This is a genomic window from Shewanella sp. cp20 (assembly GCF_000832025.1).
GTDB lineage: Bacteria > Pseudomonadota > Gammaproteobacteria > Enterobacterales > Shewanellaceae > Shewanella.
Genome location: NZ_JPII01000017.1, coordinates 57,672 through 288,357 on the forward strand (window position 1 = coordinate 57,672; position 230,686 = coordinate 288,357).

Below are 230,686 nucleotides of genomic sequence, written 5' to 3' on the forward strand. Positions count from 1 at the left end.
TGAACTATGAGTCACTGTGTGGCGGATATTAAGATCATCCAGGCCCGATGATGAGGTTGGCGGCGAGCAGATAAGAGTGTGCTGCCCATAAAAAAACGGCTGCTTTATAAAGCAGCCGTCGTGGGGAAGATGCATCTTGATGGGCATATTGTCAACTCGCTTGATTAAGCCTGACATTCTCTGCCCGGGTGAACAGGCCGGGCTCAAATTGAAGCGCTTATTCAGTCTAGCTTATTCAGCCTAGCTTGTTCAGACGGCCTTATTCGGCTTGGCACTGGGTGACTTCCAGCGGCGCACTGCGATGCTCTTCGGCATCTGTGACAAAACACTTATCACCGCTTATCCAAAGCTGCACTATTTGCGGCAGCTCGAAGCTGCGGCCCATTAACAGCTGACCGTTAGGATCCGTATGGGGAGTGCGCTCCAGCGCCAATCGACTGTTTTGGGTAAATGCATCTGCCGCCAGGGTCACCTTGTTCATCTGCAACAGTTTGGCGATGGCGTTTTCCAGCTCGGCCAGACTCTCGGCACTGGGTTCGCTGACTATTGCAGGCACAGGATCAGGCAAAGCAGCGTCTTGTGCCTGTAGTGAGCAGCCCATGAGCGCTAACGGCATAGTGCTGACCATGATACGAATTAAGCGTTTCATCATAAATCCTACTTAGGCTGAGTCAGGATACGGTTATTGAGTAGAATATTTTGATTGCGGGTATCTTCCAGCATATAACCGACATCGATAAACAGAGGCTTCGCCTGGGTACGGGACGCTTTTGCTACCTGGGTAGGACAGCTATTGTTGTCACGGTAGTAGAGCGCCGCGGCCAGCTGGCTCTCCTCTTTATCGCCCAGGGCGTGGCTAAAGTCATCGGCTATGTCACAGCCAGGCACTTCGCTTTGCAGCGTCGGGCTGCTGCTGGGGACGAAACCATCTGAATAGTCGCCGAAGCCCTTGTCGTTTTCCCCCTTAAACTGAATGCTAAAGTAGGTATTGCCGCAGTTGGGGGTCGGGTAGAAGCCATAGGGCTTACCACAGGTAGTACCGCCAATCTGAATCACCTCGACATTTATGCCACGCAGGCTATTGATCAGCGACTCACTGGCGGAGCAGGTTCTGTTGGTGGTGAGTACATATACCCGGGAGAGGTTGAGGCTGGGCAGGCTCTGTCCGCTCGACAAGAGGCTGGGGTTAAAGCCGAAGGTCTTATCGTAGAAAGGGTTAGGGGTTAGGGTTTCACCCGTGACAGGATTCTTGGTGGGATATTTGTCATTGAAGGTTACTTGCTCGAAGATACGGTCTTTCGTCGCCTGCTCACCGGCAATCATGTAGCCCAGCTGGCTGGCCATGGCCAGTAAGCCGCCGCCGTTGTAGCGCAGGTCTAACACCAGGTCGTCGACCTTGGCATTGGCCAGTGTGTTAATGGCATCGTATAGGCCGCGCTCTGCGGTGGCGATATGAGCGTTGAACTGCATATAACCTATGGTTCCCGATGGGGTAGCGAGTACCTTGGTATTTTGCACAGGTGTCGAGACCACGGTTTGCGCCGTCAGCACCACATCGCGCGTCTGGCTGGCGCCGAGATCTTGAAGGGTGAAGCGGGTCTGTTGACCTGCGTCCTCGGGGAACAGGCCCTTGTTGAGAATGCCTATCGAGGCACTGTCGCTGGCATCTTTCACGCTCACGCCATCGATACTGACAACGACAGCACCACGGGCGATATTGGCGTTGGTCGCGGGAGAATTGGGCTCAGTGTAGGCGACGGTGACCTTTCTGTCTGTTGTGCCACTGGCCTGTTGCAGATAGAAACTCATGCCATAACCCACGGACGCGCCCGATTGGTTGAGCTGCTCCCATTCGCTGGTGGGCATAGAGAAGTGGAATTGGTCTTTCGGCTTGCCCGAGGCGGACAGGTTTTCGGTTTTCAGGAGATCGAAATATTCCAGGACCTGGTAAGGGGCCGGGTCTCTGTCGATGATCTCGCTGTACCAGAGATAGGTGTCGTTGCTCCATGAGCGTAACCAGAGTTTTTCCTTGAGACCCGCATCGCATTGGTTGGCCAGTTGTGCATAGGGGATAAATTCTCCCTCGACCCACTTCACCGTGCCGCCTGTGCCTGTACTTGGCCCAGAACTATCACCGCCACCGCCACCGCCACCGCCGCCACAGCCTGTGAGCAAGAGGCCAGATGCAATCAGACTTGTTATCAGAGTATTTGAGATTGACTTCATAAATAATCCTTTATTATTAAACTCTTGTATTTTGGTGGGTTGCAATTGTTAACGGGTCTCATGTGGTTATACATGGAGGCAACAATTTATTGACCATCTTAGCTAAGAATTGTATGCAGGTATAGCCTAAGAATGATTGCACAAAAATCACACGGGATAGGTGCGCAGCGCAGTGGAAATCGAGTTGCAATATCAATGGGCTATGATTAAATGAGCCTTAGCAGCCCGAAGGGTTCACCTAAACACGCTCTGCTCCTTGTTGCGTGCCATTTGCATAGAATAACTATGCGACACAGCACGCGCCTTGAGCAAAACGCGTTTATATTGAACAAAAATTAAACCTGAAAGATAAACAGACCCTTGTTAACAAGTTGAATCCATAATGAATGATTATCTGCTCGACCTTATCGCCGTGACCTGTTTTTTTAGCTGCTGGATAGGTTACGCCCGCTTCGCCCGCAAGAAGGCCAAGAACACCAACTGTATCGCCCGTTGTCTGCATCAGCACAGAATTCACTGGATGTATCAACTGCTGGGCCGCGAGGTAAGAGTGGCCGAGGCGGCGCTGCTGGCTAACCTGGAGCGTAATATTACCTTCTTTGCCAGCACTACCATGTTGGTGCTCGCCGGTGTCTTGACCCTGTTTGCCCAGGTCGAGCGGCTGGAGGCGGTGATCGCCTCTATCCCTATGACGGCACCGCCGATTCACATGTTGATCCAGTTGAAGCTTGGCATACTGACGTTAATCTTCGTCATGGCGTTTTTTCAGTTTACTTGGTCCATGCGCCAGTATGGTTTTCTCAATGTCATGGTGGGTGCGACGCCGATCGACAAAAGCGGTGGTGATGAGCAGCTAAAGGCCTATGCGCTGCAGATGGCGATAGTGCAGGACAGGGCGGCCCACGCCTACAACTATGGCCTGCGTTCCTACTATTTCTCGATGGCCGTGCTTGGCTGGTTCTTTCATCCGCTGCTGTTTATCGTCTCTAGCCTGGTCGTGGTCTATACCCTGTATCGGCGCGAATTTAAGTCGCGGGCGGTGCAGGCGATCACCCAGGGGATGTTGCTCCTCGATGAGCGTGAGCAGGCGAAAACGGCACTAGGCAAATTGTAGCCTTTAGGTTTCAATTGTTACCTGTGTGTAGCTTAAAGTTTTGGTGAATGTAGTTTCGCTGGGCTTTTATGAAGTTTTTATTGCGCTTTTCCTAAACTATGGCGTATCGTTAGCGCCGCTAGGAGAGCACTGGATATTTATTTGTATAAATATCAGAAAATTACAATGGATTGTGTAAAGCACCTTTCTATTTTTTGTCTTTTATTCTCCTAGCTTCATAAATATAAGGGAATACATTGATGAAAAAATCAGTAACAGCCGTTGCCATTCTTCTTGGTCTTAGCAGCATGAGCGCCATCGCTGCCCAGGACAACGCCTTTCAACACGAAGCCGGCCTGAACTACTACTCTAACTCTGAAGAGTTTGGCGATGGTATCTGGAATGCGAACTACCGCTACTATGTCACGCCTGTGGACCAGAGCAGCAGCCCATATGCCCTAAACGGCTTCCTGGCGCAGAGCTCTAACCTGGGTGCTCATTACAGCAACTTCGATGATGCCGACCTGGATTCTTACGGTATCGACGGCACTTATGTGTTTGCCTCTAAGTGGTTTGTTGGTGTGAACTATCAAAAGCACGACTACGCACATTTTGATTTTGACACCTATGGCGCGGAAGTGGGTTACTACTTCAACGATTCTTCTGCCGTTTCTGCCTTCTATAACGATGGCGATGAAGGTATTGAAGAGACCTATGGTGTGAAAGTGCGCAGCTATATCGCATTGCAATCGACTGCCGGTGTGGATCTGCAGGCTAGCTGGACTCATGGTGACGATGACGACATGATCAACCTGGGTGCCGACTGGTATGTGAACAATGCCTGGTCTGTGGGTCTGGGTTACACCAACACCGACGATGATGATACGTTCGATGTGAGAACCGCTTACTGGCTGCGTATTTCTGACAACTTCTCGGCCAACTTCCAAGTGGCACGCGTGTTGGATTCAGACTTCGACGGCGTGAACATTGGTCTTGGCGTAGTGGGTCGTTTCTAATAACCGCCTCTTGCTAGCGTTTAAGGCCTGCCAGCGCCCTGGCTTGGTGGGCCTTTGCTTTTTCTAAAGAGGATAGATAGCTAAACCTTTTTAGGGTTTAGGGTTTAGGCTTTAGGCCTGAGGGTCTGCCCCTCGTTTGTCTTCTCCTTGTTATTCACTCTCTTTCATAGCTTTCCCTTGCTCTAATGCTCTGAGTCTATTCCCGTCTCACTATCATCTACTTCGCTTTAGCGCCTCGGCTTCTAGAACTCTGTAGAGTCGAAGGTACTCTGTATCTTGAGCACCTCGGGCAACGCCTCATGGAGCGCGGCGACACAATCGGCGTCCAGCTTGCTGCCCGATAGGCGTTCGAGTTCGGCAAAGGCATCGCTATTGGTCCAGGCGGATTTATAGGGGCGCTCACTGGTGAGGGCATCAAATACGTCGGCCACCGCGACGATTCTCGCCTCGATAGGCACCTCGTCGCCTCTTAGGCTGATGGGGTAGCCAGAGCCATCTATCGCCTCGTGGTGATAGAGCACGATATTACGCAGCATCTGGGTATGGTCCAGGTTACTCAGGCGGTAGTTACAGAGTAATTTGTCGATGAGATCCCGGCCCGATTCACAGTGTTTCTGCATCTCGGCGCGCTCCTCTAAGGTGAGCGGACCCCGCTTAAACAAGATCTCGTCGGGCACTGTGATCTTGCCGATATCGTGCAGGGGGGCAAACATGAAGATATGTTCGATAAAGTGATCGTTTAAGCCTCTCTTATCCGCCAGACGCTGGGCGATCAGGCGTGAGTAGTGCGCCATACGACTCAGGTGGCCGGCGGTCTCCGGGTCGCGAAAATGGGTGACATCTATGGCAGTCTTCATGGTCGAGGCCAGGGTGTTCACCTCGCTCAGCTCATTGATCACCATCAGGGCCAGCAGGTTGCCGATGAGATCCAGATGCTCCACGCAGCGCTTGTCTAGCACCTCTGCATCGTCGCCGTTAAAAAAGATAAAGCCTAGCAGAGTATTGCCCGAAAGCAGGGGCAGGGTATAGCTGCTGCGATAGCCTGCCTCATAGATCTTAACCGCGTGTTCGTGCTGACTTTCTCGATAGATGCCGAGGTCTTGAACGATCCTCGCCTCCCTGGTGCGGGCTACCTGTAACAGGGAGTGGCACTGGCTGAGATTGGCCTGGTAATGGTTGAGGGGAGAGGGCTTACCGCTGTAGATGAAGGTACGCACTATGTCACAGTCCTGATCGTACAGGGCGACGGCGATACGGGTGATCTGCGGTAGCTTGGCCTGGGTGGTGGCGTGAAGGTGTGCCAGCTTGCTCATGATAGAGGTGTGCTGATTAAGGTCCGTCGAGGTGTAGTACATGTGCCGCTCCCTTGGCCTGTTGCCTGTTGGCGCGCAAATCGCTAATCCTCATTATAGTCAACACTTTGCCAGAGGCTGCACTATACCAAGGTCTTAGGCAATAAACGCCAAAAGCATGACCTTAATCAAACTAACTGACTCAAACACAAACCCAAAAAAACCAAAACAGCTCCAAAAAAAGCCCTAAAAACAAAACCCGAACACCTGGCCTAAGAGGCGCGGTATTCGGGCTTGCTATTGGTCGCTGGTGATCTCGAGATCCGGTGTCTGTTACCTAACACCTAACATCTGACATCTGGCACTGCTTTTTGAGCCGGTTCTCAGGGCTGTCTAGCGTTAGATGGCCTTATCCAGCGCCTGAGAGACATCAGCAATAATATCGTCGATATGCTCGATACCGACCGAGATACGAATCAGATCTTCAGATACCCCGGCCTTGGCCAGCTCTTCGCCGTTGAGCTGTCTGTGGGTGGTGGTCGCCGGATGGCAGGCCAAGGATTTGGCATCGCCAATATTCACCAGGCGCAAGATCATCTGTAGGGCGTCGATAAAGCGCCCGCCGGCGGCCTTGGCGGCCTCGCTATCTTCTGCCTTGATGCCAAAGCTGATGATGCCCGAGGCCTTGCCCGAGGTGATCTTCTCGCAGTTATCGCGATAGGGACTGTTGTCCAGCGCGCCATAGTTGACCCAGCTGACCCTGGGGTCTTGTTGGAGAAATTTAGCCAGGGCGAGGGCGTTGTCGCAGTGACGCTCCATGCGCAGGGCCAGGGTCTCTAGTCCCTGTAACAGCAGGAAGGCACTCTGAGGCGATAGGGCGGCGCCGGTATTACGCAGCGGCACCACGCGGCAGCGACCAATAAAGGCCGCCGGACCGAAGGCCTGGGTATAGACCACCCCATGGTATGAGGGGTCGGGCTCGTTAAGCAGGGCGAAACGCTCAGGCTGGGCGGCCCAGTCGAACTTACCCGAGTCGATGATCACCCCGCCTATGGTGGTGCCGTGACCGCCAATATATTTAGTCAGCGAGTGAATAACGATGTCGGCGCCATGCTCGAAGGGGCGACAGAGTACCGGGGTGGCCACAGTATTGTCCACAATGAGTGGCACGCCGTGTCTATGGGCCAGCTCGGCCAGACGCGCGATGTCGACGATATTGCCCGCCGGGTTGCCGATTGACTCGCAAAACAACGCCTTGGTCTTATCATCGATATGGGCTTCTAAGCCTTCGAAGTCGTCGAAGGCTGCCATGCGCACCTCGACTCCCTGGCGTGGCAGGGTATGGGCAAACAGGTTATAGGTGCCGCCATAGAGCTGGCTGGTGCTGACAATATTGTCGCCCACCTGTGTCAGTGCCTGAATGGCATAGGTGATGGCGGCCATGCCAGAGGCCAGGGCCAGGGCGCCGATACCGCCTTCGATGGCGGCCAGGCGCTGCTCGAGCACATCTGTGGTGGGGTTCATGATGCGGGTGTAGATGTTGCCCGGCACCTTAAGATCAAACAGGTCGGCACCGTGCTGGGTGTCGTCAAACGTATAAGAGGTGGTCTGATAAATGGGTACGGCCGCCGCCTTGGTGGTAGCTTCCGAGTCATATCCATGATGCAGGGCTAAAGATTCGAGTTTCATCTAATTCATCCTATCGCTTAACTGAAAACCTGTGTTCGAAAAACGACCATAGCATTTAGCCTTCTGGATGTCTAAAACTTTTTGTGATGGGATGATTTGTTTACGGATCGGTTCAACTAAGGGAGCTCGGCGGTCGATCTTTATCTAAATTGCCCCTTTTACTTCTTTTCTTACGCGTCGATCCCCCAGGGGCAAAAGAGGGGGTAAATAGCCCTAGGCATTTCGCACAATTTTTGTCCCAAATTGAATGTTTTAGCCCCAGCTAAATAAGCAGTATCCCCTTTACCTGTTTTATTGTTATAAAACTACATTGTTAACAGTTCTCAAGATTCGCGACCGATCAGGATCACAAATTTGGCGGAAAAACTGTTGCTAAGTTACAAGCTGGTGTCGGAATGTGACCTCAATATCGGAATCTAAGTTAACAAACTTTTACCATGAGGCATCCCAATTTAGTAACGGTTGATGTTTGCGATGGCAGGTTTTCCAGACAAGATTAAGACGATAAAGAAGGGCCTAGATGTGCCTATCCCGGCGAGCCGAGGCAAGAGATAGATTGCTGCGCTCGTCCTGCAAAGGTGGCACTCCTGGGTGAAGAGTATGTTGGCCTGAAGCCCACCCTCTTGGTGGAGGTCGGCGATCGGGTGAAGAAGGGCCAGACCCTGTTCGAAGACAAGAAGGCACCGGGCGTGCGCTTTACCGCGCCAGCCAGCGGTGTTGTCGTCGAGATCAACCGCGGCGAACGCCGTGTGTTGCAGTCTGTGGTGATCCAGGTGGAGGGCGATGAGCAGATCACCTTCCAGGCCTATTCGGATCTGAGCCGCCTGAGCCGTGAAGCCGTGCAGCAAAACCTGGTTGAGAGTGGCCTTTGGACCGCGCTGCGCACTCGCCCCTTCTCTCGCGTGCCGCTGCTCGACACCGAACCTGCTGCCATCTTCGTCAACGCCATGGACACCAACCCACTGGCTGCCGATCCGCGGGTGATCATCGCCGAGCAGGGCGAAGCCTTTGCCGCCGGACTCGAGGTGCTGGCCTATCTGACGCCTGGCAAGATCCATCTGTGTCACGATGCCGGCGAGGCATTGCCTGGCGCCGACCTCGCCCGTGTCGAGAGTCATCGTTTTGCCGGCGTGCATCCTGCAGGCCTGGTGGGCACCCATATTCACTTCATCTCCCCAGCGAGCCTAGATCGACCCGTGTGGCACCTTGGCTATCAGGATGTGATCGCCTACGGCAAGCTGTTTATGACCGGCGAGCTTTATACAGATCGCGTGGTGGCCTTTGGCGGCCCGACGGCGGTTAATCCAAGACTGCTGCGGACGCAACTGGGCGCCCAGCTCAGCACCCTGATTCAAGGTGAGATCAAGCCTGGCACCAACCGTGTGGTCTCCGGCTCTGTGCTGGCGGGCCATACCGCCTTTGGTGTACACGACTACCTGGGACGTTTCCATCAGCAGATCTCTGTGCTCGCCGAAGATGCCAAGCATCAGCTTCTGCCTTGGGTACGTGGCGGTGGCGACAAGTTCTCTATTACCCGCGCCGTGACCTCACGCTTTAAGGCGACTAAGCGCTTGTTTGATTTGACCACACATGCCGGTGGTTCACACCGCGCTATGATGGCCTTCGGTCAGCTGGATCGCGTGATGCCGCTGGACATACTGCCGACCCTGTTAGTAAGGGATCTCGTAGTGCGCGATACCGATGAGGCTCAGGCCCTTGGCGCGTTAGAGCTGGATGAAGAAGATCTGGCCCTGTGTACTTTTGTCTGTCCGGGCAAGTATGACTTCGGACGTGAACTTCGCATCTGCCTAGATATTATTGAGAGGGAAGGTTAATGAGTAAGCAAGACAATAAGCCAGATGTGCAAGAGGATTATTATGCTCACGGCTCGTCGATGCGTAGCTTCCTGCGCTCGCTGCTATATGCCCATGGCCGCAGCACCAAAGGCAAGGTGCATGTTCGCGATGCGATCGATGTAAAACGCACCATGACCCTGGTGGGTCTGTGCCTGTTGCCGGCCATCTTGTTCGGCATCTATAACCTGGGTCTGCAGGCGCAGCTTGCGCTGGCTTCGGGCTTAACCACGCCGGATCGTTGGCAGCTACTGGCATTCAACGCCATCACAGGTGGGCTGAGCGAGCAGAGCGGTTTCTTCGGGCTGTTTGGTTATGGCCTGAGTTTCTACCTGCCTATCTATCTCACCGCGCTGCTGGTGAGCCTATTTTGGGAGATGGTGTTTGCCAAGGTTCGTCGCCAGGAGCTGCATGAAGGCTTCTTCGTGACCGCCCTGCTGTTTACCCTGATCCTGCCGGTATCGACCCCGCTGTGGATCGTGGCGCTGGGCATCACCTTCGGGGTGATCATGGCCAAAGAGGTGTTTGGTGGCATGGGGTATAACTTCCTCAACCCTGCGCTGGCCGGTTACGCCTTTATCTACTTTGCCTACCCGACAGAGGTGGCGCAGATTGCCCAGTTTGTGGCGGTCGATGGCTTCTCTGGCGCGACAACCCTGCTGCAGACCGCGGCTGGTAAGATGAGCTTCGAGGGCTACACCTGGTATCAGGCCTTCAGTGACCCACTGTGGTGGGACGCCTTCTTCGGCTTCACCGTGGGTTCTATCGCCGAAACCAGCACCCTGGCGATTCTTATCGGCGGCCTGTTCCTGCTACTGACCCGTCTGGCCGACTGGCGCGTAGTTGCCGGTGTGATGGTCGGTATGGTGGCGACCGCCGTGATGTTCAACCTTATCGGTTCGGCCAAGAACGATATGTTTGCCATGCCTTGGACCTGGCATCTGGTCAGTGGCGGCTTCGCCCTGGGGATGATGTTTATGGCAACCGATCCCGTGACGACCGCCTATACCCGCCAGGGCAAGTTTGCCTATGGCGCGCTGATCGGTTTCATGACGGTGCTGATTCGCGTACTGAATCTCAAGATGCCTGAGGGGATCATGCTGGCGATTCTGTTTGCCAATCTGTGGGCGCCTATCTTCGATTACCTGGTGGCACGCAGCAACATGAAGCGGAGGCTGAAACGCAATGCCTTATAAGTCAGAACATATGTTAAGGATCCAGACCGCTAACCTGTGGTCATCGATTTTCGCATCCTTTTTGTTTCGTCGTTCCAGCCGCGCCCCGGGCGCCACTATGGAGAAGCAACGCTAATGGCATTTAAGAAAGATACCGTTGTGGGGACCATGATCTTCACACTCGTCCTCTGCCTCTCTTGTTCTTTCATGATCACGGGAACCGCCGAGGTACTCAAAGAACGCAAGTTGGTGAAAAAGCGCGACGAGCTTAAGCGCAACGTCTTGCTGGCCGCCGATATCGATATCAGTGGCGACAAAGATTTTCGTGCCATCTTCGAGCAGTCGGTGAAGCCTCTGCTGGTGGAGCTGGACAGCGGCGCCATCGATACCGAGGCGAACGTGCTGGATTTCGACGACCGCATGGCGGCCATCAATCCGCAGACCTCGAGCAAGCCTAAGAAGGATATCGCCAAGATTAAGACCCGCGCCAACCAAGCCCGCGTGTTCAAGGTGTTTGACGACAAGGGCGAACTGCACGCCGTGGTGCTGCCTATCTACGGCAAGGGGCTGTGGTCGATCATCTATGGCTATGTGGCGCTCAAGCCAGACCTGAACACCATCGAAAACGTGGTCTTCTACGAGCATGGTGAGACACCTGGCATCGGCGACTTCCTCGACGATACGGCCTGGACCGACAAGCTCAAGGGCAAGCAGCTGTTTGACGACAAGGGGCAGGTCTCCTTCAAGGTGGTCAAGGGCGGCGCTAAGGCGGGCGATCTCCATGGCGTCGACGCGGTGAGCGGCGCGACCATGACGGGACGCGGCGTACAGCGTGCCATGCAGTTCTGGTTCGGGGTCGAAGGTTATCAGACCTTCCTTCACAAGCTAAAAGCGTCGGAGGTTTAAGATGAGTAAGAGTATGACGGCGACCCGGGACATTCTAACCGGCCCGATTTTCGTCAATAACCCCGTGGCCATGCAGGTGCTTGGGGTCTGTTCGGCGCTGGCGGTCAGCAACTCGATGCAGACCGCGCTGGTGATGACACTGGCGGTGACCTTCGTGTTGGTCTTCTCCAACCTGATCATCTCCAGCATTCGCAACTTTATTCCTAACAGCGTGCGTATTATCGCCCAGATGACTGTTATCGCCTCATTGGTGATCATCGTCGACATGGTGCTGCAGGACGTGGCCTATGAGCTGTCGCGTCAGCTGTCAGTATTTGTGGGGCTGATCATCACCAACTGTATCATCATGGGCCGCGCCGAAGCCTTCGCCATGAAGATGCCGCCGCATCTGGCGGTGGTAGATGCCATGGGCAATGCCATGGGCTATGGCGTGATCCTGCTGAGCGTCGCCTTCGTGCGTGAGCTATTAGGTGCCGGCACCCTGTTTGGTCACGAGATCTTAAAGACGGTGGAGAACGATGGCTGGTACCTGGCCAATGAGATGTTTAAGTTGCCGCCTAGTGCATTCTTCCTGATTGGCTTACTGATCTGGGCCATCAATGTTATCCAGCGTAAGCGAGGTTAAGGCTATGGAACACTATATCAATCTATTTGTTCAGGCCGTTTTTATCGACAACATGGCGCTCTCCTTCTTCATGGGCATGTGTACCTTCCTGGCCGTGTCGAAGAAGGTGTCGACCTCTTTTGGTCTGGGTATTGCGGTTATCGTGGTGATGACATTGGCGGTGCCGTTAAACCAGATGATCTACTCTAAGGTGCTGGCTCCTGGCGCACTGGCCTGGGCGGGTTATCCCGAGCTGGACCTGAGCTATCTCAAGCTTATTACCTTCATCGGCGTGATCGCCGCCCTGGTACAGATCCTGGAGATGTTTCTGGATAAGTATATTCCCAGCTTGTATGACAGCCTGGGGATCTTCCTGCCGCTGCTGACGGTTAATTGCGCCATCTTCGCCGGTGTGATCTTCATGGCGAACCGTGACTACACCCTGGGTGAGTCTGTGGTGTTTGCGACCGGCTCAGGCTTTGGCTGGGCGATGGCCATCGTATTATTGGCGGGACTGCGTGAGCGCATGAAGTTTCACGCCATTCCGGCGGGGCTGCAAGGTGTGGGTATCACCTTTATTACCACGGGCCTGATGGCATTAGGCTTTATGTCTTTCTCCGGCATCTCGCTGTAAGTGGCGTGCTAGTGTCAGTGCATTAAGAAAAGGGTTATTAGATGGAAATGGCAATAGGCATAGGCATGTTCACCATAGTGGTGTGTGTGCTGGTAATGGTGATTTTAGTCGCCAAGAGCAAGCTGGTGATCAACGGCGATGTGAGCATCCGCATCAACGATGATGATGACAAGAGCATTACCACGGCGGCAGGCGATAAGCTGCTGGGCGCCCTGGCGAGCAAGGATATCTTTATTCCGTCGGCCTGTGGCGGCGGTGGTACCTGTGGTCAGTGCCGGGTGAAGGTCAAGTCGGGGGGCGGCGATATCCTGCCGACCGAACGCGACCATATCAACAAGAAAGAGGCTAAAGAGGGCTGTCGTCTGGCCTGTCAGGTGGCGGTGAAGACCGACATGGAACTTGAGCTTGAAGAGGAGATCTTCGGCGTCAAGAAGTGGCAGTGTGAGGTGATCTCCAACGATAACCAGGCCACCTTTATCAAGGAGCTGCTGCTCAAGCTGCCCGAAGGGGAAGATGTTAAGTTCAAGGCGGGTGGTTACATTCAGATCGAGGCGCCTGCTCACGAGGTCAAATACAGCGACTTCGATATTCCTACCGAGTACCGTGACGACTGGGAAAAGTATGGCCTGTTCGATCTGGTCTCTAGCGTAAATGAAGATGTGCTGCGCGCCTACTCTATGGCTAATTACCCGGATGAGAAAGGGGTGATCATGCTGAACGTGCGTATCGCCACGCCACCTTCTGAAGGCCTGCCTCCGGGCAAGATGTCTTCCTACATCTTTAACCTCAAGGCTGGCGATAAGGTGACTATCTCAGGGCCATTTGGTGAGTTCTTCGTTAAGGAGACTGACGCCGAGATGGTGTTCATCGGTGGTGGTGCCGGCATGGCGCCGATGCGCTCCCATATCTTTAACCAGCTAAAGGGTGAGCAGACTAAGCGCAAGATGACCTTCTGGTACGGTGCCCGTTCACGCCGTGAGATCTTCTATCAGGAGGAGTTCGATGCGCTGGCGGCAGAGAATGATAACTTCGAGTGGCATGTGGCCCTGTCGGATCCGCTTCCCGAGGATAACTGGGACGGCTACACAGGCTTTATCCATAATGTCCTCTATGAGAACTACCTGAAGAACCACAAGGCGCCGGAAGATTGTGAGTTCTACATGTGTGGCCCACCGATCATGAACTCCTCGGTGATCAACATGCTGGAAAGCTTAGGCGTCGAGCAGGAGAACATTCTGCTGGATGACTTCGGTGACTAATACTCAGCCTGTCTGAGAGATACAAAACGCAGCCATTGGCTGCGTTTTTTTATGTCGCAATAAATTGCATGAGCTTAGTTGTTATACCAATCACAGTAAACATGTGATCAGAAATAGCGCAGGAAAAACGCTTGAGAACAAAGCAGGATTTTTAGATAAGTAGTTATTCTACAATTAAAAATACTAATGCAGTTATCGAGCATTTTAACAAGCTAGAATGATCAATTGTTTATTACGATTGGTATTAGTTAGTCATCGCTTAGCTATGCAAGCCGTAAGTATGTTATACCAATCACAGTAAACATGTGATCAGAAATAGCGCAGGAAAAACGCTTGAGAACAAAGCAGGATTTTTAGATAAGTAGTTATTCTACAATTAAAAATACTAATGCAGTTATCGAGCATTTTAACAAGCTAGAATGATCAATTGTTTATTACGATTGGTATTAGTTAGTCATCGCTTAGCTATGCAAGCCGTAAGTAGGATTAAGAAGAGTACTTGTATTTTACAAAATATTCACATTTGGGTTTACTCTTAATTTAATTTAGGTATATTATATACAGAATATTTTATCTCAACAGGTAATATTGTTATTCAATCAGAGGGAAACGAATACGCCAGGGAAAGGTGATTTACCCACACACTAACAATAAGAGTGACGAATAACATGACCAACAAATTGACCCTATCTATCCTGGCCGCCCTGTTAACCGCCAGTACCGGCGTTAGCGCCAAGCAGCCGGAATTTGCTGCCGACCATTGTAAGGCGGGGGAGATCAACGCTCAGCATTATCGTATTTTCCCTGCCGCGCAGGCCGAGGCCAAGGCCCGCCATGCCAAGTTGTTTGAGCGCAAGCGTGCCATGGCTAAACCGGGTGACGACAGCGCCTCGACGGGGGATACCCCCGCGGCGCTGGCATTGTCGGCGACCCCAAGCTATGTGATCCCAGTGGTTTTCCATGTCTACGGCAGCCAGTTTAACGGTAAGATGGTGACAGATGCGGTGATCATCGATGCGCTGAACAAGACCAACGAAGATTTTCAGGGACAAACTGCCGACTTTGCCGACATAGATGCCGAGTTCCAAGGCGTGAAGCAGGCACTGAATATTGAGTTTCGCCTAGCCAGTATCGATCCCGATGGCAATCCCACCTCGGGGATCGTCTATCATCCGGCGTCGTCCGGGGCGGGTAACTATTCCAGCTCGGACGTGAAGCGGGATCACTGGGACAACTACAAGTACATGAATGTCTACATTCAGAACGATCTCTATGCCGACGGCGTGACCAATAACTCTGGGGTGGCCTGGTATCCAGATACCACTATGTCTGACGAGGGGCTGGCTCGTGTGACCTACAACGGCGCCTATCTTGGCAGCAATACCGATGAGAACTTCCGCTCGGTGTTGACCCATGAGTTTGGCCACTTCCTGGATCTGATCCATACCTTCGAGGGCGGTTGTAAGCGCGGTTTCGAGCGTCGCTGCGATACCACAGGGGATGAGAACTGCGATACCCCGCAGCAAAACAGCTGGCAGATGAATCCAGGTGATGGCGGCATAGTCAACTGCATGGGGCAGACCATCAACTGGCAGAACTTCATGGCCTATTCAGACCAATATGCCAATTTCACCCAAGATCAGGTGGCGCGCATGGTTAATGGCCTAGACAGTCAGGCCCGCGTGACTCTCTGGTCGGCGCAAAATCTGGCGGCCACAGGCGTGGCTAACTAAAACGTTACAGCTTTAAAAAACGCAGCTTAGGCTGCGTTTTTTTATGTCGCTGAATACTATGTTCAGCCAAATACCGGCGCGTCGTACTCATAACCCTCGTCGGTATAGGCGGTCACTATAGCATCATCTACCAGGCCGTCGGGAGCGCTGACCTGAGTCTCGAAGAAGTGCTGAATTTGCTGGCGGCGGCCATGTGCCGCCCAGCTCTCGCCATCGGTCCAGATCTCGTTGAAGACGATAGGGTAGTCGGTGCGGCTGGCACTCGGATGGTCTATCTGGCGGGTGAGAATGTACTGAATGCATCCCTGTTCCCTAAGTGAATCGGGCTCGAGCGCCTTGAGCACCTCGAAGAGTTCGGCGGCTTTTCCCGCCTTGGGGCGAAACTGGGCTATGACAAATACGCGTGTTGACATCTGTGGCTCTCCGCTGGCTAAAAACTAAGTGAAATCACGAATGAACTCAGAGTCTAGCTTAAAAAAGGCCGCGGCTTAAAGTAGGCATTGTATTGATATGCTGGTGGTTATTCAGGGCCGTCAGGGAGTGTTATCATCACTGCCTTAACAGAGCGCCGAGGAGGCTAAGTGGCACAGAGATTGGTGAAAGATGCCCTGACAAGTTTTGGCGAGAGTCTTCGCCGGCTTGGGCTGGGGGATGATGAATGCACTGAGGCGCTAAGCCTAGCCAAATGCATTCGAGCGCCCAGAGGGGAGATACTGCTGCACCAGGGGGCTTGCCAGGAGCATGGTTATTACATCGTCGATGGCATATTGGGCGCGCAGCATTATGGCGATTGCGGCGGTTTGTTTTCGAAAGAGTTTTATTTTGAGGGTGAGCTCTGCCTCCTCTACCACAGCCTGCTGACCGGGGATTCGGCGCCCTATCAGCTTGAGGCGGCGACAGATGTGACTTTAGTGCGCTTCTCCCTCGCGCAGCTTAAGCAGGCTAGCTGGCAACCTGTGTTGATTGCATTGCTGAGCCAGCAGCTGCTTTACAAGGAGGAGAAGGAGGCCTTCCTGCTGCTTAAACGGCCGGAGGAGCGATACCTCTATCTGGTCAATTACAGGCCCATGTGGGTCGAGCGACTGAGTAACCTACAACTCGCGCGCTATATCGGCATCACGCCCGTGAGCCTGTCGCGGCTCAAGGCCAGGCTGGCCTGAGTTTAGCGAGGTAAATGCCGGAAAATCGTCCCGGCTTATCTTAAGTTAATGCGCCGCATCGACAGCCTGCGACATACTGCCGCCATCTTTAGCTCGCTGAAATTTAGGTTGTGTATGTCGGTATTTTTCCTGTCCCAGTGTCTGATCGCGATAGCCATAGTGACAGACATTCTCTCTTTTCAATTCAAGCACAAGCGCCACATAGTGCTCTGTCTCGCGCTGTCGGGGATACTGATCAGCCTGCACTTTGCCCTCCTGTCACAATGGACGGCGGCGGGGTTGATGCTAGTGGCCGCTATTCGCTATCTGGTGACGGTTTTTAGCCATTCGAGGCGGCTGCTCTGGTTATTTCTGAGTATCAATAGCCTGATAGCCCTGTCTACCTTTGCCGGCCCCTTGAGCCTTATCAGTTTTGCCGGCAGCTGCACCCAGACAATCGCCGCCTTTTGTCGAAGCGACCAGCGGCTGAGGCAGTTGATGATAGTGGGGACCTGTATCTGGCTGGTGAACAATTATCTGGTGGGATCACCGACGGCAGTGTTGATGGAGCTTTTGTTTATCGGCAGCAATCTGGTAGGCTACTATCGTTTCTATGGCTTGCCTTGGCGGCCTAGGTTGGTAGATTAAGGTGCGGGATCCGAGTATTGCTGAACTGACTCGAGAAAAATGGCGGCGGTGATTGCCACCGCCTTATTGCTTGCTCTCTCGTAGGCAAGCTCTCCCAACTTAACTGCTCCCTACTTAGCTACTTAGCTACTTAACGCTTAGTTATCACGTTGCTTGATTCTGCCCTGTTGGTTGTGAGATGAGGCTCCGCGACCGTTAGTGGCCTGATGGCTCCTTTCACGCTGATGGCTCTTTACCGGTTGATGACTCCTCTCTCTTTGATAGCTCTGTGGCTGATGGCTCTTCATCTCTCGCTGAGGGCTCTTTACCGGTTGATGGCTCTTAGTCGGTTGATGACTCCTCACCTCCCGCTGATGGCTCTTCATCTCTCGCTGATACTGTTTGGGCTGATAGCTTTTGACCTCGCGCTGATGTGGCTGATGGCTCCTATCCTTGTTCCAGTCTTTAGCCCTGTTATTGGCTTTCGAACTGGATGAGTGGTTAGCCCTGTCTCTCAGGTTGAGCCTGTCGCGCTTCTCATAGTACTTGGTCTGCGCCTTGTGCCCGCCCTGATGACGGTCATTCTGGCCGCGTGCATCACTCAGCTTGTGGCGGAAGTTCTGCTCGCGGCTCGCCTGAATCTGCGCCGCGTTGTAGTGTTTACCCTGACTCGGCTTAGCCTTATTAGAGTGGGAATAGCGCTCCACACTATTGTGGTGTTTCACGTCATAGCGGTTAGGGCGATACTTGTCGTAGCGGGCCTTAACCTTAGGCGAGCGATACGCCACCCCGTGTCTGTGCACCGGCTTGTGGTGCCAACGTTGGGCGCCGCTGCTGGTCACGATTCGGTTATGTGGACGGTAGCGGGTCGTATGATGGTGATGGGTCACCACTATATGACGCTGGTGCCAGCTAAAGGCGCTGAAGAAATAGTTAAAGCTAATGTGTATGCCACTGTTGAAATAGAAGTGGCCCGAAATATGACTCGGATAGTATCGGCTGTAACGGGGCGGATAGGCCCAATATACAGGCGGATAGTTGTACCAGTGCCAATGGCCGTAGACCACTCGGGTGTCATAGTAGGGCACATAGATCACCTCACGCTGTACAGGCTCGATGACGATTTGGCGGTTGACCTTAGTCACCTTCATATTCTCCATCTCGTCGAAGGCGTTGGCGCGCTCGGCCTGCTGTCTCAGGCGCTGAATGCCGTCCAGCACCCGGCCCTCGTCTTGCAAGAAGGCGTCGCCCAGCTTCTGGGTCCACTCGAGATCATCACTCAGGCGTTGCAGCAGATCGGGAAAGGCGACCAAGGCGGTAACGCTGGGATCCCAGTCCTGTTTCTCCGCGCGGTTAACCGCCTCGGCGCCTGCTAACGACTTGTGCTTGTTGCGCCAGCGATTGGCCTGCACCACCTCTAGTGGATAGGTGGAGGCGATCAAGATGTGGGTGAGTAGACTGTCGGGATACAGGGCGATAGGGGCCAGCATCTGTGCCAGCTCGGCGTCGCTAAACTGGATCTCCTGAACAGCGTCTTCTGCCCGTTCGAGTGCCGACACCGAAGGGGTAAGCAGTGACTGTGAAAGGGCAATGAGCAGGAGCAAAGTCCATTGTCTGATGCTTTTCATAACGTCTCCTAGGCTTATCTGTCATTGGATTTACTCAGATAATAAAAGACCCAAGATGAACATTAGCTGAAAGCCATTTGGCACAAGAAATAACAATGAAGATGCCTTTAGAGCGAAGCATGGCAAAAGAAACTATAGTTTAACCATATCAGATCATTAGCCGAGTAGAGCGGCGTGTTTTTAGTGTAAAACGCAGACCTAAACAGAGGAGGCATTTAGGTGAAACATGATCCCTCTGAAGGGGATGAGCTATGGTAAAGACAGGGAGTCAGTACTCGATGAGTATTCAGAAAAAGCTGTTAGGTTTGCTGGCACTCTTATTCCTGTTTCTGTTTTCCAATATTTTTTTAGCTTACTTTTTAGAGCAAAAGAGCGAACAGAAGCAGAGATGGGTTACCCATACTCATACCTTATTGGCCTACTCAGATAAACTTTTATTGGCGGTAGCCAATGCCGAAACAGGGCAGCGAGGTTACCTGCTTACCCAGCAGAACCATTATCTTCAACCTTACTATCGATCCCTTAGTCATATCGAAGATTTGTTAGTACAGCTGACAAGGCTTACGCAGGACAATCCGAAACAGCAACAGCTGCTAGGACGGCTGGACAAAGAAGTTGCACGTAAGCTTGCAGAGTTAAAAGAATCAATCGAACTGTTCGAACACGACAGGCCTGCCGCAATGCAGTTGGTTCGTAGCAATGTGGGCCAGGAGTACATGGCCAACATTCGCCACTATATCAGTGAATTTAATCTTGAAGAGCGGCGCCTACTCGAACTACGTTTAGCCGAATTCAAAGCGGTTAAAAGCGATATCGCCACCATCATGGCGGTCGAAGTCTTAGTCACCTTTTTCCTGGCGTTGGCGATATTTGTATTGATAAAAAAAGATTTGTTTGCGCCGTTGAGCAAATTAATTGACGCCACGAAGCGCATGGAATCGGGTAAGCGGCAACGGCTGACAGATTTCCTGCCTAATGACGAGATAGGTTACTTGATGTCGTCATTTTATAAGATGAGTGAAGTGGTGTTTCAAAAGCATCAGGAGTTGCATGAAAAGGCACACCTTGACGAGCTAACCGGGGTGAATAATAGGTTCTGCCTGTTTAAAGATATCGCTGAGGCCATAGACAAGACGCAAGCTTCACAGACTCATCTGGCACTGGTTTTTTTGGATATTGATAATTTCAAGCAGATAAACGATGAGTATGGTCATCATTGTGGTGATGAACTACTCAAGGTCTTGGTGACAAGGCTAACCCAGAGTCTGCGGCGTACCGACCGCATTTATCGTTATGGAGGGGACGAATTTATTATCTTATTGGATGAATTCAACAGTGTAGAAGAGGTTTATAACACCTTAGCAAGTGTCGTTGACAAAATGCGCGGAAGCTTTACCTATCAAGGGGAAGTATTGCCCTTGGAAGTGAGTCTGGGGGCGGCACTGGCACCAAAGAACAGCCAAGATGGTGAGACCTTGATTCGATATGCCGACATTGCCATGTATGCTTCCAAGCGGGAAGGGCGTCAGCGTCTGGTCTATTTCAAGCCTGAAATGTTGCAAGACAATAGCTTGGTGGTTGTAAAGTCTTAGCCTGGCGCCCTTAGCGACTTAGCGACTTAGCGATTTACCGATTTACCGATTTAGCGATTTAGCGCGCAAATTGTTGATCAAATATCAGTTCGAATCTGGCGCCGCCTAATATCTTGCCTTGTGAAATGTGTAAGGCGCCCTGATAGCTGTCAACCAGATCGCGCACTATGGCCAAACCTATGCCGTGCCCCTTCTCATAGGTGTCGGCACGTTTACCACGCTCGAGTATGGTTTGACGTTGCTCAGGGCTGATGCCTGCGCCATCATCTTCCACGCTGATGGTGAGTTTGCCCTGGTGGGATTCGATGCTCAGTTCTACCCGGCTACTGGCCGCCTTGCAGGCGTTGTCCAACAGGTTGCCCAGCATCTCGGTGAGGTCACTCTGATCGCCATAGAAGATATGCTGCTCTTCTGGCGGCTTGCCATAGACGAGTTGTATGCCGGGATGGATCTTGACCAGGGTGCGCAGCAGCTTGTCGGAGACCAGGCTGATTTTAGTCCCCAGGTGCCAGGCGTGACCGGCGGCGCTCTGGGCTCGCTTGAGTTGATGGCCTATGGTGCGATTGATCTGTCCGACCTGCTCTAGGGAGGTGGGGCTGAGATCTTTCTGGCTCTGGATCACCGCCAGTGGTGTCTTGAGGCTATGGGCCAGATCAGACAGGGCATTGCGGTAGCGGCTGCGCTGGCGCTGCTCGGTACTGAGCAGGGTATTGAGCTGTTTGGCCACCGCCTGCAGTTCATTGGGGTAGTGGCCGCTGAGCTCTTCGGCCTCGCCTCGCTGTACCTGTCCCAGCTCCTGCCTAAAGCGCGCCAACGGCTTGAGTGTCCAGGCAAGCCAGGCAAATTGAATCGCCAGTAGTACCAACATCAGGACGAACAGCCAGCTCCACAGATGTTGACTAAAGGCGCTGAGTTGCTGTGTCACGCCATCGAGATCTTTGATGATGTGGACTGTGATAGGCGCGCTCTGACTCTGGGCCTCTGCGGGCGCGAAGCGCACGCTGAAGCTATAGATGAGATGAGGCTGTTGCTCGAGTACCAGCTCACCAAATTCGCTGCGACCCACCTTAGGGTGAGGAAGGGGGCTGGTAAGATTTAAGCCAAGAAAGGAGTTGGATGACCAGAGGAGCTCTATGTCACTCGCGGCATCCCCCTGGCGATCGCTTGTGCTGTCGATGACTGCGTAGAGGCCTGAGCCTATCACATTGAACTGATTCTCCAGCAGGGCCTCTGGCATATAGAGCCTACCTTCTTCCATCTCGGTCACAGCTAAAACCGAATAAAGATAAGCGCTTAGCTGCTCTCTGACGTTGGTCATTACCTGTTGCTTAAAGGCGTTGTTGAGCGCGAAGCCTATGGTGGGTAACAGCAATAAGATCAGCAGCAGGGCGCTGAGAATGAGGCGTACCCTGAGAGAATTGAGTTTGCCCTGTGGGGCGCGCAGGCTGCTCATGAATTGATCTCGAACCCTTAGTCGTTATCCAGGGGCTTGAGGCGATAGCCCTGGCCACGCAGTGTCTCGATGAGGCCATATTGGCCGTCCGGATCCAGCTTCTTACGCAGACGTCTGATAAAGACCTCGATGACGTTGGAGTCTAAGTCGAAATCCTGATCATAGATGTGCTCGATCAGTATGCTCTTGGATTTCACCTCGCCGATATGCAGCATGAAATACTCGAACAGCTTGTATTCCGAGCCGCTCAGGCTGACTTCCTGCTCGCCAAATTTAATCTCGTGGCTGCTGGTGTTGAGGGAGTAGGGGCCGTTTTGGATCAAGGGGCTGGACTTGCCCGCCGCCCGGCGAATAAGCGCCTTGAGCCTGGCGATCAACTCTTCGGGATGAAACGGCTTGGTCAGGTAGTCGTCGGCGCCGGCATCCAGGCCTTCGACCTTGTCCTGCCAGTTATCGCGGGCGGTCAGTATCAGTATGGGATAGTCAATTCCCTCTTCTCTGAGCCTGGCGATCAGGGCGATACCATCGAGCTTAGGCAGGCCCACATCGATAATGGCGGCATCGTAGGGATATTCCTGTCCCTGAAACAGGCCTTCTTCGCCGTCGCTGGCGATATCTAAGGTGTAGTTGGCATCCAGCAGGTGTTGTCTCAGGTTTTCCTGCAGCGCTAAATCGTCTTCAACCAGTAGTAATCGCATCGGCGTGTCCTTCCTCTCAAGCAGGCTTATTGTCTGCTCATTTGTCCTGTGACGGCGTCTATGGCGACATAGAAGACGACGCCATCCTTACTGAGCAACTTGGCGCGGTAGCCTGGGTTGCCATTGACCCTTGCAGATTGCACGCTTAAGACCTTGGCGTTATAGCGCCCCTTTACCATCTGGGTGGCCTGCTGACGATTTTTAACACGCAGATTTTGATGAGTATTTTTCTGAGCCGCCATCAAGATGCTGCTACTGGCCGCCGATATTCCATAGCCTGCACTGTTTCCTTGTAGGGGAAACAGGAGTGATGCTATGGCGATCAATATTAGGGCTGGTTTCATCAAAATCACCTGTGTTGAATTCTTCGGACAGTGTAAAAGATCCTATAAAAATAAGAAACATATGCCGCGAATCTCCATGCTCGCCAGGGCAGATAGGCAAGCGTGCTCTTTCATTGTTAGGGAGTGCAGATGAACATGAGCTGAATGTTTATTTTTACGCCATCTTGTTGAATAAGCTGATTTTTAATGTTCAGCTTATGTTCATTTTCGATCGCTTCTAATGGCCTTAAGCAGGACCTAGTCCATTTATTGGAGATTGATTATGAACAGACTCACGATGAAACATAGCCAACAGCAGGCAACTCATACCCCCTCCGCACTGGGCAAGGTGTATACCGCCATCAAGGCCACTGCCTTAATGGCCATGCTGGGCAGCGGCGTGGTGATGGCGGCCGACAATACCGCTGAGCTAAATGGTTTAGTCGGCTCTGCATCGACCAGCGTAGTACAGGATCAGCAGACCCTGGCCCAAGGTTTTAGCCGCGCCGGGCAGCGCATGACAGACTCGCAGCAGGCAAGTGCCGAATTGCTTAAACAGCAAGAGGTGGCACCAGCTCCGCGTAAGACACGTGATCAGGTGATTGCCGAGCGTCAGGCACTGACGCAAGGCGCATCCGATGCTGGGACTAAGGTGCTCAAGTCCTCCGCTCAGCGCCTCGAGGCGGGGATCTATCATGAGTTCGTTATCTATGAGGCCAGTAGCCGCCTGTTTGAAGACTTCGACTATGATGGTTTCTATCGCACCTTCAGCGTGACCTTCGACGCCGACGTCCACAGCTATTATGTGGGCGAGCATGCCGACGTCTACGCCGATCTCTACCTGAGTCGTAACGGCGGGCCCTGGGAGCTGTACCACACCACAGATGTGTTCACCATAGTCGACGATGCCACCGATGATGATTTTGAGGTGCTGACCACCTTGCACACTGGCTATCCGACGGACCATTACGATGTGTTGATCGACCTCTATGAGGTGGGCTACAGCGATATCGTCGCTACCATCAGCAGCGATGATGTGGATGACCTCTATGGTCTGCCGCTGGAGAGTGCCGATCGCGACGAGTATGTGGTCGATGAAGTCATCACCGAGGTGGAGGTGAGTGGCGGTAGCCTCTCAGTGGGCTGGCTGTTCGGGCTACTGGGGTTGGGCTGGTTGAGCCTTATCAGACGCCGCCAGCAGGGTTAACAAAGTTATCGAGATCTTCCTTCGTGGCGAGATCAATTAACCATAAAGAAATTAAGGTTAAGTTGCCTTGCCATGAAGCATATTTCACAAAATTTTGCCCCCAACAGGCGTATATTATTAGCCAATGGATAAACGTCTGAAATGGGGGAGACGATGTCACACGAGGCATTTAATCAAGAGGTGAAGGTTTACAAGGTGTGGGATAAACCCACGCGGTTATTTCACTGGATAAACCTTGGCTTAGTCATGGTGCTGATCTTCATAGGCATGCTAATGCTGTTTAAGGGCGATATCGGCATCAGCGGTCTGGAAGCCAAGATAGGCCTGAAGAAACTGCATGTCTGGGTCGGTTACCTGTTTGCCATTAATCTGACTATCAGACTGATCTGGGGCGTCATCGGCAGTCATAGCGCCCGCCTGAGTCAGTTGATCCCGGATCTCAAGGGATTATCAGGCTACAAGGCCAAGCTGGCCAAGGGCGAGTCGCCCCAGTATCTGCACCATAATCCCATGGGGCGCCTGGCTATCTTTGCCATGATGCTATTGTTGCTGACCATCATGTTGACTGGCCTGGTGCGCGCCGGAACCGATATCTACTACCCGCCATTTGGTGGCGCCGTTAGCGATTATATCGCTCAGCCTGGCGTCGAGGGGGCCGGCATCAAGCCCTATGATGACACGGGCGTCGATGCGCAGAAGGTGGCGCTATTGAAGCCCTATAAGTCGCTGGCCGGCGAGGTGCATGTGTATAGCGTCTATCTACTGATCCTGATGATAGTGCTGCATGTGGCCGGGGTGATAGTGGCGGAGATCAAGCATCAGCCTGGACTGGTGTCGGCGATGATTTCGGGTAACAAGCCCCTTACTGGACCCGCCGAGGATGAGAAGCAGTAATTGCTACCCATCAAGCCTGTAGACCTGCCCGAAAGATGACGGGCCGGTTGAGAGAAAATGCAGCCTAGGCTGCATTTTTTATGGCCGGGAATCCCTTGTCTCACTAGCTCTTATGCCTTGGTCGAATCTTTAACAAAGTTGTAATTAAAGACTTAATTTAATGTGATTTTTAGTCTAGTATGCTAGCTACATTTTAACTGTTTCGTAACTAGGGGAAGCATGAAGCGCGTATCTTTGCTGGCACTGTCCTTGGCGAGTCTCATCGTATCGGGATCGGCGATGGCCGTTGCCGATATTGAGGGGTATTACCTGGGAGCCATGGCGGGTCATTCTCAGCTTGAGGCGGGAGAGTTTGACGAGTCTGCCATCAGTTATGGTCTCTATGGCGGTTACTATTTCAGTAAAAATTTCGCCGTCGAGAGCACCTATGTTCGTACCGACAACTTTGTCGATGTGGGCGATGTGAAGGCCAATCAGTTGTCTTTCGCGGCCAAGTTTCACCACTATTTCAATGATACCTACTCTATGTTTATCAAGGCGGGTATCGCAGCCACTAAGGTCGAGGCCGATCTGGACTACGACGGCAACGGTTGGCTGTGGGGCGCGGGCTTTAACATGGCGTTTCAAAATGGGGTCAATGTGCGCGTTGCCTATGAGATGCTATACACAGATCTCGATGCCACTGGCCTAACGGATCAGCTCGATAGTGACTGGAGCAATGTCTATTTAGGCGTGCATTATCAGTTTTAGCTGTCAGTGCTTTAGTGCCGATGATTAAGATGCAGCCCTCTGGGCTGCTTTTTTATCCCCTAAATTTAGTTATGCCATCGAAAAGCCTGCACTTAAATTGCATTTACAATGTAAAAAAATCCAGTTAAATCCTTTATAAACAATTACAAAGGCTGCGTAATTGTATCCGCCTGACTTTATTATATTGAAATGATATTGATAATCGTTATCATCTGCGTGCAGTTCTAATGGGGATTATTAACAGATGAAACAGATGCGCTTATCAGCAGTCGCGCTAGGGTGTGCCGTGTCCTTGTCGGTATCGGCACAACAAGACAATACCAGTATCGAGCAACAAGCTTCGCCGGACGTCGAACGCATTACCGTATATGGCCGGCAGAACCGAGTCGTGATGAACTCAGGTCTGGCGACTAAATCCGATATGTCACTCATGGAAACACCCGCGGCTGTGGTGGTTGTGGATGAAGAGTTAATCACCACACAAGGGGCGACAGAGCTACAAGCACTGCTGCGCAACATCAGTGGTGTGACCCAGGCGGGTAACAACTATGGTATCGGCGATAATATCGTGATCCGTGGTTTGGGGGCGAACTACACCTATGATGGCATGTATGGTGGCGCCGGACTGGGGAACACCTTCAACCCGACCCGCTCACTGACAAATGTCGAGTCGGTCGAGGTATTAAAGGGCCCTGCAACCGGGCTGTATGGCATGGGCAGTGCGGGCGGCGTGATAAATCTTATCGAGAAGAAGCCGCAGTTTAATGCCAGCCACCAATTCAGTGCAGAAGTCGGTCAGTGGGATAGCTATTCCTTGGGCATAGACAGCACTGCGGCTATGACAGACAAGCTGGCCTATCATTTAGTGGCCAAGCATGCCAGAAGCGATGGTTATCGCGACATAGGCACCGACAGGGACGAGGCTTATGCTTCATTGAAATATCTGCTCAGCGATGATCAGGACATCATGTTCAGCGCGGCCTATATCAAAGATGCGATAGCGGTGGATTCTATCGGGCACCCCATTCGCATCTATAACGCGGCCTCGGTAGGCGGAAAACCCGCAGAAGAGGTGAGCTGGCAAGATCTGGTCAACGACCCATCTAATGCGGGATTACAGCTCACTGAAGCCCAACGTCAACAGCTGGCCGACTCCCTCGCTACTGGCGATGGACTGACGCCCTACGCCTTCGGTGAGGCGGGGATCATCTCCCCGATGGCGAAAGACAATGAGGGCGAGGAGCTAAGGTTTAAGCTGACCCACAACATCTTCTTCGCCGATAATCTGTTCCTTAATCAGCAGTTGCAGTATCGCGACTATCAGTCCGGTTTTGCCCGCCAGACCGGGGCGTATAACTATGTGTACTGGAACCGCCGCGGGACTATCAATGCCGATCCTCGCGCGCCATTAGTTGTCGATGATGTGCTTTATCCCTTTGCCGCCCGTCGTCAGGAATATCGTCAGGTTGAGGCCGATGAGACATCCTGGCAGTACTTTGCCGATCTGCGTTATGACTTTTCCTTTGCCGGTATTGATAATGAGCTGTTAGTTAACGCCAATTTTGAAGATCGAAACATCCGCTTCAAACAATACTCCATCTATGATGCGGATAAGGTGATCAAGAATAAAGCGGGTGAGGTGATCTACCAGGGGCAGCTGCCTTACATTTTTGACATCCGCTCACCCAATTGGGCCCAGGGGACGTTTGAAGATTACGATCCGCTGATGACCAGTAACTATGACAAGAAGGTGCAGGCATGGGGGTTAGGGCTGCAACACGTGGGTTACTTTGATTTCGGTATTACGACGCGTGTGGGCATCGCATTCAACGATATTTCCCAACGCTATGAGCATTATGGTGTCGATGCGCGTTACAGTGCCAGCCGTGCAGAACCGACGCCTGAAGCCGATACCTCAGACGATGGGGTGACCTACAACTTAGGCGTCACCTATATGCCGACCGAAAACCTGTCGTTCTTCATTAATCACTCCAAAGGACGCACCGCATATAGCATATTGGGTAGCCTACAGGGGGATGGCACGGATCGAGAAGACTCTGAGTCTATCAGCAATGACCTTGGCGTGCGCTTTAAGGCATTTGATGATCAGATGCTGGCTTCAATCGTCCTGTTTGAGAGTTCGCGTACCAATCTGCAATACAATAACAAGGATTACGAAGCCGGGGTCTCAGGCCCAGATGTGCCGCAATACTTCTATGATGGCAGTGAAGAGACCAAGGGGGTTGAACTCGACTTAAATGCACATCTCAGCGATCGCTGGTCGATTAACCTCAATGGTGTCTACCAGGATGCCAGGGACAAACAAGATCCCAATAGTAGTAGTTTCGATAGTCGCCAGAAAGGGGTTCCCTATGTGACGGCAAGCACTTGGGTCACCTATGGTGCCGACTGGTTTAATTTGCCCAATGCGCTCAATATCAGCCTGGGGGCAAAATATGTCGATGATCGCAGCACACATTCCTCATCATTTGGTATCCCAGATGGCTACGTGCCTAGCTATACAGTGATGGATGCGGCGGTGAGTTATCAGGCCGACAATTGGCAGGTACAGCTAAATGTCAACAACCTGCTGGATGAGCAATACTATGAAAAAGCCATGTTCCTCGGTGGCATGCCGGGCGCCGAGCGCAATGCCAAGTTGAGTCTAAGTTACCGCCTATAGCGCTTTTCTATCATTTTGCGCCCTTATCCAATAAAAAACGCAGCCAAGGCTGCGTTTTTTATTGGATAAGGGCAAATGGCAAGGGAGGGCAACGCGCTCCTTCTACTCACTGCTGGTGTATGGGGGCGGTAATAAGAGCTGGATTGGTTTCGTCGCTAAGAGTCGCTATGCTGGAGGTCTTGTGGAAAAAATTTAGGCAATGGAGTCAAGCATGTTACGCCAATTCATTCATCAATCCTGTTTGCTGGGCGCCCTGGTAGCCCTTAGCACTAGCCAGAGCCTCTGGGCCCAGAGTGAGGGGCTGTCGCAGTCGGTTAAGCAAGCCATGCCAGCGCTCTCCAGCCTCTATCTGGATCTGCATCAACACCCGGAGCTCTCCTATCATGAGAAGCGCAGCGGCGAGAGGATGGCGGCCGAGTTCGAGGCCCTGGGCATAGAGGTGACTCAGGACTTTGGCGGCCATGGTGTGGTGGGGATCTACCGTAACGGCGAGGGGCCGACTGTGATGATCCGTGCCGATACCGATGCCCTGCCGATAGTCGAGGAGACGGGCAAAGACTATGCCTCTAAGGTCACCACCATAAACGCCCAGGGCAATTCGGTGGGGGTGATGCACGCCTGCGGCCACGATGTGCATATGACCAACCTGGTTGGCACGGCGCAGCAGCTGATCAAGCAAAAAGACCAATGGCAGGGCACCTTGATGTTGGTGGCTCAGCCAGCCGAGGAGGTGGGCGGTGGCGCCAAGGCCATGCTGAAGCAGGGGCTGTTTAGCCAGTTCCCGACCCCAGATCATATCCTTGGCCTACATGTCAGCGCCTCTGTGCCGGCCGGTAAGGTGGCGATAGCGCCGGGTTATGCCCTGGCGAACGTGGATTCTGTGGATATCAGGGTTAAGGGACGCGGCGGCCATGGCGCCTATCCTCATACCACGGTTGATCCTGTGGTGCTCACGGCGCGCATCGTACTGGCCCTGCAGACCATTGTCAGCCGGGAAGTCTCGCCACTGGCGCCCAATGTGATCACCGTGGGCTCCATTCACGGTGGCTCGAAACATAACATCATAGGCAACGAGGTGAAGCTACAACTCACGCTACGCTCCTATGACCCTAAGGTGCGAGAGCAGCAGATCGCCGCCATTAAGCGCCTCACTCAGGGGATCGCCATCAGCGCGGGCTTGACCGAGGCCGAATGGCCAGAGGTGTATGTGCATCAGGAGGAGAGTATTCCTTCGACCTACAACGACCCTGGGCAAACCGCTAGGGTCAGGGCGAGTATCGCCAAGCAGCTGGGGGAGGACAATGTCTGGGAGGCATCGCCTGTGATGGCGGGCGAAGATTTTGGTCTGTATGGGCTAACGCCGGCCAAAAGGCCTATCACCCTGTTCTGGTTGGGCGCCGTGCCTGTGGCCGACTATGACGCCAGTCAGGCATCGGGCGCGAGTCTCCCCTCGCTGCACTCCAGCAAGTTTGCACCGGATCACCCTGTTACCATAGAGACGGGTGTTCAGGCGATGAGCCGGGCGGCGCTCGATCTTTTCAATCACGAGTGATTCAATTGCTATTGCTGTGACGCATAATCAAGGGGCTGGTGGTCATCAGCCCCTTGGCATTTAGTTAAGGCAGTGTCGGTGTATCGAAGCCGTAGCTGGCCAGAATCTTCTGTCCTTGAGGCGACAAGATGAACAGCGCCAGTTCGGCGGCGTGTGGCTGCGCATCCTGAATTACGGTCAGACCGTAGTTTGCGCCGACACTCAGGTTATCCGGTAGCTGGACTATCTTCAGGGACTTAACTTCCTTCTGCGCCAACACGGCGTTGGTGCAGTAGGTGAGGAAGATATCCGCTTGCTTGTTCTCCATCACCCAGCCATAGGGGTTGCGGCCTTTTGGCGGCTTGGCGCTGTCTGGGCCTCCCGTGAGCTGCAGCGCCTTGGTCTCGAGCTGCTGCTGGGCGCCTGGCGATAGGTGTTCGGCGCGCTCGAAGACCTTAAAGGCATAGTCGCCGGCAGGGTCGGCCTTTGGCGTAGAGGTACCAAGGCGTATCTTGCTGTTTAGCATCTGGGTGAGCAGGGTGTCGCTGGTGAGCGCCACTTCCGGCTGTGCCAGTGCGCAGAGCTTGTTGCGGGCAAACATCACCACATCGCCGCTGCGAGATGCCTTACTCAGGGTAGTTGGGTGTTTCATGTTAGCCGAGGCGAACAGATCTACCTTTTCCCCCGCTTCGATACGCGATCTGAGGAGTCCCGAAGGGGCAAACTGAGGCGCAACCTCGCTATGGCTCTTGGCCTGATAGGCACCTATCACCTCTGTCATGGCCGCCTTGAGGCTGCCGGCGGCGCGAAACTCTATGGGCGCCTCGTGGGCGACTACCTGAGTGCTCATTCCTGCGATGAAAAGCGTGCCGAGAAACCACTGATATTTCATGATTAAAAATCCCTGTTCGTCATAGTTGGGCCTATCAGACCCGAGTTTTACTCTCTGAGCAATAGGGGAGTTTGGCAGGGCATTTAACTTGCTACAGGGATCGCTGAATTAAGGCTGTGGCGAGACAAAATGTCGCGCCTTGGCGCTTGTTACCTCTTTGGCGCTAGCCACATCTTGGGGCTTGAGAGCCCAGCGCGGCTATCGCTTTCTCATGTGGGACACGAATCTAGGGTGTGAATAAAATTCGTACAGAGATCGCAAAAATGACTCCCCGTTGTTGCTTTGTCTAAGGTGGGGACTATATTACGCGGCCTATTAATTTTTTTGCTTTATATTCAGTTAGTTAATATTGCTTTGCGCATTTTGTGCTGGCGTTAAGAGAGAGTTGGTATGTTTACATTTTCGACAAAAAAAACACTTATGGCATTTATCGGGGTAACACTTGTTGCGGGTTGTGCGACGGGTAACACGCCTGAGGCGAAGAAGGCCAACGCGCGCCAGGAGACCCAGGAGGCTCTGGCCAGTATCTATGCGCAGCATCCTGCTGCTAAATCGGCCGTGGCCAATTCGATCGCCCATGTGGTCTGCACAGGCAGTAACAGTTATCTGTTTGCCTTGTCTACGGGTGGTGGAATTTGTGTACTCAGTGAAGGGGGCAGCAACAGCTACTATCGTTTTGCAACCGGCGGCGTAGGTGCGGGCATTGGTTGGAAGCAGATGGCCTTCGTGCAGGCGTTCATGAAACCTGATGCGCTACAAAGGTTTAAGGACTCGGGTTATGAGGGCCAGGCCCAGGCCGAGGCCAGTGCCAAGTACAAGGAAAATGATGAACAGATGTCGGCCAATCAATCTGTGGATCTCGACGGGGTGAAGACTTACCAAGTCAATCTGATGGGGGCGGCAGCTCAGGCAACGGTGCAAGGTTATAAGTACTGGCCAACCGACTTCAGCGAAGATTTCATGCAAAACAGAGAGTAGCCATTGGCGATCCTAGGCAATCCTAAGTCTGCCGATTGCCTAGGGCCTGTTTATCTTTCGCGTTCATTTTTGCAGGGTTCGTCTTGAGCACGTTCAACGCTTTGTTACTCGGCTTTTATATAGAATAACTATACTTCAAGCCTCATGCCGCGATTTGAACGTGCTTAATTAGAACAAAAATTGTTCTCAAAAGGTCAACAGGCCCTAGGGTATCATGGATTCTGTTCAATCCTTAACCATCAAAACAAGCTTTAACATAAGCGTTAATAGATCAGCAGGCCGATCAGCTGGCCGCAGAAAAAGGCGCCAATGACTAATAAGCCCAATAACGACAGCGCGACTATTGGTTTAAGCAGTTCTGGTGTGGCATTCCATGCCTTGATAAGTGCGTTCATACTCATCCCTTAGTTTGTTTGACCTGTCCCTTATGCAGTGACTCTGCTTTGCCTACTGCTGCCATCGCTGCATCCAATAGGATAGTTGCTTTTTGTGACACAATAAAGTCATTTGCGGCGGCGAAGTACGCGCCGAGTCGGCTTAGTGACTGACCTGAGATGGGGCGAAGAAGCTCCCTCTAATCTTTTCTGTTTCACCGCTGGCGCGCATCTTTGCCAGCTCAATGGCCAGCGCATGAGCCTTGCTGTCTGACGCGAGTAGCTGTCGCCTATTATCAATGGACTCAGGCTTTTCGGGGGAGAATTCTGGATTAGGTATCGCTTTAAAGTATCGGCTCTTCCTGGAAAAACCCAGGTACATGTCGCGCATCGGTTCACAGCATTTGGGGTGAAGCTTGAGCTCTGGATGAGGATGGTGTGCCAACTCATACCTTAGTGTTGTCTCGTCATAGCTGAAAAAGTCCCCCTTACCCGTGCTCAACAGCTCAAAGGCCTGAGCGGCATCCATCTCGGGTGGGCGGCGTGTAATGACCCCCTTGGGAATGCCATCGAGATCATAGCCGCCGGGAGAAATGAGCAGCACGTAGGGGGTGCCGACTAGATCATGGAGTGAGCTTATTTCCTCTATTCCCGCGTGGCTGATCCCCGTGTATCTCTCGAACAGACCATTGGCAATGAAGTAAGCATAATGATTACGCTTTTGGGTAAAGCCAAAGCCAGGGTAGAAATCCACCTTGCCTAGCCGCAGCGCCCTGAGTATTCGCTTCTTGGGGGCCCTGTACACCTTGAGTGAGCAGCCAATTCGCTCGCTGGCTAGCTGATAAAGCGCAAGATAGAGCCCCTGATTATCCGGCTCGGCATGTATGTAGGGCAGGCGCTCACTGGTGCGATAGCCCATGATGAGTTCACAGGCGTTGCTATTAACGTTAAACAGTATCAAGGCCAGGGCGGTGAGCATGAGCCTGGTCCGGCTCATAACAAGTGACAGCCATGATGTTAACCCAGGGCTGGCAATCGAGACGTTTTGTGAGCGCTTGGCGAATACCATGGGGTGATCCATTTAAGTTTACGATTCCTTTAGCCACTGCGAATGGTTTTAAACCAAGACTAAATATTTTTACCTTACTTCGCAAACGGTTAGCTATTTCATTATGACTTTGCCACCGATAATCTTAAAAGCGGGTACGCCTCTTATCAAGGTGTCACGGGCAAAGCATTGCTCACAGTTTGGGCAGTGACAGGGCGTATGAGTGTCGTCCTCAACGATGCGCTCCTTGAAGCATTTGACCAGGGCGCCTTTTCCTCCTTTTCGATATTTGAACAGGCGCGTCTTGCATTGGGCGCAGTAAATTTCGACGCTGCGGCTGGGGGCTTTCTTGTTGGGGCGGGCCATGGCTATTCTGTTATTTTTAGTGGTTAAAGTTGAAGCTAATAGAGAGTGAAGTGTCATTGTATTGCAATCTTATCCGTTAAGCGAAACAGAAAGGCCCTGGGGTAAATACCGCAGGGCCAGATAGCTATCATCGCAGCGGGAGGGAACCCTAGGTCGTTTGAAAGTGATCGACCATGGTTTTGAGTTCCAGGGAGAGTTGGCTCAACTCAATACAGGCCTGGGCCGTCTGGCTGGCACCCTGAGCAGCCTCCGCCGAGGAGACATTGATTCGTTCTATGTTTTGGCTGAGGTTTTCGGTCACCGAGTTTTGTTCGCTACAAGCGCTGGCGATCTGAATGTTCATCGCCGCAATCTGTGCTACGGCGACTTCGATTTCGCTTATCTTATCGCCGGCTGCCAGGCTCTGTGACACACAGCGACGAATCATCTCACAACTTTGTTTGGTGGCGCCGCCGGCCTCAACGGCTCTTTGTTGCAGCTGCTCGATAATCTCCACTATCTGACGAGTAGAATCTTGAGTCCTGCCGGCCAAGGTTCTCACCTCGTCGGCAACCACAGCAAAGCCTCTGCCTTGCTCGCCGGCCCGTGCGGCCTCGATGGCGGCATTGAGCGCCAGCAGGTTTGTTTGTTCGGCAATACCGCCAATCACGTCTACGACCATGGAGATACTGGCAGAGTCCTTCTCCAGTTGCGCCACCATTTCACCGGCCTCGTCGATCACAGTGGAGACCCGTTCGATGGCCTGGATATTGTGTTTAACCTCTTGGTTGCCTCGGTCGGCAAAGTCATTGGCGGCGTTGGCCGATGTAGAGGCTTCCTCTGTGTTCATGGCGACCTCATTGACCGTGGCCTGCATCTGCTGCATTGCCGTGGCGACCATGGTAATTTCACTTTGCTGCGCGGCCATGCCTTGAGAAGACTGGGTAGAGATGGCGCTGACCTCTTCGATAGAGGTGCTTAGCTGCTCTACCGCGGCACTGATCTGAGTTACCAAGGCCGTTAAATTGTTTTGCATGCTGATACAGGTATCGGCTAGCTGGCCAAATTCATCTGTGCCTATCTGCTTGCGATCTATGTTGTAGGTCAGATCACCACTGGCAATCGCCTGAGCCATCTGCATCACGGCATGCAGCGGTGCGCGAATCTGCCTACCCAGTAAGAGTGTCATCAATGCCATAAGTACAAATACGGCGGCGATACCTATATAGGTTTTAATGCTGGTGCGACTCACACCTTCTAGGGTGCTGACTCTGTCGGCTTCGGTACGGGTCACATTGATGGCGGTGAGCTGGTTTAGGGCTTCTTGCATCTTGTTGAACTGCTTGTATGAACTGAGCAGGTAAGTGTTTGCCCCGGCTAAATCTTGTTTCAACACTATCTCGTTAAAGCCACTCTGGGCAGCGAGGTAATCGCGCCAATGTGTTCTTGCCAGTATAAACGCCTGACGCTCTGCGTCGGTTTTAATGGCTTTCTCGTAAGAGTCAATCATCCTAGTGACATCTTGGATCATATCGTCTGTCGTTTGCATCCAGCTCTTCATTTCGGGGTCGCCAATACTGGGAAGAAAACTGAATTGATCTCGGCGAATGAAGATAGTGACAAACTTAATCTTCTCGACCAGCAAGACGTTGGGCAGCACCTCATCCGTCAGCGTGAGAATATTGTCACGTGTCTGATTGAGTCCCGAAATTAGCATCATGCTGAGGGCCACGATGGCAACGGCGATACAGCTAAAGGCGAGCGCTATCTTGTGATTAACGGCTAGGTTTTTAAGCTTGAACATGCGCTGATAACCTCATTGATAAATTAAAAAAAGCCTTCGACGGGGCGAAGGCTGGGCCAAAAGGTAGTCGTACAGCGTTAAACGAACTCGGAGCTGACCCTAAAGGTGGTCATCGACTATCGAATGAGGGTGGCGTCCGATAGCCGATTAACCACACTGGCGGTTAGAAATAGTAGGCCATGCTGATGTTGATACGTTTGTCCCAATCATCACCCACTTCGGGTAGACCGACGTGGTCGTTGTTGGCGGTAGAGAAGGTCATGTTTTTACCCATGATAAAGTCGATATGGGTGTAGGTTGGGCCCGCCGATAGCGCGGCGCCTAAGACGTTTTGCATACTGTTGTCGTAGGTCTCATCTTCAACGTCAGGTGTCATCAGACCGAAATCGTTGTAGAATTTGATGCTGCCCCAATCGGTCGGGATGGTCTTAGCGATGTTCAGGTTATAGATCTGCCCCTTTGAAGCTACCTCGTACTGCCAGCTCACCACAGATACGGCAATCTTGTTGTCATCGACGGCATCGGCTGCATCAAACTCATATTGCATCGCCTGCAGTTGAATGTTCCAGCCATCGAATACTGTGTTGAGGTGGGCGGCGACGGCGTAGCGGTCGCCGTTATTGCCCGTCTTGGCGTTGTAGATTTGGCCGGCCTCTAAGGATGCACCCAGCGTGGTGGTGCCGCCCTGGTGTTCGAAGGTATAGGTCTGGCGCAGGTTGATCTGATTGGTCTCTTCGTTGTTGTATTCGGTACCGTTAATGGTGCCTGTGTAGAGATCGGCGGCATAACGCTTGTTCTCGGTTGGGCCGTACTCGGCGCCTTTGTAGAAGGCCATATCGGTATGCCAGCCATTGCGCTCGAAGGTGGCCTTTACGCCGATGTCATAGTCATCTTCGAAGCCCAGGTAGTAGGGCAGGCCGAACCAGTAACTATTTGAAATATAATCTCTGTTACCGAAAGGCACCTGGTTGATACCCATCTGAAGTTGCCACTCTGGGTTGAGATCATAGAAGGCGTAGCCGTACTTGATGTAGTTGGTGCCAGAGGTGAAACGATAGTCTGACTTCAATCCCCAGTTTCCTAGCTTGCCGTCGAATCTTAGCGAGGCCATGTCGAATGAAAAGTCGCCGCCTTTATCCTTAGAACTCTCGCTATAGTCTTTATAGGCATAGTTAACACGCACGGCGCCGTGAATATTAATGCCATCCTCTTCGGCAGCAAAAGTATTGAAACCACTCAGTGCCATGGCACTGGCTAAAATAGAAAGGCAAAATGTTTTTTTATTCATCATCATATTTCCAAATTAATTATTTATCTGTGTTGCTGTGTATTTACTTGTTACTTTTTCTTTATTGATATAGAAATTTATATATATCCTGTTGTTTTCAAAGTGTGTAAAGCCTCCTTACCTGAACTCAGCAAGAGTGGTAATGATTTATAGATAGTTTCATTTCTTGATTAATTAATGTTCTGGTTAGCTATTTATTAATCTATTTATCCTTGTTTTTAATATGGATATTGTTTCGTCATAAAATACCTATTAAAAGTCGGCTGCACTGGTTGTTTCTAGCGCCAGTCCCTTGGTTTCGGGCGCCATAAAGACAGATACCAGCAGACCCAGGAGCGAGATTGCCGCGCCAACCAGCAGGGTGGCCGATATGCCATAGCTCGCCATAAAGAGTGGCAGGCAGTAGGTGGAAACAATGGTGCCTATGCGGCTGAAGGACATCACGGCGCCCACCGCCGAGGCGCGAATCTCTGTCGGAAACAGCTCGTTAGGGTAGAGCCACTGCAGGATCCCCGGGCCGCCAGAGAAGAAGGCATAGATGGCAAACGCCGCCACAATCAGCCAGATGCTGGGGTTGTTGACCACGCCAAGCAATGCCAGTGCCGCTGTCATGATGGCAAAACTGCCGATGAGTAGGGGGCGACGGCCGATGGAATTGAGCCAGTACATGGCCGGAATGCAGCCCGCCATGAAGAAGATACTGATGACAATATTACCCAGGGCCGCATCTTTGCCGTCGGTGAAGCCCAGCAGTTCGATGATCTCGGGGCCAAAGGTATATATGGCGAACATAGGGATCACTTGGCAGGTCCAGATGATGCCGATAAATAGGATGCGTTTCAGATAAACCGGCTCAAATAATTTGCTGTATTTGGTTTGCTCCGCCGTTTCAAAATTCAGGCTGATATCTTTACCGAAAAACTGGTTCATCACCTGTTTGCACTCCTCGGTGCGTCCCTTCTTCAGCAGCCATCTTGGGGATTCCGGCAGATGGAATCGTCCGAGTAGGATGACTAAACAGGGGATGACGGCACTGCCAAACATCCAGCGCCAGCCGTCTTGCACATCGTACAGCAGGTAACCCACCATGTTGGCGGCCGTCGCGCCCACGTACCACATGGCGGCGATGAAGCCCATGGTGAAGGCGCGTTGTTTGGTTGGCGAGAATTCGGCAACCATAGAGGTGGCGATGGGGTAATCGGCGCCGATGACGATGCCGATGAGGAAGCGTAGTATCACCAGTTCTATGGGAGAGGAGACGAACATGGTTGCGAAGGAGAGGACGGCGATGGCGATGATGTCTATCATGAACATCAGCTTGCGTCCGAACAGATCGGCGACATAGCCAAATAGCGCAGTGCCGATAAACAGGCCGACTAAGGTTGCGGCGCCGACGAGACCAATCCACTGGGCGTCCAGTGCTAGGGCGGGGGTTAGCTGTTGTAAGGCTAACCCAATGATGACTAAGACATAACCATCGAGGAATGGACCACCACTTCCCCATAACATTATTTTTTTATGAAGCGGAGTAAACTCCAAATCATCGAAACTCTTCTTTGATTTCATGCTTCTAACCACCGACTTAACTTGTTAATTTAAATCACAACCAATTGGGTTGTGTCAGGCGTTAAAATGTACATAGGTTTAAATTTGTACATATGATCTTTTTTATAATCTGTTGCCTGCGCTGTTATTTTATCTGGTTTACATTTTGTAAACGGTGATGTAACCAAGTTTTCTGTTCAGTTTTAAAGTCTGTTAATTGTTAATTTATAACTTCGTGATCGGTGTAGGGCTTTGGTTATTTTTTATCGCGCACAATAAAATAAATTTTATTGATAATGCCGGGTTTAATATTCAGCTGTCTGAATAGTCGACATTCATGATGGTATTATTGGCGCGATAATAACGATTAAAGACTCTAAATATATAAATCCATTTAATATCGTGTTATCCGTAACGGTATTCGATGCCGAACGTTCCTCTCGGGTACTCCCACTTCTCTAGAATGGTCTCGCCGCAGAGAAACTTGCAGGTGCCGCACTCCAGGCAACCGGCGGAGTCGAAACGTACACTACCGTCTTGCTCCAGTTTGTAGAGACCCGCGGGGCAGGCGTTTACCAGCTTGCGATACTCCTGGATATTGGGATTGTCTTTTAAAATGATGTGCGGGTGTCCCTCATCGACATAGAACTTATTGACACCCAATTTCACGTCGACATTGACTGCTTCGGTCATATTGATGTGACTCCTTTATAACCATCTTTGATTAGGTTCATGAAACCTACCTCTTTACAGTGCTTGAGCAGGGTCTTGCGCAGCGGCTGGGCAGGGGTTCCGTCTATGATGAACATCTCGTGCATGATGTCGGCCACCATCTTTGGATACTGATTGAAGATGCGTGGCGTCTCCATGAAGGCGGGGAGCTGCTTGTACAGCTTCATGTCCTTCATAAGGAAGCTCTCTTCCAGCAGGCTCTGGTAGCTGCTCAGGCCCTGGGCCGAGAAGTCTTGCTGGGCGCGCGCCGCGAGTACTGCCTTGGCCGCAGCCTCTCCAGAGGCGATGGCGAGATCCATGCCGCGCACCGTATAGCCGACGTTGAGACAGAATCCGGCGGCATCACCCGTGATAAGCACGCCATCATCGACCAGCTTAGGCACCATGTTCAGGCCTGCTTCGGGCACCACGTGGCCTGAGTACTCCAGCAGCTTGCCGCCTTCGATGAGCGGCTTGATGAGCGAGTGATTCTTAAAGTCTTCCAGCATCTGAGGTACGCTCTTATCCGATTCACCTATGCCATGCAGGCCACAGACAATACCCAATGAGATGCTGGTGCGGTTGGTATAGATAAAGCCACCGCCCATCAGGCCGTTAGAGGGGGAGCCGGCAAACAGCCAGGCGGCACCTTCGTCATCCTGCAGGTTAAATCTGTCTTTGATCACGGCTTCAGGCAGTTCGATCAACTCCTTCACGCCAACCGCCATGGCATCGGCGCTCACCTTAGGTTTCACCATGCCTAACTGTTCGCCCAGCACTGGGTTGACCCCTTCGGCCAAGATCACTGCCTTTGCCGTGAGTTCGTCGCCATCGGCTTTGACGCCGATGACCTTGCCATCTTGGGTGAGGATCTCATCGACACGAATGCCGGTGATAAATTGTGCGCCCACCTCTTCGGCCTTGCCCATTAGCCATTGGTCAAACTCACCGCGCAGCAGGGTGTAAGACTCCTGCACCGGGCTCTGATCGCGGCCATTGTGATAGTCCAGGGTGACGCCGGTATCATCGGTCAGGAAGGTGACCTTTTCCTTGGTGACCTTGCGTTCTATGGGGGCCTCCTTGGCAAAGCCTGGGATGATCTTCTCCAGGCTATGGGCGTAGAGGCGGCCGCCCGTCATGTTTTTGCTGCCGGCGTAATTACCACGCTCGATCACCAATACATCGGCGCCTTCTTTGGCCAGGACATAGGCGGCAACACAGCCTGCGAGTCCAGCACCAACGACGATCGCATCAAATGCTTCTTCTGACATATCTAGTCACTCTTCTTCTGTTGGGGGAAAGTAGCCAAGCCAGGGGCCCGGCTACCTGCCTTGTTCAGCCTAGGCTTTCATCGCCTGGATAAGTGCTGGCAGTACCTTGTTGATGTCGCCCACCAGGCCGTAATCCACATATTGGAAGATCGGCGCATTCTTATCCTTGTTGACCGCGAGGATGGTTTGAGAGCCTAGGGCGCCCACCATGTGCTGGATCTGTCCCGAGATCCCCAGGGCAAGATAGACATCGGGTTTAAGCATCACACCCGACACGCCCACATAACGCTCGCGCTCCATCCACTTCTCTGTCTCGGCGATAGGGCGAGAGCAGCCGAGTTCGGCTGGAAGGTCGCGGCAAGCTCGCCGGCGAGTGCCAGGTTGTCCAGGCTGCCGATACCGCTACCGACGGCGATAACACGTTTGGCCTTACCTAGGTCGACGCTGTTACCTTGCTTGACGCGGCGCTCGATGCAGGTGATCGCCTGCTTAGGGGCGACGAAGGGCAAGGAAACGCCTTCACCGGTTAATGAGGTATCGGCCGCTTGTGGCTCAAAGGCGCCGCTGGCAAGGGTGACTAAGGCCACAGTAGAGGAGATTCGCTCGGTGCCGATGGCTAGGCCGCCGTACACCATGTGTTTGGCGACGACGCCATCGTCGAGTGTCACCTCGGTTGCATCGTTGATCAGGCCTGCTTCGAGCTGGACACTGAGTTTTGCCGCCAGCGCCTTGCAACGCTTGGTTGCCGGTAGCAGCATCAGTGCAGGTTTCTCGCCATCCTTGATGGCCTGGCTCATGGTTGTCGCAAAGTCTTCGATCATCTGGGTGTCGGCCTTGTTGCCTAGGTAGTAGACATGGCTGGCACCATAGGAATAGGCGGTCGCGATATCGGCTTCGCTGCCGATGATAAAGGCCGATACTTTTTCGCCCAGGGCGCGACCACCGGTGATCGTTTCGGGTAGACGTGCAGCAATATCACTAAATACCCATACATTTGACAGTTTGCTCATCGTATTCCCCTCGATTAGTTAAGTGCTTTACGTAGATGGTCGGCAAAGGCCGCGATTTGTGCCTCATCGTCACCTTCGACGATGACTTGTGCACGCTCGGCCTGTTTAGGTGCGACAACACTGATGGCGTCGACCAGTTTAGGTAGGGCTGCCAATTCAAGCGCTTCTGTGTCCAGTGTGGCAACGGGTTTTTTGGCCGCAGCCAGAATCGTCTTCATCGATGGGATCTGAGGTTCGTTGATGTCGGCAGATACCGAGACTACTGCGGGCAGGGTGATTTCCAGCACTTCGACTTCATCGTCCAATGCGCGCTCGACGGTCAGGGTGTTTTCGGTTACCGAGACAATCTTGCTGACGGCATTGATGGTGCTGACATTTAGTAGCTCACCTAATTGCATGCCAACCTGTTGGGCGAACAGATCGCCCGAGCCGTCACCACAAAGGATCAGGTCGAACTCGCATTTGCGCGCTGCACTAGCAAGCACACGTGCGGTTTGATGGGGGAGCATGGCTTCAAACTGTTCATCGATCACTAAGGTCAGATCATCCGGGCCGCGAGAGAGGATATCTTTGCGTGCCTTTGGATTGTCCAGTGCCTTGCCACCCACGCTTAACGCGGTCAGCTGGCTGCCTTCGACCATAGACTTTATCTGTACGCCGGCTTCAACGGCATTGAGATCGAATGGGTTGATCTTAGGGGCAGCCTTGCTGGTCTCTACTGAGCCGTCGCCATTGATCGATATGTCTTGTTCTTCGGGGACCAGTTTATAGCAGGTAATAATTTTCATTATATCTCCAAATTATCAGTGTTTATTTACTGTCTTATCAATAACGAGATGACATTAATATGTTGTCGACTAACCTGGCCTAGTTTATGTCAGGGTTTTCGACTCTTGATATTAATAAGTTAAACCTTGAGTCGTTACAGATAGACGATAAATAAATTGTATTTGCCATTCTGTTGATTGACTGTGTGGAAATTATAAGATCAGAAATATTTAATTCGATGTTACACACTTCACATTTATGGTTTGAATGTGTTTTTTCTGTAGGTAGAGTTTCTAACGGATATATTAGTCTGGCTAATATTGGTGTGTTTATTTAGTTTCTTTAAACTGGTTATAAGTTTGGCTAATAAAGTGATTAAGATATCCTTATAGCCTGTTTAGCCTGGCTTATTTGTCTCATTTTAGTTTTTCTAATAGTAACTTTAGAATTCGTTTTGAATGTTTTTTAATGACTTTTGTTATCACTGTTGTGTTGTTTATGTCGTTGTTTTAATTGTTTTTTTCCTGCGCATTGTCCTGGTTTTGTCTTAAGTTTAAATATGATGCAAATCACTTTTTATTCCTGCTTTGATATCGCGAGCACATGTTTTTTGTGATCGGTTCGATAGTTGTTTTTGACGCATTCATCATCTTGAGTGATGCTTTTTTAGCTGTTTTTTTTGATTTTATTTATACGTGATAACGATCACTGAACAATTAAAGTTGCCGCGTATTATTTAAATGCCTGCTAAGCCTTTAATGAGTCAGAATTAATGATGAATTTAAAGTTGTGTGGTGAATCAAAATAAAAACTGCTTATCAATTTTATGTAAAAGCGTTTATTGAACCCAGCTTGTCAATAACGCGAAGCATATTAATTAAATTGGCTTTTACCTATTGTCCTCCTATGAAGAGGGAGATCTATTAAGATGAACGAAAAAACCATGGGATTTGATCTCGCAGCGGGGAAAAAGAAGAAGGTCACGATTGAACCTAAAATCTTTTTTCCTTCTCTGATTGCCGTCATATTGCTCTCTTACCTGACCGTAAGGGATCTCGATGCGGCAAACGTAATTATCAAGGATGTATTTCATTATCTAACCCACTCTTGGGGATGGGCATTCGAGTGGTACATGATAGCCCTAGCCATAGGTTGGGGTTGGCTGGTCTGGGGACCCTATGCAAACAACCGCTTGGGTCAGGAAAAACCCGAGTTCAGCACAGGTAGTTGGATCTTCTTGATGTTTGCCTCCTGTACCTCGGCCGCAGTGCTCTACTGGGGATCGTTAGAGGCTTACTACTATCTGACTTACCCACCCTTTGAAATCGAGTCTATGTCGGTGCAAGCCAAAGAGCTTGGGGTGGCCTATAGTCTCTTCCACTGGGGTCCCTTGCCTTGGATGGGCTATGGCTTCTTTACCGTCGCCCTGGGTTACTTCCTGTTCGTGAAGAAGATGGATGTGGTTCGTCCGAGCGGTACCCTTGAGCCGGTACTGGGCAAGCATCACAAGGGGATCCTGGGTTCCTTCATCGACAACATCTATGTCGTGGCATTAATCCTGGCCATGGGCACCAGCCTAGGTTTGGCGACGCCGCTGGTGACCGAGTGTATTCAGTGGTTGTTTGGCATCGAGCGTACTATTGAGGTCGATACCTTTGTTATCTCTGTGTGGATCATCTTTAACGCCGTGTGCGTGGCATTTGGTCTGACTAAGGGGATCAAAATAGCCAGTGACCTGCGTAGCTACCTGAGCATTATCATGCTGTTCTGGGTGTTCTTAATCGGTGCAACCAGCTTTACCGTCAACTACTTCACCGAATCTGTCGGTGTGATGCTGGCTTACCTGCCGCGCATGCTGTTCTACACAAGTTCTATCAGTGCTGACAGCTGGCCACAAGATTGGACCGTTTTCTACTGGGCCTGGTGGGTAGTGTATGGCATTCAGATGTGTATCTTCCTCGCCAAGATCTCTCGCGGTCGTACCGTACGTGAGCTGTGTCTGACCATGGTATTGGGTCTAACCGCTTCTACCTGGTTCCTGTGGACCATCCTGGGCAGTAACACAGTTAACCTGATGCACGAAAGCATCATTAACATGGGCCAGCTGATCCAAGACCATGGTGCGCCACGCGCCATCATTGAGACCTGGGCTGCCTTACCCATGAGCACAATCACCATGTGGGGCTTCTTCATTCTCTGCTTCCTGGCAACTGTCACCCTGATTAACGCCTGTTCTTACACCCTCGCTATGTCGACCTGTAAGGGCGCCGACGCCGACAACGAGCCACCTGTTTGGATCCGTGTGGGTTGGTCTGTGTTGGTGGGCGTTATCGGTATCGTGCTGCTGTCGCTGGGTGGGTTGAAACCGCTGCAGACGGCCATTATTGCCGGCGGCGCACCGCTAGTGATTGTCAACATCCTGGTGATCATCTCGTTCTTAAAAGATGCACGTAAAAACAAGTGGGCTTCTTAGGCTGGAGCTTCTCCCCTAAGCAGTCGTTAACCGTAAAGATAGGAATATACGATGGACTTTAAATTAACCGACGAACAAGAGCTATTCGTTTCTGGTATTCGCGATCTGATGGCGAAGGAGAACTGGGAAAGCTATTTTGCCGAGTGTGATGAAAATAGCCAGTACCCTGAAAGGTTTGTCAAAGAGCTGGCCGAGATGGGTATCGATAGCCTGCTACTGCCTGAGGAGCACGGTGGATTCGAAGAGGGCATGGTAACCCTCACGGCAATCTGGGAAGAGCTGGGTCGCCTGGGCGCCCCGACTTATGTCCTGTATCAACTGCCAGGCATTGCGACTGTGCTGAGACACGGCAACCAAGATCAGATAGACAAGATCATGGCGCTGCGCGGAACAGGTAAGCAGATGTGGAACTCGGCCATTACCGAGCCAAGCGCGGGTTCAGATGTGGGCAGCCTGCTGACCACCTACAAGCGCCGTAACGGCAAGGTTTACCTGACGGGTAGCAAGTGCTTCATCACCAGCGCCGCCGGTATCCCTTACGTGGTGGTGATGGCTAAAGATGCTGACAGCGAAACACCTGTGTTCACCGAATGGTTTGTCGACATGACCAAGCCTGGCATCAAGCTAAGCAAGCTCCCTAAGCTGGGCCTCAAGATGGACAGCTGCTGTGAGCTGCAGTTTGACGAGGTCGAGCTGGAAGAATCAGACATGTTCGGTATCGAGGGCAACGGCTTCCTGCGTGTGAAGGAAGAGTTCGACTCGGAGCGTTTCCTGGTGGCATTGACCAACTATGGCGCGGCCTACTGCGCCTTCGAAGATGCGGCCAAATACGCCAACCAGCGCGTACAGTTTGGTGAGACTATCGGTCGCTTCCAGCTGATCCAGGACAAGTTTGCCCATATGGCGATCAAGCTGAACAGCATGAAGAACATGGTCTATGAAGCGGCGTGGAAGTGCGACCAAGGCACTATGACATCGGGTGACTCTGCCATGTGTAAATACTTCTGTGCCAATGCCGGCTTCGAGGTGATCGACTCCGCCATGCAGGTATTAGGTGGCTACGCTATCGCCGGCGAACACCGCATCGGCCGTATGTGGCGCGACATCCGTGTCGACCGCGTCTCCGGTGGTTCGGATGAGATGCAGATCCTCACCCTGGGCCGTGCCGTGTTAAAGCAATATCGCTAAACGGGGAGGGCAGCGACGCGGCTCCCAGCGTCGCTGGCCAAGGATGGCGGTGTGATGGCCGCCATCTCCTCACAATCTCATTAACCTTGAAAATTCGCTACCGCATTGATGCCTGCGTATCAGTGCCGGGGACGGGTTTGTGTGAAAAAGGATGCTAGATATGTCGAAAAAGTTATTTACCCCGCAATTTGGTCCCCTGTCGGGCCTGCGTGTGGTGTTCTCAGGGATTGAAATTGCCGGCCCATTCGCGGCGCAGATGTTAGCCGAGTGGGGCGCCGAGGTGATCTGGATTGAAAACGTCGCCTACACAGATACCATTCGCGTGCAGCCTCACTATCCAGAGCTGTCGCGTCGTAACCTACACGCCTTGTCGCTCAATATCTTTAAGGATGAAGGCCGCGATGCCTTCCTTAAGTTGATGGAGACCACAGACATCTTCATCGAGGCCAGTAAGGGCCCAGCCTTTGCCCGTCGCGGCATCACAGATGAGGTGTTATGGCAACACAACCCTAAGCTGGTGGTCGCTCACCTTTCAGGCTTCGGCCAGTACGGCACCGAGGAGTACACCAACCTTGCGGCCTACAACACCATTGCCCAGGCCTTCAGTGGTTATCTGATCCAAAACGGCGACAAAGACCAGCCTATGCCGGCCTTCCCTTATACCGCCGATTACTTTTCGGGGATGACGGTCACCACGGCGGCCTTGGCGGCCCTGCATAAGGTGCGTGAGACGGGGATCGGCGAGAGTATCGATGTGGCCATGTATGAGGTGATGCTGCGCATGGGGCAGTATTTCATGATGGACTACTTCAACGGCGGCGAAGTCTGCCCACGCATGACCAAAGGTAAAGATCCTTACTATGCCGGTTGCGGCCTCTACAAGTGTGCCGATGGTTACATCGTCATGGAGCTGGTGGGTGCCATGCAGATTGAAGAGATGTTTAAGGACATGGGCATTAGCCACCTGTGGGCAACGCCCGAGATCCCAGAGGGCACTCAGCTTATCCATAGGGTGGAATGCCCATTTGGCGACGAAGTCGAGACCAGCCTGGACAACTACCTCAACGGCAAGACCATCGAAGCCGTGTTGGCACGCTTTGCCGAGCTGAAGATTGCCTGTGCCAAGGTGCTGACCATCCCTGAGTTGGAAGGAAATCCTCAGTACCAGGCGCGTGAGTCCATCACCGAGTGGACCAACATCGACGGCAAGGCCTACAAGGGCCCTAACGTGATGCCTAAGTTCAAGAACAACCCAGGCAAGATCTGGCGCGGCATGCCTAAGCACGGCATGGATACCGAGGCGATTTTGAGCGATATCGGTTATTCGGCAGAAGAGATCGCGGCGCTGAGCGCCAAGGGTCTTGCCAAGGTGTTTGAAGGTAAGTGAGGCAAGTGATGGATATCGTGGGCAGCAGAACATTAAGGTGCATGTGGCAGGAGCGTGCTCAGCAGTACAGTGATAACACGGCATTGATATATGAAGATACTGCCGGCGATATCCGCACCTTTACCTATCAATCCCTGGACGCCCAGATTAACCGGGCGGCCAACCTCTTCCTCAAACAGGGAATAGCCAAGGGCGACAAGGTGGCGGTGCAGCTGTACAACAGCCCGGAGTTTATCTTCTGCTGGTTTGGTCTGGCCAAGATAGGCGCGGTGATCGTGCCTATCAACACCCAATATGTGCAGGGTGAGTGCAGCTACATACTGACCAAGTGTGACGTCACCGCCCTGGTGACAGAGCCAAGCTTTCTGCCTATCTATGAGGCGTTGGCGGCTAAGGGTCAAAGGCTCGAGCGGGTCTTTGTCGCCCGCGCTGCGGGAGAGCAGTTTGTGGGGCGGGTGAATTTCGATGATCAGTTGGCGCTGCAGGCGCCGACTCTCGACCTGCATGTGCCGCTCGAAAGCGAAGACCCCGCGGAGATCCTCTTTACCTCGGGGACGACCTCTCTGCCCAAGGGAGTGGTGCTCACCCACTGCAACCTGCAATTTGCCGGGCACTATACCGCCTGGCAGACCCGCCTGACGGCCAAGGACAGGTATCTCTCCATGATGCCCAATTTTCACATCGATTTTCAGTGCAATGCGGCCATGGCGGTGTTTACCGTCGGTGCTTGCCTGGTGATGTTGGAGAAATACAGCGCCCGCCGTTTCTGGAAGCAGATCTGCGACTACCGTGCCACCATCACCCACAGCATGCCTATGATACTGCGTACCCTGATGCTGCAACCCGTGGCCGAGGGGGAAGACCAGCATTGTCTGCGGGATATGTTGTTTTTCATGCATATCTCAGATCAGGAGAAGCTGGATTTCGAGATGCGCTTCAAGGTGACCCTGTTTAATTCCTACGGCATGACAGAGACCCTGGTGGGCTTGATTGGCGACACGCCAGGTGAGCCTCGTCATTGGCCGTCAATAGGACGTCCGGGGCTGGGATATGAAGCCAAGGTCACCGATGAGGCTGGGCGGGAGGTGGCCCCTAATCAGGTGGGTGATCTCTGGGTGAAAGGGGTGCCGGGCAGAAGCCTGTTTAAGGAGTATTACCAGGACTCACAGGCGACCCGGGCGGCGCTAGGTGACGATGGTTGGCTGCTCACCGGCGACAAGGCCTATGTGGATGAGCGAGGCCTGTTCTACTTCGTCGATCGCAAGAGCAACATGATCAAGCGTTCGGGCGAGAACATCTCCAGCACAGAGGTGGAGAACGTGCTGATGTCACACCCCGCCATTCAGGACGCCGCGGTCATCGGCATAGCCGATCCGATTCGAGATCAGGCCGTCAAGGCGTTTGTCATCTTCGCCCCGGGCCAGTCACTCACCCAGAAGGAGATCTTGGCGTTTTGTAGCGCCAACATGGCCAAGTTTAAGGTGCCCAGTGTGGTGGAGATCCGCAAGAGCTTTCCCCGCACCTGCACCTGCAAAGTCGATAAGAAGTTGCTCGAGAGCCGTTGAGGCCCCGAGCCGTACAAATTTTCCGTTATCACGCGATAACTTCAATGGAGTAGTAACATGAGCGAATCATTACACGTGACCCGTAATGGCAGCATCTTAGAGATCGTTTTAGACCGACCTAAGGCCAATGCCATCGATGCAAAAACCAGTTACGAGATGGGAGAAGTCTTCCTGGCATTTCGTGACGATCCCGAGCTTAGAGTCGCCATCATTACCGGTGCCGGCGCGCGTTTCTTCTCTGCTGGCTGGGATCTCAAGGCGGCGGCAGAAGGCGAGGCACCAGACGCCGACTTCGGTCCAGGCGGCTTTGCTGGTTTGACCGAGCTGTTTGATCTCGACAAGCCGGTGATCGCCGCGGTCAATGGCTATGCCTTCGGTGGCGGTTTCGAGTTGGCCCTGGCGGCGGATCTGATTGTGTGCGCCGACAATGCAAGCTTTGCCCTGCCTGAGGCCAAGCTAGGCATAGTGCCTGACAGCGGCGGCATGCTGCGCCTGCCTAAGTTGCTGCCTGCCCCTATCGTCAACGAGTTGATGATGACGGGCCGTACCATGGACGCCCAGGAGGCATTGCGCTGGGGTGTGGTCAACCGTGTGGTTGAACAAGAAGCACTGATGGAGACGGCTCGTGAGTTGGCAAACGAGATCAGTCAGAGCGCACCACTTGCCCTGGCGGCCATCAAGGAGATCTATCGTGAGACCGGCGAGCTGTCTGTCGAGCAAGGCTATGCCCATATCCGTGGCGGACAGCTGAAGCACTATCCAAGCGTGCTGCACTCTGAAGATGCGCTGGAAGGTCCGGCGGCCTTTGCCGAGAAACGCGATCCTGTGTGGCAGGGTAAGTAAGCCTGCGCGTTAAATCTGGGATGGATGTCGCCTTTAAGGGGACACCATCCCTGTATCGTTATCGGCAAGATTAGACTAAGCACTCGCCGTTGATTGGCGACTTTGCGTTAAGCAGTTTGAGTTGAAGGAGTTAGCCATGCCACTCGATCCCGAGGTTGCGCAATTTTTACAAGAGGTTAAAGACTCAGGGGCGCCAGCCTACGAGACGATGACGCCCGCCCAGGCCAGACGTCAGGAGCTGATGGACCTAGCTATCGCCAATGCCGGTAAAACGCCGGAGGCGGTGGGTGAGGTGATCCACAGCTTTATTCCCGGCCCGACGGCGGATCTGCCCGTGCGTATATATCGCCCCTTGGGCGTCGAGGCGCCCGAAGCCGGCGCGCCTGCCTTAATCTTCATCCACGGCAGTGGCTGGGTGGTGTCTAACATAGAGACCAATGATCACTTTAGCCGCGCCCTGGCCAATCGCACCGGCGCCGTGGTGATCGCGGTTAATTATCAAAAGGCCCCCGAGCACAAGTTTCCGATCCCGATGGACGACTGCTACAGTGCGACCCTTTGGGTGTTTGAGCAGGCCAAGGCCTTGGGGCTGGATCCTAAGCGTATCGGCATCATGGGCGACAGCGCCGGTGGCAATCTGGCCGCCGCGGTGACCCTGCGTCTGCGCGACGAGATGGGGCCATCGCTGGCCTGTCAGGTGTTAGTCTATCCTGCGGTGCAGTATGGGTGGTCGACACAATCGGCCAAGACTCATGGCACCGGCTACCTGCTGCAGCAAGAGAGCATGAAATACTACTGGCACCACTACATTCGTAGCGCCGCCGATGGTAAGCATCCTTATTGTTCCCCCTTAGATGCCGCCAGCCACAGCTGTCTGCCACCGGCACTCATCTATACCGCAGAGTATGACCCCCTGTGTGATGATGGCTTTAACTATGCCCAAAAGTTAAGACTGGCCGGGGTGCCCGTGACCTACAAGATGTATGAGGGAACCATCCACGGTTTTATCAAGATGTTACAGCGCTTCACCCAGGCGCAATTATTTCTCGATGAGCTGAGCGAGGCGGTCAGGCCCCTGCTTGCGCCTCAGGGGGAGTAACAGGCTCCTTCGTTTAGGGCGTTAGTCGTGGCTATCGCCCGCATCTGATCAGCGATTGCGCCGCAGGATCTGCTGCGCAAACTTACTCAGACACAGCTTTGTGGTCGATATCACTATTCAACGATTGTTAATTGGTGATCTTAGTCTGATTACTGCAATTAAGCAGTAATTTAACCTGTTGTTAACTTGGATATTGTGCGCGGCGTTACATCTTTTCTCAGGATCCCTTGTTAGCATTTTGATTCGGTTTCCGCTTTGCTAAAGAGTCATGAATAATAATATTCCGCTAAGAGCGCTGCAGATATTTGAGGCGTGCGCCAGATTAGAAAGTTGTTCCCTCGCGGCGAACGAGTTGTGCATTACCCAGAGTGCGGTATCACAGCAGATAAAGCAGCTGGAAGACTACTTCTTAGAGAAGTTATTTTATAGGCAAAGCGGCAAGATCAATCTCACCGAGGCGGGAATAGAACTCAGAGAGCGCCTGGCGCCAGTGTTCTACGATCTCAATAGCGTCTGCTCGAGCCTAGTACAGAACATGACGGGCGAGGTCAGGGTGCACTCCTACACCTCGCTGGCGGCCAGATGGCTGGTGCCTAAGATGGAGCAGCTTAGGCAGATCTACCCCGAACTCAACATCAATGTCGGCATGTTTCAAAACGATATCGAAATGAGCGATATGATTGCCGACATCTTCATCGTGACGCGGGAATTTCAGGATGGTTATACCATCATTCCCCTAGTGACCGAGAAGCTGGTGGCCTTCTGTAGTCCGCAATATTACGCTCAGTCGAACGGCATAAGCGTCGATACCCTAGATCAACACTGCCTGCTCTATTCGAAACACAAGGATTATGGTGTCGACTGGGATACCTGGTTTAGAAACAATGAGCTAGCCATCAGTCCCAATCAGCGAAAGATCATCTTCAATCACAACATGTTGGCGGTGCAGGCCGCCATCTATGGTCAGGGGATCGTTTTGGGGCTGGAGCAGACCCTCAAGGTTGAGCTGGATTCGGGCAACCTGGTGAAACTGGATCTGCCGACCTGTCTCTCGGGCCTGACCTACTATATCGCCTATAAGACATCGAAGAAGCGCGACGCCCGCATCATGCGTATCGTCGATTGGATCATCGACAACTATCCAGGAGATCATCCAGGCGTTCATCCAGGCGTTCATCCGGGCGAGCGCATCCTGGCGTGTTAACGGCCCTATCCTTGAGGCCTGTAAAACAATATCTTTTGGGTGCTTAACAAGTAAGCAACTTTTGTTATGATGAGTTTCCATTGACTTATCACTTGCTTATCTCATGTTAAGACACCTGAAATTGCTAATGCTCCTCCTCTTGTCACTGCTGTTTTTGCTGGTGGTCGGCGTCTATGTCGGCCTCAATCTCAGCCTGCCCAAGCTCTCTGGCGAGGTGAGCACAAATCAAATCTCGGCCAAGACCCAGATAGGGCGCGATCGCCTCGGCACTGCGGTGATCCATGCCGAGAATCGCCAGGATGCGGCCTTCGCCTTAGGCTTTGCCCATGGCCAGGACAGGTTCTTTCAGATGGATCTACTCAGGCGCAACTCGGCCGGCGAGTTGGCCGAGCTGTTCGGTAAGCCTGCGGTAAAACTCGATGAGTCGCGCCGCTTTCATCAGCTGCGCAAACGCGCCGAGCAGATCTATCGTCATCTGCCCACGGCCCAGCAGCAGTTGTTGCAGCGCTACGCCGACGGCGTCAATAAGGCGCTGGCCGAGCAGTCGCTGCCATCGTTCGAATACCTGCTGACGCGCGCCGAGCGTCAGCCCTGGCGACCCGCCGACAGCCTGCTGGTGATCTACACTATGTATCTGGATCTACAAGGCAATACCCTTAAGCGGGATCTGACCCTGGAGCAGATAGAGCGGCGTTTTGGCCCCCAGATGCGCGCCTTCATCACCCAGGCCTCAAATTATCAGGCGGCGCTGGATAACAGCCTGTTTCCCTCCGATCCGCCGGAAATCCCCAAACTAAATCTAAGCTCAAATCTAAGTCTAACTCTAAGTCTAAGTCATAGCGATACCCTGGCTCGGCGCCTCGCTGTCAGCATAGAGGAGCCCCGAGAGGTGGGCAGCAACAACTGGGCGGTCACCGGACAGATGACCCGCACCGGCAGCGCCATGCTGTCGGATGATATGCACCTCTCCTTCGCCGTCCCCATCATCTGGTATCGAGCCCAGCTTAACTATCCCGACGCCAAGGGCGAGGCGGTACAGGTGACAGGCGTGTCCCTGCCCGGCGCTCCGGCTATCGTGGTCGGTAGCAACGGCAAGCTGGCCTGGGGATTCACCAACGCCTATATCGACACCGCCGACTGGGTGGCGCTTAGCGACGACGAGCCGCTGACCATAGAGCATGAGACCATCAAGTTGCCAAAGGGAGAGCAGGACTACCCGCTGACCCTGTCGCGCTTCGGCCCAGTGCGTCAGCTTGACGGCCAGGCCTATGCACTGTCCTGGGTGGCCCATCGGGACTATGCGGTCAACATGGAGCTGATGGCACTCGAGCAGATGAGCAGCGCTGCTGAGGCGATGGCCAAGGCGAGTGGCTTTGGTATCCCGGTGCAGAATCTGATGCTGGCGGATGACAAGGGCCATGCGGCCTGGCAGCTGGCCGGCGCCGTCCCCGCCAGAAAACAGGTGAGCGATATCGCCCTGAGTGGCGAGCAGCTTGAATGGGGAAAATGGCAGCAGCGTGAGGCGGGTTTGCCCTCGCGTCAGGACCCACCGGGCGGTCGCTTGTGGAGCGCCAATGCCAGGGTAATGTCGACTCAGGATGCGCAGCGTTATGGTGATGGCGGCTATGCCCTGGGAGCCAGGAGCGCGCAGATAAGAGACAGGCTGCTGGAACAGGAGCTGTTTGATGAGAGCGACTTCTATCGTATTCAGCTCGATAACCAGGCGCGCTTCTATCGTCCCTGGCACGCCTATCTGCTTGCGGCCTTGATGAAGGAGCCCAAGCGCTTTGCCAAGGATATAGTGCAGCTCAGAGACTGGCAGGAATGTGCCTGCGCCGAATCGGTGGGCTTCACCCTGGTGAAGGCGTTTCGCACTCAACTGCTGGATAGCACCTTCGCGCCCATCGAAACCGAGCTGGCCAAGTCGCAGCTGAGCCTGTCGGTACTCAAGCGATATCTGGAGCCCGCCATCTGGCAACTGCTTAAGCAGCAACCCACAGATTGGCTACCCCAGGAGCTTACTGGCTGGGATGCGCTGGTGATCGCCAGCTATGTGAAGGCCCGCGACGAGCTACTTAAAAAATACAGTGATGATGGCGAGCTCAGCGAGCTCAACTGGGGGAAGGTGAATACCCTGGCGATACAGCATCCCTTTAGTCGTCAGATTCCGCTGCTGAGTCGCTGGCTGGATATGCCTAAGGTGGCGGGTTTTGGCGATACCTTTATGCCTGCGGTGCAGCGACCCAGCTTTGGCGCTTCGCAGCGTTTCATCGTGCAGCCTGGCTATGAGGAGCGGGCGATCATGGCGATTCCTGGCGGTCAGTCGGGTCATCCTCTGTCTAAATATTACCGCGCCGGATTTGGCGAATATGCCCGCGGCGCACCGACCCCACTGCTACCCGGCGAGATAGAGGCCAGACTGACCTTAGTGCCGGAGCAGATGCCGCATTAGCCGCAGGATAGAGGCTGTAAAAATAAGTCGCCGCAAAATATGTCGGCGCAGGAATAAGTCGTTGTGAGATAAGCAAAAGCCACCCTAGGGTGGCTTTTGTTTTTGCCAGTTAATGCCGCTGAGTCTAGATCATTGGCGCCTGGGGTTTGTAGCGTAGCAGCTCGGCTGGCAGCTTGACGCCCTGGGCATTGATGGCGTTAACCCTGGCCAGATAGGCGGCGCCATACATCAGGTGTTTGGCCAAGTCGACCGCGTGACGCTTGCTGTAGTCGTCCAGGTAGCTGCCCTTGGCCCACTGGTTGAAGGCGCCCAGCGCGGGACCTGCCCAGATCTGATAGTCCATCTCACGGCCCGGCTCGCCGGTGTTTGACCAACGGCTCGACAGCCCTAGATACCAGCGGAAGATCAGTGCCATCTTGCGCTTGGGATTGCCCTCGGCGCGCTCAATCTGCTTGGGATCGCGCTCGTTAAAGTGGGCGACCGTGCCGGCCCAGATCTCATCCAGGCTGGCGCGAAACACCTGCTTCTCTAGCTTGTCGCGCTCATCTACCGGGATCGCTTCAATCGAGTCGTAGCGGCTGTAGATCTCATACAGCTTGTTGGCGCGCATCGGGAACAGGGTGCCGCGTTTGACCACCTGCAGCTTGACGCCCATCTCAAACATATCCGCGGCCGGTGCCATGGTGACATCTGCCATCTCGGTGGTGGCCAGCAGTTTGCGGGTGTGTTCGCTGGCACCCGCCTCGACGCAGGCCTGGTTGATGGAGCCTGTCACTATGTAGGCGGCGCCCATGTTGAAGGCCGCCAGGGCCGCATCCGGGGTGCCTACACCGCCACCGCAACCAACCCGCAGGGGCGTGGCGTATTGGTACTTGGCCTGGATCTCCTCTTTGAGCGCCAGGATAGTGGGCAGCAGGGTGACCAGAGGACGGTTATCCGTGTGGCCGCCCGAGTCTGCCTCGGCAGTGATGTCGTCGGCCATAGGTACCAGCTGTGCCATGGCCATCTGATCATGGGTGATCAGGCCTTCGTCGACCAGTTTTTGCAGCATCTTGGCAGGCGCTGGCTGCATGAATTTCTCGGCCACCTCGGTGCGGCTCACCTTGGCGATCACCTTGTTGCTGATGACGATGTGGCCGTTGGCGTCGCGGCTCAGGCCAGCGGCGCGGTAGTATACGATCTGCGGCGTGAGCCCGAGAAAGGCCGAGGCCTCGACGGTGCGTACCTTATGCTTGAGGAACAGCTCGACGCTGCCACGCTCCAGTGCAGGCTCGCTCGGGCTGTGGATCAGGTTGAACATATAGGGGCCGTTTGGCAGCGCGGCTTGGATCCGCGCGATGGCCTGTTCTACCCGGCTAGGGATAAGCCCTGCTGCGCCGAAGGAGCAGAGGATCCCCGCCTTACCCAGGGCGATCACCAGTTCTTCCGATGAGATGCCGTTGGCCATGGCGCCGGCATAGTAGGCGTATTTGACGCCGTGTACCCGGCGAAAGTTACTGTCGCCCAGGCTCTCTGTACCCAGGGCTGGGGTGAAGGCGCTCACCGGGTGGCCTGTGGCCTGTGCCCTGGTGTCATGATTGGTCATCAGGCTCGCCTCGGTGGCGATGCCCACGCCCAGATCGCTGTCGTTGACCAGGTAGCAGGCGCGGCTGAAATCCTTCAGCTGGGCGGCCATGGTGGCGGTGTCGAAGCTTACCTTGCTGTCGCTCACCTGCCAGGGCCAGGGAGAGAGCTGCTCGTTTGCAGTAGTCGGATTCATCTAATAAAAGACCTTTTTCGTCTTGGGTCGATGGCGGCGCCATGCACCTTTGATCTGGCATGGTGCGCTCGCATCGACCGATTTTCTTATGATGTTTGCTTAGAGTGAGCGCCGAGCCCGAGCCCGAGCCCGAGGCTGTGGCTCGGCATTCTCTCAATTCATTTCGAGTTTTACGCTTCTTCGATGCAGATGGCGATGTCGCTGACCTCGTAGATCCGCAGGCCATCCTTGCTCAGGCTGGCGTTGCCTGTGATCACCAGCTTGTCTGCCTGTCGCTCGACCGAGGTGATGCTGACATCCATCGACATCTGCTTGTTGAGCGGGTTGATCTGGCCGCGATACTTCCACTTGATGTTGGAGAGGATCTGGCCAAATTTCGGGTTGCTGAACCCGGCGCCCAAGTCTTTGCTGATGGCATAAGTCTGCATGGTTTCTATGATGGCTTCAACGCCTAATGAGCCGGGCATCACAGGATCCTGATGGAAGTGGAACTGGAAGAACCAATCGCTGGGATCTATGGTGCGTTCGGCGTAGAGGTAGCCCAGGCCGTGGCTGCCACCGTTATCGACGATCTCGACACTGTCGATGAAGTTAAGCTGACCGCCCGCCAGACGATAATGGGGCTGGCTAGCTGGCGCGGTAAAATGACGCCCGTCTTTGTCCAGCAGGTTGACCATGATGTCTGGCGCTATCCCCTTGGCCTGATGCCAGGGCTGCGTCGTCTTGCCGTTATCCAGCCCCAGCTGATCTTTAAGCGCCTCGGCCTTGAAGTAGCCGAAGACGGCGGTGCCGCGATAGAAGGGCTCGCCATCTGTGCTGAGCTCGAAGCTGAAGCTCTGAATGATATTGGTGCCCGCCATCACGGTAGAGAGCAGACGCGAGTCGTTAACAATCGTCTTGCCGTGCAGATCCACCTTGCGCAGCAGCTCGCCGCTGCCATCTAGGTTGCGGAAGAACAGCTCGAGGCCGGGGAAGCCCAGGGTTGTGCCCATATAGCCCGAGATGAAACCATTTGGCTGCAGGGCGATCTCCATCATCACAGAGTAGGGCATCAGCGCCTGATGGCTGTTGGCATCGAAATACCAGGCATCTTGTGGCACCTCATATTCGGCGATACAGCTGGCAGGGCGCTTAAAGTCGCCGCGCTGGCCATTGACCTCTATGACCCGGGTGGTGAGCTGCAAGTCACCGCAGGGGGTGCGCGGCGGGATCATGCCACGGTAGATGGCAAACTCTGGGCCGAAGCACTTCTCGATGTCGCCGGTGGCGAACTCGAACAGGTGATAGGGGGTAAAAGGCACAGTGTCGGGCACCCGGTTCGGATAATCCGGGATAAGCGGGGCCTCGACGTGAGTCAGCGGGATCACCCCCTTGTTGGGCTCGGCATTGAGATCGGGGATTTGAGCCATCAGCGGGGCATTAGTCATCAGCGGAGCATTAGCCATCAGCGGTGCACTGCTCGAGTCGCGCTGATTGGCCTTGGGCGCCCTGCTTGTCTCGCGGCTTTCCAGCTCAGGATAGCGGGTACACTCGGCCTCTTCCTTGATCATCACTCCCAGGTTTTGGAAGTCGACCACCACCTTGCCATCGAGCAGGATATCAATATTAGCCTTGGCGTAGGGGCGCGGGCTAAAGCCTATTTCTGTGACTTCCATGCGGTAGGTGAGCTGGGCCGATTGTGGGATCACCTGGCCGCGACAACGTACCTTCTGGGAGGCGTTTTCCAGTGGCTGGAAGCGACCGTTTTGCGTCTGGGTGTGCATGCCAAGGTGCAGCATGTAGAACTGCAACAGCTGGCCACAGCCCTCGGCCATCAGCGAGCCGGCCATCACCTGATCGTCCTTGAAGTGACAAGGGAAATACCAGTGATTCGGCTCTAGCTGTTTGTGGCCCTCTAACAGACCCAGTCCCCAGGCGCCGCCGCTGCGCTCGACTTTGCTGACCGCCTCGATCATCAAAAACTTCTCCGAGGCGAAGCAGAGTGAGGGTTGCGCCGGGCCTGCATGTGACGGGCCGAAACAGCCTTGGATATCGGCCGATAACAGCTTGTGGATGTCGGCGTAATCGAACTGGGTGCGTGGGCAGTCCAGAATGGGATTAAAGGTCTGCTTGGCGGCGCGGCTGCGGGCCAGCAGCTCCTCTTCGGTGCGGATCACCCCTTTACCGTCGGCCAGTTCGGCGTCGGTGAAGAAGCCGGCGCAGCCGCCATCCATCTTGAGGATCATGGTGTCGCCCACGAAACACTCGTAGGAGAAGAAGAATAGCAGGGTGTCGCCGTTGCGGGCGAAGTTGTTGATCTTAATCTCATATCTCAGGGTATCGCCGCCGCGGGGCAGATCCCCTAAGAAGGTGAGGGTACAGTCCAGCAGTCGGTAGACCCGCTCGCCTTTGTTCTCGAGATCTATGCCCAGGTAGCTGATCAACATGAGGTCACACTGTCCCGATTCGACCGCGACCGCCCAGGGGATCTGGCCATCCACCAGATAAGGGGCATCGACGGGGATATCGTACTCTGTGGTCATGGTGCTGGGCTTATATTCGCCCAGCTTGGCGTCCAGCTTGGTCACCCGGGATACCAGCAGATAGTCAGTGGTCGGCAGGCGCACCCGGCGAGAATAGCCGTCGATCGCCGCATACTCTGGGCCAAATACCTTGGCGATATCCCCCTCGGCGTATTCCACCAGATCATGATAATCCCAGATGCAGGGCTTATGCTCGGGGACGGGAGCGCGGTAAGGGGCGACCAGATGATGCTTCGGCTGTAGTGGTGTCGTTGCTGCTGACTGTAGCGTCTGCTGCGGTGCCGATTGTGGCGCTGATTGTGGCACTGAGTGCTGCGTCGAGGCTTGCGCCTGGGACGTCTGAGGGGCAGCGCTGTGACTCTGCGCCTGAGCCAGTTGTTGTTTGAGCAGGCTATCGGCCAGTTTCAGCCCGCTTTCCCGGCTCTTGAGGTAGGCGAGGTGGGCCTGACGCGCCAGTTGCTGGTTTTGCGCTTGATAGAGAGCGGCTTGATGCTGAAGCTGTGAAAAGGCGCCGTTATCGGTTGCGCTTGCCTGAAGGCCCGGCGTTTGAGCTGTTTTTGGACTCATAGTGTGTGACATACCTGCTGCACCCGAATGAGCGGGTGCATGTTGTGATTCGTTAGCGGTATAGGCGGTGTTACTCTCGCCTAGGTAGCTGAATTTTTGCGGAGGCTGATGCCGAGATGGCTTTCCTGTTAAGCCCCCTGCGCCTTGCAACAGGCCGTTTTGCAATAGCGCCTGTATCTCGGCTTGCTGACTCAGGGGCGACCCTATGATGTGCTCCACCAGATCCCGCCCGCCCAGGCTGACCCGTTTTATCAGACGGCGCTCAGGTTGCGGTAGCGGCTGGGCTAGACGCTCGGTCAGAGCGCTTGCCTGGGTCTGGTTCTGGCTAAGCTGGATAAGCGCGGCCTGATCTTCGCTGCAAGTAACCGAAATGGCCTGACGTGCATCCTCATGGGCCATGGTCAGCAGCGTGGCGATCAGGCTGTTCATGCCGGCGGCGGCAAAGCTGTGACCGAGTCGCCGACTGCTTGCTACCTGTTTGGCCGCGGGTAGCGGCAGCATGGCCATCAGTTGTTGTTCGCCGTATTGGCTGCCAGGCGCGGCGTTGAGATCGGTGAGGCCGACCTGTTCGGCCGTCGTGCCGCTTTTGGTTTGCGCTGTGATGCTCTGGCTCAGGAGCTGATCGCCAAGGCGGGCGAGTTGGCGCTGGGCGCCAAAATGCAGGCCGGTTAGCTGGCCATAGGCCTTGGCGCCACGAGCGTCTTGGCTCGCCTGGGTTTCCAGCACCAGGGCGCCGGCACCCTCGGCCAGTCGCCAACCTTCGGGGTTGGCCGGGCTGGCCACCGGGGCGATGGCATTTTTCAGTATCACCTGTTCCAGGCTGCCACAGAGATCCACTGCGGCGATCACCACGGCGTCGAGCTGCTCATGTTGCATCATGTTTTCGGCGACATCTATGGCCCGGGCGACAGATTGCTCACCCGCCGAGATGGTAAAGGCCGGGCCGCTGAAGTCCCACAGGGCGGCGATGCGCGAGGCCATGATATTACCGATGAAGCTGGTGTACTGGTTGAGCTTGGCGGCGTCGAGGACGCTGTCCATGGTGAGGGCCTCGAGCTCGCGATATTGCGCCTCGCTCAGGGTAGCGCCCATGGTATCCAGGCTCTGCTTGAGCTGGGTGTGCAGGTTGACCCGGCCGCGGAACTGGTGCAGCTCCAGCTCTGTCTCCATGGCGACCAGGACGGCGACCTTCTGTCCGGCTTGCAGCCCGGCATCGCAAATGGCCTCGTCGGTCACTTTCATCAGCATCAGCTGTTGGCCGATGAGGCGATCATCCTCGTTGGGGGGCAGCTTAAAGCGCAGGAAATCCAGTTCGAAGCTGTCGACGTAGGCGCCCTGGGGCACATGGTTCAGGCCGAACTGCGCCAGTAGCTCAGGATGTTGCTCCAGTCCCTTCCAGCGTCTTGCTGGCAGAGAGATGGCGGGATCGCGGCCTGTTTTGAGGCAGGCATCCATGGCCTGAATGTCGGCAAGTGGGCCGAAGTGGGCGGCGAGGCCGCTGATCATCAGCTCGGGCCGAGTGGGCGCAGTCTCTGTACTTGCTGCTCGATGCGCCAGGGCCTGTTGCGGCGCGAGCTTGGCGGCTGAGTCGGCCGCCTGATCATAGGATTCCAGCAAGAGGTGGGCGTTACAGCCGCCGAAACCAAATACAGATACCCCGGCCAGGCGAGCTGTATTCTCGACCTTAACCGGCCAGGGGGTGACCTCCCTTGGTAGGGTGTGGCTGCCAAACAGGCCGTTTGGTGAGGCGATCGCCTCGCTCAGGTTGATGCTTGGCGGCAGCTCGCCCTGATTCATGGCGAAGATCATCTTCATGATCCCCGGCATACCGGCGGCGGTCAGCAGGTGCGCCAGGTTAGACTTGGCAGAGCCGATAAGCGGTGGCGCTGCACCCTCTAGCTGAGGGGCGAAGAACTGCTCCATGGAGGCCAGTTCTACCTTATCCCCCAGCGGGGTGCCTGTGGCGTGACACTCGATCACCTCTATCTGCTTAGGGGCTAAGCCACTCTGGCGATAGGCGCGCTCGAAGGCCTTGACCTGGCCCTTGCTGTTGGGGCTGAGCACAAACTGCCCCTTGCCGTCGTTCGACAGGCCGATGCCCGCAATCAGGCCGTAGATCTTATCGCCATCGCGCTCGGCATCTTCCAGGCGTTTCAGTGCCAGCACACCGGCGCCTTCCCCCGCAAACAGCCCCTTGGTGTTGCTATCGAAGGGGGCGGAGAAGCCATGATCCGGATAGGCGTGGAAGATGGAGAAACCCATGTTGATGAAGAAGGGGTCGGCGCCGGACACTGCGCCCGCCAACATGAGATCCGCCTTACCGCTGCTGAGATAATCGCAGGCCAGCTTGAGGGAGTAGACAGAGCTGGCGCAGGCGGCGTCCAGGCTCAGGGAGACCCGGCCCAGCCCAAGGGCATCCGCCACAAGCTTGGAGGCATTGTGGGCGATGGCGCCATTGGCACAGTCCAGGGTGTGGTTGCTCTGATGCGCCTTGAAGGGGCTTAGGTGAAAGTCTGGGCAGGCCAGCTTCTCGCTCAGCGCCTTCTCTACCGCCTTATGGTATAGGGGCAGAAACAGCTCGTTAGACTTGGCCGTCGGAAACGAGAGGGTGCCCATGATGATGCCGGTGCGCGACAGCAGGGGCGAGTCCAGCTCGATACCTGCATCGAGCAGGGCATTGCGGCTGGTGTCCAGGGCCCACAAGAGGCTGTCATCCAGTCCTTGCAGCTGCTCCGGGGGCAGTTGGTAGCCGTAGGCATTGAAATGGAAATCCTGAATATAGCCGCCCTTGTCGCAATAGAAGCGATCGGCCTCGCCCTGCTTGCCGCGATAATCGTCCAGGCGGGCGCCGAGCTTCTCGTCGCTTAATTGCGAGCGAGAGTCACGCTTATCCAGCAGGTTCTGCCAAAACTGCTTAGGGGTCTTGGCATCGGGATAGAGATTGGCCAGACCCACTATGGCTATCTTGCCGCGGTTATCTGCCGCGTCGCTTGCCTTAGGAGAAGGCGCTTGGTGTGAAGGCATTAAGCATCCTCTTGAAATGGGGGAGCTGCATGGGGCGTGTCACCATGCGTCTTAGCTTGTGTACTCGCTCGTGTACTAGCTCGTGTATTAGCTTGCTGCGCTTTTAGGTCATCGATGAGGGCAAGCTGGCGCTTGAGCCCAAGTTGCAGCACTGTGAGGCTAAGGGGCACCCTGTGGCTGATAAGTTGCCCCAGCGCCTTGAGCAGGGTAATGATATCGCTGCTGCCCTTGGCATTGACTGGCACGCTCACATGGGGGGCCTCTTCCGTCTTTAATATCTTGTCGATTAAGGTGCAGTTTTGCCTGTCGGCGCCCACCTCGACAAACAGCGCCGCGCCCTGACGGCTGGCGCTATGGATAAGCTTGCCGAAATCCAGTCGATGACAGAAGGTCTGAGCTATCGACTCGGCGATGCTTTCGCTGCTTAGGGGGCCATACTCGTTGATTGCTTCATCGCGCCCCTTTTGTTGCGCCCGAGACAGGGTCGCGGCGCTGATAAACTTGATCTCATGGTCTGCCGCCTCAGTCAGGAGTGGCTGGCGATAGAAGGCCGCCACCTCGGAGGCGAGCGGCTCGGCGGGCGGCGTGTGCATGGCGGTGACCCGATTGGCGGCGATGCCGCGCTTGTTGAGCTCCTTCAACAAGGCCTCACAGCTATGCTGGCAACCGGCGATGACGCAGGTGTCGCCCTGTAAGATCGCCAGATAGACCCTGGGGTAGCGCTCCAGCAGGGCGCTTATCTGCTCGCCGGGGCAGCGCACCAGAAAGCTGTTCCACTCTATGCTCTCGCCGGCACTCAGTTGCCAGGCTCGGCGCACCGCCTCGAGGGGGCCAGAGATCTCCTGGGTAAACAGGGGATCGCTCAACGTCTTGTTGATCAGTTGATGGGGTGCCTGCCAGACATCCAGGCTGGCCCACATGGCCGCCTCGCCCATGGAGTAGCCCAGGGCAAATTGCGGCTGCACCGCAAATTCATCCATCAGTAGTTTGGTTAGCAGGTAGCTGGCGCCGACCCCCGCAATCGCCATATTGGCCAGTGGCATCGGCTGACTGGTGCTGTTATTGCCAGCGTTATTTTCGCCGGCATAAAGGCTGTCGGCCTGCAGCATCGCCTTGAGATCTCCCTGCTGTTGCAAGCGGGTATAGAGGGCTGGGAAGTAGCTGTGTAGCTCGCTGAGCATATCAGGATAGACGGTGCCGACCCCTGGATAGACGAAGGCCAGCTTGGCCTGTCCCAGCGGCGCGGCGCTGAAGTAGCTGCCCGATGGGGTACGATATTCGCCCTTCTCCTTGCAGACACCGGCCAGTGCCTCGCTCATGCAGGTGATCTCCTGCTTGAGTGCGTCGATATCAGTTGCCTGCAGGCAGATGACGAAGCGGGTTGGCGTGCCTGTGGTGAAGGCGTCTAGATTGCGCTGCATCATCTCGATGAGGGCAATCTGCCGCTCATGGGACTGACTATCTTTATGGTCGGTTGCCTCGAGTCTGTCCAGCGCGGCGGCCAGGGCCCAGAGCCCCTGGTTGAGCGCCGCCTCGCTGCTGCCGGGAATGAGGAAGAACAGCTGACTAGCACTGAGTAGGGAGCGCGCCTTGAGGCGGCCGGTGCCCTGGGTCAGGATGAGTGCCAGTTCAGGCGTTTCCTGTGCCTGATTCTGGGCTTCTTCCTGTGAATGGCCCAATGGCTCCTGTGAATGAGCGCTCGATAGCGTCATGGCTGCCACCCGTCCCTGATGGGGCTCGGTAAACCAGTAGTGCCTATGGCCATCGCTTCGCGTCATGGTTCGCTGGGCGATATCGCCGATCAGCTGGCATAGGCTATCGAAGGCGGCAAGCGGATCAATATTTTCGAGGCGGCGCACAAGATCCAGCTGAGCCTGGGTGCGTTTGGCCTGGTTCAGCGCCCCTTCGAGGGCGCTTTGCTGACTCGAGCCCGGATACAGTCCCGCCAGGTTGGCGTGGGGATGCAGCTTGGCCTTGGCGGCCTTGAGCGCCGGCATCAGCAGCAGGCTGTGGCCTGTCTCTTGTATTGCCGCCTGAATACGAACCAATTTGTCTTCAGAGGCGTACTCGGCGGCCTGGGACAAGCACAGTGCCAAATTATCTGCGCCGCTAATCACGAGCTCGACAGGGACCTCGCCTTGCAGCTCTGCAGGCAGAGCGCTGCCGGCAGATTGCAGCAGCAGGGCGAGACGCAGCGGCGCCTTGCTCTGCTCCTCGGCGTCTGCCGTCACCGATGGCGCCGGTTCATTGGGCTTGGCACTTGCGTGAGCACTAGTATGAGCGCTTGTATTAGCACTTATATGAGTCACTGGGCCGTCTCCTCGTTAACCGCCGACTGACCATGGGGCTGGAAGGCGGCGTTGAGGGATTTGCTGATGGTCACCTTGGCGCCCGTCATCAATGCGCTCAGGCGGCCATCCTCGTGGTAGAGGGCCACATTGGCTAGCAGGCTCCTGTTGCTGGCCTTAACGACCTCTAGCTTGATGATGCCGCGCTCGCCCGCCGACATAGGATGTAGGCTGCAGAAGCCTGCTATGGTCGATGGCAGGCTGGCGGCGCCATAGTTGAGTCTGACCCATACCAACATGGCCTGCAGCAACAGGTCTTCGGCGAAGGGCTGACTGCCCGCAAGTGTGAGTTCGGGGGCAAACTCGCCGCAATCACCTGGCTTGATCTGGGGTAGACGGGTCTCGGCGATGAGCCCTTGCTCGTCCCAGTGTCTCACCTGGCTGAGCCCCTGCAGGCGCGGCCCGTGAAACAGGGTACCATCGCCGTAGAGGCGTGACGCCGGGATGCTCTCTTGGCTTTTTTCCCCCTGCGCTTTGCTAGCGAATGCTAACGCTGGGGACGCTAGCTCGGGAGACAATAGTTCGGGAGAAGCTAACCGGCCGAGATCTTGCTCTGTTGCCGGTATCAGGCTAGCCAGCTCTGGTTGTGGTATCAGGTCTGCCTGATACTGCGGGCGGCCATCACAGCTGATCAGGGCGTGGATGCCCTGGCTTAGGTCGTCATTCGCCACTGGGGTCAAGGTTAGGGTGAGCTGTTTGACCTCACTGGTGTCGAAGATGATCCCCTTGAGTAGCTTGTAGTCCTGCACCTTAACCGGGGCACCAAAGTGAGCCCTGGCAGCCTCGCGCATCCACTGGACGGCACAAACGGTCGGCAGTACGGGGTTGCCGCCGATGCAATGATCATTGATGAAGGCGACGGCCGTCGGGTCGATTTGGCGTTCTAGGGTGACAGGCAGCAGCGGATGCTGTGCGACGTGCACCTCATCCGCATCAGGCTTTTTTACAGTGCTTGCCTCATCTGCTTGGTCGCGCGTCTGCGTATTGCCCTGCATGTCACTGCCGATCAGCAGCTGTACGCCGCTGTCGCCAAGTAGCTGGGTGGCAAAGAGCTCGGCACCCGCCTGCAGCGGGATCACATAGACGCCGCGCTCGACAAACATCTTCTTCAGCGCCGGGTTGACCATGCCGCCGTCCCAGGGACCCCAGTTGAAGCTCATCACCTTGGCCTGGCTTTGCGAGGCGAGTTGCAGCGCCGCCTTGTTAAGGATCTCGTTGGCCATGGCGTAGTCACTCTGGCCCGTGTTGCCATAGAAACCGGCCGCCGAGGAGAAGAGTGCCACCAATTTGAGCTGGGCGGGGTCGATCACGCTCAGCAGCGCCTTGAGCCCGGCCACCTTAGTGCCGTAGACCCGTGTCAGTTCATCCAAGGTTTTGTCTTGAATGTGTTTGTCGGCGAGCACGCCTGCACCATGGATTAAGCCTGTGATTGGCGTTAACTGGTTGATGGCGCCGAGGGCCTGCTCGACAGCCTCTGCCTTGCTGACATCCATCGCCAGATACTCAGCCGATGCACCCACTGCCTCGAAGGCGTTGAGGGCGGCCTGGATCTCAAGGCTGCTCTTTACCGGCCAGATGAGGGCATCGACCTGTTTAGGCGTCGGCTTGTCACCGCTGGCGATCAGGTGGGCGATAGCGGCCTGTTTTAGCTCATCGATCGCCTTGCCCTGTGCCCAGTTCGGCAGATCTTTGTTGGCGATATGTTCGCTGCGACCGGCCAGGATAAAGTGCGATTGGCAACGTTTGGCCAGTGCCAGGGCGCATTCGAAGGTCACGCCTTTTGCGCCCCCGGTCACCAGTATTTTATCTGAGCTATCTAGCTGGGATTCTGCGGTTTTTATCGCCGCTTCACCCGGCTGCAGTCGATGACGGCACTGCTCGCCATCGGCATCTAGGCTAATGCCGACTTCATTGAGGGCCGTGTCGCTATCTTGTAACTCGGCCAGTAGGGCATCGCCCAGCTGCGCCGCGCTCATGTTTGGCGCGAGATCCAAGGCGCGGCAGAATATGTCTGGCCACTCATGGCTCAGGGTCTTGGTGAGACCCGAAAGCGCCGCCTGATTGAGCTCGCTCTTATTCAGCTGGTCGGCGTTAAGGTAGCCAAAGCCACCGTCGATACGGCTGATGGTGATAAAGCAGCGACGGCCTGACTGGGTGCTCAGTGGCGCCTGCAGGTGTTTAGCCCAGAGAAACGCCGAGCTTAGGTGGCTAAAGCCGGCTTCGGTCAGGTGCAGCCCCGAGTCGGCCTTTAGCTCCTGTTGAGGCTGTAGATGCACAAAACCTGTGATGCTGCCATGGCTTGAGGTGATCGCATCAATTGCCTGCACAACATCTTGTTCATCGAGTCCCTGCGGCTGCAGGGTGGCGATGGCACTGCTCAGCGGTGACTGAGGTAGCCCCTCGGGCAGGCGCACAACTACGACCTTGAGTCCCTGGTTACTGAGTTTCTCGGCCAGTACCCCGGCGTTGTGACCGTCATCTTGGATCACCAGGGTAGCATTGGCGGCGAAACCCTCGGCATCAGGCTTCGCCGCTTCAAGCTTTTTTAGCGCGACCTCGCTGTGAGGTGGTAACTCGGTTAACGGCTCGGCCGAGAGTGGCTGAACCTGAACCTGAACCTGAGCCTGAGCCGCGCCATTTTCCTGCGGGCTGCTTAACGCGCCTGCTGCGGTTCCTGTAATGTGAGCGCCTGCTGCGGGTAGCTTGCTGTTCATATAGCTAACAATTTCACCCAGGGTGCGACACTCGGCCAGATCTTCTGGGCTGAGGTCGGGCAGGCCTGGCAGCTCATCTTGCACCGTGCCTAAGATCTCCACCCGCTTGATGGAATCGATGCCGAGGTCGGCCTCCATGTCCATCTCTAGCGACAGCATCTCGGCTGGGTAGCCCGTCTTGTCGGCGACAACAGTCAGCATGGTCTGCTGCACTAATTCAGATGACAAGCCCGTCGATGATAAGCCTGCTGCGCTTTGAGCTTCAGTGGCTATAGCGCCTGCGGCGGTTTCTGCTATGTGAGCGCCAGCGGCTGGCAGCTTGCTGTTCATATAGCTAACGATCTCACCCAGGGTGCGGCACTCGGCCAGATCTTCCGGGCTGAGGTCGGGCAGGCTCGGCAGCTCATCCTGCACCGTGCCTAAGATCTCTACACGCTTGATGGAATCGATGCCGAGGTCGGCCTCCATGTCCATCTCTAGCGACAGCATCTCGGTGGGGTAGCCCGTCTTGTCGGCGACCACGGCCAGCATGGTCTGCTGTACTAATTCAGATGATAAGCCTGCTGCGCTTTGAGCTTCAGTGGCTACAGCGCCTGCGGCGGGTTGTTGAGTAGCGCCCGCGGCGGTTTCTGTAATGTGAGCGCCTGCGGCTGGCTGTTGGGTGTGAGCCCCGGCGGCTGGTAGCTTGCTGTTCATATAGCTGACGATCTCACCCAGGGTGCGACACTCGGCCAGATCCTCTGGGCTGAGCTCGGGCAGGCTCGGCAGCTCATCCTGCACCGTGCCTAAGATCTCCACCCGCTTGATGGAATCGATACCTAGGTCGGCCTCCATGTCCATCTCTAGCGACAGCATCTCGGTCGGATAACCCGTCTTGTCGGCGACCACGGCCAGCATGGTCTGCTGCACTAACTCAGATGATAAGCCTGCTGCTGGGCTTTGAGCTTCAGTGGCTACAGCGCCTGCGGCGGTTTCTGTAATGTGAGCGCCAGCGGCTGGCAGCTTGCTGTTCATATAGCTAACGATCTCTCCCAGGGTGCGGCATTCGGCCAGATCTTCCGGGCTCAGTTCGGGCAGGCTCGGCAGCTCATCTTGTACCGTGCCTAAGATCTCCACCCGCTTGATGGAATCGATGCCGAGGTCGGCCTCCATGTCCATCTCTAGCGACAGCATCTCGGTAGGATAACCTGTCTTGTCGGCGACCACGGCCAGCATGGTCTGCTGCACTAATTTAGATGATAAACTTGTCGTTTCTTGGCTGGCTACAGCGCCCGCGGCGGTTTGTTGAATAGCGCCTGCGGCTTCCTGTTGGGCTATAGCGCCTGCGGCGGTTTGTTGGGTGTGAGCACCAGCGGCTGGCAGCTTGCTGTTCATATAGGCAACAATTTCACCCAGGGTGCGGCACTCGGCCAGATCCTCAGGGCTGAGCTCCGGCAGGCTTGGCAGCTCATCCTGCACAGTGCCTAAGATCTCTACACGCTTGATAGAGTCGATACCTAGGTCGGCTTCCATGTCCATCTCTAGCGACAGCATCTCGGTGGGATAACCCGTCTTGTCGGCGACCACAGCCAGCATGGTCTGCTTGATGGCATCTGCATTGGCTGAATCTGCGGCAGGCTGGCTCGCCATCCCTTGCTTTGGTGCCTGAACCTCTGCTGTCGGCACTATTGCCGACGGCACCACGGCGGGTTGTACCACTGGCGTTTGAAGCTCTGGCGTTTGAATGGCAGGTGTTTGAACAAGCGTTGGTTGAAGCACAGGTGCCTGAGTTGCTTGGGGAGTCGCTTGAGCAGCCGCCTGGGTGACAGGCGCTTCTACTGGCTTTTGTACCGGCATAGGCTGAGGCGCCACAGCAGGTGTCGTTAGCGGCGCGCCGTGCACTGCGGGCGCTTGTCCCATCAGTTGCAGGGCGCTCTGATTGCTCTGGGCCTGCATTTCGAGGAATTGCGTATGGCTCTGTAGCGTCTGCGCCTGATGCTGATGGAACTGTTCCATGGCCCGCTGCAGACTGTCGGGAATGGCGACCCCGGCGGCGGCCATCTGTGCCTGAGCCGTCATCAGCTGGGTGACCGTCTCGCCATATTGCTGGGGAATGGTCAGGAACTGCTGATGCAGCTGGGCCGTCTGTTGCTGGGCGGCGAATAGCGCCGTCAGGGCATCACTGCTTGCAGCAGGCGCCATCTGTTCAGTGGTTGGGGCATGAGTACCAGGCGCATGAGTTCCTGGCGTATGAGTGCCATTGGCCAGTGGCGCTTGGGCTGCGGGGATCGTTTTTTCCACTATCTTCTCTACTTCTACAATTTTTTCGACTTCGACCAGTTTTTCAACTTCCACTATCTTCTCTTGCACCTGGGTCTGTGGCGTGATGCTGCCAGTGGTCAAGGATTTTTCCATCTTAGCCAGGGTAGCCGGGCTGATGTAGTTGGTCGCGTTGAGTGTGATATTCATGGGTGAGATGGCCTCGGCCGCTGGCGCGTCGGCGCGGTAGGGGTCTATCTCGGTCAGTGCAATACCACAGACGGCAAGCTGCATGGCGGCCTGGCGAAGTTGCAGGTCACTGTCGCCCTTGGGATTCGGGTTCATGCTGATGGCGCAGAGGCTGCCCAGCTTGTCGCTAAGGGTATTCTCCACCAGTTTCTGCAAGATGTTCTTGGGGCCAAACTCGACGAAGATGCGCGCACCATCCTGGTACATGGCCTCAAGCTGCTCGCTGAAACGCACCGATTGCAGCATGTGCTGCTTAAACTCGCTCTTGATGGTCTTGGCAACATTGGTGTAGCGAGCGCCACTGGCATTGGCGTACACAGGCTGCGCCGGCTTGGTAAATTTCACCTGGTCGATCGCCTCGGCGAACGGCTTCTGGGCGTGGCCCACCAATGGCGTGTGGAAGGCTCCCGATACCGGTAGGGCGATCGCCTTAAAGCCGAGCTCGCCGAGGGCCTTAGCCGCCTGGGCGGTCGATTCGGTTGGACCGGCGATCACCAGCTGGGTCGGCGCGTTGTAGTTGGCAACCTTGACGCCGTCGAAGGCCTTGAGGGTGGCCTCGAGGCGGGCGATATCGCTGCGCTCTTTGGTGATGATGGCGTACATTGTACCGTTGTCAAAAAGAGTACCGCTATCGGCATCATCCGAAAGCCTGCTGGCCATGGCATCGCCGCGGGCGAACGTCAGCTGGTAGTAGTCTTCAAGGCTTATCACCCCGGCGGCGCACAGGGCGCTGAGTTCACCAAAGCTATGACCTGCCAGCATGTCGGGCTTGAAGCCGGCGGCGCTGAGCAGCGCGTATTGCCCCATGGAGATGGCGCCGATGGCGCTCTGGGCATTGGCTGTGTTGGTTAGCTGGGCCTCCTGGGCCTGACGCTCTGCCTGATCAAAGACGGGCAGGGGATAGACCAGCTGTGACACAGGGGTCTTGCCTTTGGCGGCAAAGACCTTGTCGGCGAGTACAAACTGGGCGCGCATCTCTGGGAAGTGACAGCTTAGCTCGCGGCCCATGTTGAGGTATTGGGCACCCTGGCCGGCAAACAGCGCGGCCACCTTGGCATTAGCTAGGCTGGCGCTGCGATAGTGCACGCCGCCGGGCAGCGACCAGTGAGCCTCATCGCTGGTATCCAGTCGGCTAAGCGCCTGTCCAAGCTGGGCCTTGAGTGTCTCTGTGTCGCTGACCACCAGGCCAAGACGCGGCGCTTCTGTATCGAGCGTCCGCACCGGATGTTGACCTGCCAAGGCCTGCAGAGATTGTGTGTCGGTATCTGCAATGAGCTGTTTCATCGTGGCGATGAGTCCCGGCTTATCGGCAGCGCTAAGCAGCAGGCTCTGCGGCAGGGCCCGCTGGCGGAAACGGGTAAGCTCGCCATTATCGCGGCCATGATCACTCTGATACTCTTCGAGCACGAAGTGGAAGTTGGTGCCGCCAAAGCCGAAGGAACTGATGCCGGCGCGGCGCGGCGTGCCGTCTGGGCGTGGTAGCCAAGGGCGCGTCTCGGTATTGAGGTAGAAAGGCGAGTTGGCGATATCCAGCTTGGGATTAGGCTGGTTCACATTGATGGTGGGTGGCAACACCTTGTGGTGCAGGGCCAGCGCCGCCTTAATGAGTCCCGCCGTGCCGGCGGTAGACTTAGTATGACCGATTTGCGATTTCACCGAGCCCAGGGCGATATGCTGGGTGGTTTCGCAGCCCTCGCTAAAGACAGACTTGAGACCGTTAAACTCGGCCACATCACCGGCGGCCGTGCCTGTGCCGTGGGCCTCCATCAGTCCCAGGGTGTGGGGGGCAAACCCGGCGTCATCGTAGGCGCGCTTGAGCGCCTTGGCCTGGCCTTCTGGGCGCGGCGCATAGATAGACTTAAATTTACCGTCAGATGAGGCGCCTATGCCTTTGATCACCGAATAGATGCGATCGCCATCGCGCTCGGCATCTTCGAGGCGCTTTAGCGCCACCATGCCTATGCCTTCGCCTATCATCATCCCCTTGGAGTCGATATCGAAGGGTTGTACCGTCTCGTTGGTAGTGAAGGCCGGCGTCTTGGAGAAGCTCATGTACATGGAGGGGGAGTTGTCGGTACAGACGCCACCTGTGATCATCATCTCGGCGCGGCCGTCGACCAGTTCGCTCAGTGCCATGCGCATGGCGGCGAGTGAGCCGGCGCAGGCGGCATCGACCACACAGTTCATGCCGCCTAAGTCGAAGCGGTTGGCGATACGTCCGGCGATCACATTGCCAAGCGAGCCTGGGAAGGAGTTCTCCTCCCAGTGAACATACTGATCCTGAAACTTCTTGATCAGCATCTCGCTGTCGGCGTCGCTGATACCGCTGTGTTTGAACACCTTCTTGAGCACTGGGTATTGCAGTCTGGCGTTGAGGCTATGACTGATCTTCTGACCGCCACCCACACCTAGGGTGATGCCTATCTTGTCTCTGTCGTAACCCTCGGGCAGCCTGGCATCGGCGAGCACCTCCTTGGCGACGATAAGAGATAAAAGCTGCGAAGTATCGGTCAGCTCGAGGATGTTAGGCGGTAGGCCAAACTCCATGGGGTTGAAGTTGACCTCGGGCATGAAACCGCCGCGTTTGCAGTAGCTCTTATCCGGCGCGCTCTTATCGCTGTCGTAGTAGTCATCGACCTGCCAATGGGTGTCTGGCACCTCTGTGATGGCGTCTATCTTGTCGCAGATCAGATCCCAAAACTTGTTGAGATAACGTGAGTTGGCAAAGATGCTGGCCATGCCAACGATGGCGATAGGCATATCTTTCAGTCGCTTGTTGAGGCGCTGATCGCTTGGCGTCTTTGATGTATCGGTCTGGCTCATTATGAGTCTCCGCTTGCTACCTGATGCTCAGGTGTCTGTATGTCAGCGCCGGGTGTTAACTGTGCCATGGTGGCACCAGGGAAGCGCTGTAAGAAAGTGTGATAGTTGCGTACTAACAGCTTACGCAGATGAAACGGCCCCTGACGAAGCAGATGGGTGATGTATCGCTTGGTGGCCTGGGTATTGCCGTCTTGATAGATATCTAAGTAGATCCAGTCGCTATGAGGATCTATGCCCAAGAGTACAGAGCTTGGCTCGGCATCGGCCAGTTGTGGCGGCAGGGTGAGCGAGGCCACCTGCAGCACACTGTCGCCGTCGGCTTGTGGCAATGCCAGGGTATGGGCCAGGGTCTCTGGGTTTAGGGTATAGGTGACGATGTCGCTGCCCTGGGCGATGGGCAGTTGGTTGAAATAATGCTCCGGAACCTCGGGACGCTCGATATTGTGAATGCGCGACACGCCGTAGCGTTTGAGACAGCGGGCTAGGCCTGAGCGGGACACGTTGGGGTTGATAAACTCCTGGGTCACCTTGAGCAGCCTGTCCAGGGGCATCTTGAGCTGATAGCGCAGCCCAACCACCACATATTCCTGCATCGGGGTCAGGGTGGTGTTGAGGTGGTGAGGGGTGTTGGGCGTGTCATTTATCGAGTCGCGTCGACGCCATTTGCGCACCGTGGCCTCGCTGATGTTGAGCACCCTGGCCAGCTGGCTCACCGGCAGATCCGACGCCTGAATAAACTGGCGCATTTCAGGGGTGGTGGTGGCATTCTTGTGCCTATATTCACTGGCGTTGAGTTTTCGCGCCCCGGCTTGCGAGTCTTTGCGCTGCGTCTTGTGGTGAGGCTTCTCAAGCATACTGGTTAGGGCGTTCCTCAATAATCTATTGGGACAAGTGCCTGCGCAGTTCGCTGAGATCTTGCAAAATGCCGCGTTGTCCGTCTGAACTGACGTTAATAGAGCAGCAGACTACAGTAGCTTGCGGGGCAATACAATCACCTGGGACTTAAAAGTCATTGATGCCTGCAATTTTAGCTTACGTATGTTCGCTGTTTGTGATGGGTGTTAGCTAAATTGACCCTGTGAGTTAAAGCGTGATCTCGATCAAAAGCATGGCAGAGTGACAGGCCTATACTGTTTGTTAATAGACCGATCACAACACTTTGTTTTTGTTTGCAGCTAACACGATTTTGAGTGGTAGGTAATGAGGTCGTGGTGCTGTTACCTCTTGATATAACAGTTCAAAGGAGGCCTATATGGCTGAGTTTACCACGGAGCAGATCCGGAATCTGGCGGTGCTCGGACACACTGGGGCGGGGAAATCCACCCTGTTAGAGGCATTGCTGTTCCAGGGCGAGGCGATCGCTCAAAAAGGCAGGGTGGACAAGGGCACAAATCATGCTGATTTCACTGCCCAGGAAAAAGACCATCGACATAGCCTAGAACCTTCCTTCCTCAATCTCGACTTCGACAATCATCATATCAATTTCATCGACACCCCGGGTCTGCCCGACTTCTTCGGTCGTGCGCTGTTGCCCTTGAGCGGTGTTGAGTCCGTGCTCCTGGTGATCAATGCCGCCACCGGCATAGAGACCATCACCCAGCGCGCCTTCGAGGCCGCCAGGGCTCAGGGAAAGGTGGTGTTGATCGCCATTAACCATATCGATGGTAACGGCGCCAAGCTGGCGGGCCTGCTCGATGAGATCCAGACCAAGTTTGGCCATCGCTGCCTGCCGGTGAATCTGCCCAATGCCGCCCTGGACGATGTGATTGACTGTTACCTACATCCCCAGCCCGAGCTACAGGGCGAGGCCCTGTTTCACGATGTGGCCTGCGCCCGCGACGAGCTGGTCGATACCGTGCTCGAGGAAGATGACGAGCTGATGGCGCTCTATCTAGAGCAGGGGGAGAACCTGACTCCCGAGCAGCTCCACGTGCCGCTTGAGACCGCACTGCGTATGGGACACCTGGTGCCTGTATGTTTCACCAGCGCCGAGCAGCAGGTGGGAATTGGCGCGCTGCTTGAGCTTATCATCAAGCTGAGTCCCAACCCGTTAGAGGCCAATCCGCCGCAGTTCATCAAGGGGCAGGGGGAGTCGGCCGTGCCAGTGGATGTGACTCAGTCCAGTGACGATCACGCCTTGGCCCATGTATTTCGGGTGGCCATCGACCCCTTCTTCGGTCGCATGGGGGTGTTTAGGGTCTACCAGGGCACCATCTCTTTGGGGATGAAGCTGTTTATCGGCGATGGTCGTAAACCCATCAAGGTGGGTAACCTGTTTAAGCTGCAGGGGGACAAGCAGATCAGCGTGACCTCGGCGGTGCCTGGCGATATCTGCGCTATCTCTAAGGTGGATGAACTGACAGTAGGCGCCGTGCTTCACGACAGTCACGACGAAGATGAGTTCCACCTGCCTGAGCTGGTACTGCCTCAGCCTATCTTCGGCCTGGCGGTGTCCGCCAAGCGCCGTGGCGACGAGCAGAAGATTGCCGAGGTGCTCAACAAGTTGGTGGTGGAAGATCCTAGCCTGCATATCGCCAAGAACGAGGCCGAGGGGCAGACGATTTTGCAAGGCCAGGGAGACTTGCACCTGCAGATCGCCCTGGAGAAGGCCCACGACCTCTTCAATGTGGATATGGAAACCGATGTGCCCGCGGTGGCCTACCGGGAAAGCATCACCCGCAGTGCCACGGCGCGCTATCGCCACAAGAAGCAGTCTGGTGGTGCCGGTCAGTTTGGTGAGGTGGAACTCACCGTCGAGCCGCTGCCGAGAGGGGCTGGGTTCGAGTTTGTCAGTAAGGTGGTGGGAGGCTCGGTGCCGAGTCAATACATTCCCGCGGTCGAGAAGGGCGTCAAGGAGGCGATGATAGGCGGTGCCCTGGCTGGCTTCCCGATGCAGGATGTGCGCGTCTCCCTGCTCGATGGTAAGCACCATAGCGTCGATTCGAAAGAGATCGCCTTCGTGATGGCGGGTAAGAAGGCCTTCTTAGATGCGGTGCACGAGGCCAACCCTGTGATCTTAGAGCCCATCGTCGAGATGCAAGTACAGGTGGCTCAGGAACATGTGGGTGACATCACAGGCGATATCAGTGCCAACCGCGGCATTATCTGTGGTACCCAGGCTCAGGGTAACGGCAAGGTGGAGGTGGAGGTCGAGGCGCCGCTGGCAACCGTCGATGACTACTCGACCCGGCTGAAATCCCTCACAGGGGGCGACGGTCAGTTTGCCATGACCTTCAGCCGCTACGATGTGGTGCCGGACCATGTGCAGCGGGAGCTGATCTCGGCGGCCAAGGCGCATTAAAGGCGTACTCGCATTAAAGGCATATTAATGACTTAGGCCTATGTGAGTAAAAAAGGAGAACCCGTTTCTCCTTTTTTATTGCGCCCACTGCGTATCGGCATTAGCTTGGTGTCATTTAGAACTTGGAGCCACCAAGAGCTTGTGTTCATCAAGAGCCATTAGGGAGAGAGCGGGGATGACGTCGATAAGCCGGGAAAATGCCGAGCATTATCTGTGGGGTGACAATTGCGATGGCTGGCATCTGGTGAAAAGCCAGGCCCTTAGCGTGATCCAGGAGCGGGTACCCGTGGGCTGTGGCGAGCAGCGCCACTACCACGGCGCGGCGGAGCAGTTTTTCTTTATCCTGTCGGGTACGGCGCTGCTGGAGGTAGAAGGCACAGAGCATAGACTCACGGCCCACCAGGGGATGCATGTTGCGCCGGGTCAGGCACATTGCTTGCGTAACGGCGGCGAGCAGGTGCTGGAGTTTCTGGTGACCTCGACGCCACCGAGCCATGGTGACAGGGTGAATGTCTAAGCGTCAGTATTTGTATGTTTCATTTTAAGACAACAGGTTATAGGCTAGAGTTTAAGTGGTTAGCCTAGGGCCTGTTGACCTTTTGAGAGCAAATTTTGTTCTAATTGAGCACGTTCAAATCGCGGCATGAGGCTTGTAGTATAGTTATTCTATATAAAAGCCGAGTAACAAAGCGTTGAACGTGCTCAAGACGAACCCAGCGGGCAGCGTCTGTATCATTTTTCTGCTGCGTTATCGCTCATTGATGTAGTGCACTACATGACAATCGCTCTGCCTTGTATAAAAGTGATACAGAATGCTGCAAAAATGAACGCGAAAGATAAACAGGCCCTAGCATTTACACATCAACAGGGGACGTTGACATGCAAGCAGTAAGACCTTGGTTAGTCGGCATCTTTGGCCTGGCGCTGGTGTGGACGACGCCGCTATCTTTATTCACAGAGGCTAGGGCGGTGGAGGCCATGGCCGTGGAAACTTTGCCCGTGGAGGCTATGGCTGTGGAAAAAGCGGCAGCCGAGGAGGCGGTCTTAGCCGAGCAGGCGCGGGAGATAGTGCGCCGCGCCGACGAGCAGATGCGTGGCCAGTCCAGCTATGTGGTGGCCACCATGAATATAGTGCGTCCCGGCTGGACCCGCTCCATGAGTATGAAGAGTTGGACCAAGGGGCAGGAGTTGTCGCTAGTGCTGGTGACGGCACCGGCGAAGGACAAGGGGAGCGTGTCGCTTAAACGCTACCGTGAGATGTGGAACTGGGTGCCCGCCATCGAGCGCATCATCAAGATAGCCCCCTCCATGTTGAGTCAGTCCTGGATGGGCTCTGACTTTACCAATGATGACCTCATCAATCAGTCCTCTATCGTGGTCGACTATCGCCATCAACTGGTGAAGCACGAGGCGATAGAAGGGGACGACTGTTTCGTCATCGACGCCATCGCCAAGCCCGATGCTCCCGTGGTCTGGAGCCGCATCCGTTTGTGGATCTCCTCCAGTCACTACCTACAACGCCGGGCGGAGTTTTTCGATGAGTTCGACGAACCGGTCAATACCCTGACCACCTCGGATATCCAGATGATGGGCGGGCGCATGCTGGCCACCAAGATGGTGATGAGCCCCGCCGATAAGCCGGGCCAGCGCACCGAACTCATTACCCATGAGGCGGCATTTGATTTCGACATAGGCGACGATTTCTTCTCGCAGCAGCAGATGAAGGCGCTGCGGGACTAATCTTGGATTTACCCTTTGGCACAAGGATTGGGATGAGGCATGTTGATTAAGCTGGCGTGGCGTAATCTCTGGCGGCAGAAGCGGCGCACCCTGCTGACCGCCTTCGCCCTGGCCTTGGCGCTGTTTCTGTCTCTGTTCATGCGTAGCATGCAAGAGGGCAGTTACGAGCACAACATCGACAACAGTGCCCGATTCTCCACCGGTCTCATTCAGCTGCAATCGCCCGAGTATGCCACCACAGAGAGCATCGAAGACTTGCTGCCCGGCGATGATGAGTTTATCGCCAAGGCAAAAGGCCTTGCTCACATCAGCTACGCCCTGCCCAGAATCGAATCTTTCCTGCTGGCCTCCAGCGAGGAGCGATCTAAGGGCGTGGTGGTGTACGGCGTGCGTCCCCAGCTTGAGAACGACTACTCTGGTATCGCGGATAAGCTGGTGGCGGGCAGTTACCTAAGTCCTGGTGCTAAGCAGGTGCTGCTGGGGCAAGGACTGGCAGAGTATCTCAAGCTGGGTGTCGGCGATGAGCTGGTGCTCTACGGGCAGGGCTATCACGGTCAGACGGCGGCCGGTGTCTACCCCATTGCCGGCATACTGCATTTTCCCCTGGCGCAGCTGGATAATCAGCTGGTCTATATGCCGCTCGGCACGGCGCAAGAGCTGTTTTCCACCGGCAATCAGGTGACCGCGTGGGTGCTGCATAGCGACAAACTGGACGAGGTAGAACGTCTGACCCACCAATTGTCTGCGCGCTATGACGGCGGGGTGAAGGTGCGCGACTGGCAGTCTCTGGCTCCAGAGATGGCGCAGCAGATCGCCCTGGATAGGGCCGGCGGCCTGTTTATGATCTGCCTGCTCTATCTCATCGTCGGCTTCGCCCTGTTCGCCACCATATTGATGATGACACTGGAGCGCAGGCGCGAATTTGGCGTCATGCTGGCGACCGGCATGGCCCGTCTGACCTTGCTGCGCCTGGTGATGATCGAATCGCTGTTAATTGCCGCCTTAGGAGTAGCCCTAGGTCTGGGGCTGAGCAGCGTGGTTATCGGTTATTTCTATTTCCATCCCATCTCTCTCACCGGAGAGACCGCCAAGATGATGCTTGAGATGGGCTGGGAGCCTGTGATGCCGATGAAGGTGTCGCTGTCGCTAGTACGCAATCAGGTGATCATCATACTGAGCCTGATGGCAATCTGCCTCTGCTATCCCCTGTGGCGAACCCAGCGGCTGGTGGTGGTCGCGGCGCTTAAAGGAGGCGATGATGACCAAGGATAAGGCTATTTGGCATCTGCCCATGTTGGCTCTGCTGGCCTGGCGCAACCTGTGGCGCAATCGGCTGCGCACCAGCATCATGGTGTGCGCCATGGTGTTTGGTCTGGTGGGCGTGGTGGTGATGATAGGCTTCATGACAGGCATGTACGCCAACATGATAGATAACGCCGTGGCCTGGCAAACCAGCCACCTGCAGGTGCATAACAAGGACTATCTGCTCGACCCGGACATCAATAGCCGGATAAGTGCGCCCGAACCTGTACTGGCCAGGCTGGCCGAGCTTCCCGAGGTGCAAGGCGTCTCGGCGCGTTTTCTGGTGCAGGGGATGCTGGCCTCACCCCGGGCGAGTCGTGGCATTCGTATCAATGGGGTCGACCCGGCTGCCGAGGCCAAGGTAACGCCCATCGCCGAGCATATCACTGAGGGGGACTGGCTCGACCTCGCTGGCCGCCATCCCATAGTGATCTCACAAAAGACGGCGAACCGACTCAAGTTAAGGCTTGGCTCCAAGGTGGTATTGACCTTCAGCAATGCCGACAAGGCGGTGAGCGGCGCGGCGTTTCGGGTGGCGGGCCTCTATCGCTCGCCCTCCAGTACCTTCGATGAGGCCAACGCCTATGTGCGCCGTCAGGATCTGATCCAGCTTGCTGGCCTAGATGGCGTGCATGAGATAGCGATTCGCCTGAGTAACAGCGACAGTTTAGACAATAGCCGCGCTAGGGCGGTTGCCAAGGCTCTTTCGAGCGACCTGGCACCGCAGGACAGGGTGCGCGACTGGCAGCAGATCCAGCCCATGCTGGCGACCATTATCGCGCAGATGGGCACCAGCAACGCGGTGATTCTGGTGATCTTCATCTCGGCATTAGGCTTGGGGATCACCAACATCATGTTGATGGCGGTATTTGAGCGCACGCGGGAGTTCGGTGTGCTGATGGCCATCGGCATGGTGAAGCGTAAGATAATGGGGCTTATCCTGCTGGAGTCTCTGCTGCTTGGGCTAACGGGGGCTTTTCTAGGCCTGCTGCTGAGTGTGATGGTAATTGCGCTGCTGGGTAAGACAGGCATTCCCCTTGGCAGCATGGCCGATGGACTCGGCGCGTTTGGCGTTTCGACCACCCTCTATCCTCAGGTCGCTATGGATCAGTATCTTCTGACCCTGGCGATGGTGGTGGGAGTGAGCCTGCTGGCCGCCCTCTATCCGGCGCGGCAGATCATCAAGCAGCGCCCGGTGGATGCCATGGCGCAGAAGCATTAGGTTGGGGAAAATTTGGGTGAGACTCATTAGAGAAAGGAGTCGGCGTATTTCATGACCATAGCGATTCAAGCACTAACGAAAATCTATAACCCCGAGAGTGACTTTCCGGTGGCCGCGGTAAAATCGCTGGATCTCACCATAGCCCAGGGGGAGTTCGTCGCCATCATGGGGCCTTCCGGGTCGGGCAAGACGACGCTGCTCAACATGATAGGCGGAATAGATAGCCCGACCAGCGGCGCCGTGTTGATTGACGGTGAGGATATCACCCGACTGAGCGAGCAGGCGCTGATCGCCTTTCGTCGCGACCATGTGGGTTTCATCTTCCAGGACTACAGCCTGCTGCCCGTACTGACGGCGCTGGAGAATGTGGAGTTTGTCATGCAGCTGCAGGGCCACAGCGAGGCCGAGTGCCGCGAGCGCGCCATGGCGCTGCTGACTCAGGTGGGGCTGAGCGACCAGAAGGACAAGATCCCCGCCAAGCTGTCGGGCGGCCAACAGCAGCGGGTGGCGGTGGCGCGTGCCCTGGCCCCGAGACCCAGATTCGTGATGGCCGATGAACCGACGGCCAACCTGGACGCCAAGAGCACCGCCGAGCTTTTAGATATCATGCAGAGCTTAAACGAGCAGGAGGGCACCACCTTTATCTTCTCGACCCATGATCCACGGGTGATCGCCAGAGCCAAGCGGGTGATAGTGTTTGAAGATGGTCGCCTGGTGGAGGATCGCCGTCAATGAATCGGGCGGCTGAGTGCTTATGCTTTTGCTAAGGCTAAGGCCATGCTTGGCTGCCGTCGTCTGCCTCTTCGCGGCTCAGTCGAGTTTCGTGGCATTAGCTTCGCCCATTCCCGGCGTTGCGCCCGAGCAGCCCTGGCAGGTCAAAGGTTATGTGAGTTATCTGGGTTCTATGGTCGCGCCAGAGCAGGGCGATAAGCTGTGGGACGGCCTGCTGCACAATCGTATCGATGCCGAGTATCGCTGGCAAAGAGTCAGGGTGAACGTGGGGCTGCGTAACCGTCTCATGGCGGGTGACACCACCAGCCTGCCGGGTTATGGCGACCTGATCTCGAGGGATCCCGGCTATTGGGAACTGTCGGCCAACTGGCTCGAGAGTGGTGACTGGATCGGCAATAGCCAACTTGATCGTGCCTATCTGAGCTGGCAGTTCGATGATAAGTGGGAACTAACCACAGGCCGCTTTAGGGTCAACTGGGCCATGAGTACCCTGTGGAATCCTAATGATATCTTCAACGCCTATTCCATCTATGATGTCGACTATCCTGAGCGCCGGGGCGTCGATGCCATTAAGCTTAGCCGTCAACTGGGTTACGCCAGTCAACTGGAGCTTGTCTATAGCCAGGGGGATGATGGGCTAACGCCCGTTAACGCTGAGCGTACTAATCGCCAGTATGCCGGGCGCTATCTCGGACATAGTGTTCTTGGCGATGATATTTTTGGCTATAACCTCGGCTGGGATTGGCAGCTGATCATCGGCGAGACTCGTGACGACAGGGTGTTCGGTGGCGGGTTTGCCGGCGATCTTTGGGGCGCCGGGCTACGGGGAGAGCTGAGCTATTTTGACCCTATCGATGACTCGGGTAGAGCGAGGCTTTCACCCGAGTTAAGTAACTCACAGAGACTAACTCAGACTCAGGCTCAGGATAAAATGCAGCCACAGGCGCTGAGGGCCAGCACTGTGGCGACGCTTGAGATGGATTACAGTTTTGCCTCTGAGGCAAACTGGCGTCTGCTGGGCGCCGCGCTCTATATCTCATCTCCGGTGGCTGTCGACAGTGCCTTACTCTATCTTAATCTGCCGCTTTCGGCGCGTACCCTGAGCTTTACGACCTGGACCTATTATCTGGATGTCGGCTTTGACATCACGCCCCTCAGCCGCCTGAGCAGCAATGCCAGCTACTATGATGATGGCTCCTTCTTTGTGGGCGTCACCTATCAGTATTCGCTGGCGGATGATTGGCAGCTTAGCCTGATCGCACAACGCTTCGATGGTTCGACTGCGAGCCTCTTCGGCCAGTCGGCGTCCACCTTAGGCTATTTGCAGCTCAAGTGGAGCTTTTAGCTGGTTTGCATCGAAGCCAGGTTTCAAAGAGAGGCCTATTTTAGCGGCTCAGGTGGTGCTCCTAAGCCGTCGATGGTAGGCTTGGCCAACTTATCAAGCAGGACATTAACCGAGTTGAACAAGGTCGCTGGGGACGCTATTCCCGTACATCTCTATCTCTGCCCATTGAATTTGCCCGGTTTCAGCGCCGAGCAGCAGGCGCGCCTGCTTGACACCCTGCCGCTGGATGAGCAGCAGAAAGTGACGCGTTATCGAATGGCGTCCGCCAGAGAGAAGGGACTCTTGGTCAGATGCTATCTGCGTCAGCTACTGTCGCAGGCCCATGAGCGCCTGAATGCTGAAGCCGATGATGTTATCGCCCCCACAGAGTGGCGTTTCGATTATCTGGATAAGGGCAAGCCTGTGCTGAACGAGGCACTTTTTCAGCGTAGTCGTCTGGTGTTTAACCTGAGTCACAGCGGCGATTATATGCTATTGGCGATCGCTCAATCGCCTAATACGCTAGCGACTAATACTTTAGCGTCTAAGCCGTTAGCATCTAAGTCCTTAGCATCTAAGTCCTTTAACTCAGGAGTTTTAGGGCCAGAGCAACAGGTCAGGGCGCTGGAACTGGGCGTCGATATCGAGCGTCTACGCACTAACACTAACATTCACGCCATCCTTAACCATTACTTTACCCAGCAGGAGCGAGACGCCCTGCTGGCCTTGCCATCTGAGCGGCAGCGTCTGCGTTTCTTCGATCTCTGGGCATTGAAAGAGTCATACATCAAGGCCAAGGGGTTGGGGCTAGCGCTCTCTCTCAAGTCTTTCTATTTCACCTTGTGTGATGCCCCGCATCTGGCGCTAAATTTTAATGGCTTAGCGGCCCGACAAGCCTGGATAGAAGAGGCGGTGAGCCTGTTTCTCGCCCGAGAAAATGCTGACCAAGCCGATGCAAGCGACAGCCAGCAATTGGCTCGGCCTGCTGCGGGCTGGCAAAGTATCCTAGGGCAATTCGATGATGAGTATCGTTTTGCGCTGAGTCTCTCCTCGACACAGCCATTGGCGTTACGTTGTGAGATGGTGAGTGCACAGGCCTTGTTGCTGGCCGACTAGCCTTTATTCTTAGCGCTAGGGTCTGTTTATCTTTCAGGTTTAATTTTTGTTCGATCTAAACGCATTTTGCTCAAGGCGTATGCTGCGCGGCATAGTTATTTTATGTAAATAGCAGGCAACAAAGGGCAAGGCGCGTTTAGATGAACCCTTCGGGCAGCTTTTGTAGGCCATTTCTACGGCGTTATCGCCCGCTCATGTAGAATAACTACAATACACGGACTCTGCCTTGTATAAATCACCTTCAAACTGCTGCAAAAACAAACGGCAAAGATCAACAGACCCTAGGATATAGTCTGGGTTTATTAGGCTTTGATAGAGTGAAGCAGCCTGAACAGATAGCGGCAGACAGAAAAAAGCAGGAAAACCAAGGTTAAAATTGGTATTCCTGCAAAGCTGTTGCAACTCAGGGAGTACTAGCGCCTATCGCCCGCCCTGGGCGATAGGAAAATGGCTTGGTACTGCTGGCTTAGTGCTTCTAACTTAGTACTTCTAACTTAAGTATTTCTGGTTTAGTACTTAGCCTGGAAGGTTAGCCATAGCTTGTCTGTGTCGTTAGAGAAGGCATAACCCTCATCGGCACCGCTGAAGCTGGCATATTTCAGACCCACGCTATAGTGGTTGGCGAAAGGATAGGTAGCCGATACGCCCCATTCCTTACCCATGTCGACATCACCATAGTCAGAGTCAAACTTGTGATACTTGGCGAGTAGTTTCAGGCCCGCAACCTTTGCGGTCACAATAAGATGAGTATCTACGATACCGTTTTCCCAGTTGCCCTTACCGCCGAAGAGGAACTTATCTGTCCAGCCGTTAAAGGCGTGCAGAGTCGCCAGCGGCGTGATAAAGCCAGCCTTACCATCGTCTGAACCCAATACCTCGTAGCCCACTTTAGCGCCGAATGCGTCGAAGTTAACCCCAGCGCCTAGCTTGTAGTATGAGGCCGAGTAACTTACAGGGTTGTCGCCCGCTTCAGACTGCTGGGCGTATTCTGCCTCATAGTTGAACTTAAGTTTATCTAGCTTGATATCGCCGGTCGCGCGCACACCATAGGTGTCGGTCGAGAAGGCGGCAACATTGACGTTATCGATCAGGTAGACATAACCGCTGAGCTTAACGAACTCTAGCCCTTTGTAGTTAACGTTAACCAGGTGAGTCTCGTTCTTGTGCTCGTCTTTGCCGGAACCTTCGGGGAAGATGCGATTAACGTTATTCACATAGGCATAGTAAGCAGTGAGTCCTTCAACGGCGGTATTTTTTACCGAGAAGGCGTCATAGGTCTGCTCATTTTGACGGAAGCCTACACCACCGACGAAGCGTTGGTTGTCGAGCAAGATACGTTGGCGACCATATTGAGCCAGGGTGTTAGCCGGGCCTCGATAACCGATGAAGGCCTGATTGATCTGGGTATATTCGTAGTCGGCAATGAGAGGCTCATCATCGGTAGAGCGCACATCATCCACTTCTGCCAAGGCAAATAGCTTATAAATATCACCGGTTTGATAGGTCAGGCGGGTACGCAGTGTGGTCTGATTTTGTTCGTCAACATTGGCGACATCCACATCTTCATAGCGCAGGCGAAATTGTACGTTTACCTTAGAATCGTCGATAAAGGCCTTCTTCAGCGGATCGACGCTCTCTGTTGCAAGGGCAGAGGCGGATAAGCTGGCAAGCACGGCAAGGCTGAGGGCATGAAGTTTCATTAATTGTGATCCTTTTGTTTGGTCATTGCTCACCAGCTGTTATAGGACTGCAAAAGGATCAATTTGTTGATCTAAAACAATGTTACACGGTGATTAAGTTTTTGTGTCAATAATTGTGATTAAGATCATGAGGTTATACTAATTTAGAGGTATCTCTAAAGTGGTATTTTTAGTAAATACTTAATAATGTTTTTTGCATTAACCGAGTTGAAGAGATAAACGCCAAACCGGCTAAGTTTGGCGTTTGATTAAATCGAGTTAGTAAGATACTAAACTATGGCTGTGTATCATGTTTATGTTCGCGTTTTCCTAGCGGGACGATTTCGAAGTTGGGATCAAACTGCACCATGGTCGAGGCGACTTTGTTAAAGGCCTGCTGATCGCCTGTCATGCTGGCTTCTCCCTGCTGTAGCAGCTTAGCTAACTGGGTTTGACCTAGCAATATCCGGGTGATGTCGGTTTTGTTGATGGTGAGCGTGGCATCGGCGACCTTGGGCTGGTTAACCTGGATGTTGCTTAGGTTGCCATTACTCAGTTCGACATAGAGGACATTCGACTCGTCTGGGGTGATCACATTCAGGCTGATCCGGCCCAGTTTCTCGGCCTTGAGGCTATCTATCTTCACCGCCAGGAAGTCGAACAGGGTCGAGAGATCCATCTCACTGAGCACATCTGCCGATGCCGTCTTTGGCGTGCCAGGTTGAATTCCCATCCTCAGTTCCTGGGCCCCGGTCAGGTAGATGTTACGCCATCCTGCGCCTTCGGCCTGGTAGCCCAGCTGTTCATAGGTATCGGCGAGCAGATCGCGAGCGGCCTGATTGTCTGGTTCTGCGGTCACTAGTTTGTTAAGCACTGTGGCGACGAAGCGATACTCACCCTGGGCATAGTCTTGGCTGGCCTTCGCCATCACCTGTTCGGCGCCCCCCATGTAGTGGACAAACTTTACGGCTTCGGGCGAAGTCGGCAGCGGATTCAAGTTGGCCGGGTTCATGTCGAAGTAGCCCAGGTACATGTTGTATACCGCCTTAGCGTTGTGGCTATAGGTACCGTGGTAGCCCTTGGTATGCCAGGCCTGCTCGATGGCGGCGGGGAGCACCTCTTGAATCGCATCGCCGATATCCTGAATGCTGACGCCTTGGTTGGCCAGTCTCAGGGTCTGGTTGTGGATGAAACCATAGTTGTCCCTTTGTAGGCGTAAGAAATCATTAATGGCGCCGTTACCCCAGATGGGCGCCGAATGGGAGGAGAAGAGCACCTGCACCTCATCCCCAAAGGCATTAATCATCTCATTGATATCTTTAGACCATTTTTGTGCATCACGCACCTTCGCGCCGCGCAGCGTATAGATGTTATGCATGCCTTGATAGGTGAGCTCAGCCGACCACAGCGCCTTCATCGACGGAATGTAGGTGATCATCTCCGATGCCGCCTCTGTGCCAGAGGCATCCATGAAGACCATCTCCAGGCCATCTATGGTCAGTGTCTGCCATTTAGCGTCAGCGTTGAGCGTATAGTCGGGTTTGACGAAGGTGATCTCCCCCTTGGAGATCCCCTTACCGAGGGCGGCATCGACGATGCCGTGCTCATGTTTCCCTAAGGTGGCACCATATTGGTAGGCGGCGCGGCGGCTCATGGCGTTGCCGGCCAGCACGTTTTCGTCGACGATCTCCTTAGTGATGTTATGAGAGCCGTAGACTTTGACGTCTGGGTACAGCGTCTGCACGCCCCTGGCGCCGCCGAAATGATCCGCATGACTGTGCGAGTAGATCATGGCCACGATGGGGAGGTCGCCATCTTTGGGCAGGTGCTTCATGGCAAACTTTATCGATGCCATTGAGGCCTCTTTGGTGAGCAAGACATCGTAGGCAATCCAGCCGGTTTTCCCTCGGATAAGGGTCAGGTTGGCGAGATCTGTCCCCCTGACTTGATAGATGCCATCACGCACTTCGTACAGTCCGTTGGCGACCATGTTGAGCCTTGCCTGACGATGCAGCGAAGGGTTGATGGTGTCTGGCGCCTCGTCGCCGAGAAAGGTAAAGTCGGCGCGCAGGATGGCGGCAGTCGTCTCATCCAACTCGGCAATCAGCTTGGCACTAGACGCCTCGAAGGCGGCCGTGTCGGCAAAGTTGAGTTGCTGTGCCAGTGCCTGATTAGCCTCTTTGGTGTGGGCAGTGGCGGCCTTACCCTGATAACCGACGCTGATGTGGTCGTGTTCATGTTGGGCGGCTTGGGCGTTGATGGATAGTGCGGCGAGCAGGCAAAGCGTTAATGGTGTCTTTTTCATGGTCTGACCCTTAGCTGGTTTTTTAATCGATGAGGTCAGTATATGGCGCTTGAGCTGTTAAATAATTAGGGGTAACCTGCTTTGTAATATTTATATTATAAATAGTATTCGAGCCTATGCCGCAACGTAAACCATTAGACTTAAACCTGTTAAGGGTGTTTGCCGTCGTCTGTCGTACCGAGTCCTTTAGCAAGGCGGCAGAGGAACTGGATCTCACTCAGTCCTCGGTCAGTAATGCCATCACCCGCCTGAAGGCCAGGGTTGGCGAAGCCCTGTTTGTGCGCGTGGGAAGAGGCGTTAAACCCACGGCCGCGGCGCTGAATCTGTATCGGCATCTCGCCGAACCCTTGGCTGAAGTTGAGCAGTTGGTTGCAGGCCTGGAGGCTTTCGACCCTAAGTTGAGCCAGAGAACCTTCACCGTTTATGCCAACGACACCATCATAGAGTTGCTTCAGGCGGCGGCTGAGGAACACCTCAGTGAGATGCGGGTGGAGATCATCTTTAAAGAGGCGCCGGTGCAGGAGCAGGATTTTTTGAAAGATCTGCAAACTGAAAAGGTGGATCTGGCTATCGATGTCTCTAAGCCACAGGAAGCCGGCTTCGACGTTGCCCAGATATTGCAAGAGCGCATCGTCTGTGTGGCGCGCCAGCAGCATCCGCGCATTCAGGGGAGTCTGAGTTTTGAGCAGTATTTTGCGGAGAAACATATCATCTTCAACCTCAGGCGTTTTAACCTCAAGGTGGTGGATATGCTGACGACCCAGGTGCTGCCGGAGCGAAAGGTGTATTGTGAGCAGTCTTCGCTATTGAGCATGATAGCCACAGCGGCGAAGAGTGATGCCCTGGCCATAGTGACCGAGTCTTACGCCAGGGAATATGCCGAACTGTTTAAGCTGCAGGTGTTCGAGCCCCCCTTTGAGACCAAGCCACTGAATATCTATATGCTGTGGTCAAAACGGCTCGCGCAGAATCCTGCCAATGTGTGGTTGCGCCAGACGCTGGTGAGCCTGCTACAGGCGCAGCATCGTCAGGGCAATAAAAAGCCCGCTTAGTGCGGGCTTATTTACGCATTCAACAGATCACTGACGCGCCAGTCGATGGTTTTCCGGTGGATTTTCGAAGTCGCTGCGATAGGGGTTAATGTCTAAGCCACCGCGGCGGGTGTAGCGGGCATAGACGGTCAGCTTGGCGCAGTGACACAGGCGCTTGAGGTCGACGAAGATACGCTCGACACACTGCTCGTGAAACTCATTGTGCTGCCTGAAAGAGATAAGATAGCGCAGCAATTTCTCGCGATCTATCTTGGGGCCCTGGTAGCGGATCATCACGCTGCCCCAGTCGGGCTGAGAGGTGATCAGGCAGTTAGACTTCAACAGGTTAGAGGTGAGTGTCTCGGCCACCACGCTCTTGTCATCCGTGCTGTCGATAAGATAATCGCTAGAAAATTCGTAGCTGTCGATCTCGATATCCAGATCGTCGATGCAGGTGCCTGGCAGTTCTACGACGCGCTGATGCACGAACTGCTTTGGCTCGATGATTTTCACTACCACTTCACCGCCGGCGCAGGCCGACAGATCCTTGGCTAAAGTCTGCTGAACCTGCTCGATGGAGTCGAAGCGGGTCTGGTTGAAGCTGTTGAGATAGAGCTTGAAAGACTTGGACTCGATCAGGTTGTCGCTGTTGAAGTCGAGGATAAACTCGGCAATGGCCACCATGGGCTTGCCTTTGGCGTTTAACCAGGAGAGTTCATAGCCGGTCCAGATGTCGGCGCCATGGAAGGGCAGGGTATCGCCTAAGGCGATGGCATCCCGGTTGAGCTGGCGCGGCACGCCTTGTAGCAGGGAGGCATCGTATTGGGCCTGATAGCCGGTCGATTTACCTAAGGTCAGTTTGGACAACGCGGGGGCGTCGCGATAAGGGTCATGAACCTGTGTCATCAATCGTTTTTCCATGTCAAAATAGGCGCACATTATACTTAAAATTCGGGTAACTGCTAAGTGTCTTCTTTGCCTGCACTGGATCAATTTTTTACGCTTTATCATCAAGCCTATAGCGACAAACTGGGGGAATCTCCCCGCTATTTCCCCTTAGGGGAAGCCTCAATCTGCGTCCTGGCGTGCGATCAGGAAAAGGTGGAAGCGTCGCCCGAGCGCTCGGTGCAGTGGCAGGCGGTAAGACGTGAACGCCAGGGGCAGTTTGACAACATAGAGCATGCGCTCTCCATCAAACTGCATCCGAGCATACAGGCCTTCTATGGGCGCTATTTTTCGGCGCCGCTGATGTTTGACTCAGACTTTGGCGAAGGGGAGCTACTACAGCCCTGGAATCAGCAAGACTTTGAATACTTACAGCAAAATCTTATCGGCCACCTGATGATGAAACAGAAGCTGAAACAGCCTGCGACCTGGTTTATCGGCGTGCTGGGGGAAGGCGACGAGATGTTGGTGGTGGATAATGAGAATGGCAGCGTCTGGATAGAGATCCCGGGTGAGCTGCCTCATCGTCAACTGGCCGATAGCCTGGAGGATTTTATTGCTTCTCTTAGCCCGCGAGTCTGTCCGCCGCAGAAACCGGTCGAAGTCGCTATGCCCGAGACAGATCATCCCGGGATCTGGCAGCGACTCAAGACCATGTGGCGCCATCTGCGCGCTAAGGGCTAAGCTCAGCGTTAAAAAATAGTCAGCTCACAAAGGCACATAGCGGTGAAGAGACGCCTTGGTTGAAGTGACCATTTGCAGAGACGTATTGATTAAAGGTGATCCCAGGAGATGTTGGAGACAATGCGGCAGTTATCGCATTTGAAGTGGAACAGATCCAGCAGTGGTGTCTCCTGTAGCCAATGGGGGTTACCGCAACGTGGACAGGGTCTTTGCTGCTCGGCGGCCAGACTCTCGCCCCCTACACGATAGAGATAGTAGTAGGTAGGGATCTTGGTGAGGTATTCGATGCGTCCACGCAGATCCCAGCCGCGACGAAACAGGTCGCTGTCGCACTGACTCAGTTCGTCTAAGGCGGCAAACTCTGCCTTAGTGGCCGCCGCCATCTGCAATTCATCACAGGCCTGCCATTCGGTTTGCCACTTGATCACCCGCTTGTGATCGCCGTTAAAGGTCGCCGGGATCCGATACAAGGGAATGGGCTGCAGGGTATCACCATTTCTCAGGGGAGAGCACATATGCACATAGCTGGTGTAGAGTAGTTGCCAGCTGGGTGTCTCTGTGCTGCTGACTTCAGAGTTGATATCCTGACCGATATATTTTTCTCTTGGATGCAACAGTTTGGCCTCGGTGAGTTCTTCGAGGGCATAGTTGACCCAGGGGCTGTTGAAACGTTTGGCCAGGCTGCTCTTTTCCGGTAACAGCAGACGTACCCTGAATTCACCTTCGTTGAAGGCCACGGCAAATTCGCGTCCCAATACCTGACCATTGGCGCGGTAGGCTTCGAGCAGACCATTAATGGCACGCTCAGCGGCCGTGATGGTGGTGTTGTCAAAACACTCGAATCTGAGTTCCACCACGTGCATCAGCAATCACCCTTGTCGTTTAATTTGGCTTCGAGCTCGGTGATACGTTTAATCAAGATCTCTTGATTGGCAGTGAGCTTAGCGACCTGCTCAGCCAGCTGGGCAAGACTCGGCGCCGCCTCTGCACTCTGAATACTTGCTGCAGGTGCCGCTGCGCTGACCACTATCGCCGCCTGTTCGTCGGCCGACATTGATTTAAAGCGTTGTAACCCTTGTACCAGTATGGGCATGGGAAGCGAGTTGCCGAGACTCGCCTTGATTAAGGCCAGGCTGGGGGGCTTACCCGCCAGACTCAATTTTCGTGCGGCGACCAGCACCTGTTCGAGAGGACTCATGATTGGTGAAATTCCTTACTTTTTAGCCTGGCTGACATAAATTAAAAATCAGATTTATCTTAACGTTTTGATAAATAAGGATATATCTGTTTGGCATAAGCTTTGCTTTACCTGAATCCAGTTATAATAGATAAACAGGACGTGAAAGTGAAAACAAAATTAACAACAGCATTGGTCTTAGGCGCCGCCAGTTTAGCGCTATCTGGGTGTGTATTGAATGTGGGCGAAGGCGACAAGGGATGGAGCACAGGCAATTCTTGGGAGCGCGTGCAGGAGCAGAACCGCGTTAATCTGTCTAAGTTATCTTTGGGGATGACCCGCGATCAGGTGCTGACATTGATGGGCACAGCTGATTTTAACGAGGCCTATACCAAGCAAGATAAGACGATCAACGTACTCTACTATCGTACCCAGCGTACGCGCGAAGATGGCACGACCACCAAGGATGAGTGTACACCTATCGTGATCACGGATAACCGCGTCGTGGGCTGGGGCGAGAAGGCCTACCACAACATGTAATGGAATAAGTTAACCTTTAAAGGCAAGCCAAGTTGGCTTGCCTTTTTTGTTTAGGTCTTTTGCTGTTAAGCCTTTTGGCGGCCTTAGTTCGTTGCGCTATAAGGTGATACTTTAGGCCTATAGCCTAGGCTCTAAGCTGGGCATCGAGATGATCGATCACCTCTGTCCACATGGCATCTTCTGCTAAGGCCTCGGCTAAAAAGTGCCTCTGGGCCTGAGACCAGAAGGGCGCCTCGGCAATATGGATCTCCGCGGCGATGGAATGTTGCTTGATAAAAGCCTCTACGGCATCGGGGTCGCTCGGCAGGCCGAGTTGATCAAATAAGCTGGCTAGATCGGGTTGTGTTATATCCATCTTATCCCTCGCTTGTTAGTAGTAATGAGGTGCTCCTATTTAGTATGCAATAAATTGATAAAGTTTCGAATCGATTAAAGTTTGCACTTTTTTACGAGCTTGTTACATTGGACAATGTTGATCTAGATCAAGGAATAACAGCAATGATGACAACAGCTACCCCACCTGTTAATGAAACCTATAAAGCTGTCTATTTAACCGCCGAAGACCTACGTGTCGCCGCCTCGATTCTCTATAACGCCTACCATGATGATCCCTTCTTTATTGCCGCCCTGCATAAGGGAGACAAGGCGCAATATGAACAGAAGCTGCGTGGGGCTATTCGCGAGGAACTGCATACTCTCTGGCAAGAGGAGCAGGCTTTGATCGGCCTGTTTGAGGAGGAACGCCTGATTGGCTTGGCCTGTATCGTGACCCAACAGGTGCCTTTAGGGGAGGCCAGATATTGGCATTGGCGCCTCAAGATGTTGTTAAGCGCCGGTTGGCAGTCGACCCAGGCGCTGATGAAGAAAGAGTCTTCGATCCTCGAACATCTGCCCAGCACTCAATGCGGCATATTGCAGTTCATTGCCGTCACCCCGATCGAGCAGCATAAGGGGTTAGGTAAGCGTTTGATTCAGGCGGTAATGAGCTGGTGTGACGAGCAACCCGAGCTAGAAGGCGTAGGGGTATACGTGACACAGGACGAGCATGCTCATCTATTTTCTTCCATGGATTTTGCGCCCATCGAGCGCCTGGTCATCGGTGGCGTGCCGGGGGAGCTGCTTTTCTATCGGAGCACCGAAATTGAGTAAACGCTATAGCAGCTTTCGGGGTTTCTATCCGTTTTATCTTTCGCAGCATAGAGATCCCTGGTGCCGCACCTTGCATTATGTCGGTAGCCTGTCGGTGCTCGCACTCTTAGTCATGGCTATTGTGCTGGGCAAATATTGGATGCTGTGGCTGCTGCCCGTCTTGGGCTATGGTGCGGCCTGGACAGGGCATTTCGTGTTTGAGCGAAATAGGCCCGCGACCTTTGAGTACCCCTTCTACAGTTTCATTGCCGATTGGGTGATGTTGGCCCAGTGGCTTACCGGGCGTCGATGACTGCTTGGTCAATAACGCCTGTCTTAAGGTGGTCTAAGTGATGTCAGTTATCTCGCGGCGGATTAAGCGCGTGGCTCCTAGTTAATAAACTGGTGGGTGGGTAAGCGCTTGGCCTAGAGGCGCTAAATTGATTCAGAGAAGCTCTTTGAAATTCGCACTATGGCACAGGCGACTCACAATTTGCCAAGCTGTTTGTGAGAGATCGCTTACAAGTATGTGAGTCTTCCTCCTTATATCTCCCCTGTTTTCTCCTGTGGACACTTAAATGGTTTTTATATTCAACGTGTTACGCTTAACTTTCGCTTTGCTTGAAATTTAATCGGTTTAAGGTTGTTTTCAGAGGCGTACATTCTGGCGCTGCGCCCAGTATACTGAAATTAAGTTAAGGAGTTTACTTAAGCAATGTGAAGGCAAAGGATAGCCAAAGCTAAGGAATAGCAGGCCAAGGAAGAGCAAGATTGTCGAGGACGCGAGAATCTTATCAGGGACGAGAGCTGGATGCTTTAGGACGATAGGCGATACGGATCATCGCGAAATGGATTTTCACTCAAGGGATACGAGTGTAACCAAAGGACTGCTACCAGGGAACAGGTAAGCGTATGCATAAAAGGATAGTGGCAGGAAGCGTCGGAGCCCATAGGATGTGGGAGCGTGGTTGAATGAGTCGACCACCCAGGGAAGAAAAAGATAGGATGTCTCAGGAATTGGAGACGGCAGGAAGCCGATGTGATCAGGATGATGCAGGGAGCAAGGTGATAGCAGGATGGCTAACACAAGAGTATAGAAAGGCGCACTTATGGTGCGCCTTTTCTTTTTTGGGCTAATCGTTTTGGGCTGTCTCAGCCCTTGGCCTGGGCGCACGAAACGAAAGGTTTTGCAGGTGTTAGCCTTAACTCGCAGAAAGTGCCCGCCGCCGTGTGAGACATCTCTTACATTGATGTGCGAGATAAAGCTGATAACCTGCTATCTATATCTGTATTAGTCTTTATTTGTCATTAAATTCAGTTATTTATCTATTTTTGTTGAGATGGCAATAATGTGACCAGCCAAGCAGAACTTTTTCCATCTCTATTATTGGGCGACAAGGGCGCTAGAATTAACAGTGTTCAAGGATGAATGGAAAAGGAAGGGTCAGGACGACCTAATCATCATCAGGATGATGGTGGCAAGGATGGTACAAGGATGGCAACTCACGGAAGAGTCGACAACTAGGGAAGGCCAAACACTCAAGGATGATGGATATCTGCCTAGGATGGCAGATGACAAGGAGTGTAGGAAAGGAATCCCAAGGACGAGACTGGACATGCTTAAGGATTAAGCAAACTTGGTAAATGGATGACCAAGTAAAGGGACGGTACCTAAGTACGCAAGTGCTAAAAGGTACAAGGAATGGAAGGACCAAGGAAGATGCAAGGAGCATATATTCGCAAGGATGGAGCAGGGAGCACTTAAATAGCTGGATTGCTTAGCGAAAAAGATAGAAGGCGCGGCTCTTAATTGAGCCGCGCTTTTTCTTTATCTGCGCCATATAGAGAATTTCTTTCCGTGAGCCTTATTTGTCATCAGAGGCTTCTCGGTTTAGTCGCCTTGATTTAGGCGTTTCGATTAAGACGCCTTGATTAAAGTATCTTGAGCAAAGCTCCTTGATTAAGGCATTGCGGCTGGCTGAGCACTATTGTGGCTCAGCCTTAGAGGTGAACTTGATGGCTTATTTGCAGCCGCCAGAGTTGCAACCGCCGCGACTGCCACAGCTGCCGCCGACCGAACCTCTTGCCTCTGGCGCTTCCATCCATTCCGGCTCGGGAAAGATGGGCCACTGAATTTTTTCTATCTTCTTACCATGCATCCAGATATGTGCACGATATTGATTGATACCATCGGTACTGAACTCCATCAAGAACTTGGCTTTCCAGGTGAGTCCGCTAGTGCCGCCAACGCTGGGGCGGGCCGATTCCATGGCGATAGCCAGAAGCTGTACTCGCTGCTTCTTGCATTCACTGCTGGCGAACATCCGGCTCAGCTCGGCCATCTGTCTTAGCTGCCAGAAGAAGGCGGCAATGATCACCAGCGCGGCGATCATTAAAAAGTCTGTCATCATGCTTTTGTCACCTTAAAGAGTCCACCTATGGCATTGGCGAGGGCCTGGCTGCGCTCACTGTCTCTTAATGCCATCAAGAGTTGAGTTCGTATCGCTGGAATTGCCACAATATCAGCAAAGATCTGGTTAAAGAAGCCTTGGGGTTGTTTTGCTAGGGCCTCGAGATAGATCTTGCGAGTCCGATCGTCTTTTAACGCAGTCCAGTTTCTGCCTGCTATGGTGATAAGGGCGTTATCGTCGAGCGCATCTTGCTCGTCCAGATACTGTATCGCTTGTTGTGCCTGGGCGGGTGCTGACGCCAGTGCACGCAGGTAATAAAGCCTCTGCTGGGCACTGGCATCATAAAACGCCTCAAGCAGCCGCTCGGCTAAGGGCGCCACGAGGGGGATGTGCTCTAGCTGTTGGCACAGGGCTATCTTGACTTCGTCAGCGCTGTGTTCAAAGGCGTTGAGTAGTTGTTCACTATGATCGAGTTCTCTGGCGCGCACGCAGATGTCGGCCAATCCCTGTAAGCCCACATCCTGCCAACGCTCGGCTGCAACTTGCCCCGATAGATACTGATAAGCAAACTCATATTGCGCCGAGGCGGGCAGGCCTAATTGCTTACGTACCAAGGCGTTGAACAGCGCCAGCTTCTCTGCGCTGGGTTTGAAGGCAAAGGGATGGTTGGCGAGCTTGTCTTGCTGCTTCTCGGATAAAGCCTGAGTCGGGTCGCTGCCTAGGGCCTCAATCACCATGCGGATAAACTGCGTTCTCGGCGCCGGCGAGAGCAGGCCACGTTCATCCAGAGGTAACTTGAGGAACCAGATGAAGTGTTGGTTAGACTTGTCCCAGAAGACGATGGCAAATTGCGCATGACCTTGTATAGGCGAAGGATAAGGCGCCTGGAGGGCCTCAATTTGGGAGAAGGCCATCATGTCGATATGCTGTACCCGGCGGCCGAGATCATAGACCTGGAACTGGGTATTAGCCGTGGTGAGAAATTTAGTCAGGGTCGTAATTTCAGTCATTTGAATGCCGTTTTACTTACAGGGAACAGATTAAATGGCGCTTATTATAGGGAGAAGTCAGGTGAGATGGTACAATTTCGGCCGAATTAGCTCGCAGGCCTAGGCGCCGCGGCGAAAGATATCATCGAGGAAAGTGTGTCTCTCTATACCGAAAAACAGCTAAGGCTTATCGAAGCCGAATTGAAACGACTGCAACTTTGGCAAGACGAGCCGCCCTCCGCCGAGGCGATGGCCGACCCGACCCCCTTTGCCTGCGAGTCCATGGCCTTTGAGCAGTGGCTACAGTTTATCTTTCTGCCCAAGATGGACGAGATCATCGCGGTCAATGGCGCGCTACCCAGTCAGATAGCGTTAGGCCCCATGGCCGAGTATGTGTGGCAGGGGCGGGGCGAGATGCAAGCTTTAATCAACATTATTAATCAATTAGATGAGCATTTGAGTGGATCCAATTAATCCTGAACCTATGGAAAATCTTACCGAGCTACTAGCCGGTGACCATGACAGCACCACAGCCGAAATGGTACCGAAAATCGAGATCCTCTACGAAGATGACGACCTGGTTGCTATCCACAAACCTGCCGGCCTGCTGGTACACCGCAGTTATCTGGCGAGGCGGGAGAAATATTTTGCCATGCAGATGACGCGGGATCTGGTGGGCTGCCACGTCTTCCCCGTCCATCGTCTCGACAGGCCAACCTCTGGCGTATTGCTGTTTGCCAAGAGCAGTGAGATGGCCAATCAGCTGTGCGAACAGTTCGCCAGTAAGTCGGTCCAAAAGCACTATATCGCCTTGGTCAGGGGCAATATGCACGAGTCTGGGCTGCTGGATTATCCTCTGAAGCAGGAACTCGATGAGCTGGGCGACAAAGATGTCGATCCCAATAAGGCAGCGCAGGAGGCGCAGACCAGCTATCGCCCCTTGCTCAACTGTGAGATCCCTTATCCCTCAGGCCGATACGCCACCAGTCGTTATGCCCTAGTTCAGCTGACACCACATACAGGGCGTAAGCACCAGCTGCGCCGGCACATGGCACATCTGCGCCACCCCATCATAGGTGACACTACTCATGGCGACGGCAAACAGAACCGTTTTATGCGTGAGCATAGCGGTATCAATCGTTTGTGGCTGATTGCCAAGAAGCTGGAGTTTAATCATCCGCGAAGCGGCGAGCGAATTGCGGTAGAGACTGAGTTAGAGAGTGAATGGTTGGCGCTGTTTGAGCTACTGGGGTGGGACGATACACTGCTGAGCGGCGAAGCTGCGCAGCTTATCTGTGATGCTTAACCTTTAACGTCTAACGTCTAGCGTCTAACATCTGGCCTCGAAAACAGAATGTCTCAAAGCAAAACGTCTGTTGCTCAAGGCTAAGGGCCTGTGGTTACTTTACCAGTGCGCAGGCCGATTTGATTGCTGATAGGGGCGATAGCTTCGCTTCGGGGGCGTCTGTTTCTGATGGGGGATGTGGATTGAGCGAGAGGGACTGAACGGTTCTGAAATAACACATGCGCCTGATGTGCGCGCTGCGGTGAACATGCTTTAGATGTTTCTGTCGGCTCGAGTGTCGCATCTAATTGATCCTTGAAACTCAATAACCTAGTGTAGCTATCAAGCTTTCAATAAAGTATGTTTAGAGTATAAGTAAATAATGCGCTAAGGGCTAAGTAAAACATGAGAAAAGTGAATCTGGTATATGGAACTGTCTATGGCAATGCGCAGTTTGTTGCCGAGACCCTGCAAGAAGAGCTGATGGCCAAAGATATCCAGGTTACTCTGATGACGCCTGAGACGCTCAATGGTTTCGTACCACCCGAAGATGAGCTGCTGCTGGTGGTGACCTCTACCACGGGCCAGGGCGATCTGCCCGATGATATCAGCCCTTGGTTTGAGACCCTGAGGGGCGAGGCGCCCTATCTGCCTAAACTCGAATATGGCATGGTGGCGCTGGGGGACTCGAGTTACGAGACCTTCTGTTTTGCCGGCATACGTTTCGATGAGTTGTTGACTGAGCTTGGCGGCACACGCATAGGCGAACTGCTTAAGATAGACGCCTGTGAGACGATGGAGCCGGAAGTAGAAGCAAAAGCATGGTTAACCCAATGGACCCAACTCATCAACGACCGCGCGGCCGATTAAGTCGGATCAGTCGTCAATGGTTTAAGTTTGCCCAGCGGCTGAGCCAAGCACTGCTGCTGCCTATCGCCATCTTGCCTGCTGCGGGCGTGATGATAGGCCTGGCGACTAATCCCATCCCCTTTATTTCGGCCGATCTTGCCACCCTAATGTGGACCGTGGGCAACCTGGTTTTCTCCATGATGCCCATGCTGTTTGCCGTCACCATAGCCATAGGTTTCTGCAAAGATCAGGGGATTGCCGCCTTTAGCGCCGTATTCGGTTATGGGGTATTTTTCTCTAGCCTGTCGGCCCTGGCGAAGATCCATCAGTTACCCACCGAGATGATCTTGGGGCAAGCCACCATAGACACAGGGATTGCCGGTGGCATGATGGTGGGGGCCTTTACCTGTTTTGCGGTCAAACATAGCGAGCGCATACGCTTGCCTGCAGTGTTCTCTTTCTTTGAAGGGCGTCGTTCGGCGCCCCTGATGATGCTGCCTATGGCTATTTTATTGGCCTATCTATTTCTGTTGTTGTGGCCCTTGCTTTCACAGTGGATTGAGCTGATCTCTAACTGGGCCGTTTATCAGGAACCCGCCTCGGCGTTTGCCGTGTATGGCATGGTGGAACGCCTGCTGATCCCCCTTGGGTTACATCACATCTGGAATGCGCCTTTCTACCTGGAGATGGGGCAATATTTTAATGGTGATGAATGGGTAAGGGGAGAGGTGGCCCGCTACCTGGCGGGAGATCCGCAGGCCGGTAACCTAGCTGGTGGCTACCTGATTAAGATGTGGGGGCTGCCCGCGGCGGCGTTGGCCATCTGGCGCTGCGCCGATAAACATGAGCGCAATCGGGTGGCTGGCATCATGCTGTCGGCGGCCACCGCCTGTTGGCTGACTGGGGTTACCGAGCCCATCGAGTTTGCCTTCATGTTTGTTGCCCCGCTGCTGTTTATTCTGCACGCCCTGATGACAGGGATTGCCTATGCGGTGACGATTTCACTGGATATCCACCACAGCGTGGTGTTTTCCCATGGCTTAGTCGATTTCAGTCTATTGCTGGGACAGTCGAGAAATGTAGAATGGTTTTTGATCCTCGGTCCCATCACGGCGGTTATCTATTATCTGGTGTTTCGCGGCGCCATATTGGCCTTTAACCTCAAGACGCCGGGACGCATGGAGGCGGGGAGCGGCCAGCGGGCCGGCCTGATCTCCATGATCACCGCCCTGGGGGGGCAGGATAATATCAATGAATTAACCGCCTGCCTGACACGGCTGCGTATCAGCGTGAAGCATGCCGAGTTGGTGGACAAGGCTCAGCTGAATCAGCTGGGGGCTAAGGGGGTGGTGTTGGTCGGAAACGGTGTTCAGCTGGTTTATGGCACGAAAGCGGAGAGTATCAGGCGTTTATTGCAACGCTATCTGGATAGGCACAAATAGTGAGAATTTGACATTAAGAGGTAGAGAAGATGCAACAGAGAGTATTAATCACAGATTGTGCCGACGCACCAGGACTTATCACTAAGATCACAGGTGTTTGTTATGCTCACGGGCTCAATATCGTTAAGAATAGTGAATTTGTCGATAATGCTCAGGGGCGATTCTTCATGCGCACAGAGTTGGAAGGTGTGTTCGATGAGACGAAGTTCTTGGCCGATATCGATGAGGTGCTTCCTGAGCAGCGACATCGTAAGCTGGTGGTCAAGGGCAAGAAGCGTGTGGTGGTGATGGTGACCAAGGAGGCGCATTGCCTCGGGGATATCCTGATGAAGGCCTACTATGGTGGTCTGGATGTGGAGATAGCCGCTATCGTTGGCAACTATGATACGCTCAAGCCGCTGGCCGACAAGTTTGATGTGCCTTTCTACTGTGTCTCTCACGAGGGCAAGACCCGCCATGAACATGAGCAGGAGATGCTAGCAGTCATAGCGCAATATGACCCAGACTACCTGGTGTTAGCGAAATTTATGCGGGTATTGACCCCTGAATTTGTTGAGCAGTACCCCAATCGTATCATCAATATCCATCACTCTTTCCTGCCAGCCTTTATTGGCGCCTCTCCCTATCGCCAGGCGTGGGAGCGAGGGGTGAAGATCATCGGTGCCACGGCCCATTTCGTCAATAACTGTCTGGATGAAGGGCCGATTATCAAGCAGGACGTGATCCCAGTGGATCATAGTTACAGCGCCGAGGAGCTGGCCAGATGTGGCCGGGATGTCGAGAAGAGCGTCCTCAGTAAGGCATTGCAACTGGTGTTGCAAGAAGAGGTGATTGTCTACGGCAATAAGACGGTGGTGTTTTAGCGAGCTTACTTATCAGCGAACCCCAATAAAAAAGAGCCTTTAGGCTCTTTTTTATCGGCAATCTAGCGTAGCTTCTGTCTTAGACTCGTTAGCTATTGGTTTAGAAGTTAACGGCTAAGATATCTTGGTCACCATAATTCATGGCGATATCTTTAATGGTCACAGTACCCAGGGCGTATGGGGCAATCTTGGCGGCGGTGCGATCGGCGCCGTTGCTTAGGGCAAACTGATGGAAGCTCTGATCATTACATACTAGGCGTGGGAACACGCGCTGCTTATTGATGCGATACTCTCTGAGTGTACTGCTAAATTCAACCATGTTGTTGCTTGCACCGGCCTTGCATACGGCAACTAAGGTTTTTTCCATCTGAGGCGACATGGCGGCTTGAGAAGAAAAAGCCAGTGGGGCTAATGCGATGGCGGCAATCGTTAGTAACTTTTTCATTTTGTGCTCCTAGCATATTTCCGTTGGGATCGATTATGAGTAAAGCCCTTTATGTAGTGAAAAGCTGTTAGCGATTTGTCGCGAAATGTATCGGTATATGAGGAGTGGATCTGACTGTGTCTGGGAGTAACAGAATGTGTCTGTTTATCCCTAAAGGAATAAAAAAGCCAGGTGATCACCTGGCTTTTCTAGATTAGGCGCGAAAGTGCTTAATCGACGATGCGCAGTAGCTCGTTGATACCCACTTTACCGCGGGTCTTGGCGTCGACCTTCTTCACTATGATGGCGGCATATAAATTGTATTTGCCACATTGAGATGGCAGGGTGCCTGAAACTACGACCGAGCCCGCGGGCACACGGCCATAGTGGATCTCGCCTGTTTCACGATCATAGATACGGGTGCTCTGACCTATGTATACCCCCATAGAGATAACACTGCCTTCTTCGACCACCACGCCCTCGACGATCTCTGAGCGCGCACCGATGAAGCAGTTATCTTCGATGATGGTTGGACCGGCCTGTAGAGGCTCCAATACACCGCCGATACCGACACCGCCTGACAGGTGAACGTTTTTACCGATCTGGGCGCAAGAGCCTACGGTTGCCCAGGTGTCTACCATGGTGCCTTCGTCGACATAGGCGCCGAGGTTAACGTAGGAAGGCATAAGCACGGTATTTTTACCGATGAAAGAACCTTTGCGCACCGCAGCTGGTGGTACCACACGGATCGCTTCCTGCTTGAAACGCGCCTCATCATAGTCGGCAAATTTCATCGGTACTTTATCGAAGAACTTGGTTTCTGCGCCGTCGATCACTTGATTGTCGAAGATGCGGAAAGAGAGTAATACGGCTTTCTTCAGCCACTGATGCACATGCCACTGGCCGTCGATCTTCTCGGCAACGCGTGCTTCACCAGTGTCCAGCATGGCGATGGCTTTTTCAACGTCGGCACGAACACTCGGCTCGACTGTGGTAGGGGTGATATCTGCGCGAGCTTCAAAAGCTGCTTCTATACGTTGGCGTAAAGCCTCCATTAACGTCTCCCAATTATCGTAAAATAGTCTGTTGATTAAACTTGGTTATGCGTATCGAGCGCCTTGGCCAGTGCTTCACTGAGCGCCTCTTGTTGTGTCTCGTTCAGTTGCTGCCCATCTCGTGTCTGCAACATAAAGAAATCTTCGGCGCGCTCGCCTATGGTGGTGATCTTTGCCGCTAACAGGGTGATCTCACAGCGATAAAAGATATCCCCCACCTTAGCCAGTAGCCCTGGGCTGTCTAGGGCGATCAGCTCCATCATGCTGGTGCCTGGTTTGCGCGCTGGCAGGAAGCTCACCTGCGTCGGTACCCTAAAGGGTTTCATCTTACGCGGTAGCTTCTTAAATTTTGGCAGTTTTGCCGTGTCATTGCTTAGTGCTTTCACCAACGCCTTCTTGATCCCCTGGATACGGGAGATCTGCGACACCGGGCTGCCATCTTGCTCTAAAATGACGAAAGAATCCAGTGCGTAGCCATCTTTTGAGGTCATGATATTGGCGTCGTGCACATTGATGTTCTTGTTGTCCAACACGGCCATCACTGTGGCAAACAGCTTAGGCTTATCCTGGCTGTAGACAAACAGTTCGGTCCCCCCACGTGTGGTGTGCTTGGAGATCAGCACCAGGGCCTCGTCATGCTTGTGCTTGAGTATCGCCTCGGCGTGCCAGGCCACCTGATTGGGTTGATGACGCAGGAAGTAGTCGGCCTTGAAGCGCTGCCAGAGGGTATCCAGGCTCTTCTCCTTGATACCGCGGCGCAGCAGTTCTTTCTTTGCCTTGGCCTGATGCTCGCGCACGCGGGCGCGAATATCCACCGGCTTCTCCTTGCCCCGGGCGAGTACCCTCTGGGTGGAGAAGTAGAGATCGCGCAGCAGCGAGCCCTTCCAGTTGTTCCAGGTCTTCTCGTTGGTGGCGCAGATATCGGCGACCGTGAGGCAGTAGAGGTAACTCAGGTGCACGGCGTCGCGCACCCGGTCGGCAAACTCGGCCACCACATCGGGATCGGAAATATCCCGGCGCTGGGCGGTCACCGACATCACCAGGTGATTCTCCACCAACCAGCTGACCAGGCGGCCATCATGCTTGTTGAGGCCATGTCGATCGCAAAAGTCCTGGGCATCGACGGCGCCTAGCTTACTGTGATCGCCGCCGCGTCCCTTGCCGATATCGTGGAAGATGGCCGCGAGCACCAGCAGCCCCTTCTTGGGCAGCTGATTGATCAGTATGGAGCCCAGAGGGAACTCATCCTTCTGCTCCGTCTGCGAGAACCTGTCGATGTTGAGCAGTAGTCTGTGGGTATGCTCATCGACCGTGTAGGCGTGAAATAGGTCGAACTGCATCTGCCCTTCGATATTACGCCAGGCGGGCAGGTAGGCCGATAAGATGCCGTGGCGGTGCATCAAGGAGAGTGAGGCGATACCACGTGGATGACGCAGTATCTCTAAAAACACCTTACGGCAGTCCTCATTGTCCATCAGCGGCGCCTGCTGGGCGCGACGGGCGCGTCTTAGGCTGCGCAGGGTAGGGGCGTAGATCCCCTTGATGTTGGAGTTGCGGGCCGCGTGTAAAAATACCCGCATGATCTCCACTGGGTCCTTAAACAGGTCCGTCTGGAGAGATTCGATGAAACTGCCGCGGCGCTGGTATTGTTCGTCGATGGGCTGGATCTCCAGCTCCTTGGTGTGGCCCAAGGTGGCGCGCTTAAAGAGTTGCAGCAGCATCTGGTTGAGCTCCATCACCCGGCGCACGGTGCGGTAGTAGCGCTTCATCATCTGCTCGACCGCAAGCTGGGTCTCATCCTTGTAGCCAAGAAGCTCCGCTACCTGGCGCTGCAGATCGAACAGCAGGCGGTTCTCGTCGCGCCCCGAGATCAGATGCAGGGCAAAGCGCAGCTGCCACAGGTAACCCTGACACTCGAGCAGCTCCTCGAGTTCATCCTGCTCGAGGAAGCCATGGGCGACCAGCTCCTCGGCGCAGCTGGCATCGAAGTAGCGCATCGCTACCCAGGTGATGGTCTGGATGTCTCTCAGGCCACCAGGGCAAGATTTAAGATTCGGCTCGAGATCGAAGGCGCTGGCCTTGGCGTGGCGCATGACCTGTTCATCGCGCTTGGCGACAAAAAAGTCGCTGGCGGGCCAGAAGTCACCTTCGCGCACCTTGTCATACAGGGTGTTAAACATGGCCTGGGGCCCGCAGAGTAATCTGGCTTCGAGCAAGTTGGTGGCTATGGTGATATCGGCCTTGCCTTGAGCTATGGTCTCATCCAGGGTTCTCACGCTGTGGCCCACCTCGAGACCCGAATCCCAGAGGAAGGCGATAAATTGACTCAGTTTGGCTTCGTCACTCTGGGCGAGCGCGCCTTGGATAAGGAACAGCAGATCCACATCGGATTGCGGGTGCAGCTCCCCACGGCCATAGCCGCCGACGGCGATCAGGGCGATGGGTGTTTCATCGAGTTGATGGGCTTGCCACTGGGCAATGAGGAGTTCATCGACGAAACGGCAGCGTTGGCTGACCAGGGCGGTGACAGATTCGCCGGCGCTGAAACGTTCTAGGAGTTCTTGGTTTTGTTGTTTTAGGGCGTTCTTAGCTGTTAGCGCAGTGTTCATTGCAGTCCTTAACCTCAGAGCGAGCATAGCAGGCCGGATGGCCTGCTATGGGAGTAAACCACAATTTAGCTGCGTGTGCGATTAGTGGTTGATGATGCGGGGGAAGTTTTCTTCTTCGCGTAGAGTCAGGACTTCCACGCCAGTTGGCGTGATCAGCAGGGTGTGTTCCCACTGGGCCGAGTTTTTACCGTCGGAGGTAGTGACGGTCCAGTTATCGTCCTTATCCAATACACTGGTGTGACGACCGGCGTTGATCATCGGCTCGATGGTGAAACACATGCCAGGACGCAGTACCGTCTTGTCATTGTTTTTATAGTGCATCACCTGTGGCTCCTCGTGGAAGCCGGCGCCGATGCCATGGCCACAGTAGTCGGTCACGATACTGTATTTCTCCAGGCCGGTTTTCTTGCTCTTGATATACTTTTCGATGATGGTGCCGATCTCGCCCAGTTTCATGCCAGGACGTACCTTCTTGATCGCCTCATATAGGCTTTCTTGTGCCACACGGCACAGGCGCTTGTCTTTCGCGCTGACATCGCCGATGAGGAACATCTTTGAGGTATCGCCGTGGTAGCCATCCTTGATCACTGTGATGTCGATATTGATGATGTCGCCATCTTTGAGGGCGCGATCGCTGGGAATACCATGGCAGATCACTTCGTTGATGGAAGTACAGATAGATTTAGGAAAGCCGTGATAATCCAGCGGGGCCGAAATCGCGCCTTGCTCTTCGGTATATTTCGCACAGATATCATTGAGTTCGTTTGTGGTGACCCCTGCCTTAACGTGGGGGGCAATCATCTCTAATACTTCGGCGGCCAGCTTGCCTGCCGCGCGCATTTTTTCGATCTCTTCGGCGGTTTTTATCACTATACTCATTAAGCTTTCTCTGTTGTGTCGGTAGTCGAATTCGGGGCGCCTCAGGGCGCTAAAAATTTGTGTTGGCGCCGATATTATGGTATAAAGCGCGCCGTTATGTTTGACTCTTGTCGATGAGGTGCATTGTTACCCCATCTCAGAGCGAATGTGGCGGCCATTATACATGGCTATGACTAAATACTAAATCACACACGTATCGACACGTTCTTCGGGGTGCCTATTTAGGTCGGAGATATGGGATGCGTGGAGGTCTAACCCCTAATTTTTTAAGGTAAAAAAATGACTACAGTTTCAATGCGCGACATGCTTCAGGCCGGTGTTCACTTCGGTCACCAAACTCGTTACTGGAACCCAAAGATGAAGCCTTTCATCTTCGGCGCTCGTAACGGTGTACACATCATTAACCTAGAGCACACTGTGCCTATGTTCAATGAAGCACTAGCGTTCATCAGCAACGTAGCATCTAAGAAAGGTAAAGTACTTTTCGTTGGTACTAAGCGCGCTGCAAGCGAAGCGATCAAAGAAGCTGCTATTTCTTGTGATCAATACTACGTTGACAACCGTTGGTTGGGCGGCATGCTGACTAACTGGAAAACAGTCGTCAATCAATCAAGCGTCTAAAAGATCTTGAGAGCCAGTCTGTAGACGGTACTTTCGACAAGCTGACCAAGAAAGAAGCGCTAATGCGTACTCGTGAGCTTGAGAAGCTAGAAAAGTCTCTTGGTGGTATCAAGAACATGGGCGGCCTACCTGACGTTATCTTCGTTATCGGTGCTGACCATGAGCATATCGCTATTAAAGAAGCTAACAACCTAGGTATTCCAGTTGTTGCTGTTGTTGATACTAACTCTTCTCCAGACGGCATCAACTACATCGTTCCTGGTAACGATGACGCTATGCGTGCAATTCGTCTGTATGCTGAGTCAGTAGCAGCGGCTGCTAAAGCAGGTCGTGGTCAAGACCTAGCGGTACAAGCTGAGCAAGACGGTTTCGTAGAAGCTGAATAATAAAGGCGAGATGAATTTCATCGCCCTTATTAACCAAGATAGATAATTGGTGAACAGGGGCCCACAGGCCCCTGTTTTTTCACATTTGATTTGTAGAGTTACCTATAGAGGATTTAACAATGGCAATTACTGCTGCCCAAGTTAAAGAACTACGCGAGCGTACTGGCGCTGGCATGATGGATTGTAAGAAAGCGCTAACTGAAACCAATGGTGACATTGAGCTAGCGATTGAAAACATGCGTAAGAGCGGTGCTGCTAAGGCTGCTAAGAAAGCGGGTAACATCGCTGCTGAAGGTACTATCCTGATCAAGCAAGGCGAAGGTTTCTCAGTACTTCTAGAAGTTAACTGTCAAACTGACTTCGTTGCAAAAGACTCTAACTTCCTAGCATTTGCTAACGAAGTTCTAGATGTTGCTGCAGCAGGTAAGGTGACTATCGCCGATCTACAAGCTCAGTTCGAAGAAACTCGTGTTGCGCTAGTTGCTAAAATCGGTGAAAACATCAACGTTCGTCGCGTTGAGTACATCGATGGTGCTAACCAAGCTTCTTACCGTCACGGCGACCGTATCGGTGTTGTTGTTTCTGGCGAAGCTGACGAAGAGACTCTGAAGCACGTTGCTATGCACGTTGCTGCTTCTAAGCCTGACTACGTTAACCCAGAAGACGTACCAGCTGAAGTTGTTGAAAAAGAGAAAGCCGTTCAGATCGAAATCGCAATGAACGAAGGTAAGCCTGCTGAGATCGCTGAGAAGATGGTTTCTGGCCGTATGAAGAAGTTCACCGGTGAAGTATCACTGACTGGTCAAGCTTTCATCATGGAGCCTAAGAAGACTGTTGGCGAAATCCTAAAAGAGAAAGGCGCTACAGTAACTAACTTCATTCGTCTAGAAGTTGGTGAAGGTATCGAGAAGAAAGAAGAAGATTTTGCCGCTGAAGTAGCAGCGCAAATCGCCGCTTCTAAGGCTTAATAGCCAGTTGTAAGATACCCTAAAAACCGCAGCATTCGCTGCGGTTTTATTATGCCAATTAGATTGCTGCAGAGCGCTTTTTTTCCTATATAATTGGCACGTTACCCATCGGCATTTATCAGGATAAACAACTATGAGCACAAATCCAAAACCTGCTTTTCGACGTATTCTTCTCAAACTGAGTGGCGAGGCCCTGATGGGCGAAGAGGGCTTTGGCATCGATCCCAAGGTGCTAGATCGCATGGCACAAGAGATTAAAGAGCTGGTCGAGCTTGGTATTCAGGTAGGTGTTGTGATTGGTGGCGGTAACCTGTTCCGCGGTGAAGGCCTGGCACAAGCCGGTATGAACCGTGTGGTGGGTGACCATATGGGCATGTTGGCAACCGTAATGAATGGCCTGGCGATGCGCGATGCGCTGCACAGAGCCTATGTGAATGCCCGTCTGATGTCGGCCATCCCTTTGAAAGGTGTGTGTGACGACTATAACTGGGCCGAAGCGATTAGCCTGCTTAAATCTGGCCGAGTAGTGATCTTCGCTGCCGGTACGGGGAATCCTTTCTGTACCACAGATTCTGCCGCCTGTTTACGCGGTATCGAAATCGAAGCCGAAGTGGTGCTCAAGGGCACTAAGGTAGATGGTGTTTACTCAGATGACCCGGTCAAGAACCCTGAAGCGGTGAAGTATGACGAGATGGGTTATGGCGAAGTCCTAGAAAAAGAATTGAAAGTGATGGATCTTGCGGCATTTACCCTTGCAAGAGATCACGATATGCCTATCTTAGTGTTTAATATGAACAAGCCTGGTGCGCTACGACGTGTTATCATGGGCGACCATGAAGGTACGCTTATCAGAAGTAGCCGTAAGACTGCCGAATAAATAACCCGATACGAACGAATTTAAGGATATTTAACGTGATTAACGAAATCAAAGAAGATGCAAAGAGCCGCATGGCGAAGTGTGTTGAAGCGACTAAGAATCAAATGGCTAAGGTACGTACTGGTCGTGCTCACCCAAGTCTGCTTGATTCAATCAAGGTGCCTTACTATGGTACGCCAACGCCGCTTAAGCAGGTGGGTAACGTATCGATCGAAGATTCTCGTACACTGGCAATCACAGTCTTCGATACCACTATGATTGCAGCCGTTGAGAAGGCGATCATGAGTTCAGATCTGGGCCTAAACCCAATGTCTGCCGGTACGACTATCCGTATTCCACTGCCTGCACTGACCGAAGAGCGTCGTAAAGACTTGATCAAGGTCGTTCGCGCCGAGGCTGAAAACGGTCGTATCGCCGTACGTAACGTGCGTCGTGACGCTAACTCTGACGTGAAAGCGTTAGAGAAAGAGAAAGAGTGTACCGAAGACGATGTACGCCGCACCGAAGATGAAATTCAGAAATTTACTGATGCTCACATCAAGCAGATCGATGAGATCTTGGCGGCAAAAGAAGCAGAGTTGATGGAAGTCTAATCTCCCTGTTTCGTTACTAGAGTTCGCACGCCGTGTAGGGGTATACTACACGGCGTTTGCTATTTTTAAGGGTTGTAATAGATGTCAATCGAATCTCAATCTGGCTCTGAGTTATCTAATGAAGCACTCGCAGAGCTGGTAAAACAGTCTATCCCCAAGCACGTGGCTATCATCATGGATGGTAACGGGCGCTGGGCACAGGCACAGGGCAAACCCCGTGTCGTGGGTCATAAGGCCGGTGTGAAGACTGTTCGTCGCGCCGTGAGTATGGCACGAGAGATGGGGATAGGTTCGTTAACCCTGTTTGCATTTTCCAGTGAGAACTGGCGCAGACCCGAGAAAGAAGTCAGCCTCTTGATGGAGCTGTTTTTCACCGTTTTACAACGAGAAATAAAACTACTGGATAAAAACGGTGTAAGGCTCAACGTCATAGGGGACACCAGCCGTTTCTCTGCCCGACTGCAGAAGCAGATCGCCGCGGCGATGGAGAAGACGGCTCACAACGATGGTTTAATTCTCAATGTGGCCGCTAACTACGGCGGTCGTTGGGACATAGTGCAGGCGGCGCAAACCTTAGCCAAAAAGGTGGAATCTGGTGAAATGACCAGCAGTCAGTTCACCGAGGAGGCGCTAAGTCAGCATTTAAGCATGCAAAATCAACCGGAAGTTGATTTAATGATTCGCACCGGTGGCGATTTTCGCATTAGTAACTTTGTGTTATGGCAAGCGGCCTACGCAGAGTTAGTGTTTACTGATGTGTTGTGGCCAGATTTTGATGAACAAGCCTTTAAAGATGCGGTAGCCGTATTTGCTACCCGGCAGCGCCGTTTTGGATTGACGGGTTCTCAAATTGAGACTTTGCAGGCTGAGTAATAAATATAAGAGGGAAAGTTTTGCTAAAACATAGAATAATAACAGCAGTATGGTTGATCCCATTGGTGATGGGAGCCATTTTCTTTTTCCCTGTGGAGTATTTTTCATGGGCCTTGGTGGCGGTATTTTTGATCGCTGCCAAAGAGTGGGGACGCATCATAGACAAGCGCTGTAATGTGACCCAGTGGAGTTTCACCCTGACCATAGGCATCTTGTTGGTGGCGTTAAACCTCTTGGTGCCCACCGAAGAGATCTGGTTTAAGGGGCAAATGCACCCCGTCTATCTGGCCATCACCCTCATTGGCGCCATGTGGTGGACCATCTCACTCCTCTTGGTGCTGAGTTTCCCTAAAAGTTCGGCGTTGTGGGCCAAGAGCCATATGCTCAAGTCCATGTTTGGCCAGCTGACCTTAGTTCCCTGTTTCACTGCGTTGATCGCGCTAAAAGCCCTGAGCACGGCGAGCATGCCTTACTATGGCGGCTCCCTGGTGTTCCTGGTGATGCTGACCGTATGGGCGACCGATTCAGGCGCCTATTTCGCCGGCAAGGCCCTGGGCAAACACAAGTTGATGCCAAACGTCAGCCCGGCAAAAACCGTCGAGGGGCTTCTCGGTGGCCTGGTGACCACTATGGTTGTAGTGGCCGGTGTCATGATGGTCTCCCCTGAGCAGGAGCTGGGGCTAGTGATCTGTGTTACCCTGTTTGTTGCCCTGGTCTCTGCCCTTGGGGATCTCTCTGAAAGTATGTTTAAGCGGGTGGCCGAGATTAAAGACTCGGGCACCATATTGCCGGGTCATGGTGGTGTGCTGGATCGCATCGACAGCCTGACGGCGGCACTGCCTATCTTTACCCTAATTTATATCGCATTTTGGATGTAACCATGCAGAAAATGGTGATTCTGGGCGCCACAGGTTCTATCGGTGCCAGTACCCTGAGCGTTATCGAGCAAAATCCTGAGGCCTACAAGGCATTTGCCCTGGTTGCCCATAAGAGCGTCGATAAGATGCTGGACTTGTGTATCAAGCACAATCCATCGATCGCCCACATGGTCGACCCACAGGCGGCGGCCGAGTTGCAGCGTCGCTTGCCGCGGCATATGGCGATTGCCGTCTCGTCTGGTGAAGATGAGCTGGCGGCCATCGTTGCGCTCCCCGAGGTCGACTGCGTCATGGCGGCCATCGTCGGCGCGGCGGGCTTGCCGGCGACACTGGCGGCGGTTAAGGCCGGTAAAAGAGTGCTGCTGGCCAACAAAGAATCATTGGTGATGTCGGGTCGCCTGTTTATCGATGCGATGCAGGGCTCAAACGCCAAGGTGTTACCTGTAGACAGCGAGCATAACGCCATTTTCCAGTGTCTGCCCGAGCCTGCTCAGCAGGCCATTGGCGCCTGTGACTTGGCCGGTGCGGGTATCTCACATATTTTGCTGACAGGTTCCGGCGGACCATTTCTCAGCTCGGATCTCGATAGCCTGAGTCAGATGACGCCAGAACAGGCGTGCAAACATCCTAACTGGTCGATGGGCCGCAAGATCTCGGTCGACTCTGCCAGCATGATGAACAAAGGGCTCGAGTATATCGAGGCTCGCTGGTTGTTTAACGCCACCAAAGACCAACTCAAGGTGGTGGTGCATCCCCAGAGCGTGATTCACTCTATGGTGCAGTATAAGGATGGCAGCGTGCTGGCCCAGATGGGCAACCCAGACATGCGCACCCCTATCGCTCACTGCATGGCCTATCCGCAAAGAATTTCGGCGGGCGTTGAACCTTTAGATTTTTTCAAAGTCGGACAGTTAAGCTTTCTTAAGCCCGACTTCAACCGCTTTCCCTGTTTGAAGCTGGCCATAGATGCCTGCGAGCAGGGGCAGGAAGCCACAACGGTATTGAACGCGGCCAACGAGGTGTCGGTAGAGGCCTTCCTGGCCGGCAAGATACGTTTCACCGATATCGCCCGGGTAAATGAGTATTGCCTAAGCCATGTCGAGCAGCGTAGCTTAGACACCATAGAAGACATTTTGGCGCTGGACAGCCTGACACGGCGTGCGGCGCAGGAACGAGTCGCCAAGCTTTAAGGCTCACGCCAAATAAGATTTAAGGCGCGCCAATTAAGTTTTTAGGCTCGCGCCAACAGAAGCAGAGATAAGGAGAGGAATGCTAGACTTTTTGTGGAACTTGGGCTCATTCATCATTGCCCTTGGGATTCTGATCACGGCCCATGAATATGGTCACTTTTGGGTGGCCAGACGCTGTGGCGTGAAAGTTGAGCGTTTCTCTATCGGTTTTGGTAAGGCTATCTGGCGCAAAATCGGTGCCGATGGTACCGAATATGTTGTGGCCATGATCCCCCTGGGTGGCTATGTCAAGATGCTCGATGAGCGGGTCGATACCGTTGCCGATGAGCTTAAGCCACAGGCCTTTAACCGCAAATCAGTCTGGCAGCGCATCGCCATCGTCGGCGCCGGCCCTATGGCAAATTTTGTCTTTGCCATCTTTGCCCTGTACATCATGTACCTCATAGGTGTGCCCTCGATAAAGCCGGTGATCGAATCGACCCAGGCTGATTCCCCCGCGGCTGTGGTTAAGGTCAACAAGCCGATGCAGGTCATTGCCGTTGGCGATAGCAGCGTGCGCAACTGGGAAGAGGTGACCTATGCCCTGGTGGGCCATATCGGCGATGAAGCCATTGATGTGACCTTGGCGCCCCTATCTGGCGTGATGGGGGAGGAGCGTACCTATAAGCTCGATACTCGCAACTGGAAGTTTAACCCAGAGACAGAGTCGCCCATTACCTCTTTAGGTCTCAACCCCTATAGACCCGCCATTACCCCTGAACTGGGATTTGTCGACGAAGATGGCGCTGCCTACGCCGCGGGTCTGAGGGTCGGCGATACCTTGGTTGCCGTCGACGGCCGTGCCTATAGCGACTGGGATCAGTTTGTCACTAAGGTTAAGGCCGCCGCCGACAAGCGGCTTAACGTGACCATCAGACGCGACGGCGAACAGCTTAAATTTGATGTTACTCCTAAGGCCCGTACCATTGATGGTGGTAAGGTGGAAGGGGTGATCGGCGTGGCGCCGACTCAGGCACCTTGGCCCGATGAGATGCGTCTGCAACTCGAATATGGCGTCGGCGAGTCCCTATGGGTTGCCGCGGATAAAACATGGCAACTTGTATCGGTCAGCATTAAGATGATCGGCAAGTTATTTACCGGTGACGTGTCGGTGAAGAATTTGAGCGGCCCTATCTCCATCGCTCAGGGCGCGGGAAGCAGCGCCAATTACGGATTAGTTTACTTTTTGGGATTCCTGGCATTAATCAGCGTGAATTTAGGCATTATTAATTTATTGCCTTTACCCGTGCTTGATGGCGGGCATCTGTTATATTACTTCATCGAAGTGATCACAGGCAGGCCTGTACCGGAAAAGGTGCAGGAAATTGGATTCAGATTTGGGGCAGCCTTGCTGCTAATGTTGATGAGTATCGCCCTTTTCAATGATTTTTCCCGACTCTGAGCAAGGACAGACACATAATTAGAAGCGCTCTATGAGATTGAATAAAATTTTTGCCTCGATGTTATTAGTCGGTGCGTCTTTATCAGGGAAGGGTTGGGCCGATACATTCCAGCCTTTTGAAGTGACCGACATCCAGGTTAAAGGATTACAGCGTGTCGCGCTGGGTGCCGCCTTGTTGAATATTCCCATCAAGGTAGGGGACACGGTTGACGAGATGCGTCTGCAGCAGGCGATCAAGAGCCTGTACTCCTCGACCAACTTCGAGCATATCGAGGTGAGTCGCGACGGCAGTGTCTTGGTGGTGACGGTCAAAGAGAGACCTACCATCAGCGTGGTGACCTTCGAAGGTAACAAAGACATTAAGGACGAGCAGCTGCAAGAGAGTCTCGACGGCAGTGGCGTCAAGTCGGGTGAGTCACTCGACCGCACCATGCTTAGCGGCATCGAGAAGAGTCTGCAGGACTTCTACTATGGCGTAGGTAAATATGGCGCCAAGGTGGAAGCGCAGGTGATCAACCTGCCGCGTAACCGTGTCGAGTTGAAGTTTAAGTTTACCGAAGGTTTGGCGGCAGAGATCCGTCAGATCAACGTGGTGGGTAACACAGTCTTTAGCGATGCAGAGCTTATCGGCATGCTGGAGCTGAAAGACTATGTGGCCTGGTGGGATCTCTTTGGCGAGCGTCGCTATCAGAAGCAGAAGCTGCAGGCCGACCTTGAGACCATTAAGACCTTCTATCATAACCGTGGTTATATCCGTTTCGAGGTAACCTCGACTCAGGTGGCGATGACGCCTGACCGTAAGGGTCTCTATATCACCATTAACGTCGATGAGGGTGAGCAGTACAAGGTTAAGGAAGTTAACCTGACTGGCGACCTGATGGGGCGCGAAGAGGTGATGGAGAAGATCTTGCCGATCAAGGTTGGCGATACCTATAACGGCGCGGATGTGACCTTTACCGAAGAGATGTACGGCAAGTATCTGGGCCGCTTCGGTTACGCCTATCCTGAGGTGAAGACCTATCCTGAGATCGATGATGAGACCAAAGAGGTCGCCCTCAACGTCAACATCAAGCCGGGTAAGCGTGTCTATGTACGTAGCATTAACTTTACCGGTAACCAGGTGACCAAAGACGAGGTGATGCGCCGCGAGCTGCGTCAGATGGAAGGTGCCTGGCTGAACTCGGCTCAGGTCGAACAGTCTAAGGCGCGTCTGAATCGTTTGGGTTACTTCGAAACCGTCGATACTCAGACAGTTCAGGTACCGGGCACTGATGACCTGGTGGATGTTGACTTTACCGTGAAGGAGCAGCCATCTGGCTCGTTCAACGCGGGTGTGGGTTATGGTACCGAGTCGGGACTGAGCCTGCAGTTTGGTGTGCAACAGAGTAACTTCCTCGGTACGGGTAACCAGGCGGGGATCAACCTCAATACCAACAAGTATTCCAAGAACGTCAACATCAACTACACAGATCCTTACTTCACTAAAGATGGGGTGAGCCTGGGTGGTAGCATCTACTGGAACGAGTTTGACGCTCAGGAAGCGAACCTTGAGCGCTATAAGAACAGCTCTTACGGTATTGCGCTGAATTCTGGCTTCCCGATCAACGAATACAACCGTATCAACGGTGGTATCGGTTATCGTCACAACAGTATCTCGGAGATCTCGGCCTACGAGCAGGCCCTGCGTTTCTACAACATCTACCGTGATGCCAACGATCCTAACGCCGACCTGTCGTTCGACAACTTCGAGCTGACCCTTGGCTGGTACCGCAGCACGCTTAACCGCGGTACCTTCCCAACTGACGGCTCATCACAGCGCCTGAGCGGTAAGATGACGGTACCAGGCTCGGATCTGCAGTACTTTAAGACAGATTTCGATACCAGTTTCTACTGGCCAATCAACCGTAGTCACAGCTTCGTGCTCCTGACTAAGGCGCGCCTGGGTTATGGTAACGGTTACGGTCAGTTTAACGACAATGACCAGATCCTACCTTTCTGGGAGAACTACTACTCGGGTGGTAGCAGCTCACTGCGTGGCTTCAAGTCTAACTCTGTCGGCCCACGTTCATTCTACCTGTACCGTGGCAGCGAGCCTTGCTCGCCGGATCCTGCCGGCGATACCTGTACCTTGCCTGGCGATCCTAACCGCGTCACGGTAAGTGATGGTCGCTCTATCGGTGGTAATGCCATTGCCACGGCGAGTGTCGAGATGATAGTGCCAACCCCATTCCTGGATGAGGCCTACACCAACTCGGTTCGTACCAGCTTCTTCGTCGATGCGGGTAACGTCTGGGATACCGAGTTCGATTACGACGCCTATCGCTTCCTGCCAGCTGAGCAGTTTGACAAGCTGTCGGACTATTCAGACCCAGGACGTATCCGCGCCTCGGCGGGGATGAGCGTACAATGGTTGTCGCCCATGGGACCTATGGTATTTAGTCTTGCATGGCCAATCAAAAAATATGAAGATGATGACACAGAGATCTTCTCGTTCAACATTGGTAAAACTTTCTAAAGTAGAACTAATTTAAATAAAAAGTCATCGGCAAGTTTTGCTGATTATAAGGAGTTTATTTTGAATAAGATGTTTAATCGCGCAATGATGGTGTTGGTTTTGTTGGGTGCGCCTATTGCGGCACAAGCTGAAAAAATTGCCGTAGTCGATATGCAGGCGGTATTTGAGCAGCTACCACAGCGCGAAGAAGTCAGCAAGACACTGAAAACCGAGTTCGGTGATCGTGTGGCTGGCGTGCAGAAGATGCAGGACGAGCTTCGTGGTATGCTAGAGAAGCAGCAACGCGATGCGGCGCTGATGAGTGAAACTCAGAAGACTGAGATGCTGCGTAAGATGGAGTCTCTCAAGGCTGAGCTACAGCTTAAGGGTAAGGCGCTAGACGAAGATATGCGTCGTCGTAACGGTGAAGAGCAAAACAAGCTATTGGTTAAGGTTCAGAAAGCCATCAGCGCCATCGCCGAGAAAGAGCAATATGACGTAGTGCTACAGCGCGGCGCCGTGATCTACGTGAAGCCTACATCAGATATCAGCAGCAAAGTGGTTGAAGCTCTGAGCAAAGGCTAAGCATTGATGACAAGTTATACCCTAAGTGAGATCGCCGCCCATCTAAATGCCGAGGTCAAGGGTGACGAGACGGTGACCATTCACCGTGTCGCCACGCTGGAGAAGGCTCAGGCGGGGGAGATCTCCTTTCTGGCAAATACCAAATACCAGAGTCAGCTAGAAGGCACGGCAGCCTCTGCCGTGTTGCTCTCGCCCAAGATGGCCGAGCATTACAACGGCAATGCCATAGTGTTAGCCGACCCCTATGTGGGATTCGCTAGAGTCGCCCAGCTGCTCGACACCACGCCTAAGGCCGCCGAGGCCATTCACCCTAGTGCGGTTATCGACTCTAGTGCCCAACTGGGTGAAGGTGTCGCCATAGGCGCCAATGCGGTGATCGGCGCCAACGTCATCTTAGGTGAGAATGTGCAGATAGGCCCAGGCTGTGTGCTAGGGCAAGATGTCATCATAGGTTCAAATACCATACTCTGGGCCAATGTGACGATTTACCACGATGTGCATCTGGGCACAGACTGTATCGTCCATTCGGGCACAGCGATCGGCTCCGATGGCTTTGGTTATGCCAACGAGCGTGGTCAGTGGATCAAGATCCCACAAACCGGTGGGGTGCGTATCGGCAATCGTGTCGAGATCGGCGCCTGTACCAGTATCGACCGTGGCGCGCTGGATCATACCGAGATCCACGATGGCGTGATCATCGACAACCAGGTGCAGATAGCCCATAACGTTATTGTGGGTGAAAACACCGCGCTGGCAGGCAGTTCGACCTTCGCCGGCAGCTGTAACATAGGTAAATACTGTATCATTGGCGGCAACAGCGCCGTAGCAGGGCATCTGTCGATTGCCGACGGTACCCATGTCTCGGGTGGCACTAATGTGACGAGTGTTATTCGCGAGCCTGGTGTATACTCTTCTGCTACCATTGCGATGGAAAACAAGTTGTGGCGACGTAATACCGTCAGATTCAGACAACTTGATGAGTTGTTCCAACGCGTGAAACAGCTTGAAAAAAACGTTAATTCAGATGATTAACTGCCCGAGGGCAGCTAAGGAAGTTATTGAGTGTCAAATCAATTAAATACGATGGATATCAAAGAGATCCTAAAGTTTCTACCTCACAGGTATCCGTTTTTATTGATCGATAGAGTCCTCGACTTTACGCCAGGTGAAACACTGCATGCGATCAAGAATGTCACCATCAACGAGCCATTCTTCCAGGGACACTTCCCTGTGGCGCCGGTTATGCCAGGCGTATTGATCCTTGAGGCCATGGCCCAGGCAACCGGTCTGTTAGCGTTTAAAACCATGAGCGATGAGCCATCTAGCGATGCCTTATACTATTTTGCCGGTATCGATAATGCCCGCTTCAAGCGCGTGGTCGAGCCAGGTGACCAACTTCATTTCGAAGTTAAGATGATTAAAGAACGCCGCGGGATTGGCGTCTTCACAGGTGAAGCTAAGGTTGATGGCGAACTAGTTTGTTCGGCAGAGATCATGTGTGCCCGCAGAGAGATTTCCAAGTGATTGATAAGTTAGCATTTGTACACCCAGATGCCAAAATCGGTAACAATGTTACCATAGGCCCGTGGACCTACATCGGCCCAGATGTCGAGATCGGCGACGATTGTCATCTCAGCTCTCATGTGGTGGTCAAGGGCCCTACGGTTATCGGTAAGGGTAACCGTATTTTCCAGTTCGCCTCTGTGGGGGAAGATTGCCAGGATAAGAAATATGCTGGCGAGCCAACCCGACTCATCATCGGCGACAACAATGTGATCCGTGAGTCTGTCACCATACATCGCGGCACGGTGCAGGATAACAGCGAGACCCGTATCGGCTCTAACAACCTGTTTATGGCCTATGTGCATATCGCCCATGACTGTGTGGTGGGTAATAATGTGATCATGGCCAACAACGCCTCTATCGCAGGTCACGTCCATGTGGGCGACTGGGCGATTTTGGGTGGCATGACGGGCGTGCACCAGTTTGTTCATATCGGTGCCCACGCCTTTACTGCGGGTTATTCGTTGATCCTACAAGATGTCCCACCCTTCGTGATGGCATCGGGTCAGCCAGCCATCCCAAGGGGACTGAACAGCGAAGGCATGAAACGCCGTGGCTTCTCCAAGGAGAGCCAGTTAGCGGTACGCCGCGCCTACAAGACCTTGTATCGTAAGGGCTTGACTGTAGAAGAAGCGGTTGCCGCCTTGGGTGAGGATGCCCAGGATGAGCAGGTTAAGCTGATGATGGACTTTGTGGTCAACTCAAGCCGAGGCATTATTCGTTAATCGGTGGCGTTAATCGGTATTAAACGATATTGGTTATCGAAGAAAAGCTCGTATTCACGGGCTTTTTTATTTTCAGTAATACCAATCACGGTAAGTGAGCAGAATTAGCGCTAGAAAACGCTTGAGAACAAGTCAGGATTATTAGATAAGTCGTTATTCTACAATAAAAATACTAATGTCGTTATCGAGCGTTTTAACAAGCTAGAACGTTCAGTTATTTATTAGGATTGGTATAAGCAAGTAACAGAAGATGAATCAGAGCAATCAAAAAGTATTCGCCATGGTGGCGGGTGAGCTGTCTGGCGACATTCTCGGCGCCGGTCTGATCAAGGCCTTGAAGCAGCAATACCCGGATGCCCGCTTCGTCGGTATCGGTGGCCCACAGATGGATGCCCTGGGGTTTGAATCCCTGTTTTCTTTCGAAGAGCTGGCCGTGATGGGGCTGGTCGAGGTGTTGTCGCGCCTGCCACGCCTGCTCAAGGTACGCAGGACGCTGATCGATGAGATCACCGCCCTAAAGCCCGATTGCTTCATCGGTATCGATGCCCCCGACTTCAATATCGGCCTGGAGCTGAAACTCAAGGCCCAGGGGATCAAGACGGTCCACTATGTCAGCCCTTCGGTCTGGGCCTGGCGCCCTAAGCGGATCTTCAAGATCGCCAAGGCAACTAACATGGTGCTGTCGCTGCTGCCCTTCGAGAAGGCCTTCTACGACAAGCACAATGTGCCTTGCACCTTTGTCGGTCATACCCTAGCAGACGATATTCCGCTGGAAAGCGATAAATTAAGTGCCCGCGAGCAGTTGGGATTAGCGCCTCATGATGAATACCTCGCCATCCTGCCCGGCTCTCGCGGCGGTGAGCTCAAGCAGCTGGCCGAGCCTTTCGTGCAGGCGGCGGTGAAATTGCGTCAGCGCTACCCGGACCTTAAGTTTGTCACCCCGCTGGTCAATGCCAAGCGCCGCGCCCAGTTTGAGCTGGCGCTCAAGACCCATGCGCCGGATCTCGACATCCATCTGGTGGAGGGACAGTCTCGCACCGTGATGGCCGCGGCGGATGCTATTCTGCTCGCATCAGGCACGGCGACCCTGGAGGCCATGCTGGTGAAGCGCCCCATGGTGGTCGCCTACCGTGTATCGCCTATTACCTATCGCATCGCCAAGGGGATGATGCAGATCTCTCACTATTCGCTGCCTAATTTGCTGGCGGGCAAGGAGATCATTCCTGAGTTGATTCAGGCCGACTGTACGCCAGACAAGATAGCCGAGGCCGTTGCAAATCAGCTCGATGGCGATCATAAGCCCTTGATGGCGACCTTTATGGCCCTGCATCAGCAGTTGAGGTGTGACGCCAGTGCGCGTGCCGCTCAGGCCGTTATCGAACTCATCGAGACCAACTAGGGGAGATAAAATAATGGCAATCTATAAGCAGATCACCCCGCAGCAGGTGGATGAGCTATGTAGTGGCTTCTACGCCGGTGTCGACGAGGTGGGTCGCGGCCCCTTGGTGGGCGATGTGGTCACCGCCGCCGTGGTGCTGGACCCTAACACTCCCATCGAAGGACTCAATGATTCCAAGAAGCTGTCGGAGAAGAAGCGCGACGCCCTCTTTGAGGAGATCCTGGCCAAGGCGCTGGATGTCAGCGTCGGGCGCTGCTCGCCGAGCGAAATTGATGAGCTCAACATCTTACATGCCACCATGCTGGCGATGCAGCGCGCCGTGGCTGGGTTGCGTGCCAGACCCGATAGGGTGCTTATCGATGGCAATCGGGTACCCGCCTTCGAGGACGCCACCCTAGAGGGCCACGCGGTGATCAAGGGCGACGGCCTGATCCCGGCCATCAGCGCCGCATCGATTGTTGCCAAGGTGGTGCGTGATAGGGAGATGCAAGCCCTGGATGAGCGTTACCCAGAGTATGGCTTTGCCAAGCACAAGGGTTACCCCACCAAGGCCCATTTTGAGGCGCTCGAGGTCCATGGTGTATTGGCCGAGCACCGAAGGAGCTTCAGGCCGGTAAAGGAGCGTCTCGACGCCTGTTGAGTCGATGCGCCGGGGCGCCATTAACTGGTGCCCAGTGTGTGACTCTGATACTCTTTCAGGGCGACTCAATTAAAGGCGACTCTTTCAAGGTGATTCTTTCAAGAGAGTAGTTCGCCGCACAAATATTAGAAAACTAGCTAACTAAATTAGAACCTCCATATGTCAGAACCTCGTTTCGTGCACCTGCGCGTACACAGTGATTTTTCCATGTCTGATGGCCTGGCCAAGGTCAAACCTATTCTCGCCAAGGCCAGTGAAGATCAGATGGCCGCGCTGGCCCTGACCGACAACACCAACCTCTGTGGTCTGGTGAAGTTCTATGGCGGCTGCCACGGCGCAGGCATCAAGCCCATCGTCGGTTGTGACTTCTTCATGCTGGTGCCGGGCTTCGAGGACGAGTTTTGCGCTATCACAGTGCTGGCGATGAACAACGAGGGCTACAAGAACCTCACCCTGCTGATCAGCGACGCCTACTTGCGTGGCCATGTGAGAGACAGGGCGGTGATCGACCAGGCCTGGCTTGAACGCTACAGCGAGGGGCTGATTTTGCTCTCGGGCGCCAAAGATGGCGACGTGGGCAAGGCGCTGCTCAAGGGTAACCGCGGTCAGGTGGATTCCCTGGTCGCCTTCTATCAAACCCATTTCCCAGATCGTTATTATCTCGAGCTGATCCGCACCGGCCGCCCCGACGAGGAGCGTTACCTGCATATGGCCGTCGAGCTGGCGGGCGAGAAAGAGCTACCTGTGGTGGCCACCAATCAGGTGGTGTTTATACAACCGGAGCAGTTTGAGGCCCACGAGATCCGTGTGGCTATCTCTGATGGCTTTACCCTGGCAGACCCAAGACGGCCGCGTCGCTACAGCGAGCAGCAATATTTCCGCAGTCAGGATGAGATGTGCGAGCTGTTTGACGATATCCCCGAGGCGCTGCAAAACAGTGTCGAAATTGCCAAACGCTGCAACGTGACGGTGAGACTCGGGGAATACTTCCTGCCAAATTTCCCCACCGGCGATCTCTCCATCGAAGATTACCTGGTTGAGGTCTCTAAGAAGGGTCTGGAGGAGCGTCTCGAGTTCCTCTTCCCTGAGGAGGCAGAGCGGGCCGAGCGCCGGGGCGAGTACGACGAGCGCCTCGATGTCGAGCTTACCGTAATTAACAACATGGGATTCCCTGGTTACTTCCTTATCGTGATGGAGTTCATCCAGTGGGGTAAGGACAACGGCATCCCGATTGGTCCTGGCCGAGGTTCGGGCGCGGGCTCTTTGGTGGCCTACGCCCTTAAGATCACCGACCTGGATCCGCTGGAATTCGACTTGCTGTTCGAACGTTTCCTTAACCCTGAGCGTGTCTCCATGCCCGACTTCGACGTCGATTTCTGTATGGACAGACGCGACGAAGTGATCGACCACGTGGCCGATCTCTATGGCCGCGACGCCGTGTCACAGATCATCACCTTCGGTACCATGGCGGCTAAGGCCGTGGTGCGTGACGTGGGCCGTGTGCTGGGCCACCCCTATGGCTTCGTCGACCGCATCTCTAAGATGATCCCGGCAGAGCCCGGTATGACACTGGCCAAGGCGTTCGAGGCCGAACCGGCGCTACCCGAGGCCTATGACGCCGACGAAGAGGTTAAAGATCTCATCGACATGTGTCGGGTGCTCGAAGGGGTCACCCGTAACGCGGGTAAACACGCCGGGGGCGTGGTGATCGCCCCGACAGTGATCACCGACTTTGCGCCGCTCTATTGTGATGCAGAGGGGCACAACCCTGTTACTCAGTTCGATAAGAACGACGTGGAAACCGCGGGGCTGGTGAAGTTCGACTTCCTGGGTCTGAGGACCCTGACCATCATCGACTGGGCGCTGCAGATGATCAATCCGCACCTCGAGAAGCAGGGCAAAGAGCCGGTGCGCATCGAGGCGATTGAGCTGGATGATCCGGCTTCCTTCCGTCTGCTGCAGCGCTATGAGACCACCGCCGTATTCCAGCTGGAATCCCGCGGCATGAAAGACCTGATTAAGCGACTACAGCCTGACTGTTTCGAGGATATGATCGCATTGGTGGCCCTGTTCCGTCCCGGGCCGCTACAGTCGGGCATGGTAGATAACTTCATCGAGCGTAAGCACGGTCGTGAAGAGGTTTCCTATCCGGATCAACAGTGGCAACACGAGAGTCTCAAGCCGATCCTAGAGCCAACCTACGGCATCATTCTCTACCAGGAGCAGGTGATGCAGATCGCCCAGGTACTGGCGGGCTACACCCTGGGCGGCGCGGATATGTTGCGTCGTGCTATGGGTAAGAAGAAGCCCGAGGAGATGGCCAAGCAGCGTAGCATCTTCGAAGAGGGGGCGGTGAAGAACGGCGTCGACGGCGAGCTGGCGATGAAGATCTTCGACTTGGTGGAGAAGTTCGCCGGTTACGGCTTTAACAAGTCGCACTCGGCCGCCTACGCCCTGGTGTCCTACCAGACCCTCTGGCTCAAGACCCACTATCCGGCGCAGTTTATGGCGGCGGTGATGTCGGCGGATATGGACAACACAGACAAGATCGTCACCCTGGTGGACGAGTGTGAGCGCATGGGCTTGCCGCTGCTGCCACCAGACGTCAACAAGGGCCTGTTCCGTTTCACCGTGGATGACGACCTCAACATCGTCTATGGCATCGGCGCCATCAAGGGCGTGGGGGAGGGGCCGGTGGAATCGATTCTCAAGGCCCGTGAAGACGGTCCTTTCGTGGATCTGTTCGACTTCTGTGCCAGGGTCGATCTCAAGAAGCTCAATCGAAGAGTTATCGAAAAACTGATCTGCGCCGGCGCCTTGGATAACCTGGGGCCGCACCGCGCCGCCATGATGGCGACCCTGCCAGAGGCGATACGCGCCGCGGATCAGCACGCCAAGGCCGAGGCGATTGGTCAGCACGACATGTTCGGCCTGCTCAACAGCGAGCCGGAAGATAACAAGCAACAGTTTGTGCAGTGTACCCCCTGGCCCGATAAGGTGTGGCTCGAAGGCGAGCGGGAGACCTTGGGCCTCTATCTCACCGGTCACCCCATCAATCAGTATCTCAAGGAGCTGAAGCACTACACTTCGGGCAGGCTCAAGGATGTGCATCCTACCGAGCGTGGCAAGACGACCAAGGCCGCAGGCCTGGTGGTGGCTACCCGTGTGATGATGACCAAACGCGGCTCCAAGATGGGCCTGGTGACGCTGGATGACAAGAGTGCCCGCCTCGAGGTGATGTTGTTTACCGAGGCTTTTGAGAAATTTGGTGAACTGCTGGAGAAAGACAGGATCCTGATCGTCGAAGGAGAGGTGAGTTTCGACGACTTCTCCGGCGGCAATCGCATGACGGCCCGCAACATCATCGACATGGGCGAGGCGCGCAGTCACTTCGCCCACGCGGTCGAGGTCGATCTGGATGGCGAGAGCATCAATCCCGAGTGGCTCAGCCAGTTCCAACAAGCTGTCGAGCCCTGGAAGGCGGGGAGTGTACCTTTGGTGATCAACTATGCTCAGCCCACCGCCAAGGCCCAGTTCAGGCTGGGGGATGAGTGGCGGGTCAATCCGACCGACGAGCTGATGCTGGCGCTGGAGACACTGACCGGCTCAGACAAGGTAAGGATCCTCTTCTAGATGGCGCAGGATAGCTTCTGTCCGACCAAAGCGCTGACCCAGTTGCTGGCGCGCGTCGCACCTGAGCCCGGCACTAAGTTAGTGCTGGCTTACAGTGGCGGCGTCGATTCAGAGGTGCTTGCCTATGGGCTGAGCCGTTTTGCCAAGGTGCATCCCGAGTATCACTATCTTTTGGTGCATGTGCATCATGGCCTAAGCGGCAATGCTGGCGCCTGGCAGGCTCATTGTGAGCGCCGCGCCCATGACTATGGTTTGCCTATCGTGGTTAAATCGGTGACCGTAGCCAGCGGCGCCCGCATCAGCTTGGAGGCGGCGGCTCGCGAGGCGAGGTACGACGCGCTGTTAAGTGAGCTGGCCCCTGGCGATATTCTGCTTACCGCCCATCATCAGGACGATCAACTTGAGACCCTATTGCTGGCGCTCAAGCGTGGCCTTGGGCCCAAGGGGCTGGCGGCCATGGGAGAGGTGCAAGCCTTTACCCCAGATAATCTGTTGCTCAGGCCGCTGCTGACCTGTTCCCGCGCCCAGATAGAGGCGTTTGCTAAGGCACAGGGGCTTGAGCATATCGAGGATGAGAGTAACCAGGACAGTCGCTTCGACCGTAACTTTTTGCGTAATGAAGTGCTGCCGACCCTTACGGCGCGCTGGCCGGCCTTTGCCGCCACGGCGAGTCGCAGCGCCCAGCTGTGCGCCGAGCAGCAGGCGCTTATCGACGAGGAGGTGAGTCTTCGCTTACCCGCTATGCTGATGTCTGTGCCCTATAGTCGGCAGCCTGTGCTGGATCTCAGCGTGCTGGCGCAAGAACCAAAGCGCTGGCGCCCCCATCTGCTGCGGGGTTTCATCGAACATAGTGGTTTTGCCTTGCCCTCGGCGGCTCAGCTTGCCGATATTATGGCGCAGCTTGAGGCCAAGGCAGATGCGCAGGTGGCGATTCGTATCAAATCTATGGTGCTGAGACGTTTTCAGCAATCACTCTATCTGGACCCTGTCGAGGTTGAGCTAAGGTGCGAGCAAGTCTTGTCAGGCCTGAGCCTTGACACACTATCCCAAGGTGCGAGCGAGCTAAGCTGGCCGCTAGATAGCCACAGCAAGTTAGTGGCTAAGTGGGGCATGACTGGGCCTCGGCTGCGTCTGGAAGGTGATGAGGTGACGCTGCGTTTTGGTGCCCCGGGCGCGCTGCGTTGTCACCCCCATGGGCGAGACAAGGGGCGGGAGCTGAAGAAGCTGTGGCAAGAGTTTGCCGTGCCGCCCTGGGAGCGCGGGCGGATCCCGCTGATTTTCGCAGGCGAACACTTAGTGGCCGCGGTCGGGCTCTGGGTGGATAAACGCTATCTGGCGGCTGAGGGCGAGGGCGGCTGGCAGTTTAGCCTCTCCTAACGCCGGGATAGGACTCACACGGCGGCGTCCTTTGCTGCCGCGTGCCTAGTTTTTGATACAATTTTCACTTCGATTTTCGCTACGATTTTAGCTGAGTTAGTTTATGTCGCTTGCTAGTCGACGCGGTAGCAGCGACGTCCCGCCGCCTTGGCCTGATAGAGGGCCTTGTCAGCCCTGAGATACAGGGTCTCGGCCTCATTACCTAGCTGCCACTGAGCCACGCCTATGCTGGTCTGCACCTGAAACTTATTCAGCAGGGTGTCGTGTTCCATCATGGCGAGGATACGTTCACACAGCACGCTTGCCGCCTGGGCATCGCCTTCGATAAGTAGGGCAAATTCGTCCCCGCCGATGCGAAAGGCCTGATCGCTGTCGCGAATCGCCTGACTCAGCGTCTGGCCAAATTGACTCAGCACCTCATCGCCGACCAGGTGACCATACTTATCATTGAGACTCTTGAAGTTATCGAGATCCAGCACCACCAGGGTGATCGCATCGCCGTGGCGTTGAGCGCGGGCCAGTACCTGTTTGAGACTCTGCTCATAGTAGCGGCGGTTGCCAAGCTGGGTGAGTGAGTCGTGCATCGCCTGTCTCGCCATCTGCTGGTAGGCGATGGCGTTCACCAGAGGGCTCAGCAACAGCGACTGCAACTGGTACAGCAGCTCTGTCTGTGGCTTGATTAGCGGCGCCGACAGACGATAGGCGATGCTGATGCTCACCCCATCATGGCTAAGGTTTTGTTTTATTAGTAAACCTTGCTCACCACCCCAGCTTAGCTGATACTCTTTATAGCACAGGGTGATTCCCTGCACAGGCAAGTGTTGTCCCATGAGTTTGCCGTAGCAGGCAAATACCGTCCGTGGATCTAGGCTCTCATGCAGCTGCTGCATGACGGTGACCAGGTTAGGCGCACCGACTGTATTGTGATGGTGATCTGGCTGATAGCGATATTCGTCAAACGAAAATTCTGTCGCTAAGGCAAAGTCCATAATCTTTACTCCACAATGTAACGGACCCGAGATAGATTATATAAAGCAAAAATCGTGCCTAATACTAAATGATGATTTTGTCTATATTTGTCATTGAGTTAGTCTGAGGTCGGGGTAACTTGGATGATGACAGTATTTTGACTGTGACAATAAACTTGACACTATGAGGTCGCGCCAAGGGGCGAATTGGCGCAGGCTTAATTGAGGGCGGCGCAAGTAGAATGGAGCGTTAATGGAACACAGCATACTGGTTAAGATCCTTTTGATGTTGATGATGGCCATAGTGGCGATCGCCCTCTTTAGGCGGGTGGGCTTGCCGGCGATCCTGGCCTATCTGATCACTGGGGTGATCAGTGGCCCCTCTGCGTTCAACTGGTTCACCCAGCAGCAGATCCACTCGGTGGCCGAGCTGGGGGTGGTGCTCTTGATGTTCTCTCTCGGCCTCGAATTCTCCCTGCCCAGGTTGTGGGCCATGCGCCGTACAGTGTTTGGTCTGGGTAGCGCCCAGGTGTTCGTGACTGCCGTCTTAACCATGTGCATCAGCATGTTGATGGGGCTTAACCTGAGCGAGTCTATCGTGGTGGGCTCGGCCATCGCCCTCTCCTCTACCGCCATCGTCTTGAAGTTACTCAACGAGCGCGGCTGGCTCAGACGGCGTCATGGGGAGCTGTCGGTCAGTGTGCTGCTGTTTCAGGACTTGGCTGTGGTGCCGCTGCTGATTCTCATGCCGCTGCTGGCCTCTGACGGTGAGATGCTCAGCTGGCATGAGATACTGCTGGCCATGGGCGAAGGGGTACTGGCCTTTGTCGCCCTGATGGCCGTGGGTAAGTGGGCGCTACCTAAGGTGTTTGACGAGGTGGCCCGCTCGCGCTCCAACGAGCTATTTGTGCTCTCTACCTTGGTCGTGGCCTTGGTGACAGGCGCCTTGACCCAGTGGCTCGGCCTCTCCATGGCTCTGGGGGCCTTTATCGCCGGTATGCTGCTTGGCGAGAGCCAATATAAACGCCAGCTGGAGGCGGATATTCGTCCCTTCAGGGATCTGCTGATGGGGCTCTTCTTCATCTCTATTGGCATGCTGCTCGACTTTAGTCTAGTGATCACCTTCTGGTGGCAGGTGATTCTGCTGGTGGTGTTGGTGATCATCGCCAAGGCGCTGATCGTCTTTGGCCTACTCAGGGCCGCCAAGGAGTCGTTTCGTACCTCGGTGGCGACCGCCATCAGCCTGGCGCAGGTGGGGGAATTCAGCTTCGTGGTGCTGGCGCTGGCGGTCAACTATCAGCTGCTGGAGATCACCGTCAGCACTAAGCTGGTGATGGTGGCGGTACTCTCCATGGCCGTAGCGCCCTGGTTGGTGCGCCACAGCGTGGATATCGCCAGGCGCCTGCATGGCGTCAAGTCTATCAAGCAGGGCGGCAATGAAACCATTCCGATCCCAGAGCAGAGTAGCGACCTGGTGCTGATCTTGGGCTATGGCCGGGTAGGGCAGACGATAGCACGCTTCATGAAGACGGAGGCGATCCCCTATCTGGTGCTCGACAGGGACCCCACCAGGGTGACCGAGGCGCGCCGGGCCGGCGAGCCCGTCTATTTTGGCGATGTGGCCAAGCGGGCGATCCTCAAGCAGGCGCAGATTAAACAGGCCAAGTTGATCGTGCTGACCTTCACCAGCAGTCATGTGCTCGATGAGGTCTTGCCCCTGTGTCGTCAGCTGGCCCCCGAGGCCAAGATCTTAGTCAGAACCCGTGACGATGAGGGGATGGAGGCATTAGAGGAGGCCGGCGCCAGTCAGGTGATCCCCGAGACCTTAGAGGGTAGCCTGATGCTGGTGTCTCAGGTGCTCTATCAGTGCGGCGTGCCCCTGACCCGTATCCTCAAGCGCCTCGAGTATGAGCGGCGCAATCACTACCAATATCTGCATGGTTTCTTCTCCGGCGAGGAGACAGACTTTACCCTGGAGCTGCTGCATGCCGTCGCCCTGCCTAAGGGGGCGCAGGTGGTAGGGCAGCCACTCTCTGCCATTCCCTGGGAGAAGCTGAGGGTGGAGCTGAGGGCGGTGCGCCGTAGCGGCGCCGAGGTGGAAAGCCCCGAGCTGGACTGGCTGATCCGCCCGGGGGATATATTGATCATCCTGGGTAAGCCGCGGCGCATCGAGAAGGCCGAGCACTATCTGCTTCAGGGTTAAAACGGTGGTAAGCCTATGATGAGAGCAACCCTGTTATTGGTATTTTCTCCCCTGCTGCTGATGCAGGCCCTGTGGGTCAAGTGGCGCACCCCCAGGTTGCCCGAACCCGAAGGCGCACGCTGCGGCGAGCTGGGGGAGGGACCGCCGCTTAGGCTACTAATTCTGGGCGATTCTGCCGCCGCCGGAGTTGGCGTGGCCCGTCAGGATGAGGCCCTGAGTGGTCAGCTGACGGCGCTGTTGCAGCCCCACTTTCGCCTGCATTGGCGCTTGCTGGCCAAGTCGGGGATGACGACGCCCCAGACGCTCAGCCTTATCCGGCAAGAACCGATTCGGGTCGATGTCATTCTTATCTCCCTGGGGGTCAACGATCTACTCTCGCCCATAGGCGTGCAGCGCTGGCTGAGCGCGACCGGCGCGCTTATCGAGGGACTGTTACAGGACTCGCCGGATGCCAGGCTGCTGCTGACGCCACTGCCCCCCCTGGGGGCCTTTCCTGGCTTTGCTCAGCCTCTGGCCGGTGTGTTGCAGCGAAGAGAGGCGCGATTTAATCAGGCCTTAAAACAGTTTTGTCGTGACCAGAATGCCTGCCAGCTCTTGCCGCTAAGGCTGCCGTTGACGAGCGATGCCCTGGCCAGCGATGGCTTTCACCCCAGCGCCAGCAGCTACCGTCTGTGGGCCGAATGTGCCAGTCAGGTGATTCTCTCCCAGCACTCCTCAGGCTGTTCATCGGATAGCGCTGACGAGTCTGGGCAACACCTTGCTAATCTGGTCTAGGGGATTTTGAAGAAGGCCTTGATCTCATCTATCTGACACATGGCATCCTGATAACCTAAGTTGATCAGCGCGCTACAGTATGACTGCTCGAACAGCAGGTAGGAGACGATACTCGAGTCCGATTGCTGGTTGATGCCGATCAGCCTTAGCAGCAGCTTCACCGCCAGGGGCATCTCATGATAGTGCTGGGCGGCGAGCAGACTCAGGTCTTCGCTGGGTTTAATCACCAGCGTGTCTATGTTCTTGAGCGACGCCTCATGGCGGCGCTCCTCGGGGATCAGGTTTATGGTGCCGTTGATCCGCTGCAATCGCTCGAGATCGCTGTTGAGGGTGTCGGAGAAGATGGTATCGAGCAGGTGACCGGCTATGGTTGCCGTCTTGGGATGATGTTCGAACTCCTTATGTACCTGCTTGTGGGGACTCTCTAAGTTGATCACCATGATCTTCTCCGCCCCAAGATGGATCGGGCTGCTCAGGGGCGCCAGCTGATGCACAGAGCCGTCGCCGTAGTAGCCGCGATTGAGCTTCACCGAGGGGAATACCAGGGGGATGGCGGAGCTGGCCAGCAGGTGTTCGGTATTTAGATGGGTGCGCTGGCCGCCACGTCGGGCACGGTTCCAGTCTTCAATTTCTTTGGCGGCCTGAAAGAAGCTCACCGAGCGCGACGAGTTATAGCAGGAGGTGTCTACGCTTAGGGCGTGCAGGGCGCCATTGGCAATGTTGCGATCGATCCGCTCGAAATTAATCAGGTTGTTCAGCAGATTTCTCAGGGGTTGGTTGTCGAACAGGCTACCGGCTTCTGTGTTGATCTTTACATCCTGTAGTCCCATCAGTGCCATCTGTGCCAGGTGAGAGAAGATGCCGCCGAAAGAGGAGCGGTAGACCTTATGGGTGTTAAAGTGGCGCCAGACCCACTCTAGCTTACGTACGCCGAGGTGAAAACAGGAGGCGTGGGTGGCAATCGAGGTGCCGTTGATGGCGCCAGCAGAGGTGCCGCAGATGATCTTAAAGGGCACGCCGTGGTTACGGGGATAGAACTGCACTATCGCCTTGAGTACCCCGACCTGGTAAGCGGCGCGCGCACCACCGCCTCCTAATACCAATGCTGTCTTATCTGGCAACTGCGTTCCCTCTAAATGGTTTCTGTTGTCGTGCGTTAGGATTTAAATTTTTGATTTTCTTATTGTCTTGAAGCGCTATTATGCTTCTTGCTAACAGTGACTAGGCGTACTGTCTCGCCCAGCGCTTTGGCGATGATTTTCGTGGCTGATATTGATTAGAATATGTGAGCCGTGTGATATGTTCAAGCCAGCGTCTATAGATGATTCTTGGCAAATCATGGGGCATTTCGGTGCGATCCATGGGCCGTTATTGGACCATTAAGCGCCGATCATCTCCTCAATACGCCATCTCTAGCACAAATAATAGCGCCCTGACCTAGATAATAAGTCTATATTGACGCCACTGCCGAGGATGGGCTTTAGCAAATTTATGCCGCTATCTAGTTGTAATGTAAATGTTAACTGACAAGTGCTTCCTCGGCTACGGCTTTTGGGCCTGTTTGATAATCTCTAAGGTTCGCGTAGACTGGAAATGAGTACATATGAGGGATCAAAAATGTTACAGCCACTAAAAATAATAATAGCTGATGATCATCCACTGTTTAGACAAGCACTCGTAAACACCCTAACCACCCAGTTTGATCAGCCTTTGCTGTTCGAGGCGGAGACGGTGACGGCACTGGATGAGATCTTAACCCAGCACCAGGATGCAGACCTGCTTTTATTGGATCTGAACATCCCTAACGCACATGGATTCAACACACTCGTCAATATTCGTAATAGCTATCCTCATATCGGGATAGTGGTGATCTCCGGCCAGGAGGATAAAGTCACAGTAGGTAAGGCGATGTCTTTCGGCGCGGCAGGCTTTATTCCCAAGTCCTCGCCGGTGGAGCAGATGGTCAAGGCGATCAATGCCGTGATGGCCGGACGCCAGTGGACGCCGCCGGGCTGTGAGGATCTCAGCGCGGTGACGCTGGACAGCATGAGCAGCAAGATAGCCAGCCTGTCGCCGCGTCAGCACAAGATCTTGATGATGTTCGCCGATGGCCTGCTCAACAAGCAGATCGCCTATGAACTGGGTCTGTCGGAGGCAACCATTAAGGCCCACGCCAGCGCTATCTTCCTCAAGCTCGGGGTACACACCCGCACCCAGGCGGTGATCGCCATGAGTCAGCTCTATCTGGATAAGACGCCGCTGACCGCCGAAGTGGAAGAGGTTTAGCCACAGAGGTTAAGGACCAATAGGCCCAGTTTGAGTCAGCTTGAAGCGCCCCGCATCTGTAGATTTCAGGTGCGGGGCGTTTTCGTTAGTCGGTCAGTGGGTCTACCAGATTAAAGTGAGGGCTTGGCTGCGCCGAGTAGTTGTTGTGCAGGCTGTTGGCCAGGGTGGCACTCATCACGGCGCGCAGGGCGATGGGTTTGATGATCTTGCGCAGATAGCCATAGCCCAACTCTTTGGTGCGCTGCACCACCTCTTCGTCTATGGTGGCGGTGATCAGAATCGCCGGAATGGGGCGGCTGGACATGGCCTGCAACTCGGCCATGAGATCCAGACCGTTCTGATTGTTCTCCAGCTGATAGTCCATCAGCACTATATCTATCTTACTGGCAAACTGGCCGACACAGGCCTTGGCCTGCTGCGCCGAGGAGGCGGTATAGACCTGACACTTCCAGCCCTTCAATAGTTCCTCCATGCCCGCCAGCACGTTCGGATCGTCATCGACACAGAGTACATGTACGCCGTTGAGGGTGAGAATATCCGGCTGGCTGGCGTGCTCCTCGACAAGTTTCGGGGTGACGGCGTTCAGGCTCAGGCTGAAGATACTGCCCTGGTTGACCTTAGATGACAGGGTGAGCCTGTGCTGCATCAGCTCCGCCAGGCCCTGGGCGATATTGAGCCCGAGTCCCAGGCCGTTGACCCCTTCGTGGCCCGAGTGCTGTAAACGGGTAAACTGCTCGAAGATCACCGCCTGCTTGTCATCCGGGATCCCCGGGCCATCATCCACCACCTGGATGGCGATGGTATCGCCGTGGCGGCGACAGCCCAGCAGGATGCGACCGCCACCGGCATAGCGAAACGCGTTACTGATAAGGTTCTGTAAGATGCGTCTGAGCAACACCTTGTCGCTGCGCACCCAGAGCTTGGTCTTGATGCATTTGAACTCAGCCTCTGTGGTATTGGCCATGGCACTGAACTCTTCTACCAGAGAGTCGAGCACCTCCTGCAGGGCAAACTCGGTGATCTCGGGCACGACCGTACCGCCCTCGATGCGCGACACCTCGTTGAGATCCAGCAGCAGCTCGTTGGCCACCTGCAGGGCGTTGTCGATATAGCCGATCTGCTGCTTCTGCTTGTTCGACAGCTGACCTCCCTGGACAAAGGCGGAGGAGAACAGCCGCGCCGCCGACAGTGGCTGTAGCAGATCATGGCTACAGGCCTTGAGGTACTGGCTCTTCTTCTGGTGCGCCTGTTCTACCTTCTGTAGGGCCTCGGCCAGCTCGGCGTTGGACTTGGCCAGCTGCAGGTTGGCCTGCTCCAGGCGCTTGGTGCGCTCAAATACCCTGGCTTCCAGGTCTAAGTTTTTCTCTTTCAGCAGTTTCTCCGCCTCGCGGTACATGCTGATGTCGGAGAAGATCATCACGAAGCCACCGCCCGGGATGGGGTTACCCTGAATGCGTATCGTCTTGCCGTCGGGCTGGATGCGCTCGGTGGCGTGGCGACTGCCCTGGCGCAGGAAGTTGAGGCGCCGCTCCACCTGCTCATCCAGGTTGGGAATATAGCCCTTGCCGAACTTGAGGTTATATTCGATCAGCTGCCTCACGGGGCAGCCGATGTAGATGAGGTCGTCCGGGTAGTTAAACAGGCTGAGATACTGCTGATTCCAGGCCACCAGGTTGAGATCTTTATCGATGACAGATATCCCCTCGCTGGCGTTCTCGATGGCGCTGTGCAGCACGCTGCGGCTGAACTCCTTGCGGTGGCTCGAGGCCTCCTCTACCAGCTGGGCCACATCTTCGATGGCGATGTCGCGGCCATGGAGTGCGCAGGAGAGTACCAGGCGGGCCGAGGCCGAGCCCATGACGCTGGCGAGCATGTTTTCGGTAAAGAAGATCAGCGCCTGGTTATGGGCGTTTTTATCTTGAATCGGCTGAGGCTGACAGGAGAAGAAGGAGTAGAAGCCCTGGGCGGCCTTGTCCTTGCCTATGAAGCGGGCCACCAGGAGTTCGAGCTCGGTGGGGTTCACATGCTTAGGCACCTCGGGCAGCGCCTTATCCAGCTCGGGGCGCTCGATAAAGTGGCCTATCTGCATCTGCTCATGCACGCTCTGGCGGGTGAAGGAGGAGACCAGCCAGATCGCCATCACGTTGACAAACAGGCCCACCAGAGTCGCCATTGTGGTCATGGAATAGCCGCTACCGGCAAACGGGTGGCCATAGAGGCCGAGCTGTGGCAGCAGGTTGAGCACCAGCCAGAGGGCAAAACCGCTGGAGATCCCCACCAACACGCCGATCAGCGTGACCCGGCGCCACAGGAAGGCGGCAAACAGCGCCGGGCCTATCTGGGCGATGGCGCCGAAGGCCACCTCACCCAGGGAGGCCAGGGTATCGGGCGGGGCGATGAGAAACATGCCATAGCTCATGAAGATCACCAAAAGTACCAGCGCCTTGCGGATATTAAGCAGGTGCGAGCGGAACTTGTGGAAGTCGTTGCTCTGTATGTTGTTGATCTTAAATAGCGTGGGGAAGACTATCTCGTTACTCAGCATGGTGCTCAGGGCGATGGTGGAGATGATCACCATGGAGCTGGCCGCCGAGATGGCGCCGAGAAAACTAAACAGCCCCAGCCAGATATCGCCGCTGAATACCGGCAGAAACAGCACATAGGCATCGCTCTGCAGCGAGTCGCCATAGAGGATGTTGCCCGCCTGACCCAGCGGGGTGGCGAAAAAGGCGAACACCAGCACATAGAGGGGGAAGGTCCAGCGGCTCCAGAGCACATGTTTTTGTGATTTTAGCTCGACGATCAACACCTGAAACTGACGCGGCAGACAGAGAAACGCCGACATCACTATGATCAGCAGGCCAAATAGCGAGATGAAGTTAGGGTAGGTAAATTCGGTTGCTATCGGCTTGATCTCTGTCGCCTTCTGCCAGATCTCCATGGGGGAGTCGAACAGGAAGAAGGAGACGAAGATGCCTATGGTGAGATAGGCGATGAGCTTCACCAGAGACTCGAAGGCGATGGCCAGCATCATGCCCGGATGTCGCTCGGTCACGTCGATGGCCCGCACCCCAAACACTATGGTGAAACCGGCGAGGATCAGGCTGACCACCAGGCCCAGCTGCCAGGAGGTGAGCAGATGGTCTTGCCGTAAGATCTCATAAGAGTTGACGATCGCCTTCTGTTGCAGCGCGATATAGGGCAGGGTGCCAAACAGGGCGACGAAGGTGACCACCACCGCAAGTAAAGGTGATTTACCGAAACGGGCCGCCAGCAGGTCGGCAATCGAGGTGATGTTGAGCTTGAGACAGACGCGGATCACCCGCTGGATAAAGGGCCAGGCGAAGATAAACAGCAAGATAGGCGCAATATAGACGGGCAGATAGGCAAAGGAGTTGTTGGCGGCCTGGCCGGCGGTGCCGAGAAAGCCCCAGGAGGTACAGTAGACCCCCAGCGACAGGGAGTAGATGATGGTGTGCTGCCCGGAAAACCACTTGCCGCGGTACTTGTCACCCAGAAACGCCATTAAAAACAGCAGGCCTATGTAGCTGATGCTGATGGCGACCAAAAGCCAGTTAGGGAACATTTGTCACTTATCCTATCTTTTCAGGAGCTTATCTCGCCATCCCGGCTCACTCCTTTTATTTTGTTATTCAAGCCAACATATCACAGTTAGGGCCAAAGTCGGCATTTACGGCCATCGACTTAAGTATTAGTGCTTACTGTCTAAGTCTCACGTATTGCGCCCTTTGGCCTACTACCGCTGCATTACTACCTATTCCCAATTGAGGCAAAGGAGGCATTTCTCCATCTTGAATGCAACCACAAAAGGGGATAATCAAGATGATATCAACAATAAAAAAACTCACGCTCGCAACTTCACTCGGCCTGATGGCCAGTTCGGCCATGGCTGGCTATGACTTCAATGTCGGCGACGACGGCAAGCTGTCGTTCGGCGGCTACCTCAAGGTCGATGCCCGTTATGTTAACGGCGATGTCGGCTATCGCGACTTCTGGATTGGCACAGGCACGCCGCTCGAAGAGAGCGCGTCACAGTTCCGTATTTTCGCCAACGAGTCTCGTTTCAATACCAAGTATGTTCACGGCGACGTGATGGGTTTCATCGAGATGGATTTCCTCGGCGGTGGCGGTAACCAGGTGGTGTCTAACTCGGCCCATCCGCGTCTGCGTCATGCCTTCATCAAGTACAAAGACTTAACCGTGGGTCAGACCTGGACCACCTTCATGAACACCAGCGCCATACCGGAAACCGCCGACTTTGCCGGTGCCACAGTCGGTTTGGCCTTCGTGCGTCAGGGGCAGATCCGCTACGACATAGGCGGCTTCCAGGTCTCTATCGAGAACCCTGAGAGTCATGGCGGTGATACCGCTAACGACGATCTGCCGGACGTAGTGGCTCGTTATAACTTCAAGGGCGACTGGGGTAACGTCTCCATCTCGGCCCTGGGCCGTCAGCTCAACACCCTGGGCGGCAACAGCGAAACCGCCTTCGGTGGCTCTATCGCCGGTCGCATCAACACCTTCGGTAAAGACGACCTGCGTTTCCAGTTCCACCAGGGGGAAGTGGGCCGCTATGTGGGCCTTGGGGTGACGCCAGATCTTATCGGTGAAGAGGTGGAAACCACCACCTCATATCTGGCGGCCTACCGTCACTACTGGACAGATACCCTGCGCAGCACCTTCCTGTATGGTCGTATCGAGACCGACGAGTCGGATGCGGATCGCAGCCAGTGGAGCGTTAACCTGTTCCAAAACCTGACACCGGCACTGGCCGTGGGCATCGAAGTGGGTAACTTCGCCCTGGACGACCAGAACGTCGATTCTAACTACGCACAGTTCTCAATGCGTTACGCCTTGTAAGTGCTCTTGGGGGAGGGTTTCCTCCCCGCTTTTTTTACCCGTTTAACCCTCGTCCTGGCATCCGCCGGGGCGACTCATCGCCGAAACACCCAGGCAGAGCCGTTTAAAGGAGTAGGGTTGTGAAAGATACCATTTTAACTGTTGATCAGATCTCGCTCGCATTTGGTGGGGTAAAGGCCCTGACCGATGTGAGCTTCGAGGTCGAGCGCGGCGCCGTGTTTTCGATTATCGGTCCCAACGGGGCGGGTAAGACCTCGATGCTCAACAGCATCTCGGGTCGCTACCGTCCACAGAAGGGGACGATTCATTTCGATAATCAGGATGTCACCCATCTCAGACCCAATGCCCGTGCCGATCTCGGCATAGGCCGTACCTTTCAAAACCTGGCGCTGTTTGGTCACATGTCGGTGCTGGACAACATCATGGTGGGCCGTCACCACCTGATGAAGAACAACTGGCTCACCGGCCCGCTGTACTGGGCGTCTTCGGCGCAGAAAGAGGAGCTGACCCATCGCCGCCAGGTGGAGGAGATCATCGACTTTCTCGACATCTCCCATGTGCGCAAATCCATCGCCGGCACGCTCTCTTACGGCCTGCGTAAGCGTGTCGAGCTGGCACGTGCCATGGCCCTCAATCCTAAGCTGATTTTGCTCGACGAGCCGATGGCGGGGATGAACCTGGAGGAGAAGGAGGATATGGCCCGCTATATCCTGGATCTCAACGAAGAATTTGGCATTACCGTGGTGATGATTGAACACGACATGGGGGTGGTGATGGATATCTCCCATGAGGTGATGGTGCTCGATTTCGGTAAGAAACTGATCTGTGGCCTGCCCGAGGCGGTGATGGCCGACGAGCACGTGAGACAGGCCTACTTAGGCCTTGAAGATGACGAGCAATTACAAGAGGTTGGCTAATGACTCAGGTAAATAATGCGTCGACGGCGCGGGCCTTCGACATGGGCTCACTCGACACCTTTCCCAAGATCCTGCGCCACAATGCGGCCAACTGGGGTAGCGAGGTCGCCATACGCGAGAAGGAGTTCGGCATCTGGACCGAATTCAGCTGGCAAGATTATCACAACCGGGTGAAGTGGATGGCGCTGGCCTTCGACCACCTGGGTATCGAGTCCCACAGCACCATCGCCCTGCTGGGGGAGAATCGTCCCGAGTGGGTCTGGGGCGAAGTCGCCGCCCATGCGCTGGCCTGTTTCTCTCTGGGTGTCTATCAAGACTCGCTGCACGAAGAGGTGGCCTATCTGCTCAATCGCAGCGAAGCCAAGGTGATCGTCGCCGAAGATGAGGAGCAGTGTGACAAGCTGCTGGAGCTGGGCGACAGTATTCCTTCGGTGAAATATATCGTCTACTGTGACCCGCGCGGCATGCGTAAATATGACGACCCACGCCTTATCAGCGTCGAGGAGATCTATCGAATCGGCCAGGAGGTGGACAACACAGATCCGCGCCGCTACGACAACCTGGTGGATGCGGGCAAGGCGGAGAACATCGCCATCTACTGCACCACCTCGGGCACCACCTCTAAGCCCAAGATCGTATTGCTACAGGGCAGCAAGTTTATCGACCATTGCTGCTCCTACCTGCGGGCCGATCCCCGCGCGCCGGGCGACAACTATGTTTCCGTGCTGCCGCTGCCCTGGATCATGGAGCAGGTATATGCCGTGGGCCAGGCGCTTATCGCCCGTCAGATCGTTAACTTCGTCGAAGAGCAGGAAACCATGATGGCGGATCTGCGCGAGATAGGTCCAAGCTTCGTGCTGCTGGCGCCTAGGGTGTGGGAAGGGATCCTCGCCGACGTCAAGGCGCGCATGATGGACTCGACGCCTTTCAAGCAGAAGCTGTTCGACTTTGCCATGAAGCGCGCCGAGCAGCGACTAGCCGATGGCCGACGCTCTAAGCTGGCCGATATCGTGCTGATGAAGGCGCTGCGTGACCGCTTAGGTTTCTCCTTCTTAAAGTCGGCGGCCACAGGCGGCGCGGCCATGGGCCAGATACCTTCAAGTTCTTCCAGGCGATAGGCGTGCCGCTGCGTCAGCTCTATGGTCAGACCGAGATGTGCGGCGCCTACACCATACACCAAGAAGATGACGTGGATTACGACACGGTAGGCGTGGCCTTCGATACCGCCGAGCTTAAGGTTATCAACACCGACAGCGAAGGGGTGGGTGAGGTGATTGCCAAAACGGTGGGCATGTTCAACGGCTACCTGGGCGATCAGGCCGCCTATGAGGAAGATGTCAAAGATGGCTGGATGCATACAGGGGACGCGGGTTACTTCAAGCCCTCGGGCCATTTGGTGGTGATCGACCGTATCAAAGACTTGGCCAAGACCAGCCAGGGCATTCAGTACTCGCCGCAATATATCGAGAATAAACTCAAGTTCTCCTCCTTCATCGGTGAGGCGGTGATTCTGGGTAAGGACAAGCCTTATCTGTCCGCCATCTTGTGTATCCGTTTCAGCATCGTCTCCAAGTGGGCCGAGCAGCAGGGACTGGCCTTTACCAACTATACCAACCTGTCGAGTCTGCCCGAGGTCTATGAGCAGCTGCAGGCGGAGGTGGAGCGGGTGAATCAGACTCTGCCTGAGGCGCAGAAGATCAACAAGTTTGTGCTGCTCTACAAGGAGCTGGACGCCGATGACGGCGAGCTGACCCGTACCCGTAAGGTGAGACGTGGTGTCATCGCCGACAAGTATGGCGAGATCATCGAGGCCATCTATGGCGACCAGCCCCATGTGGATATCGATACCGTGATCACCTTCCAGGACGGCACCAAGTCGCGCATTCAAACCCAAGTCAAGGTGGCGACAGTGATCGCGCCACAGCATCGTCTCGAGGGCGACGCCACTCAAAGGAGAGCATCATGAACTTTGAACTCTTATTGCAACTCATCGTCAACGGCCTGATCGTCGGCCTGCTGTATGGCGTGGTGGGTATGTGTTTCGTGCTGGTGTACAAGTCGACCCAGATCGTTAACTTTGCCCAAGGCGAGTTTCTGCTGGTGGGGGCCTGGGTCTGCTGGGCGTTTCTCACCTATTTCCAGCTGCCGTTTTTTGTCGGCTTCCTGTTCACCCTCTGTTTCATGGCGGTGTTCGGCGTGCTGCTGCAGATGATAGTGCTGCGCCCCATGATCGGTGAGCCCATCATCTCGGTGATCATGGTGACTATCGGCCTGTCTATCTTCTTCCAGTCGCTGACCAAGTGGATATTCGGCGTCTCGCCACAGAGCTACCCTAAGGTGTTCGATACCCAGTCTATCGCCATCTTCGGCCTCAACATCGAGCTGGCGTACCTGATGAGTACCATCATCGCCATCTTGATCATGGCCGCCTTCTTCCTCTTCTTTAAATACTCCAAGCATGGCCTGGCGATGCGTGCCACGGCGTTTGACCAGCAGGTAGCCCAGAGCCTGGGGATCTCGGTCAAGCAGGTGTTTGCCATGAGCTGGGGCATTGCCGCGACCGTCTCGGCCACGGCCGGCGTGGTGATCGGCATGGTGAACGGCGTGTCAGACTCGCTCTCGACCATAGGCATCAAGGTGTTCCCTGCGGTGATCTTGGGCGGACTGGACTCTATCGTCGGCGCCATCGTCGGTGGCGTGGTGATAGGTGTGCTGGAAAACGTTGCCGAGTTCTTCGACAGCCAGTGGCTGCATGTGGGCAACCTGTACAACATCGCCCCCTTCTATGTGCTGTTGGTGATCCTCTGGTTCAAGCCCTATGGCCTGTTCGGTACCCGCGACATCGAGCGCATCTAAGGAGCATAGCCATGACACACCTAATTACGTTCGACCCTATTGCAGTTCAAGGAGTTTTCTATGTCTAGTTTAGCGATGCGCCCGTGCGGGGATTTTCGCACCAGCTATAAGGCTGACAACACGATTTTTGAGACCAAGACCATACGCCTGGTGACCTGTTTGGTGATCGCGCTGGCCTGCGCCGCGCCCTTGGTACTCGATGGTTACTTTCTGACCCTGTTTATTCAGATCTCTTACTTAGGCATTGCCGCGCTGGGGCTCAATATCCTGGTGGGCTTCACCGGGCAGATCTCCCTGGGGCACGGCGCCTTCTTCGGCTTCGGCGCCTTCGCCTCGGCCTGGCTCAACACCAGCTTTAACATCCCTGTGGTGTTTTGTATTCCGCTGGCGGGCTTTCTCACCATGGGCGTCGGCATGATGTTTGGTATGCCGGCGGCGCGAATCAAGGGGCTCTATCTGGCCATCGCCACCCTGGCGGCGCAGTTCATCATTCAAGACTTCTTCGGCCGCGCCGAGTGGTTTACCGGCGGTGCGTCCGGGGCCATGGCGGCGCCCGTCAGCCTGTTCGGTTTCGACTTCGATACCGATATGAGCTTCTACTTCATCGCCCTGTTTGCCTTGGTGTTCATGTACATCTGGGGCTGTAACCTGATGCGTAGCCGTGACGGCCGCGCCTTCGTGGCGGTGCGCGACCACTATCTGTCGGCGGAGATCATGGGGGTCAAGCTCAACAAGTACCGTCTGCTGTCCTTTGGTATCTCCTCCTTCTACGCCGGGATAGGTGGCGCCCTCTATGGCCACTACTTGGGCTATGTCTCGTCCGAGGGCTTCACCATCTTAATGTCGATTCAGTTCCTGGCCATGGTGATCATCGGCGGCCTGGGCTCAATCAAGGGCACTCTGATGGGCGTGGTCTTCATGGTGCTGCTGCCCGAGGTGTTAGAGTGGATAGTCGGCCTGATGAAATACACAGACTTTGGCAACCTGCCCATGGTCACCGACGGCCTGGCCTATATCAAGGAGATGGCTATCGGCCTGGTGATCATCCTGTTCCTCATCTTCGAGCCCGAGGGACTGGCCCATCGCTGGGGACAGATCAAGAACTACTGGAAGTGTTACCCCTTCGCCTACTAAGTCGAGGACAGATAGGGGCGAAGACAAATCAATTTGCTGTAAAACCGACACAGTTTGAATCGCAATGAGCGTTAAACCTGGCTGTAGCGCTGCCTTAACCGCATTCAATCTTTATGGATCATGTTGAAGGAAGAAAACGATGACTAAAAAAATACTGCTTAGCACCACGCTTGCTTGTTTAACCTTTGCCGCCGGCGCTGCCCAGGCCGAGGATACGGTTTTTGTCGGCCACCTGGCTGACATGTCAGGGCCCACCGCCTTCGTGGGTAAGCCCTACGCCGACGGCGTGCGTGATGCCCTGGCCTATATCAATGCCCATGGCGGTATCGACGGCACTAAGCTGGAGTATGAGACCATAGACTACGCCTACAAGGTGCCTCAGGCGATCGCCTCGTATAAGAAGTGGCTATCGCGCAAGAACATGGTGGCCATGCAGGGCTGGGGTACGGCCGACACCGAGGCGCTGATCTCCTTTGCCGCCAAGGACAAGACGCCTATCTTCTCGGCCTCCTATTCGGGCCATTTGACAGACCCTCAGGGCAAGAACCCTAAGACCACTAAGCCGGCGCCTTATAACTTCTTCTATGGCGCATCCTATTCAGATGCCTGTCGCGGCCTGGTGCAGTGGGCGGCGGATGACTGGAAGGCCAAGGGCGGTAAGGGCAAGCCTAAGTTTACCCATATCGGTGCCAACCATCCTTTCCCTAACGCGCCTAAAGAGGCCTGCGCCGAGTACGCCACCGAGCTGGGCTTCGACGTGCAGCCATCTGTGGTGATCTCCATGAAGCCGGGCGACTTCAAGGCCCAGTGTCTGAGCCTCAAGAGTTCGGGCACCAACTACGGCTATATCGGTAACCTGGGGGGCTCGGTGCAGTCGCTGATCAAGTCTTGTGACACTGTGGGTACCGATATCCAGTTTATGTCTAACATCTGGGGCGGCGACAAGCTGGTGTTTAAGGCGGCCGGTGAGGGGGTGAGAAACTATATCTTCCCAACCATGACGCCGTTCTGGACCGACGATGTACCCGGCATGAAGCTGGTGCGTGAGATCTCTAAGATGTCTGACAGCACAGGCACAGAGGAGCGTCTGCATCACTATATCCGCGGCGTCTGTTCGACCTATTTTATGAAGGAGTCGATGGAGTGGGCCAAGGCCAACGGCGGTATCACGGGTGAGAACGTGAAGAAGGGCATGTACGCACACAAAAACTGGGTACCTAAAGGGCTAGAGGGCGTCTGCCTGGCAGCAACCTGGACCCCAGAGGATCACCGCGGCATCAACCAGGTCAACATCTACAAGGGTAACTTTAACCATGGCGACATCAAGGTCGAGAAGGTGAATCAGGTGACCCTTGAGCGCCGTACCGACTGGTTAGGCTACTAATCTCTTACCATTTGCCGGGCAGGTCAGGCTTGCCCGGCTCGCTTCTTGACCTTGGAGTTGTTATGACACAAGCAGTGCAGTTAAAGCCCGAGACACCACTTCTCTCGATCAACAATATCGAAGTGGTCTATGACGATGTGATCCAGGTGCTACGCGGCGTGAGCATAGAGGTGCCCCAGGGGGAGATAGTCACCCTGCTCGGGCCAAACGGCGCCGGTAAGTCCACCACCCTTAAGGCGATCTCAGGTTTGCTTAAGACGGAAAATGGCGAGGTGTCCCGCGGTGACATTCATTTCATGGGCGAGCGTATCGACGTGAAGAATGCCGATGACGTGGTGCGCTCCGGCCTGTTTCAGGTGATGGAGGGACGCCGTATCGTCGAGGATATGACGGTGATCGAAAACCTGAAACTGGGGGCCTATACCCGCCGCGACGGCCAGGTGAACCAGGATATCGAGATGGTGTTCAACTACTTCCCGCGCCTCAAGGAGCGCACCGGACTGGCGGGTTATCTGTCGGGCGGTGAGCAGCAGATGCTGGCCATCGGCCGCGCCCTCATGGCCAGACCTAAGATGATCTGCCTGGACGAACCCTCTATGGGTCTCTCGCCCCTGCTGGTCAAAGAGGTGTTTGGCATCATTGAGAAGATCAACCGCGAGCAGGGGATCACCATGTTGCTGGTGGAGCAGAACGCCAACTATGCCCTCAAGGCCGCTAACTACGGCTACATCATGGAGTCGGGCAAGATAGTGCTCGACGGCACCAAGGCCCAGCTACTCAACAACGAAGATGTGAAGGAGTTCTACCTGGGGGGCGGCAACGAGACCCGCAAGAGCTTCAAGAACTTAAAGTCCTATAAACGCCGTAAGCGTTGGCTGTAGGAGGCAATATGGCCGAGTATTTCAAACCCCAAGAGGCTATTGCCCCTGCCGAGCGCGAACAGCAACTGATGGCGGCGCTGCCCGAGCAGCTCGGCTATGCCAGCCGTCATTGCGACTACTTTGCCCATTTATTTGAGGGGGTAGATCTCACTCAGATTAATAGCCGCGAGGCGCTGGCAACCCTACCCATTACCCGTAAGGCCGACCTGATCCGCCTGCAGGCTGAGCAGCCGCCTTTTGCCGGCATGACGCCAGACAGGCCAAGTGGCCGCATCTTCCAGTCGCCAGGGCCTATTTTAGATCCCGAATGTGACGGCCATGACTGGTGGCGCATGGGCCAGGCCTTCTTCGCCGCCGGCTTCCGCCCCGGCGATATTGTGCAGAACTGCCTCGCCTACCACCTGACGCCCGGCGGCTTCATCATGGATTCGGGCGCCAAGGCCTGCGGCTGCACCGTGATCCCTGCGGGGCCTGGACAGACCGAGATGCAGCTGGCGCTGATAGGCTCAATCAAACCCAATGGCTACTGCGGCACCCCCTCGTTTCTCAACATACTGCTGGAGAAAGGCAGGGAGCAGGGGATGGACACCAGCTCGATCACTAAGGCGCTGGTGTCCGGCGAGGCGTTAACCCCATCCCTCAAGGCCAGCTTCGAGGCGGCGGATATCGACGTCAAGCAGGCCTACGTCACCGCAGACCTGGGGCTTATCGCCTTCGAGAGTGTCTCGGGCGAGGGCCTGGTGGTAGCCGAAGAGATTATCGTCGAAATCGTCCGTCCCGGTACTCTGACGCCTGTGCCCGAGGGTGAGGTGGGTGAGGTGGTGGTGACCAGCTTTAATCGCGACTATCCCCTGGTGCGCTTCGCCACCGGCGATCTGTCGGCCATTATGCCGGGGGCTAGCCCCTGTGGGCGCACCAACATGCGCATCAAGGGCTGGCTGGGACGCGCCGATCAAACCACTAAGGTGAAGGGGCTATTTGTGCACCCCGAGCAGGTGGAGCGGGTGCGCGCCCGTCATCCTGGCATTGCTAAGGTGCGACTCGTCGTCATCCGTCAGCAGGAGAATGATGTGATGCGCCTGCTGTGTGAGGTGGATGAGACGACGCGGCCACAGCTGGATATCGCCGCCGTGCAGGCGTCGATCCGCGCCGAGACTCAGTTGTCAGGGGAGGTGGCGCTGGTGGCACCAGGAGCCTTGGCGGACGATGGGGTCGTGATAGAGGATCAAAGATAATGGTCTAGGCTTTGCCTAGCCTGACGTTGAGGATAATGCCCGGCCTTGGAATAGGTTGGGCATTGTTGTTTTGGCTTTCTGTTAGGGGCTAGCGTCTGGTGGCTTGGGTGCTGGGAGGATTTCTGAAAGTCATACCTTCATGGCAACCTAACGCCTGCCCGGCGAGGGCTGTGCAGATACGCCTGTGACACGCTGTGCGCCATCCCTGGCCGCTCTGCGGTTTCATCCCTGAAACCGAAGGTCACAGCCGTATCTGCACTCGGTATCCAACGTCTCTTCGATTTGGCTTCATTTGATGTGAGTAGGAGGGATAGATGAGTGTTCGGCAGGTTGCCAAACTCTACTCGCTAGACTGCGTATCTATACAGGTATAATGGGATTTTGCAAAAAAGCGCCCCTTTCGCTTCCTACTATGTAATCTTGCTGTTCTCGCTTTGTTTTCGGTCTGCTTATTTTCTCCTTGTTATGTAATGCTGTTATTGATATAAATTTCAGATGCTTAAAAAGTTTGCCGCGATGTATATTAGTAGGAAGTGATTTATATAGGCGGCATTCTCGCTAATAAGCGTTATGCGCAAGGACAGAAAAATGCTTAAGGAATTTACAAAAGAAGAAATGAAGCAACGTGCAATCAAAAGAGTTGCTCAAGTAATTTATGGTCAATGGGAAGAAGGCAGAGGAGTTCATTCTAGAATTTTTGAAGTTCTTGTACCTGATGATTTCGTTCTAGATGGTGTTTCTAAGAAAGGTAACGATTATAGAGAGCATATTGTCCCATGTGTTCTAATTAGAAATCATGCCAATAAAATGTTTGATCAAGGCTTCACAATTGAAGACGTCGAATCAATGATTAATGATCATTTACGTATAGTAAAAATTTCGACTGCTGAAGCAAAATATATCGATAACACTTTAGGCTTAAAAGAACGAATGCCTGAAGGTTGGGAGTTTGGTTATGGTGATCCATTGGCTAGACTACACGCCGGAAACGTAGAAATCGCATAACAAGCGGCTGCAATCTGACCTCCTGCCACAGCCACCTTTTTGCAAACACCCGCAAAAAAGCACCAGTAGCCTCCGGCAGTTGAGCCGGGCGTTAATTTGTCATTCGGTATTGTTGTAAGTTGTGTGATGGGCTCGTCGTATAGCTAAAAATCAAGGCTGTTAATAAATGAAATTTGGTATATCCCATGACGGAAGTAATGATTTACTTGAATATCCGATTAATCAAGTGAAATCTCTTTTGTATCGCGAATCTAGTAATGTTAGACATTATGAAAACTTAAAGTTTTTAATGAATTGCTATAAAACGCAGCACGAAGCAGAACAGGTATTGAATTTGTACTATCGAGGGAAACCACTTCCTTTACCACCTATACACTTACAGTTAGGTGGGTTAAGTATGAATGACCCATACTTAATTGCTTGTGGTACAACAAATTTTGATGTGTTCAGCATTTACATGATGAACTTATGCTCCCTCTTTGGTATTCAGAAGTTCCTCAATCAGGGAAATGAATACGATGACATCAAGAAGAGCGCACAAGAAGTAAAAGAACTCATATACAACGAACGTAATGAGTGGCTACCCAAGCCTGTTAAATTATGGCGAAACAAAGTGGCTGCTCACTACGCTGCGGCAGATCCTCAGAGAAATGATAATGTGCTGACTTTAATGGATTCGTTGTCAGCTGTGCCGCAGTACAAGTTTCCTCGTTATACTGTAGCTTCAATGAATATTGTAGTTGACGGTAAAACTTCGCAATTGCAAGAGTGGTCTGTAACTCGAGTATATGATGATCTTACCGACAAGCTATCATTGCGTCCGTTAGTTCCGCTTATTAACACTCGTTTAGTCGGACCGAATGGTGAAAAAGATCCTTTGCTGACTAGCTCATAGGAAAAAGGACAAATAACAAACTGTTTAAGAGTAATTCGCAACTCGTGGCATTTTTACTATGCGTTGTATTTAGTGGTTAAGGTGGTATGTGGAAGCATTGGTATTGTGTTGCTCACACCTTAACAGGGCGTTAATTGTTTAGGTGAATATAGTGGCAAAAATAGATTCTGATGTACTGATTAAAGCCGAAAGTACTATACCAATTGAGTTAGTGCAGTCGTCAAAAGACTTTATGGATATTATGTTTTCTAATATTCCATTTTTGGTAACTATTTGCGTTGTAGTTTGTGCAGCGACAGTGACATACCGCAGCAATAGAAAATCCGTTGAATCTCAAAATAGGCTATCTCGAGCTACTTTAGAGAAGCAAACCAAATTGGCAAATGAAGCTAAAGACGCTGAACATCAAAACAAAATATCAGAGTTCCGCCATCAGTGGATTCAAGAAGTTAGAGGCACCAGCTCTGAACTATCTAAAGTACTCCATCAATGCAAAGTGTATTACACGTTAAAACAACGTGAGTTTGAATATTCCGTACATATGTCTGGTACACCATCAGGCAATCAGAATCATCTAGATGTGTGCGATAAGTATGAGTCAAAATATATAGAATCCCGAGCAGAGTTTTATCAACTATATTCGAAAATAGTATTATTGTTTAAACCAAGCGACTCCCAGACTGAGAATCTCTTGATATTGTTAAATCAAATGCGATTAGCATTATACAATAATCCTTCACAGGTTACAGATGAGTCGATTGATGCAATATTGACTGAATTGCAGAACATTCTTAAGACCGAATGGGAAGTAACTAAATCAAGAACATGGGTACAAAACACTTAGCAAGTCAATTATGGAAGGGACGCCTAAAGCTTGGCTGGTGCTCATTCTTCGCTAATTTTAGCCAAGCATTTGTGCGCCCCATAATTGGATTTTTATGGATAAAATACTCTAACGCGTTGCTGTCCAAAAATGATTTGGTGTTTGAGCGTCGCGGATACAGAAGTCGCTTAATCGAAGAGACGGATAACCAGGTGTAAACACATTTGTGACCTTCCGAGACATGGATGCCGAGGTAGAGCTCACAGGGAAGTGCTCGAACAACCTCCTTGTCTAACGGCCAGTTCGGCATCCATGCCTCTCGTTCGTATCCACGAAGCTAGGCTTCACTCACCGTGTCACAAATGTGTTTGCACATAAGCCTGCCGCAGGCAATTCAAAACCATGAAGGTCAACGCTACCATCAGCGAAGTAAAAACCTATGCCGCTAAAGGTTACAATCTAAAAAGCCAATACCTTTATTCGACGGTCTACTTGCTTTTGTCCAAAAATGATTTGGTGTTTGATCGTCGTGGATACAGAAGTCGCTCAATCGAAGAGACGGATAACCATGTATTTGCACATAAAGGTCGTTTAACCACATCCAAGTGATCTCGACATTGGTGCATCCATGCACTGCACCTACGGTAGGCAATTGATATACCATGAAGCCATGGTTACGGCTTTCTTGCAAATGCTTAATATGGCTAGATGTTAGTGCACTTCTAACTGATTTAATTTCATTACGACATTAGCGATTTTGCCTCGATGGTGGAGTGGGATTGGTCGTCTATCCCGGTGACAATCATTTTGATGTTCTACACGCAGAGGCCAATTAATAGATTGTGGTTGAGCTAATTGGATTTTTGAAGATTTTTCGCCTTTAGTATCCATTCGGATTATCTATGATGTAGAGCCAGCCGTTGTCTTTATATTGCATCACTTCGAGCGCTGTACCCTTCAAATCCGTCCCTGAAATTTGCCATTCTGTTCTAATTAAGGCGATCTCTCCATTAATGTGAACTGACTTTGACAGGGTAATCATTTCACCTTCGACTTGAAGGTATTTTTCTAATTCACCAACAATGGCTTCTCTCCCCATAGCTGCCCGTCCTTTATTATCGAGTATTAATTTTGCGTCAGCAGCGAAGAGTGTCGATAAGCCTTCGAGGTTCTTTTGCTTAAAATATTGGGCAAACAGGGTATGGAGTTCATCAGGTGTTTGTGGTTTGGGATGACCCAATGATGGCTTAGCTATTACACTCGCGGCTAAAAGCATTAATGAGGTCATTATCATTTGTGTCAGTTTCATCAGAATTTCCTGAATTGGGCTTGGGTAATGACGCAAGGTTACTTAAAGCGCTAACTTATAGCTATTAGCTTCCTAAAAGTAACTAATTACCTTATGGTAACTGACGTGATTAAAATGCAAGCGTCAACAACCAATTCGAAAATGAAGGAAGTATCAATGGAGCATGCGCAAGCCCCCGAAAATTACTGTCACGTTGATAAATACCTTTCCCTAATATCAACAAAGTGGACGGCTCATATTGTCTACCTACTCAGTCAAAACTCAGTCATGAGGTTTGGTCAGATTCAAAAACAACTGGCATTGGTCTCCAGTAAGGTGCTGAGTTCACGTTTGAAGTTATTGGAAACGGAAAAAGTTTATCTGGCGAGAGCAGCAAGCCACAATCCCTGTCACAGTTAACTATGGATTGACTCCAAAAGGGCGGGAGTTGGCTGATATTGTTAATAAAATAGTCGACAAAACAGAATCATGGAGCTCGGAGGATAATTAGTTAAGTTGTGATGACTTCAGATGTTAACTGGATCATTGCAAATTGCGCATCAAAGCGCATAGTATTGCGCTCAGCGTTATAGCAAAGAAGGAAAAGCCCTGCTCAAATCAGCGCCTAGGCGGTATTAGTGTCGGTGTTGTATAGCTTTTGTATGGTTTTTTCCTGTGAGTCGACCGAGGTATTTAATGCAGCCGAACTCTTTATTGAAGCAACCTAGAATTCACTGACGAGCGTGATGTTTTATCAATAATTTTTCGATTAAACATTAGCTTGAGGTCTAGTATGCAAGACAAACATTGGTCAAAATTTCAATTGTTACACCAAGTTGTAACTAACCCGAATATTAGGGTAAAGGGCGAGCACAGCTACTACAGCGACTGTTGGGACAATGGTTTCGAGGAGTCGGTGGTCAGGTACCTACACGGCGACAAGATCAGCCGAGACTGGGAGCCCAGGTGGGAGATAGATAAACTTCATATCGGCGATTATGTCTGTATCGGTGCCGAAGTGGTGATTTTGATGGGCGGAAACCATACCCATAGGGCCGATTGGTTCTGCCTATATCCCTTCATGGATTACATAGAAGAGGCCTATATTGGCAAGGGCGATACGCATATTGGTGACGGTGCCTGGTTGGGCATGAGAGCCATGATCATGCCGGGTGTCTCGATAGGTGAGGGGGCGGTCATCGCCGCCAACAGTGTCGTCACTAAGGATGTCGAGCCTTACGCTGTCGTGGGGGGCTCACCCGCCAAGTTAGTGAAGTATCGTTTTGAACCCGCCATTATTAAAGAGTTGTTGCAACTGAACATTTATGACTGGCCCGAGGAAAAATTTTCCGCCCTAAAACGATATCTATGTGCCTCTGACATACAGCGGCTTAAAGACGCTGCGTTAGCCTACGATGCCAAGAATCAGGCTTAGCTAAGCCTTGAGTTCCTCCCAACGTCTGACATTTCCCGCAGGCGTTGGGATATTCTGTTTGTCGTCTGTTTTCGACTTAATCAGTTTTCTACCTAAATATAAGTCAGCCAATTCTTGCTCGTCCTATCTAGTTAATACCAATCGTAATAAACAATTGATCATTCTAGCTTGTTAAAACGCTCGATAACTGTATTAGTATTTTTAATTGTAGAATAACTACTTATCTAAAAATCCTGCTTTGTTCTCAAGCGTTTTTCCTGCGCTATTTCTGATCACATGTTTACTGTGATTGGTATAACTCGCCCGTTGGGATTCTCAACGAATGGTTAAAGCATTGTTCTGTTTGAGTGAAAGGGTTATGCTTGCGACCGCACTAAGTGCAGCTTTCGGCTTTACAAAACAGCATCATAGATATGGATTGAGTGAGATATTAATGGACTATACAGCGGACTATGTTTTTGACTATGTTTCTGACTTTCCCCCGGATTTTTCAACATATTCCCTAGAAGAGTTATTAGAGGCCAAGATAGATAAGCACTGCCGGTAGGAAAACAGGGAAATCAGAAAAAGCTTAGGGAAGGGAGATAGTGTGTCAGTCGATTATTCGAAGTGTACCTTGGATGAGCTTCTTGATGTTAATGACAATATAGACAAACAGCAGTACCCCGAGCGGTATCAACAACTCACCGATGAGATTGCCCGCAGGCGAGCCGCCGGAGAGGTAGCTGAATGCGAGGCAGGAATACCAGAGTGGGAAGATGATGAGTTTGATGTGTTCATTGAATTCTCTGAAGAAGCTCCCACACGATATCGCATCCTATTTATTACGATATTTTGTCTAGTTAACATCGTGTTCTTAGCCTATGTTTTGCCAAAGTATCATGTGGCCGAGCTGGTAGATGTTCATGAGTATTCAACTACTGTCCATGGCATACAGTGTCGCAGTAGTGAGGTTATCGATGAGGGGACAGGTGAAGCTTTTTATGATCTCGATATCCGCTCGTTTGAAGATAACTTTTATGCAGTTGATTTAGGTGCGAGTAAATGTCATCGATTGGCACAATATCTTAAAGTAGGCGAAGATATCGCTATCTGGCATCAAGCTGGCCTGATACTTCAATTGAAAGATGGTAAGCAGACTCTGCTTTCCTATCAATACATGAAGCCCAAAATACGTGATTTTCAAACCAGTTATTTACTCTATTATTGGCTTGGTCTAGCCCTTTTTTGGATGAAGTGTTTTAAATCTCTGGTTAATGCCATATCGCCGGGTACTTTTAAGATGAAGATGCCGGACGTTATTCGCTAGTCGGCGAAATCTGCTCTTGGTCATTTTTTCTCTGAGTAAAAAGCGAGCTTATTAATCAAACTATGAGTATTCCCCTCGAATCTGCGCCCCGCGCCGGCGATAGCCTGATGCTAAACGGTCGACCGGTTTATTTTCTTGCGCCGTTGCCCGTGATGTCACTCCCAGATGACCCCTTGCTCCCCCCTGAGCTGATTCTGCAACACGATGAGGTGACACAGGATCTCGGCCAGGGTAAGGCCGACAGAGACCTTGCCCTTCAGACGCGCTTCGTCATTTTTATCTTGTATCTCTTCGGCGCGATTTTTATCGCGGCGGGCATGCAAGAGGGTGAGCTGGACAGCTTGGCGCTCATGCTAACCCTGGCACTGTTATCGATTGTTATGCTGGCGGCGCTGATGGGGTTTGGCTGGCAGGTGATTCGTCGGCGACGGCGGCCAACGATACGTTTTAATCGTCAGCGGCGCGAACTCTGCTATCGGGATGCTGTCAGTGGCGCGCCGCGCTTCGTCCCCTGGGAGTCTGTGGTGGCCTATGTTCATGGCGGCACGGCACTGGGCGCCACGGCCATAGGCCGACCGATTAAGATGGACGATCATAGCCTGCGCCTGGCGGAGTATCAGGCGCACGACGGGGCGCTGAATAATTTCTATCAGGGGGGGCTACATGCTAGTGAACTTCTCCCTGGAAAATTGGGAGGCGATCCGCCGCTTCATGGAGGAGCCCAAGGAGAATTGGCTAAGGGTGGACCCCTTACCCGATAGCCTGGGTTTTCGCCGCAGACGTCGTGAGCTGTGGCAGTGCTTTAAGGCCAACCCCAATAAGCGCTGGCTGCATATTAATCTGCGCGATTACAGCGAGTCCTGGTTGACTATGGGCGGCTATTATCTGTTTCATTTGCTGACTTGGTGGCAGCTACCTTACTCAGTTTCAGCCTGGTATTTGCGCCTCGCCGTGCTAAGACCCTGGCCTGATGCGGTAGCAGAGTGGTCTCTGCCTCTGCCTCTGCCTCAGTCGCAGTGGGCTCAGCCCAGCGAGCAGTATCTCGAGGCTCGCGCCACATTTTTAAAGACGCAGCAGGCGGCATAATTGGTGAGATAGCATTCTTAGGTACCAAATATAAGCCCCTAAAAGAGCAATAAAAAAGCCCGGCATATGCCGGGCTTTTTATATTCGAGTCTTGTAAGCGTCTTACTTGGCAGACTTGATGAAGTCGACCATCTGCTCGAATGGGATCTCTTGCTTCTCACCGGTGCGACGGTTCTTGTATTCGAATACGCCGTTGTCTATGTTGCGCTCGCCAATCACGATCACGTGAGGCAGACCAATCAGCTCCATGTCGGCAAACATCACGCCTGGACGCTCTTTACGGTCGTCGAACAGCACTTCGATGCCGGCATCGTTAAGATCGCTGTAGAGCTTCTCGGCCATATCTTTAATGCGATGTGACTTGTGCATGTTCATTGGCAGGATGCCTACCTTGAACGGGGCGATGGCGTCTGGCCAGATGATGCCGCGATCATCGTGGTTCTGCTCGATGGCGGCGGCCACGATACGGCTCACGCCGACACCGTAACAACCCATCAGCAGGGTCTGTGCCTTACCGTTCTCATCCAGTACGCTGGCGCCCATGGCTTGTGAGTAGTTGGTGCCTAGCTGGAAGATGTGACCCACTTCGATACCGCGTAGCAGGCCGATAGTGCCCTTGCCACATGGGCTAGGTTCACCTTCGATGACGTTACGCAGGTCGGCAACCTCTGCCTGTGGCAGGTCGCGCTCCCAGTTGATGCCGACATAGTGCTTACCGTCTTGGTTGGCACCGGCGGCGAAGTCGCTCATGACGTTGACGCTGTGATCCACATATACAGGGATGGTCATGCCCACAGGGCCAAGTGAGCCAGGGCCTGCACCTAAGGCGGCGCGGATCTCGGCTTCACCGGCCATCTCGAATGGTGCCAGCACTGCGTCGAGCTTCTCGACTTTTACTTCGTTCAGTTCATGGTCGCCACGGACGATGACGGCCACCAGAGGTGCCTCTTCGCTGGCGCCCTTAACGATAATGGTCTTGACCGTCTTCTCGATAGCGATACCGTGCTGCTCAACCAACTCTTCGATGGTCTTGGCGTTTGGTGTGTCGATAACGCTCATTTCCATGGTGGCGGCGCCACGTGGCTCGGTAGGTACTGGCGCCTCGGCCTTCTCGATGTTGGCGGCGTAGTCGCTCTCGGTCGAGTAGGCGATCAGGTCTTCACCACTGTTAGCCAGCACGTGGAACTCGTGTGACATGCTGCCACCGATAGAACCTGTGTCGGCCAATACTGGACGGAAGGCCAGGCCCATACGACCCAGGATGTTGCTGTAGGCGGTGTACATGGCCTGATAGGTATCATCCATGGTCTGCTGATCCAGATGGAAAGAGTAGGCGTCTTTCATCAGGAACTCGCGTGAACGCATCACGCCGAAACGGGGACGCACTTCGTCGCGGAACTTGGTCTGGATCTGATACAGGTTCAGTGGTAGCTGCTTGTATGAGCTGACCTCTTTACGAATGATGTCGGTGATCACCTCTTCGTGGGTTGGACCCAGGACGAAGTCACGGTTGTGTCTGTCTTGGAAACGCAATAGCTCGGGGCCAAACTTGTCCCAACGACCGGTTTCTACCCAGAGATCCGCCGGCTGCACCATGGGCATCAAGATCTCAACAGCACCTGCATTGTTCATCTCTTCGCGAACGATCGCTTCGACTTTGCGCAGCACACGTAGGCCAGACGGCAACCAGCTGTATAGGCCAGAAGCGTTACGGCGTATCATGCCGGCGCGCAGCATTAATTGATGACTGATCACCTCAGCGTTTGCTGGGGTCTCTTTTTGTGTTGAAAGCAGGTACTTGCTAACTCGCATTCCCAATATCCAGTTGTGTGATGAAATAGGTCGACATTTTAGCACCCTGACGTTTGATGTCACCTAGTTTGTTGGCCTGGCGCCGTGGCAGATTTTTTTCGGCCAACTAGTGATCAATATGGATAAATTGCGTAAAGTATTGGGCTTTTCGAAGCTGGCTATCGGCAAGAACTATCGGCAAGACAAAGTGAGCTAAGCCGGTCGATAAAACGTGAGATAACAGGCCAGATAACAAGGTAGAGAAAAACATGGAAGTGATCGCGCAAATTTATCCCGATCGTATCGTTGTGAGTCACGGCTCGCAGCAGCAAACGTTTTCACCCCAGGCCCCTTTTACCACCCGGCGCCTGCTGGTGGGCAATTTTGCCCCTGCGGAGCAGTGCCTGAAAGCGGGATTAAGGCAGCTGGGTTGCTTCGGGCTGTTTAAGCGGCCAACACTGGTCATCCAACCTATGGTCATGTGTGAAGGCGGGTTGTCTGAGGTCGAGGAGCGCTGCCTGATGGAGCTTGGCTTGAGCGCCGGCGCCCGTCATGTCAGGATACAGGTCGGTTAAGCCTAGTTGCACTAGGTTCGCAGCAAATGGACGCTGGGATGAGCAGGTGGTAGTCAGCTGTCGCTAACGGCTGTTACTGTCGCTAACGGCGGTTATATTAAGGGCCGTATTTTTAGGAAAGTTGCATTTAGGAAAGTTGTATTAAGGATAGCCATGAAAGCAAAAGTTATTATCGTCATCGCACTGACCCTGGGCGCCTTGGTTGTTGTGCCTAAGCTCGAGACCACCTATCAGAAGGCGACCCTGAGCAACGACAAGGGGGAGACGGTGCAGTGTGAGGTGAGTTGGACCGGGTTTGGCTTCGGTGAAACCCTGTCAGACGGCAAGTATCAACAGTGTATCGACGACTATATCGACCAGGGCTATGTGATCAGCCGCAACGAGAAACGGGTTGAGAAGGTGGGGGCCCATCTGCTGAGCCTCTAAACATTAGTTTCTAAGCACTAATGTTCTAAATATAAGCCCTTAAAAATTCGATTGGCATCAAGCGCCAGGCAAAAAAAGCCAGCCTAATCTAGGCTGGCGAAGGGCTAGCTGGGATCGCTAGTTGCAGTTGATTGCCTCATACAGCTCCTGATACATCATCTCGCGCATCTTGAATTTCTGTATCTTACCCGTCACTGTCATCGGGTACTGCTCGACGAATTTGATGTATCTCGGGACCTTAAAGTAGGCAAATTTCTCGGTGAGGAAGTGGCGTATCTCCTCCTCGGTCACGCTGGCGCCCGGTTGCACCTTGATCCAGGCGCATACCTCTTCACCATATTTCTCGCTCTTCACGCCGAAGATGGCCGCATCCTGTACGTCGGGGTGGGTGTAGAGCTTCTCTTCGATCTCTCTGGGGTAGATGTTCTCGCCGCCGCGGATGATCATATCCTTGATGCGACCGACAATTTTGACATAGCCTTCGCTGTCCATCTCACCTAAGTCACCCGAGTGTAACCAGCCTTCGCCGTCTATGGTGGCGGCGGTCTTCTCGGCGTCGTTCCAGTAGAATTGCATCACGCAGTAGCCGCGGCTGCACACCTCTCCGGGTTGACCCACCGGCAGCACCTCGCCGAACTCATCGACTATCTTCACCTGGGTGTGGGCCAGGGCGCGGCCGACCGTGGTGACGCGCTTTTCCAGTGATGAGCCAATCTCGGTCATGTTGTTGATGGGGCTGCACTCCGTCTGGCCATAGCCTATCAGCACCTCTTTCATGTACATGAGATCTTGCACCCTGCGCATCACCTCTTCGGGGCAAGTGGCCCCCGCCATCACGCCGGTGCGCAGTGAGCTGAGATCGAAGCGTTTAAACTCGGGGTGCTCCAGCTGGGCGATAAACATGGTTGGCACCCCATGCAGTGCGGTGCAGCGCTCGGCCTGTACCACCTCTAGAGTGGTGAGGGGATCGAAGGAGTCGCCAGGGTAGATGGCCGAGGCGCCCACCGAGATACAAGAGAGGTTACCCAGCACCATGCCGAAACAGTGGTACAGGGGCACGGGAATACAGAGTCTGTCTTCCAGCCCAAGGCGCATCGCCTTGGCGACCAATAGGCCGTTGTTCAAGATGTTGTGGTGGCTCAGGGTCGCGCCCTTGGGGCTGCCTGTAGTACCCGAGGTAAACTGGATATTGATGGCATCGAAGGGGGAGAGCTGGGCGGCGGTGTCTTTGAGCGCCTTGCGATCGCTCTCGGTGAGCGGACGCTTGATATGGTCGAAGTTGAGCATGCCGGGCGAGGCTTCATCGCCCATACGGATCACAAACTCCAGGCTCGGCAGATTGGCCGATTGCAGTTGTCCCGGCAGGCAGTGCCCAAGCTCGGGGGCCAGCTCGTTGAGCATAGAGAGGTAGTGGCTGGACTTAAATTTCTCGGCGCAGATGATGGCGCGGCAGCCCACATTGTTGAGGGCATATTGCAGCTCCTCCGGGCGATAGGCCGGGTTAATGCACACCATGATGGCGCCTATCTTGGCGGTGGCAAACTGGGTCAGACACCACTCGATGTTGTTGGGTGACCAGATGCCGACACGGTCCCCTGGCTTGATGCCTATGGCCAGCAGGCCGGCGGCCAGCTCGTCGATGTGGGATTGATATTCCTGATAGCTCCAGCGGATCCCTTGATGATGCATGACGATGGCCAGCTGGTCGGGATGGGTCGCCGCCATCTGATCCAGATAATCGCCTATGGTCTGTTCGATCAGTGGTGTGCTGGTGTCGCCGTTAAATTGGCTCAGTTGAAGGGGAAGTTGGTTCTCAGTAGCAAATGTCGTTACAGCAGACATAGAGCCTCCGTGCATAGAGTGTGTCGTTAGCGGTCTGAAGACACACTACTCAAAGTGTGAGGTTTCTCACAAGCAAAGAATGGCGTTTATAGACTAAAGAACTAAGTTGGCCGCGGGGGATAGATAGAAAGGTGAAGCTGGGATTTTATTCAATAAAAACAATATGAAAAAGGAGGCCTTGGCCTCCTTTAATCGGTAAGTGTCACGGCTATGGCTAGCGGCCGTCCTGGGCGCGGCGCGTCTTAAAATCTGACGCCTCGAGCCACTTTGGCCAGTCGTTATTGTTGGCGAGCTTCTCTAGGATATCGCTGATGAGCGTCAAATCTTGCTCTACACCGCCGAGCGTCCAGCTGGGATCGTAATCGTCGGCGCCCTGATGATACTTGTGGGCGATATAGTCAGGGTCGGTATCTCCCAGACTCATAAACATCAGGCCGGGCACCCCTTGCTTGGCCAGGGCGAAGTGATCCGAGCGGAACATCAGGCCATTCTGCGGTCTGGGATCGGCCTTGACCCAACGTCCCTGTGCCTTGGCGGCGTCGTCCAGATAGTGTTCCAGCTCTGACACCCCTTCGCCATAACGCAGTATGTAGTCGACGCCTTTACCGACATTCATGCCGTCTATGTTGAGGAAGGCGACCAGCTGCTTGGTAGGCACAGGCGGGTTCTCGGCAAAATATTGCGCGCCGATAAGGCCGGTTTCTTCGGCGGTGAAGGCGCTAAACAGCATGGAGCGCGCAGGCGGTTGGGTGGCGCTTAGCGTCTTGAAGTGACGTGCCAGCTGCAGCACGCCAGCCACGCCAGAGGCGTTATCTACCGCGCCGTTGTAGATGCGGGTCTGGTCTTCGTGCACTGTCTTGCCCAGGTGATCCCAGTGGGCGTGCATCACCAGCCACTCGTCAGGACGCTGCTTGCCTGGTAGCAGACCGGCGACGTTGTAAGAGGTGGCCAGCTCGATAGCATTTTTCACCTCGAGCCTGGCCTTGAGATCTAGCGAGCGTGACTTAAAGCCCGGCTTGGCGGCGGTGAGCTTGAGCTTGTCATAGTCGAGCCCGGCGGCGGCAAAGATCTTCTGCGCCACCTCATGCTGGATCCAACCCATGACCCCAATATGCGAGCGATTCTTCTGCTTATCGACCAGGGTGTACTTGGTATTGGTGTTGCTGTTTTGCACCACGTTCCAGCCATAGGCGGCCGGGGCCGTTTCATGGACGATAAAGACCGCCTTGGCGCCCTGTCTTGCGGCCTCTTCATACTTGTAGGTCCAGCGGCCATAGTAGGTCATGGCGTTGCCCTTGAAGACCTCCGGGTCTTGGGTGGCAAAGCCCGGATCGTTGACCATGAGGATCACCGTCTTGCCTTTCACATCGATACCCGCGTAGTCGTTCCAGTCATATTCCGGGGCATTGATGCCGTAGCCGACGAAGACGATGTCGCTGTTATCCAGCTTGATGGTTGGCTGGATCTGCTCGGTGCGGGCGGTGAAGTCGCTGCCGTTGTTAAACACCAGATCGCCAACGCTCAGCTGCATATTCTGATCGGCGGTGATCTTGGCCATGGGCACGCTCTGGCGGTAACTGTCGCCAAAGCCCGGTGCGAGCCCCATCTGCTTGAACGCATTTTCAAGGTATTCCACCGTGAGGGTTTCCCCCTTGGAGAGCGGGCCTCGACCCTCAAATTGGTCGCTGGCGAGGGTTTGAACATCTTGCCGGTAGCTGGCTTGGTCAAAGACGAAGGGGGCGGCACTGGCGGCCGGTAGCAGCAACAGGCCGAGTAAGCCCAAGAGGCGTGGGGTATTCACAGACGACTTCCTTTTGTGATGTTTGTTTTTTTATGTGGTGCTCGCCGCCTTAGTAATGGCAAACGATTGGTATAATCATCATATGTGCATCAGAAAGGTTGATGCAAGAGGGGAGCGATGGCGGGGCATAGATCTGTTAAGTTTGTTTGCTTGTTAAAAAAATCTGCTTTACCTTTTAGTTATTGGCGAATTTAGGTTTGCCATTGTTTGGCGCTATGAATGCTAGCGGATTCAAGGAATGACGATGAGAGTCACCTGGGGAAAGGAAAAGACGATGAAGGCCACAACAATCATGCTGATAGCAAGTGTCAGCTTAGGGCTCATGAGCGGTTGCGCCAGTAATAAATCCCTCGATCAAGCATTTTACGATGGGGTTAAGAAAAGCGCCGAGTCGCGGCCCAATAATCCAGATAATCGCGTCGAAGATAAGGATTTAGCGGGCGGAGTCGTCAACGTGATTTTTCATGGTACCGGTAAGCTGATCCACGGTGATGGCGCGACTAAATAGTGCGGCGGTTTATTTCTTATCGCGCCTGTCACCTATGACACGCGCCGGGTTACCGGCGACGATGGCGTAGTCGGGTACATCTTTGGTGACGATACAGCCCATGCCGACAACAGCGTAATCACCTATGGTTACCCCGTCGACTATGCCCGCCTGGGCACCAATCCATACATCTTTACCTATAACGATCCCTTTAGATTGGCTGCTTTGCTGATAAATTGGCGTGTCAGGGCGCATGCCATGGTTAAAGGCGTAGATGGTGACATTGTTGGCGATACGGGTCTGATCGCCTATGACTATCTTGCCGCGACCGCCATCTAAGGAACAACCATGATTGATAGCTACCTCATTACCCATGACGATCGGGCCGTGTAGGAAGCTGTCGGCGGCGATCATGCAGCGATTACCTATCTGAATGTCCCGGCCTGGCTCGGCAAACAATTTGGCCTGGGGGGCGATAAAGCACTCCTCACCTATGCTCACGGTTTCGACCGCCATCAGCCCTTGCTGTATCTCCTCCTGCCAAGGCTTGGCCCAGGTGAGATGTTTAGGCTTCAGGGAGAAGTAGAGCCAGGGCATGTAGGCCAGGCGCTGCTTATGTTGTTCGCGATAGTCTACTTGATTATCTAATGGCGCCTGCATGATTAATCCGCCTGCTCCAACGCCTGAGGTTTCACCGGACGCACCGCGTCGACCAAGATACCTGCCTCGTCCACGTGCCAGAGGATGTCGAGATCATACAGGGCGACCTGGTAATGCTTTGGATCTTCCTTGGCCTTCTTGTAGGCGGGGCGTGGGTCTTGTGCCAATACCCCTTGGATGATGGCCTTGAGGTTGGGGTACTTATCCGCGGGGAGACCGTCGATCTGATGCTGCACCGCATCGGTAAAGCGCACGTCGATAAGTACCGGCGCCTCCTGGGCGATACCGCCGAGGGCACCCTCGATGGCATCTGAGAAGGGGATATAGGGTTTGATATCCAGAATCGGCGTGCCGTCCAGCAGATCCATGGCGGAGATCTCAAGCTCCACCTTGCCCTTGCGTTGATGGATGGCGTGCAGTCTGACCACAGACTGGCCTATGCCGTTGGGGCGGAAGGTGGAGCGGGTGGCAAATACTCCTAGTTTCTCGTTACCGCCAAGGCGCGGTGGCCGAACTGTGGTCTTCCAACCTTGGCTAAGGTTTTCATGGAAGGTAAACAGCAGCCAGATGTGAGAATACTGGGATAGGCCGCGCACGGTATCGATATGGTTATAGGGTGGTTGCAACTCGACGAAGCCGCGGGCGGCGGTGACCAGCCCTGGCTGTCTGGGGATGCCAAATTTCTGTTTATAGGGGGTGCGGCAGATAGCCACAGCCTCAATTTCACGCTTGAGTGTCATGGTAAAGACTTATGTTTACGCTGGTGCGCTGGGCGATAAAAACTACTTGTCTGCGGTGGGCAACAATATGGCCTGACCGACACACAGGGCTTGGCTAACGCAGGCCTTACTCGGTTCCTGGATCAGGGCGCAGCGTTTGATGATAAGGCCATTGGCGCCTTTATCGGCGGCGGCGCGGCGCGCCATGGTGCGGGCCTCGCCGATGGATGCGGGGACATCCTGAGCGCGTTCCTGGCAGGACTCTCCCTCTACCATCCCCTTTAGTTCATAGGGGACCTTGGGCTGAGTGTCCTGAAACAGTTCGACCTCACCGGCCTTGAAGTACTCGTTGATGGCCTGGCCATCTAAATTGCTGTTGAAGGTGTATTCGCCTGCACAGCCACCGAGTAGCAGGGCTGAGAGGAGCAGGACTGTCTTCGGGGCGGTCTTCAGGTCGGAATTAGTCATGATGTTGGCCTGTGTAATGAGCTGAACTAAAAACCGGCCGAATAATCGGCCAGTTTTGAGTCGTTTAGAAGCAAAAGTCTAACGCTTTAGGTACTTTTGATAAAGTTGTTGTTGGCGATTATTGAGATCTATTTGGCGACCGTCGATAAACACAGTATCTATCTTGCTCGCGGCGGGATCGAGTATGTCCCCCTTAGAGAGTACCAGGTTGGCGCGATACCCAACGGCGATGGCGCCCATGTCGTTTACGCCTAAGATCTTGGCGGCATCTAGGGTGATGCTCTTGAGTGCCTCCTCCTTACTTAGGCCATAGGCCGCCGCCTGACCCGCGGCAAAGGGCAGGTTGCGGGCGTTCCAGTCGCCGCTAAAGCCGATGGCGAAGGGGATACCCGCCTGTTTGAGCAGGGCTGGGATCTTGAAGCTCATCTCCACCGGCTCATCTTTGCGTAGCGGCAGGCTGAGGGTGCGATTGTAGATCACCGAGGCGCCGATCTCGTTGAGCTGATCCGCCAGTCGCCAGGCATCATAGCCGCCAACAAACACCAACTTAAAGCCGTAGGGACGCGTCATGGCGATGGCGCGCTCTATCTCCTCGCTGCGATTAGCGTGGATAAACAGACTCGCCTTGCCTTGGTAGAGGGGTAGGGCCGCCTGCCAGCGGTTGTCTATCTTCTGCACCGTGCCTGCCTTGTCCGCCAGATAGTAGCGGTAACCCGCCTCGAGCTGTTCGCCGAGCTGACTCATCTGTGCATCGAGTCCCTTAAGCTGCTTATCGGCAGTCTCCTTGTCCTTGGAGAGGTAGCGGATGTTGGGCCAGTAGAGATGAAATTGCGGCGCCGTGGTCACCAAAGCCTCTTCCACCGTCCAGCTATCGAGGGAGACCAAGGAGGACTGACCGGCCAGGGCATCGCCTTGGGGCACCACCTGCGCGTGGGTGATACCGTTGACCCTGATGGTGGGGATCAGCTCTGAGTCGGGATTGAAGGCGCTGACGGCCAGCAGTTGGGGGTTGCTGTCACCCACCTCGAAGGCGTCGTTACTGGCGCGCATCATCTCCACCTCAACGAGACCGATAGAGCTGTCCAGCGCGATAAGCCCTGGGTAGAGGTCTTGCCCGGCGGCGTCGATCACCTTGGCGCCGGTCTGCGGCAGCTGCTGGCCGATGGCGACGATCTTGCCTTGTTCAAAGCGCACATCGGTGGCGTCCAGCACACCGTTCAGGGCCGTATGCACCCTGGCGTTGTGGATCAGTATCGGCTGGCTCTGGGCGCTGGCGGGCACCATGTCGTGGGCCAGCGACGCACAGGAGAAGAGGCCCAGGCTAAGGGCGAAGAGTGTCGGCTTCATTAGATGGCCTCCTTGTGTAGCTTGCTGTGGACGCGGTTCTGGCTGTGGGCCTTATGCTCGCTCAGGGCTGTTTGGCTCAGGGCTGTGCCCCAGGCGTTGTAATGGGTGTCGCAGTGCCACTGGGGCTCTTGCTTATCCTCTGGCGTCTCGCCGGGAACCTCAGGTTTATCCCGGGTCAATACCGCCTGGATCAGCGCGGCGCGCTCGCGTTCAACCTCGAGTTGCATCTTCTTGTCTTGCTGACGGTCGAAGTAGCGGCGGCCTTCCACCCAGGTGTTTTCTACCTTGGCATAGACGGAGAGCGGCGAGGCATTCCAGAGTACCAGGTCGGCCTGTTTGCCTGCTTCCAGAGAGCCGGTGAACTGGTCAATGCCTAACTGTTTAGCCGGGTTGATGGTGACCATGTTCCAGGCATCAATTGGCGACATGTCGCAATACATCATTGACTTGGCCGCCTCCTGATTGAGACGCCTCTGCATCTCATAGTCGTCCGAGTTGATGCTGGTGAGCACCCCCTTGTTGTGCATCAGGCAGGTGTTTTGCGGTATGGCGTCATAGACCTCGAACTTATAGGCCCACCAGTCGGAGAAGGTGGAGGCGTAGGTGCCATGCTTGGCCATCTCGTCGGCCACCTTATAACCTTCCAGAATATGGGTGAAGGTGCCGACCCTAAAGTTATAGGCCTCGGCGAGGCGCAAGAACATCAAGATCTCAGACTGTACATAGGAGTGAATATGCACCTGACGCTCGCCGCGCAGCACCTCGGCCACCGCCGCCAGGCGATAGTTTGGCTTGGGCGCCACCTGCTTGCGTTGCTGACTGCTGCGTAGGCGCTCATAGTCTGAGTTTGCCTTCTCATAGGCCAGCGCCTCGTTGAAAGTCTCTTCGAACAGGGACTTCACGCCCATGCGGCTCTGGGGGAAGCGGCGGTTGTAGTTGTCGCCCCAGTTGGCCTGTTTGACGTTTTCGCCGAGGGCAAACTTGATGCTGGCCGGTGCCTGTTTAAGTTTCATCGCCTCGGCGCTCTCGCCCCAACGCATCTGGATCACCTGGGCCTGACCGCCTATGGGGTTGGCGCTGCCGTGGAGGATCTGCGCCGTGGTTACTCCGCCAGCGAGGGCGCGGTAGATAGAGATATCGTCTGGGTCAATCACATCGCCGATACGCACCTCGGCGGTGACGGCATCGGTATCTTCGTTGGTGCCGCCGTTTAGGGCGATATGAGAATGCTCGTCTATGATGCCGGCGGTCAGGTGTTTGCCGGTGGCATCTAAGGTTTGGTAGCCAGAAGGCGTCTTAAGGGATTGACCTATCTTCTCGATACGACCATCGCGGATAAGCAGATCATAGCCGGTTAGCACCCCGCTATCAGTCGAGGTCCACAGGGTGGCGTTTTGAATATGCAAACGCTCCGTCTTGGGCTGCGCGCTGAGTCCATAGGCCGTGTTGGGCTGAGTGAGTTTGGAGATGAGCGCCTGGGCAGGTTTCTCCTGCTCGGATTCATCTTTGTGATCTTGTGCCATGACCACACCCGCGATTGGGTGTTGGCGATTACTGTTGTCGAGCATCCTGCCGTGAATTCCCTGGGGATCGAACCAGAGGGTGAAGCGGCTGATGCCTGGGTAACCCGCCTCATCGAGATTGGCGTTGAAGGTCAGGCGTTCATTGGCATAATTAAGGTCGCTCAGGGTTATCTCCTGCTCGCCACTGGCCAGGGTACCGCTGAGCTTGTCGTCATCGACCAAGTCCAGATCTAAGGTGAGCTCGCCCAGCGTTAGCTGATAGCCTTGGCCGAGCCAGTGTCTGTCGCGGGGCACCTTCTGTGTCTCACTGCCCTGTAGCCACACGCTGACAATTTTGCCTTGGGTAAAGATGTCGCCATCGGTCACTACCAGATCCGCCATGAAGCCGGGCTTAAGCTTGCCGCTAAAGGTAGAGATGCCCGCAATTTCTGCCGCCTCTGTGGTGAGCGCCGCCAATGCTGTCTCTTGGCTCAGCCCTTGTTTGACTGCCTGTCTGAGTCTTGGCCAGAAGGCGTCGGCCTTGATGCCATGCTGGGTAAAGGCGAAGGGGATCTTGGCATTTTCCAGCGCGTGTGGATTGCTCGGCGCCCGCTCCCAGTGGCGTAGATTGGCCAGGCTTATCTCTCTCTCTTTGTCGCCGTCTTTAATATTGGGGGCCGCGGGAAAATTGAGCGGGGCGATGATACTAAAGCCGGTGGCTTTGACCTCGTCGATGCGGGCATATTCTCGTCCGCTGCCCACCAGGCTTGCCGATAATTTAAATTCGTTCATTAAGTGAGCGGCGCGCAGCAGGCTATTTAAATTCTTGGTTTCAAATATGGCCGGGTGTTTGTCTATATCACCCAGGCGCTGCAGCGCGATATTAAATTCGATATTTTTCTCTTGAGTAGCCGAGTCGGCTTTATCTATATTGGCTCTATACCAGTTGGCATCGGCCAGAGTTTGTCGAATAAGCGCGATGCTGCCCATTAAAGAGTTGGGGTAATCCTGAATCGAGCTGCCTTTATCGAAGGCGAGCAGGTGACTGGATTTTGCGCGATAAATAATGTCATTGGCTTTTAAGGGGGCCAGTGAGATAGTCGCGGCCCTGCCTCTGAATATGCCGTCTAACATACCGGTTTGTACGCTGGTAAACCCATTATCAACCCATTGCTTGGCCGCTTCCTGGTCGGGATATATATAGTTAAACCACTCTTTTTCAGCGTGAATTGCACCATTATCGGCATTGCCACCTATGCGTTTAATTTCATAAACCGGGCGGGCCACTTTCTGCTCGTCATATTTAAAGTCGATGCCGTAATTGGTATACGGGTCGATAAAGCCGGGATAAATATGCTTACCTGTCATGTCGATGACATAGGCATCTTCGGGTATTTTGTCATTGGAGATAATGGCTTTAATTTTATTATCTTCAATTAACAGGGTGGCATCCTGTTTGGTTTCGCCGGGGGCGATCATCAGGGTTGCATGGGACAGGGCGGTTAATTTTGGCGTGTTATCTGTTAGCTGAGCGTTTGCTATCGCGGACGGGCTCGCCAAGAGGCAGGCCACCAGACTCGCGGGCACTGAGAGGAAATGGATTCGCATGGCGTTTAATTATTATTGGCTGGGATCAAAAGTAGCTCAAGATTATCCTATATTATGAACAATTTCCAAGCATTGAACTGTATCGGTTTATGTCAGGCTCCTGAGAAATAGCTGCTTGGCAAACACTCGGCATAAGTTGAGAAAGGGAGGCTGGAAAATCATTCGGAAAAGCATTGGGAAAATGACTGAATAATGGCTGAGAAAATGCAAAGGAAAGGGGGAATGCAAATGGATGTAGCAAACTAGCCCTGACTAACAAATAAAAAAGCCAACCCTGAGGTTGGCTTTTTTGCTCGTTCATCCCACAGTGGGAATGTTTAAGCTTAGATAAGGAAGTCTTCGAGTGAACGACCCTTATCTAACTCATTTTTAAATACGGTTGGTGTGCGACCCTGACCCGTCCAAGTGATCGTTTCGCCATTCACTTCAATTTTATATTTTGGTGGGCGTGGAGCACGTTTCTTAGGCGCTGGCTTAGCAGCCACTGCGCCTAAATCGTCAATTGATAAACCAACAGCTTCCATTTGTTGGCGAATCTCTTCTATCTTTGCATTGCGCTCGGCCATAACCGCGCTTTCTTCTTCTGCTTGCTTCTCTTTCTCGGTAATGATTTTTTCAAGCTTAACTGCTACATCTTTTAAATCTTCTACCGACAATTCTTTAACAGCAGCCTTAAAGCGACGACCATGCGTCAATATATCTAGAAATTCGCTCATATTTATAATGTCCTGCTTAAAAATAAAATAGTAAATAGGATTACAGGGCTAATAATAGGAACTAAAAAAGGTTTTATCAAACGAATTAAATGAATATTTGAGCCTTTAATGTAAATTTTATTTCAGCTTTTCTTTTTTTGTCCCATTTTGACCTCTTAGTCACCCATAAACACCCTGTTTTTGATGTAAGACAAAGATGCAGGCGACTTCCTGTTGACGTTAACGTCAACAGCACGTAAAGTGGCGTAAGTTGGTGGTAGTTTCGCTATGCACTATTTGTTATCCAGAATAAAGACGTAAGAAGGAAGCCTTATGAAAGTATTGGTGCCAGTAAAACGCGTCGTCGATGCTAATGTGAAGGTCAGGGTTAACGCTGACAATACAAATGTCGATACCGCAAATCTGAAGATGGCCATTAACCCATTTTGTGAGATTGCTGTAGAAGAAGCGGTACGTTTGAAAGAAGCAGGTATTGCGACCGAGATCGTGGTAGCAACCATAGGGCCTAAGGCGTCGCAGGAGCAGCTACGCACGGCGATGGCGCTGGGCGCAGACCGCGGTATTCATGTGGAAACCGACGAAGAGCTTGCGCCGCTTTCTATTGCAAAGATCCTCAACGCGATTCAAGCCAATGAGCAGGCTCAGCTGATCATGCTGGGTAAGCAGTCTATCGATGGCGACAACAACCAGACAGGCCAGATGCTGGCGGCGCTAGCCGGTCTACCTCAGGCCACCTTTGCCTCTGAGGTAAAGGTTGAAGGTGAGCAACTTGTGGTTACCCGTGAGATCGACGGCGGTCTGCAGACCCTAAAGATGCCACTGCCTGCGATTGTCACCACAGACCTGCGTCTGAACGAACCTCGCTATGCCAAATTACCTAACATCATGAAGGCGAAACGTAAGCCGCTCGATACCATCACGGTAGATAGCCTGGGCGTGACCCTGAAGCAGCATCAGAAGGTGCTCAAGGTGACACCGCCTGCCGAGCGTCAAGCGGGTATTATGGTGGCTTCTGTCGAGGAGCTAGTGGACAAGCTAAAGAATGAAGCGAAGGTGATCTAAATGGCGATTCTAGTAATAGCAGAACATGATAATGCGACTTTAAAACTCGATACCGCCAAGGTAGTTGCTTGTGCTCAGGCGATCGGTAGCGAAGTCGATGTGATGGTGGCCGGTCATAACTGTGGCGCCGCAGTCGAGAGCGCCAAGCAGCTTGCCGGTGTGCGTCAGGTATTGGTGGCCGATAGCGCCGTTTATGCCAACGCCATCGCCGAAAACCTGTCATCGCTGATCGTTTCTGTGGCCAGCGAGTATCAACACATCCTGGCGGCGGCTTCGAGTGTCGGTAAAGATGCACTGCCACGCGTTGCGGCCCTTTTAGATGTGGCGCAGATCTCTGAAGTGGTTGAAGTGGTCAGCGAAGATACTTTCGTGCGTCCTATCTATGCCGGTAGTGCCATGGCGACGGTTCAGAGCCTGGATGCCATCAAGGTGATGACGGTTCGCGCCAGTGCCTTCGATGCGGTTGCCCAGGACGGTAGTGCCTCGGTGCAGACCCTGGATAACGAGTACAGCGGCGATGTCGAGTTTGTTTCGCAGACCCTGTCTGAGTCTGAGCGTCCCGATCTTGGTGCGGCCTCTGTTGTGGTTTCGGGTGGTCGTGCCATGGGCAGCGCCGAGAACTTTGCGATTCTCGAGCAGTTGGCCGATAAGCTGGGCGGTGCACTGGGTGCGTCTCGCGCCGCGGTTGACGCCGGTTATGTGCCAAACGATCTGCAGGTGGGTCAGACGGGTAAGATTGTCGCGCCGGACCTCTATATCGCCGTGGGTATTTCGGGTGCCATCCAGCACTTAGCGGGGATGAAAGATTCTAAGGTGATCGTGGCGATCAACAAAGATCCAGAGGCGCCAATCTTCCAGGTGGCCGACTATGGTCTGGAAGCGGATCTGTTCGAGGCAGTGCCTAAGCTACTCGAACTTATTTAATAAAATGTAAATGCTTGGTGAGCACTTTGGTGTTCATCTAAAATTTAGTGTGATATAGATCACGTGGAGCGGCTTTGAGGTAGCGTCCTTAAAGCCGCTTGTGTTTTTATGTGCCTCACGTTTGCCGATAGTGACATTGGCAGGCGTCCTGAGACGTAGAGGTGCATTAAATATCAGTAGTATTCGTTAGGGTGATGCCGTTAAGCGAATATGAAAGGATTTGGTGCCGAAGTGGTGGAGTTGATCAAGACTTGCCGCTGGGGCTGTCATCGAATAGAGGCAGCACTGCCATAGTGCTTCTTATCTGGATTGATAAGTGGAAGGTATACCGAGAATGGGTATCACTATGGAGCGCTACTGATAGGACAGGTGTAATATCTCATGCTATATCCCACCAGTTCAGTTGCCCTCCATTCGTATTTAAACGAAGACAATATTTTACAATGACAACTTTGAGTTATGCCGATTCGGCACTTTCTTTGCTGCCGCCCGTGGTGGCGATTCTGCTGGCGATCTTTACCCGCCGCGTCCTGCTCTCACTCGGTGTGGGGATCCTCCTGGGGGCAATGTTAATTGCCGATTTTTCACCGCTGGACATGGGCCAATACCTGGGACAACAGGTGGTGGGCCTGGTGTGGGATGATGGCGCCTTAAACAGCTGGAACGTCTATCTGCTGGGCTTCTTGATCCTACTTGGGATGATCACCGCACTCATTACCGTGAGCGGTGCCGCCAAGGCCTTTGCCGACTGGGCCCGTCAGCATATTCGTAATAAGCGCGATGCCAAGCTGCTCACCATGTTCCTGGGCTGCGTGGTCTTCATCGATGACTACTTCAACAGCCTGGTCGTGGGCAGCGTCGCCCGGCCGCTCACCGACAGATACTATATCTCCCGCAGCAAGCTGGCCTACCTGCTGGACTCGACCGCCGCACCTATTTGCGTGATCTCGCCCGTTTCCAGCTGGGGGGCGTACATCATCGCGCTGATCGGCGGCATACTCACCGCCCACGGCTTTGCCGACACCGGCCATCTGAGCGTGTTTATCCAGATGATCCCGATGAACTTCTATGCCATCTTCGCCCTGGTCTTGCTGCTATGTGTGGCCTTCATGGGGCTGGATGTGGGGCCGATGCGCCAGCATGAGCTAAACGCCCAGAAGGGTAACCTGTATGACGAGGCCAAGGGCCTGCCGCCAGGCGCCAACAGCGACCTGCCAGAGGCGGATTCGGGTAAGATCTTAGGCCTGTTCCTGCCAATTACCGTGCTGGTATTTGCCACCATCTACTTCATGATCGACAGCGGCGCCGCTGCGCTGGCCGCGGAAAACCTGCCCTTCAGCGTGATAGGGGCGTTCGAGAAGACGGATGTGGCCTCATCGCTCTTCTTCGGTGCCGTGATTGGTCTGGCTGCTACCCTAGTGCTGGTGGCCGTTCAGGGGCTGGACAAGGCGCTTATCTTTAAAGGCGTGCTGGCCGGGGCGCGCTCCATGTTGCCCGCCATCTATATTCTGCTGTTTGCCTGGACCATTTCCGGGGTGATCGGTCAGATGGAGACGGGTAAGTATATGGCGAGCCTGGCGACGGGTAACATTCCGTTCGCGCTGCTGCCTGCCGTGCTGTTCGTGCTGGCGGGTCTGACGGCCTTCTCTACCGGCACCAGCTGGGGCACCTTCGGTATCATGCTACCGATTGCCGCCGATATGGCCATGGGCACCCACACCAACATGATGCTGCCTATGCTGGCCTCAGTGCTGGCGGGCGCCGTGTTTGGCGATCACTGCTCGCCCATCTCGGATACGACTATCCTGTCGTCTACCGGAGCGAACTGTCACCACATAGACCATGTGCTGACTCAGCTACCCTATGCCCTCATCGTGGCGGGGATCAGCCTGGTAGGTTATACCGTGCTGGGCTTTACCGAGTCGGTTGGCGCGGGACTGGCCGCCTGTAGTGGGGTGTTTGTGGTGAGCATTCTGGTGCTGCGTCATAAGGCTAACCGTCCGGTTTAATACCAATCACAGTAAATATGTGATCAGAAATAGCGCAGGAAAAACGCTTGAGAACAAAGCAGGATTTTTAGATAAGTAGTTATTCTACAATTAAAAATACTGATACAGTTATCGAGCGTTTTAACAAGCTAGAATGATCAATTATTTATTACGATTTGTATAAGTGACCTGTCGATACCACACAGACAAGAAAAATGCCGCTCATGGAGCGGCATTTTTTATGGTTAATATTCCCCTTTAACGGGAATTCGCCTAGTTGAGACCACGGCGCTTTAGCAGCGCCTCAGTGGTCGGTGCCTGACCGCGGAAGGCCTTGTAGGCTTCCATCGGCGGGACGCTGTTACCCACTTCACGTATGGTCTTGCGATACTTCATGCCGATCTCGCGGTTTAGACCACCCTGGGTCTGCACATAGGCGAAGGCATCGGCCGCCAGGATCTCGCTCCACATGTAGGCGTAGTAGCTGGCCGAGTAACCGCCGGGGAAGGCGTGGGCGAAGTAGGTCGACTTGTAGCGTGGCGGCACGGCGGCGATATTGATGCCGTGTTTCTTAAGCGCTTTGGCCTCAAACTCGGCACATCCTGCAGCGGCGCGTCGGCGTTCAGTGAGTGCCACTCGAGATCCACCAGGGCCGCCGCCATATACTCCAGGGTGTCGAAGCCCTGGTTGAAGCTGCGCGATTTCAGTAGCTTCTGCAGCAGGTCGTCGGGGATCACTTCGCCCGTCTCGTAGTGCTTGGCGTAGTTGGCCAGCACCTCGGGGTGGGCCGCCCAGTCTTCTTCGAAGGTCGAGGGGAACTCGACAAAATCGCGGGAAACGGCCGTGCCCGACAGGCTAGGGTAGGTCACCTTAGAGAACATGCCGTGGGTGCCATGGCCCATCTCGTGGAACATGGTGGTGACCTCGTCGTAGCTGACGAAGGTCGGCTCACCCTCTGGTGCCTTCTTGATGTTCATCACGTTGACCACCACAGGCTTCTGGTTCAGAAGTTTTGACTGAGTCACGAAGGAGCTCATCCAGGCGCCGCCACGTTTGCCTTCGCGGGCAAAGTAGTCGGCGTAGAAGATCGCCATCGAGCTGCCGTCGGCGTCAAACATCTCGTAGGCCTTCACATCTTCATGGTAGACAGGCAGATCCGGGCGCGGCTTGAGGGTCACGCCATAGAGACGCTCAAGGGTGAAGAACACGCCGTCCTTGAGCACACGTTCAAACTCGAAGTAAGGTTTGATGGCGGCGCTGTCGAGATCGAATTTGTCTTTACGCACCTTCTCGGCATAGAAGGCCCAATCCCACGGGGCCAGGGTGAAGTCGCCGCCAGTCTTGTCGATCATCGCCTGGATATCGTCGGCTTCCTTCTGGGTGTTGGCTACCACGGCGGGCACCATAGAGCCGAACATCTGATAGACGGCTTCTGGGGTCTTGGCCATCTGCGGCGTCAGGCGATAGTCGGCCCAGCTATCGTAACCCAGGAGTTTGGCGCGCTCGGCGCGCAGCTGTGCCAGGCGGGCAACCAGAGAGGCGGTTTCGTTGTCGCCGCTCATGCCGCGATTAGATGAGGCCTGCCACACCTGCTGGCGTAGCTCACGGTTTTCCAGCTTGGCCAGGATAGGCTGTCGAGTGGTATTGGTGATATTGATCAGATACTTGCCTTCATGTCCGGCGGCTTTGGCATCGGCCTTGGCGGCGCGTATATCACTCTCTGACAGCCCCTTTAGCTCATCGACACTGTCGACGACGACGGCGATCTCCTTGGTGAGCCTTAGCAGGCGCTGACCAAATTCGTTGGTGAGCTTAGACTGCTCTTCGTTCAGCAGGCGTATCTCGGCCTTTTGAGCCTCGGTCAGCTTGGCACCCGCCATGACGAAGCGTTGATGATAGATCTCTATCAGGCGCACCTCTTCGGCCGTTAGCCCTAAGGTGTTGCGGCTCTGATACAGGCTATCGATACGGGCAAACAAATTGCCGTTGAGGTGGATGTTGTCTGAGTGGGCAGCCATCTTAGGGGCCATCTCGCCCTGTAGCTTACGCAGGGCGGGGTTGCTGTTAGACCCAGTCAGGTTGTAGAACACCTTGGAGGCGCGGGTCAGCAGCTCGCCGCTGGTCTCCAGCGCCACGATAGTGTTGGCAAAGGTGGCGGGCTCTTTGTTGTCGGCAATGGCCAATACCTGTGCATGATGCTCTTCGATGCCTTGCTCGAGGGCGCGCTCGAAGTGCTCATCCTTGATCTGGCTAAAATCGGGTGCCTGGTATTGCAGCGTACTGGCTTGCATCAGCGGGTTTTGCGCTTCCATGCCGGCGGCGGCCTGTGTGTGGGCATTGTTTGTCTGACAACCACTGAGCAGCACTGTGGTTGATAAGGCGCCGACGACGGCAAAGGCGATAAGGTTCAATTTCATCTATACAACTTCCTTAGATTGCGATTGTTATTTTTATGTGGGCGGGTGTTGGGATAATCTAGCGTTTGTAAATTAACTCAGGCTGAAAAGGGGCCTGATGCCAAAAGAAAAGGAGCCTGGCGAAGGGCTCCTTTGGGTTGGAACTAGGGATAATGATCAATTACCTTGCTGTCACCTCAGGTGTTAGCGGCTAAAGTTATGGTACTTCTCAATACCAAAGCTGCTGCCTTCGGCGTGACAGGTTGCACAAGACTCTGTGGTGCTCAGCTTGTACCACTTGCTAGCTGGTACATCTTCCGTGGTTGTACCGCCATTTTGCATCATGTGGTTCAGTGCGCTGTCATCGTTATGGCAAGCGTAACAGTTGGCCGTGATTGGGCTAGCCATCTTGTTGCTTATGCCATAGGCGCGCGCCTTGATGAACTGATTTGGCACGGCATTCAGATCAACCACACCAGTGTCGTGACAAGCCACACAACCGGTCTGTGGCGCGATCACGCTGGCTGAGTTAGACACTTCCTTGCCGTCCTCATCCAGGCTCTTGCTGCCTACACCCCAGTGCATGCTGTGCACCATAGGACCGAAGCCCGGAGAGGAGTAGCCTGCACGGCGATCTTGACCATTGTTGTGACAGGCCACGCAGCCAAAGCCACCTTCGGCGAAGTTACCGTTTTTGTGGAAGTTTGCTTCGCTGTTGTGACAAGTCGTACAAGACTCGCTGCCGACGTTATGACGACGCTCGTAGGCTGTAACCGCCCCATCGAGTTGAGATGCTACGTCTGTATAGCCATGGATAGTCACTACATCAGATTCGGCACCCATATAGTCTTTGGCGGTGAAGCTGACACGTAGTGATGCCATCAAGCCTGCATCTGCCCAAGCCGATAGATCAGGCGTAGAGCCGACAACATGTGGCGCACTATGGCTCGCAGGAGCTGCTGCATAACACATGGTCTTGCGACCTTCGGCGTCATAGCTGTAATCGTACGCTGAAGTAATACGACCAATTACGCTGTCGTTATACACACCGTGTAGATATGAACCCACATAGTTAATTGGCTTGTCAGGGTTATGAATCGTTTGTGTGTCATCAAACAGTTCATGAAGGTCAACTAAGGTTTCGGCACCGGTTTCGGCATCGACCTTAAACAGTGACAGAGTGGTACACCATTGACCCGCAGTACCTGCATCAGCGAACCAGGCTGGTGCTGTGCCTGTCACCTTGTAGCTATCTGCGATTGCCTTGTTAGAGGAGATGGCACTCTTAGCTTCATGTAGTTTACGCAGATCTGAGCCGTTACCAGGAACGATATCTCCTGGAATACCACCAGTGTCGTGACAGTCGGTGCAGCCTGGGCCAGCGATGTTGACATTAACGGTTGGCTCGGCGTGACAAGAGCTACAGTTCATGGCACTAAAGCCGGTCTCAAACGCTTGGTGATTGATGTGGCCTATCTTAGAGAGGGTATTGCTGGCATAACCGCCTACTGAGAAGCCTTGTTCGTTAACCGCAGTACGGCTTACCGAGCCGTGACAGACCATACAACCTTCGACGAAGGTGACTTCACCGTCCATGCCTTGGGCTACATAACTTGAGTGGCGGTTAGGGCTGGTGGAGTAGTCGACGTGGCAAGAGAAACAGGCTTCTGTGGTAGTCGAGAAGGCACCTTCTGGCTTGTTCACCACATATTTTCCTGAGCTAGCAATGCCTGATTCGCTATGGCCTCCGACACGTAGCCAAACAATACCTTCGGTTCCCGCATTAACGCCTTTCAATGGGAGAACGAATTCATAGTGACCATCGCTTATTTGCGTAAGCGTTGCTCCTTCGGTATCGGGAGTTCTGGAAGACTCCATGTTTACCCCACCATATCCACCGATATGAACATTGTCTTCGACTTCGTTGATCGGGCTTTCGGTGCGGTTATTGATAAAGCCTTTGTCAGTCAGCGCCGCGACTTTACCTTCGGCTTTTGTCAGGCCGTTAATAAGCTCACCATTTTCGTTAGTGACCTCAAATTCGTAACTAATAGTACCTTCACCAAATGCATAGTTAATTACTTTGACATTCGTTTCTAAGGATGTTGTCGCTACTGGCGGAGTCCAGGAGTCTCCTGGTGTACCAGGGATACCTGGCTGACCATCAACTCCGTCCTTACCATCTTTTCCATCGTCACCACTGCATCCCGCTAATGAACCGGCCAGCACTGCGGCGACCAGGTAGGCGAGTCTTTTTGATGTGAATAATTTCATCATTCATCTCCGTTCGATCCAAAGTGCCAAATGTGATGCTTAGGGCGACTGCTTGCAGGGGAGGGCACTCGTCTTAACACATACACTGAACCTTATGGATACTGGTTATATTTATTATTTGAACCGACGCTAATGCTTCTATCTATACAGAAATAGATGTTTAAGCTACCGATTCGAAAATGAGTGTATTGTTAAAGCCTTGTTGAATATTTGACCTAATTCACATGAGGTTGTATCTCTTTGGGGGTAGATCTCATTTTTGTTAAATTTATTTAAAATCAAACACCTAATTAATGTTGTTTAAGTTTTGATTAAGGTTGGGTTAAGTTTTGGTTGGCATTTTTGGCGATAACTCGGCATGTGTCACAATTGTTGCTTTTGTCGCTCAGCCTCCCCCAACAAACTTTCAGGCTTTAGCCTTTAGCTCTTAATTTAGGGGGGGCCGTCGGGCTTGATAACCGCTGAAGATAAAGGAGGAGCAAAGCACGATAATGTGCGGCATCACCCAATGCTTAAGCCTTTTGGCGCTGCTAATTGGCGCAATATGGTGATAGAATCGCTCGATAACAATAATCAGGGGACTACTCGCTTTGGCACAGCTCTATTTTTACTATTCGGCAATGAATGCCGGCAAATCCACCTCACTGCTGCAATCTTCCTATAACTATCGCGAACGCGGCATGAATACCTTGGTCATGACGGCGTCGATAGATGATCGCTATGGCGTGGGTAAGGTGGCCTCTCGTATCGGTATCGAGACAGATGCCCAGGTATTTGCCAGCGATGACAATCTGGTTGAGATGGTGCGCGAGGCGCTTAAGAGTCAGCCCCTGCACTGTATCTTGATCGATGAGTCGCAGTTTTTGAGCAAGGAGCAGGTGAGACAGCTGACCTATGTGGTCGACGTGATGGATATTCCGGTGCTCTGCTATGGTCTGAAGACAGATTTCCAGGGCGAGCTGTTTAGCGGCAGTCAGTACCTGTTAGCCTGGGCCGACAAGCTGGTGGAACTGAAGACCATCTGTCACTGTGGTCGTAAGGCCAACATGGTAGTGAGGCTAGATGGCGAAGGCCGCCCCATGAAAGAAGGCGAGCAGGTCGCCATCGGCGGTAACGAAAGCTATGAGTCTGTCTGCCGTAAGCATTTCCGCGAATTTTTGTGGGACTAATTCTCCCACTCGTGTGAGCTAAGCAATAAGCCATCCAACAGGGTGGCTTTTTTATACCTACGCCTCGGCTATTCAAGGCTGGCGAGTAAGTGTCTGACGCTGGCGCGGGTATGGTCAATCTGCTCGACGATACGGGTGGCGCTCTCTCGCTGATCGGTCATTTGTGGCCAGTGGTCTTGCCATACGGTTTTAAGGTCGGCGCATGATGCGATAACCTCCTCCTCGGTGATCATGCTCAAGTCGTTAATCAGGTTTACCTTGATCCAGCCCTTGCGCGGATTGCCCGCATGGGGGTCTTTATCATAGTGTGCGGCGAACACTATCGCCTCAAGTTCAGAGAGCTGCAGTAAGAGTTCGAAACTGGCGGTTCGCATGGTGTTGTTATACTCGCTAATTTCCATGCGCCATACGTTGTAGCTAAATCCTATCAGCGCAAATATCATGCTGAAGATGGCGGTGAGCTGGAAGATATAGCGCCTTCGATTGAGTTTGCTAAGCATGGATCCTCGCTGGTGCTAAAAGGCTTTGTGTAAAAAGGCTCTTTTTGAAAAACCTCTTTGTGAAACGGCGCGCAGCTGTCTACTTTTGGTCTCGCTTATTGACAGTGTAGCCGCAGATTGAGTTTGTGTGGGCTTCTGCGAGGGGGGGGACGCGATAGTTAATGGCTGTGGCTAGCTGCTAACGGCTATCAGGTTTTCCCTTGGTGCTGCTATGCGGAAACCATTTCTGGTATAGCCGCTCAACCTCGCCTTCTTCAATGAGAGCGTGCAGGGTGCTTTCAATTTGGCTCAAGAGTTCGCTATTGCCTTTCTTGACCGCAAAGGCCACGGGCGAGCCGGGATCGGGGTTGTCCAGTATCGTAACGCCTATCCCCATCTGCCGGGCGAGGTAGAGACCGACGGCCTTCGGCATGATGGCCGCCTGGATCTTACCCGCCTTTAACAGCGCCATGGACTTTTCCTTGCTAGGGGTCGCTATGATGCGAAAGTTATACAGTGTGCCCAGCTCCTTCCAGTGGGTTTCGATGTAAGAGTGGCGATCGCCGCTGACAAACTTGTTATGAAGATCCTCCAGTTTAGCGATCTGCTGGTTGTCTTCGAGAATGAAGATCACGTCATATCGATAGTAGTAGGGCCGGGTAAAATCGAAAAACTTGGTTCTGAGGTCGTTGACTTCCATGCCGGCAATCACCTCTATGTCACCAAACCTGAGCTCATTGAAGACCAGATCCCAAGACTCCTGCCTAAACTGAAACGCCTTGCCGAGCCGCTGAAAGATCAGCCTGGCTACGTCGGCATCGAACCCTGTGGTTTCACCATCGATGGAAAACTGATAGGGGGGAAACCCGGTCGCCACGCCACAACGCACCTCTGGGGTATGCTTTGCCAGTACGGGAAGACTCAAACAGAGGAGTAGCGCGGCAAGGAGTACGCTCTTGTAGGTGGCAAAGTAGGGCATCAGTTTAGGTGGCCTGCTAGTTTCATCATTTCACTCTTAGGTTTTTATTTTAGTTGTCTTTGGAGCTTCGGCGGCGAATGCGCTATGGGCCACCCTGGCAGGCGCATCGTTCTTAAAGTCCATGATAATAGTGTGGATTAGGCAGGTTTTGCAAACAAAAGCTGTAACAAGGGATTTTCTGGCTATAAATTCAACTGATTAGGTGTAAATAATCTTTATTAATAACGACTTAATTAGCAACGGAATAATGCTTACCTATGAGATCTGCCTCATAATTTCAACAGCTGTAACCTACTTGATACAGATACATTGCGTTAGATCAATTGTTGAAAATTTGTCAGGCGTCAAAATTCAGTCACCGTTTGGGTAACTAACTAAAATGCAATGCGAAATAATCAACCCGTGATAGACAATGAGGTTGCGCTGACCGACGATGATATCCTGCTCTCCACCACAGACCTCAAGGGCAACATTGGCTATGCCAACGAGGATTTCTGTCGTATCTGTGGATTCTCCGAAGAGGAGTTACTCAGTCAGCCCCACAACATAGTGCGTCATCCAGACATGCCAAAAGCCGCCTTTGCCATGTTGTGGCAGCGACTGACCGATAAGCAACCCTGGCTGGGCGTCGTCAAGAATCGCTGTAAAGATGGCTCCTATTACTGGGTCAACGCCTATGTGGCGCCCGTGCTGGAGAACGGTCAGGTCAAGGAGTATCAGTCCGTGCGCCGCCGGGCCAGTCAGGAGCAGGTTGCGCGCGCCAGCGACATCTATCAGAGCCTAAATAGCGCCGAGCAGCGCAGCGAGATCGTTGATGCCAAGTTCAGCTATGGCGCTAAGCTGACCCTGTTCGCCCTCGTCTGTCTGTTGCTGGCCATTGGGTTAAGCAACATCTCCCCTTGGCTGGCGCTGCTTTGCGCCCCCTTGTTGGTCTTTGGGATGCGCGCTCTGTTGGCGCCGCTGCGCGCCCTCAACCAGCATGCGCTGTCCATAGTGTCAGACCCAGTGGCCAGACATATCTATGCCGGGCGGCGGGATGAGCTGGGGAATATTCAGTTTGCCATGGAGTTCACCACCGCGGAGATCGCCGGGGTGGTGGGGCGTATGACAGATGCCTCGACCACTATCGCCAGGGACAGTGATACCTTGCTGAGCTCTATCACGGCCACCGCCGATCGCGCCGATGGTCAGAATCAGCAGACGGCTCAGGCCGCGGCGGCGGTCGAGGAGTTGACCGCCAGCTTCAATGAGCTGGGTCAGCAGATCAAGCAAGTGTCTGTCGATGTCGAGGCCAGTCAGGCGGCGGTGCAGCAGGGCTATGAACAGCTCGATGCCGTGGTGGCCAGCATAGATGAGCTACATAACGAGGTAGGTAACTTTGCCCAGGTGGTGAGTGAAATTGAACATGACAGCGTGGCAATTAATCAGGTGCTTGAGGTGATCACCAAGATTGCCGAGCAGACCAACCTGCTGGCGCTTAACGCCGCTATCGAGGCGGCGCGGGCTGGCGAGTCTGGCCGGGGCTTTGCCGTGGTGGCCGACGAGGTGCGCCAGCTGTCGGCGCGAACCGCCGACTCGACCAGCCAGATAGATGCCATCATCGCCAAGTTCCAGCAGAGCACCGCCAATGCGGCCCATACCCTGAGCGCAGGTCAGCGTCAGGCGACCCAGGCGGTGCAGTTGGTCAAGCAGGCCGAGGCGGTATTTGCCGAGCTAGTGACCCGTATTGATAAGATCAATCAGATGGCAGAGTTGAGCGCCAACTCCATGCAGGAGCAGGGACTGGCGGCGGTGGACATCAGCGACTCGCTGCAGGCGATCAGCGAGCTGGCCAGCGAGGGCTTTGCTCAGTCCCAGGCCGACAGACAACTGGGTGAGCGCAGCTCGCTCAAGTCGATGGAATCGCGGCAACTGGCGCGGCAGTTCTGGCGTCAGGCGGTACATCGCGCCAACGCCTAGCGCATACAAAAGCGCTATACCCAAAAGCCATACGAAAAGCCATACAAAAAGTTATACGAAAAGCCATACAAGAGAGCCATATAAAAAAGCCCAGACATCTGTCCGGGCTTTTCATGTTAGCGAGTGCAATTAGAACTGCATCTCGGGAACATGCTCGGGCACGACCAGCTTGCCGGCCGTCTTCTCGATGATCTCCTCGACGCTCACGCCTGGTGCGCGCTCCAGCAGGTGGAAGGCGCCGTCTTTGATCTCCAGGAAGGCAAGGTCGGTCAGCACGCGCTTGATGCAGCCATAGCCGGTGAGCGGCAGCTCACACTTAGGCAGCAGCTTAGAGTTGCCGTGCTTATCGGCGTGCATCATGGTGACGATAATATTGTCGGCACCGGCCACCAGATCCATGGCGCCGCCCATGCCCTTGATCAGCTTGCCAGGGATCATCCAGGAAGCGATAGAGCCCTCGACATCCACCTCGAAGGCGCCTAGTACGGTGAGATCCACATGACCACCACGGATCATGGCGAAGCTCTCGGCCGAGGAGAAGAAAGAGGCGCCAGGCACTGCGGTGACTGTCTGCTTACCCGCGTTGATGAGATCCGCGTCTATGGTCTCTTCTGTGGGGAACTCACCCATGCCCAGCAGGCCGTTTTCAGACTGCAGCATCACCTGCATGCCTTCGGGAATATAGTTGGCCACCAGGGTGGGGATGCCGATGCCTAGGTTGACATAAAAACCATCCTGTAGCTCCTGGGAAACACGCTGTGCCAGTTGTTCTCTCGATAAAGCCATGGTGTCTCCTCCCTATTTGCTCTTGACGGTGCGCTGCTCGATACGCTTCTCGAACGTACCTTGGATCAGGCGATCCACATAGATGCCTGGGGTATGGATATGGTCTGGGTCTAGCTCGCCCGGCTCGACGATATGCTCGGCTTCTACCACAGTGATCTTACCGGCCGTGGCCATCATAGGGTTGAAGTTGGCGGCCGTCTTACGGAAAACCAGGTTACCCATGGTATCGGCCTTCCAGGCGCGAACCAGGGCGAAATCGGCGGTCAGCGCGGGCTCGAGCACATAGTGACGACCATCGATCTCACGTGTCTCCTTGCCTTCGGCTACCGGGGTACCGTAACCGGTTGCGGTGAAGAAGGCGGGGATGCCGGCGCCGCCGGCGCGGATCTTCTCGGCCAGTGTGCCTTGAGGGGTGAGGATCACGTTGAGCTCACCCGAGAGCATCTGCTGCTCGAAGGTGGCATTCTCACCCACATAAGAGGCGATCATGGTGCTGATTTGACGGCTCTTGAGCAGCAGCCCCAGGCCGAAATCGTCGACCCCGGCGTTGTTCGAGATGGCGGTGAGCCCCTTGGCGCCACTCTTAACCATCTGGGCAATTAAGCCTTCTGGGATGCCGCAGAGGCCGAAACCGCCGACCATGACGGTCATGTTGTCAGTCAGACCTTCCAATGCTTCTTCATAGCTGCCGACCAGCTTATTGAGTCCTGCCATTATCATTATCTCCTTTGAGCGTGAGCCGGGCCTGAGCCCAGCCCCTGTTATTCTGTTAGCGCGCGTGCAACCTTGGCACCGCTGACTCTGCCCAGCGCCTGGCTGATGGTGTTACCCGCCTTGATCAGGGCGTCGAGGTCGATGCCTGTCTCTATCCCCATACCGTGGAGCATGTAGACCAGGTCTTCGGTGGCCAGGTTGCCCGAGGCACCCTTGGCGTAGGGGCAGCCACCCAGGCCGGCCACCGAGCTGTCGATGACGCTGACACCGGTCTCCAGACAGGCAAGAATATTGGCGAGCGCCTGACCATAGGTGTCATGAAAGTGTAGCGCCAGTTTTTCCACCGGCACCTTTTGCGCCACGGCTTCAACCATTCTACGGGCATTTAAGGGGGTGCCAACGCCTATGGTGTCACCCAGTGAGATCTCGTAGCAGCCCATTTTGTAAAGGATATCTGCCACGCGGGCCACTTCCTCGACCTTGATCTCGCCCTCGTAGGGACAGCCCAGCACGCAAGAGACATAGCCGCGTACGGGGATCTGTTTCGCCTGAGCCGCCTCCATCACAGGGATGAAGCGTTCGATCGACTCCTCGATAGAGCAGTTGATGTTGCGCTGGCTAAAGCTCTGCGAGGCGGCGCCGAAGATGGCCACCTCGTCCGCGCCGGCGTCAAGGGCAAGTTCCAGCCCCTTGAGATTCGGTGTCAATGCGCTGTAGACCACGCCCGGGCGTTTGCTCAGCTGGCGGAAGATCTCGCCCGAGTCGGCCATCTGCGGCACCCACTTGGGGGAGACGAAGCTGCCGGCCTCGATGCGGGTCAGGCCCGCCTCGCCGAGCTGGTCGATCAGGGTCAGCTTATCGGCGGTGGTGACCGCCTTCTCGTTCTGCAAGCCGTCGCGGGCGCCGACCTCGAAGATGCTGACCCGGCTTGGGTAAGTCTTGCTCATGGTTAGGCGTCCTCGTTCGGGGTGACGTCCAGCAGCAGGGCGCCGTCGCTCACCAGCTCACCCGGCTGGAAGAAGAAGGCGGCAACCTTGCCGTCAAACGGCGCTTCGATGGTGTATTCCATCTTCATCGCTTCCATCACCATCAGCCCCTGACCCGCCTCGACCTCATCGCCCACCTCGACCAGGTGAGTCACTATGGTGCCGTTCATCGGCGCCTTGAGCTTATCTTCGCTGCTGGCCTGATCTTCCACTACCTCTGTCTGCAGGGCGCGGAAGTGATAGCTGCCGCTTGGCAGGAAGAGGGTGAAGTCGTCGCCCTCACGGCTCACGGGGATCTTGCTCTTGTGGCCGTTGATCTCGGCGTGCAGCAGATCTTGCTTTAGCTCACCGCTCAGGGTCAGTTGCTGCTCGTTGAGGCTGAGGTAGTAGCAATCGCCCACTTGGCTCAGGGTCAGGTGTTGGATCTCATGTTGGTCATCGAGCAGAGAGAGCTGATGTACGCCGCTGCGGTTGAGTCTGAAGCCGCTGACCTGGCCCCAAGGCGAGTAAGGGTCGTGACTGTTGGTCGCGGTGAGCTTGGCCTGTTCCTTCTGGGCACACAGGTGGTAGAGGGCGGCGAAGGCCAGGGCGCCATTTTGCTCGCTGGAGTTATCGCCATCTAGGTTGGCACCAATCAGGGTGTCGCCATAACGCTCGATAAAGTCTGTGCTGAAATCGGCCTGTGCGAAGGCCTGATGTTCGGCGATGTTGGCCAGGAACTCTATGTTGTGTTTCAGGCCACTGATCTGATAAGACTCCAGGGCGTGCACCAGGCGCTGCAATGCGCGCGGGCGCGACTCGTCCCAGACGATCAGCTTGGCGATCATAGGGTCGTAGAAGTTGCTGATCACATCGTTTTCGCGGATGCCTGAATCGATGCGCACATAACGGTTCTGTTCGGGTTCGCGCAGGAAGTTGAGCTTGCCGCTGGCGGGCAGAAATTCGTTTTGCGGATCTTCGGCGTAGATACGTACCTCAAAGGAGTGGCCGTGAATGCGCACATCTTCCTGGCGCAGTGGCAGCTCGCTGCCGCTGGCGACCATCAGCTGCCATTTAACCAAGTCCTGGCCGGTCACCATCTCGGTGACGGGATGCTCTACCTGCAGACGCGTGTTCATCTCCATGAAGTAGAAGCAGTCGGTCTCGTCGCTGGCATGGGTGTCGAGCAGAAACTCCACGGTACCCGCGCCCACATAGTCGATTGCCTTGGCGGCGGCGACGGCGGCTTCCCCCATGGCGCGGCGCAGGCTGTCGGACAGACCCGGCGCCGGTGCCTCTTCGACCACTTTCTGGTGACGACGCTGAATCGAGCAGTCGCGATCCGACAGATAGATGCAGTTGCCTTGGGTATCGGCAAATACCTGCACCTCGACGTGACGAGGCTGTCTCAGGTAGCGCTCGATCAGCAGCTTGTCGTTGCCAAAAGATGAGGCCGCCTCGCGGCGCGCCGAGTTGATGGCGTCCAGGGCTTCAGCTTCCGACTCGACGATACGCATCCCCTTACCACCACCGCCGTAGGCAGCTTTGATCAGCTGAGGGAAGCCTATCTCTTTCGAGGCCTTGAGCAGCACCTCGTCGCTCTGGTCATCGCCGTGATAGCCGGGCACCAGGGGCACATTGGCCTTCTCCATGATGATCTTGGCGGCACTCTTGCTGCCCATGGCGTCGATGGCATCGGCGCTTGGGCCGACGAAGGCGATACCCGCCTGTTCACACTGACGGGCGAAGTCGGCATTTTCCGACAGGAAGCCGTAGCCAGGGTGGACCGCCTGGGCGCCGCTGCGTTTGGCGATCTCAAGGATCAATTCGCCCTTGAGGTAAGACTCGCTCGGGGCGCTGCCGCCCAGGTAGAAGGACTCGTCGGCCATGGCCACATGGCGGGCGTCCTTGTCGGCGTCCGAATAGAGGGCGACGGTTTTGATGCCCATGACCTGTGCGGTCTTAATGATTCTGCAGGCGATTTCGCCGCGGTTGGCGATCAGTAATTTGGTAAACATGTTAGCGAACTCCCCGAACTGGTAGGGCAATAGGGTCTAAGATGATCTCTGTGTTCATTAGGCGTTCCACCTTGGGCTTCTCTTCTCGAAGAAGGCGTTAAGCCCCTCCTGGCCCTCGTCTGAGACGCGGATGCGGGCGATACGCTCGCTGGTGTAGGCCAGTGTCTCCTGGTCAATCACACCATCTTCCAGGCGTGACAGCAGGGTCTTGACCCAGGCCATGCCCTGAGGGCTGTTGCCCTTGAGCGCCGTGATGATGGGCGCACTGGTGCTGTCGAGATCATCGTTAATCTCATGGATCACATTGAGCTTGAGCGCCGTTTGGGCGTCGAAGCGCTCGGCGGTCAGCATGTAGCGGCGCGAGGCGCGCTGGCCCATGGCACGAACTACATAGGGGCTGATCACCGCGGGGATCAACCCGAGCTTGACCTCACTGAGGCAGAAGCTGGCGCGGCTATCGGCGATGGCAATGTCGCTGGCGCAGATAAGCCCCAAGGCGCCACCGAAGGCTGCTCCTTGTACCAATGCCAGCGTCGGCTTGGGGAACTTGTCGAGCTTGTGCATCAGGGTCGCCAGCTCGTTGGCGTCATTCAGGTTTTGCTCGAAGTCCATCTTGGCCTGCTTGCGCATCCAGTTGAGATCGGCGCCGGCGCTGAAGTTACGCCCGTTGGCCTTAAGCACCAGCAGCTGACAGCTGTCGTCGCTTGCGAACAGGTCGAGTGCGGCGATCATTTCACCTATCATCACCTCGTCGAAGGCATTGTGTTTGTCGGCGCGGTCAAGCACCATCTCGCCGACTCCATCTTTTAGGGAGCAGCTTAAGTATTCAAATTCTTGTGCAATTGTTTGGCTTGTCATGGGTATCCTTCCTTGCCTCTGCGTTATCGATTGCTGACTGAGCGGCGCATTACATGCGGAACACGCCAAACTTAGTCTCTTCAATTGGCGCATTGAGCGCCGCAGAGAGGGCCAGGCCGACTACGTCGCGGGTCTGGGCTGGATCGATAATGCCATCGTCCCATAGACGCGCGCTGGCATGATAAGGATGTCCCTCCTTGTCATACTGGGCCACGATAGGGGCGCGGAAGGCCGCTTCCTCTTCGGCGGGCCATTCCACCCCTTTGCGGGCCAGGCCGTCGCGGCGCACGGTTGCCAGTACGCCGGCTGCCTGTTCGCCGCCCATCACAGAGATGCGGGCGTTAGGCCACATCCACATCATGGTGGGCTCGAAGGCGCGGCCACACATGCCGTAGTTACCGGCGCCGTAAGAGCCGCCTATGATAACGGTGAATTTAGGCACAGTGGCGCAGGAGACGGCGGTCACCATCTTGGCGCCATGCTTGGCGATCCCTTCGTGCTCATATTTCTTACCCACCATGAAGCCGGTAATGTTTTGCAGGAACAGCAGCGGGATCTTGCGCTGGCAGCAGAGCTCGATAAAGTGGGCGCCTTTCTGCGCCGACTCGGAGAAGAGGATGCCGTTGTTGGCGACGATGCCAACTGGGTAGCCGTGAATGCGGGCGAAGCCACATACCAGGGTCGCGCCATAGTTGGCCTTAAATTCGTCGAAGTCTGAGTCATCGACGATACGGGCGATAACTTCTTTGACATCGAATGGCTTCTTAAGGTCGGTACCGACGATGCCGTAGAGCTCGTTGATATCGAACTTAGGCGGTTTCGCCGGGCTCAGCAGGCTGGCGATCTGCTTGTTATGGTTGAGGCGAGTGACCGACTTACGTGCCAATTCCAGTGCGTGTTCATCGTTCTGCGCCATATGGTCGGCCACGCCCGAGATCTTGGTGTGCACCTCGGCGCCGCCCAGCTCTTCGGCCGAGACCTCTTCGCCCGTCGCGGCCTTCACCAATGGTGGGCCGGCGAGGAAGATGGTGCCTTGTTCCTTGACGATGATCGATTCATCGGCCATGGCGGGTACATAGGCGCCGCCCGCGGTACACAGGCCCATCACCACGGCTATCTGTGGGATGCCCTTTGAAGACATCTTGGCCTGGTTATAGAAGATGCGACCGAAATGGTCTCTGTCGGGGAAGACCTCATCCTGGCGCGGCAGGTTAGCCCCGCCCGAGTCCACCAGATAAATGCAGGGCAGGTGACAGCGCTCGGCGATCTCCTGGGCCCTAAGGTGTTTCTTCACCGTCAGCGGGTAATAGGTGCCGCCCTTTACGGTGGCGTCGTTGGCGATGATCATGCACTCGACGCCGCTGACGCGGCCGATACCGGCGATGATGCCCGCCGCGGGGACCACGTCGTCATAGACCTGGTAGGCGGCAAACTGGGCAATTTCCAGAAACGGCGAGCCGGGATCCAGTAGCTTTTCGACACGTTGGCGTGGCGACAGCTTGCCACGGGAGAGGTGGCGCTCCATGGCGACGGGGCCGCCGCCCTGTTCGATTTCAGACAGTTTTAATTTGAGATCGGCGACTACCTGGCTCATCTGCTGGTGCTTGGCCTTAAACTCGTCGCTGCGGGGATTGATTTGACTGCTCAGTTGCGTCACGGCTTGGTTCCTTTTAAGACTGTGTTGAACGGGAAGCGGCGATTGCCCGCCCTGGGCCGGATTGGCTCCGGCCCGTTTTACGCATTTGACTATTTAGACTCGTTGAACAGCTCGCGGCCGATCAGCATGCGACGGATCTCTGAGGTGCCGGCGCCAATCTCGTAGAGCTTGGCATCGCGCAGCAGGCGTCCGGTGGCGTATTCGTTAACATAGCCGTTGCCGCCCAGCAGCTGGATGGCATCCAGCGCCATCTTAGTGGCCAGCTCGGCGCTGTAGAGGATGGCGCCGGCGGCGTCTTTACGTGTGGTCTCGCCGCGATCGCATGACTTGGCCACGTTATAGACGTAAGACTTGGCGGCGTTCATGCCGGTATACATGTCGGCAAGCTTGCCCTGTACCAGCTGGAACTGACCGATAGACTTGCCAAACTGCTCACGCTCGTGAATGTAAGGCACTACGATATCCATACAGGCGCTCATGATCCCCAGCGGGCCGCCAGAGAGCACCACGCGCTCGTAATCCAGGCCGCTCATCAATACCTTAACGCCGTTGTTGAGGCCGCCGAGGATGTTCTCTTCCGGCACTTCACAGTCTTCGAACACCAGCTCACAGGTGTTAGAGCCGCGCATGCCCAGCTTGTCCAGCTTCTGTGCCTGGCTGAAGCCCTTGAAACCACGCTCGACGATGAAGGCGGTAATACCGTGTGGTCCCTTGTCCATGTCTGTCTTGGCGTAGATCACATAGGTGTCGGCGTCCGGGCCGTTGGTGATCCACATCTTGTTGCCGTTAAGGATATAACGGTCACCCTCTTTACGGGCGCTCAGCTTCATGGAGACAACGTCCGAACCTGCGTTAGGCTCACTCATCGCCAGGGCGCCGATATGCTCGCCGCTCACCAGCTTAGGCAGGTACTTGGCCTTCTGTTCGGCGTTACCGTTACGGTTGATCTGGTTAACACACAGGTTGGAGTGGGCACCATAACTCAGGCCGATAGAGGCCGAGGCGCGAGAGATCTCCTCCATGGCGACTACGTGGGCCAGGTAGCCCATGTCGGCGCCGCCAAACTCTTCGGGGACGGTGACCCCGAGTAGTCCCATCTCGCCCAGTACGGGCCATAGCTCGTTAGGGAAGGCGTTTTCCTGATCCACCTTGGCGGCGATAGGAGCGATTTCATTGGCGGCGAAGCTACGCACTGCATCACGCAGCATGTCGACATCCTCACCGAGGCCGAAGTTGAGAGAAGAGTAGAGTTGAGTCATGGTTTTATCCTACAGGTCTTATGCTTTTATAATTTTTTTAGTCAGGCTTCCTAGCCTGGCTTGTGTCTAATTTGTTGCTGCGTTAATTCGATATGGTCCTTGCTGTGCCCTAGGTGCTCTGTTGCTGCTCCAGTGCGGCGCGGCACTGCTGCTCGGCAGAGTTAAGCTCCATCAAGACCACCTTGATGTCGTCCATCTGCTGCTGCAGGGCCGATTTTTTCTCTTCCACCAACTCCAGCATGGTATGTAGCTGAGTGCTGCTGTTCTTGTCGGCATCGTAGAGCTCAAATAAGCGGCGGGTTTCGGCGAGCGAGAAGCCTAGGCGCTTACCCCTTAAGATCAGCTTGAGGCGCACGCGATCTTTCAGGCCATAGATGCGGGTTTGCCCACGGCGCTTGGGTTTGAGCAGCCCCTGATCTTCGTAGAAGCGGATACTACGTGTGGTAATATCGAACTCCTTAGACAGGTCGCTGATGGAGTAGGTGGTCTGTGGACTGTGTTTGTCGCTCATCGAAAAAATACCATATTGATTAACTTTTCTAGCACGATATATGAAGTTTACGTAAAGGTAAAGATTTTAGGTGGTCTGATCGGCGTGTTTGGCTGTAAAAATCTCAGCAACAAGTGGTGAAATAACCATCAGCCCTGGGTTTGGGTGAGGTAAGGGAAGTTGCGAATAAGTCCTCGTGGCACTCTGGCTTTCACAGCGATTGGCGTTCAAGGTGTCTGACTGAAGGCATGCCGGGGCCTGGCAAAGTCAGATAACGCAGAGAGCCAGTTGCTGTGAAAGCCCCGAAGGGCGTAGTTTACAGGCCAGACTGCTGTGTTGTGCTTCTTGCAAAGGACTTAGGCCATTTGCCGCGAACCACGCCTTGCATTCAGGCCTGTAAGCCGACGCAGAGCACACAGGGGACTTGTTCGCACCTTCCTTAGGCAAAGGTCTAATGGGAAAAGTGTCACTTGCCTCCATAATGTGATCTATGGCGCATAAGCCAAATCGTTTGGAAGGGGAAGCCGATATGCCGACCGTGAGTGGCGGGCGCATGTCATTCGGAGAAGATCACATGAAGGATTTGCATAATCAGTTACACCAGGAATCTATCGATAATCCCAATGCCTTCTGGGGCGAGGCCGCCGGGGCCTTAACCTGGGACAAGCCGTTTGAGCGGGTACTCGATGACAGTCAGGCACCTATGTATCGCTGGTTCAGCGGCGGTCAGCTCAATACCTGTTACAACGCGGTCGACAGACACGTCGAAGCGGGGCGTGGCGATCAGGTGGCGATTCAATATGTGAGCCCGATAACGGGCACCGAATATGGGATCACCTACAACGAACTGCAGGCCCAGGTGAGCCGACTGGCGGGCTACATGGCCAGCCAGGGGGTGGTAAAAGGCGATAGGGTGATCATCTATATGCCCATGGTGCCAGAGACCGCCTATGCCATGCTGGCCTGTGCGCGTCTGGGGGCGATTCACTCCGTGGTGTTCGGTGGCTTTGCCGCCAACGAGCTGGCGACCCGCATCGACGATGCCAAGCCTAAGATGATCCTCTCTGCCTCCTGCGGCGTCGAGCCCTCTGGCGTGGTGGCCTACAAGCCGCTGCTGGATGATGCGCTCTCGCAGGCCGCTCACAAGGTGGATCAGTGCGTGATCCTCAACCGTCCTCAGCTGCAGGCCGAGCTGCTCGATGGTCGCGACGTCGACTGGCAGAGCGCGATGGCCGATGCGCCGAATATCGATTGCCAGAAGGTCGAGGCGACCGATCCTCTCTATATCCTCTATACCTCGGGTACCACGGGTCAGCCGAAAGGCGTGGTGCGCGACAACGGCGGCCACGCCGTGGCCCTCGCCTGGTCGATGAAGCATATCTATGATATCGATGTCGGCGACGTGTTCTGGGCCGCCTCGGATGTGGGCTGGGTGGTTGGTCACTCCTACATCGTCTACGGCCCCTTATTGGTCGGCGCTACCACAGTGCTGTTCGAGGGCAAGCCGGTGGGCACGCCAGATCCCGGCATCTTCTGGCGTACCATAGCCAAATATGGGGTGAAGAGTTTCTTCACTGCGCCGACGGCGATCCGCGCCATCAAACGTGACGATCCCGAGGGCGCTTATCTGAAGGATGTGGATCTTAGCTGTCTGGGCACCTTGTTCCTCGCCGGTGAGCGCTGCGATCCCGATACCCTGCACTGGGCCGAGCAGCAGCTAGACAAGCCGGTGATCGACCACTGGTGGCAGACAGAAACCGGCTGGCCGGTGGCCGCCAACCTGATGGGGACCGCGCCCGTGCCGGTCAAGGCGGGCTCGCCAGCCAAGGCGGTGCCCGGCTATGACGTTCAGGTACTCGATGAGATGGGCGATAGTGTCGCGCCGGATCAGTCGGGTAACGTGGTGATCAAGCTGCCACTGCCGCCCGGCACGCTCGCGACCCTGTGGCAAAACGAGGGGCGCTATAAAGAGAGCTACCTCTCCATGTATCCAGGTTATTACCTCACAGGGGATGCGGGCTACATGGATGAAGAGGGTTACCTCTATATCATGAGCCGCATCGATGACATCATTAATGTGGCCGGTCACCGTTTATCGACCGGACGCTTCGAAGAGGTGCTGTGTCAGCATGAGGCGGTGGCCGAGGCGGCGGTGATTGGTGTCGACGATAAGCTCAAGGGGCAGGTGCCGCTGGGTCTGGTGGTGCTCAAGAAAGGTTGCGATCTCAGCGACGAGCAGCTCTACAAGGAGCTCATCGCCCTGGTGCGTGAGCAGATTGGCCCTGTGGCTGCCTTTAAGCTGGTGAGCGCCGTGCCTAAGTTGCCTAAGACACGCTCGGGTAAGATCTTGCGCGGCACCATGCGTAAGATTGCCGATAACCAGAGCTTCAAGATGCCGGCGACGATCGAAGATCCCTATACACTCGAGTTGGTGCGTAATGCCCTGACCCGCATGGGGTATGCCGACGCCCACGTCTAATATCGCTTTTGCTTGCTATTAAAAAAGGGCCCTAGGGCCCTTTTGGTTTTTCAGGTCACCTTACAGCTTGAAGGTCTCTATCCTGGCCTTGAGGTTGTGGGCTAGGCTACTTATCTCCTGACAGGCGATGGCGGTCTGTGACGAAGCTTCGGTCATCTCGGTCGAGACATTATTGATATGATCCACGCTGCGATTTAGCTCCTCGGAGACCGCATTTTGCTCGCTACAGGCAGTGGCGATCTGGGTGCTCATCTGGGCAATATTTTCCACCGAATGTTCTATCTCGCCTATCTGACTCCCCGCCGCATTGACCTGCTCGACACACTGGGCGATGCCGGTTTGGCACTCCTGACTCGAGTGACCTATCTTGCTGCTGTTCTCCTGCAGCTGGTTGACGATGTCGACGATCTGAGCGGTAGAGTCCTGGGTGCGCTGCGCCAGGGATCTCACCTCGTCGGCCACTACGGCGAAGCCGCGACCCTGCTCGCCGGCGCGGGCCGCCTCGATGGCGGCGTTGAGGGCCAACAGGTTGGTCTGCTCGGCGATGCCACGGATCACATCCACCACCATGTTGATGTTGTTGGAGCTGGATTCTAACTCGTGAGCCAGCAGGTCCGACTCCTGAATCGTCTGGGAGACACGCTCGATCACCGCTATGGTCTGGGCCAGTGTCTCTGTGCCTTGTTTGGCGATCTCTGTGGCCGAATAGGCCGAGGTGGCACCGTTTTCGGTATTTTGCGCCACTTCACCCACGGCGGCCTGCATCTGGGTCATGGCTGAGGCGACCGAGCTCAGTTCCAGCTGCTGATTCTGCATGCTGGAGGCGTTCTGCGCCGAGATGGCGCTCACCTCTTCGACGGCGGCGGTTAGCTGTATAGTGGAGTCGTTGATCTCTGAGACCAGGGCGTGCAGGTTTGCCTGCATGGTAACTAGCTCGCGCAGCAGGGTGCCTAGCTCATCCTGAGTCAGGGCCTCCTCGTCGATGGCGTTGGTGAGTTGTCCCTTGGCGATATTGGCCGCAAAGGCCAGCGCCCGGTCGATGGGGCGGCAGATGGCGCGTGATAACAGGGTAGAGGCGAGGGCGATCACTATGATGATCACCAGCGCGCCTATGCCGGCGCTATATTGGGTCGATAGCGCCTCGTCGTGCACATTTATGCCTATCTGTTTGACCAGTTCATCGTTGAGTCCCAGGGTGTCGTCCAGGCTGCTCAGCGCCTTGGAGTAGGTGCCGAAACTGGCCAGCACTACCTGGTTGGCCTTGTCGGCATCCCCCTGATTGAGCAGGCCGTTATAGGCGCTGGTCTCCTGTATGTACTGATTCCAGGTGTCTTTGAATACCCTAAAGGATTGCCTTTCTTCGGCGTTGAGTTCCAGGGCTTCATAGGCGGAAATGCCCGCCTGAACATCGGCGCGCCATCTGTCCAGATCCTGCAGCCACTGACCTATCTTAGGGTTGTCGCTGTTGGGAAGCAGAGAGAACTCATCTTTGCGGACCTTGGTAATGTCCACCTGGATCCCCTTGAGAATGGCGACCGAGGGCAGACTCTTATCGGTCAAGGTGCGAATGTTCTGATTCAATGTCGATAGACTTAACATCAATAACATGGCAACCAGGATGAAGACGATAAACACGGCCAGATAACTTGCCCATATCTTCTTGACCACACTCAAGTCTCTAATATTCATAAGCTTCCCCATAAAGTACTTGCCAAAAGACCAATATCTATTAACTATAGCGGCATTCTTGGCATGTCTGATGACCAATTAGCTGTAAATTATAGCTTTTATTTTTTGAATGGCTGCGACCTGCCTAATAGAGAGAAATGACAGAGGAAAAAGGACTACTTTTGGGGTCAGGGAGTTGGAGAAAAAGGATGATGAAACCTAAGCGCTTGCTGGTGGGCCTAGTCGTGGTGACCCTATTGGGTCTGGGCTACCAGGTGGCGAGTGAGCTGACCAAGGACTATGTCGAGTTAAATGCATTAGAGAAGGTGAACGGTCGCTTTCACCTGCGCGACGAGGCCGAGCCCTATAGCGGTAAGGCGAAGTATTTCGCCGACGAGGGGTGGCTCAAGCAACAAGCCACCCTGCATCAGGGCAAACTTAACGGCGAGCTGGTGAGCTTCTATGAAACTGGCGCCATCGAAGTGGTCGAGCCCTATGTCGACGGCCAGTTAGAGGGGGTGACCCGGGTCTATCTGGAGGATGGCACCCTGAATAAGACCATCCCTTATCACAATGGACTGAAAGAGGGGACAGAAGCGCACTATGGCTTCGAAGGAGGCCTGCTGTCTAAGTCTATCGAGTATCGCCAGGGTAAGCGTAACGGCTGGAGCACCAGTTATTGGGATCCAGACAGGCTGCGCAACCGCATCCATTATGTGGACGACCTGCGAGACGGCCTGTGGCAGCAATATAGCTTCGGCAAGGTGGTGATCGAGGGCCCTATGGTGAAGGATAAGGAAGAGGGCGAGTGGCGCTCCTATTTTCAGGACACCGATATCTTGAAGGGGATAGCTCACTTCAAGGCCGGAAAGCTGCACGGAGAGGTGACCGAGTTCTATCAAAATGGTGCCAAGGAGTGCATCGAATATTATGACTCGGGTAATAAGGTGGGGACCTGGACACGCTTCTATGATGATAACAGCCCAGAGCAGGTAAAGAACTACCGCGACAACCAGTTAGATGGCAGCTACCGCGAGTATCACCGCGGTGGCAAGCTTGCCGAGGAAGGACAATACCAAGATGGCGAGAAGGTAGGCGTGTGGCGCCGATTCAGCCCAGATGGTCGGCTCATCTCTGTGGGTGAGGAGCCAAAGGCGCAGCTTGAAGCGGACAGTGCTCAGAACTCAGTTCCCAGAGCACAGAGCACAGAGCCCAGAGCAAGGAGTAAGGAAATAAGGAGAAGGAGTTAAAGTATGCAAGTCATTTTTACCAAGGGAGATGGACGCTACGGCAGGCTAACTTGCATTCGACAGGATGCCAGTCGCACCGAGACTCAGATGCCAGAGCAGGGCATAGCGCCCCATGACATGATCCACTATGTGGTGGAGAAGACCCTGGCGATCCCAGGTGCCTTCTATGGTCAGCTAAAGGCCGGGGCGAATATCAGCTTCACCCTGGAACATAACCAGCTGTCGCGGCAGGTAGCCGATAAGACCCAGGTGTGGCAGACGGAATCTATGGTGGAGTCATTGCAGTCACTCTACTGGTCTCAGGAGCTTAATTTCGAGGCCTTCAGCTATCTGCTCGCCCAGAGTTGTGAGCAGCGAGAGCTTGCCATCCCTCAGGTGAGTGAGCATGAGTTCGAGCAGATGCTAGCGAGCATCACACAGCTCTCGACCCAGTGGCAATCCTTAGCGGCGGGACAGAGCATCACACTGGTGTTTTAGCCGTACAGTATTAGTCGCACAGTGTTAGCCGCACAGCTTTAACCGTACAGTTTTAATTATTAGTTAGAGATAAACATAGTGATTAGGGCCTTTGGCAGACTTAGGTAAGTCAAGGGCTCGGGTTGGTAGTCGGTGCATGCGTTTGTTCGGCCGGTGACTCAACCGGAGTCAGGGCCGGAGACTAAGTCAGAGACTGGGCCGGTGGCAGAACCAGTGACTGGGCCGGTGATTGGGCCGGTGACTAAGTCGGTGACTTTGCCATTGATATAGCACTTTGAGCTGTCGTATGCTGAGACGGTCAACTATTTTCAAGAGGCTATGAAAATGAAGAGTCAGTATTTAGGGATAGTGCTATTGGTCATAGGCGTGGCCTTAGCCTGGTGGGGATATAATATCTACGACTCCACCAGTTCGCAGATCTCTCGCGCGGTCAGTGGCGATACGCCGATAGAGGCGTGGGCGGGTATGGTTGGCGGTGCCATCTGTGTCTTGATAGGGCTGCTGAAATTAAAGTAGCGGCTATCACTCTCGCTGAGATGAGGGCTGCTTTTCCGTTTTAAAAAAAACCGGCTCAGCGAGCCGGTTTTCGATAGGGGATACGATATTTAAGCCAGCTTGACCACCATCTTACCGCGGTTCTTGCCTTCGAACAGGCCGATGAAGGCCGCGGGGGCATTATCTAGTCCTTCATATATGGTCTGCTCGGCTTTCACCTTGCCGCTGGCCAGCCACTCACTCATCTGCTTGGCGAACTCGCCATAGTGTTGCCAGTGCTCGAACACGATAAAGCCTTCCACTCTCAGCTTCTTCATGATGATGTAGGCCAGGTTGCTTGGGCCAGGCGTCGGTGCTGTATCGTTGTACTGGGCAATCATGCCGCATACGGCGATACGGCCGTGGTCGTTCATGTTATCCAGCGCCGCTGCCAGATGCTCGCCGCCTACGTTTTCGAAGTAAACATCGACCCCTTGAGGGGCGGCGGCTTTAAGTGCCTGGCTCAGGTTAGGCGTCGTCTTGTAGTTGATCACCTGCTGTATTCCCATCGCCTTGAGCGCCTCGGCCTTCTCATCCGAACCCACGGAGGCAACAACCTTGGCACCCATTAGAAGCCCTAGCTGACAGGCGACGCTGCCCACCGCGCCCGAGGCCGCCGAAACAAACAGGGTCTCACCGGCTTTGAGTTGGGCGATGCGGTTTAGGCCTGTCCAGGCTGTCATGCCCGGCATGCCCAGGACGCCGAGAAAATGAGATTCTGACAGGGGCGTATCTGGTAGCAGGGTGTGATCCGTACCATCTGTAACATAGTGGCTGCGCCAGCCTTTCATGCTGCTCACCTTGCTGCCCACGGGAAAGCCTTCATGGTTCGATTCGATCACCTCACCAATGGCGCCACCTTCCAATGCTTCACCCAGCGCGAACGGGGCGATGTAACTCTCTCTGTCTATCATGCGGCCGCGCATATAAGGGTCGACCGACATCCATAGGTTCTTGACTAAAAACTCGCCTGGCTTGAGCGGCGGTAACTCAAGTTGTTTCAGGCTGAAGTTGGCTTGAGTCGGCATGCCTTCAGGGCGGCTGGCCATTATTATCTCTTGTGCTTGCATTAAGTTGTCCTCTTTTGCTTTGCGCGCTAACTAATTGTGTTAGACTCTACAAATAAATTGAGCGCAATGCAAATACTTTGTGCGCAAAGTAATGAGTTTTGATGTCAGCGTATCCTGCGTCAATTCTGTTAAGATAGGTAACCTGAAGTGAGGCGACCGATTTCTCGAATGAGCAACGCCTTGAAAATGCTTTGAAAAGTGTCCGGTAAGATGAAGAGTAAGCAGATGAGTGAAACGCAAATGATGCAAGTGACGACGGATGTCGTCGAGGGGGAGAGCTGTCAACAGGGGGGAGAATGCCTGTCGGATAATGTCTGTTTCGCCCTCTATACGGCCGCCAATGCCCTGGTGCGGGCCTATCGTCCCTTGCTGCAGCAGTGCGATCTGACCTATCCGCAGTATCTGACCATGCAGGCACTCTGGTTAAAGGATAAGGCTAGCCTGACCGATCTGTCTCAGGCGACTCGCCTCGATCTGGGCACCTTAACCCCTATCGTCAAACGCCTGGAGGCCAAGGGCTTGGTGGTGCGCCAGGTGGACAGCCGGGACGAGCGCAAGAAGGTGATTCAGGTGACGCCCGCCGGCGAGGCGCTTAAGCAAGATGCCCTGGCGTTGAAACAAACCTTGCTGGAGAAGGTGAGTGTGTCGGATGCTGAGCTTGAACAGCTGCGGCAGATCTGTCTGACCCTGACCCAAGATCTTAATCTACGCGAGTGAACCTCTTAATGTATAAGGGCTTTGTGGCCCTTTGCGCTTAAAAGGAAACACTGTTCTGTCAGGCGGTCAGTCATCGCCGAGTTTTTCTAGTAATTAACTTACCAGTTTTTGTATAATCGCGACCAATTTCGTGCCTATCGACTATGTGGCTCGCAGTTGAAGCAATAGAGCGATTTAAGCTCATGATTTGACTGAGATAGTCCAGACTATAATAAAAGATAGGTGTAGACAATCTCAGTTTCCCATGGGGAAAAAATCTCATGCAAAATCACTCAGACCTCCTCGATATAGGCGTGATAGGCCTAGGCGTCATGGGCAAGAACCTGGCGCTCAACATTGCCGATAACGACTACCGCGTCGCCGCCTTCGATCTCGATAGCGCCAAGATAGATGCCTTACTGGAACAGGAGCAGAAAGAGCGTCCTGCCAATCATACACAGCGTATCGAAGGCTGTAGCAATCTTTCAGAAATGTTATCTAGTCTCGCAAAGCCGCGTGTCTTAGTCTTGTCGGTGCCAGCCGGCGCGCCTGTGGATGGTGTCTGTAATGCCCTGCTGCAGGCCGGTATTGAGCAGGATGATATCGTGGTGGATACGGGCAATAGCCTGTGGACAGATACGGTTGAGCGTGAAGCCCAATATCAAGACAAGTTTATCTTCTTCAGCTGCGCCATCTCTGGTGGTGAGATGGGGGCCCGCTTCGGCCCCTCTTTGATGCCAAGCGGCGACATCAAGGCCTGGAATCGCATCAAGCCCATCTGGGAGGCGATCGCTGCCAAGGTGGATCCCGACACTGGCTTGCCGATAGAGCGTCAGGAGCCCGGAAACCCTGTGACTGAGGGCGAGCCCTGCACCACCTACATAGGTCCTGCAGGCGCCGGTCACTACGTGAAGATGGTGCATAATGGCATCGAATACGCCGACATGCAGCTGATCTGCGAGGCCTATCAGCTGCTCAGTGATGGCCTGGGGCTTAGCGCTGGCGAGGTGGGGGAGATCTTCGCCCGCTGGAATCAGGGGAGCCTCAACAGCTACCTGATGGAGATCAGCGCCGAGGTGCTTTCTCAGGCCGACCCGCTTACGGGCAAGCCCCTAGTTGAGATGATCTTGGACAAGGCGGGTCAGAAAGGCACTGGCCTGTGGACCGCGGTCAGCAGCCTACAGATCGGCTGCCCGGCACCGACCATCGCCGAGGCCGTCTATGCCAGGGCGGTCAGTACCCAGAAACATCAACGTCAGCAGCTGAGTCTGCTGCTCGCAGGCCCGCAGCCGCTTGAACTCGGCGAAGATGAGCGCGGCGCCTTTATCGACGAGCTCGAAAATGCCCTCTACTGCGCAAAGATCGCCTGCTATGCTCAGGGTTTTCAGCTGATGGCGATGAACGCTCAGGAGCGTGGCTGGCAGCTGGATTTTGCCGAAATTGCCAAGATCTGGCGCGCCGGCTGTATCATTCGTGCGACCTTCCTACAGTCCATCACCCAGGCCTACCAGCAGGCGCAGCGGGTGGGTCAACCCCTGGATAATCTCCTGATGGCGGAGACCTTTAGCCTGGCCCTGTCGGCCAAGCAGCAAGATTGGCGCCGCGCGGTGGCAAGAGCCATCATGAGTGGCGTGCCCGTGCCTTGTATCGGCTCGGCGTTGGCCTATTACGACAGCTACCGTAGCGAGACGCTGCCGGCTAACCTGCTGCAGGGACAGCGGGACTATTTTGGTGCCCATACCTTCGAGCGTATCGATAAGCCAGCGGGGGAGAAATATCACCTCAACTGGAGCCAGAGCGATCGCACCCTAGAGAAGCTCTGATTGCTGCTGACAATAAAAAACCGCTACTCGTTAGCGGTTTTTTTATCTCCAAAGTGTGCCCTGGTTTCGATTAGCCCTGACAGCCGCCGCTCTCGTAGCAGCTTGGCTTGCGGGGACAGCTGGCGCCGCGGGCGCAGATGAGCCTGGCCTCGCTGTCGATGCCCCGCTCGACCCAGTTGATGTTGAGGATCTTGGCGACGCGTTTGATATCTGTCTTGATATTGCTCGGCAGCGGCGCTGAGCCCCCCTTGTCGACACAGACCTCCTTGAGCTGCTGAGCCACCTGATTGGCGTCACCGCCTTGGGCCTGGATGGCCGGGTTGAGGTCGATACCGGCGCAGAGCACGTGGGGGTTACCCGCCAGATCTTTCACCCTAATCGATTCGCAGCAGTAGATCTTGGGCTCGTTACCCACATCTAGGATGGAGATCTGCGCCGAAGAGCCCTGGGTCGAGGCGTTGATCATCCTAAATACCGCCCAGTGTTGGCAGGGATCTTCCACCTGGCGCATGTTGCCCCAGGGCAGGGGGATGCCGTTACCGCGGTACACCGCCTTGAGTTTACCGGGCGAGTAGGCGTCGAAGTAATGCCAGTGACTGTAGGGCGAGACCGCCGTCATGCGGCGCATGGCCACCGAGGGGGAGACATCCACCAACTTGGCCACGTCTATCTCGTAGCCGTGGCGGTCCAGTAGCTGTCTGAAGGGCACCTTAGGGCAGAGCAGGGCGCCGGCGAAGAAGCTGGACTCGAAGTCTCGCCAGGCATGGAGGATATCCTGGGCATCCACGGTCGACGATTGCGACCGGTTGTCAGCCTCATCCACCAGGCTGGTGCCGTGGCTGCGTCCGGCCACCATGATGCTTTTCAAACCATCTTTGTTGTGCAGCACGCTGTGGCCGATGTGAACCGCCAGATCATACTTGAGACGCCGGGTATGCTGGTTAAGCAGCTGGTTGAGACAGATCTTGTTGGGACGCTCAAAGTAGGAGGTGATGATGTGCTGTTTCCCTGCGCCTGCCTCCTCGCGGATCGCCTTGGGGGCTCGGGTAAACCACTTCACCACCAGGCCGAGGCGTTGGACGATGGCCAGCAGATCCTCGAGGCTCAGGGGCATGCGTTTCAGCCCCACCTCTTCGGCGGCGCGCTCGAGATCGGGAAAATGATTCTGATGATGCTCCTGATGGGCACGGATCAGCAGGTGGGCGAATTGCCGACCACTGATGCCGGTCTGGGACAGCATTTCAGGGATGGCTATTTGTAAAATTTCATTGGAGAACAGAAAGCTTGGCTCCAGCGCCATACCGCTTATTCCGCCGCGCGAGCCCTTGACCGGGGTAATAGCCTGCTCCTCGGGGGCATCGTCGAGAAACCAATCGACCTCTTTCTGGAACACGGCGGCGATCACCGCCAGCATGCCTGCACTGGGCACCCGCTTGCCGCGTTCTATCATGGAGAGGTAGGAAACCGAGGGCGCCGAATCTGCGTCCACCCTGACACAGCGGGCCGATAGGTCTTCCATGGTTAGATTATTACGTTTCCTGAGGTTGCGTATCTTGGTACCCAGAAAATGTGACTTTCTCATCAAGCTGCTATTGGTTTTCATTTTGTAAAATTCACACTGTGAAATTTTTATTGTGAAATTGTAATAAAAAAGTCGCTAGACTACAAATTAAGCAATCGGGGGAATCATTCATCCCTATTGAGAGCCACATGACGCTGTAGGGCAATTGTCGTCAGCGAGTCAAAATTAGCGAGTACTAGAATAGCGATCACAAGCGAGAGGGATGAGGCGATGAATATACAGACACAGCAACTAGACCAGAGTATCTATAACTTCATCAAGCAGGTAATGCCTATGACACAGATTAACGGAAACAACGCACTGGCAACTCAGACACAGCAAGACGGCCTGAGCTATGCCAAGCAGATCTTAGATGAGTACTTTCCGCTGAGTCAGGGCTCTCACCAGGATGTGTGTAGCTATGTGATCTACTACAAGCAGCTGCTGGCCTTCTTCGCCGATGGCAGCCAGAGCGGCCTGGTACAGCCTAAGCAATTTGTGGCGCTCTCGGGTCATAAGTGTGAGCCAAGCTCATTGGTGCTAAAGAACAACGGTTTCCATATCGAGATTGCACTGGATCGCCGCGGCGAGCAGGGACGTCACGATCCGGCCGGTATCGACGACGTACAGGTCGAGGCGGCACTGATGACAATCGTCAATAGTGAGCAGAGCCCTTGCCTGCGCACCTGGACCAGCCTAGTGACTGGGCAGGCGGATCAACACTGCAAAGAGTTCACCTCCAAAGACGGCAACGAATACAGCCTCTAATAATGTGTGACGACTCGCTATAAAAAATGCCAGCAATTGCTGGCATTTTTTATAGTGGTCTTAGCTTAGATAGTGCTACTCACTTCGCCTTAGGCCAGCGCCAATCCCAGGCTGAACAATGCGCTAAAGATCACCGTCAGCTTGGCGGTACGTCCCAGTAATGGGTTTAGGGCCGCCCCGGTCGTTTGACTAAACTCGCTGTTGAGCTTGCGCGCCAGAATGAGTGAAAGGCCGCCGAGCAACACGGGCAATCCAGGAAGTAGCCCTAGTAAGAAACCGCCAATAATCAGGGCAAATGGCAGATAGACTAAGGCCTGATACAGGACTCTGGCCTGGCCTTCGCCTATCTTGACCGCCAGGGTGCGCTTACCCGCCTTGGCATCGGTGGGGATGTCGCGGGTGTTATTAACCAGCATCACGGCGGCATTAAACAGGCCGATGGCGCTGCCTAAGATCCAGGCGGCGACACTGGTGTCGTGGGCCTGCAGGTAGTAGCTGCCGACCACGGCCACCAGGCCGAAGAAGACAAAGGCGGCCACTTCGCCCAGGCCGTGAGAGGCCAGCGGGTAGGGACCACCACTATAGCCAAGGGCGCCCAAAATCGAGGCGGCGGCGAGTATGGCGATGGGCCATCCACCGTGATAGATGAGTAAGGAACCTACCAATAGCGCCAGCACCAGGCAGGCGATCATGGCGTTGCGCACCTTGCTCGGGTCGAGCAGGCCACTCTGGGTGACGCGAACCGGGCCGAGTCGCTCCTCGGTGTCGATGCCACTCTTAAAATCGAAGTAGTCGTTGGCCAGGTTAACGGCGATCTGCAGCAATAGTGCGCACAACATGGAGGTGGCGGCAATTAGCCAGCTAAATTGTGTCAGTGATAGGGCAAGCGCATTGCCGACTAAGATAGGGCCAATGGCAGCGGGAAGAGTACGTGGGCGTGTCGCCAGGATCCAGGGATTCATTATCTGTGTTCGTAATTATTAGGTAGGGACTGAGTCAGGCTCGAAAATATAGCCCAAGCATAGCAAATAAGCCCAAGTCGATGAAGCGCTTGCATTAGCATTATGTGAACAGCCTCGTTTTATTTTTCCGGGATCTTTAGGATAATTCCCCAAGCCTTTAATAAACCTTAAACGCCTTGTTAAAAATTTGTGTAATTTTGACGCGGCGCACACCTTTGCTGCTTCTTTCCATCAAATCTGTTGCCAGCCTCAAAGATCTCCGGCCTGACATGTGCTGTTATAGGAGTCTGACGGTGAGATTCAGCCGGGAATGCTTTAAACTTATCTAATTAATTTATATAGATTTTATAAATTTAATACTTAGGTCGAATAAGGCTTTTGGGCGGCGAGAGACAAGGATCAGGATGATGCGTTTTGATGAACAGGTAGCTGTCGTCACAGGAGCGGGGGCAGGCTTAGGACGAGCCTATGCGATCGCCTTAGCCGAGCGCGGTGCGCGCTTGGTCATTATCGATTCGGGTTGTGGCGATAGTCGCTGTCAGACCTATAGTGGTGCCGGCCTCAATAAGACGGCGCGTACCCTGACCGAGCTGGGCGCCGACTGCCTGAATTTCCATATTGACGTGTGTGACAGTCAGGCGCTTCGCGAAGCGATCGAGACTGTGGTGGCGCGCTGGGGGCGAATCGATATCGCCATTAACAATGCCGGCATTCATGCACCTGTCTCCTTCGATACCCTGAGTTTTGACCAGTGGCAGCGGCAGCTGGAGGTGGATCTCAACGGCAGCTTCCATCTGACCAAGTTGGTGTGGCCCTTGATGAAGCGGCAAAACTATGGCCGCATCGTGATGACGGCAGGGGCCAGCGGCCTCTATGGCGACATGCATGAGACCCATTACAGTGCCAGCAAGATGGCGCTGGTCGGCCTGGTCAACAGCCTGGCCAAGGAGGGGCGGGACTACAATATCTCGGTCAATACCATAGTGCCACAGGCGCTGACTGCCATGACCGAGCATCATCTCAGTCCCTTGGTGAAGCCACTGTTTAGCACCTCGTCTGTCAATGCCACGCTGCTCTATCTCTGTTCCTCTCATGCCTGTAGTGGCCAACACCTGCTTGCCGCCGCCGGTAGCGTAAGCCATGGGATGTTTGTCGAGTTTCAGCCGCTGCGAATCGTCGAAGATGATTGCAAGCCCGAGGTGATCGCCCTGCGCTGGGATGAGCTTTATCGGGCACAGCCCTGTCATTACCACGAGAGCGGCGAGGAGCAGGTGACTGCCTGGGCAAGGCGCAGCGCAGCCGAACATCATGTCGACATCGAATAGCCGGCGGTGACAAATTGCTGCAGCAACCGCCAGGAAAGGTCAACAGGCCTAGCAAGATAAGGGGAATCTAAGGTAAGCTTGACGACCAATATTGATGAGTTTCGGTGAGGTTGCATGAGTCAGGTATTAGATGATCTCTTATCCCTGTTATCGCTCGAACAGATAGAGGTCGGCCTCTATCGCGGTCAGAGCCAAGATCTGGGGTTCGGCCATGTGTTTGGCGGACAGGTCATGGGCCAGGCCCTTAGCGCAGCGGCGCAAACCGTCGACAGTGAGCGTCAGGTGCACTCCTTCCACTCCTATTTCTTGCGTGCCGGTGATGAGAAACTGCCCATCGTCTATGACGTTGAAAATATGCGTGACGGTGGCAGCTTTAGTGCCCGCCGAGTGAAGGCGATTCAGAAGGGCAGACCCATCTTCTACATGACCTGCTCCTTCCAAAAGCCCGAGCAAGGCCTGGATCACCAGAGTCAGATGCCCGATGTGCCTGGGCCAGAGGGCTTGCTTAATCAGCAGGAGCTGGCTTCGACACTCAGAGACAAGGTGCCTCGTAAGGTGCTGGAGAAGTTTATGGCGGATTCGCCACTGGAGATGCGTCTGGTGAACCCCTGTAACCCCATGGCACCTAACCAACGCGAGCCCATCAGGCATGTATGGATCCGTGCCAATGGTAAGGTGCCTAACGATCTGTCGGTGCACGAATATCTGCTGGCCTATGCCTCAGACTTTAATTTTCTGGTACGGCGGCTCAGCCCCACGGCGTCTCCTTCTTAACCCCAGGCATGCGTATGGCGACCATAGATCATGCCATGTGGTTCCACCGTCCGCTGGATCTCAGCCAGTGGTTGCTCTATAGCATAGATAGCCCCAATGCCGGTGGCGGCCGTGGCTTCGTGCGCGGCGAGTTTTACACCCAGAGTGGTGAGCTGGTGGCCTCGGCGACCCAGGAAGGCTTGATTCGATTAACACAGGGATAAATGAAACAGTGAGTGAAAGGTTGAATGTGATGAAGATGAAGATGAAAATGAAAGCCATATTGGCGTCTTTGCTGCTTATTTTGTTGGCGGGCTGTGTGACGGTAGAGCCCGAGCCGCCGATTTTCGTCAATGGTGCCGCCGGTTATCTGGAGAAGATCAATCTGCCCCAAGGTTGCAGCATTACCATTGCGGTGATCGATCTCGACACCCCGGGCGCCATCATCGCCCAGAAGAGCTTCGATATCGCCAGAGCCCCGGTGCCCTTTAAGTTTGCCTTCGCCCGCGAGACCATAGACAAGAGCGTCAACTATGGCGTGGTCGCCATGATCCAGTATCAGGGCAAGGTGATCTTCCAGACCTACGACAGGTTTCCGGTGATCAATAACGGCAAGTACACCACGGAAGTAGTGATGAAACTGGTCAAGTAGACCTACTTGATGAAGCGAAGGGAGCCCAAGGGCTCCTTTTTTATGGCGCGTTTTCAGGGGAGCTCATAGAGGGTGGCCTCCAGGCTCGGTTTTTGAGGATAGGCTTTGTGGATGAAACTTGCGGTTAGCCTTGGCGTATGAACTTTTGTGCAGGCCTTTGCAATTGGACACCTGGCTATTTGAGCAAGGCAACTCGAACAAGGGCAATTTGAGCAAGAGTAATTTGAGAACAGGTAACTTGAACAAAGGTAATTTGAGAACAGGTAATTTGAGAACAGGTAATTTGAGAACAGGTAATTTGAGAATAGGCAACTTGAGTAAATTTCAGTCAAGTGACACCGCCTGAATCTTGATTTTATATATTTTATCCAATAGGGTGGGTTGATAATAATAACAAATCAAGGAAGAACAGATGCAGTTTATCGGCAGTCATCATCTCATCGGCAGTCTGCCCGGTGCCGACACCCCAGGCTCGTTTGAGTCTCATCGAGAAGCTGAGTCCAAGCGTCAGCTCAATACCCACACTAACAAGATCAATACCGAGAATGATGGCTGGCGTTCGGCCTGGCGAAGCAGCGACGAGCCACACAATGCCTTTAAGGATAAAGACTGGCAGCACCAAGAGGGCCAAGAACAGTTCTTTGCCAGCCTGGCTCTGATTAGTCTCGCAATGCTTAGCCTCGCGTCCGGCCTATTAACGATAGGGGCCTAGCAGGAGGCTAACGGGAGCATTCGCCGCCTCAGGCTAGCACCACGACGCTCGCCAAAACCAAAGCCAAAACCAAAGCCACATTCTCAGCTATCCCCAGCCGCTCGCCCACTGTCATGCCATTTGCCTGCATTGTTGTGGGGGATAGCGGTGAGTTGCCGACATTAGCTGATAGCTCCATCCATACCCATTTATCTGTTTAGGCGTTGCTGCAAAGATGAGCAAACGCCCAGGGATCTCTTTCTCTCAGCGCCTAGGCATCTCTTTCTCTCAGCGGGTATTCATCGCTGTTTTCAATCTATCAGAATGGTTAACAACCGCGCCGAATTACAGGGTATCTTGGGATGTTACTTGTTTGTTAACTTCTGAATTTATTTGAGTTCCGCTCGGCTGATCAACAAGTGCTCGATGCGGATATGTGTCACGGAAATTGAAGGGGTATTATCAATATTTGTTTATTTTGTGTGATCTGGGTCGCGCATAGCTACGCAAAAAGAGGTATTACCCTGGCTTATTGATTTGGATCAAGAACTCTTGGGTGTTCATCTGGCAGGATACGCGCAAATGTAAGGATTTTGATAATAAAAACAACGTTAACTGTTGTATTAATGGAGTAGTATGATGAAAAAAACTATCGTTTCAGGTCTGATCGCTGCCGCCCTACTGTCTACTGGATTTACCGCTTCTGCACACCAAGCTGGTGACATCATCGTTCGCGCCGGTGGTGCTGTTGTTGCGCCGAATGAGTCGAGTGAAGATGTGGCTGGTTTTGGTGAATTCAACATCAGCAGCAACACGCAGCTGGGTCTGAACTTCGGTTACATGCTGACCGATAATGTTGGTATCGAGCTGCTAGCCGCTACCCCCTTTAGCCATGATGTATCCCTAAAAGGCGTTGGTAAGATTGCCGAGACCAAGCATCTGCCACCTACCTTAGTGGCTCAGTACTACTTCGGTTCGGCCGACGCTAAGCTGCGTCCTTATATCGGTGCCGGTGTGAACTTCACTAACTTCTTTGACAGTGAATTTACCAATGATCTCGACGGTGCACTGACCGATCTTAGCCTAAGCAACTCTTGGGGTCTGGCGGCGCAAGTGGGTATCGACTATCAGGTAAACAACAACTGGTTGGTTAACGCCTCAGTGTGGTATGCTAAGATCAATACCGATGTGAACTTCAAGCTGGCTGGCGATGCGGTGAGCATCGAAACCGATATCGATCCTTGGGTTTACATGGTGAGCGTTGGCTACACCTTCTAATCCTCTGGATTACGAATAGAAAAAGGAGCCAATTGGCTCCTTTTTTGTGCGGTTCTATTCGCCCTCGCTCGCGATTAGGGCTTTACTAATGCGCTTTATTACTGCGCTTTCTTGGCAGCTTTTGCCGCCTTGCGTTCTTCCTTGGTGCGCCAGTGGCGTGTGTTGTAGATAAATTCCGGTAGACACTTGGTTAACCAGGCCACCAGGCGCCAACGCTTGGTGATATAGGCACGTCGCTTACCCTTCTGCATCGCCTTGATCGCTTGTCGCGCCACCTCATGGGGAGGAGACAGCCAGAGGCGACTCTGCTGCATGGCTGCCTTGTCCAGCAGACCCAGCTGCAGATCTGTGATGGTGATGGGCAGCTTGAGACGCTGGGCATGCATACTCAGCCCCTCGAGATAGCTGCTGGCGTAGGCCTTGGAGGCATGGTAGGCCACGCTGGGGCCGCCTCTGAGTCCGGCGATGGAGTTGATTGCCGCGAGCTGCCCATAGCCCTGGTCGACAAATAATCTGAATGCCGTATTGCATATGGCGCTATAGCCCTGCACATTGACGGTAATGATATCCTGCTCCAGTGGCCAGGGGAGAGAGGCGTCGTAGCCATTGAGGCCGGTATTGACGATCACCAGATGGGCACCGCCTAGTTGCTGCCAGACGCTCTCCAGTGTGGTGATGATTTCCCTCGGGCTCTCAATCGCCAGCTCATGCAGGCTGACCTGGGTGGGCAGAGACTGGGCAAATTCGGTAAGGGATTCGGTATCTTGTGCTAGAAGTGCCAGTTCCACGCCTTGCTGGGCAAGTTGTTTGGCAATTTCACGGCTAACGAGTGAGCTGGCGCCCACAATTATGGCTGTAGCTTGAGACATGAGGCTATTTCTCAACAAATGGTTCGCCTATGATATGAAGATCTCTGATAGAGAACAAGATTTATAGTATAGACATATGGACATCCAGAAGTCTTGATGTATGATTAGGAGCAAGAGTATGAACAGATGGTTGAAACCCCTAGCGGCAGTGGCGATGAGTGCGGGCCTGATGACGGCTTGTGCGACCCCAAATGCCAGCGTGGAGATCCAGGGGGAGGTTTGGTTTAAGGAGCGAATCGCCTTACCACCAGAGGCTGTGCTGTCGGTGCAGATCCAGGACGTGTCATTGATGGACGCGCCTGCCGTGGTGTTGGCGGCCTTCGAGCGTGATGATGTGACCACGCCGGCGCCCTTTACCTTTGTCATCCCAAGGGATCAGTTCGAGGCGGGCCATACCTATAGCGTGGGCGCCAAGATAAGCCTGGATGGCAAACTGATGTTTATCAATACTCAATCTTACCCCATAGATTTAGGCGATAGTGCGCCTATCTCTGTGCTAGTTCAGCGCGTCGGCGGTTAAGGCGATACACCGCGCCGCTTGCGACATCTAGCCTATTGTGGGGCTCTGTTAACCAGGTCGAAAGAGGCGCGGTATGCCGGTAAAAATTCCCGATAATCTGCCAGCGGCGGAAATTCTCGAATCAGAAAATATCTTTGTTATGTCCGAGACCCGGGCGGCCAATCAGGATATCAGACCCATGAAGGTGCTGATCCTCAACCTGATGCCAAACAAGATAGAGACTGAAACCCAGCTGCTTAGGCTACTCGGTAATACCCCCTTGCAGGTGGATGTGGATCTGCTGCGCATTCACGATAAGGCGTCTAAGCACACCTCTATCGACCACATGAACAATTTCTATCGTGATTTCGAGGCGGTGCGCCACAAGAATTACGATGGCCTGATCATCACCGGCGCGCCGCTAGGGCAGATAGAGTTCGAAGAGGTGACCTACTGGGATCATATACGCGAGATCATCGACTGGTCCCAACAACATGTGACCTCAGTGCTGTTTCTCTGCTGGGCGGCCCACGCGGCCCTGTATCACCTGTATGGTTTGCAGCGAAAGCTGCTCTCGGCCAAGCGTTCCGGCGTGTTTAATCACCAGCGTACTCATAAACATTTTCCTCTGTTGCGGGGGTTTGATGATGAGTTCTTCGCGCCCCATTCCCGCTTCGCCGAGATGAATGTCGAGGATCTCAAGGCCCACAAGGAGCTACAGGTCTTGGCCGAGTCCGATGAGGCCGGCGCCTATCTGGTGTTGAGCCGTAACAACCGCAACCTGTTCGTGATGGGCCATCCGGAATATCAAAAATCGACCCTGGGAGATGAGTATCAGCGGGATCTGGCCGAAGGGCTTAACCCTGCAGTACCTAAGAACTATTTTCGCTGTGATGATCCCAGCCAGGCGCCCGTCGCCCGCTGGCATGGTCACGGCAGCCTGCTGGTCAGCAACTGGCTGAATTACTATGTCTACCAGCTTACCCCCTATGATCTCCATGATATGAGCGCCATCACGCCCTGGGAGCATGAGTATAAGGATGGGCAAGACGATGACTAAGCCTGCCGCGCTTATCGAGACGCCAAGGCTCATCATGCGTCAGTTTGTGATGGAGGATGCCGAGGCCGTGTATCATTTCTCCTCAAATCCTGAGGTGGTGCGCTATACCGGCGATGAGGATGCGATCAAGAGTCTGGACGATGCCAGGGGCGTCATAGAAAGCTACTGGCTTGCCGGATACCGCGAACATGGTTTTGCTCGCTACGCCTTGGTCAACAAGCAGGACGACGAGCTCATTGGCTTTTGCGGCATCAAATATGAGCCGCTGCTCAATCGTGGTCAGGGTGGGGTGGACATAGGCTATCGCATGTTGCCCGAGTATTGGGGCAAGGGGCTGGCCACCGAGGCCGTTACCGCCTGTTTGCGTTACGCCAGGGAGACCTTAGGCATAAATTGTGTATACGCCGAGGTGATGAAGGAAAACGTCGCGTCCATCCGGGTGCTGGAGAAGGCGGGCATGGTGCGAATCGACAGCTATGAGGATCAAGGGGCTCAGCTTCATCTCTACCGCACGGCCTAGTTAACCTGAACTCTGGATAAGAAAGGCTATCATTCTTTGATTTGCATAATAGCAATATTATCTCATGACTCAGTGCGGCCATTTTAGATGCAAAACAAGGCAAAATCATAAGACAATAGCTGGTCTATTGCGTTGATTTTAACGACGTTAGGCGCTAAAAGAGCCGTGCTGAGAGACTTAGATTATCCCGAGTTGAGGTTAGTTATATTTCTACTACTTCGGCGAGTAACGCCGGGCTATCCCTACCGCCCAGACGCGCCTAGTCTGGGCGCGCAATTGACATTGAGGGTTAAATGCCAGGACCTTAGGTGACAGCGCTTGAAGAACAAGGTCTTAGGCGCTATTTTAGTGAGGACAGTTGATACCTTCATCGAGGCTCAACGGCTCCTAAACCAAGCGCCCGGTGTTCGCCTGACGCATCACCTTAGAGAAAGGATCCTCATGTCAGAGCAACAGCAAGCCGTACTCCTGTTATTGGCACATCCCTCCCAACATAGATCCGAAGTTAATCTGCCCCTGTTTGAACTGGCCAAGACGATACCCGGGGTGACCGCGGTGGATCTCTATGGCGAGTATCCCGAATTTGATATCGACATCGAGCGTGAACAGCAGCGTCTGTTGGCCCACGATGTGGTGATCTTTCAATTTCCCCTCTACTGGTATTCCACGCCCGCCATCCTAAAGGAGTGGCAAGACTTAGTGCTGGAATATGGCTTTGCCTATGGCACAGATGGCAATGCACTCAAGGGGAAACGCTTCTTCTGCGCCATCACGGCTGGGGGCAAGGAGGAGGCCTATCAGGCCGAGGGCTACAATCATTTCACCCTGAGGCAACTCCTGGCGCCCCTTGAGCAGACCGCCAGCCTCACCGGCATGCGCTACCTGCCACCATTTGCCCTTTTTGGTGCCCGCACCGCCGTCGAGGATGGCCTGATGGCGCAACACCTCAAGGAGTGGCGCGAGCTCTTGACCGCTTTGGTAGCGGGCAAACTCAATCGCCGCCTGGCCGCCAGGCTTGAGAAGCTAAACGGCCATCTTGATCAGATCATCACGGGGTAAGCACTATGACCAATTATTTCCTGCAAGCCTTCATCTATCTGGTTGCCGCAGTGATCGCCGTGCCCCTGGCGAGGCGTTTTGGCCTGGGCTCGGTACTTGGCTATCTGATCGCCGGGGTGGTGATAGGGCCGGTGATCGGCCTGGTGGGCGAGGAGACCTCGGTCATTCAGCACTTCGCCGAGTTTGGTGTGGTGATGATGCTGTTTGTGGTGGGGCTGGAGCTGGAGCCTAAGATGTTATGGGCCATGCGCCACCGCCTGCTGGGGTTGGGTGGGCTGCAGTTACTGCTGACCACGGGCGCGGTGATGGCCATCGCCCTCTATTTCGGCCAGCAGTGGAGTATTGCCTTCACCATAGGCCTTATCTTCGCCCTGTCGTCGACGGCGATCGTGCTACAGACCTTTAATGAGAAGGGGCTCGGTCGCACCGATGGTGGCCGCAACGCCTTCTCGGTACTGTTGTTTCAGGATATCGCTGTGATCCCCATGCTGGCCTTTATTCCGCTGCTGGCCCTGCCCGAACTGGTGGAACAGGCGCAGCAGGCGGCTACTCAGATGGCGGCGCAGCATGAGGAGATGAGCCTGGTTGCCGGCCTGCCGCCTTGGGCCTACGCCATGGTGATGGTGGCGGCCATCGGTATATTAGTCGTTGGCGGTCACTACCTGAGCCGTCCCCTGTTTCGTTTCGTGGCCTCATCCGGGGTGAGGGAGATCTTTACCGCCACCGCGCTGATGTTGGTGATCGGCATCGCGGCGCTGATGAGTCTGGTGGGGCTGTCACCTGCGTTGGGGACCTTTCTCGCGGGCGTGGTACTGGCCAACAGCGAGTTTCGCCATGAGCTGGAGTCCAATATCGATCCCTTCAAGGGGCTGTTGCTGGGGCTCTTCTTTATCACGGTCGGCGCCGGCATCGACTTTGGCATTCTGTGGCAGGATCTCGGCCTCATCCTGGGGCTAACCCTTGGGATCATAGTGCTGAAGGCCCTGGTACTCTTGCTGCTCACCCCTGTGTTTAAGATAGGGCAGAGTGACCGTTGGCTGTTTGCCCTGAGCCTGGCCCAGGCCGGGGAGTTCGGCTTCGTGCTGCTCAGTTTCTCTGTGCAAAACCATGTGTTGCCTGGTGAGCTGGCACAGCTGCTGTCACTGGTGGTCGCCCTGAGTATGATGCTGACTCCCGGCCTGTTTATCCTGTTTGAACGTGTGATAGAGCCGAGATATTGCACCAGCGAGGCTGAGCGCGAGGCTGATAACATCGACGAGCACGGCAGCGTGATCATCGCCGGTGTCGGCCGTTTCGGTCAGGTGGTCAATCGCCTGCTCAGCGCCAACGGCATCAAGACGGTCGTGCTGGATCATCAGATTAGCCAGGTGGATATGCTGCGCCGCATCAATGTGAAGAGCTATTTTGGCGATGCGACCCGCCCGGATCTGCTGCATACGGCGGGGATAGAGGAGGCTGCCTTGTTGGTGGTCGCCATGGATAACCGAGACAGCTCGGTGGAGCTGGTGAAATATGTGAAGCACACCTATCCCAAGGTGAAGGTGCTGGCCCGGGCTTTTGACCGAGGCCATGCCTATCTGCTGCGAGACGCCGGCGCCGACTTTATCCAGAAGGAGACCCTGTTGTCGGCGCTGGAGCTGGGCGCCGATGCCATGAAGTGTTTGGGATTTCACCCCTTCCATGTGGAGCAGCAGAAGAACACCTTTAAGCGTATAGAGAAGCGCAGCTCCGACACGCTCTATGGCGCCTGGAAAGATGACAGCAGTGGCGAGCGGTTCGATAACAACTATCGCAAGCTGTTTATCGAGCTGGAGGAGACCATCAAGGCCGCCATGGCACGGGATCGCAACGACAAGTATGCCATGAGCGAGCGGGGCTGGACGCCGCCGCCCAAGGGGTATGACGAGTTGCTCGATGGTGAGGAGCCGCTGCCATTACGCCCGCCAGAGGAAGAGATTAAGCCTTAAGGGCGGAAAGACTCGGCTGCAGCGCTTCTGGCAGCTCGACATGCACAGGCTGCTTGTCTAGGGGGCAGGTGAAATCCAGGAAGCAGGCGGTGAGCTGCAAGTTAGGATCGCCGGCCTGCGCATCGCCATGTTGTCTGTCGCCCACCACGGGAAAGCCAATGCTGGCCATATGGATGCGGATCTGATGCTTGCGGCCGGTCTCTATCTTGACCTGGACCAGCGACATATCCAGCTCGCCATCATACGCCACTAAGCTGGCGTGGGAGCGCGCCGCCTTGCCATCCACCTGAGTGTCTATGGTCTGGGTTTGCTTGGGAAACGCGCCCTTGACGATCACCCGGTACTGTTTATCCAGCTGGCGCTGCTCGAATTGCGTCGCCAGCGCTGCCGTGGTGGTCTTGCTATGGCCAATGATCACCAGGCCGGTAGCGGCCCTGTCCAGACGATGTATGATAAAGGCGGGACGCTGGGGCGTGAGGTGAGTCTCCACGTAGCGGTTGATGGTGGTGTGATCGCTCCATTTGGAGCCCTGACACAACATGGCGTAGGGCTTATACCAGATGCTGTATTCGCCCTTATCCAGAATAAGCTGGGCATCTTCCACCTGCTGGGCCAGCACCTTGGGGTTGTAGTAGAGGTGGAGCTGATCCCCGATCTTTAGCGGCTTCTTGGCCCGGCGCAGTCGTTGGGTGTATTTGCCTCGGGTGAGCCACACCGCCCCCTTGGCCATCGCCTGCTTGATCTCCTGCTTGGAGAGACCACTCGCCTCGGCCAATAGGGTGCAGGCGTCATTCTGCGTCTGGCTGACCTTGAGGTGATGTTCGACTGGGTGTAGTGTGGGGTCTAGAGGCATGCTGAACTCATCATTTGCGCATTGGAGAGCGCTCGGGTGAAAAACCCCGCCAGTTTACACTATTTTGTCCCCTTGTCGTCGGCGGCAGCTTAATCGGCAAGGGAATTAATCTCATCATAGTTGACCGCCCCTTGGCTGCTATACTCAAGCAAGGTGGCATCAGGGAGGAGCAAGATGCGGCAATTTAGCCTGATGAGGTGGATGACACTGCTCATTAGCCTGTGGATTACCCTTTGCATCAGCATGGCAGCGCGGGCCGAGGTGACAGAGATACGCTACAATCTGTCGACCCATTTTGTCGATCCCAAACAGAGTTATTATATCGACCTGCTGCGCCTGGCGATGGAGAAGAGCCAAGACCAATATGGTGACTACCGCCTGCAGCCGGTGGAGATGGAGATGCCCCAGGGGCGCACCATCAAGCTGGTGGAGCAGGCCAAGCTGGATGTGGTGTGGACCATGACCAGCATGGAGCGTGAGCGCCAGCTGCGGGCGGTTTATTTCCCTTTGCTCAAGGGGTTAATGGGGCACCGTATCGCCATCATACGCACAGAGGATGCGGCGCGTTTTGCCAACATCACCACCATAGAGCAGTTACAGGCGATTCCTGTGGGGCAGGGCAGCGACTGGCCAGACAGCGATGTGTTACAGCGTCAGGGTTTTACCCTGGTTCGCGGCGCGGCCCATAATTTGTTGACCATGCTGGAGAAACGCCGTTTCGATTATTTCCTGCGGGCACTGCATGAGCCCTGGGATGAGGTTAGCGACAGGCCTGCGCTCATGGTCGACACCCACTTAGTTGTCATTTATCCCGCGCCACTCTACTTCTTTGTTAGCCCTGACAATCCGGCACTCGCGGAGCGGATCGAATATGGCCTGCGGGCGGCCTTGCTCGATGGCAGTTTCGACGAGCTTTTTTATCATCATGCCATCACAGAAGGTATGCTTGGCCGGGCCAAGCTCGCCGAGCGGCGAGTCTTTCGCCTGGATAATCCATTTTTGTCACAGACAAGTAAGAATTTGCTCAGCGAATCGGCATTGTGGTTCGATTGAGCATGTTGAATTATCTGGCAATTTTTACCAAATTGGCGTCAAATAAGGTCTAGAATAGCGTTAGTCTGACGGCCTCTATGGGGAGGGGGTATGATCGCAAATGAGCAGATGGTTGCCGTGCTTGAGGCAATGCCGGATCCCGCATTTATTCTATCCTGTAGCGGCAAATATGTGGCCGTCTTCGGTGGCAGCGATGCCCGCTATTATCACGATGGTCGCGGCCTGATTGGTAGCTACCTACATGAAGTGATCAAACCCGCTAAGGCCGCCTGGTTTCTGCAAACCATAGACAGGGCGCTTTCGAGTCGCCATCTGCTGATCGAAGAGTATGAGCTGAGCAACAAGGATGTGAAGGGGCTCCCCGATGAAGGCCCCGTGGAGCCCATCTGGTTCGAGGGGCGGATCCAGGCGCTGGACTTTCGCGTCGACGGCGAGGAGGTGGTGCTCTGGGTCGCCAGCAATATCTCCAAACGCCATGAACTTGAGCTTAAGCTCAGAGAGCTGAGCGACACGGATCAGCTCACCGGATTGTTTAATCGTCGCCGTCTCGAGCGAGACTTCGCCCTGCATTTCGATAACTTCAGCGAGCAGGGGATGCCGACCACTATCTTGATGTTAGATATCGATAATCTCAAGCAGGTCAACGACGCGAAAGGCCACCAAAAGGGGGATGAGAACATCCTGGCGGTTGCCGAGATCTGCCGCAGTGAGTTTCGCCGAACCGACTATGCCTATCGATTTGGTGGCGATGAGTTTGTGGTGGTGTTGCCAGGCCTCATGCCGAGTCAGGCCATGGCCATGGTCGAAGGGCTGCATGTAAGTTTTAATCGTGCACTATCTGCCTTGGCGGAGGATGGACTACTGGCGACCATCAGCGTGGGCATGACAGGGATCAAGACCGATGACTTCTCCTACCAGGATACGCTCAAGCGCGCCGACAAGGCGCTTTACCGGGCGAAGGAGCAAGGCAAGAACCAGCTAAGCTATATCCCCTAGTTGCTGCTATTTTTCCGCCTGGCTTTTCCATTAGCCAGGCCCTCGAATCGCCTATGTCGTTTATTGGCGATTGTCATTGGAAAATCAGCCACATGGTCGCACCATGAATATATCACTATAGCTTTAAGCCAGCAGAGGCATCTGCGTCTATCTTCTATAGTTAATTTGATGAATCTTTAATGCAAATTTACTTGTTAAGCCCGACAGGCAGCCATACTGTTAAGGGAAACAGGTGCAGCGGAGGCATTATGCAAACACAGATACAGGCACGGATTAAACATTGGTTGAGTCTCGATAGCGACGCCAAGAGTCGCGACGAGATTCAGGCCCTGGTAGATCAAGGCGCGCAAGAGGAGTTGGCGGCAAGGTTTGCCGGACGCCTCACATTCGGCACCGCAGGCATTCGCGGCGTGGTGGGGGCGGGTCCGATGCGGATGAACCGTCTCGTGGTGCAGCAGACCTCTAAGGGCGTCGCCGAATATCTCAAGGCGCAGGTGGAGAATGCCGCCAGTCGCGGGGTGATCATAGGTTACGATGGTCGCCACGATTCCAAACAGTTTGCCGAAGATGCCGCCAGCGTACTCACCGCGGCGGGTTTCAAGGTGTTTTTAACCAGTAAGGTGGCACCCACGCCTTTAGTGGCCTTTGGCGTACTGCATCTGGGGGCGGCGGCCGGTATCGTGGTGACCGCCAGTCATAATCCGCCTCAATACAATGGCTATAAGGTCTACTGGGGCAATGGCGCGCAGATCATTCCCCCCCATGATACGGGGATCGCGGCACGTATCGAGCTGGCGGCCAACTCGCCGGTGGATATGCTGCCCCTGGATGTCGCGATTGAGAGTGGCAAGTTGGTGATGCTCGAAGCGGATTATTATCAGGCCTATCGTCAGGGGGTGTTAGAGGCCGAGGTGCTGCAAAATCATACCCGTCCCGAGCTGGTAAGCCTGGCGTATACCGCCATGCATGGGGTAGGCGCCGAGATGGCCGAGACCCTGCTTAAGGATATCGGCGTTACACTGGTCTACTCGGTAGCGGCCCAGCGCGAGCCCGATGGCGACTTCCCTACGGTCAACTTCCCTAATCCTGAGGAGGCGGGTGCCATGGATCTGGTGATGGCCGAGGCCCATAAACAGGGGGCCATGCTGGCCTGTGCCAACGACCCCGACGCCGACCGCTTTGCGGTGGCGGTGCGCAGACCCGATGCTACGCCAGCGATGCCCGCTAGCCAGGCCTATCAGATGCTGACAGGGGATCAGGTGGGCGTCTTGCTGGGCCACTATCTGCTGTCTCATGCCGGAGACGATCAACGCCTGCTCTGCTGCACTATCGTCTCCTCCAGCCTGCTGACACGCATCAGCGAGACCAGTGGCGCCCGCTGCGAGACTACGCTGACAGGCTTTAAATGGCTGACCAATGTGGGCATGAGCAAACAGACCCAGGACAATCGTTTCCTGTTCGCCTATGAAGAGGCGCTGGGTTACACGGTCGGCAGCATGGTGTGGGACAAGGATGGCCTGTCGGCGCTGGTGGCCTTCGTGCAACTGACCGCCGAGCTGGCGGCCAAGGGGGAGACCCTATGGGACAGGCTGGAGAGCATCTATCGTCAGTTTGGCTATTACCTCAACCGTCAGGTGAGTATCGCCCTGAGCGGTGAGCCCGGTGCCCCGACCATAGGTGAGCAGCTAAGGGCGCTAAGCCCAAGTGAGATTGCCGGACGGGCCCTGGTGTCTGTGGATGACATCAGCCTGGGCGTGCGCCGCTTTGCCGATGGCAGCGAAGAGGCCATCGACCTGCCACGCAGCGACGTGCTTATTTATCGCCTCGAGGGCAATGCCAGGGTGATCGTACGCCCATCGGGCACAGAGCCTAAGGTGAAGTGTTACTACGAGGTGGTCGAGCCCTTTGGCGAGGATGAGGGAATGGATGCGGTGCAGCGCCGCGCCGAGGCGACCATGGAGGACTTCGTCAGCCGTCATCAGGCGGGCTTGCCGAAAGCTTAACCGCGACCTTTCTCGGTTAACTGGCAATTGCTAAATGATTCTTATCGGCTTGCTACCCTACTGACACCAGGCTGTCAGTAGGGGGGCGTTAAGCTCTTCTTATTGACGAATGAGGGAGACGTTTAGGGTTGAGCGTCGCATTCGCCAGTTAAGGAGAACATGATGCAACAACAGCAAGTACTACAACAGGCACCTTTGGTCTGGGGCGAGATCGCCGTCGAAGATATGGCGCGGGCTAAGGCCTTCTACCAGACACATTTGGGGGTGAGTTTTCGTGATGAAAACATGTTTGGCATGCAGATGGCCATCTTAGAGACAGAGGCTAAGGATGCGGCCAGCATCGCACTGGTGAAACATGATATGATGCGCCCGAGTCAGCAGGGCAGCATTCTTTACCTTCATCTTAGCGATCATCTCGCGCCTTTGGTGTCAAAGTTAGCGCAAGACGGTGTCGAGATCCCGGTGCCAGCCATGGCCATCAAGGAGGGGGAGTGCGGCTATTGCTGCGTCATTGTTGACAGTGAAGGCAATCGCGTCGGCCTCTGGGCACCTAATTTGAACGCCTAGCCTGAACGACTCGTCAGGATGCCAAGGCGTAGTATGCAGTGATGGCTTGAGCGCCGACGCCTAGCGAGCTAAATAGGCTAAGGCAAACAACAGAAGGAATTGAGATGAAGACGATAAACCTCGCGCCTAAGGCCTTGGTTGGCATGAGTGTTCGCACCAACAATGGGGCAGAATCTGAGGCGTCGACGCAAGAAATTGCGCCGCTGTGGCAGACCTTTATGGGGCAGTATGGCGAGCAGATCTTCGGCAAGCTGCCTGTGTATGGCGTCTACTATGATTATGCCAGCGACATGGATGGCGATTATAGCGTGATGACAGCCGTTGAGGCTGGTGCCATCGAGCCAGAGGGCGGCGAACTCACCGAGCTCACCCTGGAGGGCGGCAACTACCTCTGTTTTAGTGCCCAAGGCGAGATGCCCCAGGCTGTGATCTCACTCTGGCAGCAGATCTGGGCCTATTTTCAACGCTCCGATTGTCCCTATCGTCGTCAATATCTGACCGATTTCGAGTGTTACTCTCAGACAGATAGTGTCGATATCTATATCGGCGTCCATGTAGAGGTATAACTTAGCCTACCAGGCCACTCTTTAACTGAGTGGCCTTATCATTTAGGGTTATCCATGCGCCGCGCCGATCGTTTATTTCAAATTGTGCAAATCCTAAGACACAGACGCCTAACCACGGCCAAGCAACTGGCGGAGCGTCTCGATGTCTCGAGTCGTACCATCTACCGGGATATTCAGGATCTCTGCCTGTCGGGGATCCCCATCGAAGGTGAGGCCGGCGTCGGCTATCTGCTGCGCCAAGAGGTGAGCGTGCCGCCCTTGATGTTTAACGAGCAGGAGCTGGAGGCGATACAGGTGGGCATGCGTATGGTGCAGGCCCAGGGCGGACACGAGCTGGCCAGCGCCGCCAAGCAGGCGATGATCAAGGTCGAAGCCGTGTTACCCGAGCGACTCAAGGCCTATCAGTCGCTGATGTTTGCCCCCGATTTTTATCGCCATGACCAAGGCTTTATCTTTCTCGACCTGCTGCGCAAGAGTGCCAGAGAGCGGGAATATATTCTGCTGAGCTATCAGGATGTTAACCAGAGTTGCAGCGAGCGACGGGTACGCCCCCTGGCACTCTATTACTGGCAAGGGGTCTGGACCCTGCTGGCCTGGTGCGAGCTGCGCGACGATTTTCGTAATTTCCGCATCGATCGAATGTCGGGCGTGTTGCCGCTCGCCAGCCATTTTCCCCACGCGCCGGGCCAGGAGATGCCTGACTATATCGCCATGATGCAGGCGAAGCATGGGGCAGGCTAAAGGGATGCTCTGGTTTAATTTTAGGCTCTGTTTATGGCTTAAGTAGCGAGTTATTCCGGCAGCAGTGGGCGCATGAAGCTGCGCTCGTAGCGACGAATGAACTTATGCTGCTTGGCGTATTCGAAGGCGGCGATACACTCCCTGTCGTGCTGTGAGGCGTCACGGTATTGCTCGTAGCTCGCAAGCGAAGGAAAGCTGAACAGCGCCAGGGCGATATCATTGGCGCCTTCGCTGGGTAGGAAGTAACCGTGGTGTTGTCCACCGAATTTGGCGACTAAAGGTAGCCAGAGCTTGGCATAGTGCTCAAACTTATCCAGTTGATCCGGATCGATAATATATTTTACGTGACAGGTCACAGCCATCTTAATCACTCCTTAATGTATGACGAAAAACAGTGCCATGCTGAGTAACACCGTTAGCAGGGTGTTGCGGGTAAAGTAGGCGAGCAGCACGGCCACCAGGGCGCAGACCAGATAGCTGTTGTCTAGGCCGATAGCCAGCTGCTGGTCGCGCACGAAGACGATGGGGGCGGCGATGGCCGTGAGTACTGCGGGCGCCGAATACCCGAGAAACTGCAGTGTATTCTTACTCAGACGTAGGGGCAGTCTGGGTTCGAGAAACAGATAACGGCTGAGAAAGATCACCGCCGTCATGGAGAGCAGTGTTATCCAGATCATCACACTTGTCTCCCTTTTTCGTCACTGAACTTAGCATAAAACTGGCCACAGGCCATGGCGGTAAGCGAGGCGATAAGCAGCCCGGCCTGTAGCTCCATCAGGGCGCACACCACACTGGTAACCATGGCCACCAGTACAGATACCAAGACAGAGGGGCTCTTCACCGCGGGCACCACTATGGCGATAAAGGTGGCAGCGATGGCAAAATCCAGCCCCAGTGTATCCAGGTTTTCTATCTTATGGCCCAGGGTGATCCCCAGAGCCGTGGCCAGGTTCCAGCCCAGATAGAAGCTGAAACCGCCGCCGAAGGCAAACCAGGGATCTAAGATACGTTGTTTGCCAAGGTTAGCGATAGCAAACAGCTCGTCGGTGAGTAGAAAGCCTAAGGTGAGTCTCCATCTTAGGGGCAGTGGGCTGATCTGCGGGCGCATCGCCATGCCATAGAGCAGGTGGCGTGAGGTGATCAGTAAGGTGGTGATTAAGATGCTGACTAGGCCAATGCCTGCCTTGATCATCCCCAGGGCGACTAACTGCGCCGCGCCGGCGAAGACCAGCATTGACATGGCTTGACTCTGTAGCGGCGTGAGCCCTGCATCGATGGCGAAGGAGCCTGCGAGTATGCCCCAGGGGACGACCGCTAGGGTTAAGGGGGATATGGCCAGGGCCCCCTTAAGGGCGGCGCGCATCGGCCTAATGCCTGGTGCGCTACTCTGGGTGTCTTGAGGTGTTGGGCCCTTGGCGCCAGTCTGAGCTTCCTGAGTCATCTTGTGTCTATATACCTGTGTCTATATGCCTGTGTCTATATGCCTGTGTCTGGATGCCTGTTTTTTTATGAGCGTGTGTCTAGGTGCTAATGTCTTGATGCTTATCTATAGGTGCTAGAGAGATAACTCGACCTTACAAGAAATGGGTTCGCCTGGCTTGTACATTGTTGCGCTCAACTTCTTTAGCGTATTGCCCCGGTGTGACGCCCAGGGCGCGCTTGAAGTGGCGATTGAGGTGGCTCTGATCGTGAAAGCCGCAGCCGAGGGCGACATCAAGTAGCGGCTCGCCTGCACGGATCTTCTGTTTTGCCAGTCGAATGCGACTCTGGATCTGATAGGCGTGGGGTGGCAGGCCGAAGCACTGCTGAAACTGTTTTATTAGGTAATAAGGGCTCATTCCGGCCAAGTTAGCGAGGGCCGTTAGCGACACGTCGCTGGCGGGCATATCATCGAGAAACTGCTTAACTAGCGTCAATTGGCGTTGAGCTGTCTTAGCCGTGTCGGCGGGTGGCCGACTGGCACCATGGCGTGTCATCAGTTTCACCATGCTGGTATAGATGAGGCTTTCTCGCAGCAGGGCGTTATCTGAGCCGGTGAGCGTCTCGAAGGTTAGACGTAGCAGATCGGCCAGGGGCTTATCTTTTACCACAGGTTCGGGAAAGTAGGGGGCCCCTGTGCGCTTAGTGCCTATGGCTGCTGCGATATCCGCAAACTGCTCGGGGAGCGGATACATGGCCCGGTAAGACCAGCCATTGTCTGTGGCCGAACGGCCATTATGCACCTCATCGGCATTGACAAGAATGATGCTGTCTTGTGGGGCAACATGATCGCCGCCGGTACGATAGAAACGCTGGGCGCCGGTGTCGATAACCCCCACGGTATAGCCCTCATGACTATGTCGCGAGAAGTTTTGTTTCTGATAGCTAGCATTCAGTAGCTCTATGCCGCCCAGCTCATCGGCTAGGCTAAAGTGTGCCTGTTCTTTACTGCTGTGCTTGTTCATAGGATTGCTGCTGTGAGCGCGATATATGTCTGAGGGTGGCGAGTCGATAAGCTCATCTTAGCCTAAAACTCGCAGCGGCTTTTGTACAAAATTGTCATCCTCTATCGCCGATGCTATGGTCGAGCTTCATACGAGGTGGAGAACAAGTGTAACCCATGACGCGACAAGCCCCTGTGGTGATCTTCGACGGCAGCTGTAATCTGTGCCACGGCGCGGTGCGCTTTATCGTTAGGCGTGACAGACGCCGGCAATTTAAGTTTGCCTCGGTTCAGAGTGAGACGGCCCAGCGGCTATTGGCCGCGCAGGGTATCTTGGTGGATCTTGAGGATCTGAGTAGCTTCTATCTGCTGGATGAGACAGGCGTGTCGGCTAAGAGCGAGGCGGCATTGGCGGTGGCCAGTCGACTCGACGGCCTCTGGCCCTTGTTGAAGCTATTGAGGTGGCTTCCCCGCTCCTTAAGAGACTGGGTTTACAATCAGATTGCCAACCGGCGTTATCGCCTCTTTGGCCGAAGAACCTGCGCCCTGCCAGAGGATATCGACAGGGACAGGTTTATCGAGTGAACGTTTTCGATTGCACTTTCTCGAGTGCACTTTCTAGATTGAGCTATTGAAAACTAGAGGGCCAGCAGCTTAGGCAGGAAGCGGGTATCCAGCTTGGCAATTTCGCGTTGCTCATCCAGCACCTGCTGCAATATCTCGTTGCTAGTCAATGGATTGGCAAGAACCACCCTAAATACCACAGAGGTCTGCTCCAGGTTGTTTGCCGGAATGATACGGGTACGAGAGACGAAGGATTTCCCCTGTTCGCGTTGCCGCTTCTGGATAAACTTGGTCAGGCCATCCAGCAGGGTATTGATCTCACTCACCCGCGCCGCGTCATCCGCCGCTATCGCCTCGGCTAGCAGCGACTGTACCTTGGCCGGTACATAGCGATAGGTCAGCAGGCAGAGTTCTGGCCTTGAGGCCAGCTGAAAATCGTCCTGGGCGGCGATTAGCTCGCCAAAATAGCGCGCCTTCTCCAGGCTGTTGTTGATTAAGATCTCGTAGCCGTCGCGGCCAATGACCTGCAGGCAGGCATGTACCAACATGGCCATGCCCGGACGCGAGCCCTCCAGCGTCTGACTGCCCAGATCCTTAGAGCCCTTACGCAGAATATATTCGGCGTGGTGTTTGATGGCGTTGGCAAATTCCGGATCTTTAAACAGCACCATGCCGGCGCCCATGGGCACATACATCTGTTTGTGGGCATCGATAGTGACCGAATCGGCGCGCTCTATGCCTGCTAACAGGTGGCGATACTTGTTAGACAGCAGGCTGGCGCCGCCCCAGGCGGCGTCCACATGGAAGTGACAATTCAGGTTCTCGGCCAGATCCGCCAGTTCTTCCAGCGGGTCGATATTACCGGTTTCGGTTGTCCCGGCGACACCGACGATGGCCATCACCTTGATGTTCTGCGCCTCAAGCCGCTCTGCCGCCTCACGCATCTTGGCCACATCCACCTTGTTGTCGCTCGCGCAGGGCACGCTCACTATGTTGTCGCGGCCTATGCCTAACAGATCGGCGGCTTTGCCGAGGGAATAGTGGCCGCGCGTCGAGACCAGGATAGCCAGATCATCATAGCCATAGTGGCGCAGTGCGCGCATCAGGCCAGATTGGGCGACGCCCTTGAAGTCGCCATCGGGTTTTAACAAGCGGTTACGGGCGATCCACAGCGCCGTGATGTTAGCTACCGTGCCGCCTGAGCAGAAGGCGCCCAGGGAGTGGCTGGCGCTGTGCATCCAGCTTGCATAGAAGGGCTCGTTTTGGCCATAGACCATGTGGTGCATCATCCCCAGCACCTGACGCTCCAGCGGCGTGAAGGCCTTGGAGGTCTCTATTTTCACCAGGTTCTGATTCAGTCCCACCATCATCTTCGACAGCGGCAGCACGAAATAGGGCAGCGCCGAGGTCATGTGACCGATAAAGCTGGGCGCAGAGGTGTGTACGCTGTGGGCGATAAGCGTCTGCATCATCTGCTCGGCATAGTCGGAGACGAAGCTGGGAGCCGCTGGGATCTGATAGGCCTGAAAATCTTTTTCGATCTCGCTCAGTGGCTTCTCGACGGCGACGATATTCTCTTTGAGGAAGCCCATCAGGTTTTCCGACAGGTTTTTCTCTATCTTACCCAGGGTCGAATTCGGTGCTTCGGGCAGAGTGAAAATACGCATCAAGGCCTCTTCTGAGGCGGTCGCTTGTCGTGTCTGTTTTGATGTCATCGAGGCGCGTCGCTTAACTTGTGTCTGTTTTAAAATAGAAAAAAACAGGCGATCGAAAAAGGGAGCTAACTTTACTGTAAGCTTTATACCGCATCAAGGGGAAAAGTGAAATGGCTGGTGGGCAGGGCGTAAAGCCGTCAGCCCGAGCGGAAACAGCCTTGAGCCAGATTGGAAACAGCCTTGAGCCAAATTTGAAACGGCCTTGAGCAAAATCGGCACAGCCTTGAGCCAGATGGGATATAGCCCTTAACAAGAGCGTAAACCGCCCTGAGTCGAGTGAGCCTCAGGGCGCTTGGGGTTTAATTAAGGTGGCTAACGTCCCAGGCGATACAGACGGGCGACATTGACCGCGCAGCTATAGAGGTTATGGCTGGCGCTGGCCAGCACCTCCTCCAGCGCCATGGCCCTTGGCGTCACCGAGAAGAGCGCGTCGATACCGTTTTCCAACAGTACATTGGCATCATCGCTGACGCAGCCAGCGATGGCGATCACAGGTATTCCCAGCTTGTTGGCCTCACGGGTAACGCCCATGGGGGTCTTGCCATGCAGGGTCTGGCTGTCGAGGCGACCTTCGCCCGTGATCACCAGATCCGCACCCTCGAGATGCTCGCTCAGTTTCACCGTCTCCATGACGATATCTATGCCGGGCCTGAGCTTGGCTTGTAGATAGGTCAGCATCGCAAAGCCCATACCGCCGGCGGCCCCGGCGCCTGGCATGTCGCGGCACTCCTCAAGCCCCGCGTTGGCGGTGATATCGGCGAAGTGGCCCAGCGCCTTGTCCAGTCTGGCAACCATGATCTCATCGGCGCCTTTCTGTGGGCCGAAGATGGCCGATGCCCCCTTGTCGCCACACAGGGGGTTGTCCACATCGCAGGCGACCTCAATCTGCACCGCGTTAAGCCTTGGATGTAGGCCGCTAAGATCTATGCTGGCAAGGTGTTGCAGTGCTGCGCCGCCGGGTCTTAACGGCTTGCCGTTAACGTCCAATAGGTGGGCGCCAAGCGCCTGTAACATACCGGCGCCGCCATCGTTAGTGGCACTGCCGCCCAGGCCGAGGATAAGGTGAGTCACGCCGCTGTTGAGGGCGTGGCAGATAAGCTCGCCCGTACCATAGCTGGTGGTGACTAAGGGATCGCGCAAGATAGATGGTACATAGTGCAGACCAGATGCGGCGGCCATCTCAATCACGGCGGTGCGCTGCCCGGGGGCTTCCTGACCCAGCAGGCCATAGTGGGCATCCACCTGACTGCCCAGGGGGCCTGTGACCTTAAGCTCGACCAGGCTGCCGCCCGTGGCATCCACCATAGATTCCACCGTGCCTTCGCCGCCGTCGGCGACCGGCAGCTTGATATATTCGGCGTCGGGAAGCACCTCACGAAAGCCCCTGGCTATTTCGGTGGCGACTTCCATGGCGCTCAAGCTTTCTTTAAATGAATCGGGCGCGATGACTATTTTCATGCAGGCTTCCTGTGTGAAGAGGGATGAATACATTACAAAATCTGAAATAAATGAGCTGGGTTGTCCGGCGCCCAGGCTGTGCCCCTTGGCGCCGGTCTGATTAGCTTAGAGTAGGACGAGACTCAGCAGGTAGACAAGGAGCATGGCGGTCACACCTTGGATTAGGGTGGCCATGGTTTGCGCCTTGTAGGCCTGTTTCACGCTCATGCGGCTAAACTGAGTCACCACCCAGAAGAAGCTGTCGTTGGCGTGTGAGACTGTCATGGCGCCGGCACCAATGGCCATCACGGTTAGCACTCGGCCCATGTCGCTGGCAAGGCCAATATCGCCCAACATGGGGGCAACCAGAGCCGAGGTAGCCACCAGGGCAACGGTCGATGAGCCCTGGGCCGATTTCAGTGCTGCGGCGACGATAAAGGGCATGAAGATACCTATGCCGAGCGCCGAGAGCGAGCTGCCGAGGAAGTTGCCAATCTCGGTGGCCTTAAGTACGGCGCCGAAGGCGCCACCGGCACCCGTGATCAACAGAATAGGAGCGGCGACAACTAAGCCGTGGCTGATGCGCTCGCTAAACTCCTTAATCTTATCCTGGCTCTTGAGCAGGCTAAGAGAGAGGAGAAGACCTATCATCAGGGCATTAACTGGTTGACCCAGGAAGGCCAGGATATCGAACAGGGTGCCGTCACCCAATGGCTGTGAGGGGAACTTGGCAATGGAGCCCAGGCAGATGAGCAAGATTGGCACGAAGATAGGGGCAAATGCCTTGGCCGGGCTGGGTAACTCGCCATAGGCGGCCTTGAGGTTTTCAAAATCTTCCACATTGCTTTGGAGCGCTTCGGCGCCTTCACCGTCGGGCTCGACGTTAGCAAAGCGGTTGGCCCATAACATCCCCGCGAGGGCGGCAACGGCGGCGACGAAGATGCCCACGCCTATGACCAGCCCGAGGTTAGATTCCAGCCCCAGATTACCGGCGGCGGCGATAGGCCCTGGCGTCGGTGGCACGAAGGTGTGGGTCGCATACAGGCCGGTAGCCAAGGCGACACTCATGGAGACGCTGGAGACCTTCATGCGATTGGCCATGGACTGCTTGAGCGAGTTGAGGATCACGAAGCCAGAATCACAAAATACCGGGATAGAAACCAAGTAGCCGATGAGCGACATGGTCAGGGTTGGGAAGCGTTTCCCCAGCAGCTTTATCACCACATCGGCCATGGTAATGGCCGCGCCGCTCTTTTCCAGTATGGTACCTATGATGGTACCCAGCACGATAACCAGGCCGATATAGCCTAAGATACCGCCGAAGCCGGAGGTGATGGTTTTGGCCACATCGGCGCTGGGTAGCCCGTAGGCAAAGGCGGCGATGAAGGAGGCGAGAATGAGGGTGAGGAAGGGGTGAAGCTTAAATTTGGATGTCGCGATAACGATGAAGGCTATCACGGCGATCAAGATCAGTACTAGGCTCATAGGGTGTCCCTGTATTGGGTTATATTTATTGGCTGTGATCTGTTGGTTTGATCTAGCGATGACCCGTTAACTCGCTCCTAGTGCTGGAGCAAAGGGTTTTCAGGCTGGCACTATTATCCGGAGAATAGGACAATCTGGCTTCGTGCCAGCCTCCTAATATTTTACTTATGCAGCACCGATATTTGTGCGTTTGCACCAATATCGGTTAGGGGGGAGGAATAAAGTCGGTCTAGATCACAAAATGACCGACTGAGCTTGTTCGATTAGGCGGTTAATTTGTCGTCGTTGGCCGATTGCCAACAGGCCTCGCCGCGACAGGCGCTGCCGAAGGCTTGAAATAGCTTGACGGAATCTGGGTTGTCGTTGGCTTGCCATTCGGGATGCCATTGTACGCCGAGGATAAACTGGCCATAGTCTGGGCCATGGATCGCCTCGATTAGGCCATCCTCGCCATAGGCGAGGGCCTCTAGCCCCTTGCCAAGGGTACAGATCCCCTGGCCGTGGAGGGAGTTGACCATGGTCTTGTCACCAATCAGCTTGGCCAGCCAGCTACCGGGTACCGTCTCGATGGCGTGTCTCGGCCCATATTGAACATGGTTGGGGGTTTGTGGATCTTCGCGGTGATCATCGAAACCGGGCTCACTGTAGACCTTCTGATACAGGGTGCCGCCCAGGGCGATGTTAAGCTCCTGCATGCCACGGCAGATCCCCAGTATGGGTAACTTGCGCTTGAGGGCACCCTCGATAACGGCGAGATCGACTATGTCTCGGTTCACGTCCTGACTCTTTTCCGGGGTGAGGTTTTCCTGACCATAGAGGCTGGGCTCGATATTGGAACCTGCGCCCGACAGATAAACCCCGTCGACCATGTCCAGGTAGCGGTCCACATCTTCTACGCCAAAACAGGTGGGCATCAGCAGTGGGACGGCCCCGGCGATCTCCACAATGGGCTGCATATACTTGTGGGTCATCACCTGGTAGGGATGTTGGTTTCTGTCTTGCTGGCCCATGGTCATCAAGATGAGAGGCTTGGATTTCTTAGCACTTGTTGTCTGTGTTATTGGCATAGATCACCCGTTTGGTCGCGTTGTCTGTCACCCGATGCGTGACGTGTCGGTAGCCTTACTCTGCGGCTAATGTCCTGAGCAATGGGCATTTGCGCTTAGTATTAGCGCTTTGTTTTCGCTATCAGGCCTTTTTTAAGGATAGCAAAATGTGAAAAAGCCCATTTGTTGACCAACAGTCTGCCCATGAGTGTTCGTTATGTCAAACGCTTTGGGCGTAATTAATTACACTCTTAGGGAGGTTGGAGGAGTTGGACTTTTTACCGCTTGGCGCAATTAGTGGGGCCATATAGGTATGCTTGGGTGATACTTTGGTCTGAGTGAGAGCTTGGCCTGGGTGAGACCTTGGCCTGAATGAGAGCTTGGCCAGAGTGGGCTAGCCTGCGGGTCAAGCGGCTAGGTGTGACGCTGCTAGACTTAAGGTAATCATTTATCCTTTAACAAGGAGAGCCGTTATGAGTTACAAGCATATCTTGGTTGCGGTCGATCTGTCTGAGTCTAGCCAATCCGTGATAGACAAGGCCGTTTCACTGGCTAAAGCTGGCAATAGTAAGGTTTCATTTGTGTTCGTCGATGTCGACAGCGTAGCGATCACCCCACAGGAAGAATTTGAACTGCAGGAGAAGTTGCAAATTTTAGCAACCCTGAGCGATTACCCCATCGCTGAAACCTTAGTGGTGATAGGCGACCTGCATATGAAACTGGCGGGGATTGCCAAGGAACACAATATCGATCTGCTGGTTTGCGGCCACCATCATAATTTCTCTAGTAGCCTGTTTTCCTCTTTACCCAAGGTGGCCAATGCCGTCGAGGCCGATCTTCTTGTGGTGTATCTGGATCACTAGCCCTGGTCTGTTTAACGGTGAAGGGCATTTATCGTCTGTGCGGCGAGGTCGTGCAAACGCTTTCTTGGCACGGCGAGTAGAGCAAAGCTTCGGGCTTACAGTCAATAGTCATGGATATAGAATTGTCAGATAAGCTGGGATGTGATTCGAACACATCCCAGTGGGTTCTCCTGTAAGGGATTGTTATGTTTTTTGAAAGCCATTGTTTTGTATTGATTTTTCGCCTTTTGGGGCGATCGGGTAAGGCGCAAAAAAACCAATCACTAACTTCCAAGGAGCAAGGGCTAACTATCTTAGAACTGCTCGTTCGAGGCTTGCTCGTTTGTTACTGTCGGGGCGTATCGATTTTGTTATCCGTGATATAAGTATTTAGTATGGTGAGCCAGCTTTGTGAGATGGCAGCATACTCCTCGATGCATAACTCGGCCCTCTCTTCCCCCAACAATCCTTCTTTCACTATGGCTGCATATTTGTCAGGATCACTGCCGTATATGTGACATAGGGTGCTGAAATATCTCTGATCGTCTAAGCTATGCTCATCCCAAAAGTCTTCATCTTCAAGGACGTCTCTGTCATCACTTTCCAGATCAAATAGATCGGCCGAACTTAGCGCAATTTCCTGACCATTATCGAAAAATTCGATCAGTAGCGTAGTCGCGAGCGCATCGGCGGCATCTTCCTCTTTTCCCAGCACTGGTAGCTGGTACATGTATATCAGGGCATGGGCCAACTCATGAAATATGGTATGCAGCAGGGCGTCTTCCGTGGCCTGCTCTGAAGTGACCCCCGTCTTATCGTAGTTTGCTTGCTCGAATCTGTGCCTAACCTCATCAATGAAAGTGTAGGGAATCATGATGCTATTGCTCTGTGCATCAAACAGCGGGCCATCATTTCCACCAAAGGAAATGACGACAGCTTGATTAAGCTTGAAGTGTTCATTGATAAACAGCACGGCAGTGTCAACGGCGCCAGAGGCAATGAGTTCATCTCTTACTGTCTTTTGCGTGATATCGCCAGGTTGCTTGTACTCGAGGCGCGCACCAACTTCGCCGTAGGCAGAATTGGCCATGATGCAAGTACTCACGACAGCAAGCATTAGCGATTTTATGATATTCACCTTAATTCCTTGTTGGGCAAAACGCCTAAATTGGCGCGCCGGTGGCGCGAATTTGTTTTACTTGTTGCACCTATACTTTGCACCTTTAGGTGTGCATAAGCCAAGATAGTTTGATTCTATTATTTGAGATCTGTTAATTCAGTCATGCACTTCTCTGTGGCAGTTTGGGCACAAAGCATGGCTTTATCACCACTTAGCTAGACCTACTACCCAGATCCCTTTAGTGCCGCGAAAGCCAGCCTCACTCTG

Annotated in this window: 189 protein-coding genes, 4 pseudogenes and 1 riboswitch; of the genes and pseudogenes, 115 read left to right on the plus strand and 78 right to left on the minus strand. The window is 54.4% G+C overall.

The features are described 5' to 3' along the window. Window positions 1-259: 259 nt before the first annotated feature. Window positions 260-652, minus strand: a complete 393-nt coding sequence (locus tag DB48_RS04995) for a hypothetical protein (RefSeq protein ID WP_235375343.1) — start codon at window positions 650-652, stop codon at window positions 260-262. A gap of 5 nt (window positions 653-657) precedes the next feature. Then, on the minus strand, window positions 658-2,226 hold the full coding sequence (locus DB48_RS05000; RefSeq protein WP_041509212.1) for a S41 family peptidase: 1,569 nt from the start codon (window positions 2,224-2,226) through the stop codon (window positions 658-660). Between the two features lie 382 nt (window positions 2,227-2,608). Here DB48_RS05000 and DB48_RS05005 point away from each other — a divergent pair, with 382 nt between their 5' ends. Together DB48_RS05005 and DB48_RS05010 are read left to right on the plus strand one after the other, a co-directional pair. Then, window positions 2,609-3,340: a DUF599 domain-containing protein gene (locus DB48_RS05005; protein WP_041509213.1), complete on the plus strand. Its 732-nt coding sequence runs from the start codon at window positions 2,609-2,611 to the stop codon at window positions 3,338-3,340. 239 nt (window positions 3,341-3,579) lie between these two features. Next, complete coding sequence (locus tag DB48_RS05010; protein WP_041509214.1) at window positions 3,580-4,335, plus strand: putative porin; 756 nt, start codon at window positions 3,580-3,582, stop codon at window positions 4,333-4,335. Between the two features lie 242 nt (window positions 4,336-4,577). Here DB48_RS05010 and DB48_RS05015 read toward each other — a convergent pair whose 3' ends face one another. Next, complete coding sequence (locus tag DB48_RS05015; protein ID WP_041509215.1) at window positions 4,578-5,690, minus strand: HD-GYP domain-containing protein; 1,113 nt, start codon at window positions 5,688-5,690, stop codon at window positions 4,578-4,580. 336 nt (window positions 5,691-6,026) lie between these two features. Beyond that, window positions 6,027-7,316 carry an O-acetylhomoserine aminocarboxypropyltransferase/cysteine synthase family protein gene (locus tag DB48_RS05020; RefSeq protein WP_041509216.1) on the minus strand — a complete coding sequence of 430 codons (1,290 nt, stop codon included), beginning with the start codon at window positions 7,314-7,316 and terminating at the stop codon, window positions 6,027-6,029. Window positions 7,317-7,790: 474 nt separating this feature from the next. Here DB48_RS05020 and DB48_RS05025 point away from each other — a divergent pair. The 7 genes and pseudogenes from DB48_RS05025 (at window position 7,791) to DB48_RS05055 (ending at window position 15,480) form a co-directional block, all read left to right on the plus strand. Next, window positions 7,791-9,151 (plus strand): annotated as a pseudogene (locus DB48_RS05025) (Na(+)-translocating NADH-quinone reductase subunit A). Further along, window positions 9,151-10,365 (plus strand): NADH:ubiquinone reductase (Na(+)-transporting) subunit B, encoded by a 1,215-nt coding sequence (locus tag DB48_RS05030; protein WP_041509217.1) that lies wholly within the window; start codon window positions 9,151-9,153, stop codon window positions 10,363-10,365. Before DB48_RS05025 ends, DB48_RS05030 begins: the two are co-directional and overlap by 1 nt. 114 nt (window positions 10,366-10,479) lie before the next feature. Then, a complete protein-coding gene (locus DB48_RS05035; RefSeq protein WP_041509218.1) occupies window positions 10,480-11,250 on the plus strand; it encodes a Na(+)-translocating NADH-quinone reductase subunit C in 771 nt (256 codons plus the stop codon). Between the two features lies 1 nt (window position 11,251). Continuing rightward, window positions 11,252-11,875 (plus strand): NADH:ubiquinone reductase (Na(+)-transporting) subunit D, encoded by a 624-nt coding sequence (locus tag DB48_RS05040; protein ID WP_041509219.1) that lies wholly within the window; start codon window positions 11,252-11,254, stop codon window positions 11,873-11,875. 4 nt (window positions 11,876-11,879) lie between these two features. Continuing rightward, window positions 11,880-12,488, plus strand: coding sequence for an NADH:ubiquinone reductase (Na(+)-transporting) subunit E (nqrE, locus tag DB48_RS05045; protein WP_041509220.1), 609 nt, complete (start codon window positions 11,880-11,882; stop codon window positions 12,486-12,488). Window positions 12,489-12,529: 41 nt separating this feature from the next. Beyond that, window positions 12,530-13,747: an NADH:ubiquinone reductase (Na(+)-transporting) subunit F gene (gene nqrF, locus DB48_RS05050; RefSeq protein WP_041509221.1), complete on the plus strand. Its 1,218-nt coding sequence runs from the start codon at window positions 12,530-12,532 to the stop codon at window positions 13,745-13,747. Window positions 13,748-14,415: 668 nt separating this feature from the next. Further along, complete coding sequence (locus tag DB48_RS05055) at window positions 14,416-15,480, plus strand: M43 family zinc metalloprotease (RefSeq protein ID WP_041509222.1); 1,065 nt, start codon at window positions 14,416-14,418, stop codon at window positions 15,478-15,480. 62 nt (window positions 15,481-15,542) lie between these two features. On the opposite strand, the gene DB48_RS05060 is transcribed toward DB48_RS05055, so the two are convergent. Next, on the minus strand, window positions 15,543-15,893 hold the full coding sequence (locus DB48_RS05060; protein ID WP_041509223.1) for a putative quinol monooxygenase: 351 nt from the start codon (window positions 15,891-15,893) through the stop codon (window positions 15,543-15,545). Window positions 15,894-16,061: 168 nt separating this feature from the next. Between DB48_RS05060 and DB48_RS05065 the strand changes: the two genes are divergently transcribed. Then, window positions 16,062-16,640, plus strand: a complete 579-nt coding sequence (locus DB48_RS05065; protein ID WP_041509224.1) for a Crp/Fnr family transcriptional regulator — start codon at window positions 16,062-16,064, stop codon at window positions 16,638-16,640. 114 nt (window positions 16,641-16,754) lie between these two features. Then, window positions 16,755-17,267, plus strand: a complete 513-nt coding sequence (locus tag DB48_RS05070; RefSeq protein WP_041509531.1) for a YgjV family protein — start codon at window positions 16,755-16,757, stop codon at window positions 17,265-17,267. A 137-nt stretch (window positions 17,268-17,404) separates the two neighbouring features. On the opposite strand, the gene DB48_RS05075 is transcribed toward DB48_RS05070, so the two are convergent. Further along, window positions 17,405-18,874 (minus strand): DUF3300 domain-containing protein, encoded by a 1,470-nt coding sequence (locus DB48_RS05075; RefSeq protein WP_041509225.1) that lies wholly within the window; start codon window positions 18,872-18,874, stop codon window positions 17,405-17,407. Between the two features lie 278 nt (window positions 18,875-19,152). On the opposite strand from DB48_RS05075, the gene DB48_RS05080 reads away from it, so the two are divergent. Further along, window positions 19,153-20,466, plus strand: a complete 1,314-nt coding sequence (locus DB48_RS05080) for a GGDEF domain-containing protein (RefSeq protein WP_160290140.1) — start codon at window positions 19,153-19,155, stop codon at window positions 20,464-20,466. Window positions 20,467-20,524: 58 nt separating this feature from the next. Here DB48_RS05080 and DB48_RS05085 read toward each other — a convergent pair whose 3' ends face one another. The 3 genes from DB48_RS05085 to DB48_RS05095 are packed head-to-tail and all read right to left on the minus strand — an operon-like array spanning window position 20,525 to window position 22,961. Beyond that, window positions 20,525-21,919, minus strand: a complete 1,395-nt coding sequence (locus DB48_RS05085; protein WP_041509226.1) for an ATP-binding protein — start codon at window positions 21,917-21,919, stop codon at window positions 20,525-20,527. Between the two features lie 17 nt (window positions 21,920-21,936). Then, the gene (locus tag DB48_RS05090) at window positions 21,937-22,617 is read right to left on the minus strand and encodes a response regulator transcription factor (RefSeq protein WP_041509227.1); all 681 of its coding nucleotides are present in this window, start codon (window positions 22,615-22,617) and stop codon (window positions 21,937-21,939) included. 26 nt (window positions 22,618-22,643) lie between these two features. After that, a complete protein-coding gene (locus tag DB48_RS05095) occupies window positions 22,644-22,961 on the minus strand; it encodes a PepSY domain-containing protein (protein WP_041509228.1) in 318 nt (105 codons plus the stop codon). A gap of 262 nt (window positions 22,962-23,223) precedes the next feature. On the opposite strand from DB48_RS05095, the gene DB48_RS20270 reads away from it, so the two are divergent. From DB48_RS20270 to DB48_RS05120, 5 genes are all read left to right on the plus strand, one after another. Further along, a complete protein-coding gene (locus DB48_RS20270) occupies window positions 23,224-24,147 on the plus strand; it encodes a choice-of-anchor H family protein (RefSeq protein WP_052813665.1) in 924 nt (307 codons plus the stop codon). Between the two features lie 153 nt (window positions 24,148-24,300). After that, complete coding sequence (locus tag DB48_RS05105) at window positions 24,301-25,041, plus strand: cytochrome b/b6 domain-containing protein (RefSeq protein WP_041509534.1); 741 nt, start codon at window positions 24,301-24,303, stop codon at window positions 25,039-25,041. Window positions 25,042-25,260: 219 nt separating this feature from the next. Continuing rightward, window positions 25,261-25,791, plus strand: a complete 531-nt coding sequence (locus tag DB48_RS05110; RefSeq protein WP_041509229.1) for an outer membrane beta-barrel protein — start codon at window positions 25,261-25,263, stop codon at window positions 25,789-25,791. Window positions 25,792-26,035: 244 nt separating this feature from the next. Beyond that, complete coding sequence (locus DB48_RS05115) at window positions 26,036-28,474, plus strand: TonB-dependent receptor (protein WP_041509230.1); 2,439 nt, start codon at window positions 26,036-26,038, stop codon at window positions 28,472-28,474. Window positions 28,475-28,685: 211 nt separating this feature from the next. Continuing rightward, window positions 28,686-30,026 (plus strand): M20 metallopeptidase family protein, encoded by a 1,341-nt coding sequence (locus DB48_RS05120; RefSeq protein WP_041509231.1) that lies wholly within the window; start codon window positions 28,686-28,688, stop codon window positions 30,024-30,026. Between the two features lie 64 nt (window positions 30,027-30,090). Here DB48_RS05120 and DB48_RS05125 read toward each other — a convergent pair whose 3' ends face one another. After that, window positions 30,091-30,897: a molybdate ABC transporter substrate-binding protein gene (locus DB48_RS05125; RefSeq protein ID WP_041509232.1), complete on the minus strand. Its 807-nt coding sequence runs from the start codon at window positions 30,895-30,897 to the stop codon at window positions 30,091-30,093. Window positions 30,898-31,287: 390 nt separating this feature from the next. On the opposite strand from DB48_RS05125, the gene DB48_RS05130 reads away from it, so the two are divergent. Then, a complete protein-coding gene (locus DB48_RS05130) occupies window positions 31,288-31,875 on the plus strand; it encodes a hypothetical protein (protein WP_041509233.1) in 588 nt (195 codons plus the stop codon). A 263-nt stretch (window positions 31,876-32,138) separates the two neighbouring features. Here the strand turns inward: DB48_RS05130 and DB48_RS20495 are convergent, their stop codons facing one another. The 11 genes from DB48_RS20495 to fixA all read right to left on the minus strand — a co-directional run bounded on the left by DB48_RS20495 (window position 32,139) and on the right by fixA (window position 42,059). Continuing rightward, window positions 32,139-32,270, minus strand: coding sequence for a hypothetical protein (locus tag DB48_RS20495; protein ID WP_268747951.1), 132 nt, complete (start codon window positions 32,268-32,270; stop codon window positions 32,139-32,141). Between the two features lie 142 nt (window positions 32,271-32,412). After that, window positions 32,413-33,246, minus strand: coding sequence for a substrate-binding periplasmic protein (locus DB48_RS05135; RefSeq protein ID WP_041509535.1), 834 nt, complete (start codon window positions 33,244-33,246; stop codon window positions 32,413-32,415). A gap of 165 nt (window positions 33,247-33,411) precedes the next feature. Then, window positions 33,412-33,663, minus strand: coding sequence for a hypothetical protein (locus DB48_RS20370; protein ID WP_082035583.1), 252 nt, complete (start codon window positions 33,661-33,663; stop codon window positions 33,412-33,414). A gap of 148 nt (window positions 33,664-33,811) precedes the next feature. Further along, window positions 33,812-35,446 carry a methyl-accepting chemotaxis protein gene (locus DB48_RS05140; protein WP_041509234.1) on the minus strand — a complete coding sequence of 545 codons (1,635 nt, stop codon included), beginning with the start codon at window positions 35,444-35,446 and terminating at the stop codon, window positions 33,812-33,814. 163 nt (window positions 35,447-35,609) lie between these two features. Continuing rightward, a complete protein-coding gene (locus DB48_RS05145; protein WP_041509235.1) occupies window positions 35,610-36,737 on the minus strand; it encodes a hypothetical protein in 1,128 nt (375 codons plus the stop codon). Between the two features lie 249 nt (window positions 36,738-36,986). Next, window positions 36,987-38,300 carry an MFS transporter gene (locus tag DB48_RS05150; protein ID WP_041509236.1) on the minus strand — a complete coding sequence of 438 codons (1,314 nt, stop codon included), beginning with the start codon at window positions 38,298-38,300 and terminating at the stop codon, window positions 36,987-36,989. A gap of 384 nt (window positions 38,301-38,684) precedes the next feature. After that, window positions 38,685-38,972: a 4Fe-4S dicluster domain-containing protein gene (locus DB48_RS05155; protein WP_041509237.1), complete on the minus strand. Its 288-nt coding sequence runs from the start codon at window positions 38,970-38,972 to the stop codon at window positions 38,685-38,687. Then, window positions 38,969-40,261 carry an FAD-dependent oxidoreductase FixC gene (gene fixC, locus DB48_RS05160; RefSeq protein ID WP_041509238.1) on the minus strand — a complete coding sequence of 431 codons (1,293 nt, stop codon included), beginning with the start codon at window positions 40,259-40,261 and terminating at the stop codon, window positions 38,969-38,971. The genes DB48_RS05155 and fixC overlap by 4 nt, the downstream gene beginning before the upstream one ends. Before the next feature lie 69 nt (window positions 40,262-40,330). Then, window positions 40,331-40,561 (minus strand): FAD-binding protein, encoded by a 231-nt coding sequence (locus tag DB48_RS20375; RefSeq protein ID WP_235375345.1) that lies wholly within the window; start codon window positions 40,559-40,561, stop codon window positions 40,331-40,333. Next, window positions 40,525-41,271: an electron transfer flavoprotein subunit alpha gene (locus tag DB48_RS05165; protein WP_235375346.1), complete on the minus strand. Its 747-nt coding sequence runs from the start codon at window positions 41,269-41,271 to the stop codon at window positions 40,525-40,527. The genes DB48_RS20375 and DB48_RS05165 overlap by 37 nt, the downstream gene beginning before the upstream one ends. Before the next feature lie 14 nt (window positions 41,272-41,285). Further along, window positions 41,286-42,059, minus strand: coding sequence for a putative electron transfer flavoprotein FixA (gene fixA / locus DB48_RS05170; RefSeq protein ID WP_041509239.1), 774 nt, complete (start codon window positions 42,057-42,059; stop codon window positions 41,286-41,288). Window positions 42,060-42,967: 908 nt separating this feature from the next. On the opposite strand from fixA, the gene caiT reads away from it, so the two are divergent. The 8 genes from caiT (at window position 42,968) to DB48_RS05210 (ending at window position 54,250) form a co-directional block, all read left to right on the plus strand. After that, window positions 42,968-44,512: an L-carnitine/gamma-butyrobetaine antiporter gene (gene caiT, locus DB48_RS05175; protein ID WP_052813667.1), complete on the plus strand. Its 1,545-nt coding sequence runs from the start codon at window positions 42,968-42,970 to the stop codon at window positions 44,510-44,512. A 51-nt stretch (window positions 44,513-44,563) separates the two neighbouring features. Further along, window positions 44,564-45,700 (plus strand): crotonobetainyl-CoA dehydrogenase, encoded by a 1,137-nt coding sequence (gene caiA, locus DB48_RS05180; RefSeq protein ID WP_041509240.1) that lies wholly within the window; start codon window positions 44,564-44,566, stop codon window positions 45,698-45,700. Window positions 45,701-45,860: 160 nt separating this feature from the next. Beyond that, the gene (caiB, locus tag DB48_RS05185; RefSeq protein ID WP_041509241.1) at window positions 45,861-47,087 is read left to right on the plus strand and encodes an L-carnitine CoA-transferase; all 1,227 of its coding nucleotides are present in this window, start codon (window positions 45,861-45,863) and stop codon (window positions 47,085-47,087) included. A gap of 8 nt (window positions 47,088-47,095) precedes the next feature. Further along, a complete protein-coding gene (gene caiC / locus DB48_RS05190; protein ID WP_041509242.1) occupies window positions 47,096-48,652 on the plus strand; it encodes a crotonobetaine/carnitine-CoA ligase in 1,557 nt (518 codons plus the stop codon). 57 nt (window positions 48,653-48,709) lie between these two features. Next, window positions 48,710-49,495, plus strand: coding sequence for a crotonobetainyl-CoA hydratase (caiD, locus tag DB48_RS05195; RefSeq protein ID WP_041509243.1), 786 nt, complete (start codon window positions 48,710-48,712; stop codon window positions 49,493-49,495). Window positions 49,496-49,631: 136 nt separating this feature from the next. Beyond that, window positions 49,632-50,594, plus strand: coding sequence for an alpha/beta hydrolase (locus tag DB48_RS05200; RefSeq protein ID WP_041509244.1), 963 nt, complete (start codon window positions 49,632-49,634; stop codon window positions 50,592-50,594). A gap of 268 nt (window positions 50,595-50,862) precedes the next feature. Further along, window positions 50,863-51,798, plus strand: a complete 936-nt coding sequence (locus DB48_RS05205; protein WP_041509245.1) for a LysR substrate-binding domain-containing protein — start codon at window positions 50,863-50,865, stop codon at window positions 51,796-51,798. Between the two features lie 103 nt (window positions 51,799-51,901). Then, on the plus strand, window positions 51,902-54,250 hold the full coding sequence (locus tag DB48_RS05210) for a penicillin acylase family protein (RefSeq protein WP_041509246.1): 2,349 nt from the start codon (window positions 51,902-51,904) through the stop codon (window positions 54,248-54,250). Between the two features lie 124 nt (window positions 54,251-54,374). Here DB48_RS05210 and pfaD read toward each other — a convergent pair whose 3' ends face one another. The 5 genes from pfaD to DB48_RS05235 form a co-directional block, all read right to left on the minus strand. Beyond that, window positions 54,375-56,009 carry an eicosapentaenoate synthase subunit PfaD gene (gene pfaD / locus DB48_RS05215; protein ID WP_041509247.1) on the minus strand — a complete coding sequence of 545 codons (1,635 nt, stop codon included), beginning with the start codon at window positions 56,007-56,009 and terminating at the stop codon, window positions 54,375-54,377. A gap of 170 nt (window positions 56,010-56,179) precedes the next feature. Continuing rightward, window positions 56,180-62,122 carry a beta-ketoacyl synthase N-terminal-like domain-containing protein gene (locus DB48_RS05220; RefSeq protein ID WP_041509248.1) on the minus strand — a complete coding sequence of 1,981 codons (5,943 nt, stop codon included), beginning with the start codon at window positions 62,120-62,122 and terminating at the stop codon, window positions 56,180-56,182. Next, the gene (locus tag DB48_RS05225) at window positions 62,122-64,431 is read right to left on the minus strand and encodes a PfaB family protein (RefSeq protein WP_200890541.1); all 2,310 of its coding nucleotides are present in this window, start codon (window positions 64,429-64,431) and stop codon (window positions 62,122-62,124) included. Before DB48_RS05225 ends, DB48_RS05220 begins: the two co-directional genes overlap by 1 nt. Next, complete coding sequence (locus DB48_RS05230; RefSeq protein ID WP_041509249.1) at window positions 64,428-72,494, minus strand: type I polyketide synthase; 8,067 nt, start codon at window positions 72,492-72,494, stop codon at window positions 64,428-64,430. The genes DB48_RS05225 and DB48_RS05230 overlap by 4 nt, the downstream gene beginning before the upstream one ends. After that, window positions 72,494-73,348: a transcriptional regulator gene (locus tag DB48_RS05235; RefSeq protein ID WP_041509250.1), complete on the minus strand. Its 855-nt coding sequence runs from the start codon at window positions 73,346-73,348 to the stop codon at window positions 72,494-72,496. Before DB48_RS05235 ends, DB48_RS05230 begins: the two co-directional genes overlap by 1 nt. A gap of 398 nt (window positions 73,349-73,746) precedes the next feature. On the opposite strand from DB48_RS05235, the gene fusA reads away from it, so the two are divergent. From fusA to DB48_RS05275, 8 genes are all read left to right on the plus strand, one after another. Beyond that, a complete protein-coding gene (fusA, locus tag DB48_RS05240; RefSeq protein ID WP_041509251.1) occupies window positions 73,747-75,795 on the plus strand; it encodes an elongation factor G in 2,049 nt (682 codons plus the stop codon). 175 nt (window positions 75,796-75,970) lie between these two features. Next, window positions 75,971-76,312, plus strand: a complete 342-nt coding sequence (locus DB48_RS05245; RefSeq protein WP_041509252.1) for a cupin domain-containing protein — start codon at window positions 75,971-75,973, stop codon at window positions 76,310-76,312. Window positions 76,313-76,674: 362 nt separating this feature from the next. Further along, window positions 76,675-77,535, plus strand: coding sequence for an outer membrane lipoprotein-sorting protein (locus DB48_RS05250; RefSeq protein ID WP_082035584.1), 861 nt, complete (start codon window positions 76,675-76,677; stop codon window positions 77,533-77,535). Between the two features lie 39 nt (window positions 77,536-77,574). Further along, window positions 77,575-78,807, plus strand: coding sequence for an ABC transporter permease (locus DB48_RS05255; RefSeq protein WP_041509253.1), 1,233 nt, complete (start codon window positions 77,575-77,577; stop codon window positions 78,805-78,807). Continuing rightward, window positions 78,794-80,059 carry an ABC transporter permease gene (locus DB48_RS05260; protein WP_152619099.1) on the plus strand — a complete coding sequence of 422 codons (1,266 nt, stop codon included), beginning with the start codon at window positions 78,794-78,796 and terminating at the stop codon, window positions 80,057-80,059. Before DB48_RS05255 ends, DB48_RS05260 begins: the two co-directional genes overlap by 14 nt. Before the next feature lie 51 nt (window positions 80,060-80,110). Beyond that, window positions 80,111-80,794 carry an ABC transporter ATP-binding protein gene (locus DB48_RS05265; RefSeq protein ID WP_041509254.1) on the plus strand — a complete coding sequence of 228 codons (684 nt, stop codon included), beginning with the start codon at window positions 80,111-80,113 and terminating at the stop codon, window positions 80,792-80,794. A gap of 46 nt (window positions 80,795-80,840) precedes the next feature. Next, window positions 80,841-82,136: a hypothetical protein gene (locus DB48_RS05270; protein WP_082035585.1), complete on the plus strand. Its 1,296-nt coding sequence runs from the start codon at window positions 80,841-80,843 to the stop codon at window positions 82,134-82,136. Between the two features lie 114 nt (window positions 82,137-82,250). Continuing rightward, window positions 82,251-83,231, plus strand: a complete 981-nt coding sequence (locus DB48_RS05275; RefSeq protein WP_041509540.1) for a 4'-phosphopantetheinyl transferase family protein — start codon at window positions 82,251-82,253, stop codon at window positions 83,229-83,231. Window positions 83,232-83,740: 509 nt separating this feature from the next. Here DB48_RS05275 and DB48_RS05280 read toward each other — a convergent pair. Together DB48_RS05280 and DB48_RS05285 are read right to left on the minus strand one after the other, a co-directional pair. Then, the gene (locus DB48_RS05280) at window positions 83,741-84,931 is read right to left on the minus strand and encodes an alginate export family protein (protein WP_041509256.1); all 1,191 of its coding nucleotides are present in this window, start codon (window positions 84,929-84,931) and stop codon (window positions 83,741-83,743) included. A 274-nt stretch (window positions 84,932-85,205) separates the two neighbouring features. Next, window positions 85,206-87,215: an alkyl/aryl-sulfatase gene (locus DB48_RS05285; RefSeq protein ID WP_041509257.1), complete on the minus strand. Its 2,010-nt coding sequence runs from the start codon at window positions 87,213-87,215 to the stop codon at window positions 85,206-85,208. Window positions 87,216-87,331: 116 nt separating this feature from the next. Here DB48_RS05285 and DB48_RS05290 point away from each other — a divergent pair, with 116 nt between their 5' ends. Beyond that, window positions 87,332-88,267 (plus strand): LysR family transcriptional regulator, encoded by a 936-nt coding sequence (locus DB48_RS05290; RefSeq protein WP_041509258.1) that lies wholly within the window; start codon window positions 87,332-87,334, stop codon window positions 88,265-88,267. A 27-nt stretch (window positions 88,268-88,294) separates the two neighbouring features. Here the strand turns inward: DB48_RS05290 and queF are convergent, their stop codons facing one another. After that, window positions 88,295-89,152 (minus strand): NADPH-dependent 7-cyano-7-deazaguanine reductase QueF, encoded by an 858-nt coding sequence (gene queF / locus DB48_RS05295; protein ID WP_200890542.1) that lies wholly within the window; start codon window positions 89,150-89,152, stop codon window positions 88,295-88,297. A gap of 60 nt (window positions 89,153-89,212) precedes the next feature. On the opposite strand from queF, the gene syd reads away from it, so the two are divergent. Continuing rightward, window positions 89,213-89,875, plus strand: a complete 663-nt coding sequence (syd, locus tag DB48_RS05300; RefSeq protein ID WP_041509259.1) for a SecY-interacting protein — start codon at window positions 89,213-89,215, stop codon at window positions 89,873-89,875. 89 nt (window positions 89,876-89,964) lie between these two features. Here syd and DB48_RS05305 read toward each other — a convergent pair whose 3' ends face one another. Then, a complete protein-coding gene (locus DB48_RS05305) occupies window positions 89,965-90,738 on the minus strand; it encodes a Zn-ribbon-containing protein (protein WP_041509260.1) in 774 nt (257 codons plus the stop codon). After that, window positions 90,738-91,073 carry a hypothetical protein gene (locus tag DB48_RS05310; RefSeq protein WP_041509261.1) on the minus strand — a complete coding sequence of 112 codons (336 nt, stop codon included), beginning with the start codon at window positions 91,071-91,073 and terminating at the stop codon, window positions 90,738-90,740. The genes DB48_RS05305 and DB48_RS05310 overlap by 1 nt, the downstream gene beginning before the upstream one ends. A 147-nt stretch (window positions 91,074-91,220) precedes the next feature. Between DB48_RS05310 and DB48_RS05315 the strand changes: the two genes are divergently transcribed. Beyond that, window positions 91,221-91,592, plus strand: coding sequence for a DUF3192 domain-containing protein (locus DB48_RS05315; protein ID WP_041509262.1), 372 nt, complete (start codon window positions 91,221-91,223; stop codon window positions 91,590-91,592). Window positions 91,593-91,716: 124 nt separating this feature from the next. Here the strand turns inward: DB48_RS05315 and DB48_RS05320 are convergent, their stop codons facing one another. Next, window positions 91,717-91,947, minus strand: coding sequence for a DUF2789 domain-containing protein (locus DB48_RS05320; RefSeq protein ID WP_041509263.1), 231 nt, complete (start codon window positions 91,945-91,947; stop codon window positions 91,717-91,719). A 143-nt stretch (window positions 91,948-92,090) separates the two neighbouring features. Here DB48_RS05320 and DB48_RS05325 point away from each other — a divergent pair, with 143 nt between their 5' ends. Further along, entirely contained in the window at window positions 92,091-92,741 is a 651-nt protein-coding gene (locus tag DB48_RS05325) for a GNAT family N-acetyltransferase (RefSeq protein WP_082035588.1), read from the plus strand. Continuing rightward, on the plus strand, window positions 92,734-93,033 hold the full coding sequence (locus DB48_RS05330) for a DUF962 domain-containing protein (RefSeq protein WP_041509264.1): 300 nt from the start codon (window positions 92,734-92,736) through the stop codon (window positions 93,031-93,033). The genes DB48_RS05325 and DB48_RS05330 overlap by 8 nt, the downstream gene beginning before the upstream one ends. Window positions 93,034-94,741: 1,708 nt before the next feature. Here DB48_RS05330 and DB48_RS05340 read toward each other — a convergent pair. Both DB48_RS05340 and DB48_RS05345 read right to left on the minus strand, forming a co-directional pair. Next, window positions 94,742-95,131: a DUF3301 domain-containing protein gene (locus DB48_RS05340; RefSeq protein ID WP_041509266.1), complete on the minus strand. Its 390-nt coding sequence runs from the start codon at window positions 95,129-95,131 to the stop codon at window positions 94,742-94,744. After that, window positions 95,128-96,141: a DUF3549 family protein gene (locus DB48_RS05345; RefSeq protein ID WP_041509267.1), complete on the minus strand. Its 1,014-nt coding sequence runs from the start codon at window positions 96,139-96,141 to the stop codon at window positions 95,128-95,130. Before DB48_RS05345 ends, DB48_RS05340 begins: the two co-directional genes overlap by 4 nt. 135 nt (window positions 96,142-96,276) lie before the next feature. Between DB48_RS05345 and DB48_RS05350 the strand changes: the two genes are divergently transcribed. From DB48_RS05350 to purU, 5 genes are all read left to right on the plus strand, one after another. After that, entirely contained in the window at window positions 96,277-96,594 is a 318-nt protein-coding gene (locus DB48_RS05350; protein WP_041509268.1) for a YqcC family protein, read from the plus strand. A gap of 10 nt (window positions 96,595-96,604) precedes the next feature. Beyond that, the gene (truC, locus tag DB48_RS05355) at window positions 96,605-97,426 is read left to right on the plus strand and encodes a tRNA pseudouridine(65) synthase TruC (protein ID WP_041509269.1); all 822 of its coding nucleotides are present in this window, start codon (window positions 96,605-96,607) and stop codon (window positions 97,424-97,426) included. Between the two features lie 384 nt (window positions 97,427-97,810). Then, entirely contained in the window at window positions 97,811-98,275 is a 465-nt protein-coding gene (locus tag DB48_RS05360; protein ID WP_041509270.1) for a flavodoxin, read from the plus strand. Beyond that, window positions 98,227-99,696 (plus strand): PTS transporter subunit EIIC, encoded by a 1,470-nt coding sequence (locus DB48_RS05365; RefSeq protein ID WP_041509271.1) that lies wholly within the window; start codon window positions 98,227-98,229, stop codon window positions 99,694-99,696. Before DB48_RS05360 ends, DB48_RS05365 begins: the two co-directional genes overlap by 49 nt. A gap of 29 nt (window positions 99,697-99,725) precedes the next feature. Beyond that, complete coding sequence (purU, locus tag DB48_RS05370; RefSeq protein WP_041509272.1) at window positions 99,726-100,559, plus strand: formyltetrahydrofolate deformylase; 834 nt, start codon at window positions 99,726-99,728, stop codon at window positions 100,557-100,559. 100 nt (window positions 100,560-100,659) lie between these two features. On the opposite strand, the gene DB48_RS05375 is transcribed toward purU, so the two are convergent. The 4 genes from DB48_RS05375 to map all read right to left on the minus strand — a co-directional run bounded on the left by DB48_RS05375 (window position 100,660) and on the right by map (window position 105,571). Beyond that, a complete protein-coding gene (locus DB48_RS05375; RefSeq protein ID WP_041509273.1) occupies window positions 100,660-101,004 on the minus strand; it encodes a DUF3718 domain-containing protein in 345 nt (114 codons plus the stop codon). Between the two features lie 209 nt (window positions 101,005-101,213). Beyond that, the gene (gene dapD, locus DB48_RS05380) at window positions 101,214-102,038 is read right to left on the minus strand and encodes a 2,3,4,5-tetrahydropyridine-2,6-dicarboxylate N-succinyltransferase (protein WP_041509274.1); all 825 of its coding nucleotides are present in this window, start codon (window positions 102,036-102,038) and stop codon (window positions 101,214-101,216) included. Between the two features lie 35 nt (window positions 102,039-102,073). Then, entirely contained in the window at window positions 102,074-104,647 is a 2,574-nt protein-coding gene (glnD, locus tag DB48_RS05385) for a bifunctional uridylyltransferase/uridylyl-removing protein GlnD (protein WP_041509275.1), read from the minus strand. A gap of 81 nt (window positions 104,648-104,728) precedes the next feature. After that, the gene (gene map / locus DB48_RS05390) at window positions 104,729-105,571 is read right to left on the minus strand and encodes a type I methionyl aminopeptidase (RefSeq protein WP_268747955.1); all 843 of its coding nucleotides are present in this window, start codon (window positions 105,569-105,571) and stop codon (window positions 104,729-104,731) included. A gap of 234 nt (window positions 105,572-105,805) precedes the next feature. Between map and rpsB the strand changes: the two are divergent. The 17 genes and pseudogenes from rpsB (at window position 105,806) to tilS (ending at window position 125,769) form a co-directional block, all read left to right on the plus strand. Beyond that, window positions 105,806-106,533: pseudogene (gene rpsB / locus DB48_RS05395) on the plus strand (30S ribosomal protein S2). 119 nt (window positions 106,534-106,652) lie between these two features. Beyond that, entirely contained in the window at window positions 106,653-107,501 is an 849-nt protein-coding gene (gene tsf / locus DB48_RS05400) for a translation elongation factor Ts (RefSeq protein WP_041509277.1), read from the plus strand. A gap of 133 nt (window positions 107,502-107,634) precedes the next feature. Then, complete coding sequence (gene pyrH, locus DB48_RS05405) at window positions 107,635-108,378, plus strand: UMP kinase (RefSeq protein ID WP_011866430.1); 744 nt, start codon at window positions 107,635-107,637, stop codon at window positions 108,376-108,378. A gap of 35 nt (window positions 108,379-108,413) precedes the next feature. Next, on the plus strand, window positions 108,414-108,971 hold the full coding sequence (frr, locus tag DB48_RS05410) for a ribosome recycling factor (protein WP_041509278.1): 558 nt from the start codon (window positions 108,414-108,416) through the stop codon (window positions 108,969-108,971). An 81-nt stretch (window positions 108,972-109,052) separates the two neighbouring features. Then, on the plus strand, window positions 109,053-109,844 hold the full coding sequence (locus tag DB48_RS05415) for an isoprenyl transferase (protein WP_041509279.1): 792 nt from the start codon (window positions 109,053-109,055) through the stop codon (window positions 109,842-109,844). Window positions 109,845-109,864: 20 nt separating this feature from the next. Beyond that, complete coding sequence (locus DB48_RS05420; RefSeq protein ID WP_041509280.1) at window positions 109,865-110,722, plus strand: phosphatidate cytidylyltransferase; 858 nt, start codon at window positions 109,865-109,867, stop codon at window positions 110,720-110,722. A 2-nt stretch (window positions 110,723-110,724) separates the two neighbouring features. Next, window positions 110,725-111,912 carry a 1-deoxy-D-xylulose-5-phosphate reductoisomerase gene (gene ispC / locus DB48_RS05425; protein ID WP_041509281.1) on the plus strand — a complete coding sequence of 396 codons (1,188 nt, stop codon included), beginning with the start codon at window positions 110,725-110,727 and terminating at the stop codon, window positions 111,910-111,912. A 79-nt stretch (window positions 111,913-111,991) separates the two neighbouring features. Then, window positions 111,992-113,353 carry a sigma E protease regulator RseP gene (gene rseP / locus DB48_RS05430; RefSeq protein ID WP_041509282.1) on the plus strand — a complete coding sequence of 454 codons (1,362 nt, stop codon included), beginning with the start codon at window positions 111,992-111,994 and terminating at the stop codon, window positions 113,351-113,353. Between the two features lie 31 nt (window positions 113,354-113,384). Next, window positions 113,385-115,868 carry an outer membrane protein assembly factor BamA gene (gene bamA, locus DB48_RS05435; RefSeq protein ID WP_041509283.1) on the plus strand — a complete coding sequence of 828 codons (2,484 nt, stop codon included), beginning with the start codon at window positions 113,385-113,387 and terminating at the stop codon, window positions 115,866-115,868. 69 nt (window positions 115,869-115,937) lie between these two features. Continuing rightward, window positions 115,938-116,432 carry an OmpH family outer membrane protein gene (locus DB48_RS05440; RefSeq protein ID WP_041509543.1) on the plus strand — a complete coding sequence of 165 codons (495 nt, stop codon included), beginning with the start codon at window positions 115,938-115,940 and terminating at the stop codon, window positions 116,430-116,432. Window positions 116,433-116,438: 6 nt separating this feature from the next. Further along, window positions 116,439-117,464, plus strand: coding sequence for a UDP-3-O-(3-hydroxymyristoyl)glucosamine N-acyltransferase (lpxD, locus tag DB48_RS05445; protein ID WP_041509284.1), 1,026 nt, complete (start codon window positions 116,439-116,441; stop codon window positions 117,462-117,464). A 30-nt stretch (window positions 117,465-117,494) separates the two neighbouring features. Beyond that, the gene (gene fabZ / locus DB48_RS05450; RefSeq protein WP_041509285.1) at window positions 117,495-117,956 is read left to right on the plus strand and encodes a 3-hydroxyacyl-ACP dehydratase FabZ; all 462 of its coding nucleotides are present in this window, start codon (window positions 117,495-117,497) and stop codon (window positions 117,954-117,956) included. Continuing rightward, window positions 117,953-118,720, plus strand: coding sequence for an acyl-ACP--UDP-N-acetylglucosamine O-acyltransferase (gene lpxA, locus DB48_RS05455; RefSeq protein WP_041509286.1), 768 nt, complete (start codon window positions 117,953-117,955; stop codon window positions 118,718-118,720). Before fabZ ends, lpxA begins: the two co-directional genes overlap by 4 nt. Before the next feature lie 250 nt (window positions 118,721-118,970). After that, a complete protein-coding gene (gene lpxB / locus DB48_RS05460) occupies window positions 118,971-120,119 on the plus strand; it encodes a lipid-A-disaccharide synthase (protein WP_041509287.1) in 1,149 nt (382 codons plus the stop codon). 13 nt (window positions 120,120-120,132) lie between these two features. Next, complete coding sequence (rnhB, locus tag DB48_RS05465) at window positions 120,133-120,759, plus strand: ribonuclease HII (protein ID WP_041509288.1); 627 nt, start codon at window positions 120,133-120,135, stop codon at window positions 120,757-120,759. Between the two features lie 159 nt (window positions 120,760-120,918). Next, complete coding sequence (dnaE, locus tag DB48_RS05470) at window positions 120,919-124,392, plus strand: DNA polymerase III subunit alpha (RefSeq protein ID WP_041509289.1); 3,474 nt, start codon at window positions 120,919-120,921, stop codon at window positions 124,390-124,392. Further along, window positions 124,393-125,769 carry a tRNA lysidine(34) synthetase TilS gene (gene tilS, locus DB48_RS05475; protein WP_041509290.1) on the plus strand — a complete coding sequence of 459 codons (1,377 nt, stop codon included), beginning with the start codon at window positions 124,393-124,395 and terminating at the stop codon, window positions 125,767-125,769. A 113-nt stretch (window positions 125,770-125,882) separates the two neighbouring features. Here the strand turns inward: tilS and dgcS are convergent, their stop codons facing one another. Next, window positions 125,883-126,758, minus strand: a complete 876-nt coding sequence (dgcS, locus tag DB48_RS05480; protein ID WP_041509291.1) for a diguanylate cyclase DgcS — start codon at window positions 126,756-126,758, stop codon at window positions 125,883-125,885. A 232-nt stretch (window positions 126,759-126,990) separates the two neighbouring features. On the opposite strand from dgcS, the gene DB48_RS05485 reads away from it, so the two are divergent. Next, window positions 126,991-128,940: a monovalent cation:proton antiporter family protein gene (locus DB48_RS05485; protein WP_041509292.1), complete on the plus strand. Its 1,950-nt coding sequence runs from the start codon at window positions 126,991-126,993 to the stop codon at window positions 128,938-128,940. A gap of 15 nt (window positions 128,941-128,955) precedes the next feature. Further along, window positions 128,956-129,714 (plus strand): SGNH/GDSL hydrolase family protein, encoded by a 759-nt coding sequence (locus DB48_RS05490; protein WP_082035589.1) that lies wholly within the window; start codon window positions 128,956-128,958, stop codon window positions 129,712-129,714. Here the strand turns inward: DB48_RS05490 and DB48_RS05495 are convergent. Continuing rightward, window positions 129,711-130,835 (minus strand): patatin-like phospholipase family protein, encoded by a 1,125-nt coding sequence (locus DB48_RS05495; RefSeq protein ID WP_041509293.1) that lies wholly within the window; start codon window positions 130,833-130,835, stop codon window positions 129,711-129,713. The two genes, DB48_RS05490 and DB48_RS05495, sit on opposite strands and share 4 nt — an antisense overlap. Before the next feature lie 496 nt (window positions 130,836-131,331). Between DB48_RS05495 and DB48_RS05500 the strand changes: the two genes are divergently transcribed. Continuing rightward, the gene (locus DB48_RS05500) at window positions 131,332-132,000 is read left to right on the plus strand and encodes a response regulator transcription factor (RefSeq protein ID WP_041509294.1); all 669 of its coding nucleotides are present in this window, start codon (window positions 131,332-131,334) and stop codon (window positions 131,998-132,000) included. A gap of 85 nt (window positions 132,001-132,085) precedes the next feature. Here DB48_RS05500 and DB48_RS05505 read toward each other — a convergent pair whose 3' ends face one another. Further along, window positions 132,086-135,586, minus strand: a complete 3,501-nt coding sequence (locus DB48_RS05505) for a hybrid sensor histidine kinase/response regulator (protein ID WP_041509295.1) — start codon at window positions 135,584-135,586, stop codon at window positions 132,086-132,088. A 257-nt stretch (window positions 135,587-135,843) separates the two neighbouring features. Between DB48_RS05505 and DB48_RS05510 the strand changes: the two genes are divergently transcribed. The 12 genes from DB48_RS05510 to DB48_RS05560 all read left to right on the plus strand — a co-directional run bounded on the left by DB48_RS05510 (window position 135,844) and on the right by DB48_RS05560 (window position 148,032). Continuing rightward, entirely contained in the window at window positions 135,844-136,881 is a 1,038-nt protein-coding gene (locus DB48_RS05510; protein ID WP_041509545.1) for a DcaP family trimeric outer membrane transporter, read from the plus strand. Window positions 136,882-137,000: 119 nt separating this feature from the next. Next, on the plus strand, window positions 137,001-137,798 hold the full coding sequence (locus DB48_RS05515; RefSeq protein WP_041509296.1) for an ABC transporter ATP-binding protein: 798 nt from the start codon (window positions 137,001-137,003) through the stop codon (window positions 137,796-137,798). Further along, the gene (locus tag DB48_RS20500) at window positions 137,798-138,916 is read left to right on the plus strand and encodes an AMP-binding protein (protein ID WP_268747952.1); all 1,119 of its coding nucleotides are present in this window, start codon (window positions 137,798-137,800) and stop codon (window positions 138,914-138,916) included. The genes DB48_RS05515 and DB48_RS20500 overlap by 1 nt, the downstream gene beginning before the upstream one ends. Before the next feature lie 2 nt (window positions 138,917-138,918). Continuing rightward, window positions 138,919-139,764: an AMP-binding protein gene (locus DB48_RS20505; RefSeq protein ID WP_268747953.1), complete on the plus strand. Its 846-nt coding sequence runs from the start codon at window positions 138,919-138,921 to the stop codon at window positions 139,762-139,764. Continuing rightward, the gene (locus tag DB48_RS05525; protein WP_041509297.1) at window positions 139,761-140,654 is read left to right on the plus strand and encodes a branched-chain amino acid ABC transporter permease; all 894 of its coding nucleotides are present in this window, start codon (window positions 139,761-139,763) and stop codon (window positions 140,652-140,654) included. Before DB48_RS20505 ends, DB48_RS05525 begins: the two co-directional genes overlap by 4 nt. A 60-nt stretch (window positions 140,655-140,714) precedes the next feature. Continuing rightward, window positions 140,715-141,788: a branched-chain amino acid ABC transporter permease gene (locus tag DB48_RS05530; protein ID WP_041509298.1), complete on the plus strand. Its 1,074-nt coding sequence runs from the start codon at window positions 140,715-140,717 to the stop codon at window positions 141,786-141,788. 139 nt (window positions 141,789-141,927) lie between these two features. Beyond that, the gene (locus tag DB48_RS05535; protein WP_041509299.1) at window positions 141,928-143,172 is read left to right on the plus strand and encodes an ABC transporter substrate-binding protein; all 1,245 of its coding nucleotides are present in this window, start codon (window positions 141,928-141,930) and stop codon (window positions 143,170-143,172) included. Window positions 143,173-143,234: 62 nt separating this feature from the next. Beyond that, on the plus strand, window positions 143,235-144,053 hold the full coding sequence (locus DB48_RS05540; RefSeq protein WP_041509300.1) for an ABC transporter ATP-binding protein: 819 nt from the start codon (window positions 143,235-143,237) through the stop codon (window positions 144,051-144,053). 8 nt (window positions 144,054-144,061) lie between these two features. Continuing rightward, entirely contained in the window at window positions 144,062-145,288 is a 1,227-nt protein-coding gene (locus DB48_RS05545; protein ID WP_041509301.1) for a phenylacetate--CoA ligase family protein, read from the plus strand. Window positions 145,289-145,876: 588 nt separating this feature from the next. Then, window positions 145,877-146,293: a hypothetical protein gene (locus DB48_RS05550; RefSeq protein ID WP_041509302.1), complete on the plus strand. Its 417-nt coding sequence runs from the start codon at window positions 145,877-145,879 to the stop codon at window positions 146,291-146,293. A 166-nt stretch (window positions 146,294-146,459) separates the two neighbouring features. Next, on the plus strand, window positions 146,460-147,188 hold the full coding sequence (locus DB48_RS05555) for a hypothetical protein (RefSeq protein ID WP_041509303.1): 729 nt from the start codon (window positions 146,460-146,462) through the stop codon (window positions 147,186-147,188). Between the two features lie 151 nt (window positions 147,189-147,339). Then, the gene (locus tag DB48_RS05560) at window positions 147,340-148,032 is read left to right on the plus strand and encodes a hypothetical protein (RefSeq protein WP_152619100.1); all 693 of its coding nucleotides are present in this window, start codon (window positions 147,340-147,342) and stop codon (window positions 148,030-148,032) included. A gap of 859 nt (window positions 148,033-148,891) precedes the next feature. On the opposite strand, the gene DB48_RS05565 is transcribed toward DB48_RS05560, so the two are convergent. Further along, window positions 148,892-149,320 (minus strand): nuclear transport factor 2 family protein, encoded by a 429-nt coding sequence (locus tag DB48_RS05565; RefSeq protein ID WP_235375348.1) that lies wholly within the window; start codon window positions 149,318-149,320, stop codon window positions 148,892-148,894. 267 nt (window positions 149,321-149,587) lie between these two features. On the opposite strand from DB48_RS05565, the gene DB48_RS20510 reads away from it, so the two are divergent. The 6 genes from DB48_RS20510 (at window position 149,588) to DB48_RS05590 (ending at window position 153,129) form a co-directional block, all read left to right on the plus strand. Beyond that, window positions 149,588-149,719, plus strand: a complete 132-nt coding sequence (locus DB48_RS20510; RefSeq protein ID WP_268747956.1) for a winged helix-turn-helix transcriptional regulator — start codon at window positions 149,588-149,590, stop codon at window positions 149,717-149,719. A gap of 7 nt (window positions 149,720-149,726) precedes the next feature. Then, window positions 149,727-149,810: a hypothetical protein gene (locus DB48_RS20515; protein ID WP_268747957.1), complete on the plus strand. Its 84-nt coding sequence runs from the start codon at window positions 149,727-149,729 to the stop codon at window positions 149,808-149,810. A gap of 282 nt (window positions 149,811-150,092) precedes the next feature. Then, on the plus strand, window positions 150,093-150,734 hold the full coding sequence (locus DB48_RS05575; RefSeq protein ID WP_041509305.1) for a CatB-related O-acetyltransferase: 642 nt from the start codon (window positions 150,093-150,095) through the stop codon (window positions 150,732-150,734). Between the two features lie 589 nt (window positions 150,735-151,323). Then, window positions 151,324-152,043 carry a hypothetical protein gene (locus DB48_RS05580; protein ID WP_041509306.1) on the plus strand — a complete coding sequence of 240 codons (720 nt, stop codon included), beginning with the start codon at window positions 151,324-151,326 and terminating at the stop codon, window positions 152,041-152,043. Between the two features lie 62 nt (window positions 152,044-152,105). Beyond that, a complete protein-coding gene (locus DB48_RS05585) occupies window positions 152,106-152,804 on the plus strand; it encodes a hypothetical protein (protein WP_041509307.1) in 699 nt (232 codons plus the stop codon). Then, on the plus strand, window positions 152,785-153,129 hold the full coding sequence (locus DB48_RS05590) for a hypothetical protein (protein WP_041509308.1): 345 nt from the start codon (window positions 152,785-152,787) through the stop codon (window positions 153,127-153,129). The genes DB48_RS05585 and DB48_RS05590 overlap by 20 nt, the downstream gene beginning before the upstream one ends. A 102-nt stretch (window positions 153,130-153,231) precedes the next feature. On the opposite strand, the gene DB48_RS05595 is transcribed toward DB48_RS05590, so the two are convergent. Continuing rightward, window positions 153,232-154,941: a proline--tRNA ligase gene (locus tag DB48_RS05595; RefSeq protein WP_041509309.1), complete on the minus strand. Its 1,710-nt coding sequence runs from the start codon at window positions 154,939-154,941 to the stop codon at window positions 153,232-153,234. A 248-nt stretch (window positions 154,942-155,189) separates the two neighbouring features. On the opposite strand from DB48_RS05595, the gene DB48_RS05600 reads away from it, so the two are divergent. Beyond that, window positions 155,190-155,495, plus strand: a complete 306-nt coding sequence (locus DB48_RS05600; RefSeq protein WP_041509310.1) for a hypothetical protein — start codon at window positions 155,190-155,192, stop codon at window positions 155,493-155,495. 153 nt (window positions 155,496-155,648) lie between these two features. Next, window positions 155,649-155,921: a hypothetical protein gene (locus DB48_RS05605; RefSeq protein WP_041509311.1), complete on the plus strand. Its 273-nt coding sequence runs from the start codon at window positions 155,649-155,651 to the stop codon at window positions 155,919-155,921. Window positions 155,922-156,038: 117 nt separating this feature from the next. On the opposite strand, the gene DB48_RS05610 is transcribed toward DB48_RS05605, so the two are convergent. Both DB48_RS05610 and DB48_RS05615 read right to left on the minus strand, forming a co-directional pair. Further along, on the minus strand, window positions 156,039-157,763 hold the full coding sequence (locus DB48_RS05610) for an AMP-binding protein (RefSeq protein ID WP_041509312.1): 1,725 nt from the start codon (window positions 157,761-157,763) through the stop codon (window positions 156,039-156,041). A 214-nt stretch (window positions 157,764-157,977) separates the two neighbouring features. Continuing rightward, window positions 157,978-159,564 (minus strand): M28 family metallopeptidase, encoded by a 1,587-nt coding sequence (locus tag DB48_RS05615; protein ID WP_041509313.1) that lies wholly within the window; start codon window positions 159,562-159,564, stop codon window positions 157,978-157,980. A gap of 274 nt (window positions 159,565-159,838) precedes the next feature. Here DB48_RS05615 and DB48_RS05620 point away from each other — a divergent pair, with 274 nt between their 5' ends. Further along, window positions 159,839-160,072: a hypothetical protein gene (locus DB48_RS05620; protein ID WP_152619101.1), complete on the plus strand. Its 234-nt coding sequence runs from the start codon at window positions 159,839-159,841 to the stop codon at window positions 160,070-160,072. A 9-nt stretch (window positions 160,073-160,081) separates the two neighbouring features. Here the strand turns inward: DB48_RS05620 and DB48_RS05625 are convergent, their stop codons facing one another. The 6 genes from DB48_RS05625 to DB48_RS05650 all read right to left on the minus strand — a co-directional run bounded on the left by DB48_RS05625 (window position 160,082) and on the right by DB48_RS05650 (window position 167,071). Next, window positions 160,082-160,711, minus strand: a complete 630-nt coding sequence (locus DB48_RS05625; RefSeq protein ID WP_041509315.1) for an acyltransferase — start codon at window positions 160,709-160,711, stop codon at window positions 160,082-160,084. A 2-nt stretch (window positions 160,712-160,713) separates the two neighbouring features. Next, on the minus strand, window positions 160,714-161,451 hold the full coding sequence (tsaA, locus tag DB48_RS05630; RefSeq protein WP_041509316.1) for a tRNA (N6-threonylcarbamoyladenosine(37)-N6)-methyltransferase TrmO: 738 nt from the start codon (window positions 161,449-161,451) through the stop codon (window positions 160,714-160,716). Window positions 161,452-161,493: 42 nt separating this feature from the next. Continuing rightward, the gene (gene rcsF, locus DB48_RS05635; RefSeq protein ID WP_052813671.1) at window positions 161,494-161,898 is read right to left on the minus strand and encodes an Rcs stress response system protein RcsF; all 405 of its coding nucleotides are present in this window, start codon (window positions 161,896-161,898) and stop codon (window positions 161,494-161,496) included. 78 nt (window positions 161,899-161,976) lie between these two features. Then, complete coding sequence (locus tag DB48_RS05640; protein WP_041509317.1) at window positions 161,977-163,245, minus strand: amidohydrolase family protein; 1,269 nt, start codon at window positions 163,243-163,245, stop codon at window positions 161,977-161,979. Further along, the gene (locus tag DB48_RS05645) at window positions 163,245-166,355 is read right to left on the minus strand and encodes an amidohydrolase family protein (RefSeq protein ID WP_052813672.1); all 3,111 of its coding nucleotides are present in this window, start codon (window positions 166,353-166,355) and stop codon (window positions 163,245-163,247) included. Before DB48_RS05645 ends, DB48_RS05640 begins: the two co-directional genes overlap by 1 nt. A gap of 323 nt (window positions 166,356-166,678) precedes the next feature. After that, the gene (locus DB48_RS05650) at window positions 166,679-167,071 is read right to left on the minus strand and encodes an H-NS histone family protein (RefSeq protein ID WP_041509318.1); all 393 of its coding nucleotides are present in this window, start codon (window positions 167,069-167,071) and stop codon (window positions 166,679-166,681) included. Window positions 167,072-167,383: 312 nt separating this feature from the next. Between DB48_RS05650 and DB48_RS05655 the strand changes: the two genes are divergently transcribed. The 3 genes from DB48_RS05655 to DB48_RS05665 all read left to right on the plus strand — a co-directional run bounded on the left by DB48_RS05655 (window position 167,384) and on the right by DB48_RS05665 (window position 171,066). Next, window positions 167,384-168,133: an electron transfer flavoprotein subunit beta/FixA family protein gene (locus DB48_RS05655; protein ID WP_041509319.1), complete on the plus strand. Its 750-nt coding sequence runs from the start codon at window positions 167,384-167,386 to the stop codon at window positions 168,131-168,133. Further along, complete coding sequence (locus DB48_RS05660) at window positions 168,134-169,057, plus strand: electron transfer flavoprotein subunit alpha/FixB family protein (protein ID WP_041509320.1); 924 nt, start codon at window positions 168,134-168,136, stop codon at window positions 169,055-169,057. It abuts the gene before it with no gap. A gap of 148 nt (window positions 169,058-169,205) precedes the next feature. Next, window positions 169,206-169,422, plus strand: a riboswitch (Lysine riboswitch). A gap of 78 nt (window positions 169,423-169,500) precedes the next feature. Next, window positions 169,501-171,066 carry a Na+/H+ antiporter NhaC family protein gene (locus DB48_RS05665; protein WP_041509321.1) on the plus strand — a complete coding sequence of 522 codons (1,566 nt, stop codon included), beginning with the start codon at window positions 169,501-169,503 and terminating at the stop codon, window positions 171,064-171,066. A 252-nt stretch (window positions 171,067-171,318) separates the two neighbouring features. Here DB48_RS05665 and DB48_RS05670 read toward each other — a convergent pair. Then, window positions 171,319-173,462 (minus strand): annotated as a pseudogene (locus tag DB48_RS05670) (M3 family metallopeptidase). 183 nt (window positions 173,463-173,645) lie between these two features. Next, a complete protein-coding gene (locus DB48_RS05675) occupies window positions 173,646-175,715 on the minus strand; it encodes a multiheme c-type cytochrome (RefSeq protein WP_041509322.1) in 2,070 nt (689 codons plus the stop codon). Window positions 175,716-176,305: 590 nt separating this feature from the next. On the opposite strand from DB48_RS05675, the gene DB48_RS05680 reads away from it, so the two are divergent. Then, window positions 176,306-176,884: a thymidine kinase gene (locus tag DB48_RS05680; RefSeq protein WP_041509323.1), complete on the plus strand. Its 579-nt coding sequence runs from the start codon at window positions 176,306-176,308 to the stop codon at window positions 176,882-176,884. Window positions 176,885-176,952: 68 nt separating this feature from the next. On the opposite strand, the gene DB48_RS05685 is transcribed toward DB48_RS05680, so the two are convergent. After that, a complete protein-coding gene (locus DB48_RS05685) occupies window positions 176,953-177,384 on the minus strand; it encodes a hypothetical protein (protein ID WP_041509324.1) in 432 nt (143 codons plus the stop codon). A 178-nt stretch (window positions 177,385-177,562) separates the two neighbouring features. Continuing rightward, on the minus strand, window positions 177,563-178,342 hold the full coding sequence (locus DB48_RS05690; RefSeq protein WP_041509325.1) for a transporter substrate-binding domain-containing protein: 780 nt from the start codon (window positions 178,340-178,342) through the stop codon (window positions 177,563-177,565). A 384-nt stretch (window positions 178,343-178,726) separates the two neighbouring features. Here DB48_RS05690 and DB48_RS05695 point away from each other — a divergent pair, with 384 nt between their 5' ends. After that, the gene (locus DB48_RS05695; protein WP_041509326.1) at window positions 178,727-180,301 is read left to right on the plus strand and encodes a methyl-accepting chemotaxis protein; all 1,575 of its coding nucleotides are present in this window, start codon (window positions 178,727-178,729) and stop codon (window positions 180,299-180,301) included. A gap of 129 nt (window positions 180,302-180,430) precedes the next feature. Here the strand turns inward: DB48_RS05695 and DB48_RS05700 are convergent, their stop codons facing one another. From DB48_RS05700 to DB48_RS05735, 8 genes are all read right to left on the minus strand, one after another. Then, window positions 180,431-181,087 (minus strand): 3-oxoacid CoA-transferase subunit B, encoded by a 657-nt coding sequence (locus DB48_RS05700; protein ID WP_041509327.1) that lies wholly within the window; start codon window positions 181,085-181,087, stop codon window positions 180,431-180,433. A 12-nt stretch (window positions 181,088-181,099) separates the two neighbouring features. Then, a complete protein-coding gene (locus DB48_RS05705) occupies window positions 181,100-181,801 on the minus strand; it encodes a CoA transferase subunit A (protein WP_033537610.1) in 702 nt (233 codons plus the stop codon). Window positions 181,802-181,848: 47 nt separating this feature from the next. Then, the gene (locus tag DB48_RS05710) at window positions 181,849-182,748 is read right to left on the minus strand and encodes a hydroxymethylglutaryl-CoA lyase (RefSeq protein WP_041509328.1); all 900 of its coding nucleotides are present in this window, start codon (window positions 182,746-182,748) and stop codon (window positions 181,849-181,851) included. 2 nt (window positions 182,749-182,750) lie between these two features. Then, the gene (locus DB48_RS05715; RefSeq protein WP_041509549.1) at window positions 182,751-184,784 is read right to left on the minus strand and encodes an acetyl-CoA carboxylase biotin carboxylase subunit; all 2,034 of its coding nucleotides are present in this window, start codon (window positions 184,782-184,784) and stop codon (window positions 182,751-182,753) included. A 57-nt stretch (window positions 184,785-184,841) separates the two neighbouring features. Further along, window positions 184,842-185,642, minus strand: coding sequence for an enoyl-CoA hydratase-related protein (locus tag DB48_RS05720; RefSeq protein ID WP_041509329.1), 801 nt, complete (start codon window positions 185,640-185,642; stop codon window positions 184,842-184,844). A 49-nt stretch (window positions 185,643-185,691) separates the two neighbouring features. Beyond that, on the minus strand, window positions 185,692-187,299 hold the full coding sequence (locus DB48_RS05725; RefSeq protein ID WP_041509330.1) for a carboxyl transferase domain-containing protein: 1,608 nt from the start codon (window positions 187,297-187,299) through the stop codon (window positions 185,692-185,694). A gap of 89 nt (window positions 187,300-187,388) precedes the next feature. Next, on the minus strand, window positions 187,389-188,558 hold the full coding sequence (locus tag DB48_RS05730; RefSeq protein ID WP_041509331.1) for an isovaleryl-CoA dehydrogenase: 1,170 nt from the start codon (window positions 188,556-188,558) through the stop codon (window positions 187,389-187,391). Between the two features lie 109 nt (window positions 188,559-188,667). Next, entirely contained in the window at window positions 188,668-189,069 is a 402-nt protein-coding gene (locus DB48_RS05735) for a MerR family transcriptional regulator (protein WP_041509332.1), read from the minus strand. A gap of 553 nt (window positions 189,070-189,622) precedes the next feature. Between DB48_RS05735 and DB48_RS05740 the strand changes: the two genes are divergently transcribed. After that, on the plus strand, window positions 189,623-191,527 hold the full coding sequence (locus DB48_RS05740; protein WP_041509550.1) for a propionyl-CoA synthetase: 1,905 nt from the start codon (window positions 189,623-189,625) through the stop codon (window positions 191,525-191,527). Between the two features lie 60 nt (window positions 191,528-191,587). Here the strand turns inward: DB48_RS05740 and DB48_RS05745 are convergent, their stop codons facing one another. Then, the gene (locus DB48_RS05745; protein ID WP_041509333.1) at window positions 191,588-193,216 is read right to left on the minus strand and encodes a methyl-accepting chemotaxis protein; all 1,629 of its coding nucleotides are present in this window, start codon (window positions 193,214-193,216) and stop codon (window positions 191,588-191,590) included. 188 nt (window positions 193,217-193,404) lie between these two features. On the opposite strand from DB48_RS05745, the gene DB48_RS05750 reads away from it, so the two are divergent. The 3 genes from DB48_RS05750 to DB48_RS05760 all read left to right on the plus strand — a co-directional run bounded on the left by DB48_RS05750 (window position 193,405) and on the right by DB48_RS05760 (window position 195,438). Then, window positions 193,405-194,445: a toxin-antitoxin system YwqK family antitoxin gene (locus tag DB48_RS05750; protein ID WP_041509334.1), complete on the plus strand. Its 1,041-nt coding sequence runs from the start codon at window positions 193,405-193,407 to the stop codon at window positions 194,443-194,445. 3 nt (window positions 194,446-194,448) lie between these two features. Beyond that, window positions 194,449-194,922 (plus strand): hypothetical protein, encoded by a 474-nt coding sequence (locus DB48_RS05755; protein ID WP_041509335.1) that lies wholly within the window; start codon window positions 194,449-194,451, stop codon window positions 194,920-194,922. 324 nt (window positions 194,923-195,246) lie between these two features. Further along, window positions 195,247-195,438 (plus strand): DUF3185 family protein, encoded by a 192-nt coding sequence (locus tag DB48_RS05760; RefSeq protein ID WP_041509336.1) that lies wholly within the window; start codon window positions 195,247-195,249, stop codon window positions 195,436-195,438. Between the two features lie 89 nt (window positions 195,439-195,527). On the opposite strand, the gene DB48_RS05765 is transcribed toward DB48_RS05760, so the two are convergent. Then, the gene (locus tag DB48_RS05765) at window positions 195,528-196,526 is read right to left on the minus strand and encodes an NADP-dependent oxidoreductase (RefSeq protein ID WP_041509337.1); all 999 of its coding nucleotides are present in this window, start codon (window positions 196,524-196,526) and stop codon (window positions 195,528-195,530) included. A 240-nt stretch (window positions 196,527-196,766) separates the two neighbouring features. Between DB48_RS05765 and DB48_RS05770 the strand changes: the two genes are divergently transcribed. Together DB48_RS05770 and gndA are read left to right on the plus strand one after the other, a co-directional pair. Further along, window positions 196,767-197,243, plus strand: a complete 477-nt coding sequence (locus tag DB48_RS05770) for a MarR family transcriptional regulator (protein WP_052813688.1) — start codon at window positions 196,767-196,769, stop codon at window positions 197,241-197,243. Window positions 197,244-197,503: 260 nt separating this feature from the next. Beyond that, entirely contained in the window at window positions 197,504-199,045 is a 1,542-nt protein-coding gene (gene gndA / locus DB48_RS05775) for an NADP-dependent phosphogluconate dehydrogenase (RefSeq protein ID WP_041509338.1), read from the plus strand. 70 nt (window positions 199,046-199,115) lie between these two features. On the opposite strand, the gene DB48_RS05780 is transcribed toward gndA, so the two are convergent. After that, window positions 199,116-200,648 (minus strand): DUF3612 domain-containing protein, encoded by a 1,533-nt coding sequence (locus tag DB48_RS05780; protein WP_041509339.1) that lies wholly within the window; start codon window positions 200,646-200,648, stop codon window positions 199,116-199,118. A gap of 189 nt (window positions 200,649-200,837) precedes the next feature. Between DB48_RS05780 and DB48_RS05785 the strand changes: the two genes are divergently transcribed. Beyond that, window positions 200,838-201,374, plus strand: coding sequence for a malate synthase (locus DB48_RS05785; protein ID WP_041509340.1), 537 nt, complete (start codon window positions 200,838-200,840; stop codon window positions 201,372-201,374). An 89-nt stretch (window positions 201,375-201,463) separates the two neighbouring features. On the opposite strand, the gene DB48_RS05790 is transcribed toward DB48_RS05785, so the two are convergent. Next, complete coding sequence (locus tag DB48_RS05790) at window positions 201,464-202,336, minus strand: 1,4-dihydroxy-2-naphthoate polyprenyltransferase (RefSeq protein WP_041509341.1); 873 nt, start codon at window positions 202,334-202,336, stop codon at window positions 201,464-201,466. Window positions 202,337-202,743: 407 nt separating this feature from the next. On the opposite strand from DB48_RS05790, the gene DB48_RS05795 reads away from it, so the two are divergent. From DB48_RS05795 to ompW, 5 genes and pseudogenes are all read left to right on the plus strand, one after another. Continuing rightward, complete coding sequence (locus DB48_RS05795; RefSeq protein ID WP_041509342.1) at window positions 202,744-203,661, plus strand: SDR family NAD(P)-dependent oxidoreductase; 918 nt, start codon at window positions 202,744-202,746, stop codon at window positions 203,659-203,661. A gap of 114 nt (window positions 203,662-203,775) precedes the next feature. Then, window positions 203,776-204,638: pseudogene (gene tesB, locus DB48_RS05800) on the plus strand (acyl-CoA thioesterase II). Window positions 204,639-204,673: 35 nt separating this feature from the next. Then, window positions 204,674-205,066 carry a YbaY family lipoprotein gene (locus DB48_RS05805; RefSeq protein ID WP_041509552.1) on the plus strand — a complete coding sequence of 131 codons (393 nt, stop codon included), beginning with the start codon at window positions 204,674-204,676 and terminating at the stop codon, window positions 205,064-205,066. A 412-nt stretch (window positions 205,067-205,478) separates the two neighbouring features. Next, a complete protein-coding gene (locus DB48_RS05810; protein ID WP_041509343.1) occupies window positions 205,479-205,778 on the plus strand; it encodes a hypothetical protein in 300 nt (99 codons plus the stop codon). A 615-nt stretch (window positions 205,779-206,393) separates the two neighbouring features. Next, window positions 206,394-207,035, plus strand: coding sequence for an outer membrane protein OmpW (ompW, locus tag DB48_RS05815; protein ID WP_082035590.1), 642 nt, complete (start codon window positions 206,394-206,396; stop codon window positions 207,033-207,035). 98 nt (window positions 207,036-207,133) lie between these two features. Here the strand turns inward: ompW and DB48_RS05820 are convergent, their stop codons facing one another. Then, on the minus strand, window positions 207,134-207,904 hold the full coding sequence (locus DB48_RS05820; protein WP_041509345.1) for an SDR family NAD(P)-dependent oxidoreductase: 771 nt from the start codon (window positions 207,902-207,904) through the stop codon (window positions 207,134-207,136). Between the two features lie 118 nt (window positions 207,905-208,022). Here DB48_RS05820 and DB48_RS05825 point away from each other — a divergent pair, with 118 nt between their 5' ends. The 5 genes from DB48_RS05825 (at window position 208,023) to DB48_RS05845 (ending at window position 213,009) form a co-directional block, all read left to right on the plus strand. Beyond that, window positions 208,023-208,424 carry a YbaY family lipoprotein gene (locus DB48_RS05825; RefSeq protein WP_041509346.1) on the plus strand — a complete coding sequence of 134 codons (402 nt, stop codon included), beginning with the start codon at window positions 208,023-208,025 and terminating at the stop codon, window positions 208,422-208,424. A gap of 73 nt (window positions 208,425-208,497) precedes the next feature. After that, entirely contained in the window at window positions 208,498-209,463 is a 966-nt protein-coding gene (metA, locus tag DB48_RS05830) for a homoserine O-acetyltransferase MetA (RefSeq protein ID WP_041509347.1), read from the plus strand. Next, window positions 209,456-209,983 (plus strand): GNAT family N-acetyltransferase, encoded by a 528-nt coding sequence (locus DB48_RS05835; protein ID WP_235375349.1) that lies wholly within the window; start codon window positions 209,456-209,458, stop codon window positions 209,981-209,983. The genes metA and DB48_RS05835 overlap by 8 nt, the downstream gene beginning before the upstream one ends. Window positions 209,984-210,424: 441 nt before the next feature. After that, window positions 210,425-211,042 carry an NAD(P)H-dependent oxidoreductase gene (locus tag DB48_RS05840; RefSeq protein WP_041509349.1) on the plus strand — a complete coding sequence of 206 codons (618 nt, stop codon included), beginning with the start codon at window positions 210,425-210,427 and terminating at the stop codon, window positions 211,040-211,042. A gap of 5 nt (window positions 211,043-211,047) precedes the next feature. Continuing rightward, window positions 211,048-213,009 (plus strand): monovalent cation:proton antiporter-2 (CPA2) family protein, encoded by a 1,962-nt coding sequence (locus DB48_RS05845; RefSeq protein ID WP_041509350.1) that lies wholly within the window; start codon window positions 211,048-211,050, stop codon window positions 213,007-213,009. On the opposite strand, the gene DB48_RS05850 is transcribed toward DB48_RS05845, so the two are convergent. Continuing rightward, on the minus strand, window positions 212,999-213,862 hold the full coding sequence (locus DB48_RS05850; protein WP_041509351.1) for an RluA family pseudouridine synthase: 864 nt from the start codon (window positions 213,860-213,862) through the stop codon (window positions 212,999-213,001). The genes DB48_RS05845 and DB48_RS05850 overlap by 11 nt on opposite strands. A 174-nt stretch (window positions 213,863-214,036) precedes the next feature. Here DB48_RS05850 and DB48_RS05855 point away from each other — a divergent pair, with 174 nt between their 5' ends. The 6 genes from DB48_RS05855 to DB48_RS05880 all read left to right on the plus strand — a co-directional run bounded on the left by DB48_RS05855 (window position 214,037) and on the right by DB48_RS05880 (window position 219,788). Further along, entirely contained in the window at window positions 214,037-214,915 is an 879-nt protein-coding gene (locus tag DB48_RS05855; protein ID WP_235375350.1) for a transporter substrate-binding domain-containing protein, read from the plus strand. Window positions 214,916-215,005: 90 nt separating this feature from the next. Then, complete coding sequence (locus tag DB48_RS05860; protein ID WP_041509352.1) at window positions 215,006-215,911, plus strand: GGDEF domain-containing protein; 906 nt, start codon at window positions 215,006-215,008, stop codon at window positions 215,909-215,911. A gap of 248 nt (window positions 215,912-216,159) precedes the next feature. Continuing rightward, complete coding sequence (locus DB48_RS05865; protein ID WP_041509353.1) at window positions 216,160-217,914, plus strand: phospho-sugar mutase; 1,755 nt, start codon at window positions 216,160-216,162, stop codon at window positions 217,912-217,914. Between the two features lie 162 nt (window positions 217,915-218,076). After that, a complete protein-coding gene (locus tag DB48_RS05870; protein WP_041509354.1) occupies window positions 218,077-218,481 on the plus strand; it encodes a VOC family protein in 405 nt (134 codons plus the stop codon). Between the two features lie 104 nt (window positions 218,482-218,585). Further along, complete coding sequence (locus DB48_RS05875) at window positions 218,586-219,047, plus strand: GyrI-like domain-containing protein (protein WP_041509355.1); 462 nt, start codon at window positions 218,586-218,588, stop codon at window positions 219,045-219,047. 54 nt (window positions 219,048-219,101) lie between these two features. Beyond that, window positions 219,102-219,788, plus strand: a complete 687-nt coding sequence (locus DB48_RS05880) for a helix-turn-helix transcriptional regulator (protein WP_041509356.1) — start codon at window positions 219,102-219,104, stop codon at window positions 219,786-219,788. A gap of 50 nt (window positions 219,789-219,838) precedes the next feature. Here DB48_RS05880 and DB48_RS05885 read toward each other — a convergent pair whose 3' ends face one another. The 4 genes from DB48_RS05885 to DB48_RS05900 all read right to left on the minus strand — a co-directional run bounded on the left by DB48_RS05885 (window position 219,839) and on the right by DB48_RS05900 (window position 222,232). Then, window positions 219,839-220,150: an NIPSNAP family protein gene (locus DB48_RS05885; protein ID WP_041509357.1), complete on the minus strand. Its 312-nt coding sequence runs from the start codon at window positions 220,148-220,150 to the stop codon at window positions 219,839-219,841. A 12-nt stretch (window positions 220,151-220,162) separates the two neighbouring features. Then, a complete protein-coding gene (locus tag DB48_RS05890) occupies window positions 220,163-220,465 on the minus strand; it encodes an AzlD domain-containing protein (RefSeq protein WP_041509358.1) in 303 nt (100 codons plus the stop codon). Next, window positions 220,465-221,151, minus strand: coding sequence for an AzlC family ABC transporter permease (locus DB48_RS05895; protein ID WP_052813690.1), 687 nt, complete (start codon window positions 221,149-221,151; stop codon window positions 220,465-220,467). Before DB48_RS05895 ends, DB48_RS05890 begins: the two co-directional genes overlap by 1 nt. Before the next feature lie 211 nt (window positions 221,152-221,362). Further along, entirely contained in the window at window positions 221,363-222,232 is an 870-nt protein-coding gene (locus tag DB48_RS05900) for an AraC family transcriptional regulator (RefSeq protein ID WP_041509359.1), read from the minus strand. A gap of 155 nt (window positions 222,233-222,387) precedes the next feature. On the opposite strand from DB48_RS05900, the gene DB48_RS05905 reads away from it, so the two are divergent. Beyond that, window positions 222,388-222,795 (plus strand): thiol-disulfide oxidoreductase DCC family protein, encoded by a 408-nt coding sequence (locus DB48_RS05905; protein WP_041509360.1) that lies wholly within the window; start codon window positions 222,388-222,390, stop codon window positions 222,793-222,795. 53 nt (window positions 222,796-222,848) lie between these two features. Here DB48_RS05905 and panP read toward each other — a convergent pair whose 3' ends face one another. From panP to DB48_RS05925, 4 genes are all read right to left on the minus strand, one after another. Beyond that, on the minus strand, window positions 222,849-224,489 hold the full coding sequence (panP, locus tag DB48_RS05910) for a pyridoxal-dependent aspartate 1-decarboxylase PanP (RefSeq protein ID WP_041509361.1): 1,641 nt from the start codon (window positions 224,487-224,489) through the stop codon (window positions 222,849-222,851). 312 nt (window positions 224,490-224,801) lie between these two features. After that, window positions 224,802-225,947: a glycerate kinase gene (locus DB48_RS05915; RefSeq protein WP_041509362.1), complete on the minus strand. Its 1,146-nt coding sequence runs from the start codon at window positions 225,945-225,947 to the stop codon at window positions 224,802-224,804. A 105-nt stretch (window positions 225,948-226,052) separates the two neighbouring features. Further along, window positions 226,053-227,411, minus strand: a complete 1,359-nt coding sequence (locus DB48_RS05920; RefSeq protein ID WP_041509363.1) for a GntP family permease — start codon at window positions 227,409-227,411, stop codon at window positions 226,053-226,055. Window positions 227,412-227,674: 263 nt separating this feature from the next. After that, window positions 227,675-228,478 carry a gamma-glutamyl-gamma-aminobutyrate hydrolase family protein gene (locus DB48_RS05925; protein ID WP_052813673.1) on the minus strand — a complete coding sequence of 268 codons (804 nt, stop codon included), beginning with the start codon at window positions 228,476-228,478 and terminating at the stop codon, window positions 227,675-227,677. Window positions 228,479-228,930: 452 nt separating this feature from the next. Between DB48_RS05925 and DB48_RS05930 the strand changes: the two genes are divergently transcribed. Then, window positions 228,931-229,320: a universal stress protein gene (locus DB48_RS05930; protein WP_041509364.1), complete on the plus strand. Its 390-nt coding sequence runs from the start codon at window positions 228,931-228,933 to the stop codon at window positions 229,318-229,320. Between the two features lie 325 nt (window positions 229,321-229,645). Here the strand turns inward: DB48_RS05930 and DB48_RS05935 are convergent, their stop codons facing one another. Beyond that, window positions 229,646-230,437 carry a DUF4344 domain-containing metallopeptidase gene (locus tag DB48_RS05935; protein ID WP_235375351.1) on the minus strand — a complete coding sequence of 264 codons (792 nt, stop codon included), beginning with the start codon at window positions 230,435-230,437 and terminating at the stop codon, window positions 229,646-229,648. Window positions 230,438-230,686: the final 249 nt, after the last annotated feature.

Bases quoted from the DNA above. Each gene is read 5' to 3' on its own strand.
- DB48_RS04995 (WP_235375343.1), bottom strand. From the start codon at position 652: ATGATGAAACGCTTAATTCGTATCATGGTCAGCACTATGCCGTTAGCG.
- DB48_RS05000 (WP_041509212.1), bottom strand. From the start codon at position 2,226: ATGAAGTCAATCTCAAATACTCTGATAACAAGTCTGATTGCATCTGGC.
- DB48_RS05005 (WP_041509213.1), top strand. From the start codon at position 2,609: ATGAATGATTATCTGCTCGACCTTATCGCCGTGACCTGTTTTTTTAGC.
- DB48_RS05010 (WP_041509214.1), top strand. From the start codon at position 3,580: ATGAAAAAATCAGTAACAGCCGTTGCCATTCTTCTTGGTCTTAGCAGC.
- DB48_RS05015 (WP_041509215.1), bottom strand. From the start codon at position 5,690: ATGTACTACACCTCGACGGACCTTAATCAGCACACCTCTATCATGAGC.
- DB48_RS05020 (WP_041509216.1), bottom strand. From the start codon at position 7,316: ATGAAACTCGAATCTTTAGCCCTGCATCATGGATATGACTCGGAAGCT.
- DB48_RS05030 (WP_041509217.1), top strand. From the start codon at position 9,151: ATGAGTAAGCAAGACAATAAGCCAGATGTGCAAGAGGATTATTATGCT.
- DB48_RS05035 (WP_041509218.1), top strand. From the start codon at position 10,480: ATGGCATTTAAGAAAGATACCGTTGTGGGGACCATGATCTTCACACTC.
- DB48_RS05040 (WP_041509219.1), top strand. From the start codon at position 11,252: ATGAGTAAGAGTATGACGGCGACCCGGGACATTCTAACCGGCCCGATT.
- nqrE (WP_041509220.1), top strand. From the start codon at position 11,880: ATGGAACACTATATCAATCTATTTGTTCAGGCCGTTTTTATCGACAAC.
- nqrF (WP_041509221.1), top strand. From the start codon at position 12,530: ATGGAAATGGCAATAGGCATAGGCATGTTCACCATAGTGGTGTGTGTG.
- DB48_RS05055 (WP_041509222.1), top strand. From the start codon at position 14,416: ATGACCAACAAATTGACCCTATCTATCCTGGCCGCCCTGTTAACCGCC.
- DB48_RS05060 (WP_041509223.1), bottom strand. From the start codon at position 15,893: ATGTCAACACGCGTATTTGTCATAGCCCAGTTTCGCCCCAAGGCGGGA.
- DB48_RS05070 (WP_041509531.1), top strand. From the start codon at position 16,755: ATGTCGGTATTTTTCCTGTCCCAGTGTCTGATCGCGATAGCCATAGTG.
- DB48_RS05075 (WP_041509225.1), bottom strand. From the start codon at position 18,874: ATGAAAAGCATCAGACAATGGACTTTGCTCCTGCTCATTGCCCTTTCA.
- DB48_RS05080 (WP_160290140.1), top strand. From the start codon at position 19,153: ATGAGTATTCAGAAAAAGCTGTTAGGTTTGCTGGCACTCTTATTCCTG.
- DB48_RS05085 (WP_041509226.1), bottom strand. From the start codon at position 21,919: ATGAGCAGCCTGCGCGCCCCACAGGGCAAACTCAATTCTCTCAGGGTA.
- DB48_RS05090 (WP_041509227.1), bottom strand. From the start codon at position 22,617: ATGCGATTACTACTGGTTGAAGACGATTTAGCGCTGCAGGAAAACCTG.
- DB48_RS05095 (WP_041509228.1), bottom strand. From the start codon at position 22,961: ATGAAACCAGCCCTAATATTGATCGCCATAGCATCACTCCTGTTTCCC.
- DB48_RS20270 (WP_052813665.1), top strand. From the start codon at position 23,224: ATGAACAGACTCACGATGAAACATAGCCAACAGCAGGCAACTCATACC.
- DB48_RS05105 (WP_041509534.1), top strand. From the start codon at position 24,301: ATGTCACACGAGGCATTTAATCAAGAGGTGAAGGTTTACAAGGTGTGG.
- DB48_RS05110 (WP_041509229.1), top strand. From the start codon at position 25,261: ATGAAGCGCGTATCTTTGCTGGCACTGTCCTTGGCGAGTCTCATCGTA.
- DB48_RS05115 (WP_041509230.1), top strand. From the start codon at position 26,036: ATGAAACAGATGCGCTTATCAGCAGTCGCGCTAGGGTGTGCCGTGTCC.
- DB48_RS05120 (WP_041509231.1), top strand. From the start codon at position 28,686: ATGTTACGCCAATTCATTCATCAATCCTGTTTGCTGGGCGCCCTGGTA.
- DB48_RS05125 (WP_041509232.1), bottom strand. From the start codon at position 30,897: ATGAAATATCAGTGGTTTCTCGGCACGCTTTTCATCGCAGGAATGAGC.
- DB48_RS05130 (WP_041509233.1), top strand. From the start codon at position 31,288: ATGTTTACATTTTCGACAAAAAAAACACTTATGGCATTTATCGGGGTA.
- DB48_RS20495 (WP_268747951.1), bottom strand. From the start codon at position 32,270: ATGAACGCACTTATCAAGGCATGGAATGCCACACCAGAACTGCTTAAA.
- DB48_RS05135 (WP_041509535.1), bottom strand. From the start codon at position 33,246: ATGAGCCGGACCAGGCTCATGCTCACCGCCCTGGCCTTGATACTGTTT.
- DB48_RS20370 (WP_082035583.1), bottom strand. From the start codon at position 33,663: ATGGCCCGCCCCAACAAGAAAGCCCCCAGCCGCAGCGTCGAAATTTAC.
- DB48_RS05140 (WP_041509234.1), bottom strand. From the start codon at position 35,446: ATGTTCAAGCTTAAAAACCTAGCCGTTAATCACAAGATAGCGCTCGCC.
- DB48_RS05145 (WP_041509235.1), bottom strand. From the start codon at position 36,737: ATGATGAATAAAAAAACATTTTGCCTTTCTATTTTAGCCAGTGCCATG.
- DB48_RS05150 (WP_041509236.1), bottom strand. From the start codon at position 38,300: ATGAAATCAAAGAAGAGTTTCGATGATTTGGAGTTTACTCCGCTTCAT.
- DB48_RS05155 (WP_041509237.1), bottom strand. From the start codon at position 38,972: ATGACCGAAGCAGTCAATGTCGACGTGAAATTGGGTGTCAATAAGTTC.
- fixC (WP_041509238.1), bottom strand. From the start codon at position 40,261: ATGTCAGAAGAAGCATTTGATGCGATCGTCGTTGGTGCTGGACTCGCA.
- DB48_RS20375 (WP_235375345.1), bottom strand. From the start codon at position 40,561: ATGGAGCGCGAGCGTTATGTGGGCGTGTCGGGTGTGATGCTTAAACCC.
- DB48_RS05165 (WP_235375346.1), bottom strand. From the start codon at position 41,271: ATGAGCAAACTGTCAAATGTATGGGTATTTAGTGATATTGCTGCACGT.
- fixA (WP_041509239.1), bottom strand. From the start codon at position 42,059: ATGAAAATTATTACCTGCTATAAACTGGTCCCCGAAGAACAAGACATA.
- caiT (WP_052813667.1), top strand. From the start codon at position 42,968: ATGAACGAAAAAACCATGGGATTTGATCTCGCAGCGGGGAAAAAGAAG.
- caiA (WP_041509240.1), top strand. From the start codon at position 44,564: ATGGACTTTAAATTAACCGACGAACAAGAGCTATTCGTTTCTGGTATT.
- caiB (WP_041509241.1), top strand. From the start codon at position 45,861: ATGTCGAAAAAGTTATTTACCCCGCAATTTGGTCCCCTGTCGGGCCTG.
- caiC (WP_041509242.1), top strand. From the start codon at position 47,096: ATGGATATCGTGGGCAGCAGAACATTAAGGTGCATGTGGCAGGAGCGT.
- caiD (WP_041509243.1), top strand. From the start codon at position 48,710: ATGAGCGAATCATTACACGTGACCCGTAATGGCAGCATCTTAGAGATC.
- DB48_RS05200 (WP_041509244.1), top strand. From the start codon at position 49,632: ATGCCACTCGATCCCGAGGTTGCGCAATTTTTACAAGAGGTTAAAGAC.
- DB48_RS05205 (WP_041509245.1), top strand. From the start codon at position 50,863: ATGAATAATAATATTCCGCTAAGAGCGCTGCAGATATTTGAGGCGTGC.
- DB48_RS05210 (WP_041509246.1), top strand. From the start codon at position 51,902: ATGTTAAGACACCTGAAATTGCTAATGCTCCTCCTCTTGTCACTGCTG.
- pfaD (WP_041509247.1), bottom strand. From the start codon at position 56,009: ATGAATCCGACTACTGCAAACGAGCAGCTCTCTCCCTGGCCCTGGCAG.
- DB48_RS05220 (WP_041509248.1), bottom strand. From the start codon at position 62,122: ATGCCTTCACACCAAGCGCCTTCTCCTAAGGCAAGCGACGCGGCAGAT.
- DB48_RS05230 (WP_041509249.1), bottom strand. From the start codon at position 72,494: ATGAGCCAGACCGATACATCAAAGACGCCAAGCGATCAGCGCCTCAAC.
- DB48_RS05235 (WP_041509250.1), bottom strand. From the start codon at position 73,348: ATGCTTGAGAAGCCTCACCACAAGACGCAGCGCAAAGACTCGCAAGCC.
- fusA (WP_041509251.1), top strand. From the start codon at position 73,747: ATGGCTGAGTTTACCACGGAGCAGATCCGGAATCTGGCGGTGCTCGGA.
- DB48_RS05245 (WP_041509252.1), top strand. From the start codon at position 75,971: ATGACGTCGATAAGCCGGGAAAATGCCGAGCATTATCTGTGGGGTGAC.
- DB48_RS05250 (WP_082035584.1), top strand. From the start codon at position 76,675: ATGCAAGCAGTAAGACCTTGGTTAGTCGGCATCTTTGGCCTGGCGCTG.
- DB48_RS05255 (WP_041509253.1), top strand. From the start codon at position 77,575: ATGTTGATTAAGCTGGCGTGGCGTAATCTCTGGCGGCAGAAGCGGCGC.
- DB48_RS05260 (WP_152619099.1), top strand. From the start codon at position 78,794: ATGACCAAGGATAAGGCTATTTGGCATCTGCCCATGTTGGCTCTGCTG.
- DB48_RS05265 (WP_041509254.1), top strand. From the start codon at position 80,111: ATGACCATAGCGATTCAAGCACTAACGAAAATCTATAACCCCGAGAGT.
- DB48_RS05280 (WP_041509256.1), bottom strand. From the start codon at position 84,931: ATGAAACTTCATGCCCTCAGCCTTGCCGTGCTTGCCAGCTTATCCGCC.
- DB48_RS05285 (WP_041509257.1), bottom strand. From the start codon at position 87,215: ATGAAAAAGACACCATTAACGCTTTGCCTGCTCGCCGCACTATCCATC.
- DB48_RS05290 (WP_041509258.1), top strand. From the start codon at position 87,332: ATGCCGCAACGTAAACCATTAGACTTAAACCTGTTAAGGGTGTTTGCC.
- queF (WP_200890542.1), bottom strand. From the start codon at position 89,152: ATGACACAGGTTCATGACCCTTATCGCGACGCCCCCGCGTTGTCCAAA.
- DB48_RS05305 (WP_041509260.1), bottom strand. From the start codon at position 90,738: ATGCACGTGGTGGAACTCAGATTCGAGTGTTTTGACAACACCACCATC.
- DB48_RS05310 (WP_041509261.1), bottom strand. From the start codon at position 91,073: ATGAGTCCTCTCGAACAGGTGCTGGTCGCCGCACGAAAATTGAGTCTG.
- DB48_RS05320 (WP_041509263.1), bottom strand. From the start codon at position 91,947: ATGGATATAACACAACCCGATCTAGCCAGCTTATTTGATCAACTCGGC.
- DB48_RS05325 (WP_082035588.1), top strand. From the start codon at position 92,091: ATGATGACAACAGCTACCCCACCTGTTAATGAAACCTATAAAGCTGTC.
- DB48_RS05340 (WP_041509266.1), bottom strand. From the start codon at position 95,131: ATGATGACAGACTTTTTAATGATCGCCGCGCTGGTGATCATTGCCGCC.
- DB48_RS05345 (WP_041509267.1), bottom strand. From the start codon at position 96,141: ATGACTGAAATTACGACCCTGACTAAATTTCTCACCACGGCTAATACC.
- truC (WP_041509269.1), top strand. From the start codon at position 96,605: ATGGAAAATCTTACCGAGCTACTAGCCGGTGACCATGACAGCACCACA.
- DB48_RS05360 (WP_041509270.1), top strand. From the start codon at position 97,811: ATGAGAAAAGTGAATCTGGTATATGGAACTGTCTATGGCAATGCGCAG.
- DB48_RS05365 (WP_041509271.1), top strand. From the start codon at position 98,227: ATGGTTAACCCAATGGACCCAACTCATCAACGACCGCGCGGCCGATTA.
- purU (WP_041509272.1), top strand. From the start codon at position 99,726: ATGCAACAGAGAGTATTAATCACAGATTGTGCCGACGCACCAGGACTT.
- DB48_RS05375 (WP_041509273.1), bottom strand. From the start codon at position 101,004: ATGAAAAAGTTACTAACGATTGCCGCCATCGCATTAGCCCCACTGGCT.
- dapD (WP_041509274.1), bottom strand. From the start codon at position 102,038: ATGGAGGCTTTACGCCAACGTATAGAAGCAGCTTTTGAAGCTCGCGCA.
- glnD (WP_041509275.1), bottom strand. From the start codon at position 104,647: ATGAACACTGCGCTAACAGCTAAGAACGCCCTAAAACAACAAAACCAA.
- tsf (WP_041509277.1), top strand. From the start codon at position 106,653: ATGGCAATTACTGCTGCCCAAGTTAAAGAACTACGCGAGCGTACTGGC.
- pyrH (WP_011866430.1), top strand. From the start codon at position 107,635: ATGAGCACAAATCCAAAACCTGCTTTTCGACGTATTCTTCTCAAACTG.
- DB48_RS05415 (WP_041509279.1), top strand. From the start codon at position 109,053: ATGTCAATCGAATCTCAATCTGGCTCTGAGTTATCTAATGAAGCACTC.
- ispC (WP_041509281.1), top strand. From the start codon at position 110,725: ATGCAGAAAATGGTGATTCTGGGCGCCACAGGTTCTATCGGTGCCAGT.
- rseP (WP_041509282.1), top strand. From the start codon at position 111,992: ATGCTAGACTTTTTGTGGAACTTGGGCTCATTCATCATTGCCCTTGGG.
- bamA (WP_041509283.1), top strand. From the start codon at position 113,385: ATGAGATTGAATAAAATTTTTGCCTCGATGTTATTAGTCGGTGCGTCT.
- DB48_RS05440 (WP_041509543.1), top strand. From the start codon at position 115,938: ATGTTTAATCGCGCAATGATGGTGTTGGTTTTGTTGGGTGCGCCTATT.
- lpxD (WP_041509284.1), top strand. From the start codon at position 116,439: ATGACAAGTTATACCCTAAGTGAGATCGCCGCCCATCTAAATGCCGAG.
- lpxB (WP_041509287.1), top strand. From the start codon at position 118,971: ATGAATCAGAGCAATCAAAAAGTATTCGCCATGGTGGCGGGTGAGCTG.
- rnhB (WP_041509288.1), top strand. From the start codon at position 120,133: ATGGCAATCTATAAGCAGATCACCCCGCAGCAGGTGGATGAGCTATGT.
- dnaE (WP_041509289.1), top strand. From the start codon at position 120,919: ATGTCAGAACCTCGTTTCGTGCACCTGCGCGTACACAGTGATTTTTCC.
- tilS (WP_041509290.1), top strand. From the start codon at position 124,393: ATGGCGCAGGATAGCTTCTGTCCGACCAAAGCGCTGACCCAGTTGCTG.
- dgcS (WP_041509291.1), bottom strand. From the start codon at position 126,758: ATGGACTTTGCCTTAGCGACAGAATTTTCGTTTGACGAATATCGCTAT.
- DB48_RS05485 (WP_041509292.1), top strand. From the start codon at position 126,991: ATGGAACACAGCATACTGGTTAAGATCCTTTTGATGTTGATGATGGCC.
- DB48_RS05490 (WP_082035589.1), top strand. From the start codon at position 128,956: ATGATGAGAGCAACCCTGTTATTGGTATTTTCTCCCCTGCTGCTGATG.
- DB48_RS05500 (WP_041509294.1), top strand. From the start codon at position 131,332: ATGTTACAGCCACTAAAAATAATAATAGCTGATGATCATCCACTGTTT.
- DB48_RS05505 (WP_041509295.1), bottom strand. From the start codon at position 135,586: ATGTTCCCTAACTGGCTTTTGGTCGCCATCAGCATCAGCTACATAGGC.
- DB48_RS05510 (WP_041509545.1), top strand. From the start codon at position 135,844: ATGATATCAACAATAAAAAAACTCACGCTCGCAACTTCACTCGGCCTG.
- DB48_RS20500 (WP_268747952.1), top strand. From the start codon at position 137,798: ATGACTCAGGTAAATAATGCGTCGACGGCGCGGGCCTTCGACATGGGC.
- DB48_RS05525 (WP_041509297.1), top strand. From the start codon at position 139,761: ATGAACTTTGAACTCTTATTGCAACTCATCGTCAACGGCCTGATCGTC.
- DB48_RS05530 (WP_041509298.1), top strand. From the start codon at position 140,715: ATGTCTAGTTTAGCGATGCGCCCGTGCGGGGATTTTCGCACCAGCTAT.
- DB48_RS05535 (WP_041509299.1), top strand. From the start codon at position 141,928: ATGACTAAAAAAATACTGCTTAGCACCACGCTTGCTTGTTTAACCTTT.
- DB48_RS05540 (WP_041509300.1), top strand. From the start codon at position 143,235: ATGACACAAGCAGTGCAGTTAAAGCCCGAGACACCACTTCTCTCGATC.
- DB48_RS05545 (WP_041509301.1), top strand. From the start codon at position 144,062: ATGGCCGAGTATTTCAAACCCCAAGAGGCTATTGCCCCTGCCGAGCGC.
- DB48_RS05550 (WP_041509302.1), top strand. From the start codon at position 145,877: ATGCTTAAGGAATTTACAAAAGAAGAAATGAAGCAACGTGCAATCAAA.
- DB48_RS05555 (WP_041509303.1), top strand. From the start codon at position 146,460: ATGAAATTTGGTATATCCCATGACGGAAGTAATGATTTACTTGAATAT.
- DB48_RS05565 (WP_235375348.1), bottom strand. From the start codon at position 149,320: ATGAAACTGACACAAATGATAATGACCTCATTAATGCTTTTAGCCGCG.
- DB48_RS20510 (WP_268747956.1), top strand. From the start codon at position 149,588: ATGAGGTTTGGTCAGATTCAAAAACAACTGGCATTGGTCTCCAGTAAG.
- DB48_RS05575 (WP_041509305.1), top strand. From the start codon at position 150,093: ATGCAAGACAAACATTGGTCAAAATTTCAATTGTTACACCAAGTTGTA.
- DB48_RS05585 (WP_041509307.1), top strand. From the start codon at position 152,106: ATGAGTATTCCCCTCGAATCTGCGCCCCGCGCCGGCGATAGCCTGATG.
- DB48_RS05595 (WP_041509309.1), bottom strand. From the start codon at position 154,941: ATGCGAGTTAGCAAGTACCTGCTTTCAACACAAAAAGAGACCCCAGCA.
- DB48_RS05600 (WP_041509310.1), top strand. From the start codon at position 155,190: ATGGAAGTGATCGCGCAAATTTATCCCGATCGTATCGTTGTGAGTCAC.
- DB48_RS05605 (WP_041509311.1), top strand. From the start codon at position 155,649: ATGAAAGCAAAAGTTATTATCGTCATCGCACTGACCCTGGGCGCCTTG.
- DB48_RS05610 (WP_041509312.1), bottom strand. From the start codon at position 157,763: ATGTCTGCTGTAACGACATTTGCTACTGAGAACCAACTTCCCCTTCAA.
- DB48_RS05620 (WP_152619101.1), top strand. From the start codon at position 159,839: ATGAAGGCCACAACAATCATGCTGATAGCAAGTGTCAGCTTAGGGCTC.
- DB48_RS05625 (WP_041509315.1), bottom strand. From the start codon at position 160,711: ATGCAGGCGCCATTAGATAATCAAGTAGACTATCGCGAACAACATAAG.
- tsaA (WP_041509316.1), bottom strand. From the start codon at position 161,451: ATGACACTCAAGCGTGAAATTGAGGCTGTGGCTATCTGCCGCACCCCC.
- rcsF (WP_052813671.1), bottom strand. From the start codon at position 161,898: ATGACTAATTCCGACCTGAAGACCGCCCCGAAGACAGTCCTGCTCCTC.
- DB48_RS05640 (WP_041509317.1), bottom strand. From the start codon at position 163,245: ATGAAGCCGACACTCTTCGCCCTTAGCCTGGGCCTCTTCTCCTGTGCG.
- DB48_RS05645 (WP_052813672.1), bottom strand. From the start codon at position 166,355: ATGCGAATCCATTTCCTCTCAGTGCCCGCGAGTCTGGTGGCCTGCCTC.
- DB48_RS05650 (WP_041509318.1), bottom strand. From the start codon at position 167,071: ATGAGCGAATTTCTAGATATATTGACGCATGGTCGTCGCTTTAAGGCT.
- DB48_RS05655 (WP_041509319.1), top strand. From the start codon at position 167,384: ATGAAAGTATTGGTGCCAGTAAAACGCGTCGTCGATGCTAATGTGAAG.
- DB48_RS05660 (WP_041509320.1), top strand. From the start codon at position 168,134: ATGGCGATTCTAGTAATAGCAGAACATGATAATGCGACTTTAAAACTC.
- DB48_RS05665 (WP_041509321.1), top strand. From the start codon at position 169,501: ATGACAACTTTGAGTTATGCCGATTCGGCACTTTCTTTGCTGCCGCCC.
- DB48_RS05675 (WP_041509322.1), bottom strand. From the start codon at position 175,715: ATGAAATTATTCACATCAAAAAGACTCGCCTACCTGGTCGCCGCAGTG.
- DB48_RS05685 (WP_041509324.1), bottom strand. From the start codon at position 177,384: ATGCTTAGCAAACTCAATCGAAGGCGCTATATCTTCCAGCTCACCGCC.
- DB48_RS05690 (WP_041509325.1), bottom strand. From the start codon at position 178,342: ATGCCCTACTTTGCCACCTACAAGAGCGTACTCCTTGCCGCGCTACTC.
- DB48_RS05695 (WP_041509326.1), top strand. From the start codon at position 178,727: ATGCGAAATAATCAACCCGTGATAGACAATGAGGTTGCGCTGACCGAC.
- DB48_RS05700 (WP_041509327.1), bottom strand. From the start codon at position 181,087: ATGGCTTTATCGAGAGAACAACTGGCACAGCGTGTTTCCCAGGAGCTA.
- DB48_RS05705 (WP_033537610.1), bottom strand. From the start codon at position 181,801: ATGGCAGGACTCAATAAGCTGGTCGGCAGCTATGAAGAAGCATTGGAA.
- DB48_RS05710 (WP_041509328.1), bottom strand. From the start codon at position 182,748: ATGAGCAAGACTTACCCAAGCCGGGTCAGCATCTTCGAGGTCGGCGCC.
- DB48_RS05715 (WP_041509549.1), bottom strand. From the start codon at position 184,784: ATGTTTACCAAATTACTGATCGCCAACCGCGGCGAAATCGCCTGCAGA.
- DB48_RS05720 (WP_041509329.1), bottom strand. From the start codon at position 185,642: ATGACAAGCCAAACAATTGCACAAGAATTTGAATACTTAAGCTGCTCC.
- DB48_RS05730 (WP_041509331.1), bottom strand. From the start codon at position 188,558: ATGACTCAACTCTACTCTTCTCTCAACTTCGGCCTCGGTGAGGATGTC.
- DB48_RS05735 (WP_041509332.1), bottom strand. From the start codon at position 189,069: ATGAGCGACAAACACAGTCCACAGACCACCTACTCCATCAGCGACCTG.
- DB48_RS05740 (WP_041509550.1), top strand. From the start codon at position 189,623: ATGAAGGATTTGCATAATCAGTTACACCAGGAATCTATCGATAATCCC.
- DB48_RS05745 (WP_041509333.1), bottom strand. From the start codon at position 193,216: ATGAATATTAGAGACTTGAGTGTGGTCAAGAAGATATGGGCAAGTTAT.
- DB48_RS05750 (WP_041509334.1), top strand. From the start codon at position 193,405: ATGATGAAACCTAAGCGCTTGCTGGTGGGCCTAGTCGTGGTGACCCTA.
- DB48_RS05755 (WP_041509335.1), top strand. From the start codon at position 194,449: ATGCAAGTCATTTTTACCAAGGGAGATGGACGCTACGGCAGGCTAACT.
- DB48_RS05760 (WP_041509336.1), top strand. From the start codon at position 195,247: ATGAAGAGTCAGTATTTAGGGATAGTGCTATTGGTCATAGGCGTGGCC.
- DB48_RS05765 (WP_041509337.1), bottom strand. From the start codon at position 196,526: ATGCAAGCACAAGAGATAATAATGGCCAGCCGCCCTGAAGGCATGCCG.
- DB48_RS05770 (WP_052813688.1), top strand. From the start codon at position 196,767: ATGATGCAAGTGACGACGGATGTCGTCGAGGGGGAGAGCTGTCAACAG.
- gndA (WP_041509338.1), top strand. From the start codon at position 197,504: ATGCAAAATCACTCAGACCTCCTCGATATAGGCGTGATAGGCCTAGGC.
- DB48_RS05780 (WP_041509339.1), bottom strand. From the start codon at position 200,648: ATGAAAACCAATAGCAGCTTGATGAGAAAGTCACATTTTCTGGGTACC.
- DB48_RS05785 (WP_041509340.1), top strand. From the start codon at position 200,838: ATGAATATACAGACACAGCAACTAGACCAGAGTATCTATAACTTCATC.
- DB48_RS05790 (WP_041509341.1), bottom strand. From the start codon at position 202,336: ATGAATCCCTGGATCCTGGCGACACGCCCACGTACTCTTCCCGCTGCC.
- DB48_RS05795 (WP_041509342.1), top strand. From the start codon at position 202,744: ATGCGTTTTGATGAACAGGTAGCTGTCGTCACAGGAGCGGGGGCAGGC.
- DB48_RS05805 (WP_041509552.1), top strand. From the start codon at position 204,674: ATGAAGATGAAAATGAAAGCCATATTGGCGTCTTTGCTGCTTATTTTG.
- DB48_RS05810 (WP_041509343.1), top strand. From the start codon at position 205,479: ATGCAGTTTATCGGCAGTCATCATCTCATCGGCAGTCTGCCCGGTGCC.
- ompW (WP_082035590.1), top strand. From the start codon at position 206,394: ATGATGAAAAAAACTATCGTTTCAGGTCTGATCGCTGCCGCCCTACTG.
- DB48_RS05820 (WP_041509345.1), bottom strand. From the start codon at position 207,904: ATGTCTCAAGCTACAGCCATAATTGTGGGCGCCAGCTCACTCGTTAGC.
- DB48_RS05825 (WP_041509346.1), top strand. From the start codon at position 208,023: ATGAACAGATGGTTGAAACCCCTAGCGGCAGTGGCGATGAGTGCGGGC.
- metA (WP_041509347.1), top strand. From the start codon at position 208,498: ATGCCGGTAAAAATTCCCGATAATCTGCCAGCGGCGGAAATTCTCGAA.
- DB48_RS05835 (WP_235375349.1), top strand. From the start codon at position 209,456: ATGACTAAGCCTGCCGCGCTTATCGAGACGCCAAGGCTCATCATGCGT.
- DB48_RS05840 (WP_041509349.1), top strand. From the start codon at position 210,425: ATGTCAGAGCAACAGCAAGCCGTACTCCTGTTATTGGCACATCCCTCC.
- DB48_RS05845 (WP_041509350.1), top strand. From the start codon at position 211,048: ATGACCAATTATTTCCTGCAAGCCTTCATCTATCTGGTTGCCGCAGTG.
- DB48_RS05850 (WP_041509351.1), bottom strand. From the start codon at position 213,862: ATGCCTCTAGACCCCACACTACACCCAGTCGAACATCACCTCAAGGTC.
- DB48_RS05855 (WP_235375350.1), top strand. From the start codon at position 214,037: ATGCGGCAATTTAGCCTGATGAGGTGGATGACACTGCTCATTAGCCTG.
- DB48_RS05860 (WP_041509352.1), top strand. From the start codon at position 215,006: ATGATCGCAAATGAGCAGATGGTTGCCGTGCTTGAGGCAATGCCGGAT.
- DB48_RS05865 (WP_041509353.1), top strand. From the start codon at position 216,160: ATGCAAACACAGATACAGGCACGGATTAAACATTGGTTGAGTCTCGAT.
- DB48_RS05870 (WP_041509354.1), top strand. From the start codon at position 218,077: ATGCAACAACAGCAAGTACTACAACAGGCACCTTTGGTCTGGGGCGAG.
- DB48_RS05875 (WP_041509355.1), top strand. From the start codon at position 218,586: ATGAAGACGATAAACCTCGCGCCTAAGGCCTTGGTTGGCATGAGTGTT.
- DB48_RS05880 (WP_041509356.1), top strand. From the start codon at position 219,102: ATGCGCCGCGCCGATCGTTTATTTCAAATTGTGCAAATCCTAAGACAC.
- DB48_RS05885 (WP_041509357.1), bottom strand. From the start codon at position 220,150: ATGGCTGTGACCTGTCACGTAAAATATATTATCGATCCGGATCAACTG.
- DB48_RS05890 (WP_041509358.1), bottom strand. From the start codon at position 220,465: ATGATCTGGATAACACTGCTCTCCATGACGGCGGTGATCTTTCTCAGC.
- DB48_RS05895 (WP_052813690.1), bottom strand. From the start codon at position 221,151: ATGCGCGCCGCCCTTAAGGGGGCCCTGGCCATATCCCCCTTAACCCTA.
- DB48_RS05900 (WP_041509359.1), bottom strand. From the start codon at position 222,232: ATGAACAAGCACAGCAGTAAAGAACAGGCACACTTTAGCCTAGCCGAT.
- DB48_RS05905 (WP_041509360.1), top strand. From the start codon at position 222,388: ATGACGCGACAAGCCCCTGTGGTGATCTTCGACGGCAGCTGTAATCTG.
- panP (WP_041509361.1), bottom strand. From the start codon at position 224,489: ATGACATCAAAACAGACACGACAAGCGACCGCCTCAGAAGAGGCCTTG.
- DB48_RS05915 (WP_041509362.1), bottom strand. From the start codon at position 225,947: ATGAAAATAGTCATCGCGCCCGATTCATTTAAAGAAAGCTTGAGCGCC.
- DB48_RS05920 (WP_041509363.1), bottom strand. From the start codon at position 227,411: ATGAGCCTAGTACTGATCTTGATCGCCGTGATAGCCTTCATCGTTATC.
- DB48_RS05925 (WP_052813673.1), bottom strand. From the start codon at position 228,478: ATGCCAATAACACAGACAACAAGTGCTAAGAAATCCAAGCCTCTCATC.
- DB48_RS05930 (WP_041509364.1), top strand. From the start codon at position 228,931: ATGAGTTACAAGCATATCTTGGTTGCGGTCGATCTGTCTGAGTCTAGC.